This window comes from Streptomyces sp. NBC_00122 (assembly GCF_045160845.1).
Classification (GTDB): Bacteria; Actinomycetota; Actinomycetes; order Streptomycetales; family Streptomycetaceae; genus Streptomyces.
Map to the genome: position 1 here is coordinate 6,028,281 of NZ_CP108191.1, position 230,686 is coordinate 6,258,966.

Below are 230,686 nucleotides of genomic sequence, written 5' to 3' on the forward strand. Positions count from 1 at the left end.
GAGCGATGTCCGGCATCGGCATGCCGAAGACCGCCCGTTCCTGACCGCCTTTCTCGACTGCATGCTCGACAAACACGAGGGGCGTTTCCGGAATCGCGCCTACCTCGCGCTGCCGGTCCTGGAGCTCCTCATGGACGAACGGCATTGCGGACCGAGCGCGGACCGGATGTCCACCATGCTCATGTCCGACGTCGTTCGTTTCGAGATCAAGGCGGCGGGCGGCTCTCGCGAAGGACCCAGCCGGGGCCGACCGGATCCGGCGACGCTGGACACCAGGTTGCGGCACGCCCTGCGGTTCGTGACGCAGGGACCCGGCCGGCCGGACGCCGGCGACCTGCCGTCACGGGCGGCGTACACACCGCCGTCCCGGCTGGAGGCCCTCGTCAACCACCTTCCCCGGCCCCCGGCGACGGACGCCTGGCGGTGGTTCGACGTCACCGTGCAGCCCGTCTACGTACTGCACGACGAGTACTTCTTCATCCGCGTCCTGCAGACCCGCGAAATGCTCTTCACCGCGACGGTGGCAGACATGAAGGCGGCCATCGGGGCGCTGCGCGCGGGACGCCTCGACGACGCCGCGGAGCGAATAGAGCATGCGGTTTCGATGTTCGAGCGCGCTGCTGCGCTGTTCCGCGTTGCCGCCACGATGCGGGCGGAGCAGTTCTCCGCCTTCCGGCAGTACACCCAGGGTGCCGACGCCATTCAGTCCGCGCAGTACGAGCGGTTCGCGAGCCTGTGCGGTGTTCCTCCCGTCCGGCGCCCGCGTTCGGCCGCCTTCACGAGTGCGCCCGCCCTACGGGCCGAGGCGGAGGATCCCGGCCACGACACCGTCACACAGGCATATCTCGACCTCCGGGGCGAAGGGGGCTTCGACCGGACGCAGTGGGACCTTCTCGACGCGGCGCTCAGCCGGCTGGAAGCCAGGCACCAGCGGTGGAAGTCGGTCCACCGCGGCCTTGCCGCGCGCGTGCTCGGCGATGCGTGAGCCGTGCCCATCGCGGAGAGGCAGCCCAGCGCGGCCTCTGTCGCCTGTCAAGTCCCGAAAAATCGCGGCATGACGAGACATCGAGGTCAGAGGCTTACTCAAGACACGGGCTCACGCACAGCAGGTGGCCCCACCCGCGTCGACTCGTGAAGGACGGCCTCGTCCGGCCATCTCTTCACCCTTTTTCGCGGGAGCGGATTTCGCGGGAGCGGAGTTTCCATGATCCACGCCTCCAGGACGCGGAGGCCATAATGGCTGTAAGGAGCGCGCAGATGCGAACAACCACCATTTTCCCGATGTCCTGCCTCGGGGGGAGAGTGTCGTGAGTTCCCTACCTCCTCCGGGCGAGCGCCCCACCGGCCCCCCGTCCGGTCCGCTGTCCGATCGGCCGACGAACGAGCATCCCCCGCCGCCGGGGCCTCCGCCCTCGGGGCCTCCGCCCCCGCCGGGGCCTCCTGGCCCGCCGACCGTAAGCGGCGAGCCGGGTGAGCCGGGCGAGCCGGACAAGCAGGGCGGGCATCGCGGAGGCTCTGCTCGCGGGTGGCGGTCGCGCAAGACGGTGCTGAGCGCCAGCGGCGTGGTGGTCATGGCGACGGCAGTGGTCCTCGGCTTCACCGTCCTGGGCGGGAACAAGGCAGCCGGGGGAGAGGTCTTCCTCCAGGCCACCTCGGCGGCCGGCCCCGATCCGTTCACCCCGTCGACGGCCACGGAGTCCGCGACCGTCGCGGTCATGCCCGTAACCGCTGCCAAGTCGACGGACGCCGCGCGCACGCTCGAGGTCAACGGTGCGTACCCGGGGCTGTACGGAGGTACACGGAACGTCGCGAGCTGCGACGTCGAGAAGCAGATCAAATTCCTGGGGCAGCACCCGGCCAAGGGGAAGGCCTTCGCCGCCCCGCTGCGCATCCAGCAGCCCGAGATCCCCGCCTATCTGCGGTCACTGACGCCCGTTCGGCTGGCCTGGGACACGCGGGTCACCAACCACGGGTACAAGAACGACGCGCCCGTCGGTTATCAGGCGATCCTGCAGGCGGGCACGCCCGTCCTGGTCGACGACCGTGGTGTCCCGCGTGTGCGCTGCGCTTGCGGCAACCCGCTGGCCCCGCCCGTCGCCGTCAAGGGCAAGCAGACGTACAGCGGCAAGCAGTGGTCGTCGTTCCGGCCCTCCGGCCTCGTTGCGGTCAAACCCGCCGAGAAGCCGGTGAAGACCGTCACGATGTTCGACCAGGAGCGCAAGGGATGGTACGTGCGCCCGAGCGGAGACGCGCAGGGCAGGCATGACCACGAGGTGCCTCCTCCCAAGGGCCAGAAGCCCGACTCGCCGTACCCGGTCCTGCCCCTGCCCCGCGAGGACTCTATGGAGAGGCCCCCTGTCCAGGACCCGGAGAAGGTCCCGGGCCAGGAGCCCGGAAAGGTGCCGGACACCAAGCCGAAGGTGGTGCCTGACCAGGACTCGAACAAGGTGCCGGAGCAGAAGCCGGACACCAAGCCCGAGCAGAAGCCTGACACCAAGCCGGAGAAGGAGCCCGAGCAGAACCCGCAGCAGAAGCCGGACACCAAGCCGGAGCAGAAGCCGGACACGAAGCCGGAGCAGAAGCCGGACACGAAGCCGGAGCAGAAGCCGGACACGAAGCCGGAGCAGAAGCCGGACACGAAGCCGGAGCAGAAGCCGGACACGAAGCCGGAGCAGAAGCCGGACACGAAGCCGGAGCAGAAGCCGGACACGAAGCCGGAGCAGAAGCCGGACACGAAGCCGGAGCAGAAGCCGGACACGAAGCCCGAGCAGAAGCCGGACACCAAGCCGGAGCAGAAGCCGGACACCAAGCCGGAGCAGAAGCCGGACACCAAGCCGGAGCAGAAGCCGGACACCAAGCCGGAGCAGAAGCCGGACACGAAGCCCGAGCAGAAGCCGGACACGAAGCCCGAGCAGAAGCCGGACACCAAGCCGGAGAAGGAGCCCGAGCAGAACCCCCAGAAGGAGCCGGACACGAAGCCGGAGAAGGTGCCTGAGCAGAAGCAGGAGAAGGTGCCGGACACGAGCCCGCAGAAGGTGCCGGACACGAAGCCGGAGCAGAAGCCGGACACGAAGCCCGAGCAGAAGCCGGAGCAGAAGGTCCCGGACACGAGCCCGCAGAAGGTGCCTGAGCAGAAGCAGGAGAAGGTGCCGGACACGAGCCCGCAGAAGGTGCCGGACACGAAGCCCGAGCAGAAGCCGGAGCAGAAGGTCCCGGACACGAGCCCGCAGAAGGTGCCTGAGCAGAAGCAGGAGAAGGTGCCGGACACGAGCCCGCAGAAGGTGCCGGACACGAAGCCCGAGCAGAAGCCGGAGCAGAAGCCGGAGCAGAAGCCGGACACGAGCCCGCAGAAGGTGCCGGACACGAGCCCGGAAAAGGTCCCGGACCAGAACCAGAACCAGAACCCGGAGACCGGCCAGAACCAGGACTCCGACACGCAGTCGGGCAACGAGGAACAGTCCGGATGATTCCGACCTGACTGTTCGAGCACCCGACCGGCCGACCTCGCCCGCCCCCCGGGCACGGCCGGGCGGTCGCGCGGTGCCGGCGATCATCCGGCCCCGTGCCGGCCCAGGACCATCCAGGCTCGGGCGGTGAGGGGGATCGACCCGTCGGAGGCAGCGGGGAGGGAGGTACGCAGACGCTCCCGCAGCCTGGCGCGCCGATCCGGGGGCAGCGCGGCGGCGTAACCCGGGGCGGGTCCTTGGCCGCCCAGGAACGGTGACCAGTAGTCGTCGAAGTCGCGGAAGCGTGTCGGTACGTCGATCGCCGTGACGAGCACGGACGTCAGGCCGGCGCCGGCGAACAGCGCACGCAGCGGGTCAGGCCGGCACAGCGGGAAGCGTGTCCCCTCGTGCAGATCGCGTGCCCGGTCGTCGAGTGATGCGGCGGCATCCCAGAAGCGGCGGATGAGCTGCATGCCCTCGGCGTAGTCCCACACGTAGGCGCCCACGACGGCGCCCGGCAGCGCGACGCGCGCCATTTCGGACACGGCTCGCGCCGGATCGGACACGAAGTTCAGCGTCAGCCCGCTGACGACGGCGCCGGCCACGGCGTCGGGGACCGGCAGGGCCATGGCGTCGCCGACGACGAAATGCGCGCGGGGATGGGACACCAGGCGACGGGCGTGGTGAACGTACCCCGCCGAGGAGTCCACGCCGACCACCTCGCCGGCCCCGCCCACATCCAGCGCTGCCCGGGAGACCGCGCCCGTACCGCAGCCGATGTCCACCCAGCGCTCACCCGGGGCCACGCCGAGCCGGCCCGCGAACTCGGCAGCCACCGCCCGGCTCCACCGCCCGATGTACGGTTCGTACGCTGCGCCGACGGCCCACGTGTCGTGACCGTCGCCCTGCCGCGTCACAGCACCGCACCCCATTTCCGCCCGGCCGGTCGGCCGCCTACGCGGACCTTAGCGCCGCCCTTCCCGGGCCGGCTCCGGGCAGGCGCACGACACACCGTCCGGTCGCGGTCCCGGTCGCCGGGCGGCCCCTCGGGAGCGATACTGAAGACACGCTGCGTGGAGGCGACATGCGCGAAACGGACCATGGCGGCCCGAGTCAGGCCTCGGCGTCCGTCAGTGACATGGCAGCGGTCGTACTGGACGACGAGGGCTTGGTCATTGCCTGCTCCCGGATGGCTGCGACGCTGCTGGATTGTTCACCGGGCCAGCTGTGTGCTCCTCTGCTGGCGCTGCTTCCGCCCAGCGGAACGGAAGCCGGGCCGGGCGGGCGCCTGCTGACAGTGCCCGGAGGGGACCAAGCGGGTCAGCAGGCCGGTTCGGTGTTCCAGGTGGTCCGGCTGGGGGCGCGGTCCGCAGGTGCACCCTCTTCCGGCGAGCGGTGGCTGGTGCTGGTCACGCAGGCCGAAACCGCGGCGGAAACAGCCGAGCGGGACTCGGAGCGACGCAGGGCCGGGCTGGCCCGCGCCGCGGCCGCCACCATCGGGGCCTCCCTGGACATGACGGGCATGGCCGAGACGCTGGTGGATCTGCTCGTCCCTGATTTCGCCGACCTGGCGACCGTGGACCTCGCAGAGCCGGTGCTGGTGGGCGACGAGCCGCCGCACCTCGCCGCCAGCGGTGATGTCCGCCTGCGCCGGGCCGCCGCCGCGCAGAGTCCGGGGATATCCGCGGAGGACCTCCTGCCGGTCGGAGAGGCGCTACCTCCCGTACCGGACAGTGAGCTGATGCGCCCCCTCATGGACGGACGGCCCGTGCTGGTGTCCGACGTCTCCGCTCTCCGTTCGGCGCTCGGCGTGGATGCCGAGAGCCTGCTGCTGTTCGTCCCGAGCGAGGCGCACTCGTCCGTGGCGGTGCCGCTCTACGCGCGAGGCCTCGTCCTCGGCTGCGTCACGGTCTGGCGCAGCCAGTTGCCGTCCGCATTCAGCGAGGAGGACGCGGCCCTCCTGCTGGACGTCGTCTCCAGGGCCGCCCTCGGTCTGGACAACGCCCGCCGCTACACCAGGGAGCACCGGTCGGCGGTGGCCCTGCAGCGGAGCCTGCTGCCGCACCCCGCCCTGAACACCCCTGCCGCGGACGCCGCGGGGATCTATCAGCCGGCGAGCGGCGGCGTGGGAGTCGGCGGGGACTGGTTCGACGTGATCCCCCTGCCGTCGTTGCGCGTGGCGTTCGTCGTCGGAGACGTCGTCGGCCACGGACTCGACGCCACCGCGGCCATGGCGCGACTGCGGACCGCCGTGCAGACCCTGGCGGACCTCGACCTGGATCCGGGCGAGCTGCTCACGCACCTCGACGACCTGGTGCTCGGCTTCTCCAGCGAGCAGACGAGCGGCGACGTCGGCTCCGAGCCGGCCGTGCTCGGAGCGACGTGCCTGTACGCCGTCTACGACCCGGTGACCAGACACTGCACCGCTGCCACGGCGGGACATCCGCCGCCGGCCCTGCTGTCGCCCGGCGAGGAGCCGGACTTCGTCGGCATGACGCCGGGACCGCCGCTGGGCGTGGGCGGAATGCCGTTCGAGGTGACCGAGTTCGGTGTGACGCCCGGCAGCATGCTGGCGTTCTTCACGGACGGACTCGTCGGGAGCCGCGGCGGCGACATCGAGGAGGGGATGGAGAGACTGAGGACCTCGCTCGCCGGCGCGGACCCGAGCGGGCCCCTGGGCGACATCAGCCAGAGCATCGTCGACGGGGTGCTGCCTCGGGAGCCCGCCGCCGACGACGTCGCCCTGCTGCTGGCCCGCACCCGCGCGCTCTCGTCCGACCAGGTCGCCGAGTGGCAGCTCGAAGCCGACCTGTCCCTCGTCGCGCACGCCCGTGAGCTGGTGCTGGGCCAGCTGTCCGACTGGGAGCTGGACGACCTGGGCTTCGTGACGGAGCTCGTCGTCAGCGAGCTCGTCACGAACGCCATCCGCTACGCGGGCGGCCCGGTCGGGCTCCGGCTGATCCGGGACCGGGTGCTGGTCTGCGAGGTGTCCGACCCCAGCAGTACCCAGCCGCGCCTGCGCCGCGCGCGGGAGACGGACGAGGGCGGACGTGGCCTCTTCCTCATCGCCCAGGTCACCGACCGCTGGGGCAGCCGGTTCACCAGTACCGGGAAGACCATCTGGACGGAGCAGGCCATCGACGGCGCCTCAGCGGCGTGAGACGGCGTCTGCCGACCGACGGGCCAGGAGCTTGCCCAGTTCCCACAGGAGCAGAAGTGCGAGGGCGGCCAGCAGCGCCCAGCCGAACTGCCGCGCGTTGATCTGGGTCGTCCCGAGGATGCGGCGGAAGCCGTCCATCTGGGTCACCAGCACCGCGAGCACGAACTGGGCCAGTGCCACCCAGTTCATCTGCCTGCTGTCGAAGGTGGACGTCGTCAGCACCGAATGCTTCTCGCTGCGGCACTCGAACGCGGCCACGATCAGACAGAGGGCGAAGGCGGTGAATGCGATCGACTGTCCGGTCCCGGCGCTGTCGAAGCGGGCCGGGCCGAGCTTGATCAGTCCGAGCAGGACGACGGTGATCGCCAGCCCCGCCAGCCCGACCGTGATCAGTACGGGCCGGGTGAGCACCGACTCACCTCGCGGACGCGGCCTGCGCCGCATGAGCCCGGGGCTCTCCCGGTCGAAGCCGAGCGCGAATCCGAACGAGGCGTTGACGACGAAGTGGATCCACAGCACCTGCGGCGGGGTGAAGGGCTCACCGGCGGCGATGTTGAAGACGGTGGCCCCGAGGAAGGTCAGGACGAAGGTGACCAGCAGGAGAAGTACGAACCGGATGTACTTGGTGAGGTTGTCGTAGATCCTCCGGCCCTGCTCCACGGCGTAGACGATCGTGGCGAACCTGTCGTCGGAGAGGACCATGCGTCCGGCGTTCTTCGCCACGTCCGTGCCGCTGCCCATGGCGATGCCGATGTCGGCGGCCTTGATGGCGGGCGCGTCGTTGACACCGTCCCCGGTCATCGCCACGACATCGCCCTTCTTCTTGAGCGTGTCGGCGAGCAGCACCTTGTGCTCCGGCGCGACGCGCCCCACCACACCGATGCCGTCGATGCGGGCGAGTTGCTCGTCCTCGCTCATGGCGGCGAAATCGGCGCCCAGGACCGCCTCGCCGGGGATGCCGAGCTGCCGGGCGATCGCCGCACCGGTGGTGACGTCGTCACCGGTCACCATGCGGACCCGGATGTGCCCCGCCTGGGCGCCGGCCACGGCGGCCTTCGCGTCCTCACGGGGCGGGTCGACCATGCCGACGAGACTGGTCATCCGCAGCTCGGTGACGTAGGCGAGCAGGTCGCCGTCAGGTTCGAAGCCGGCCGGGTCCAGATCACGGGTGGCCGCCGCCATCACCCGGCGCCCCTCGCTGCCCATCCGCTCGGTCTGCGCCTCGGCACGCGCGACCAGTTCGGCGTCCCACGGGATGGTCTCGCCCGCCGCGAGCGCGGTGGCGGCCCGCGCCACGACCGCCGGTACCGCGCCTTTGACGAAGCACCGGACGACCTGCCGCCCGGAGGCGTCGACCGCTGAGTTGAAGGTGGCCATCAGCTTGTATTCCGGGTCGAACGGGAGCGTGGCGATCCGGGGAAGGCCCTCCCTGGTGGCGTCGATGTCCAGCCCGGCCTTGTGCGCGAGCACCAGCAGCGCGCCCTCGGTGGGATCGCCCACCACCGCGCCGTCGACCAGCTTCGCGTCGCTGGCCACCACGTACGGCAGGATCGCGTCCTCGATGCCGGCGGAGGAACCCGCGGCATGGTGGATCTTCCCGTCGAGCCCGTAGCCCCTACCCGAGACGGTGTACCGGTCGGTGGGACTCACGACTTCGACGGCGGTCATCTGGTTCATGGTCAGGGTGCCGGTCTTGTCCGAGTTGATCGCCGACGTGAACGCCAGCGTTTCGACCGAAGGCAGCTCCTTGACGATGGCGTTCCGCTTCGCCAGGTTGAGGCTGCCGACGGACAGGATCGCCTGGGTCACGGTCGGCAGGGCCTCGGGGATGGCGGCAATGGCCAGCGAGACCGCGCTGACGAACAGGACGTCCCAAGCCTGATCCCGTTGCCGCCCCAGGACGAACATCACGATCATGGTCAGGCCCGCCGCCCCCGTGATCCACAGCGTCAGGGTGTCGAGCTCCCTGGTGAGCGGCGGCACCTCCTTCTCGGTGGTCGCCAGCATCCCGGAGATCTTGCCGACCTCGGTCGCGGCACCGGTCGCGGTGACGACGAGTACGCCGCTGCCGTGGGTGACCGGGGTGTTCATGAACGCCATGTTCGTCCGGTCGCCGGGTGCCGGCAGCGGGCCCGGGAGTGCGTCGACGTCCTTCGAGGCGGGAACGCTCTCGCCGGTGAGCGCCGACTCGTCGATCTGCAGGGCGCTAGCCTCGATGATGCGTCCGTCCGCCGCCACCTGGTCCCCGGCGGCGATGAGCACGATGTCGCCGACGACAAGCTCTTCGGCGGGGATCTCGGCCTCCGTCCCGTCCCTGCGCACCCGCGCCGTCGTCTTCATCATCGACTGCAGCGCGTTCATCGCGCTCTCGGCCTTGCCCTCCTGGCGCAGGCCCACGACCGCGTTCAGCAGGGTCAGGACGATCAGCAGGATCGCGGTGGTCCACTCCTTGATGAGCAGCGAGACGACCGCCGCGGCCACAAGGACGATCTGCATGTAACTGCGGTACTGCTTGAGGAACCGGCGCCAGGCCGCAGGCCCCTTCTCCTCGGGCAGCGCGTTCGGGCCGTGCGCGGTCAGGAGCTCCGCGGCCCGTCCTGCGGAGAGACCGACCGCCGGATCGACACCGAACGCGGCTACGACCTCCTCGGGAGCGTGCGAGTACCAGCCGTCCCCAGAGGCCCGAGGCTGCTCTCCCACGGCATTCGAACGCACCGTCATCGTCCTGCCTCCGATCCGTGGCCACGGATGCGTCCGGGCCGGTCGCGCGCCGCTCCGACAGGTACTAGCCCCGCTTCTTCTTCCGCCGGCCTCTCCGCCCGGTGGCCCGCGCGGCCGACGGATGCCGGTCGGCGTACGGATCGGCCGGTGCCCCGGCAGGGGCCTCCCGCTCCAGGTCCCGTTTGGTGACGAGCAGGTCCTTCCGCGCCTCGTCCCCGACGTCGGGGTACTGAGGATCGATGTCGATCAGGGTGTGCGCGAGGATCGCCGCCGCGCAGATCCGCGCGAACCACTTCCGGTCCGCCGGCACGACGTACCACGGTGCCCACTTCGTACTCGTGGCCGACAGCATGTCGGAGAACGCGTGCTGGTAGTCGTCCCACCGGCGCCGCTCCCGGACATCGGCCGCGGAGAACTTCCAGTTCTTCTCCGGCCGGTCGATCCGCTTCAGGAACCGGGTGCGCTGCTCCTCCTTGGACAGGTTCAGGAAGATCTTCACCACCTTGAACCCGTTGTCCGTGAGGTACCGCTCCCAACGGTTGATCTCCCGGTAGCGCCCGTCCCACAGGCCCCGCCCACCTGCGATCTCCGGCAGCCTCTGCCGAAGAAGGATCTCGGGGTGGACCCGCACGACGAGGACCTCCTCGTAGTGCGAGCGGTTGAAGATGGCGATCTCGCCGCGCGCGGGCAGCCGCTGCGCGTAGCGCCACAGGTAGTCGTGGTCGAGTTCCTCGGCGGAGGGCACCTTGAAGCTGCTGACCCGTACGCCCTGGGGATTGACGCCGCTCATCACGTGGCGGATCGTCCCGTCCTTGCCCCCGGCGTCGAGTGCCTGGAGGCAGAGCACCACTCCGTACGTGTCCTGGGCGGCCAGTCGCTCCTGGTACTCGGCCAGCAGCGACACCCCGGTCTGCAGCAGCTCGATCCCGTCCCGCTTCTTCAGACCGGCCTTGTAGCGAGGATCGAAGTCCCGCTCCAGGCGCACTTTCGACCCCGGTCGCACCCGTAGCGGCGCGATGAAATCCGCGATGCGTTCGGCTCTCTCGTCCGACATCACCTATCAGTCCTCCGCGGGTCCGGGGTGAGTAATGGCCTCACCCGCAGCGGTGCGGCAAGCGGCACGGAGCTCGCTGCGGGACCGGCGTTCGACCAGGATCGGCACGTAGGCCCTGACCCTGGCCTGGCGGAACGAGTCGTACGCGGCCTTCACCGTCGCCTCGACGGTGACCGCGTCGACCGAGGGATAAGCAGCCCTCAGCCGCGCCACCATGTTCCGGATGGACACCAGTTGCTCGTGTGAGCCCGGCGGCGGGACGGTCGGAGGCCGTGCCGGACCGGCGCCCTCGACCGGCCCGGGGTGGCCGCTCAAGCCGCCGACGGGGAGGCATGCGGCGATGTGAGGAGTCTGCTCTTCGACCGCCATGGCCGCACCTCACCGAACCCATGCCCCACGACCACCGGATCGCAGAACCGCACATCCCGCCACAGACGCGACAGGATCCCTCGCGCTCATTGTCTGCTCGCCTGAACAAGATCGCCCCCTCAGGCCGGGGCGGGAGCCGCGGAGGGAGGCGCCGGCACCGCGTCCGGCCACTGATCGAGGGGACTCGGCAACACAATTCGCGGCGCGGCAGAGCACTGTGGATCTATCCTGCCCGCCGTGATCGACTGGACAAGTATCGAAGCCGCAGACTGCGCCGTGCCCGCCGACCGTCCCATGGAAGAACTGGTGCGAGGGCTCTCCCGCGCATTGGCGGATCCCGATCCGCTGATCCGCGACGGAGCGCCCTACTCCGTCCTCTCGGCCTGGATAGCCCGCGGGGTGATCGACGCACCCCGGCGGTTGGAGCTGGGCGACGAGATGGCTGCCCGCTTCGCCGACCGGGAGGTCCAGGCCCGCACCTTCGCCCCGCTCGTGCTCGACATGCTCGTGAGCAAGGGGGACTTCAGGGCCGGGTGGGTGGACGCGTTCGAGCGCTGGTACCCGATGGAGAAGGACCTGCGAGGCCACGACGAGAAGCTCGGCTGGCTCCACGCGGTCGCGCACGGCGCGGACCTGCTGGGCCGGTTCGGTTGTCACTCCGAGGTGGAGCCGGCGCGGATGCTGGACCTCGCCGCCGCGCGGCTGACGGCCCGTACCGATCACGTATTCGGCCAGTTGGAGGACGACCGGCTGGGGAAGGCGGTCGCGCGTATCCTCACCCGGCCCGACATGAGCGAGCGCGACGCGACCGCGTGGCTGGACCCGATCGCCGCCCGCTTCGGAGCCGACCGCATCACGACTCCGGTACCCGCGCACCTCACCAACTGCCTGCGCACCCTGCGCCTGCTCTACGTCCTCGCGGACCGGGGCGTGCGGCCGAGCGCCGAGTCGGCGCCGGACGCCCTTCACCACCGTGAGGCGGTCAAAGGGCGTATCGCCGAGGTCCTCGATCTGATCGTCAAACGGTGACCACGGCCCGCGGCCGGGCCGGCGCACGCCCGGCCGGGGCCGCCCCGGTCCTCAGCCCGAGACGGCCTTGGCCCAGCCGCGGTTGACGGTCTCCCTCGCCTTCGCCGTCTGCGCCTCGGTCGGGAACGTCGGCGTGCCCTCGACCGTGGGCAATTTCTCCGCGGCGGCCTTGTCGAGGGTGCCGTCCTTCTCCATGGCGTCCATGAGGACGGGGCGTGCGTAGGCGCCGAGCCGGAGGTTCTGGCCCTCCGGGCTGAAGAGGTACTCCTGCCACAGACGTGCCGCCGCGGGGTGCGGGGCGTCCTTGTTCACCGCGCTCGCGTAATACTCGGCGAAGCTGCCGTCGAAGGGGATGGCTGTCCGCCAGTCGACGTCCGAGCCCTTCCTGCGGAATTCGTCGGCGTATCCGAGGTTGAGGAAGTCCCAGTCGATGCTGATCGGGGTCTCGCCCCTCTCGATCGTGGCCGGGGTGGATTCGACCGGGATGAAATTGCCGTTCTTGCTGAGCTCGGCGAAGAATTCGATACCGGGCTGGATGTCGTCGAAGGAACCCCCGTTCGCCAGGGCCGCCGCATACACGCCGGCGAAGGCGGAGCCGGACTTGGTGGGGTTGCCGTTGAGCGAGACCTGGCCCTTGTACTCGGGCTTGCGCAGATCGGCGAAGGTCGAGGGGCAGATCTTGACGCGGCTGGCGTCGCAGCCGATCGAGATGTAGCCGCCGTAGTTGTTGGCCCAGCGGGCCCGCGGGTCCTTCTGCTCCTTGGGGATCTCGTCGTACGCGGCGACCTTGTACGGGGCGAGCAGGCCCTGCCGGGCCGCGGACTGCGCGAACGAGCCCCCCACGTCGATCGCGTCGGGGGCGCGGCCCGCTCCCCTGTGCTCCTTCAGGGCGTTGATCTCGTCCTGGCTGGACCCCTCCGGGTTCTCCACCGCGACCTTGATCCCGTACTTCTTCTCGAAGCCGTCGATCAGTGCGCCGTAGTTGGCCCAGTCGCGGGGGAGCGCGATCGTGTTGAGCGAGCCCTCCTTCTTCGCCGCTGCGGTCAGTGCCTCCGCGCCGCCGGCGTCCGCGGCTGAGGTGGCCACCGCGGGCTTTGCGGGTGCGGCGGTGGGGGCGTTTCCGCAGGCGCCGAGGGGCGCCGCGGCGAGGGCCAGGCAGACGGCGACGGAGGCTTTCCGGAGACGGGGTGCGGGCACAAAGGCTCCATAACGGGCGGTCGCGTACTGTCGAGGCCAGCGTACGTTCGGCGGCCTCGGCAGCGCAGTCCCAGCAGGTGTGTCCGCCCCCTTCCCTGCGGCTGCCGTACCGGCGCGTTCTCAGAGCGCCTCGTCGTCCCACCCGGCCAGGAGCGCCTCCCCCAGATCCGTCCCGGACGGTGCGGCCCCGTCCTGGAGGGCCTGCTCGCTCCAGATGATCTTGCCGCGAGCCGTGTAGCGGGTGCCCCAGCGCTCGGCGAACTGCGCGACGAGGAACAGGCCGCGGCCGCCCTCGTCGGTGGCCTCGGCCCGGCGCAGGTGCGGGGAGGTGCTGGACCCGTCGGAGACCTCGCAGATCAGGCTGCGGTCGTACAGCAGCCTCACCCGGATGGGCTCGGTGCCGTAGCGGATGGCGTTGGTCATCAGCTCGCTGAGGATGAGTTCCGTGGTGAAGGTGATGTCCTCCAGGCCCCAGTCGGCCAGTCGGCGGGCGCAGGCGTTCCGTACCGGGGACACCGCCGCCGGGTCGGGAGACACGTCCCACTCGGCGATCCGCTCGGGGTCCAGTCGGCGGGTGCGGGCGACCAGCAGCGCGATGTCGTCGCCGGGCCTGGTGGGCAGCATCGCGTCGATCACCGCGGTGCAGGTTTCCTCCGGGGTGCGGGCGGGCCCTTCCAGGGCGGCGCGCAGCGCTGTCAGGCCCGCGTCCAGATCGCGGTCGCGGCTCTCGATCAGCCCGTCGGTGAAGAGCGCCAGCCGGGAGCCCTCGGGCAGGGTGAGCGTCATGGTCTCCATGGGCATGCCCGTGCCCAGGCCCAGCGGCGGGGAGACCGGCACCTCGGGGAAGGAGACGGTTCCGTCGGGGCGGACCAGGGCGGGGCCCGGATGACCGGCGGTGGCGGCGGTCACCAGCCCGGAGACGGGATCGTAGATGGCGCACAGGCAGGTGGCTCCGGTGATCCCCTGCCACTCCTGCTCGTCGGCGTCGATGTGGGCGACCAGCTCGTCCAGGTGGCTCAGGAGCTCGTCCGGGGGCAGGTCGAGGGTGGAGAAGTTGTACACGGCGGTGCGCAGACGGCCCATCGTGGCGGCGGCGTGCAGACCGTGGCCGACGACGTCGCCGACCACCAGGGCCACCCGGGTGCCGGGCAGTGGGATGACATCGAACCAGTCACCGCCCACCCCGGCCTGGGCGGACAGATAGCGGTGGGCGACCTCCACCGCGGACTGCTCCGGTACGCCCCGGGGCAGCAGGCTGCGCTGCAGGGTGACGGCCATGGTGTGCTCGCGGGTGTAGCGGCGGGCGTTGTCGACGGACAGTGCCGCCCGGGCGGTCAGCTCCTCGGCGAAGGACACGTCCTCCTCGTCGAACGCCGCGGAGTCCTGCCCCCGCCAGTAGCCGGCCATCCCCAGCACCACGCCCCGGGCCCGCAGGGGCACGGCGATCATGGAGTGGATGCCGCGGTCCAGGATCAGCACGGCGTTGGCCGGGTCCTGGGCCCGCCAGTGGTGGGTGGCGCGCAGGTCCGCCTCCAGGACCGCGTGGCCGCCGGCCAGTCCGGCGGCCATGGGGCTGGTGGGAACGAACCGGATCAGCTTGCCGATGGGGTAGAGGGGGTGGGCGCCCTCAAGGCCGACGGAGGCGGTGCGGCGCATCTCGGTGCTCGCTTCGGGCGGCTCCTCGCCGCGCAGCACCGGGTCCAGCAGGTCGACCGTGACCACGTCGGCGAAGCGCGGGACCGCCACCTCCGCCAGTTCCTCCGCGGTGCGCTCCACGTTCAGCGTCGTTCCGACCTGCACTCCCGCGTCGTAGAGCAGCTTCAGCCGCTCGCGGGCCACCTCGGCCCTGCCGGAGAGTGCCCGCAGCTCGGTGGTGTCCCGCAGTGTGACGACGGTCCCGGCCTGCCCGTAGGGGGCGGTGGGCCGGATGTTCACCGCCAGCAGCCGGTCGGCGGCCATGTGCAGCTCGTCGGTCACCGCACGGCCCGATGCGATCGGCTCGGTGATTCCCTCCTCCAGGTCCAGGTCCGTGACGGGGCGCCCTTCCGCGTCCGCCGGCAGGTCCAGCAGCCGCCGCGCCTCGTCGTTGGCCAGCAGCAGCCGTCCGCCGCCGCCGACGATCAGCACGCCCTCTCGTACGGCGTGCAGCACCGCGTCGTGGTGCTCGTACATCCTCGTCATCTCGGCCGGCCCCAGGCCGTGGGTCCGGCGCAGCAGCCGGCGGCTCACCAGAGCGGTTCCGCCGGCGGACAGGGCGAGCACCAGGGCCGCGCTGCCGAGGACGACCGGCAGCTGCCGGTTCACCATGCCCTGGACGTTCTGGACCGTGACCGGGGAGGAGACGATGGCGATGACGCGGCCCGTGTCGTCCTTGACGGGGACCACCGAGACCACGGACTGCCCCAGGGACCCTTCGAACGTCTCGGTGAACGACTTTCCCGCCGCCGCCTTGGAGAAGGGGCCGACGACGTGCTTCCCGATCTGTCGCGGGTCGCTGTGGGTGAGGGTGACCCCGTCGAGCGAGTAGGTGTTGATGCCGTCGACCCCGGCGATCTTCCGGGCCGCCTGGGCGCTCGGCTGCAGCACCGCGCTCGGATCGGGACTGCGCAGGGCCTCGACGATCCCCGGGGATTCCGCGAACGTTCCGGCGGCGGCGAGCGTACGGTGCCGGGCGTCCAGCATGGCCGCGTTCCGGCCCTGCACCACGAGGGCCACCACCGCGGCGGCGACGAGAAGGACCACGACGGCCAGTTGCAGGAGGAACACCTCGCCGGCCACGCTCTGCACGCTCAGCAGGGAGGACAGGCGCTGCGGCCGCGGCGTCCTGACCTTGGGCGGCCGGGCCTGCTCCTGATGTTCCTGGTGGCGTCCTGAGCGCGGGCGCCGAGGGAGAGAGGAAGAGCTCATGGGGGATCGGAGCAGCCAACGCCGGAAGGGTTCCAGGAAGTCGCTCATAGTCCATTTTCTAACCTCTGGGGGTCATCGGCAGCGGGGGAGCGAGAAGGCCGCCCGAGCAGGAGCGATCCGCGTGAGAGGCGCCGGCCATCGGTCATCGGGCCGTCGGCCGGGCGGCCCATCGGCCGGCGCGAGGAGCCGGCGGCGGGGGCCGCCGTGCTGGCAGTGGCACCAGCGGGCACACCGCGTGGCTCCGGGTGCACAGCGTGATCGTTCGGTACGCTGAGTGACGAACGTGCGTACGCTGCGTCACCGGGGAAACGACCCACACCTTTCGAGAGGCGCTGACATGCCCTTCTCCGCTCCCGGCCGGCCGGCGATCTGCCCCCTGCGCCGCTCGACCGATGGGCTGGGTCGTCCGCGGGCGGTGCGCCCCGCGCAACGAGTACCCGGATCCGAACCGCGCCGGCAGGAACCGTACGCGCGAGGCGTTGGCTGAACGAGCCCCTCTCCCCACTGGACAACGGAGACCCACGGTGATCGAACGGATCTGGCTCCACCCACCTCTCGCCTTCGCCCGCCTGGGCCCGTCCCCCACCCCGTGCGGCAATTACCACTACGGCGAAAGCGACCTGTCGCCCCGGGGCACGGGCAAGACCACCGTGGTGCCCGCGCCCACCTTCGAAGTCACCGATGACGGCACCCTGACGGAGCGGCAGCCCGATCCCGGGGAACGGGTCCGGTTCAAGGACGTCAACGGCTTCCGGCCGATCTGCCCCTTCTTCGAACTGCACGGCACCTGGACGTCGGCCGACGGGCAGCGCCACACCGACGAGCCGGTCACCGTCGACGTCCTCACCGAATTCGGCATCGATCTGGCCGACGTGAAGTGGACGGTGAAGGTCGCCAACCTCAAGGCGCACCAGTGCACCCGCTCGCCCGGCGACCGGATCGAGGCCGCCGTCGAACTGAGCGGCGACCACCACCTGCGGGAACCGCTGAAAGGACGGTCGCCCGCCGGAGCGGACCGGCCCCTCGTGCCGCCGGGGCAGAGCGTGCCGCTCGGCTCCGTCCAGCTGCCCCGCCCGGGCGGCGGGTTTCCCGAGCTGCGGCTGCGCTTCACGCCCGGCACGGGGGTCGTGTACGGCCCGAGCAACCTGCTCGACCGGACCAGCCGGTACCTCCTGCCGGAAGAGCGGTTGTTCCTGGCGCCGGACGCGGCCTGGTGCGGGTTCACCCTTTCCGGCGCCACCGACGCGCGGACCTTTCCCGGAGCGCTCTTCGCCGGATCGACGCCCGAGGACGGCGGAGTGAGCCTCGGTCTGGTCGACGACGTGTGCGACGGCCTGGTCGGCGTCACGCTCGGAGGCCTGACCGCCCGCGCGCGGATCGTCGTCACACCGCCGGACTTCGCGCCCGACCGCCGGCCCTTCACCTCCCTCGCCGACGGGCTGGCGGACCGGGTCCAGCGGGAGGAGGTGAGCGACCCCGTGTACATCACCGCGAACCGTGACCTGACGGCGCTGGAAGTGCGCGACCTGTTCGAACGGGTTCTGGAGGCCATGGACGCGGTCAACGTGGACGCCCAGAACGACCGCGCGACCCTGGAGAACGTGCGCAGGGCCCGGCGCCTGGGCCTGCCCGAGGACGAGGCCCGGGAACGGACCTTCGGTCCGCCGGACCCACTCCCGGGGGTGACGCTCCCCCTCACCGAGCGCGGCCGCCGGCGGCACCGGAGGTTCGTGGCACTGGAGTTCCTGGAAGACCTGTTCCGGGAACGGCCCGAACTCCTCCGGCAGGTCATCAGGACCCCGGTGGAGGAGCAGCGGTGGCACGACCGCCGCATGCCGGTCGCGGTACGCGGCTCCGACGCCTACCCCATGCACCTGACGCGTCGCCAGTACAACCTGCTGGCGGGCTGGGTCAGTTCGCTGCGGGAGAACGTGGAGGAGGGCACATGAGCCTCCTGTTGCAGATCGGGCGCCGCCCACCGGAACCGGAGACGGAGCCGGTATCCGGGCCGCGCGGCCTCGGCGCCGAGACCCGGGTCGTCCGCAGTGCCCACGGCACCCACCTGTTCCTGGCCGACGGCAGCCGGATCTACGACCTGCCGGAAGCCGCCGCCGCCCGGCTGGAGCGCTGGGCGGCCACGGCACACACACCCGCGCAGGACGCCGCCCTCGCCGCCGACCTGGGCCTTCCGCTGTGGGGCGCCGCGCCCGGACTGCCCGCCCCGCGCATCGACGGCACCCCGGCCGAAGTACCGCCCCTGTCCTCGCTGTCGCTCAACGTGATGCAGGCCTGCAACCTCAGCTGCGGTCACTGCTACGCCGACGAGGGCCGCTTCGGCGGCTCCGCCCGGGCCATGCCCCGCGAGACCGCCTTCGCCGCCGTGGACCGGCTGCTCGCGGAGGCCGCACCCGGAGCCGGGGTCGTGGTCGGCTTCATGGGCGGCGAACCCCTGCTCGCCCGGGACCTGGTCCACGAGGTGGTCCGGTACGCGGTCGGGGCCGGCGAGGACAGCGGGCACGCGGTCCGCTTCGCCCTCACCACCAACCTGACCACCGTCCGGCCCGCGGACGCCGAACTCTTCGCCGCCCACCCCTTCACGGTGGCCGTCAGCCTCGACGGCGACCGTGCCGGGCACGATGCGCTGCGCCGGGCACCGGGCGGCGGCAGCGCCTACGACCGACTGCGTACCGGACTGGCGGTGCTGGCCCGGTACGGGCGGCCCCGGCACCTGTCGGCGCGGGTCAGCGTGACGCCGTACACAGGGCGGCTGCCGGACATCCTGGAGCACGGGATCGGCCTGGGCTTCGACGAGGTGGGCTTCGCGGCGGTGGTGAGCGCGCCGGATCCGGCGTACGAGATCGACACCGCGGCCTTCACCGGCTTCCTCGACGGGATGGTCGAGTGCGGTGAGAAGGCCCTGCGCGAGCTGTCGGCGGGCCGCCCGTACCCGTTCGGGAACTTCCAGACCGCGATGTACGAACTCCACACGGGTGGCCACCGCCCCTACCCGTGCGGCGCCGGCGCCGGTTACCTCAGCGCCTCCGCCGAAGGCGGCCTCTACGCCTGCCACCGCCTGGTCGACGACCCGGACTTCGCCATGGGCTCGCTGGCCGACGGACCCGACCGGGCCGCCCGGGAACGCCACCTGGCCGCCCGGCACGTGGACCGGGCCGAGCCGTGCCGGTCCTGCTGGGCCCGCTACCTGTGCGGCGGCGGCTGCTACCACGAGGTCAGCCGGCGCGGCCGGCCCGGCTGCGACTACATCCGCGGCTGGCTCGACTTCTGCCTGCGCGCGTACGTCGAACTCACCGAGGCGGCACCGGGGTTCTTCGCGCTGCCGCCCGTATCCGACCTGCCGAGCGACCCGGCCGCCCTCGCCCGCTGACCTGAAGGAGCCGACCATGGACCAGCCGATCCCCGGGAGCGCGGGCGTCTCCACGCCCGCGGGGAAGATCTTCCCCGCGGGCGTCTCCACGCCCGCGGGGAAGATCTTCCCCCGCAACCTCACCGCCCGCGCCGCGCACAGGGTGGCCGGCAACCCGTCCGGCTCCCGCCCCGAGAGCGGTGTCGACAACTGCTTCCCCGGGCTGGAGTTCGACCAGCGCAACCTCGACAAGGCCTTCTTCCGCGGGCTCGTCTTCGACTTCCACCACGACACCGGATCCCGCTTGCTCGCCGTCAAGGGCGGGGTCGCCGAGGAACAGGGGATCTCCGACGCCGACCTGGGGGACAGCACCGGGGACGACGAACAGCGGCTGCACCTGTGGGCCGTGTGCGGGCGTACCACCGTGGACCAGGCAGAGGCCGAGGCGCCGGTCTTCCACGCGGTCGACCTGGACGGCCCGGGGATGTGGCGGCTGGTGCACGACCTGCTGCCGGGGACGATCTCCATCGTCGTGGGCCGGGGTTCCGGCAGCCGGTCGCCCGGCGCCTTCTGGGTTCCCGGCGGCCTGGGCAGCTGGCGGACACAAGGCCGGAGCGCGGTGCAGCGCGACGACGCGGGCGTGCTGGAAGTGGCCATCCTGACCGCCGAGCGGGCCGACTACCTGGACGAGGACGGGGTCATCGAACCGGACGTGTACGAGCCCGGCGACCTGACCCGCAGCCTGTGCGCGCCCTGGCAGTACGACTTCCGGGAGTGCGGCTGCTACTACTGGGCCGCCTCGAAACCCGACATCTCCGCCACATCCGGCGGCGAGTACCGCAACCTCAACTTCCAGCGCAGCGACCGCACCACCGTGCCACCCGCCCCGGACCTGACCACCTACCTGGAGCGCGGGCCGCTCGAACTCGACCACCCCGAACTGATCATGAACTGGAACGTGCTCCCCGTCGTCCTCAACGGGCGCGAGGACGACGCCCTGGGCGTGCCCGCCCCGCTGGACCTTCCCCTGATGGAGCCGCAGGACGTCATCAGGGAACTGACCCGCCTCGCCGTCGTCGAGCACGCGCTGTGCCTCGAATACCTCTACGCCCACTACTCGCTCGACGCTCCGATGACCCTGCCCGAGGACACCCCCGAGGACGTCCCGGTCCGGCGCGTCTTCGCGGCCGCGCAGGAGGTCTTCGGGGTGGCCGAGGACGAGATGCGCCATCTGCGGTGGGTCAACGAGATCCTCGGCGTGCTGGGGCGCCCGCTCCAACTCGACAGGCCCGCCGACGACTTCGTCATCCAGCAGCAGACCGGTCACCAGTTCAGGCTGGAGCCGCTCACACCCGAGCAGCTGGAGTGGTTCATCGCGGTCGAGAAACCGAGCGCCCAGATCGACCCGGACGGCATCGACGGGATGTACGTGCGGCTGCACCACACCATCGTGAACAACCCGAGCGCCTTCCCCCAGGCCGAACGGCTGGCCCACCTGATCAAGCTCATCATCGACGAGGGCGATGACCACTACCACCGGTTCACGGCGATCCGCGGACATCTGGCGGGTCTGGACCCGGACGGCTACCTGCGCCGACTGACGCCGCCGAACGACACGCTGGACGTGGAGCTGCTCCGCCTCGCGGACCTCAACTACGCCATGGTGCTGGGCGCGTTGCGCGCCACGCTGGAGGCGGGCGACAGGGCGGGCGGACTCCTGAGGGCCCAAGCGGTGCGCTCCATGCAGAACCTGCACGAGCTCAACCACCGGCTCGCCGCACGCGGAGTGGCACCCCGGTTCGCCGCGCCTTCCCCGGCGCTGTCGGACGGGCAGGCGCCCCGGGCCGCCGCGCGGGCCGTGGGCGAGGTGGTGCGTTCCATCCGTTCACTCGCGGACGGCAGCCTGCAGGAGCAGATGGACCGTCAAGAGGAGGGCGCGCGCGCCTTGGTCGCGGCGTGCAGCCTGCAATGACATCCCCGGCGCTGCGGACGCCTGCCGCTCCCCACGCCTCCGCGACCGTCGATATCGCCGGATCGGGACTTGCCGAACTGACCTGCGCCTGGCTGCTGCTCGCCCGTGGCCACCGGGTCCGTCTCCGGTCGCCCGGGCCGGCGGCAGGCCCCCGTCCGCTGCTGCTGGGCGGACCCACGATGGACCTGCTGCGCTCCCTGTGGGGCGGCGAGCTGCCGACGCACTGCCATCAGCTCACACACCGCCAGGTGTACTGGGGGCCCGACGCCGACGCGACCGGCCGGCGCATGCCCCAGCCGGCCACCGTCGTGGACGGCGCCCGCCTCGCCGAACACCTGCTCGGCCGCCTCGCCGCCCGGCACCCGGACGTCCTCTCCGAGACGCCCGGCCCACCGCGGTGGACCGTCACGGCCGCCGGTTCGTCCGGTCACTGGACGGCCGGGCGGCGCCACCTCCTGGCCGGGGAGGCCCCGCTGGCGCCAGGTACGGACGAGAGCACCGCCCGGCTCGTCTGCACCGAACGCGCGTGGCTGCACCTCACCCCACTGGGCGACGGGCGCGCCCTGCTCCAAGCCATGGTCCCCGGTCCGGCCACCCGGCCGACGGAGCTGCTGGAGTCGCTGCTCGCGGGCTCGGCTCTGGCCCCCGCTCTGCGGCACGCCCCCCGGACCGCCGTAGCCCTGCCCGCCGCCCCGCGCCTGCACCGCACCCCGGCGGTGCCCGGCCGGATCCTGGTGGGCGCCGGCGCGATCCGCTACGACCCGCTCAGCGGCACCGGATCGGCCCAGGCCCTGCGTACCGCCATCCTTGCCGCGGCCTCCCTCCACGCCATGGTCACCGGGGCGCCGCAGGGACCCCTGTGCACCCACTACACATCGCGCCTGCGCAGGGCCTTCCGCGCCCACCTCGCCACCTGTGCCCGGCTCTATCCGCAGGCGTTCGCCTCTCCTTCGTGGCAGCACGAGATCGACGCCGGCCGGCGGCAGGCTCGCCTGCTCCGGGGTGATGGGGATCCTGCGGACTGAGGATCCTCGCGCGCGCATCCTTCTGATCTGCCGCGCCGTGGCATCCGCGGCCCGTGCTCAGAGCGCCGCGGCGACCTCGTAGCCGGCCTCGACGATGGCGGCGCGGATCAGACGGTCGTCGAGCGGGGCGCCGCTCACCGTGACGGCCTGCGCGTCGAGGTCGACGACGACGCCGCTCACCCCGGGCACCTGATTGACCTGCTCGGTGATGTGGCCGGCACAGTGGCCGCAGGTCATGCCGGTCACGCGGTAGCGCTGCTCATCCATGGCGTTCTCTCCTCGACAGTGGCGTACAGGGTGGAGGCCGCGGGCGGCTCCCGCCCGGTGAGCGCGGGGACCGTCTGCCTCTCCCCCGTAGTCGTACGGAGGGGCCTTCTGGTTTCCGCGACTTGGGGGCGGCCGACGGCAGCGGAAGCACAGGCCCGCCCCGCTGTGCTCCCGCGGGGGTTCACCAGGGTGCTTGCGCCCGCCACCGAACGGGCATTCCCTTCACGTCCGGTGGCGGGAGGCCGTTCCGCAGACGGACGTGAAAGGAAAGGGCGCACGTGATGACCGATATCAATTCCCTGGCACCGATAGCGACGTTCTGCGGCAAGTGCGACTGCGGCTGCCCCCAGCTGTTCGTCGACGAGTCCGCGCCCGTCGAAAGGCGGGTCGTCATCACCGACGACTTCGGACAGCGCGTGGAGATGAGCGCCGACCAGTTCGGCTCCCTCATCGAGGACGCGAAGGCGGGCAAACTCGACGCCGTCGCGGTCGCCTGAGGCGACGGGGCCGCCCCCGGCCCGGCGGCGTTCAGCTGCCGGGCCGGACCACGACCGCGATCGTCTCGACCGGTCCGCTGTGGCGGAAGTGCAGGACGAAGGGAATCATCTGCCCCGCCCGCCAGCGTTCCTTCACCCTCACCATCACGTCCACCTCGAAGGGGGACATGCTGACGGTGCCCCCGGCCGGGATGGCGAGGGGACCGGTCATGCTCATGGAATCGGCCCCCGTGCCCGTGCTCCGGTGCCGGCTCAGCATGGTCTGCTCCACGGCCGGGGAGGTGACGGCTACCAGCTGGTCGTCCGCGCCGCCCAGGTTCGAGATCCGGAAGAACGCCGCAGTGTTCTCCTTGTCGGCGTACGGGAGGAAGACGCGGCCGCCGTCGACCGCGACGCGGGGTGGGGTGCCGGCAGCTCCGGAGCCGGCCCAGGCCGTCAGCCCGCACAGGCCGACCAGGCACGCGATCACAGGAACGGCCGCGGCCAGGTACGCCTCACGCAGACGCCGCTGCGTCGGCCGCCGGCCCTCCACCACTTCCCGCCGAGCGGAATCGGTCATCGTTCACTTCCTCCCCGGGCGCGGCGGGCCCGTGCACCGGCGGTCCGGCCCGCGGGGTCCCAGCCGCGAAGGCGCAGGCTGTTCCCCACGACCAGGAGCGAGCTGGCCGACATGGCCGCCGCGGCGACCATCGGGTTGAGCAGCCCGACGGCTGCCAGCGGGACGGTGACGAGGTTGTAGCCGAACGCCCAGACCAGATTGACCCGGATGGTCGCGAGGGTGCGCCGGGCCAGGCGGACCGCGTCCGCGACCGCCTCCACGTCACCGCGCACGAGGGTCACGTCGGCCGCCCCGATGGCGACGTCCGTACCGCTGCCCATGGCGATCCCGAGATCCGCGGCGGCCAGCGCGACGGCGTCGTTGACACCGTCGCCGACGACGGCGACCCGTCGGCCCTCGTCCCTCAACCGCCTTACGAGCGCGGCCTTGTCCTCCGGGGTGCAGCGGACATGGAGACGGGTGATCCCGAGCGCGGAGGCGACGGCCTCGGCGGGGGCCTCGCGGTCGCCGGTGGCCAGGACCGGCTCCACCCCCAGCCGCCGAAGGCGGTCGACGGCCCGGTAACTGCCCGGACGCACGACGTCCCCGAGGCCGACCAGCGCTTGGCCGACGCCGTCGACCCTTACCAGGACGGGGGTCAGCGCGGCGGCCTCGGCGGCGGCCAGTGCCTTCGCCAGCGCCTCGGGGAGGTCGGCGCCCGGCGCGCACACCTCGACCACCCGGCCGTCGACCACACCGCTGACACCCGCCCCGGGGGTGGCCCGGAAATCCGTCACTGGCGGCAGAGTCCCACCGGGCAGGTTCCGCCGCGCGTACGCGGCCAGCGCGATTCCGAGAGGATGCTCGGAGCCCTGCTCCACCGATCCGGCCAGCCTCAGGACGGTTTCCCGGCCCAGGCCTTCGGGGAGCGGCGTGAGCTGGGCGACGGTCATGTGCCCGGTCGTGAGGGTGCCGGTCTTGTCCAGTACGACCGTGTCGACGTGCCGCAGAGCCTCCAGGGCCCGCGGTCCCCCGACCAGGATGCCCAGTTGGGCGCCGCGGCCGGTCGCGGCCAGCAGCGCGGTGGGAGTCGCGAGGCCGAGAGCGCAGGGGCAGGCGACGACGAGGACGGCCACGGCCGCGGTCACCGCGGGCTGCGGATCCGCACCGGCGCCGAGCCAGAAGCCGAGCACGGTGACCGCCAACGACAGGACGACGGGGACGAAGACGCCCGCCACGCGATCGGCCAGACGCTGCGCCGCCGCCTTGCCGGCCTGGGCATCGGTGACCATGCGGGTGATGCGGGCGAGCCGGGTGTCCGCGCCGACCGCGGTGGCCCGTACGACGAGCAGCCCGCCCACGTTCACCGCCGCGCCGATCACGGTCCGGTCCGGCCCGACCTCGACGGGATCGCTCTCGCCGGTCAGCAGGGACAGGTCCAAGGCGGAGTTCCCGGACACCACGACGCCGTCCGTGGCGACGCGCTCCCCGGGCCGGACGACGAATTCCTGCCCGACGGTGAGCTGTTCGACCGGGATCCGCCGATCCTCGCCGTTCTCGCGGACGGTCACGTCCTTGACCGCCAGCGCGGAGAGCGATCGCAACGCCGCGCCCGTACCGCGCCGTGCCCGCGCTTCCAGGAACCGGCCGGTCAGGACGAACAGCGGTACGCCGACCGCCGCTTCCAGATAGACGTGGGCGACCTCGCCTCCGGCGGAGGGTAGGAGGGTGAAGGGCATCCGCATACCCGGCTGCCCCGCGCCGCCGAGGAACAACGCGTACAGGGACCAGAGGAACGAGGCGACGACACCGAGCGAGACCAGCGTGTCCATGGTGGCCGCCGAGTGCCGCAGGCCCCGCAGCGCGCGGACATGGAAGGGCCAGGCGCTCCAGACGGCCACGGGTGCGGCGAGCGCGAGGCACAGCCACTGCCAATTGCGGAACTGCAGAGCCGGGACCATCGACAGGACCATGACCGGCACACAGAGCAGCGCCGTGATCAGCAGCCGCTCGCGCTCGATGCGGTCCTCCTCCTTCCTCTTCTCCGGTACCGGATCCGCCGACCCGTTCTCCGCCTGTCCCCGGGGCTCGGGAGGCGCGTGGACCTCAGCTGTGTACCCCGCACGCTCGACCTCCGCCACCAGCTCGTCCGCCGTGGTGCCGGGCGGATGGATCACCCGCGCCCGGCCGGTGGCCAAGTTGACCGTGGCGCTGACCCCGTCGATCTTTCCGAGCCGCTTCTCCACGCGGTTGACGCAGGCCGCACAGGTCATGCCGCCGACGGTGAGGTCCGTGGTGGAGGCGGTCGCCAGCTCCGGGGTCATCGCGCACCGTCCGTCCGAGTGCCACCCGCGCCGCTGTGACCGTGCGGCCCGGGGCTGCCGCTGTCGGGGGTGGCGCCGGTCCCGCTGGAGCGCATACCCGGTGCGACCGGACCGGCCGAGGCACCGATCACGTACGACAGGCAGAACATCAGCCCCAGCAGGACCAGGAACCCCGCGAGCGCCGGCGGCGGCACCCACCGCCGCAGCGAGAGGTCCGTGCCGCCGGGGGACTGCTGTGGTTGCGTCATTGCCACTCCAGTGACGGGCGCGGTCCGGCGCCCTTCGCTCGTCAGGTGCTGCGGTACGCAGACCGCTGCCGAGGGGGCATCCCGCGGTGCGCTGATGCCGTCCCCACGAGTAGTCGGGGCGAGGCGTCGATGAGTTCCCGCCGCTCCGGGTACCTTGTTGCCCATTAATTGCAGTAACTGATTATGTGCGAAAGAGGTTGTGGTGGGCTCTCCGGTGGTGCTGGGCATCGAGTCGTCCTGTGACGAGACCGGGGCCGGGATCGTGTCCGGCGGACGGCTGCTCGCGCACGTGGTGGCGTCGAGCATGGACGAGCACGCCCGCTTCGGCGGGGTCGTGCCGGAGATCGCCGCCCGCGCGCACGTACAGGCCTTCAACCCGGTCGTGCGGGAGGCGCTGGACCAGGCGGGGCTGCGGATCAAGGACATCGACGCGGTCGCGGTGACGACCGGGCCGGGCCTGTCGGGTGCGCTGCAGGTGGGGTTGGCCGGGGCGAAGACCCTGGCCTACGCGGCCGGGGTGCCGTTGTACGGGGTGCACCACCTGGCCGGGCACGTCGCCGCCGACACCCTGGAGCACGGGCCGCTCCCGAACCCGTGCATGGTGCTGATCGTCTCGGGCGGGCACACCTCGCTGCTGTTCGTACGGGACCTCGTACGCGATCCGATCCTCCACCTCGGCGACACCGTGGACGACGCGGCGGGGGAGTGCTTCGACAAGGTCGCGCGGGTCTTCGGCCTGCCCTATCCCGGTGGGCCGGCCATCGACCGGGCGGCGCGCGGTGGCAACGGCTGCGCGGTGGCGCTCCCGCGGCCCTTGACCCGGCCGGGCGACGCCCCGTACGCCTTCTCCTTCTCCGGGCTGAAGACCGCGGCCGCGCGCTGGGCCGAGCAGCACCGCATACGAGGCGAGGAGATCCCCCTCGCCGATGGCGCCGCCTCGCTCCAGGAGGCCGTCGCCGACGTGTTGACCCGCAAGGCGCTGGCCGCCTGCCGGGAGTACGAGGTGCGCACGCTCGTCGTGGTGGGCGGGGTCGCCGCCAACTCGCGGGTGCGGGCGCTGGCCGAGGAGCGGTGCGCGGCCGCCGGCGTCGAGCTGCGGGTACCGCCGCTGACGCTGTGCACCGACAACGGGGCGATGATCGCCGCCGTCGGCGACCTGCTGGTCCGGGCGGGCTCGGCTCCCGCACGGCTCGACATGTCGATCGACCCGTCCGCGCCGCTGGAGTACGCGGCCCTGCACCCCGCCGCCGCGCTGCCGTGAGATCGGCCCAGGTGAGCTGGATCTCGGTGTCTGCGTGCTCGATCAGCAGCCAGTACCACTCCGGGCGCCCCGCGCCCCGCGCGCCGTTCGCCGCTCGTGGAAGCCTCACGAAGGGCACGCCGCACGTTGTCTGATTAGCACCGTACCTTTCTTACGGGTCGGGAGAATCTCGGATTGCAACAGGCGGTGATCGAACGTGCTGCCGTTGGGCGCCTCAATGCGCCCCCGCCGTACATCGGTCACCGATCCCCCCAGCACCGTGAGAGGTACCACGATGACAACAAACCGCGTCAAGCGCTTCGCGGCCCGCGCGCTGACAATGACGGCGGCGGCCTGCGCAGTCGCGGCGGCAAGCACCCTTCCGGCGTCCGCTGCCGACCAGCCGACCCGGCCGCTGCTCATGGCGGACTGCGCCTCGGGCGAAGGCAAGTGCACGTTCAACTCGCCCCAGCTCGGCGAGGCGTACCTGGGTGACTTCCGTCAGGTGTCGAACTCGGTGTTCAACTGCAGCACGTCCGACGCCACTCAGGCGATGACGTGGGACGACACGGTGGGATCCACCGACTCGTTGGGCGTCTCCGTCACCGCCGGAGGCAAGATCGCGGGCATCGTGGACCTCAGCATAACGGCGAGTTACAGCCACAGTTGGTCGAGCACTCACTCGGAGAGCAGCTCGCTCAACATGACGGTGAAGCCCGGCGAGGTGGGCTGGATCTCACGCGCCCAGGTGATGCAGAAGGTCTCCGGCACCTGGCAGACCCACTACGACAGCCCCAAGTGGGGCCACTACTACTGGTTCTTCCAGGACACCATCACCAGCCCGGCCAAGAACGGCACTGACGGCAAGAGCAATGCGGTGGTGGTGAAGAGCCGGAAGATGACCGATGCGGAGAAGCGTTCCTGCTCCGACGAGTCCCGCACGGGCCGTGCCTTCGTCCAGGAACGCTGAGTAGCGACTCGCCTGTGACCCCGGCCCCCTGACCCCGCCCGTGCGGGGGCAGGGGGCCGGGGCAGCACGCGGCCGCCGGGCTGTGCCCGGCGGCCGGAAAACCGTGGGCCGCCGCGGGGCACTGCCCACTACGATCGGGTCCTCACCTGATCATGGCGGTACGACGGAGGCAGCGATGACACAGGCCCCTTCGCGGATACCCGCCCACCCCGAACGGCTTGAGCAGGGACACCCGTTCCGACAATGGAAGACGTGCCGCATACCCGGCACCGAGCTCACCCTCACCGGGTACTCGCGCGCCAACGACAAGACGTTCTTCCACATACCGGAACTGCGCTGCGCGCTCGACGCCGGACTGGCGGAAGGCCGTCAGACGGACACCGTCTTCCTCACCCACACCCACCACGACCATTCCAAGGACCTCGACTACCTCGCCGCCAGGCCCGCCGGTGTCGACATCCACCTGCCCGCCGCGGCGGTGCCGTACGTGGAGACCTTTCTGCGGGCCTCCGCCGAACTGAACCACGGCGCCGCCTACGATCCGGCCCTCGCCGCGAAATGCCGGCTGCACGGGGTGCGCGGCGGCGACGAGTTCACTTTCGGACGCCGTGGGCACCACGTGCGGGTAGTGGAGTGCGCGCACAAGGTGCCGTGCGTGGGATACGCGTTCTCCGAACGCCGCAAGGCACTGCTGCCCGAGTACGAGGAATTGCGGCAGTCCCTCGCCGAACAGGGCCGGGGCGCGGAGTTCGGCCGCATCCTGGCGCAGCGCCGCCAGGACGGCATCGAGGTCGAACGCGAGGTGCTGGGGCCGCTGTTCGCCTTCCTCGGCGACACCCATGTCAGCGTGTTCGCGGACAATCCGTGGCTCTTCGACTACCCGGTGCTCATCACCGAGTGCACCTATCTCGACGACGCCGAACTCGAGCGGGCCGACCGGGTCGGACACACCGTCTGGAGTCGGCTGAAGCCCGTCGTCGAGGCCCACCCGCACACCCTCTTCGTCCTCACCCACTTCAGCCTGCGCCACTCGGACCAGGACGTCCTCGCCTTCTTCGGCGACGAGCGGCCCGGCAACGTGCTGCTGTGGGTGCACCCGGACAGCCGGCTGCCCGAACAGCACCAGCAGCCGGGTCGGTGACCGGGCGCTGCGTCCGCGTCGACGGGGGTAGCGGTGTCGCGCGGGCGGGTCTCGGGCGGCTTCGGCTTCTCGCCCACGCCGCCCCCGGGAACGCGTGCGATCGAGTGTTCAGCGTTCAGCGTTCGAGTAGGGCCCGGAGCGCCTCGGCGATCTCGGCGGGAGCCTCCTCGGCCATGAAGTGGCCGCACGTGACGGTCCTGTGCTGCAGGTCGGCGGCCCAGGTGTGCCACAGGGCGGCCGCGTCGAAGCCGAGGGCAGCGCCCCAGTCCTGCTGGAGCACGGTGACGGGCATCTTCAGCTGATGGCCGGCCGCCCGGTCCACCCGGTCGTGCTCCATCAGGTGCCGGTCTGCTCGTACGCGTGTCCCGCGCGCAGCACGGCCGGGGCCGGGACGGACGCCGGGTCGCGCGGGTCGTGGCCGACCAGGGAGGCCAGGACCAGCGCGGCGTCCTCCACCGTGCGGGTGATGGGGCCGACGTGGTCGAGCGACCAGGACAGGGACGTCACGCCGTACCGGGGGACCAGTCCGTACGTCGGCTTCAGGCCGACGACCCCGTTCAGTGCGGCGGGTACCCGGATCGACCCCCCGGTGTCGGTCCCCAGCGCGAACGTGGCGGCTCCGGCGGCCACGGCGACCGCCGACCCGCCGCTGGAGCCACCGGCGACCCGCCCCCGGTCCCAGGCGTTGCCGGTCTGAGGTGTGGTCAGGCCGTAGGCGAATTCGTGCGTGTGGGTCTTGCCGACGAAAGCCGTGCCGGCCGCGGAGAGTTGCGCTGCGACCGTGGCGTCGGCCACCGCCCGGTGGCCGTCACGTACCCGGGAGCTCGCGGACGTGGCCATCCCGGCCACATCGATCAGGTCCTTCAACCCGGCGGGAATGCCGTGCAGAGGTCCTCTGATCCGGTCGGTGGCGGCCTCGTCCGCCGCACGTCGCGCTGCCTGCCGTGCGTGATCCGCCGTTACCGCGGCGTAGGCCCGCAGGCGCGGTTGGACCTGCTCGATGCGCTCCAGTACCGAGTCCACCAGCTCGACCGGAGACAGCCGCCGGGTCCGTATGGCCTCGGCGGCGTCGGCCACGGTCAGTTCAAACGGCTGCATCGTGCTGCTCCCCTCCCGCGCGGTACGCGGCGGCCGGCGGTGTGTCCCCGAAGTCCAGTTCCCGCAGGACGGAGACGACGGAATGGATGTGGTCGGCGGTGGCCGCCACTCCCGCGTGGCGCTCGTTCGCCAGCGGGAGTCCGGATCGCGCGGCCCAGCGAGCCGCCTCCGGCGGCGTGAGATCAGCGGCGGACATGTGTGGCCTTCCTGATCGGGCTGAGGGGCGGCGAGTGATCACCGCCACGCTAAAGCTAACAGGTTGCGTTAGCTGACGGCAGAGCCTACGTTACTTAAAGCGAACCAATCGCTTTTGAGTGTGGATCCGCCCTCCGTAGACGAAGGAAGACATCTCTCGTGCGCACAGCTCCGCCCGCCGAAACCGCCCCGCCCGCCGCCGCTCCGTCCTGGGCGATCGGTGACGTCACCGTCCACCGCATCGACGAGATCCCGCTGCCGCCGGAGACCGGCCCCTGGCTCCTGCCGGCCGCCACCGCCGACGTCGTCGCCGAACAGGGCTGGCTCCGGCCCGACTTCGCGGATCGCGACGGGATCCTGCGCATCGACAGCCACAGCTTCGCCCTGGTCGTGGACGGACTGCGCGTACTCGTCGACACCGGAGTCGGCAACGGGAAGACGCGCGCGAACCCGGCATGGCACGACCTCCGCACCGACTACCTCGCACGCCTCGCGGCGGCGGGGTTCGCTCCGGAGTCCGTCGACCTGGTGGTGCTGACCCATCTGCACACCGATCACGTCGGCTGGAACACGCGGGAAGCCGAAGGTGCTTGGGTGCCGACGTTCCCCAACGCCCGCTACCTCACGGCGAAGGCGGAGTACGACTTCTGGGCCGCGTACGACATGGAGGAGGCGCGGCGCGCCATGTTCCGCGACTCCGTGCATCCGGTCGAGGAGGCGGGTCTGCTCGACCTGGTCGACGTGCCGTCCGAGGGCATCGACATCGCCGCCGGTCTGCGCCTGGTGCCGGCCCCGGGGCACACTCCTGGCCACGTCGCCGTCCAGGTGAGCAGTGCCGGTGCCACGGCGGTGATCACCGGGGACTGCATCCATCACCCCGTACAGCTGGCGCATCCGGGAATCGGCAGCTGTGTCGACATCGACCCCGAGCAGGCCGAGGCGACCCGCCGTTCGCTGCTCGCCTCGCTCGCCGACACCGACGGCCTGCTCCTCGGCACTCACTTCCCTCCGCCGACCGCCGGCCGTGTCGTCACCATGGGCGACGCCTACCGGCTCGAGCCCGTGCCCGGCCGGGGCGCGGTGGCCGGAGCCTGACCGCCGGCGCATCGGGCCGCGGCGGCCGACGCGGGACCGCGGGGTGGAGTCGACCGCCTCGGTGGCATCCTGCGGCGGAGCGAACCGGCTGGAGGCGGCCTCTCGTGAACCCGCCGCGCCCGGTCAGCGGGACGTGTCGCCGCCGTTCAGGACGTCCTGCACGAGCCGGCGCGCGTAGGCGGCGGTGAGGTCGCCGGGACGGAAGAGGATGCGGTACATCATGGGCGCCACGACCCGGTCGAGGACCGACTCGACGTCGGGGGCGTCCTCGCCGCGCTCCGCGGCCCGGGTGAGCATGATGTCGATCTGCTCGGCCGCGTACGCGGAGCACCGCGCCGCGTTGTCACCGCCGGGGTCCCCGAGCAGGGCGTCGCGAATGTAGGCCCGGCCGATGGGAGAGGCCATCTCCTCGATGAACTGCTCGGCCCAGTTCCGCAGGTCGGTCGGCAGGTCTCCGTGGTCCCGCGGCGGAGCGTCCGGCCGCAGGTGCTCCACGGCGACGTCCGACAGCAGCTCCTGCAGGTCGCCCCAGCGCCGGTAGATCGTCGACGGAGTGACGCCCGCGCGGGCCGCGACGAGCGGAACGGTCAGCTCGGGGCGGCCCACTTCCTCCTGGAGTTCGCGCACGGCGGTATGGACCGCTTCCTGGACACGGGCGCTGCGGCCGCCCGGGCGAACCATGGGTTTGCGACTCATGTGAGCAGCTTAAAGCAAAGTCCTTGCTTCATGGGGCAACTTAAAGCGAACCGATTGCTTTAGCTCCCGAGGGTGAAGTAGCGTGCTTAAAGCAAATCATCCGCTTTAAGTCGGGAGTTGTTGATGGTGAAGCGCCTGCCCTTCGTGCTGGACGCATCCATCCTGATCACCCTGCTGGCCGCCTCCAGCGCGCCCACTCCCCTCTACCCCGTGTATCAGGACCGGTGGGAGCTGTCCGCGCTGTCCGTGACGGTGGTCTTCAGCGCGTACACCCTCGCCCTGCTGGCGGCCCTGCTCACCACCGGGGCCCTGTCCGACCACGTAGGGCGGCGTCCCGTGCTCATGTGCGCGCTCACGCTGGAAGCGGCCTCGATGGCAGCGTTCGCGAGCGCCGACGGCATGGGAGCCCTCATCGCCGCGCGCGTGCTGCAAGGACTCGCCACCGGCGCGGCCACCAGCGCGGCGGGGGCCGCCCTGGTCGATCTCGACGAGCCGGGGCACCCCGGCCGGTCCGCCCTCACCAACAGCATCGCGCCGGCGGCAGGGATGGCCGTCGGCGTCCTGACATCCACCGTGCTCATCCGCTACGTACCCGGGCCGACCGTGACCGTGTACCTCGCGTTGATGCTCGTATTCCTCGGGCAGGCAGCCGCCGTCTCCCTTTCCCCCGAGACCGCCCGTCCCCACACCGGGGCGTGGCGCTCCTTGCGTCCGCGCCTCGCCGTCTCCCCGGCCGCCCGCGGGCCCCTTGTGATCAGCGGCGGGGGAGTCATCGCCGTATGGGCGCTCGGAGGCTTCTACTCCTCCCTCGGCCCGGCCTTCGTCCGCCTCGTGGCCCCCGACGCTCCGCAGGCGGCCGGAGGCATGGTCTTCTTCACCCTGAGCCTGTCGGCGGCGCTCACGGTCCGGGCCACCCGCGGCCTACGCCCCGTGACCGCCACGCTCCTGGGCTGCTCGGCGGTTCCCGTTGCCGTGGCCCTGTCCCTGGCCGCCATCCACCTGGTGAGCCTGCCTGCCGTCTTCGCCGCGGCCCTCCTGGCCGGTGTCGCCTTCGGCGCGGTGTCACAGGGCTCGCTGCGCATGGTCCTCGCCCCGGTCCCGCAGCCCGACCGGAGCACGACGCTGGCCGCGTACTACGTGCTCTCCTACGTGGCGATGAGCCTGCCGGCCGTGGCCGCAGGCCTCCTGACGGAGGTGTACGGCCTGCGGACAGCGGCCCATCTGTACGCCGTCCTCGTCGCCCTGCTCGCCACGGCCGCGCTGCTCACCCTCGTTGCCGCCGCGCTCCCTCATCCCGGACCCGGGTTCCCCCGGAGCGTGGTCGCCGCCCCGGAGGTCCCCGCGGGACCACCGGCCGATGTCACGGTCGGACGAGGCCGTGTGGCCTGGGCACGGAGTGACCGCGGTAGTACACGAGGGTGAGAGGCCCGGAGCCACCGGACGAGCGGGTCGTGGGTCGGGGGTCCCCGCCCCGCCCCCCCGCTACTCCTCCAGCAGGCCCGGGACCTGCCGCGGCCGTCCGTCGGCGTCGATGGCGACGAAGGTCAGGACGGCGGTGGCGACCTCGGTGGCGGGAGTGGTGGTGATGTTCCAGCGTTCCGCGGTGACCCGGACGGAGACGGTCATGGAGGTCCGGCCAGCTCGTTCGAGCGTGGCGTGGACGGTCAGCAGGTCCCCGGCACGGGCTGGGGAGTGGAAGGTCATGCGGTCCACGGAGACCGTGACGGCGGGGCCGTCGGCATGGCGGCCCGCCGACGCCGCGGCCGCGTCGTCGATGAGCTTCATGACGACGCCGCCATGAATGGTCCCGTAGAGGTTGGTGTCGTGCTCGCTCATGATGTGGGCGAGGGTCACACGGGAGTCGGCCGGCGCCTTGTGGGCCCTGGCGCCTGCGGTGATGTCCGCGGTCACGGAGCTCTCCTTCGCGAGTCGTGCGGGGGCGGTCCCGGTGGACCGGCCGCAGGCGCGAAGGAGCGGCGGGCACGCATGCGCCCGCTGCCGCCGGCCCGCCCTCGAGGCCACCGAGATCTCCGTACGCGTCTTTCGCGCACGGGCAGCGGCAGGTCTTCGGACTCGCGGGCGGGCCGGCGTACGCATGGCGCGTACGGAGGCACCTACTGGCCGTTGCTTCCCAGGTCCGTCCCGGACCCAGTGCGTATGACGGCGGTCGTTCCCGCTCACCGCTGCGGGGCAGTCCCGGATTCCCACCGGGTTCCCTCTTGCGACGCATCCCGCCTGGCTGACGGGGCGAACCAGCTGCCGGGCCAGCCTAAGGGCTGTCCCGCGGGCGCGGGTGCCGCTCGTGCGTGACCCCCGCCTCACCCGGCCGGCTCCGGCTGCTCGGCGGCCGACCGTTGCCGCGGTACGGATTCGGCCTGCCGTAGGACCGTAGGACGGCCCGGCCGACCGCCAGGGCCGGGACCAGGACCAGGGGTGATGGAAAGTCACTGGCTTCCCGTGCCCTCCAGCGGCGAGACTTCCGGCGTGACGCTTCACGAGAATGAGATCCCCGTCGACGAAACGCTGGTCCGGTCACTGCTGAAGGCGCAGCGCCCGGAGTGGGCCGCCCTGCCGTTGTCGCCCGCAGGCGCAGGCACGGACAACACCATGTACCGGCTGGGCGATGACCTGCTCGTGCGACTTCCGCGAACCGCCGACAACGGACAGTCCGTGCGGAAGGAGCAGGAATGGCTGCCCCGCCTGGCGCCCCTCCTCCCGTGTCCGGTTCCCGAGCCCGTCCACGCCGGGACACCCACCGACGCCTTCCCGGTCGTCTGGTCGGTCTATCGCTGGATCGACGGTGACGAAGCCGGCCCGGACACCGTCCGGGACTGGGCCGCCTTCGGAGCCGACCTGGCGGCGGTCGTGAGGGAGCTCCACGCCATCGACCTCATGGGAGCGACCCGCGCAGATGGCCTCAGCTGGTACCGCGGAGGCAGCCTGGGGCCGTGCGACCAGTGGATCAGTGGATGTCTCGACGATTGCCGGACCACCGTGGGTTCTGAGCTCGACGTCGACACTCTGGAACAGCTGTGGCGAGCCGCGCTCGCACTGCCCGAGCCCTCCGGACCTCACGTGTGGCTCCACGGAGACCTCAAGCCGACCAACCTCCTGGTCCGGGACGGCAAGCTCCACTCGGTCATCGACTTCGGAGGACTCTCGGTCGGATTTCCCGACGCTGAGCACTCCACGGTCTGGGACCTGCCGCCACAAGCCCGACAGGCCTACTGGGACACCTTGAACCTCGACGATTCGACCTGGACCCGCGCCCGCGCCTGGGCGGTCGCGGTGGGCGTCAGCGGGATCTCCTACTACTGGGACACCTTCCCCGCCTTCGTCGCCGAATGCCGAGCACGCCTCCAGGCGATCCTCGCCGACGCCGCCACGCGTTGAGCGGCCTCCCCGACCCAGGAGGAAGCGCCGTACGGCGCAGGTTCAGTGACAGTGGGTGGGACGTTCAGAGCCCGTGCTGGTCGAGAACGGCCATCAGCTTCCGCTTGGTGTCGTTTCCGTCGACGGTGGCGGTGATCGCTTCGTCCCCGATCTCCAGCCGGGAGACGGCGGAGAGATAGCCGAGCCCCCGCTCGAAGGAACGCGCCCCCGCCAGTCGGCGCAGGTCCTTCTCGGTGAAACGCAAGGCATGTGTCACGGCATCCATTCAATCGAAGGGGAGGCCACCGGCACCACGTTTCGGTTCCCACGCCTTGGGCGGTCCGGGCCACGGCGGGGGCAGCCGTGCGGTTCAGCTCCGCAGGCACCACTCGACGAACCCCGCGACGCTTCCGTCCACCCCGGCCTCCTCGTTCGCCACCGCGGCCGTGCGGAAGAAGTGGACCTCCCGGAAGTTGAGTTCCATGGCCTGTACGAGGCTGTGCAGGCCGAGCGCCTCACGGAGCCAGGTCCGGGCGCCGGTACTGTCTTCGAGGCCGGCCGGTACCAGGCCGTGCTCGGCGAGCAGGTCCGTCTTGCTGATGGCGACCGCGAGGCGCGAGCGCTGCAGTGGGGCGCCCATCGCGGCCACGGCCTGGACCGAGCGGGCGAAGACCTCCTCCGGATCGACCGTGGAGCCGAGGGTGCGGTCCAGCAGCGGGCCGGGCGGCGGCTCCATGGTGGTCCAGAACGCCTTCACCGCCATCGGGTCCAGCACGAAGACGAAGGTGCGCGCGGCCCGTGCGTAGCGCAGCGCGTCGGTGTCCTCGCGGTCGACGAACCGCTCGCCGGCCGTGTCGAAGAGGTGGATCAGCCGCTGGGACCGGCCGCCGCCGAGGACGAAGGAGTGTGCGCGGGGCAGGGTCTTCTGGGTGGCGCGGGTGTGCCCCCGCATCCGCAGTACTTCGCGCAGCACCTGGTAGTTGGTGTCCGACTCCTCGTCGGCGAGGGTGATCGCCGGACCGCCGTTCGCCGCGGCGTGCTCCAGGGACAGCAGCATGGCCGCCATCAGCTGGGTCTTGCCCGCCGCCTGTCCGCCGATCAGCGGTATCACCACCTCGGGCATGTGGCCGGCGTCCGTGTTCATCGGCTTCCCGCAGTGCGGGTGGACGCAGTACGCCTGGAGCCGCGAGTTCCGGCCCATCAGCATCAGCAGCGTCGGCATGCGCTGTCCGCACTCGCAGCGGCGCCGGAAGATCCCGTACGTCCCCGGGCGGATGTCGGCGTGCCGACGCCGGCAGGTGGGGCTGGGGCAGTCGTACGACGGGTAGGGCACTCGCTCGAAGCAGTGCGGGCAGAGCATTCCGGTGCGCAGCCGCTTCATCCACAGCACTGCCCGGTCGACGGCCCTCAGGGTGCCGGCGAGGAGCCGGGCACCGCCCGTCAGCAGCGCCAGGACGAGCGCGTGCAGGGCGAACAGCAGGCCGAGCAGCGGAACGGCCAAGGCCGCGCCCGCGCAGAGTCCCAGGTACAGAGTCAGGCCGTACGGGATCGTGAAGGCCCGGTGCCTTGTCGGGGCGACGAACTGCCGTGAGGTCACGGCGCGGAAGGAATCGCCGACCGTGGTGGTGTACGAGCGCCCCTCCAGCGTGAGCAGTTGGCGCAGGTCGCGTGAGGCCGGACCGAAGAAGTAGTTGCGGTACGCCTTCACCTCCTCGTCCTGGGGGCGGTAGGGAGGCAGCGTCCGGAACTCGGGGGTGCGCCGGTACACGACGCCGACCAGCGTGCGTCCGTACCCGGCGAGCACCTGCATGACCAGCGCGAGACCCCGCAGGGTGGCGATGAAGGGGACGAAGGCCAGGTACCAGGAGAGCCCGAAGAGGAAGAGGACGGGGAGCAGGACGAACCTGACGATTTCAGCCACGGAGTGTCACCGTCCCTTCTTCTTCCGGGAGCTGTCGGATGCCGAGGTGCCGGACGCCGCGGTGTCCGGCGGGTCGGCGGCGGCGGGCGCGGTGCGCCGGCCGCGGAACCAGAGCTTGCGGGGCGGGCCGGGCCGCCGGGCCTCGGCCCCGTCGGCGTAGTGGTCGGCGAGTGCGGCCTCGTGGGGCCGCACCGCCTGCTCCAGCCGTTTCAGGTCCGCCACGTGCCAGTGCCCTTCGGGATGGGCCCGGATGGCCTCGACGATCTCCTCCTGGGCATGGGAGAGCCGGGCCCCCGCGGGCAGGGTGGCGACGGTGGCGACATGACTGAGCAGGATGTCGTCGATCCGTTCGCCTCCCGTCACCCCCTGGCGCACGAGCGACAGGTACCGGTCCAGGTCGCGGTTGTTCAGCTCCGCGAGGCGGCCACGGAACCGGCTGACATCGGCGGGCAGGCGCAGCAGGGCCGGCACCAGGTAGAGACGCTTCAACGCCCGCGGCGCCGCCCACGGGCCGGTCTGCTGGATCTCGAACGCGGCGAAGAGTTCCGTGGCCTCGCGGGCGTCACGGAGAGCGTCCTCCAGGTCGAGGGTGATCCGTACGCGCTCCGCGGCGTCTGCCGGCAGCCAGGCGAAGCGGCGCGGATGGGAGAGCAGGCGGCACAGGTCGAGACAGTCCGTGAGCGCGTCCTCGTCCTCGATCCCCTGGCTCAGGGCGCGGTCGAACCACTCGCCGACCACCGTGTCCACCGGCTCCGAGACGGGCAGCCCCGCCGCGATACGGGCCGCCTCCTGGTGCGTCCAGGTGCGCGAGGGCTGCCGCCACAGGCCGCGCAGCAACTCCTCGTCGGGCGACGTGCGTCCGCGGATCGTCAGGATCTTGAACATGAGCGGGACCGTGTTCCAGGGATCGCGCTCGGCCCTCGCCCGCAGGTGGTGCTCCAGGAGCAGGGGCCGGCCCACCAGGTCGCCTTCGCGCAGGAGCTCGGCGGGGAACTGCGCGAAGAGCTGTTCCTGCCCCGCGCGGCGTTCCAGCGCCTCCTCCACCGCCGTGGCCAGCGAGGTCCTCATCACGGGCAGGACGTGGACGAGTTCGGCCACCTCGTGGCGGAACCCCGGCGCGGGCGCCGTGGTCCCCAGCAACGCGTGGGACAGGGTGAGCGTCTCGCCCGCCATGACCTCCGGCGGCACCGGGAGGCGGGTGCCGACGGCCCAGAGCAGCAGGCGCGTGCGCTCGCGCGCGGTCCGTACCTCCGTCTCCAGCAGCCGTTCCCACAGGGCGGCGGCCCGCTCGCGTGCCGCCGGATCGGTGATCGGTACGGGCTCGACGGCGTCCTCGGCGGCGGTCGTGTAGGCCCGCATGCGCAGCCCGTACAGCTTTCCCTCGATCTCCCGGTGGACCGCCGGGTCACCGCCGGCCTTCGCGGCCGCGCTCAGCGCGGTCAGCCGGGCGTCGTCCAGGCCCCGGTGCTCACGGTGGATGTCCGCGGCCACGGCCGCCCGGCGCGCCCCCAGATGGTCTGCCCCGGCCAGCCAGTCGATCACCGCGTGGACGTCGGGCGCGGCGAGCGCGATGCCGCCGGAGGCCGCCGCCGCGGCGACGGGGGCGTGCCAGTCGTCCGCAGTCTCCTCCCCGCCCTCGGCGTAATCCGCCGTCCAGGACCAGACGGGCCGGACGGAGCCGACACCGATCCTGGTGAGGAGCCGGACCAGTGCGGGGACGGGCACCTCGGGGAACACGCCCCGGGCGAAGTCGAACACGGTGTAGGCCGCTTCGTCGTCCGGCGCGAAGGTGAGCGGCGGCTCGGGCACGGTGCCGATCAGGTGCAGCCGGCTGCGGGCCGGACGCAGGACGTAGGTGGCGAAGGACAGGCCGCGGGAGAGCGAGGGCGGCAGCAGGTAGGAGACCGCGGCGAACCAGTGCGCGATCTGCTCGGTCGAATGGTCTACCACCACCACCGAGCCGTGCTCGGTGAGCGCGGCGAACACGGCGGCCAGCAGCTCCGGCAGCCGGGCCGCGTGGGGATGGCCGCGCAGGAACTCGCCCACGGCGCGGACACCGAGCGGCCCGGGAGCGGGTCCGGCCAGCGTCGGGATCTCCGTGCTCGGGGACACCGTGCGGGTCCACACCGGCGAGTTCCACAACTCGATCGGCAGCATTCCGCCCCCGGCCGCCGGGAAGTCCTCACTGTGCAGGGCGTGGGCGAAGTAGTTGCCGAAACGCCGGGCGGAGTCGCGGCCCACGTACCGCACGCACAGCGCGGTGGCGCTGCGCCCCGCCCGGTCGTAGGGCCGGTAGCAGAGGTTGACCGGGCAGCGCTCCAGCGACTCCGGCGTGTCCGACTCCACCAGCGAACGGGGCGGCTCGTACCCGGCCAGTGCCTCCACGGCCAGCCGGGTCTCCGCCGTGACGCCCGCGCTGACGGCATTGAACTGGAAGCCGGAGAACCCGCTGAGCCCGTGCTCGCAGGAGGTGTAGTAGAGCTGCTGGAATTGCTTCATCCCCGGCCCGCCTTCGGCACCGAACCGAATTCGCTCAGCAGCCACAGCAGAGGGTCGGCCACCCGGTAGGGCTGGATGCCGGTGGGGGCGACCCGGGCGTCGGGGGTGGGGTTGCGGCCCAGGGCGGAGACCCCGAAGTAGCGGTAGCGGGAGTAGTGGTTGTTCAGCAGTTGGTCGATCGGAACCCCGTCCCAGTCCTTGAGGAGCCGGCGCACCTCCTCGTGGACGCTGAGGCTGTCGCCGACGTCGAACCGGCCGCGCGAGGGCGCGTGGTCGCGCAGCGGGCTGCTGGGTTCGAGCAGGTGCCAGAAGGCGTCCATCTTCGAGAAGACCACGGCGACGGGGGTGTCGAGCAACCGGTCGGAGCGGCCGGAACGGGGCGCGAGGAGCAGGCTGGTGACCCGGGAGAGGACGTTGACGGGAGAGTCCAGGCCCTCGGTGCCCGGCAGCGGCGTACCGGGCAGCGCGTTGTCGCGGGCGCCCGGCATCTGCAGCGGATCGAGCAGCAGCACGATGCCGTCGGCGTTGGCCAGGTACCGGGTGTTGAGCTCCACGCTCTCCCGGGAGCTGAAGTCCTCACCGGCGGTGTCGAAGAACGACAGGACGGTGTGCTGCGGGCGTTCGCCGAGCAGGGTGCGCCGGCGCAGGCCGAACCGGAAGACCAGCGGGTCCACCCGGTTGAGGGTGGTGGAGGCGGTCTGGGTGCCGGGGAACATCTGGTTGTCGCGGTAGAGACGGTCCTCGTAGTCGGAGCTGTAGCGCCGCATCGTCGCGTCGTCCGTGCCCATCAGGGCGGCTCCGTACGCCTCGCCCACCCGGTTGCGCACCTCGTGGAGGAGCACGGTCATGTAGACGGTCTTGCCCGACGCCTTCGGGCCGACCATGGCGATCAGACGGTTCTCCACCATGCCGAACTGGACGGGCAGTTCGGAGTGGCAGACCGGGCAGATCCGGTAGGTGCTCTCACCGTCGCAGTCAGGGCAGACGGCCGTGGGCTTGCGGCCGTCCGCGGCGAAGTCCGGGCCGAGGTCGTGGCTGCGGCGCGGTCCCTTGCGCTGGTCGAGCACCTGGTCGCGACGGCGCGCGCACTGCTTTCCGGTCCGGCTCAGGCGGCTGTTGCAGCGGAAACGGATCTCCCGCGGGGTGAAGCCCTCGTAACAGTAGGGGCAGGTGAGACGTTTGGCCATCAGGTGACTCGCAGTCTGTGCAGCGCCGTCGGGCGGATGTCGATACCGGATTCGGCGCCCGCGTCGGCCGGGAAGCAGACCAGCCAGGACGGGCCGCGGGTGGCGGGCAGCGGGAACTCCACGGTCATGGGGGCGCCGGCAGACAGCCGCTGCGCGGGCACCTCGTGCAGGACGGTTCCCTCGGCGGTACTGGTGGGGCGGAAGCGGCCGAGGCTGTGGACGATGCGGACACCGGGCAGGTCGCAGCCCGTCTCCGAGGTGAAGGTGACCGAAGCGACCCGGCCCTTGAGACGCCGGCGCACGACCGGCTCGTACGCGACGACGGTGGGTTCGGCGGGGACGAGCAGTGAGGACGCGCCTTCGCAGCCCCCGTGGAGCTCCGGGACCAGCGCCTCCACGGTGAGGGTGACGGCTCCCCGGCCCACGGCCAGGTCGAACCCGCCGTCGTGCTCGTACACCCGGCGCCGGCACACGACGTCCCCGTCACCGGGGCCCGCAGCGGCGGTGCCCCCTTCCCGGCGCCAGCGGACCCGCGCGCTCAGGGCGCCCTCGGGCCACGCCCAGAGGACGAGGAGGTGGTCCCCGCGCCGGATGAACTGGAGCTGGTCGACCGGCACCGCGAACAGGACGCGCGGCTCGGTCGCAGACCCCGTCGGGGCCCCGGCCGTGGTGTCGTACGGGCTGCCGTGGCCGGGCGGGGCCGCGGCCCCGGGCCCCGGCGACGGTGGCTCCGCCGCCTCCGTGGGGGCCGCGGTGTGCGCGGCCCCGGGCTCCGGCGGACCGGCGTACGAGGGTTCGGCGGGGGGTGGACCGGCGTACGGGGCCTCCGGGCGGGGTGCTTCGGTGTACGGGGGCTCCGCGGGGGGTGCATCGGCGTACCCGGGTTCGGCGTGCGGCGCGTGCGGAGCCCCGGTGTGCGGCGGCTGGGCGTACGGCTGTCCGGCCTCTTCGGGCTCCACTGGTTCGAAGGCGCTCCGGAGTCCGCCCGGCCCGGCCTGCTCGGCCGTCTGCCCGGCGTCCTGGACGGCCGACGCGCCGCCCTGCCGTGACCCGGGCTCGGGGTCCTCCGTCCGGGAGCGCCCGGTGCGGGGCTCCGGGTCCGTCGCGGCGACGGCGGGCTCCGGGTCCGTCAGGCCGGCGGCGTCCCGGCCGAGGTACCCGGCTTCCGCGCGCGGGTGACCGGCGCCCGGTCTCGCGTACCCGGCTTCGGCCCGCACCGACTGCGCGGGGGATCCGCTGACGACGCGCAGAACGCCGAAGTCCCGCAGTGACAACAGCCCCAGCACGACGGCCAGTCCGGGGCGGTCGCAGCGCACCGAAAGGCCCCGCGCGGCCGGGAGGGCCTCGATCCCGGCCTGCAGCTCGGGCGCGGCGCCCATCCCGCCGGCGAGCAGTACGGTGTCCACGGCCGGTTCCGCGGTGGTCAGTTGCTCCGCGACGGCGGCGAGCACGCGCTCCCGCAGGGGCCCCACCGCCCGCTCGAAGGCGGTCCGTTCCAGGGTCAGCGGGTGGTGCTCGCCGACCGCGTCCTCCACGGACCCGGTGGCGACGTCCGAGCCGTCGAGCCCCTGTCGGAGCGTCCGCGCAGCCCCGAGCGGGTCCGCGCCCTCCGGCAGGCCCCCGTTCAGTTCCGCGGCGACCGCCGCGTCCCAGGCGTCGCCGCCGAGCGGCAGGCTGAGGGCGCGGACCACGTGCACGGTGAGGTCGGGGGCGATCGCCAGGACGCTCAGGTCCAGCGTCGTCGCCCCCTGGTCGCAGACGAGGACCGTGTGGTCCACGCCCTCCGCGATCGCCCCGTAGTGCAGCGCCGCGGCCACGGGCTCCGGTACGACGCGCGCGACGTCGAGTCCGGCGCGCTCCACCGCGTACCGCAGCTCGTCCTCGCGCCCGCCCGACACCGGGAGTCCGATGAGGGCCGCGCGGTCCGGCTCCACCGCGAAGGAGTCCTCCGCGGCCCGGGAGGAGCCGAGCAGCAGGGGCAGCGCGCGGACCGGGTCGAGCACCCCGTCCACGCCTGCCAGTTCGGTCGTGGTCACCTCGGGACGGCCGTCGGGGCCGACCCGCGCGACGCGCCCGTACCGGTGTCCGAGGTCGATGGCGATCATGCTCGTCCGCTCCCTTCGTCCGCGAACGACGCCGCGCCGTGGCCGCCCCGCCGCGCGCCGTCGGGGCTGACCTGCGCCGTACCGTCGGCCGCGATGCCGACCCGGATCCGGCTGCCCGGATCCGGTCGGTGCGCCAGCAGGTGGCTGACGACGGCCGAGCGCACCAGCTCCAGCTCGTTGCGGATCTGCCGTCCTCCGTACGCCTGGTGCTCGGGGTCCGACATCCGCTCCGTGATCCACGGGTGCAGGGTGTCCGGGTCGGCGATCAGCTCCACGCGGTGGCGTTCGCGGACCGACTCGGCGAGCTGGCGCAGCAGCCGGTCGGCGATGCTGACGACGTGCTCGTGGCGCAGCATGTCGAAGACGACCACGCCAGGCTTGAGCCGCCCGTAGATCTCGGGCCTGCCGATCTGGCGGAACTTGTCCTCCACCGCCCGGGTGAAGTGCGCTTCCAACTGTCCGTACGAGAGCTCGTCGCGCTCCTCCAACAGGCTCTGGACCTGCTCCGCGCCCGTGTTGGAGGTGAAGATGATCAGACACTGGGAGAAGTGCGCCGTCTGGCCGCGCCCGTCGGTGAGCCGGCCGTCCTCCAGGATCTGCAGGAACTTGTCCAGGACCTTGGGGTGGGCCTTCTCGATCTCGTCGAAGAGCAGCACGCTGAACGGCCGTTCCTGCACCCGACGGGTCAGCTCCCCGCCCTGTTCGTGGCCGATGAAGCCGGGCGGCGCACCGGCCAGCCGCTCGGCGGCGTGCTCCTGCTGGTACTCGCTCATGTCGAAGCGGGCGTAGGCGCTTTGGTCGCCGAACATCAACTCGGCCACTGCCTTGGCGAGTTCGGTCTTGCCCACACCGGTGGGTCCCACGAAGAAGAACGCGCCCCGGGGACGGGCGGTCCCCGAACTGCCGAAGTCGACGCCCACGAACGCGGACTGGAGGGCCGAGGCGACGGCGTTCACGGCCGTGGACTGGCCCACCACCCGGGTGCCGAGAGCCTTGGCGGCCCCCGCGACGGTTTCCCGGTCGAGCTGGGTCCACGGATCGACGCTCACGTTGAGCCGGTGCAGTTCCATCAGCCGGTCCGGCTTGCGCATGGGCGCGTTGCGCAGCCACGAGGTCCTGGCCAGGGAGTCGATGTCCCAGCCCGCCATGCCGTCGGTGGCGCCGACGAGGGCTTCGAGGTCGGCGCGGGAGGAGTCCTGCGCCCCGTTGAAGTAGCGCTGCAGCCAGCTGAGCCACAGACGGCGCTCGCTCGGGTCGGGCGGGCTGATGTGCAGGGCGGCGATCCTGGGGTCCTCCAGGTGGAACCAGCCGGGCAGCCGTCCGATGTCACCGACCGCGCACAGGACCGCGTTGCGCGCGTGCGGGGTCGGGCCGGAGACCGAGCGCGGGGTCACGGCCTCCGTCATCGCGGCGCGCAGCCGCAGATAGCCCAGGCGGGATTCGGCCTGGTCGGCCGGGAGGTGGTGGTCGACGTCCTCGAAGACGAAGGCGGTGGCCGCGTCCGGCGAGGCCGCGAGGCGGTGCACGGTGGCCACGACGTCCTCGAAGGCGCGTGGCCGGCCCGACTGCCGGGGCGCCAGCAGGCGCTCCCGGCCGCGGTCCCGCTCACCGCCGCGCCGGCTCCGTGCCGTGCCCGGCTCGCCGTCGGGTGCCCCGTCCGGGTTCCCGTGGCCCTCCGGCGGCCGGGTCCCCGCAGCGTCCGAGGGCGTGCCGGCAGCCCCGTCGGCCGTTCGCGGCTTCTCGGACGGCCGCCCCTCCCGCAGGCGGTCGAAGTTCTCCGCGTGGCCCGGCAGCGGGAAGGTCAGTCCGCCCACCGGGTCCCACCAGCCGACGGTCTCCGCGCCGCGTCGTTCCAGCTGGCGGGCGACCACCACGCGGAAGGAGGCGGGCCGGTCGGCGAACCACCAGCGGTCCCTGATCTGCCCGTTCATGATCACTTGGCGTCCGCGGCGCAGCTCCCAGTCCAGCGACACCGCCCACAGCGGCATCATGCCGTCCGCGGTGACCGGCTCCCCGTCGCCCGGGTGTCCGCTGTGGTGGTCCGCGGCCGGGGGGCGTCCCGCGGCGTCGGCGCCGTTCGCCCGCTTCGTCCAGTCGGCCGCGCTCACCGGGTCCACGTCCAGTCCTTCGCGGCGGCCGGCGGCTTGGGCGGCTGCCCCCCGGACCGCTTGCCCTGCCAGGTGAGTTCACCGGGGACGAAGCCGTTCCCGTCGACGATCGCCTCGTGCACCCGCTCCAGGAGGTCCTCGGTGCGGTCGCACGCCGCGCCGTCCGGATCCGGACGGAGAACGACGTCGGGCTCGCCGTCGACCTGGTAGAGGAGGATGGCGTCTTCGCCGTCCGTGCCGATCGTGGTCCGGTACGTCGCCCCGCTCGGGCGTTCGAAGCTCAGCAGCAGGCGCCCGTCCTGCTCCGCGCCGCCGGTGAAGGCGAAACCCTCACCGAGCATGGCGTCCTGCAGCGCCTGCGCGAGATCCATCCGACGCGTATAGGCCAACTGGAGTTCGTCCAGCCGTGCTTCGGCTCCGACGAGCAACTCCTCCAGCGCCGCGACCGCAGTCAGCGCGTCCGCCGCCGCACCGGTCGCGAGCGGCTCCGTGACGGTTGTCAGCGCCGCCTCGATCCGCTCCGCGAGCTCCGGATCGGCCAGCTCCAAGGCCTCGGCGGCCGCCTCCTGCACCGACTCCCGTACGACGCCGAGCCGGTCCGCCGCCTCGGCGAGCACCGCTGCGAACCGCTCCCGCTCGGCCTCCACCGCAGCCTGCCGGTCCGCCTCCCGTTCGGCGGCGACTTCCTCCGCCTGTCGTGCGGCCTCCCGCTCCCGCTCGGCCTGGCGCAGCTCCTCGGCGACCCGCTCCCCGGCAGTCGCGGCATGCCGGGCGAGCGCGTGTTCCACGGTGCCGAGCAACGCCTGGAAGCGCGTCTCCCCGCCCGGGCCGGTCGCGGCGCGCAGCTCGCCGAGCAGGTCGACGCAGTGCCGGTACCCCTGCTGGTCGTGCTCCCGGGCTTCCGGCCCGATCCGGGCGAGGCGTTCCTCCAGCCCGGCCAGGACGGCTCCGTGGCCGGCGCCCCGGCCGGGAGCCTCCCCCTCCCGGCCGAGCAGGACCACCCGGCCGCGCAGCTCCTCGATCGCCCCGCCGAGGTCCTCGGCGCGTCCGGCGCGGCCCCGCAGCAGGTCCAGCTGCTCCCGCAGGACCCGGACCTCGGAGTCCTGCGCGCGGACCCGGTCCAGCAGCTCTCCCACCTCGGCCAGCCGACGCGCGTCGGCGCCGGACTGCTCCTGGCGCGACCGGGCGGCATGCGCCTCCTGCCGTGCGGCACGGCGGGCGGCCAGCTCGGTCTCCCTGCGCTCGGCCTCAGCCCGGGCCCGTTCCCGGCGCGCTGCCGCCTCGCGGGCCCGCTGCGCGGCGCGCTCGGCCCGTTCCTTGGCCCGCTGCGCCTCCTGCCGCCTGCGTGCCGCCTCCCGGGTCCGGCGCCGTTGCGCCTCCAGCCGCGCGTAGGCCGGCGCGACCGTGACGGTGCTGTACTTCGGTGATCCGCTCATGCTTCTCTCCCTGCCTCGGCCCGCAGGACGAAGCCCCGTGCCGCGAGTCGTTCCTCGAACCCTTCCCGGAACCCCGGAGCCGGCGGCACCCCCGCCCAGGACAGCGACCCGTCGGCCTCGACGGACAGCTCCACGCCCGCGCTGGTGTCCGGCTCGGTCCCCACGTGCGCGTAGCGGTCGGTCAGGGCGACGATGCGCTGGTTGGACGAACCGCGCCAGCGCAGGCCGTGCCGCCGGGAGGCCACGTACGGGCCGTCGACCAGGAGGTCGAGGCGCTGCAGCAGCCCGCGCCGGTCCGGGCCGCCCCGGCGCAGGGCCTCGTACCGGAACCCGGAGTAGGCCATCGCACCGAAGTCGGGGCGCCGCGCCCGGACGGAGTCGAGCAGCGCGGCCAGCGCGGCCGCCTGGCTGAAGGGCTCCCCACCGGACAGCGTGACGCCCTCGATGTCCGGCAACCCGCACAGCCAGTCGGCGAGTTCGGCCACGGCGTGGTCGGTGCCGCCCTCGAAGGGCAGGGTCTCCGCCGCCACGCAGCCCCGGCAGCGCAGCGGGCAGCCCTGCACCCAGATCACGGCCCGGGTCCCCGGCCCCAGGACGGTACAGCGGTCGAGCCTCCTCGCCACCGAGAGCCGGGTCACCTCTGCCATACGGTGTTCTCCTTCATGCTCTTCGCGTCCTTCGCGTCCTTCGCGTACGGCGCCGCGCCGTCGGCGGGCGGCCCCGGCGCCTGGGCCGGATAGCCGTCCGCGCCGTGTTCGGCCAGGTCGCACCAGGGGCACCACGGCCGCTCCGCCGTGTGCACGTGCAGGGGGTTCCTCCGGCAGGTCCTCAGCCGCGCCGGCTCCGACTCCGCGGCCAGAGCCTCGGCCCAGGCCGACGCGGGGGGACGTACCCCGCCGAACGCGGCCCGGAAGAGCGCGGTGAGCCGGCGCGGGAGCAGGTCGACGGGCGGCGCGGACCGGGGCAGGACCACCGAGGTCCGGTCGAGCAGGCGGCACCGTCCGTGCAGGATGTTGTCGTCGTACGAGAGATAGTCGGCGTCGGCCGCGGGATGCCCGGCGAAGGGGTGGAGCCCGCACATCAGCAGCTCGTGGAGCAGGACGGCGAGCACGAAATCGTCGGCCGCCCGGTCCGGAGCCGTTCCGGCAGGCGCGCCGATCCGTTCGGGCGCCGTGTGGCCCGGGCTGCCCATCCGTCCGGCGAACACCTCGCCGCCGTCCGTGAACTGCCAGGAGTCGATGTCGGCGATCCCGACCCCGCCGTGCGCGTCGACCCAGAGGTTGTCCGGCTTCAGGTCGCCCACCACATAGCCCTCGGCGTGCAGGTCCGCGAGGAGACGGGCGAGCGAGAGGCCGGCGGCGAGCGCGGTGGCCCACGTCGCGCGGGGGAGGTGCGCCCGGCGGGCCTGCGGGGTCAGCAGCTGCGCGAACGGCTGGTGGGCGTGGCGCATGTCGGCCATCACGTAGCCGTCCACTCCGTCGGGGCCCGGCCCGCCGGCCCGGACCCCCACCATCGGCCAGGCCACCCGCGGGGTGGTCCCGGACAGCAGCCGGACGGCGCGCGGCTCGCGGCGCTGGCGCACCAGCCGGGCGATGCGGCGCCGGTAGGCGGCCGGGTCCGGCGGGGCGGGGACGAGTTTGGCCACCAGCGGGCGCGCGTGCTCCACCGCGTACACGACCCCTTCCGATCCGCTGCCGATCCGCTGCGTGAGGTGCCATGTGTGCCCGCTGACGGACACCACCGTGAGGGCCATCGTCACCTGCCGTCCGTCAGGGCGCAGAGCACGGTCAGGTCGTCACCGGTCCGGGCCGCCCCGGGCCCGGAGAGCAGGGCGCGCAGGGGTTCGGCGTCACCGCCGTTGGCGCGGAGCGTCGCGGCGAGCCCGCAGAAGAACCGCTCGGACGGCAACGGGCCCGCCTCGGGAGGGAGTTCGCGTACCGAGGGATGGTCGAGAGTCAGGGACGCGCAGCCGTCGGTGGCGAGCACGACCCCGCTGAGCCTCGGCTCCCACAGCACGAAGGACCGTAATCGCAGGGCTGCCCCGGGCGAGGAGAGGAAGACCGTCCCCGGCGCGCCGGGAACCGGCGGCGGCAGGACCAGGTGGCACCGCTCCCGCGCTCCGGCGGCCGGCCCGGCCCCGGCGGCCTCGTCCACGGCGGGCTCGCGGGTCAGCACCGTCCCGAAACAGTCGCCGACCGACACGAACGCCACCCAGGGCGGCCGTAAGACCGCCGCGGCCAGCGTGGAGGCCAGCGCGCCGGCCTCCACCGGACCCTCCGGTGCGGGCACCGCCGACAGCACGCCCTCGACCGCCCGCCGGTACTCCTCGACCACCCGCGCACCGGCCCCGGCGATCCACCCCGTCCACACCTCCGGGGCGTCCTCGGCTCCGGGGATGCCCTCGGCCAGGACCCGGCAGGCGGTGTCCACGGCGATGTGCGAGCCGAGGGCACTGCGCTCCCGGCCTCCGGCGCCGTCCGCGACGGCGAGCACGGCCGTCCCGCCCAGGCCGACCGCCTTGAAGGCGTCCTGGCATCCCTGCCCGCGAGCCAGGTGCGCGGTCCCCTGGACGGCGGCCCCCGCCACGATCACCGGAACTTCTCCTCGAGCAGTCGCATCCGGCGCTCCTGGTCCACGAGGTGGGCCGTCTGGACGTGGATCTCGTCCGCGGCCTGGACCGCCCCGATCCGGTCCGAGCTCTGGAACAGCAGATCGAGGATCTTCTCGAAGGGCAGGCCCTCCAGCATCAGAGCGCCTTTCGGCGCGAGGACCCGCAGGAGCTCCAGGTCGGCGCCGCGCACACCGATCGCCTGGAGCACGCACTCGCCCCTTTCCTCCCCGAGGCGCACCTTCCGTGCCGTACCGGCCAGCGCGGCGGCGTCCATCGGCTCCCCGTTCACGTCGCTCGGCGCGCCGTCCGTCAGCACCCACAGGAACGGCCTGCGCACCTGTACCTGCCGTGCCTGCAACGCCCGGTGGCGTGCCCGGGCCAGGTCGAGGGCCGACTCGACGGCCTCCGACATCCGGGTCAGTCCGGACGCCTCCAGCCGGGGCGGGTGCATCCGGTCCACCGGTACGAAGATCCGGTCCGGGTCGGCCTCCTCGACCGGCACCAGCCGCTCCCGGCCCGGGTCGAAGACCCGCACCCGCGAGTCGAAGGTGATCAGGCAGACCTCCACCCGCGCACGCAGCCTCGGCTCCGCCCGTACCCCTGCGAACCAGCCGGCCAGGGCCTCGTTCAGCTCGTCGATCCGCGGGTTCCCGGCCGGGCGTCCCATGGACTGCGAGGTGTCGAGGAGCAGTACGACGGGCTGCCGTTCGTCACAGCCCTCCGCCAGTCCGAAGCCGTACTCACTCATTTCCCGACGCCCCGCCCTCGTCAGTCCGGGCCGCGGCGCGCGCGAGGAGAAGGTGCCGCGCGGCGTCGTAACGCACGACGACCTCCGAACCCGGCGCCATCCCGGGGGAGTCCGGGAGCATGCGCAGCAGCACACCCTCGACCAGGACGTACGCGTCGGGATCCGGCCAGGTGATGACCCGGCCCGGTGCCCCGTGACCCCACTGCTCCATCCCACCGCTCATGCGCCCACGCTAGGTGACGCGACATCAACTTTTCGCGTGTCAGCAGAGATTGGCCACACGAAGATCCCTCCCGTGCTCCTGTGCGCCGCCCGGTGCGCTCTCGCGCGCTCCGGACACCCTTCCATTGCACAGGGTCAGCCGGTCGGCCTCCGGTTGTGCGCCGGTCGGATTCCGGCCGCGACGCGCTCCACCACCGCCGCCGCCTCGGGCGTGCGCACCACGAAGTGGATGTCCCATCGCGCCCCGCGCGCCAGCTCCGCCTCCACGGCCGCCCACACGGCGGCCAGGCTGACCTGGTAGGGCAGGCCGCCGCGGCCCGATCCGAGCAGCGGGAAGCACACCGAGCGCAGCGGCGGCGAGTGGCGGTGATGCTCCTCGGACAACAATGCCAGCGCCCGGGACACCGCCCGGGTGACGTCGGCCGGCAGCACGTCGTAGTCGTTGGTCCCGGCCCGGGGGACGGCGATCGCCGCGTGGTAGATGCGCCGTATGCCCTGTGCGGTCAGGGCCCCGGCACCGGTGGCCGCCACGGTGCCGGGCCGCACCGCCCGCCCCGACGTGCCGTGCCGCTCGGCCCACCGGTGCAACTCCGCCGGCAGCGGGTCCGCCAGGACCTCCCCGGTGACCCCGTGCACGGCCGTCGCCCGCCGTAACGAAGCGGCGATGGACGACTTGAACGCCTCGGGCAGCGCGAAGTAGACGTTGGACGGGGAGACGATCACGTCCACGTCACGCAGCAGGTCCACGGGGTGCACGTGCACGGTGAGGCCGACCGGCCGGCCGGCGGTACGGACCTCCACGGTCCGATGGGTGCCCAGGCCGCCCCCGTCCACCGCGGCCGTACCGGCGTCCGCCGCCAGCCGCACGATGTGCTCGGCGACCTGGCCGAGCACCATCACCTCCTGTTCCTTGCGGAACCGTTCGACGCTCACCCCGTAGAGCGAGGCCGCCCTGGCGCGGCGGGAGGACGCCGGCCAGTCCCGGGTCCCCTGGGCCAGGCCCAGGGTGTACTCGGCGGCGCTGCGCAGCGTCCCCGCGTCCAGGCGCGCGACCGCGCACCGCAACAACACCTCGATGGGGGCGCCCGACGGCCGGGCGGAGGGTGCGGTGGCCGCCTGTGCCGCCGCCTCCAGGGCGGGCAGCGCACGTCCCCTCAGCCGGACCAGTCCCGCGCGCCTGACCTCCTTCAACTCGGCGAGAAGTGCTGTGTAATCAGATGGAGGTAATGCCATGGGCCCACGATGGCATCACCCTTCACAGGTGGACAAGCCAAGGCCGCCCGCTCGTCGGCATCACCACGTCACGGGTTTCGACACCTCCGCCCGCAGCGGATCGAGCAGCCTGTTCACTTCCTCGACGCCCTCCGGGGAGCCGAGGTCCGCGATGCCCCGTCCCGGCAGCACCTCCAGGGCGTTGCAGTGGCAGTCGTCGAAGCGGTCGTGGAAGAGCACCATGGCGTGCTTGGGGCGGTTCCGGCGGGACTGCCAGACCAGCCCCATGGCGTCGGGCGCCTGCGCCCGGATCTCGCTCGTCCACCGCCGTGCCATCGGATAACTCCGCTCGTCGTCCAGGAGGTTGGCGGTCTGATGGACGGCGGCCAGGTCCTTCTCGTCGATCAGTGAGACCAAGGTCAGCTCGCGTGTCGTGCGCAGCACGCTCAGAGTCCGTTCGTGGACGTTGGCGTACAGGACCTCCCTCCTGTTGTCCTTCCAGGGCGCCGAGCGCAGCACGCTCTCCGCGACGGCGGTCAAGGCGCTGTCGGCCACGTACAGGCTCCGGTACGGGTCCAGCACCGTGCCCTCGAAGCGGCCGCCGCTGAGGTGGAGGTCCGCGAGCGTCGGGTTGAACTGGGTCGGCCTGTACTTGGACTTGTGTACCCGGTACAGCTCCGTGCCGGCCGGGATCACCTCACGGTTGGGGTCCAGTACGTCCTTGATCATGGGAAAGAACTTGATCACGGGCAGGAGGTTGCTCATCACTCTCCCTCCACGAGTGCGGTGGCCGCACCGACGAGTTCGTGGTCGGGCAGCCGTCCCAGGAGCGATGCGGGGGTCCCGCCCAGCCAGGTGTTTCCGCCGAGCCACCAGGACGCGGCGCCCCGGGGATCGATGTCCGCCAGGAGCAGCCGGTTGACTTCGAGGACGACCTCGTGCGGGGTGCCGCCGCCCGTGGGGAACTGGAACTGCGGGTAGCGGTCGCCGTTCGGTGGGTCCGGCAGTCTGATCAGTTCGGGCGGTGGCGCCCCACCGCAGCGGGCCGTCGCCTCGGCCGCCGAGAGCGCCGGCTCCCGCAGCAGCAGGTCGGGCGCGCGGTCGTCGCCGACCCCCACGGCGGGAGTCGCGGCGGGAGTGGGCCCGGCGGGTGCCGGGTCCGGGGCCGCCATCAGGCTGATCAGCGCGAGCGCCTCCGTCACGGCCGCCGGCCCGGGGGGCGCGGCCACCAGCCGTACGCCGTCCAGCGCGGCGCGTACCGGATGCTCGAACGGCAGCGGCCGCAGCGCCAGCCTGACGCCCTGGAGTGCCCTGCGCACCGCCATGGTGTCGTCGGGTGGCGCTTCGGCGAGCGCGGTCAGCCGGGTGAGCAGCAGCGCTTGCTGCTCGTCGTCGAGCGCCGCGCGGATGGACTCCCTGTGCTCGCCGATCAGGGCGAGCAGCGGCTCCGCGGATGGTCCGCGGCCCTCCTCGTTCATGCTGTCCCTTCTGCTGTGTTCGTCGCGCCCGGACCTGGATGCCCCTGATGGATGAAGGCGCCCCAGAGCGCGGTCCGTTCCAGTCCCGGGCGTCCCATCTCCCTGAGCAGGTCGCCCTGGAGGGAGCCGGGGTTCTCGCGGTGGGGGTCGAGCATCCACAGTTGCGCGGCCCGCAAGGCGTCCACGGGGCTGAGCCCGTCGACGACCAGGTGGTGGTGGAACACCGCCATGAGCAGCGCCGAGCCACTGTCCTGGGCCAGCCACCGCGATCCCACGACGTCCCGCGCTCCGGCGGCGGCGAACGCCGTGGTCAGGGTCAGCGCCTCGTCGTGGTCACCTTTGCTCAGATCCGTCTGGCACGCGCTCAGGACGACCAACGGCCCGTCGGACACGTCCTGTCGCCCTTCCCGGTCGAGCAGTTCGGTCACGGTCAGGTGCGCCGGCGTGCACCCCTCGTCGGCCGCGAGGTCCAGGGCCGAGACCGTGGGGCGGATGCCCGCCGACCCGTGCGAGACCACGTGCAGCAGGGACGTGCCGTCGGCGAGGAACCCCAGGACCGCCTCGGGCGTGCCGGGCGGCAGCTCCTCACCGTAGAGCGCCCCGTACACCCGGGCGTGCGGGTAGAAGGCGTCCCGCAGGGCGGCGACCTCCGTATCGGCGAACCCCAGGCTCATCGTCGGGTCGGCGACCAGGACCGGGGCGGCAGCCGGGTCCCGCGGCGCCCGTCCCGCCGTCCGCAGGAACTGGCCGCCGGACGCCGCGTAGCTGATGACCGCCAGCTGACAGAGCCGCTCGTGGGCCGCCCCGGCCGGGAGCCGCGCCGCGTGCCACGGCACGATCCCCAGGCGCCCGCACGGCACCAGTACGACGCGGAGCGGCCCGTTCTCCTCCCCGCGTCCCTCGCCGTCCGCCGCCAGGCGTTCCTCGATGCCGCCGAGGACCGGGCCGAGCGCCTGGAACGCCCAGTCGCACAACTCCTCCAGGGCCCCTTCCCACACCCGTGCCAGGGCGGCGTCGTTCGGGTCGCGGTCCCGGGCCGCCGCCGCTTCCACGTACCGTGCCAGCGGGCCGTCCTCGTCGTCGACGAGCTGGGGCAGGGCGCCCCCGCCGGCCCCCAGCCGCGGCCCCACCGCGATCACCAGGCCCGGGCCCGCCTCGTCACCGGCCAGAAGGTAGAGGAGTACGTCCGCACCCGCGTCGGCGAGCCCGTCCGCGAGCTCGCTCAGCGTGGGCGTGCTCAGCAGGCCGCCGTCCCGGCGGTAGCCGAGGGCGTCCAGGGCCTGGCGGCGCAGGGTGCTCGGCAGCGCACCGGGAACCTCCCCCGCGTCACCCGGACCGCCGCCCTCGTCCGCGGCGCCCCCGGCACCCCGCGCGGCGCCGTCGGCCGTCCGCCAGGCCCCGGCGAGGTCCCGGCGCCCGGCGGCTTCCAGGAGTTCGGGCACGGTGGAGGAGGTGGAGGCCGCCTGCAGGACCAGTGCCCGGCCCAGCTCCAGCGAGGCCACGGCCTCGTGCAGCCTGCCGTACGAGGCGGCCATGCGGGCCGCCCGTACGCCCCACCTGGCTCCGGTGCGGGCGGACAGCAGGCCGTGCTCGGCGCCCGCCTGGAGGAGGACGTTGGCCGCGAGGGCCGTCAGCGCCTCCTCGGCGGCTTCGAGCGCGCCGTCGTCCGCCGGGTCGGAGGTGCCCTTCCCGAGCCGGCCGCGCAGGTAGTAGGCCTCGGCCAGGTGCCACAGCGCGTTGGCGGCGATCCGCGGCGCCCTGCCCTCCCGGACGCCCTCCCGCAGGCGTTCGAGTTCGCCGATCAGCATGTCGAGCACGGCCGGGTCGCGGTCGACGCCGAAGCGCAGGTGCAGGGAGAGCGCGGAGGTGTGCAGGTCTTCCATGGAGGCGTCCGGGGGCGGTGGAACATGGGCGCCCATCGGGGGCGCCGGCTCCCCGGCGAGGACGGCACGGACCACGTCGAGGTCCTCCGTCCGGGGGGCGGCCAGTTCGTCGGGGAACGGCAGTCCGCTCTCCTTGGCGCGGTTCCTCGACCGCTCGAAGTGGGACAGGGCCCGCAGCAGCGTCTCGCTGTCCCGGGTCGCGATGCCGAGCGAGCTGTGAGCCGCGGCGAGCGTACCGTCGACCGCGAACCGGAGCGGATCGCTCTCGGGGACGGCCAGCGCCAGGGCCTCCGCCTCCGCCACGAGCGCGTGGAGCGCCGGGATGTCCTCCGCTTCACGCGCCTCCATCGCCCGGGAACCGATGTCCGTCGCACGGACCAGGACGGCAGGGTCACCCGTCCCCTTGGGCAGCGAGTCGGAGATCGCCTCCAGGTGGCCGAGGACCGTGTCCAGGTGGGCGCGGCCGGCCGCCTGATCCTGGCGGGTGCCGCCCACGGCCGGACTGATGTTGAGCAGGAGTGCCCTCAGGCCCTCCAGGGCGACCGTCTGGTCCGGGCCCGGCAGGGGCAGGTCCTGTGCCGAACGCAGCTTGTCGAGAAGGCCGTTGAGCGCCTGGGGGTCGCCGCTGCGCAGGAGGGGTCCCAGCCCCTCGGTGGCCGCGTTGACGGCGTCCAGGGCGCGGAGCGTGTTCCGGAAGTCGTCGAGGGTGAGCGTCGGCCCCGGCCCCGGCCCCGGCTCGGGCTCCGGGGCCGGTCCGGGCGGCGTCGCCCCGTCCTGCGCCCCGCCTCCGGCGGAGCCCCCGGCACCCGCGAACGCCCGGTCCATCATCTGCCGCAATTGGTCCGCGTACGGCGAACCGGCGGGCATCATGCCCGCCATCATTTCGGAGAGCCCTTGCAGGGAAGGGGCCGAGAGGACCTCCTGGACCCGGAGCACCGGATCCAGCACCTCGGCGGGCAGGGGGAGTCGTGCCACGTCGTCCATCAGCTCGCGCGTCTCCGTCGCCGCGGGCAGCATTCCGGCGAGGCCCGTACGGGAGAGCCGGTCGAGATAGCCGGAGAGGTCGGGCGCGGCCCCGAAGGTCCCCTCCTGGGGCTGGACCGGCGAGACGTGGCTGAGCAGGAACAGCGCCGCCCATCGCCGTTCCTCCTCGGTCACCACCGCCCCCAGCGCCGTCGTGCGGTTCCGGGTGTCCCGCAGCAGCGCCTCGGCCCGGTCCCGGTCCGCGGCCGTACCGCCCCCGTTCGCGTGCCGCAGGGTCAGGGCACCCCCGAGCCATACGCTCACCGAGCCGCGCAGTTCCTCGTCGTGGTCCAGCAGCCCAGCGAGCCGGTCGAGTTCGGCGACCGACGCCTCGCAGGCGCGAAGTGACGGCGGACCGGTCCCCCGCAGGCCGGGGAGCAGCCCCTTGACCCGCTCCACGGCGTCCGAGACCCAGACGCGCAGGCCCTCGACGCCACCGCTCTCCTCCCCGCTCACCGGCACTCCGCCTCTCCGGGGCCGCGTACGGCCCCCACGCGCCCCCAACAGCGTCCGGATCCCCCACTATGCACATCCGCGGTGGGCGAGGCGGCGAGTTCCCGGCTTCTCCCCGTCAACGACCGGAGTCCGACCTGGAGGCACCCAGATCGGCCCGCATCTCTCGCCGCATCTCGCGCAGTCGGGCCCACAGCGACACGATGGCCGCTTGTGCGGCGGCCGGTGAGTCGCCCGGCCGTCGCGCGCCGTCGTCCAGCCGTCGGACCATGCCGTAGACCGCCCCGAGACCGTGACTGACGGCGGCCGCGTGGTCGAGCACCCGCTCCGGCAGTCGAATCTGCGCCTCCGCGTACACCTCCCGGTGGTGGTCGCGCGCACCGGTGAGCCGTTGCCGTGCGTGAGGAACTTCGGCGTCGTGCCCCAGTGCGTGCAGCTGATCGGTGAGCGCGGCCAGATAGTGCCGGCTCGAGGTGTTGAGCGCCACGTAGCACGCCCACAGTTCCTGGGCCGAGGTGCGCTGGTCCCACAACTCCTCGGCCCGCTCCTGCTCACGCTGCCGACTGCGATCAGCCGCCCGCTGGGTCAGCAGCGCGGACATCAGTGTGCCGACGACGCCCGCGACCGCTGTCAGCTGAGCGGTCACCACACCGATGTCCACGCGGCCCCCCCTCGTTCCCCGCACGACAAGCGAAGCAGCGGAGGGCGCGCCGGGTGAAGGCCCGGCCCGGACTTCGCCCGGTGTTTGCCCCGTTGCCGCCCATCGCGGCCGGGAGCGGGGGAGCCGTGGGCGGCGCCGGGGTGATGGTCGGTCGATTTCCGGTCGGGAGGGGCGAGTTGACCGCGATCGGGTACGACGGGAGCACTCTGCGGCCATCATGGGCCGCGGGAACGACCGGATGGATTCACCGAGGCGGACGGGGTCGTGGGGACATGGCGGAGTACGGGGAGAGCGGCGGGGTCCGGGCACTTCGGGCCTGGGCCGACGAGGCGGCCGAACGCGCCGCCCGGCTGGTGGGTCAGGGAGGCGAGGGCTCCCCGGTGTCCGCCGAGGAGTTCGAGAGCTCCATCGCCGAACTCTCCCGGTTGCGGCCCCTCCTGGACCACGACCCGGAGTTGCTCGGCCGGGTCACGCTGGTGCTCGGCGGCCTGCTCGCCACCCGCCACGCCACCGGGCGCGGCACACCGGGCGACCCGGAACGGGCCCGGCGTCTGCTGGAAGAGGTGCGGGACCGGACGACGGCCGCCGGGGAGCGGATGGCGGAGGACGGCAGGCGGTGGGCGGCCACGTTCCTGATGATGGTGTCGGGTCATACGGAGCCGGGCCGTCCGGCGGGGTCACCCCCGGACTTCTGGTCCGTCTTCGACCGGGCGATGGCGGCCGGGCCCGAAGGGGCCGCCGAAGAGGCGGCCCGGATGGCGGCGCTGGCCGCCGAGGTCGGGCAGCTGCCGGTGCCGCCGGAACTCCAGGCCCGGCTGGGGCAGATGCGGGAGGTGCTGGCGTACATGTCGAAGACCGACCTCTCCGATCCCGAGACGCTGCTGGCCATGCTGCCCCCCGACCTGCCGTTCGGCGATCAGCTGCGGACCATGCTGGACCTCGTGGCAACCCTGCCTGACACGGCGGACACGGCTGGTTCGGCCGATCCGGCTGAATCGGCCGAACCGTGCGTGTTGCCGGTACCGGAGGCCGTCTGCCAGGAGCCGCAGTCGCAGTCGCAGTCGCAGTCCGAGGCCGACACGACCGTCACCAGCGCGTGGCTCGCCGCCGTACTCGGCCTGCCGGACGCCCTGCAAACCGGCGACCCCGAGTCCCTCAACCGGCTTCTCCAGCGGCTGGGCGGGCAGCTCGACCGCCTGCCCACAGGGCATGGCCGGGCCTCCGAGATCGAGAACCTGATGCGCATGGTGCTCCAGACGGCGGGGCCGCTCGGGGGCAGCCGGGCGGACAGCGGCGAGGCCCACGGGCAGATCGCCTCGATCGCCGAGCACTTCGCGCAGTGGACGGCCGGGGATCCCAGAGGTGCCGAACTCAACGTCGGAGTCCGCGCGCACGAACTGTTCACCAGAATGGCCGCGGAGGAGGAGGCGGAGAACGAGGAGGAGTACCTGAGGCTGGTGGGCGAGGTGGAGGCTCTCGAACGCGAGACGCCCCCGGAGCACACCTTCCGTTGGCTGGTGGAACTCGTCCACGGCACCACGCTCACTGCGATGGCCGACCGCACCGGCGACAGCGCGATGCTCGTGCGCGGCCTGGCACGGCAGGAAGCCGCCCTCGCGAGCGTGCTCGCGACGGAACCCTGGGTGCCCCAGGAACAGATCGTGGCGCTCCGCGAAGCGCTCCGGGCCGCGCAGGCCGCGCTGGGCGACACCCCCGACCTCATGCCCGACCCCGCTCCACCGGCCCCGGGCGCCGCGACGGGCACCCGGTACCTCGCCGCCCTGACGGCAACCCTCCGGCACTCCACCACCCAGGACCCCGCCGATCTGGACGCCGCCATCAGCGGACTGGAGCAGGTCCGCGACGACATCCGGCAGGGCCGGGCGCCGCAGCTCGCGGCCCCCGCCCTGTGGCAGCTCGCGGAGAACTACCGCCGCCGCCTGGACCGCACCCGGGACCAGGCAGACCGGGACGCCGCCACGGACGCGGCCATGGAATCGCTGCAGGCGCTCGCCGGTGACGTCGTCCTGCAGGCCGGCTCCGACCACGGTCTGCTGGCCGCCCGGTCCGGGGCCGACCGCGGGGTACGGGCCGCCATCTGGGCCGCCTCCCAGGGCCGGGTCGAGGATGCGGTCGCCGCGCTCGAACTGGGCCGGGCCCTGGTGCTGCGAGCGGCATCCACTTCCCGGGCCGTGCCCGAACTGCTGGAGTCCCGCGGCCACCACGACCTCGCGGGCGAATGGCGGGTGGCGGAACGCGGACGGGACGGAGCCGGACCCGGAGCCGAAGCCGTGAGCGGCGCGGCACCCGACACAGTCCCCTGGGAACTGCCCAGCTCCCTGCGGCGCCGCGCCCTGGATGCCCTGGGCCGCCGGGAGCCGGGCGGTGTCCTCTTCAGCACCCCCACGGTCGACGAGCTCAAGGCCGGGGTGGCCGAGGGCAACGCGGACGCGCTGGTCTACCTGCTCGCGGGCGGGGGCGGTACGCCGGGCATGGCGGTGGTCGTGGGCCCGGACATCGGCACCGGAGTACGGGCACTGCCTCTCCTGTCCGCGGAGCAGAGCGGCCCCCTGGAGCGGTACCTCGACGCCGCGGCCGCCCACCAGGAGCGGCCCGGCGTCCCGGCCGCCGCGCAGACCTGGGAGGACGCTCTGTCCGATCTCTGCGACTGGGCGACCGATGCGGTGGTCCTCCCGGTGATCAGCGGCATCGTGGAACGGCTCGCCGAGAACGAGAACCGGCGCAAGGACCGCCCAGGCCCGCCCAGGATCGTGCTGGTGCCCTGCGGCCGCCTCGGCATCGTGCCCTGGCACGCGGCCCGCCTGCCTGCCGAGGCCCCCAGCGACTACGTCTGCCAGATCATGGTCATCAGCTACGCGGCGTCCGGCCGCCAGTTCCTGAACACGGTCCGGCGTGCCCGGCGGGCCCCGGCCGACGCTCCCGTTCTGGTCTCGGACCCCACCATGAGCCTGCCGTACGCGGAGCTGGAAGTGACGGCGCTCCAGCAGTCCCTGTACCCGCGGGCGCGCCTGTACGGGGAGTTCTACGAACCGCCCGCCGAGCCCGCGGCGGCCGGCACGCCGGGCGACCTCCTCGACGCACTCGCCGGCGCTCCGTCCCTGCTCCACGTGGCGTGTCACGGCTCGGCCGGCCCCAACCCGACGACCTCCGCGCTGCGCCTGGCACCCGACGGAGACGGACCGGAGGAAGGCCGGCCCACCGACCTGCTGACCGTCACGCGGCTGCTCGACCGCCCGATGGGCGAACAGGAAGCCCCGGACGGCCCGTTGGTCGTGCTCAGTGCCTGCGAGACGGACCTGAGCAAGCGCGACCACGACGAGGCGCTCACCCTGACGACCGCCTTCGTGGCGAGCGGCGCGCGGGACGTGGTGGGCTCCCGGTGGGCCACCCGGGACTCGGCCGCGGCGCTGATGATGGCCGTGTTCCACCACTACGTGACCGTCGAGGGCCTGAGCCCGGTCGACGCGCTCCATGTCGCCCAGAAGTGGATGCTCGACCCGGAGCGGCAGAACCCGGGGTCGCTCAGCGGCAGCCTCCTCGACGAGCTGACCCGCGGCCCGGACCTGCGCCGCCCGGCGACCTGGGCCGCCTTCATCCACCAGGGCCATCCGGGGCCGTCCACCACGGGGTGAGGGTGACGGTGCGCGGCACTCGGCCGCCTGCAGTCAACGCGGAACCCTCCTGGACGGGGCGCGGTCTCCTGGAGCGCTTTCCAGTACAGCGGGCCGCCGGGTCAGCCGGACGCGTCGGGTGGTGTGCCCGCGGCGCGGCGGAATTCCTCGTTGAGGCGCTGGGCCTCTTCGAGCTGGTCCTCCAGGATGACGATGCGGCAGGCGGCTTCGACCTGCATGCCCTGATCGACGAGTTCCCGGGCGCGGGCGGCGATGCGCAGCTGGTAGCGGGAGTAGCGGCGGTGGCCGCCCTCCGAGCGGAGCGGGGTGATCAGGCGGGCCTCGCCGATGGCACGGAGGAAGCCGGGGGTGGTACCGAGCAGCTCGGCGGCCCTGCCCATCGTGTAGGCGGGGTAGTCGTCGTCGTCCAGCCGGCCGCCGAGCGAGTCGTCCGCTGTCATCTGCACCTCTTCTTGGGAGCGCGTCGAGGGGAATTCAACACCATCCGCCGACCCTGGTGTGTTTCCTTCCCCGCGGGCGGGTGCTCGCGCCCGCGGACGCCACGCACGGCGAAGGCCCCGACCGGCGTGTGCCGGTCGGGGCCTTCGGTGTCGTTCTGCCGCTCAGACGGAGACGGGGCTGCCGAGCATCGCGGACGCCTGCTGGAGCGGGCTCAGGGTCGCCGCGGGAGCCTCGGGCAGGCCGCGGACGGTGAAGCCGAGCTGGGTCATGGCCCGGATGACCTCGCCGGCGCTGAAGTCGCGGCGGTCCTGGCGGGTGACGACCTGTCCCACCTGCATGACGGGGTAGACGCGACGGCCGATGATCACCGATTCACCCACGACGGTTTCGGGCTTGACGCCCTTCATCGATTCCAGCACGCCGGCCTTGGTGAGGTCGAACGGGAACCGGGCGATGACGCAGCGCATGATGCCTCACTCACGGGAGGAAGGGGGAAGTACGGAAGGAGGGGTCTGACCTGGGCTCGCCGGGGCTCTAGGCCGCAGCGTCGAACGTGCCCTGGCGCTGGCCGCCGCGGCGCGAGGCCTGCGAGGGGCGGCCGCGCCGGCCGCGCGAGGCGGCGCTGCGCTTGGGGCGCTCGCTCACCGGCGCCGTGATGACGACGGGGATGCCGGACGGGGTCCGGGCGCCGGTGATGCGCTGCAACTCGGCCTCACCGGAGCGGACCTGAGTGGTCTGCGGGGTGATGCCGGCGGTGGCCATGAGGCGGGTCATGTCGCGTCGCTGGTTGGGGGTGACGAGGGTGACGACGCTGCCGGACTCGCCCGCGCGGGCGGTGCGTCCGCCGCGGTGGAGGTAGTCCTTGTGGTCGGTGGGCGGGTCCACGTTGACCACGAGGTCCAGGTTGTCGACGTGGATGCCGCGGGCGGCGACGTTGGTGGCCACCAGCACGGTCACGTGCCCGGTCTTGAACTGGGCCAGGGTGCGGGTGCGCTGGGGCTGGGACTTGCCGCCGTGCAGGGCCGCGGCCCGTACGCCGCTGTTGAGGAGGTCCTGGGTCAGCCGGTCGACGGCGTGCTTGGTGTCCAGGAACATGATCACGCGGCCGTCGCGGGCGGCGATCTCCGTGGTCGTGGCGTGCTTGTCGGCGCCCTGCACGTGCAGCACGTGGTGTTCCATCGTGGTCACCGCGCTGGCCGAGGGGTCGACGGAGTGGACGACGGGGTCGTTCAGGTAGCGGCGCACGAGCAGGTCGACGTTGCGGTCGAGGGTCGCGGAGAACAGCATCCGCTGGCCGCCCGGGCGCACCTGGTCGAGCAGGGCGGTGACCTGCGGCATGAAGCCCATGTCGGCCATCTGATCGGCCTCGTCGAGCACGGTGGTGTCCACCTGGTCGAGCCGGCAGTCGCCGCGCTCGATGAGGTCCGCGAGGCGTCCGGGGGTGGCGACGACCACCTCGGCGCCACCACGGAGCGCGCTGGCCTGCTTGCCGATCGGCATGCCGCCGACGACCGTGGCCAGCCGCAGCTTCACGGAGCGGGCGTAGGGGGTGAGGGCGTCCGTGACCTGCTGGGCGAGCTCGCGGGTGGGGACGAGTACCAGGGACAGCGGCTGGCGGGGCTCCGCCCGCCGTCCGGCGGTACGGGCCAGCAGCGCGAGGCCGAAGGCGAGGGTCTTGCCGGAGCCGGTGCGCCCGCGGCCGAGCGCGTCGCGGCCCGCAAGGGTGTTCGGCAGGGTCGCGGCCTGGATCGGGAACGGGACGCTCACGCCCTCCGCGCCGAGCGCGGCGAGCAGAGGGGCGGGCATGTCGAGCTCGGCGAACGCCTCTACGGCGGGCAGTGCGGGGGTGATCGTCCGGGGGAGGGCGAACTCGCCCTGTACGGCGGCGGGCCGGCGGCCGTAGCCGCCGGAGCGGCCCTGTCCTCCCGAGCGGCCCTGTCCTCCCGAGCGGGCCTGCCCGCCGGAACGGCTGGGGGCCGCCGAGCCGAACCGGCTCCCGCCCGTGCGGGAGGAGGAGGCGGAGGAGCGATTGTTCGTGCGTGTGCGGTTCATACGGAACCTTCCTCGAATGCGGCGCATATCAAGGAATTCCCGCAGCGGCGAGCGCACGGAGAATTGCGAGAATGGGCCGGATGGACGTGAAAGCGAATCTGGCCGGCGAAAATCAGTGCGGGCTCAGGCGCTGGAAACGGGGACGCGGCGCGAAGGCGGGTGTCCCAGGGCGAGGATCCTCGTGCGGAGGGCCGCGGAATCCCCGGATCGTCCCGCAGGTGAACTCACTGCGGGGAAAACGCGCAGCTGGGGCCCGCACCCCGAGGGATGCGGGCCCCAGCTGCAAAGTACGCGTCAGTGTCAGGCGGGAACGATGTTCTCGGCCGTCGGGCCCTTCTGGCCCTGCGCGATGTCGAAGCTGACCTTCTGGCCTTCCTGCAGCTCGCGGAAGCCCTGGGCGGCGATGTTCGAGTAGTGGGCGAACACGTCAGCGCCGCCACCCTCCTGCTCGATGAAGCCGAAACCCTTTTCCGCGTTGAACCACTTCACGGTACCAGTAGCCATGTCAATTCTCCTTTGGGGCAGTACAACGCGATCCGCAACGTGCGGACCTCGTGTCGCCGCGATGATTGCCCCGCCGGACCAAAAAGACCGGAAATGCACAAGCGCTCGCAGCGGACGTGAAGTCCGACTGGGCGCTTGAAATTTTGGGAACCACAACTGCAACTGAGATCGACAGTAGCACGGCACGGTGACCCGCGCCGTAAATATCGGCGCCCTCTTTGTAGCCGTGAAGAATCCTCGGCGCGCGGTCCGCTAAATTCTCATCTCGCGAACACAGATATTTCCGCCCGGGGCGCACGGTTTCCCGCGCCGCCGGGCAGGCCACCGGACGGCCAATAGGTTCAACGGCTCGGCCACCCGGGCGACGGCGTCCCGGAGCGAGGAGGCGGCGCCAGCCGTCTCCTCGGCCGGCACCCCTGCCCGTGCGCCGCGATGGTGCTCAGGGTGATGTGGAAGGACCTGCGGTAGGCGTCCTCCACAAGGGCGCACCGGACCGAGGGCCAGAGCACGGGGGTGATCGCCTGCCACAACGGGGGGAGGGCGAACTGCTGATAGGCGCAGATGGTCACTCTCGTGCCGACCGCAGTCCGGGCGAAGGAGACCGAGCCGTCGTCCTGAAGGGAGGACCTGACGAGTTGGCCGCACGCCTGATCCGCACCCGCCTGCCCGGCCCGGCGCTGCACCTGCCCCACCCCCGATACCCCCGACTCGTCCCCGGCCGAGGGGGATCGCCGTACGGAGCGACGATCGGCGGCTTCGTCCGGCTGCGCCCCTACAAGCGGACCGCCGCCTTCGCGGGGGCGTTCGTCCGGCACGCCGCCGGGGAGCAGCGGCTGCTGATCGCGGGGCATCCGGACGATCCGGCCACGCACCGCACCGTGACCGAGATCGCGGCCGCCCACGACCGGGTCCGCTAGTGCGAGGGACGCCATCGGGCTGGCCCTGCGACCTTCACCGAGCGCTCGACGGAGGTCGTCAGCCGGTACTCGGCGTCGGCGGAGCCGACCTCGAAGGGCTTCTCACCGCTCGGAGGGTCGTCGTTCTCGCCGACCTTGACGCCGTTGCCGTACAGCGTCGACGTGGCCGAGGTCGGCGAGGTTGAGGAGGGTTCTCGTGATTTCGGTCGGGGTGGCGGGGGCGACCGTGGCGTGCCAGAGACGTTCTCCGGCCCCGATATCGCCTGACCGCGATCGGCGCCCGTCACACGCCCAGCTCCCTTATTCAGGCACGAACGTGCGCCGCGAGAGACAGAATTGCGAGCATGTTGAATCAAGGTGATCTGGAACAGGACATCCGCACCCTCGCCGACGACGAGGCCGTCCGCGCGCTGACGGCGCTGGCGGAGGAGCACGGGCTGCTCCCCGCCGCGCGGCAGCTGTCCGAGGGCGGCGATGAGCTGCGGGCGGAGGTGGCCGCCGTGGAGCTGGAGCGGTACGTGGGGGCGGACCAACCTGAGTTTTCCGACGGTGAGTTGGCGCGCCGCTTACTGGAGTATGCGGCGGCGCTGCGCGAGGACCTGGCGGACACGGTCGGCGAGGCCGTCGCCTACGCATGCTCGCCCATGGAACGGCTCGACCCCGTCACGCTGCCGGTCGCGGCGCTCGCCGTCACGCTCCTGCAGACCGAGGTGGTCCTGAAGCGGGATCCGCGCGGCAGGTGGAGCCTGACCATCCACAAGCGGGCCCTGCGGGACTCCTCCCTCGGCCGGGTCCTAACGGCCCTGCTCTCGCAGATCACCAGCGGCAAGTAGCCGGCGGACCGGGAGGGGGGTCGCGATGACGGTCTCGGTGAGGGCGCCCTACGCGTGGCACTGCGAGCAATGTGTCCAGGAGCGGGGGGCTCCGGTCTGGCGCGTCATCGACGCGCGGGAGCGGGCCGACGTGCTGGCGGCACCCGTCCCCGGCGTCCCGGGCGTCTCCTGGGTGGACTGCCCCGTCTGCGGGACCAGGACGCACATCGAGGCGCCGCTGCTGGTCCTGCGCCCGGGCGCGGCAGCGCCCCTGCTGCTAGCGGTCTCCGTCGCGGAGCTCGGGGGCGGTCCGCCGCCCTCCGGGGAGCCCCTGCTGGCGGAGGCCGCGCGGGCCGGGGCCTTCCTCGGCGGCGTCTTCCCCGGGGAGGCGATCCCGCTGCCGCGCAGGCTGCTCCCCCACGTCCTGGCCCGCGACCTCGAACGGGACCTGGCGGATCCCGAGTCGGCATGCCGGGAGCTGGAGCCCGAGGGGGCGCCGACGGTCGCGAACTACCGGATCTTCCTGGATTACCTGGGGGAGGCACGCGCCGACTCCCTGGTCGGGGAGCTGCTGACCGCGATGCTGCTCGGCCTGCCGGACGCCCTCGCGGAACTCGTCCGTACGCACCCGGAGCTGACGGACGGCACCCGGGTGCGCGACGCGGGCCGAGAGGAGCTGCGCAGGGCGGCCGAGACCCCCCTCAAAGAGGTGCTGCGCATACGGCAGCGGCTCCTGGACGAACTGTGCGACGGCCGGACCACTCCGGACACCGCCATGCGCCGCTACTTCGAGTCCCTGGGGCGCTTCGACGCCGGTCTGCGGACCCGGCTGCACGCGATGTACCTGGAGGCCCGCGACACCGGCGGGCCCAAAGGCATCCCGCTCGCCCGCGAGGCGCTGGAGCTCGCCGCCGGCTTGGGCGAGGAGGGCATGGAGACCGAGCTGGCCGCGCGGCTCGGCGAACGCCTGGTGCTCGCTGTGCACGCCGGGCTCGACGCCGATCCCTCCGAGGCCGTCCGGGTCCTCGAACGCGCCCTCAGCCGACTGCGCGAGGGGACTCTCCAGTGGGTGGAGGTGGCGAACAACCTGGCCAGCGCCCACCACCTGCGGGACGACGGCGACCGGTTGGAGATCTGGGAAGCCGCCCGCGACCTGCTGGCGCGCGCGACCGCGCTGGACCGGGGCGAGTATCCCGAGTACTGGGCGCGGGTCCAGACCAACTACGGCCTGCTCCTCTCGGAGCGGCCCGGCGGTGGCCCCGAGGACCTCACCCTCGGCATCGAGCACATCAGGGCGGGGCTCGAGGAGCGGGCCCCCGAGCGGGACAGGGTCGCCTGGGCCTACTCGATGGTCAACCTCGGCCTGCTGCTGTATCGGCGCGCCGGGGTGGAAGACCTCAGGGAGGCGGAGCAGTGCTACCGGGACGCCCTGAGCCACCTCGGCGCCGGTGACGACCCGGCTCTGTGGTCCCGCATCCAGTGCAATCTGGGCGACCTGCTGCTGTCCCGGGATCCCGTCGACGCGCGCGGCGCCCGGGAGGCGGCGACGGCAGCGCTCGCCCTGTCCACCGCGCGCCCCGGCCTCCTGGACACGGGCCGCATCGCCTGGCTGCTGGCCCGGGCCATGGACCACATCGACGGCCCGGGCAGCGCAGACGGCCTCCGGCTGCGCCACGCGGCCCTGGGGGCCACACCGGCCACGGTGTCGCCATCCCTGCACCTCAACATCGGCCGGGAACTGCTCAGCGCGCACGCCTCGGCGGAACGCTGGAGCGAGGCGGCCGATGTCGCGTCCGGCATGCTGACCGCCGTGACCGCGCTCTACGACGCCCAGGTCACCGGGACCGGCCGCCAGAGCGTCCTCGCCCAGGTGAACCGGATCGCCCGCTGGGCCGCCTTCCTGCTGGCCCGGGCGGGGCGTCCGGAGCGTGCAGTCGAGGCGATCGAGGGCGGAGTGGCCTGTGAGCTCTCGGTGGTGGCCGGGCGAGGGGCGGCCGACCTGGAGGCCTTGGGACAGATCGACCCCGCCGCCGCCCACCGCTACCGGCTGGCACAGGCCCGGTACCGGTCCTCGGCCGGCGAGGCGTTCGCGGCGGCGTCCGGCGGCCCCACCGCCGCTGGCTCTACGGCGAGCGGGGAGGCCGCCGCCGAACGCGGCGTGCGTGCGGCGATCGCGGAGATCCGCGCGATCCCGGGCTTCGAGCGCTTCCTACGCACCGAGGGACTGGCGGACATCGTCCGCGCGGCGGGCGGGCGTCCGCTCGTCTACCTGGTGAACGCGCCCTGGGGCAGCTACGCCCTCGTGCTCCCCCGCAGCTCGGGCGAGTCGCCCGCTGTACGGGCCGTTCCCGTTCCGGGGGTGAGCAGCGAGACCGTCACAGGCCTCTTGGTGCTGGACCCGGCCGACGGCGCCCTGGGCCTGCTCCTCGCCCAGGAGGCCGGAGCGCTCAGGCGCAGGCGTCTGCTCCCGCAGGCCCTGGACCGGCTCGCCGCCCTTGGACCGCTCCTGCGCCCGGTCGCGAGAGTCCTCGCGGAGGACCCGGAGCAGGAGGCCGTCGTCGTCCCGACCGGTCTGCTGGGCCTGGTCCCCCTGCACGCCGTGCCGCTCGGGCCGGGGGCGGGAGAAGTGCTCGACGACATCGGCACCGTGATCGTCTCCCCCTCCGCGGCCGTGTACGCGGCCTCCCGCGTCGCGGCCGCCCGCCCGCCGGATCCTGTGCCACGCCTGGTGGGGGTCACCGACCCTGACGGTTCACTCCCCGGTGGACGCGGTGAACTCGCCCATATCCGGGAGCTGTTCGAGCCGCACGGTGAGGCCCGCTGCGCGGTGGGGCCCGAAGCCACCGTGGACTGGCTGCTCGGCCAGCTCGCCGAAACCTCGTACCTCCACATCATCTGCCACGGCAGCGGCGAGTTCAACGGTCGGGGCGGCTCCCTGGCCCTGGCCGACGGCCGCCTCGACATGGACACCCTGGTCCAACACCGGCTCCCCGCCTGCCGGCTCGCGGTGCTCAGCGCCTGCCAGTCCGGCCACTACGAGGTCGTCCGGGCTCCGGACGAGTTCCGCGGGCTCGCGGCGGGATTCCTCCAGGCCGGGGCCGCGTGCGCGGTGGCCGGGCTGTGGCTGGTGGACGACATGGTGACCGCGGTGCTGATGGCGCGGTTCTACGAGCTGCTCGCTCCCGCTCACGGGCCCGGCGGGCTGCCCCCGGTGGCCGCCCTGCGCCGGGCCCGTACCTGGTTGCGCCGGCTCACCTGGGAGGAGCTCGCCCGGTATACCGCCTCCCGGCCCCACCTGGCGGCCCTGACCGAGCGATACACCTCCCGGGCGACGACCGGCGAGCGTCCCTTCGCCTCGCCGGTCCACTGGGCCGCGTTCACCGCGTGGGGAGTGTGAGCGCCCGCCCGGCTCCGGCGCCGTCAGTCCGTTTGCGTCGGCCCGTTCGAGTCGATCCTGTAGCGGGAGACGGGGCCGTGGGGCGATTGCGGGGTTCTGATCTGCATCGTCGTGTACCGCCCGCCGACCAGACCCGTGAGAGTCACGGTGGCCGGGTAGTGGACCTCGCTGCCATTCGCGCAGCTGGGGCGGCAGATTACCATCCACTCCTGCCCGCTGGCGTGGGCGGTGGACAGACCCCAGTCCGACCAGGTCAGGCCCCTGAGCATGCCTTTCCCGTCTCCGCAGTGGAGCAGGACCGATTCGGGTTCCTCCAGGTAGTCCCCGAAGCAGCTCACGATCGAGGCGGGCCGCGTGCTCGACCGTGTGGTGACCGTCGTCGGCGCCTGCTCCGAGGGCTCCGGTGCGGCTGAGGGCTCGGGCGCGGGCGGGGTCGGCTCCACGGTCGGCGTGGGGGGCGCCTCGGTGGTGGGGTCGGGGGTCGGCTGCGCGGACCCCGGAGCGGTCGGGTCTCCGGTCGGCTGTCTGGACGCCGTGACGGTCGCCTCGGGGTCGGCGACGGTGCCGGTGCCGCCGTCGCGGCCGGGCACCAGGGCGAGCACGGTCGCGGCGATCGCGAGGCCGGCGGCGATGCCCGCGCCGACGGCGAAGCCGCGCCGGGCCGAAGCGGGCGGGGACCCTGGGTACGGCGGTGCGGGCTTGTCGAGGACCGGCGCCACGGACTCCGGGACGGCAGGCCGTTTCCTCAGCTCGACCCGGAGCCGCTCGATCTCGGCCTGCTGCTCCGCGATCAACTCGTGAATCTCCTGCGGCCAGGGACGCGGCGAGGGCGCCAGGCTCCCGAGGGACTCTCGCAGTTGGGCCGCGCTCGGCCGGGCGGCGGGGTCCTTGGCGAGGCAGCGGGCCACGATCGGGCGGATCTTCGCCGGCAGCCCGCTGAGGTCGGGTTCGGTGTGCACGACGTTGTACAGGGTCTGCGGCAGGGAGGGCCCGGTGAACGGGCACGCGCCGGTGCACGCCATGACCAGCACCGTCCCGAGGGAGAAGATGTCGCTGGCCGAGTCGAGCGGCGCGCCCTGGGCCTGCTCCGGGGACATGAACCCGGGTGAGCCGACCAGCCAGCCCGTGGTCGTCAGCTCGCTGCCCTCCTCGCTGTCGGCGGCTCGGGCGATGCCGAAGTCGATCACGCGGGGCCCGTCGTCGGCGAGGAGCACGTTGGACGGTTTCAGGTCCCGGTGCACCAGGCCGACCCGGTGGATGTCGCTCAGGGCCGAGGCCAGTCCCGCGGTCATGCGCAGTACCGACTCCTCGGGGAGCGCCCCGACGGTCGCCACGGCGTGCTGGAGCGACGGTCCGGGGACGAACTCCGAAGTCAGCCATGGTTCGGGGGCATCGGCGTCCGCGTCGATGATCGCGGACGTATACGCTCCGGAGACCTTGCGGGAGGCTTCCACCTCCCGGCGGAACCGGGCCCGGAACCCGTCGTCTTCGACGAACTGCGAGCGCACCTGCTTCAGCGCGACCAACCGGCCGTCCGGGGCGCTGCTCAGCAGGACTCGGCCCATCCCACCCCGGCCAAGTTCCGCGATGGTCCGGTACTTGCCGACCGCCCCCGGGTCGGCGCCTTCTAACTGTTTCATCCTGTCCCCCTACAGCGGACGATCCGTCAGGACCGAGTCTCCGCGCCCGACTGGCCCCGGACAAGACGATCGGGCCTCCTGCACGGATCGCCCGCCACGGAGTTCGGGGTTCACCCAACGGGCCTGCCCCGCATACCGGATACTCCCGCCGGGCGGAAAGGTTGGGCCACAAGCGTTTCCGCAGCGCGCCCGTCTTCCGCCGGTCGACCGGCGACGGACCGGTGTCGGCGCCCCCTTTTTTTCGCCCGGATGTGAGAGCCGTCCACGCACGCCCTCGACCAGTCGAGCCGGCCGGACGCGTTCAGCTCGGCGAGCAGGATCCGGTGCAGCTGGTCGAAGAACCCTGCCTGCTGCCACCGCTCCAGGCGCCGCCAGCAGGTCTGCCCCGAGCCGAACCCCAGCTCAGGCGGCAGGAGCTGCCAGGCGATGTCGTTGCAGAGCACGTACAGGATGCCCTGCAGACACAATCGGTCGGCCACCGGCCGCGGCCCTGGCGACCTCGTCGGCCAGGGCGGCAGCAGCGGCTCGATCAGTGCCCACACGTCGTCGTCCACGATCCACGGCCGAGTACTCACACCACCACGAACGGCCGAATCATCACACCGGTCACGGCTGACCAGAACATCTCATCAAGATCCTGTTACCAGCTCTTACGCCCGGAAACGGTTGGTGTTCGGTGCGGGAGGGCGGCGATATTTTCCGCCACTGGACGGAGGTAACTGTGGGCTGCTCGCTTCGTGATGCAGCCAGGCCGCAGTCGACTTGAACGATGTGGTCGAGATACGAGGCCGTACCAAGTGCGTCTACAGACTGCACTCGAACGTGTCCAAGCCCGCTACCTAAAACGCCATCTTTTTGGCGAGTCTGCGGTAGCAGATGAGGGTCCAGGCAATGCTGGTCGGTCTCGGGAGCAGCGATCCAACGGGAGCCGAACAGGTGCACAGTCACCGGACCTCCTGCACGGCGTTCGCCCCTCCTCGAGATGGCCCATTTGGCGACTTGAGTCGATCACTCGGGAAGTACGCCGTTCGCGTGCATGCCGAGCCCGATCCACAGGTTCTGAGCGTGGCTCCCGCTCCGGACGTGGTTGAGTCGCCGGTATGACTAAGAGTGACGCTGCGGCTCTGTTCGGCAACCGTTTCCTGACTGCGCCCGCTCCTTCGGAGAAATTTCCCGAGGAGGGCATGACCGCCACGGACGCCATGAGGCTCGTGGATGTGGATCTCGCCATGGAGGGCGACCCCCAGCGCAACCTGGCCACGTTCGTCACCACCTGGATGGAGCCGGAGGCCCAGCGGCTGATCGCCGAGAACCTCCACCGCAATTTCATCGACCACGCGGAGTACCCCATCTCCGCCGAGATCGAGCAGCGCTGCGTGCGCATGCTCGCCGACCTGTTCCATGCGCCGGGCACGACGACCGGATGTCGGACCCAGGGCTCGTCCGAGGCGATCATGCTCGGCGCGCTGTCGCTGAAGTGGAAGTGGCGGGAGCGCCGCCAGGCGGCGAAATTGTCGGTCGACCGGCCCAACCTGGTCTTCGGCGGCGACGTCCACGTCGTGTGGGAGAAGTTCTGCCGCTATTTCGACGTCGAGCCGCGGATCGTGCCGCTTGCCGAGGGCAAGTACACGATCGGCCCGGAGGACGTGGAGCCCCACCTCGACGAGAACACGATCGGCGTCGTCGCCGTCCTCGGCACCACGTTCACCGGCCACAAGGACGATGTCGTCGGGATCGACGAGCTCCTGCGGGACGTTCGCAAAAAGCGGGACCTCGATATCCCGATCCATGTCGACGGCGCCAGCGGCGGCTTCGTGTGGCCCTTCCTCTACCCGGATTCGAAATGGGACTTCCGGCTCGAGCAGGTCCGTTCGATCAACGTCTCGGGACACAAATACGGCCTGGTCTACCCCGGCATCGGCTGGCTGGTCTTCCGCGAGGAGTCCGATCTGGCCGAGAACCTCGTCTTCTACGAGAACTACCTGGGCAAGACCGACGCGACGTTCACGCTGAACTTCTCCACCGGTGCGTCGATGGTGCTCGCGCAGTACTACAACTTCGTGCGGCTGGGTCGCCAGGGCTACACCTACGTCATGGAGACAATGCAGGAGAACGCCCGCGCGTTGGCGGACAACCTGCGGAGCAACGGCCGCTTCGAAGTGATCGGGAGCGATCTCGAGCAGCTGCCGCTGGTCGCTTTCCGTCTCGCAGGCAAGCACGCCTACGACGAGTCCGACATCGCCTGGCAGCTCTCGGCCGAGCGGGGCTGGATGGTGCCGGCGTACACGCTCCCGCCCAACGCGGAGCGGGTGAAGATCCTGCGCGCCCTGGTCAAGGAGACCCTGAGCCGCGAGCAGATCGACCGCCTGAGCCAGGACATCGCCGATGCGTGTCGCACGTTGGACGACAAGGGTGCGGCCCACGGGATCGAGCGGGCCCAGGTCCACCGCGGAACCGGCTACTGACGCCCGCAACCGGCCACCCCCAGGGATGGCTCAGCGCCCGTCCTCCTCGTCGAGCGCCTTGTCGAGGGTGATGGCGGCCATGATCAGGGACAGGTGGGTGAACGCCTGAGGGAAGTTGCCCAGTTGCTCCCCGCTCGGACCGACTTCCTCGGCGAACAGCCCGACGTGGTTGGCGTAGGTCTGCATCTTCTCGAAGGTGTAGCGGGCCTGGGACAGCCGTCCCGCCCGGGCCAGCGCGTCGACGTAGAGGAAGGTGCACAGACTGAAGGTGCCCTCCGAGCCACGCAGCCCGTCCGGCGATGCCGCCGGGTCGTAGCGGTAGACGAGGCTGTCGGAGACGAGCTTGCGGTCCATCGCGTCGAGCGTGGAGAGCCATGCCCCGGCCCGTGGAGCGACGAACTGAACCCTGGGCATCAGCAGCAGCGAGGCGTCCAGGACATCGCTGTCGTATTGCTGTACGAACGCACGCTCCTTCTCGCTCCAGCCACGCTTCATGACTTGGGTGAATACGGCGTCCCTCGCTTTGCGCCATCGCTCGACATCGGCAGGTCTGCGGAGGTACTCGGCCAGCTGTAGCCCGTGGTCGAAGGCGACCCACGCCATCACCCGGCTGTAGGTGAAGTCCTGGCGGCCGCCGCGGGTCTCCCAGATACCCTCGTCCGGCCGGTCCCAGGCGTCGGCGAACCAGTCAAGCGTCCTGCAGAGCGCCTCCCAGCCCTCGAAGCTGGCCTGCTGGGCGATCTCGCGCCCCTGGGACACTGCGTAGAGAGCCTCCCCGTAGATGTCCAGCTGGAGCTGGTCGGCGGCGCCGTTGCCGATGCGGACGGGGAACGAGCCGCGGTAGCCCTCGAAGTGAGCGAGTGTTTCCTCAGGCAAGTCGGGATCGCCATCGATCCGGTACATCGTCTGGAGCGGCTCACCCTCCTTGCCGGCTCGTTCCTGCAGCCTGTCCACCAGCCAGTGGACGAAGGCGGTGGCCTCCTCGACGAAGCCGAGGTCCAGCATGGCCCGCACGGACAGCGAGCCGTCGCGGACCCAGGTGAACCGGTAGTCCCAGTTGCGCTCTCCGCCGACCTGCTCGGGCAGCCCCATGGTGGCCGCGGCGATGAGGGCGCCGGTGGGGGCGTAGGTGAGGAGCTTGAGGGTGATGGCCGAGCGGTGCACCAGCTCGGGCCACCGTCCCCGGTAGCGGGACTGGCGCAGCCATTGCTGCCAGAACCGGCTGACTTCCCCGAGACGTTCGGTGAACCCGTCGACCGTGGGCGGCGGGGGTACCTCGCCGCCGGACGCACACACGGTGAATACGGCCCCGCCTGATTCACCGGCTTTCAGCGTCACCTTTGCGCGTACGTCCTGGCCATCCCGCTCCAGCGGGAAGGTGGACTGCAGGTGCCCGTCGATCCCAGGGGCCCGGAAGAGGGCTCCGTTCTCGCCGAGCTCGAGTTGGTGCTCGGCCCGGCCGTAGTCGAAGCGCGGTCTGCACTCGAGCGTGAAGTCGACCGTCCCGCGCACGGCGCGGATCACACGGATCAGGGTGTGCCGGTCGGTGGGGGTGCGCGTCCGGTCCGGGGGCATGAAGTCGACTACCTCGCCCACTCCGTCCGGTGACATGAACCGGGTAACCAAGATGGCGGTGTCGGGGTAGTAGAGCTGTTTGCAAGTTCCATCAGGGTGCTCAGGGGCCAGCCGCATGTATCCGCCGCCGTCGTGGTCGAGCAGGGCCGCGAAAATGCTGGGTGAATCGAACCTGGGAGCTGCGAACCAGTCGACGACACCCTGAGACGAGACGAGCGCGGCGGTCTGCAGATCGCCGACCAAGCCGTGCTCGGCGATAGGAGGGTAGCGGTCCATTGCGACTCCGGGTCTCGGGAAAGCCCCCCTTTGTCTACTATCGGCGACCCCTGCCGTCCCTGCCATGTCGATGGAGCCCAGTACTGCTGCCGTAGGCCACGGACGACCACCCGCGGGCCGCCACCCGTACGGCGCCGCCGGCGCGCGCCTCAGCCAGCGCCATGGACACGGGTCCGATGCCGACTGGCCGCACGAGCCGAACGTCCCCCTCGGCTTGCTGTGCTTCTCTCTGTGACCTTCGATCGCCTGACCGGCGCCTCAGTCTCCGGAGCCAGTCGACTCCTCGCTGGCAGCGGACTCGGAGTCCTGGGCGTAGTAGCGGCGGAGGAGCTCCTGTTCGGCGTCCCGGTGCGGGAACATGAAGAAGACCAGCAGCGCACCCAGCGCGATCGCGAGCAGGCCGGCGGCGTATGCCCAGTTGTCGCCGTCGAGGAACGCCTGGCGGGCGGTCGCGACGATCTGGTCGGCGTACTTGGGGTACTGCTGGGCGGTCTGCTCGGCGGAGGCGAACGACTTCGTCAGCTCGCCCTGGACCTGCTCCGATACGTGCTTGCTCTCGGAGGACGCGGCGATCGCCGAGCTGAACGCCGAGGCGTAGCCGGCGGTGAGCAGTGCGCCCATGACGGACTGCATGATGGCCCCGCCGAGGTCCCGTTGCAGGTCCGCCGTGCCCGAGGCCATGCCTGCCCGCCGCACGGGCACCGACCCGGTCAGCGAGTGCGATGCGGGCGTCCCGGCGAAGCCGACCCCGATGCCGGAGAACACGTAGGCAAGGCCGATCTGCCAGTAACTGCTGTCCTCGCCCCAGAACAGCAGCATCCAGCCGAAGGCGAGGAAGAGGAACACATAACCGATCAGCAGGGTCGTGCGGGCGCCGCGCGTCTCGACCAGCTTTGCGGACCGCGGTGCCACGAACACCATTGCCACGACGACGGGGAGGATGGCGGCGCCGGCTTCGACGGAGTCGTACTCGAGCACGTTCTGCAGGTACTGCTGGCTGATGAACGCCGACCCCGTCAGGGAGCCGAACACGATGATTCCTGCGCATGCGGCGACCCAGAACGTTCGCCGGCCGGCGATGTGGAGGTCGTACAGCGGGTTGGGAGCCCGGCGCTGACGCCAGAAGAACGCTGCTCCGGCAGCGAGGGCGAGCACGGCGAGGCCGACGACCAGTGCCCCCTGGTCGGGTACGGCGGCGAAGTTGATCGCCAGAACGAGTCCCGCGATCATGAGGACGGACAGGATGCCGCCGAGGTTGTCCACCGGTTCGGTCGACTCGTTGGCGTGCGCGGGGACGAACATCAACGCCATGATCAGCGCGACCACGGCGAGGGGCAGGGTGACCAGGAACACCGACCCCCAGTAGAAGTGTTCGAGCAGCGCGCCCGCGATCACCGGCCCGAGCATGGAGATGCCTCCGCCGAGGGCCGACCACAGTGCGATCGACTTCGTCCGCGCCGGCCCCGCCCACAGGGCGGTGATCAGCGCCAGGGTGGTCGGGTAGGCCATGCCGGCCGAGAGTCCCCCGATGATCCGGGCCACCACGAGGACGGTGTCATTGGGCGCGTACGCGGCGAGCAGGCAGGCGGGGACGGAGAGGGCGACGCCGAGGAGCAGCAGCAACTTGCGCCCGTGACGGTCGCCGACCGCACCCAGATAGAGCACCGATGCGGCCAGGCCGAGGGAGTACCCCACGGCGATCAGGTTCAGTGTGGTCTGGGACGAGTCGAAGGCCTTCCCGATCGCGGGCAGGGCCACGTTGGCCACCGACAGGTTCAGGTTGGCCACCGCCGCAACGATGATCAGGGACGCCAGGACGAGCGGCGCGCGCGCCGGTGCCTCGTGCGGCACCTCGGTTCGAGGCGCGTCACTTCTCGACATGGAAACCTCCGGGCCGATGTTTCGTTTTCGTGAAAGTCTTGCTTGATCCGCTTCGCTGCACATCGCCCCATTGGGATGACATCGCCAGGCGCCAGCAAGCACGGCAGAGTAGGGCTGACGGGTTGTGTCGGAGGTGTGTTGCGAACGCCATCGCCGAGTCGGTCGAGGCCGGTGGCGCCGGACGGGCCCTCCGCGATGCTCACGCCAAGGGCTACGGGCTGGTCCGAGGGGAAGTGGAGATCCTGGACGGGCTTCCCCCCGAGTACGCCCAGGGCATCTACGCGACTCCGGGAACCCACGATGCGCTCATCCGCTCTTCCAACGGCTCGGCCCACGCCGGAGCAGACGCGCGACTGGGCAACGCCACCGGACTGGCCCTGAAGATCTTCGGCATCCCCGGGCCGACCCTGCTGGAAGACGAACCGGACACGGGCACGTTCGACTACGCCAACATCAACGCACCGATCTTCTTCGGCAAGACTGTCGAGCGCTACGTGGTCCTCCAGGATTTGTTCCTGAACTCGTCGGCCTATTTCTCCCAGGGCCGAGCCGGCGCGCATCGTTTCTACACCGAGTTCGTGACCGGAAAGGGAACCCTCGACCAGGACGACTGGGCGTGGGATGAGTTCCTGGCCTTTCTGAGCCTGGCCAAGATCCCTCTGGTCAACGTATTGCTGTCGAGCTACTGGACGATGGGCGCGGTCAGGCACGGGGACTACATCGCCAAGGTGCGCATCACTCCCGACCCGGAATGCGCAGCTGCGGTGGTCCGGCGCGCCATCGACCCGACTTCCGCAGCGGAGGTCTTCCGACCGGCTCTGCAAGCCGAGCTGCAGGAGCGGCCCTACGCCTTCGACATCCAGATTCAGCTCTGCACCGATCTGGAGCGGATGCCGGTGGAGGACCCCACTGTGGAGTGGCCCGAGCAGCTCTCGCCGTCCGTCACCGTGGCCAGGCTGCGGCTGCCGCAGCAGGACATCTCCGGCCCGGAAAACCTGGAGAAGATGGACTCACTGTCCTTCACCCCTTGGCGGGTCACCGCAGAGCACGCGCCCCTGGGCAACATCATGCGGGCCCGCAAGGAGGTCTACCGGCACTCCTCCATCGCGCGCCACAAGCTCAACCAGCAGCCGCGCACAGAGCCCCGCAGCGCCGACGAGGTGCTTGGCGCTTGACCCGGTCCACCTCCGGTCAGACAGATCCGGATCACGGAAACAACCGCTCCGGCCCAAGCGGCGCAGGTGACCAGGAGTTCGCGGCGCCCTTGCGAGTGGCTCTCCGTGAGCCGGTTTCAGGGCGCTCTCTTCAGGCCATCGATGTGTGTCACTTGACCGTCTATGGCAGGCCGCCGACGGGGTCGGTCAGTGCGGTCGCCTCGGCCTCGGTCTCGCGGGTCACGGGGATCTCGGGGGTGCGGAACCGGTCGAGGAGGGCGAGGGCGGGACTGAAAGTCCGGTATGTGCCCCGTCTGCGGCGCCGGTGCAGTCCGCGACCAGCAGGCCCAGAGGCGCTGATCCCACGCTGCCCTCGAAGCAGAGGGCTCCAGGAACACGCCACTCCAGCGGCGTGATGGTGCATCAGAGAAGTCAGCAATCGGTCAGCACGAGTCCTGAAAGACCTGCGGAAAGCTGACCGAACATGCGAATCGTTGTAGGCTCCGGAGACCGCCCTTGACCTGCGTGAAGCAGGCAGGGAGCTGACATATCGGGAGTATTCGCATGCTTCGCACCATGTTCAAGTCCAAGATCCATCGGGCCACCGTCACGCAGGCCGATCTGCACTATGTCGGATCCGTGACCGTCGACGCCGATCTGCTGGACGCCGCGGATCTGCTGCCCGGGGAGTTGGTCCACATCGTGGACATCACCAACGGGGCGCGCCTGGAGACCTACGTCATCGAGGGGGAGCGCGGGTCCGGGGTCATCGGGATCAACGGTGCCGCCGCTCATCTGGTGCACCCCGGGGACCTGGTCATCCTCATCAGTTACGCGCAGGTCGAGGACGCCGAGGCCCGCGTGTTCCAGCCCCACGTCGTGCATGTCGACGCGGACAATCGCATCATCGAGCTGGGCGCGGATCCCTCCGCCCCGGTGCCCGGTACGGATCAGGAGCGCAGCCCGCACGCCGTGGCTGTCTGAGGGGAGTCGGGGACCATGGTCGAGGTCAAGGACGAGCGGAAGGCCGGACGGCTGCTGGCCTTCGAGGGCGGGGCGGTGGTGGGGTTCATCGCCTACTTCGTACTCGCCGAGGCCCCGCACGCTCTGGTGGCGGTGCACACCGTCGTCGAGCCGGGCCACGAGGGCCGGGGCATCGCCGGGGAGCTGGTGAAGACCCTCTACGGGATCGCCGCCGCCGAGGGCGTGCCCGTGGTTCCGCTCTGCCCGTACGCGGCGAGCTGGGCGGCCAAACACCCCGACCAGGCGCCGGAGCCGGCCCCCGAGGTCGTGTCGGCGGCCAAGGTCCAGCTCGATGCCGACGCCGACCTCTGGTGACGGATCTGCTCCTGCTGCACACCTCGCCCGCGCACGTCCCGGTCTTCGACGCGCTGCGGGACCGGAGCCACCCGGGAGCCGTACTGCGGCACCGGGTGGTTCCGGAGCTGCTCGACCGGGCCCGTGCCGAAGGGCCGCAGGCGGTGGCTCCGGATCTCGCCCGCCTGCTCGCCGAGGCCGGGCCGGTGCCCGTGCTGGTCACCTGCTCGACGATCGGGGCGACCGCGGAATCCCTCGCTCCGGCGCTCGGCTCCCCGGTGCTGCGCGTGGACCGGCCGATGGCGGCCGCCGCGGTGCGCACCGGCGCGCGGATCGTCGTACTGGCCACCGTGGAGTCGACCTTCGCGCCCACCTGTGAACTGCTGGCCGAGGAGGCCGGGGAGCGGCCGGTCTCGATCCGTACGCAGCTGGTCGCCGGAGCCTGGGAGCGCTTCGCCGCGGGGGACGACGCCGGCTCCCTCGCCCGGGTGGCCGAGGCCGCCGACGCCGTAATCGACGCCGACGTCATCGTGCTGGCCCAGGCCTCCATGGCAGGCGCCGCGGATCTCGTCACGACCCGGATCCTGGTGCTGTCCAGCCCGGCTCCCGGCCTGGCGGCGGGCCTGCGGCTGGCGGGGGCCTCGTAGGCAGCCTGCCGGGGCGGAATCCCCAGGGCTGATCCCGGGGCCTCGTACGGGCTTTCCGGGGGCGATTGCGGGAAAATGGGACCCATGGTGCGAAAACTCGAAGAGACGCAGCCACCGGTGCCGGAGCCCGAGCCGACCCCCGACCCCGCGCCCTTCCCGGACCCCGAGCCGATCCCGCGCCCGGTGCCACCCGTGCCCGGCCCCTTCCCGGAGCCGGACCCGGTGCCTCCGCCGCCAGGGCCCGCGCCGGTACCGCAGCCCGGGCCCTGGAGCTGAGCGGCCTCAGCCCGTCTGGACCTCGGTGCGGTCGCCGCTCCAGAGGGTGTGGAACGAGCCCGCTCGGTCGGTGCGCCGGTAGGTGTGCGCCCCGAAGAAGTCGCGCTGCCCCTGGGTGAGGGCCGCGGGAAGCCGCTCCGCGCGCAGCGCGTCGTAGTACGCCAGCGAAGCCGCGAAGGCGGGCACCGGGATGCCCTGGCGCACCGCCGCCACCAGCACGGACCGCCAGCCCTCCTGTGCCGCCCCGATCTCCTCGGCGAAACGCGCGTCCGCCAGTAGGCTCGGCAGCTCGGGCTGCGCGTCGTACGCGGCCCGGATCCGGTCCAGGAACGCGGCCCGGATGATGCAGCCGCCGCGCCACAGCGAGGCCACGGCGCTCAGGTCCACGCCCCAGCCGTACTCCTGGCTGCCCGCCTGGATCTGGTGGAAGCCCTGGGTGTACGAGACGATCTTCGAGGCGTACAGGGCCTCCTCCACCTGTGCGGCGAATTCCTCCGCAGCTTCCGGGGACAGCGCGGCGGCCGTCGGGCCCGCGAGCCCCCGTGCGGCCGTACGCAGGTCCGCGTGGCCGGAGACCGCCCGGGCGAAGACCGCCTCCGCGATCCCCGACACCGGCACGCCCAGGTCCAGGGCGATCTGCACGGTCCAGCGGCCGGTGCCCTTCTGCTCGGCGGCGTCGGCCACGACGTCCACGAACGGGCGGCCCGTCGCGGCGTCCGTGTGGGCGAGCACCTCGGCCGTGATCTCGATCAGGTACGAGTCGAGGCGCCCCTGGTTCCAGGTCCGGAAGGTCTCCGCGATCTTCGCGGGGGAGTAGCCGGCGACCTCGCGCAGCAGGTGGTACGCCTCGGCGATGAGCTGCATGTCGGCGTACTCGATGCCGTTGTGCACCATCTTGACGAAGTGTCCGGCGCCGTCGGGGCCCATGTGTGAGGTGCACGGCGTCCCGTCGGCGGCCTTCGCGGCGATCTTCTCCAGCAGCGGGCCGAGGGACGCGTACGACTCCTTCGAGCCGCCGGGCATGATGCTCGGCCCGAGCAGCGCACCCTCCTCACCGCCCGAGATGCCCACGCCCACGAAGTGGATGCCCTGTTCGCGCAGTTCCCTCTCGCGGCGCCGGGTGTCCTCGAAGTGCGCGTTGCCGCCGTCGATGATGACGTCGCCCTCCTCCAGGAGCGGCGCGAACTCGCGGATCACGGCGTCGGTCGGCTCCCCGGCCTTCACCATGATGACGAGGCGTCGGGGACGCTCCAGCGCGTCGACGAACTCCTTCGCGGACTCGGCTGCCACGAAGCGGCCCTCGTGGCCGAACTCCTTCACGAGAGCGGTGGTCTTCGAGGCGGTGCGGTTGTGCACGGCGACGGTGAAGCCGTTGCGGGCGAAGTTCCGGGCGAGGTTGCTGCCCATGACCGCGAGCCCGGTGACGCCGATCTGGGCTGTGCTGGTGCTCATCGTTGCGCTCCTGCGTGCTTCGGTGTGCGGGGAATGCCGACGCTACATCGACGCGGACGGCTACCGGTCCGATCGCCGCCGAGGGATTGTCAAATTCCGCTAAGGGGCGCCCCGTTGCGCCCCTTGTCATGCTCTGATCGTGACGTTAGGTTTTGCGTTTCCTGTTGTCTTCGATGGGGGCTCCCATGGGTGTACGGGGCCGGCACCGCCGGTATCAGCCGAGCAGTATCAACCGGGCCTCGCTCGCCGTCACCGCCGGTGGCGCCGGGATCGCGCTCCCGTTCATCGGCGCCGGAGCCGCGCACGCCGCCTCCGTGGACACCTGGAACAACGTCGCCGCCTGCGAATCGACGAACAACTGGCACGTCAACACCGGCAACGGCTATTACGGCGGCCTCCAGTTCAGCCAGAGCACCTGGCGGGCCTTCGGCGGTACCGTCTACGCCGCCCGCGCCGATCTGGCCACCAAGGACCAGCAGATAGCGGTCGCGGAGAAGGTCCTGAAGGGCCAGGGGCCCCAGGCCTGGCCGCAGTGCGGCAAGCAGGCCGGCCTCAGCCGCAGCGGCCAGGCGCCCGCGGCAGCGTCGCAGGGCCAGGCGCCGAAGGCGCAAGGTGCGCAGGCCCCACAGGGGGCGAAGACCGAGACGCGGCAGACGAAGGCCACCGGGCAGCAGGGCACCATGCCCCGCCCCACCGGAACCTCCGTGCTGCCGAACCCGTATGTGGTCGCGCCCGGTGACTCGCTCTCGGTGATCGCCACCGAGCAGCACGTCGAGGGCGGCTGGCAGGCGCTCTACGAGACCAACCGCGCCACCGTGGGAAGCAACCCGGACATGATCTTCCCCGGGCAGCGGCTCACCCTGCGGATCACCGGGGCCCCGCCCGCGCAGAACCCGGAGAAGCCGCCGCGCACGGCCGACCCGGTGAAGCCCGTGGAGCCGGCGGCGGAGAAGCCGGCCCAGAAACCTGCCGAAAAGCCCGCGGAGAAACCGGCCGAAAAGCCCGCGGAGAAACCGGCCGAAAAGCCGGCGGAGAAGCCTGCCGAGAAGCCGGCCCCGGAGCCAGCCTCAGCGCAGCAGAAGCCCGCCGCGGGCGGATTCTCCGCCCCCGTCGACGCCTCCATCGGTACCGCCTACCGCGTCGCGGGCTCCTCCTGGTCCAGCGGCTACCACACGGGTGTCGACTTCCCGGTGGCGACCGGAACCTCCGTCAAGTCGGTCGGCCCCGGCCAGGTCGTCTCCGCCGGCTGGGCGGGTGCGTACGGCTACCAGGTCGTCATCCGGCACACCGACGGCCGGTACTCCCAGTACGCCCACCTGTCGGCGCTCGGCGTCAAGTCCGGCCAGCAGGTCTCCGGAGGCCAGCGGATCGGCCGCTCCGGCTCGACCGGCAACGCCAGTGGCCCCCACCTGCACTTCGAGATGCGTACGGGACCCGGCTACGGCTCCGACATCGACCCGCTGAAGTACCTCCGCTCCCACGGAGCCGACATCTGACCCACGTACGTGCGACGGTACGGCGGTGAGCAGGATCAGCCCGGCGGCGGCCACCACGGCGCAGGCCGCAGCCGCCGCCGTGCCGGCCGCCCCGTACCGGAAGCCCTCGTCGAACAGCGAGATGCCGACCGCCGCCGCGACCACGGGATTGACGACGGTCACCGTGGCCAGCGGCGCGGTCAGCCCGGCGCCCCGGTAGGCCGCCTGCGAGAGCAGCAGCCCGCCGGACGCGAGCACCGCGATCGCCGCGAGGTCCGGCCACAGCCCGCCCGGCGTGCCCGGACCGAAGCCCTCGGCCACGGACTTGGTGAACACCGAGGCCATGCCGAAGGACGTACCGGCCGCCGCGGCCAGCAGCACGCTGCGCAGCACCGCCCGGTGCATCCGGTGCGCCGCCAGGAACAGCGTCGCCACCCCGGCCCCGGTCACGAACAGCAGCAGGCTCCGCTCACCGCCCGCCAGGGACTGCGCCCGCCCGCCACCGCCGGTCAGGGCCAGCAGCCCCGCCAGACCCACCGTGGCCAGCACCGCCCCGCGCCAGGCCGCGGCGCCCGCCCGGCGCCCCACGAAGAAGGCCGCCATCGGGAGCGCGAAGACGATCGTGAGCGCGCCGAGGGGCTGGACCAGACTCAGCGGCCCGTACGCGAGGGCCGCCACGTGCAGCAGGGCGCCGAGACCGTTCAGCCCCACCGCCACCCACCAGACGCCCCGTCGCAGCGGCGCGAACGGGCGGTCCGGCGTGGTCGCCGCGACCTGTTCCTGGACGATCGCGCCACCCGCGTACGCCAGGGCGGACACGAGGCAGAGCAAGGCCGACAGCGCCAGTGCACTCATGAAGTCCACAATGCCCGACCCGACTTCGCTATTCCTCCGCCCACAGGGGGTCACGAGTCATACTCCTGGCGTAGTACGGGAGTACGCGATCAGGCACGCAGGGCAGCGGAGAAAGACCGGAGAAAGACCGGAGAAAGGCCACGTCTGGACGCGTACGGTGACACCCCGCACGCGGTATGTGAGCCCCGTGGCAGCGGGTTTGGCTGCGGGTGCGTCGGATCCGTACAGTTCCCCTTTTGGGGACTTCCGCAGCAGGCGGATGCGGACGAGTGATCAAGGAACGGCAGCGGCCATGACGGTGACCGAAGACAGCCAGGACTACGGGCACGCATACGGACCGGGCATCGATCCCGAGCGGCTGGCCCTCTGCCTCAGCGTGCTCGACGAGCTGGACAAGCTCGACGTCGACCACCCCGACGCGATCACCGTACGCCGCGCCACCGCCGGCCTGTACCGCACGGTCAAGCAGCGCCGCCGTCAGGAGCGCCGCGCCGCCAAGACCGCCAACGACAAGGCCGTCACCGAGGCGACCGCGACCGGCTCCGCCGAGCGCATCGACGACGAGACCGAGGGCATCCTGCCTTCCTCCGGCACCGAGGCCGGCCGGATCGCCGGGATACTCCAGCGCCCGCGCTCCTGCTACGTCTGCAAGACGCGGTACGTCGAGGTCGACTACTTCTACCACCAGCTCTGCCCGGACTGCGCCCTCGAGAACCGTGCCAAGCGCGAGGCCCGCGCCGACCTCACGGGCAAGCGCGCGCTGCTCACCGGCGGCCGGGCCAAGATCGGCATGTACATCGCGCTGCGGCTGCTGCGCGACGGCGCGCACACCACGATCACCACTCGCTTCCCCAAGGACGCCATCCGCCGCTTCAAGGCGATGGACGACTCGGCGGACTGGATGCACCGCCTGGAGGTCGTCGGCATCGACCTTCGCGACCCGGCCCAGGCCGTGGCGCTCTCCGACCAGGTGGCCGAGGCCGGTCCGCTCGACATCCTGATCAACAACGCGACGCAGACCGTGCGCCGCCTGCCCACCGCCTACGCCGCGCTGGTCGAGGGGGAGGCCGCCCCGCTGCCGGCCGGCGAGCTCCCCGCCCACCACGTCATCGGCGCCTTCAACTCCGGCGCGGTCGACGGCCTGGCGGCGCTGCCCGTCGGCGTGAGCGGGCTCGAGGCGCAGAAGGTCGCCGACCTCGCCCTGGTCGCGGGCAACGCCAGCCTGGAGCGGCATCTCGCCGGCACCGCCATCGACGCGGGCGGCCTGCTGCCCGACGTCGTCGAGAGCAACACCTGGGTGCAGACCATCGACCAGATCTCCCCGGTGGAGCTGCTCGAGACCCAGCTGTGCAACTACACGTCGCCGTTCATCCTGATCAGCGCGCTCCGGCCGGCCATGGCCGAGGCCGCCCGGAAGGCGTCCAGCGGGCGTGCCTACGTCGTCAACGTCTCGGCGATGGAGGGCGTCTTCAGCCGCGGATACAAGGGCGCGGGGCACCCGAACACCAATGCCGCCAAGGCCGCGATGAACATGGTGACGCGGACCAGCGGCCAGGAGATGTTCGAGGCGGACCGCATCCTCATGACCTCGATCGACACCGGCTGGATCACCGACGAGCGCCCGCACTTCGACAAGCTGCGCCTGGCCGAGGAGGGCTTCCACGCCCCCCTCGACCTGGTCGACGGCGCGGCCCGGGTCTACGACCCGATCGTCCGCGGCGAACTCGGTGAGGACCTCTTCGGAGTCTTCCTCAAGGACTACGCCCCCGCGAACTGGTAGGGCCGGCGGGCGCCTACGTGCGTCCCACAGCCGATCCCCTGGGTCCCCTGGGACCCGACGGCCCCCTCGGTGCCCCGAGGGGGCCGTTCGCGTTCCCGGCGGGCCCGGACGCCCGGTACGCGCCCGCCGCGACCAGCTCCAGCACCGGCCGCCAGTCCTCCAGCACGCCCGCGTCCAGGCCCGCGGCGCCGGCCGTGTCGTGTGCCTGGAGCAGGTCCGCCGCCGCCTCGCCGTCCGGGCCGGCCGCCGTCAGGGCGCGGAGGCCCGCCTCGTCCCCGGCCCGCGCGTGCAGCCGTACCAGCCGGGCCACCCGCTCGCCCAGCAGCGGGCGGACCGCCTCAGCGTGATCGGTCCGGGACACTCCGTCACCCGGACGGAGCAGCTCGCCGAGATCCAGTACGAGCCCCGCTGTCTGGAGTTCCTTGTCGAAGGGGTGGGCGCGGCGAAGCAGGGCCGCAGTCCGCAGGCCACGGCCGTCGCGGCAGGCGTGCAGAAGATCCATCAGCTCTGGAACGCTTGAGATGTACGGCACTTCGAACCCCCGTATTCCGGACCTCGCCACCGCCGCTCCCCCCGTCGCCCCCGCGCGCATCCGGCGTCGAGCGGACCATGCTTGTCGCACCCGCGGGTCGAAGACTTCCTGAACTCGCGGCGAAAACAAGAGGGCGACGCGGATTTTGCCTTTCTATCGAGCGGAGGCCCGCTCATATGTGTACTCTGGGGCATCAAGAAGGCCCCATCCGGGCCACGCTCCACCAAGGCGCCACCGCGTCCGGAAACCCTTTAGCCCTTGCCCGGCTCGCGGTCCGCCTGCCGGGTTGCGCGACACGAAGGAGTGCGCGGTGACAGAAATCACGAAGCCCGAACCGACGTCGCTGGAGCGGTCGGGGTCGCGGCCCAAGTCGCGGACCGACGAGCTCGGAAGCCTCGAAGTCTGGGCGCGGTCCGCCCCCATCCGGCTGGCGGGGTACGAGGACGACCTGGCGGAGTCGCACATCCTGCCCGGCGTCGACTAGCGCGGCCCGAGCGACCGGAGGGTCCACGCCGGCCGGTCCGAAGAGAAGAGCGGTACTGAGCGCCCCCGAGCCGACCCGCACCGGGGGCGCTGCCCTGTCCGGCCGGGCACCGCGGGAAGTTCCCGGGCCGCCTACGCCGTGAGCGTCATCGCTGACGGCGATCAAGACTTCCCGCCGCGCGGCCGCCCGGGCAGGCTGAGCCGCATGAAGCTACTGATGCTGGGTGGAACCGAATTCGTCGGACGCGCGATCACCGAGGACGCCCTCGACCGGGGCTGGGAGGTGACCGTCTTCCACCGCGGCCACCACGCGCCCCCGCCGGGCACCGATGCCCTGCACGGCGACCGCACCGCCCCCGGCGGCCTGGACGCCCTTGCCGAGGGGGAGTGGGACCTCGTCGTGGACACCTGGGGCGGTGCTCCCACCGCCGTGCGCGACAGCGCCCGGCTGCTGCGCGACCGGGTCGGGCGGTACGCGTACGTCTCCAGCCGCTCCGTGCACGCCTATCCCGCACCGGCCGGGCTGGACGAGGAGGGTCCCCTGGTGGAGGGCTCGCCCGACGCCGGATCCATCGCCTACGCCGAGGACAAGCGCGGCGCCGAACTCGCTGCCCTGGACGCCTTCGGCGACCGCGCGCTGCTGGCGCGCGCCGGGCTGATCCTCGGCCCGTACGAGAACGTCGGCCGACTGCCCTGGTGGCTGAACCGCACCGCCCGCGGCGGTCCGGTCCTCGCCCCCGGCCCGCGCGAACTCCCGCTCCAGTACATCGACGTACGCGACCTCGCCCGCTGGACCCTCGACGCGGCCGCCGCCGGGCAGGGCGGCGCGTACAACGTGGTCTCCGCGCCCGGGCACGCCACGATGGGAAGCCTCCTGGAGGCCTGCGCCGCCACCACCGGCGGCGCGGCCGAACTGCGCTGGACCGACCCGGCCGTGATCATGGAGGCCGGCGTCCAGCCCTGGACCGAGCTGCCGGTCTGGACCGGGACGGGCGAGCCCCACGACTACATGCACGCCGGCGACGTGTCCAAGGCCCTGGCCGCGGGCCTCAAGTGCCGCCCGGTCGAGGAGACCGTCGCCGACACCTGGGCCTGGCTCCAGAGCCTCGGCGGGATCGCCCCGCAGCGTCCCGACCGGCCGGCCCCGGGCCTGGACGCGCAGCGGGAGGCGGCACTACTCGGGCTCTGACCAGGCGGCTTCCGCGAGCCGGGTGGGCGGCAGGTACTCGCGCAGCAGCGTGCGGTGCCACCACGCACCCGTCTCGCGCAGCTCCCGCCAGCTGGTGAACCGGTAGCGGTACAGCAGGGCGCGGACATAGCGGGGCGGGGCGTCCGGGAAGGGGTTGTGGCGCAGCAGCCGCAGCGTGTCCCGGTCACCCGCCAGCAGCCGCTCCACGAAGGGCCCGAACCAGTCCCGCGCATAGCCGGGGGAGAGCGCCGCGAACCACATCAGCCAGTCCAGGCGCAGATGGTACGGGGCGAACTGGCGCGGCACCCTGCCCGGTTCACCCGGCTTCCCCTTGAAGCCGTACTCCCGCCAGTCCCCGTCCGCGTGCGGCACCCGGTCGGCGGTGCCCTCCACCACCACCTCGTCCCGGATCCGGCCCACCGACCCGAACGCCCCGTACGTATTGACCAGGTGGAGCGAGTCGAACGAGCGGTTCATCACCTGGCGGCGCGAGACCATGTTGAGCACCGGATGACGGCTCAGCACCAGCACCAGCACGGTCACCGCGCAGACCAGGACCACGAACCACACCGGCGCCGCCCGCGAGGCCTGGGCCGGGGGAGCGCCCGCGAGCCCGGTGAAGTCCACGGCCGACAGGGCGAGCGTGATCGTCAGCCAGTTCAGCCAGGCGAAATTTCCCGACAGGACGAGCCACAGCTGCGTCGCCACGATGATCCCCGCGGCGTACGAGGCCACCGGCTGCGGAGTGAACAGCAGTACCGGGACGGCCAGTTGGGTCACGTGGTTGGCCCCGCACTCCACCCGGTGCAGCGGTTTCGGCAGGTGGTGGAAGAACCAGCTCAGCGGCCCCGGCATCGGCTGCGTCTCATGGTGGTAGTAGAGGCAGGTGAGCTTGCGCCAGCAGGAGTCCCCGCGGATCTTGATCAGCCCGGCTCCGAACTCCACCCGGAAGAGCACCCAGCGCAGTAGCCACAGCACCAGCACCGGTGGCCCGGCCCGCGCGTTGCCCAGGAAGACGGCGAGGAAACCCACCTCCAGCAGCAGCGACTCCCAGCCGAAGGAGTACCAGGTCTGCCCGACGTTCACGATGGAGAGGTACAGCAGCCACAGCAGGGCCCACATCCCCATGGCCGCGCCCAGCGGCACCTCGTCCCCGGCCCCGGCGGCCAGCGCGCCGGCCAGCACCGCCCCGGCCCAGGCGCACGCCGCGAACAGTCGGTCGGAGTAGCGCAGTTGGAACAGGCTCGGGGCGCGCCGGAAGGGCACGTACCGCACGTAGCGCGGTACGGGCAGCATGCCCCGCGCCCCGATGAGGGCCCGGAACTGCAGGGCGGCCCCGACGAAGGCGAAGAGGTAGACGCCGGCGAGGGCCCGCTGGAAGACCAGCCGGCCCAGCCAGTACCCGGGCGCCGTGAACCAGTCCATCGCCTCCAGTATCGGACCGGTCAGGCGGCGGTGGCCAGCCTGCGCACGTGGCGGCCCAGCCAGCGCGCGTAGCGCAGCTGGAGGAAGGGGATCACCGGGCCCGCGAGCCGGGTGTACCAGCAGGCGGGGCGGCTGAAGGCGGTCACGGTGAACCACACGGTGCCGTCGGGGTCCATGTCCACGATGAAGGACTCCTCCCCGCACTCCGGGTGGCCCGTCAGCGTGCCGTACGCGAAACCGATCCGGGCGGGTTCGTACGCCGTCCAGACCACCTCGCACGGAGCCTCGATGCGCAGCGGACCGAAGCCGATCCCGACGATCACCCGGCTGCCGGGGCGGACGGCCCCGGTCGTGTCGGCGTCACCGCGGATCCGCATGCCCGAGGTCCGGTGCGCCTGGAAGGTGGTCACCGCGACGCCGGCGGCCTCGAAGGCGGACCGGCCGTGCCCGATCCGGACCCGGTGGTGCAGGTGGTGGTATCCGGCGGGCAGCGGTCGCTCGGCGGTGGCGCCGCGATCGGGGTAGCTGAGGGCGTCCCGGCCGGCGCTGGTGAGGCGGGTCATGGCGTGGTCTCCTGTCGGTCTGCGGTCAGTCGGCGCCAGGCCAGCACCGAGCACAGGGCGAATCCGAGGGCGTTCGCGAGGCCGTGGGTCGCGGCCATCCAGGTCAAGGTGGGGTGCACGACGCCGGTGGCCTCGCCGACCGCCCACCACAGGGCGAGCAGCATGGTGGCCAGCAGTACCGCGGCCGAAGTGGCGAGCAGCGCACGCGTGGTCCGGTCTCCTGCGGCCGGGCGGATCTCCTGCCAGGTCAGCAGGGCCACGGCCCACATTCCGCCGGTCAGGACCACCGCGCCCGCCAGTTCGGCCCAGTCGTCGACGAAGTAGCCGAGGAGCACGAGCAGGGTGCCCGCGGGGACGCTGTACGCGGCCCAGCGCGCGCCCGGTCCGGGTGCCGCGGCCCGGCACACCAGCCCGGCGACCAGGGCCGCCGTGAATCCGGCGAAGTGGAAGTGGGGCACGGTGAGCGCCAGGATGTCGAGGTCGAAGCCGAAGAGCCGGTGGCCGGCGCGCTCGGCGACCAGGGCGGTCCCGGCGACCGACGGCGCGACCAGCGCGGTGGCCACCGCGACGTCCGCGGGGCCCGGGCGGCCGCGCAGGAGCCCGGCCGGGGCCCGCGCCGCGAGGGCCAGGCAGGCCGCGGCGTACAGCGCGGCGAGCGTCGTGGCGAGTGTTCCGCGCGGCAGCCAGAGGGAGACCGCGCCGAGGGCGGCGGGCCATGGCCACAGGCGGGCGGTCCGGCGCAGCCCGGCCGGGCCGATCAGGCGCAGTCCGGCCGGGACCACGTAGAGCATGCCCAGGGTGACGATCACGTTCACCAGTACCGTCACGGCGGACTCCCCTCCCCATTGCGGTCGAACGCTTTGAACGCGTTCAACCCATGGCCGTGACTCTACGGGCTTCCTTGAACATGTTCAAGAAGCGCTCCGGTTGCGGCCTTGCCGTGGATGCGGCAGACAAGAGGGAGCAACCGGGGCGAAAAGGGAGATTCACGTGCACGCACCGACACCTCCGACACATCGTCAGGCGCCGCGCCGTCATGCACCGGCCGGCGCCGCGCTGTTCGCGGCCCTCGGCCTGTTCGCCGCGGCGTGCGGCGGCTCCGAGGAGCCCAGCGGGGCAGCGGGATCCGAGAGCCAGGAGGTCCACCTCCAGCCCGTGGCCGCCGCGGGTCCCGCACCCTTCACCGCCACCTCGGCCACCGCCGAGTCCGCGCCCGTCCAGCCGCCGCTGCCCAACCGGACCGGACAGGGCATCCGCACGGTGAACGCGGCCACCCCCGGCCTGTACGCCGGCACCGAACGGCTCGGCAGCTGCGACGTGGAACAGCAGGTCCGCTATCTGACCGCCGACAACGCCAAGGCGCACGCCTTCGCCCAGGCCTCCGACATCGAACAGGCGAAGGTCCCGGAATTCCTCCGGGGCCTCACCCCCGTGGTGCTCCGCGCCGACACCCGGGTCACCAGCCACGGCTTCCGCGACGGCCGCGCCGACAGCTTCCAGGCCGTTCTCCAGGCAGGAACCGCCGTGCTCGTCGACGAGCACGGCATGCCCCGGGTCCGATGCGCCTGCGGCAACCCGCTGCTCGCGCCCCGCGCCGCCAAGGGCTCCCCGGTGCAAAAGGGTGACCCGTGGAACGGCTACCAGCCCAACCAGGTCGTGGTCATCGAGCCCACCACCCACGCGATCAACAACCTGGTGATCGTCAACATCGCCGACAACACCTGGATCGAACGCAAGAGGGGCGACGACGGCGCCCAGGACCGGCCTCCGCGGGTGCTGCCCGACTTCGACCCGGCCGACGGCATCCCCACCGGGCCCGTCACCCCGCCCGGGGCCGGGCCCGCTGAACCCTGCCCGGCGTCCGGGGCCGAGGACTGCCCGCCGCGGTCACCGGGAGCACCGGCCGGGCCGGGCGAGGGGCGGGGGCAGAATCCGGCCGAGCAGCCGGGCCTGGCCGTACCGCCGCAGCAACAGCAACAGCAGGAGCAGCCGTCGGACCTGCAGCCGTCGGACCTGCAGCTGTCCGACCAGCAGCTCTCGGACCAGCCTCTGTCGGACCAGCCTCTGTCCGACCAGCAGTTCTCCGACCAGCCCGTGTCGGACCAGCCTCTGTCGGACCAGCCTCTGTCCGACCAGCAGTTCTCCGACCAGCCCCTGTCGGACCAGCCGCTGTCCGACCAGCCGCCCTCGGACCAGCCGTCCGACCTGCCCCTGTCCGCCCCGCCCCTGTCCGATCTGCCCGCGGACGCTCCCGTGGACGTTTCCCCGGACACGTCGACGGACGTCCCGTCCGACCGGTCGCAGCCGCCTTACGACCCCATCGGGCCGGGCGCCGTCCCGGACGGGCAGCAGCCGCCGCCCTCCGACCCGGCGCCGCCGCCCTCCGACCCGGTCTCCCCGCTGGAGAGCGCCTGACCGGCCCGTGTGTCATGGTGGATCGGTGCCGACCACCGTATCGCTGCCGGACGACTGGCCCGCACACCCGGACCGGTCGCTCGCGCTCAACCGCATGGGCAGCTTCGACTGGGACCTGGTCACAGGGCTCATGCACCTGGACGGGGCAGCTCTCGACGTCTTCGACACGGCCCCTCACGAATACGACGGACGGCCCGAATCCCTCTCCCCGCGCGTCCCGCCGACCGAGGCCACCCGGCTCGACGCCCTCGTCTCCAGCGCCCTCAAGGGCGGCGAGGACAGCTACGGCGCCTACTTCCGCATCCGCTGCCACAACGGCCGGCTGCGCTGGACGCACACCCAGGGCCGCGTCATGCGCGGCCGGGACGGGCGCCCCTACCGGATCATCGGCATCGTCCGGGACGCGACCGACGAGCTCAGCCACTCGGCGGAACGGCTCGGCCTCGACGAGGAGCGGCGTCGCCAGACGTCGGTGGTCGAGAGCACCACCGCCGCCCTCGCCCACGCCCGCACCGTGCAGGACGTCATCGACGCGCTCGGCGACGCCCACGGGCTGGAACGCCTCGGCTCGATGGGCATGGTGATGGGCCTCGTCGAGGCCGGGCGGATCCACCTCGTCGCCGAGGGGCCGACGGGAAGCTTCGTACCCGGAACGCGGTACACCCGCATCGACGAGCAGTACCCGATGAGCGAGGTCGTGCGCTCGCTCCAGCCGCGCTTCCTCGACTCCGCGCAGGAGTTCGCCACGGACTATCCTGGTCTCTGGGCGAAGATCTCGTCGATGGACATCTCGGCGGCCGCGTACCTGCCGCTGATCGCCCAGGCCAGGCCCATCGGCGCGATCGGGCTCCTCTACCAGGACAAGGACGGCTTCACCCAGGACGAGCGGAACCTGCTCGTCGCGCTCGGCAGCAGCATCGCGCAGAGCCTGCAGCGGGCCATGCTGCTGGAGCAGGAGCACGACCTGGCGGAAGGCCTCCAGCAGGCCATGCTGCCGAGGCGGATCCCGTCGGTGCCGGGCGCGGAGATCGCCGTACGGTACCGCTCCGCCCGGATGGGCCAGGACATCGGCGGCGACTGGTACGACGTCATCCCGATGCCGGGCGGCCGGGTCGGCGCGGTCATCGGCGACGTCCAGGGCCACGACACGCACGCGGCCGCGGTGATGGGCCAGCTGCGGATCGTGCTGCGCGCGTACGCCGCCGAGGGCCACTCGCCGGGCACGGTCATGGCCCGGGCCTCCGTCTTCCTGCACGAACTGGACACCGACCGCTTCGCGACGTGCACGTACGTGCAGGCCGACCTGTCCACGGGGGTGCTGCAACTGGTCCGGGCGGGCCACATCGACCCGTTGCTGCGCACCCGGGACGGGGACTGCAGGCGGCTCCCGGTGGGAGGCGGCATGCCGCTCGGCCTCTCGGCGGAGTTCGGCCGCCTGGAGTACCCGGTGACGACGGTGGAGCTGGACCCGGGTGAAACGATCCTGCTGTGCACGGACGGCCTGGTGGAGCAGCCCGGCGCCGACCTCGACGACGGGATCCAGTACCTGACCTCGCTGATCCGCAGCGGACCGGCGGACATGCAGCTCCTCGCGGACCGGCTGTGCGGCGTCGTGGACGAGCGGGGCGGCGACGACGACATGGCGCTGCTCCTGCTGCGCCGCGAGGTGCCGGACGCTCCGCAGGGCGGCGGCCGCCTCCGGCAGCACGTGGCACCGGGGGATCCGGAGGCCCTGGTGGCGGCGCGCCACATGATCGGAGCGGCGGTGCGCGCGTGGGGTGCGCGGGAGCGGGCCGACGAGATCGAGCTCGTCGCGGACGAGCTGATCGTGAACGCCCTGATGCACACGGACGGCCCGGCGATCGTGACCCTGCGGGTCCTGGCCGGGACCGACCGGCGTCTGCGGGTGGAGGTCGAGGACCGGTCGAGCGCGCTGCCGAGGCGCCGGGAGGCGGGTGACGCGGGGGTGTCCGGGCGGGGGCTGATGCTCGTGGACCGGCTGGCGGATGTGTGGGGCGTGGAGTCGCGGGGCAGCGGCAAGTGCGTGTGGTGCGAGTTCGTGATGGGCTGACCGGGGCGGGGCCACGGCATCGCGTTCCCCGCCGTCGCGCCGCTGCCTCGCGTTTCGGCCGAGGCGGGGGCAGGCTGGGACCATGCCGGAGCTGCCCGAGGTCGAGGCCCTGCGCGAGTACCTCGACGAACACCTCGCCGGACGGGTGGTCGAGCGCGTCCTCCCGCTCGCCGTGAGCGTGCTCAAGACGTACGACCCGCCGCTGACCGCTCTCGAAGGGCAGACGGCCGGGGCCACCGCCCGCCACGGCAAGTTCCTGGCCATGCGGATCGGTGAGCTCCACCTCGTCACGCACCTGGCCCGGGCCGGCTGGCTGCGCTGGCAGGACACCCTGCCCGCGCAGCCGCCGCGTCCCGGCAAGGGGCCGCTGGCGCTGCGGGTCGTCCTGGAGGGCGGTGGCGGCTTCGACCTCACCGAGGCGGGGACCCAGAAACGGCTCGCGGTGTACGTCGTACGGGACCCCCAGGAGGTGCCCGGGATCGCCCGGCTCGGCCCCGACCCGCTCGCCGAGTCCTTCGACCGGGAGGCCTTCGCCGCCCTGCTGGCGGGGGAGCGGCGGCAGATCAAGGGCGTGCTGCGGGACCAGAGCGTCATCGCGGGCATCGGAAACGCCTACAGCGACGAGATCCTGCACCACGCGAAGATGTCGCCGTTCAAGCTGGCCGCCTCCCTCGACGAGGACCAGGTGACCCACCTCCACGCCGCCGTCCGGGACACCCTGCGCGAGGCCGTCGAGCGGACGCACGGGGTGGCGGCCGGACAGCTCAAGGCCGAGAAGAAGAGCGGGCTGCGGGTGCACGGCCGGGCCGGGGAGCCGTGTCCGGTGTGCGGGGACACCGTGCGCTCGGTGTCCTTCGCCGACTCCTCGCTCGAGTACTGCCCCACGTGCCAGACCGGCGGCAAGCCGCTGGCCGACCGGCGGCTCTCCCGCCTCCTCAAATAGCCGGGCGCTGCGTAGACTCCCACGCCATGGCCGAGGAGCAGCAGTCGCCGCCCCGGCGCGAGATCGTCACCGGAGTGCCCCGGGGCGCCCGCCGCCGACCGCCCGCGCACACCCCCGCCCGCTCGGAGATCTCCGAGCAGACCACCCTCGGCGCGACGTACGTACGGGCCCTCATGCGCAGTCAGCTGCGGGCCGGGATCGGCGCGCTGGCCGCGCTGGCGCTGCTCGTCGGGACGCTGCCGCTGGTGTTGGTGCTGCCGCTCACCGCGTCGGGGCCGCTGGTGTGGGTGGCCCTCGGCCTGGCGGTGTACCCGGTGATGTGGCTGATCGCCCGCCGCTACGTCACCCGGGCCGAACGCAACGAGGCGGATTTCACCGGGCTCGTGATGGATCCGGCCGAGGCGCCGCCGGGCCCCCGCCGACCGGAGTAGGCACCTTTCAGAACAGGTGCATCGCCAGGTGGCCCAGCGGCAGGCCGAGCTGCCAGGCCGGGGTCCACACCCGCGCGTTCTCGTCCAGTCCCGGCGGGGTGTCGGCGTGGTCGTGCCGTCCGGGGTCGAGGTTGGTGGCGAACAGTTCCGTGCGGTCCAGCCAGCGCCAGGCCGCCCGGGCCAGTTCCAGATCGGGCTCCTCGGCGCGGCCGCGCTCCCGGGCCTCCTCGCCCAGTGCGAGGAAGCGGGTGTGCACCCAGTCGCGCCAGGGGTGGCCGTACGCCGTCAGCGAGAGCCACTCGTCGAGCTGGGAGACCACCCGGATCCCGGAGAGCTCCCCGGCCGCGTCCGAGAGGTAGATGGTCAGCGCGAGCGTGTCCCGCCCCGCCCGGAACTCCAGGGTGCTGACCGGGATCAGCCGGCCCGTGCGCAGCAGTTCGTCTGCGATGTACTCGGCGTAGAGCCAAGCCATGGGCACCGCGAGCCCGCCGTCACTGGTGCCGTTCATACCCTCGGGCTGCACCGTTCCACCTTCTCCCGCGCATCGAGCGTCCCGCCGTCTGCCCTGAGCCTTCACCGAGTGGCTGACGGAGCGGGACGTGTTTACTCAACTTGAACGGTCTAATGCCTCATTCCATGCGCTTTCTGTCCGGTCCGTGGCGCTACGAGGCGGTCCCCGATCTGTTGCCGCGGTCCCCGGAGCTCAGGCGCCGAGGCCGTATCCGTACCCCTGGAGGTCCTTCCGCAGGGCGCGCAGGGCGTAGTACGTACGGGATTTGACGGTCCCGGCCGGGATCCCCAGCTCGGCGGCGGCCTCGGCCACCGACCGGTCCTGGAAGTAGACCTGCATCAGTACCTCGCGGTGCTCCTGGCCCAGGCACCCGACGGCCCGGCGGACGTCGATCGCCGTGACCGACCCGGCCACCGCGTCCTCGGGAGCGGGCGCCTGCTCCAGCCCCTCCGGGTCCACCTCCTGCGGCCGTGACAGCCGGGCCCGCCGCGCGTCGATCGCGAGCCGCCGGGCGACCGTGAACAGCCAGGGCCGCATGGACTCGTGCCCGCTCGACAGGACCTCCGGATGCTGCCAGACCCGTACGAGGGTCTCCTGTACGAGGTCCTCCGCGCGCTGGGCGTCCCCGGCGGTGAGCCCGACCAGGAAGCCGAACAGGGCCCGCCCGTGGTCGCGCTGGAGTTCGGCCAGTGCGTCGGGATCGGTACGCCGGAGGGTGGGGGAGAGCGGCACGAGGGGCTCCTTCCAGGGCGATGGAGGTCTGTCGGGAGGGCGACACATCCACCCTGACCTGCACGGAGCCCACCGGGAACCGTCAGGCCCCGGCGGTGCGCCCAAGCGCCCGCGTCATCCGGTGGGCGGCCGCGCGGGGCGGTGAACGGTCGAACGGCGCGGCGAACGGCACCGGCCGTCGGCAGAGGCCCCCCGCAGCGGCCATGGGCGGCGGTCGTCGGCCGCGGCCATCGGAGTGGGCTCGTGTCCGGCGGACGGATCCGTTCCTTGACTTATGACGTCCCGTTAGGTGGATTACCTGTGAGTCCGATAGTCGTACTAATGGGAGCTGGGATAGATGACCAAGCGCACCCGGCAGGCCGTCGCCCTCCTCTCGGCGCTGCTGCTGTCGGCGGCCGCGGGCTGTTCGGCCGCGGGGGGATCGACGCCGGCCCGCCTCGCGGACTCCGGCGGACCGGCCGCCGCCTCCACCGCCGCCGGGGCTCCCGCGGCCAAGGGCTTCACACTGGTCGCGAGCGGCGACGTGCTGCCGCACACCTCGGTCATCCAGCGGGCGGCGAACGACGCGGGCGGCGACGGGCACGACTTCAAGCCGATGTTCTCCGGGGTCAAGTCCGTGGTCTCCGGGGCCGACCTGGCCCTCTGCCACATGGAGACCATCTACGGGGAGGAGGACGGGCCCTTCTCCGGCTATCCGGCCTTCGTCTCCCCGCCGAGCGTGGCCGACGCGCTGAAGGACACCGGATACGACGGCTGCTCCACGGCCTCGAACCACACCCTGGACGACGGGGCCGACGGGCTGCGCCGCACGCTGGACCGGTTCGACAAGGTCGGTCTGAAGCACGCCGGTTCGGCCCGTACGGCGGCCGAGGCGGCCACGGTGACCACGTACACGGCGGGCTCCGCGAAGGTCGCGCACCTCGCGTACACCTACGACACCAACGGGTACCCGCTGCCGCAGGGACAGCCGTGGGCGGTCAAGCTGATGGAGCAGGACAAGATCGTCGCGGATGCGCGGGCGGCCCGGAAGGCGGGCGCCGACGTGGTCCTGGTCAGCCTCCACTGGGGCACGGAGTGGCAGACCGACCCGGACGAGAAGCAGCTCTCCCTCGGCAAGGCGCTGACCGCCTCGCAGACCGGCGGCCGCCCGGACATCGACATGATCCTGGGCACGCACGCGCACATCCCGCAGGCGTACGAGAAGGTCAACGGGACCTGGATCATCTACGGCATGGGCGACCAGGTCGCCGGCGAGATGTTCAACTATTCGGGCGCGCGGGACATGCGCGGCAACTACGGTTCGATCGGCCGCTTCACCTTCGCCCCGCCGGCCGCCGCCGGACAGCGCTGGCAGGTCACCAAGGCCCAGTTCGTGCCGCAGATGATGGACCTGTCCATCGGCCGGGTAGTCAACCTGCCCGCCGCTCTGGCCAAGGATCCCGACCAGAGTGACTACGAGACCGCCCGGGACGAGATCAGCGAGGCCGTCCTCGGCCGTGGCGCGGCCAAGGACGGCCTCACGATGGCCGAGTAGCCTGCGGGTCGTGAGCTCAGCGGGTGATCGTGGCCGCGTGCAGGCGGCCGTCACCGCCGTCGAAGTAGGCCGTGTTGTCGGTGACGGTCACCTTCGGGTCGGCGCGATCGGCCAGGTGCACCTGCCCCAATGAGCGGCCGTCCCCGGCGTCCAGGAGGTGGAGGTCTCCGGAGTCGGTACTGATGTACACGGTTCCGGCCACGACCGCGGGCGGCGCATCCCCATGGGGCAGTCGACGGCTCCACAGCACCTTGCCGGATGCGGCGTCGGCTGCGACCACTTTGCCGTACCCCCCTTCGCTCTCGTCGTTCACGCCGAGGTAGACGACACCGGCTGCCACGACCGGCTTCTGCGGTTCCGGGTAGTCGGGGAGATCGGTCCGGGTCTTCCACCGCAGGCTGCCGGTGCCGGCGTCCAGGGCGTACAAGTGGCCCTGGGCGCCGTAGTAGACGACCCGGTCGGCCAGGGTGAGCGGACTCATCCTCCCCTGGACGCCTTCGATGACCTGAACGTTCCACAGCTCCCTCCCCGTGGCGGCGTCGAGGGCGTGGACATAGGAGCCCTTCACGTCGAAGGCCCCGTAGTAGACCACCCCGTCGTCGACGGCCAGTGAGGTCTCAAACGCGGTGCCGTGGCTCCACACCAACTCGCCGGTGGCGGCATCCACCGCGTACAGGGTGCTGCCCGTGCTTCCGTTGCCGAGCTTCATGGTGTGGAAGTAGGCGATCCCACCCTCCACGAGCACGGCGGAACCCACCACCTCGTCGGGTGTGAACTCCCACAAGCGGGCGCCGGTGTCGGCGTTCACGGCGTAGACGCGGTGGCTCTCGTCGTCAGGGGATGACGAGCGGGAACCGCTGAAATAGACCCCCTGGTCGGTGACGGTCAGGGGGCCCACGCCGCCCACCGTCCGGTCGTACTTCCACCGGGTTGCGCCGGTGCCGGCGTCCAGGGCGTAGACGGTGCCGCCGCTGCCCGCGTGGACCGTTCCGTTCCTGACCACCGGTGGCGAGGTCGCGCCGTGCCCGTCGGCCCAGAGCTGCTTGAGCACCGGTGCCGCGGGCTGCTCGGCCCGGGGGGCGCCCGGTCCCCGGTCCGGGAGGAGCATCGCGGTGACGACGGCGGCGACCAGGACGGCGATGACCGCGAGCACCGCCAGAGCCCGGCCCCGTGTGAACCGTCGACTCCGCCCGCCGGCTTCGGACCCGGGCGGCGGGGGCTGATCCGCCGGTCCTGCCAGGAGCTGCGACGTCGCGAACGCGGTGGGGGGAGGACCTTCGACCGTGGCGTGTCCCGTGGGCGCGATCAGTGATTGGGCCTCCACCCGGGTGATCTCGGCCGTCACCTGCCCCGGCAGCCAGTCGACCGACGTGGACGCGCCGGCGGCCCGCGCCCTCTGCGACGCCCGGCCCAGCTCCTCCACCAGCTGCGGCACCTTGGGTCGTCGAGCCGGATCCTTGGCCAGACACCGGCCCACCACGCCGGCCAGCTCGGATGGCAGGCCGGTCAGGTCCGCTTCCCCGTGGGCCGCCCGGTAGTTGACGGCGTGGGCCGAGCCGGATCCGAACGGGCCCGACCCGGTCGCCGTGTAGGCCAGGACGGCACCGAGGGCGAACACGTCGCTTGCGGCCCCGATCTCGCGGCCCGCCAGCTGCTCGGGCGACATGAAGCCGGGGGTGCCGAGCGTCGCCCCGGTCCGGGTGAGCTTGGTGGCCTCGGCCGCCAGCGAGATGCCGAAGTCGATCACGCGAGGGCCATCCGCGGCAAGCAGGACGTTCGACGGCTTGAGATCGCGGTGCACCAGATCGGCGCCGTGCACGGCCTCCAGCGCCTCGGCCAGAGCCGCCCCCAGAGCCAGGACCGAGCTCGCCCGCCAGGGGCCGTACGCGGACACCGCTGTCGTCAGGGACATCCCCGGTACGTACTGGGTGGCCAACCACGGCGGTGTGCCCTCCGGATCGGCGTCGACCACGGCAGCGGTGAAGAACCCCGTCACTTTGCGGGCCGCCTCCACCTCGCGGACGAACCGGCGCCGGAAGACGGGATCCTCCGCGAGCTCGGCCCGCACGACCTTCACCGCCACGGCGCGGCCGCCCGGTGACCGGCCCAGATAGACGTCGCCCATCCCGCCCCGGCCCAGGCGACCGATGATGCGGTACCGCCCGACCTGCCTCGGATCTTCCGCCTCCGGCGGTTCGAACGCTCCCACCCCGCCCCCTCCCCCCACTCAGCCGGTGGCCGAGACGGCGTGCAGACGCCCGGCATCCTCGAAGTAGAGCGTGCCGCCCGCGACGGTCGCGTTCACGCCCAGGCCCTCGTCCCACAGGAATGCGCCGCTGTCGGCGTCCAGGGAGTGCACGGTGCGGCCGTACCTTCCGTTGTCGACGAACTGGACGATGCCGCCCGCGACGGACAGCAGCTCCACATCCTTCTTGCCCGGCTTGTACCGCCACAGTGGCCTTCCGGTGTCTGCGGTGAAGGCGCACACGTATCCGTCGTTCTCGAAATAGACCACGCCGTCGGCGACGATCGGATCCCCCGCCCCGCCCGCCACGGCCGGATCCCACAACTCCCCGTCGAAGCGGGCTCTCCAGGTCTCCCGGCCGGTTGCGGTGTCCACCGCGTGCAGGGTTCCGTCCTTGCTGCCGAAGTAGACGGATCCGCCCGCGACGACGGGGGACGACGTGATCTCACTGCCCGCCTTGAACTCCCACGACGTGTCGCCCGTCCCGGTGCTCACCGCGCGCAGGGTGTCGTCGTGTCGCGTGAGGTAGACGACCTTTTCGGTAATGGTCCAGGCGTCCCGCAGGGAAGCGTCGAACTTCTTCGTCCAGATCGACTGCCCGGTGGCCGACTCCAACGCGTACAGGCTCGCGGCGTGGCTCAGATAGGTTTTGCCGCCGACTCCTCTGGGCGTCGGATGAGCGCCGCCGTCCTTGATCTTCCAGAGTTCGCTTCCGCTGTCGGCCTTCAGGGCGTACACGTACTCCTTGTCACCGTAGTAGGCCATCCCGTCGGAGGCCCCCAGTACGGTGATGAAGTCACTCGGGCCGCGCCGGTTCCACAACTCCTTGCCGCTGCCGGCGGCCAGCGCCTGGACGGTGTCCTTGCCGTCGAGGTACACGACGCCGTCCACCACCATGGACAGCGTCGTGCCTTCACCCAAGGCGTAGGACCACAGTTCTCTCCTCGCCGGTGCCCGCCGGGGCGCATCGTCCCGCCCGTCGTCGCCGGGCGGGCCGCCGGAGAGGAGCGCCGTCATGGCGACGAGGGTGACGAGCCCGGCGCCCGCGAGCCCCGTCAGGATCCGCCGCCGGGTGGCTCGGCTGCCGCCTCCGGAGTCGGAGTCGGAGTCGGAAGGCGGCGGGAGCGGGGGCAGCGGTTCGTCCCGCACGCGGATGATCTCCGCGGCGACCGGCCCGGGCAGCCAGTCGGCCTCGGTGAACAGGCCGTCGGCCCCCTCAGCTTCCGACACCCGGGCCAGTTCCTCCACCAGGTGCGGCACGGTGGGCCGGCGGGCCGGATCCTTGTCCAGGCAGCGCTCGACGACGTCCGAGAGTTCGGGCGGCAGCCCGGTAAGGTCCGGGTCCAAGTGAGCCACACGGTAGTTCAGGGCATGCCCGTGACCGCTTCCGAACGGGGTGGAGCCGGTCGCCGTGTAGACCAGGATGGCGCCGAGGGCGAACACGTCGCTCGCGGCCGAGGCCGTGTCGTGCACCAGCTGCTCGGGCGAGATGAAGCCCGGCGTGCCGATCACCACCCCGCTCTCGGTGAGCTTGGTGGCCTCGGCCGCCAGCGAGATGCCGAAGTCGATCACGCGAGGGCCGTCCGCGGCCAGCAGGACGTTCGACGGCTTGAGATCGCGGTGCACCAGATCGGCGCCGTGGACGGCGTCCAGGGCCTCCGCCAGCGCTGCGCCGAGCGCCATCACCGACCGCGCCGGCCAGGCGCCGTACCCGGACACCGCCGATTCCAGGGACACCCCGGGTACGTACGTGGTGGCCAGCCACGCGGGCCTGCCTTCCGGCTCCGCGTCCACCACCGCGGCGGTGAAGACCCCGGTCACCTTGCGGGCCGCCTCCACCTCGCGGACGAACCGCTGCCGGAAGCCCGGGTCGTCTGCCAGCACGGCCCGTACGACCTTGACGGCGACCGCGCGGCCACTGGACGACAGGCCCAGGTACACCACACCCATCCCGCCCCGGCCCAGCCGCCCGACGATCCGGTACCGCCCGACCTGCCTGGGATCCCCCGCCTGTAACGGTGCGAACGCCCCCACTCCGCTGCCCCCTCCTCGCCGGACACGCCTCAGCCGTGTCTGACTGAGTTGTACACGAGACCACATGTGCGGGGCAGTTGTAGAGGAGCGTTCGTACCCGGATGGTGACGACGTCTACGGGACCACGGTCACGGGCCAGCGGCCGGCCTTGACCAGGCGGATCGCCACCGAGCCCACGATGCGGTGGCCGGCCTGTTCGGAGGCGCCGACCACCACCGCGTCCGCCGTCAGCTCCTCCGCCGCGCTCACCAGGCCCGCGTACGGGTCGCCGCGGAAGGTGTGGAACTGCCAGCGCACCTCGTAGATGCCCTTGAGGCGTTCCGCCGCCTCGCGGATGTCGGCGACGAGACCCTCTGCGATCTCCCCGGTGGTGTCGGCCACCGGCGCGCCCAGCGAGGCGCCGGCCGGCATCACCGGCTGGACGTACACCAGCGCCAGCAGTGCGTTCTGCCGCCTGGCCAGCCCCGCCGCGTAGGCCGCCGCCCGCATCGAGGACTCCGATCCGTCGACCCCGGCGAGGATCACCTTCGGGCCGTCGGTACCGCGTTCGAATCCCGTGTTCACGTGCTCAGTCACCCTCCCGAGGCTATCCGGCTCGGCGCGCGGACCGCTGCCGCCCTCCCTACAGTGCGAACCATGAGTGCCACCGTGGAGGACACGCGCGGAACCCGGAACCGCTTCCTGAACCGGGTGCCGGACGGATTCGGGGCGTTCTTCGGAGCGCTCGGTCTGCTGTGCGCTCTGCTGGCGCTCTCCCCGACGCTCCGGCGTCTGCTGCGGCACGTCGTGCGCTTCATCGACCTCATCGTCGTCCCGGTCAGCGCGAACCTCGCCTACGCCGTCTTCCTCTTCCTGCTCGCGGCGGCCCTCGGCACCCGCAAGAAGGTCGCCTGGTGGATCGTCGTCACCTATCTGGCCCTGCTGATGCTCGACGACGTGCTGGACATGGCCATCGGCGACTACTGGATCGGCGTCCCCTCCATGGCTCTCGCCGTCGCCGCCATGGCCGTGCTGATCGCCGCCCGGGACGAGTTCTACGCGGCCTCCCGGCCCGGGGCCCTGTGGCGGGCCATGATCGTGCTCGGGCTCGGCATGCTCGCCGCCGTGCTGCTGGGCTGGGGGCTCGTCGCCCTGTTCCCCGGCACCCTGCCCAAGGGCCAGTGGCTGGACTGGGCCGCCAAGCAGGTCTTCGGCGGCCTCTTCTCGGCCCGCCAGTTCGACGGCCGGCCGCCCCGTCCCCTGTACTTCCTGCTCGGCCTCTTCGGCGCCGTCGCCCTGCTGAACGCCGCCATGACCCTGTTCCGTTCCCAGCGCCTGACCGCAGCCCTGCACGGGGACGAGGAGCCCCGCATCCGCGCCCTGCTCGGCGCCTACGGCCGTAACGACTCCCTCGGCTACTTCGCCACCCGGCGCGACAAGGCCGTCGTGTTCGCCCCCAACGGCAAGGCCGCCGTCACCTACCGCGTCGAAGCCGGAGTCTGCCTCGCCAGCGGCGACCCGGTGGGCGACCCCGCCGCCTGGACCCCGGCCGTCGACGCCTGGCTGGCCGTCGCCCGCCGGTACGGCTGGCAGCCCGCCGTCATGGGCGCCTCCGAGGACGGCGCCACCGCCTACGCACGCTCCGGACTCAGCGCGCTCCAGCTCGGCGACGAGGCCATCCTCCACGTCGCCCACTTCGACCTCGACGGCCGTGACATGCGCGTCACCCGCCAGGCCGTCAACCGCGTCAAGCGCACCCGTGCCACCACCGTGATCCGGCGCCACTCCGCCCTTTCCCAGGACGAGATGCAGAGGATCGTGGAGAGCGCCGACAAATGGCGCGACACCGAGACCGAACGCGGCTTCTCCATGGCCCTCGACCGCCTCGGCGACCGGGCCGACGGGGACTGCCTGCTGGTCGAGGCCTTCGACGCCGACGGCGAGCTGATCGCCCTGCTCTCCTTCGTCCCCTGGGGCAAGGACGGCATCTCCCTGGACCTGATGCGCCGCGACCGCACCGCCCCCAACGGGATCATGGAATTCATGGTCGCCCAGCTCTGCGCCGCCGCGCCGGGCCTGGGCGTGCGCCGGATCTCCCTCAACTTCGCCGTCTTCCGCTCCGCGTTCGAGGAAGGCGGCCGGATCGGCGCCGGCCCCGTCCTCAAACTGTGGCGCAGGCTGCTGCTCTTCTTCTCCCGCTGGTGGCAGCTGGAGGCGCTGTACCGCTCGAACGTCAAATACGGCCCCGAGTGGTACCCCCGGTTCCTCTGCTACCAGGACGCCGGCTCGCTCGCCCGGGTCAGCCTCGCCTCCGGCATCGCCGAGGGCTTCGTCTCCGTACCCAGCCTGCGCACCCTGTGGGGCAACGGCCACCCCAAGGGCCTCACCAACCCCGCCACCACCGAGGGGCTGCCCTCCATCGCCTCCATGAACCTCGACGCCGTGAGGGAGGAGGGCGTGGGCGCCCCCGCCGAGCGGCTGCCCGAGCAGGTGCGCGTGCGCCACGACAAGCTGGAGCGCATCAGGGCCGCCGGCACCGACCCCTACCCCGTCGGCATCCCCGGCCGCACCCACACGGTGGCCGAGCTGCGGGCCGAACTGAAGGCCGCGCACCCCGGCCACCCGCCCGGCACCCGCTCCGGCGAACAGGCCACCCTCGCCGGACGGGTCATGCTCGTACGCGACCTCGGCGGCGTCGTCTTCGCCGTCCTGCGCGACTGGTCCGGGGACATACAGCTGATGTTCACCCGCGACGAGGCCGGGGCCGGCGTACTGGACTCCTTCACCTCCCAGGTCGACTTCGGCGACCAGGTGGTCGCGAGCGGCCAGGCGGGCACCAGCAAGTCCGGAGAACCGTCCCTCGTCGTCCGGTCCTGGGAGCTCATCGGCAAGTGCCTGCGGCCCCTCCCCGACAAGCGCAAGGGACTTGCCGACCCGGAGGCCCGCGTCCGGCGCCGCTACCTCGACCTCGTCGCGAGCCCCGAAGCGCGCGACGTCGTACGGGCCCGTTCCAACGCGGTGCAGGCCCTGCGCCAGGGGCTCCTGGAGCGCGGCTATCTGGAGGTCGAGACCCCGATGCTCCAGCAGATCCACGGCGGCGCCAACGCCCGCCCCTTCCGTACCCACATCAACGCCTACGACCTCGACCTGTACCTGCGCATCGCGCCCGAGCTGTACCTCAAGCGGCTGTGCGTCGGCGGCATGGAGAAGGTCTTCGAGATGGGCCGCACCTTCCGCAACGAAGGCGTCTCCTACAAGCACAACCCCGAGTTCACGATGCTGGAGGCCTACCAGGCCTTCGCCGACTACGACGTCATGCTCGACCTCACGCGCGAGCTGATCCAGGGCGCCGCCACCGCCGCCTTCGGCTCGCCCGTCGCGCACAAGGCGGGGCCGGACGGGAAGCTCGTCGTCCACGACATCTCGGGGTCCTGGCCGGTGAAGACTATGTACGGGGCGATCAGCGAGGCCCTCGGAGAGGAGGTCGACGCCGACACCGAGGAGCAGGTCCTGCGCCGGCTGTGCGACCGGGCGGCCGTCCCGCACGCCCCCGAGGACACCCGCGGTGACGTGGTCCTGGAGATGTACGAGCGGCTGGTGGAGGAGCGGACCCAGCTGCCCACCTTCTACAAGGACTTCCCGACCGACGTCTCGCCGCTCACCCGCCAGCACCGCGAGGACCCGCGGCTCGCCGAGCGGTGGGACCTGGTCGCCTTCGGCACGGAACTGGGCACCGCCTACTCGGAGCTGACCGACCCCGTCGAGCAGCGGCGCCGGCTCACCGCGCAGTCCCTGCTCGCGGCGGGCGGCGACCCGGAGGCGATGGAGCTCGACAACGACTTCCTGGACGCGCTGGAGTACGCGATGCCGCCGACCGGTGGTCTGGGCATCGGTGTGGACCGTCTCGTCATGTTCCTCACGGGGCTCACGATCCGCGAGACGCTCCCCTTCCCCCTGGTACGGCGCGGCTGATCGGGTGAGGGGGAGGAGGCGCGTCCGCGCCTCTCGACATCCGCGGCGATGTCGTTGATACGTAGTAATAATGAAAAATGACGAGCCGACAGTAGGGCGGCGCGCGCTCCTGCGCACCGCCGTCTTCCTCGGAGTCGCGTCCGCCGCCGGGCTGATCGACATGGGCGGCGAGACCCCTACTCCGGGCGCCGGCCCCGCGTCCGTGCCCGGACCTGCGACCATGCCCGGACCCGCGGCCGGGCCGGGGCCGCATCCCGCGGTGGGACCTCCCGGACTGAACGCCGAAGCGAGACTGGAGAAGTCCTACCGGCTGCGGCCGATGACCGCCGAGGCCCCCGTCCGCCCGCCCGTCGCGAAGCCCGCCGTACGGACGCGCCCCATCCTCGAACTCCCGCCCCACGCGGCCACGGCGAACTCGATGCTGCTCACCTTCGACGACGGGCCCGACCCCCGCTACACGCCGGGGATCCTCGACACCCTCGCCCGGTACGGGGTGCGCGCCGTGTTCTTCGTCTGCGGGGAGATGGCCGCCGAGAACCCGGGCCTGCTGCGCCGGATGGTCGCCGAGGGCCACGTCATCGGCAACCACACCTGGACCCACCCGCTCATCCCCAAGCTCAGCCGGCCCGCCCTCGTCTCCGAGATCGGCCGCACGAGTGAGGTCGTACAGAAGGCCGTGGGCGAGGCGCCCGTGTGGTTCCGGGCGCCGTACGGGGCGTGGAACCGGGCCGCCTTCGAGATCGGGGCCGAGCTCGGCATGGAGCCGCTCGCCTGGACCGTCGACACCCTGGACTGGAAGGAACCGGGGACCGCCACGATCGTCTCCCGGGTCCTGTCGGGCGCCGGGCCCGGCGTGATCGTCCTGTCGCACGACGCGGGCGGCAACCGCTCGCAGAGCGTCCAGGCGATCTCCTCGTACCTGCCCCAACTGCTCGCGCGCGGCTACCGGATGACCCTGCCGACGCTGCCGCCCCGCTGAGCGCGGTCGCTGCCCGGCGGGGCGGCAGCGCACCGCTCAGCGCGCGTCCACCATGCGGGCGAAGACGACCACGTTGCCGTCGTACCCCCGGGCCTTGGAGTAGCCGCCGCCGCAGGTGATGACCCGGAGTTCCGGATGCCCGGTGTCCCCGTAGACCCGGGCTCCGGGGAAGGACTCCTTGGAGAACACCTCCACGCCGTACACCTCGAACACGGCGGTGCGCCCGTCGTACCGCTCCACCTCGATCTGGTTCCCCGGCTTGATCGAACCCAGGCCGTAGAAGACCGCCGGGCCCTGCGCGTTGTCCACGTGGCCCACGATCACGGCCGAACCCCGCTGGCCCGGCGAAATGCCGTTGAGGTACCAGCCGGCGAGGTTCCGGTCCTGCGGCGGCGGCGCGTCGATCCAGCCCTCCGCGTCCAGGCCGACCGTCATCACCGGAGCGTCCACGTTGATCGTGGGGATCCGGATGCGCTGCACCGAGGAGTGCTCCAGTACCTCCAGGTCCGCGGGCGCCTCCGGAGGGTTCGCCGGCAGCTGGTCCGCTGTCACCGCGACGGCCGAGGCCGCGGTCGGCTGGGGTGGCCCGTCGCCGATGTCCACACCGTTTCGCACCATCGCGAGGCCGGTGAGCATGACCAGGGCGAGTACGCCCCACGGTGAGCGTTTGCGTGACTGGCCGGTCTCGTCCTCGCCCATCGTTCTCCCTTCCCGACGCGGGGGTCCCGACCCGCGTTCCTGTCCCGCCCCAGTACGCCCTACTTCACGCACGCTAAGGGTGCGTCGGCAGGACGGCGAGGGGGGAGGGGCGAACGGGTGGCGGGGCCCGGAAGGGGCCGGAAGGGGTGCGCCCATCCAGGTAATCGTCACATAAATGCCTGACGGGTCGTGACCTGCGGATCCGTCAGTTGCCCGGAGCGCGCTTCGGCGTGTCGCTCAACCGGGCGGCCCAAAGGCGGAAATGCGGAGGTTGCGGCCCGCCCCGAGGGTTCGACGTGGGAGGCGTTCTCGTCGATCATCCGGGGCCGACGCTCCGGGGCGCTTTCCGCTGGAGGTTCCACCATGCGTGCTTTCCGCGCTCTCACCGTGACGGCGGCAGCCTGCGCCGTGATCGGCCTCAGTACCCCGTTCGCCGCCGCGAACTCCCCGATGGGCGGGGGTGGCGGACCGAGCAACATCTCGGTCAACCCGTTTGCCGTGCACCAGGGATCCACGATGCAGGTGAGCGCGGCGGGCTGTGGACACGGCGGTACCGTCTCCTCGCCGGGCAACTTTCCGCCGGCCAACCTGTCCGCGGGGTCCATCGGCTTCGCCACCGTCCGGATCTTCAACCACGCCTCTCCCGGCAACCACACGCTGCAGGTCAAGTGCAACGACAACAGCCTGGTCGCCACCGCCCGCTTCAGGATCCTGGAGGGCAACCCCGCCCAGGGCGGCATCGGCGGCTCCATCGGCCCGTCCACCGCCGAGACCGCCATCGGCGCGGGCCTCGTCGGCGCGGCGGCGCTCGGCGCGGGCGCCCACGTGATGCGCCGCCGCCGCCCGGTCCGCGCCCGGGCCTGACCGGCCGACCTCCCCGGTCAGTTCCCCCGGGGGCGACTTCCGGGTCGGGCCGGACCCGGAAGGCAGCCCCCAACCGCCGGTCGCCCCGGGTCCTGGCCAGGACCCGGGGTCACCGGCGGTTGACTGGAGTCCGGTCGGCACGGGGGGCTCAGTGCCCGCGACCGGTGGCCCGGCGGCGCAGGGCATACGCCGTGCCGCCGGCGGCGGCGAGGAAGAGGCCGGCTCCCACGCCGAGCTCGACGGGGTCCATGCCGGCGACGCTGCCGCCCAGACCGCCGCGGACACCCAGCGTGGAGGAAGTGGCGCCGGTGGCTACGACCGTGGCGACGCCCCTGGCCGCGGCCCGCGTGGAGCTGGTGGTCGGTCTGCTCGTGCCGCCGGCGATCGTCAGGTCGGCCGAACCGGTCTCCCCGTTGCAGGTGAAGGAGACGGAGTACAAGGCCCCGGGCCGGGCGTCGCGGTCCACCGTGACCCGTACGGTCTGGCCGCGGGCGATGCTCACGGTGTCGAAGACCCCGGAGGAGGCGGTGGAGTAGGCGGCGTTGCAGCCGGTGACGGAGAGCACCGTCTGACCGCCGGGGGCGACGGTCGAGGGGGTGAGGGCGAAGCCGAACGAGGTGACCTGCCGGGGCCCGGCCGCGGTCGCGGCGGGCGCGCCGAGGGCACCGAGCGCGAGTACGGCGCCCGTTGCGGCGGCGCTCAGCAGGGCTATGGCGGAGATACGTATCGCACCCATGGTTGATTCTCCGGATCCCCGAGGAGCAGCCGCGGAAGGGTTTCCGCACGTGGGGGGGTCGTGCGCCTCGATGTTCGACACGCTAGGCCGGGGGGCGGGCACCCGCGATCAGGAGCGGGCGAATGGGGCACGGCACTGGGCCGAACCGGGGACGGGAGGCCCGTCCCCGGTTTGCCGGACGCCGGAGTGCGACGGCTTCCGCCGGCCTTCAAGGGCCTTCAAGGGCCTTCAGCGGCCTTCGGCTGCTTTCGGGGCCCTCAGTCCGTGAGGCCCAGATGCGGGAACTGTGAGAGGAACGGTTCGGCGGTGGCCGCGACGCCTCGCCCGAACGGCGCGTCGAAGTCCCAGATGAGGAACAGCAGGAAGGCGATGAGCGCGCTGAACAGGCCTGCCAGCAGCAGTTCCCGGAACGACCGCCGGATCTGCAGGGTGAAGATCAGACCGACCGTCACCAGGGCCCCGGTGATCAGCCCGAACCACACCACCCCCGGCATGGTGGCCCCGGCGCTCTCGCCGCGCGCGCTGCGGGCGTCGTCCGCCACCGCGACCTGGTCGACCAGCGGCTGGTACGCCTGCCCTTCGTGGTCGGTCTTCGGCTCGTAGTCGGTGACGTCCCGGCGGATCCGTTCCAGCAGTTCCCCGCCGCGGTCCGTGAGCTCGCCGTTGTCGGCCATCTCCTGCCACTCCGTGTCCACCACGTACGTCACGTACGCGTCGACGTCGGACCGGATCTTCTTGCGCACCTCGGCCGGGTAGACCTCGGAGCGGACGCTGATCTCGTGCAGGGCCTGCGCCTCCTGGCGCACGTACTCCTGGGCGGCACCGCGGCCCTCCCAGACACCGGCGATCGCCAGGCCCAGCACGATCGCGTAGATCACCCCGATCATCATCGTCATGTACTCGATGACGTCCGGGGTCTCGTTCGGATCGTCGTCCTCGCCGATCCGGCGGTGGTTGAAGAAGGTGATGGACAGCACCACGGCACAGGCCGCGGCCATCGCGATGGTCAGGACGAGCCATTCCGACAAGATGACTCCCAATCGGGTACGGGCGGGACTTCGGCGGCAGGGTCTAGCGCGGGCGCAGCGCGACGATCGCGAGCACCGCGGGCGCCGCGGTCAGCAGGGTGAAGGTCACCGGCGAGACGTGGTGCTCGACCGGCTTGCGGGCAGGGGCGTGGTAGGCGGGACGGGCCACCGGCCTGGGCGCGGGCGGCGGTGTCACCACAGGGGTGGGCGGCGGTGGGGCGGGCGCCTTGACGACCCGGGGTGGCGCGGGCGCCGGTTTCGGCGGGGCCGGTTCGGGAGCGACGGGCTTCGGTACGGGTTTCGGCGCCGGCTTGGGCGGTGGCGGCGGCGTGGGCTTCGGGGGCGGGACGGGTACGGGCGGCGGGGCCGGCGTAGGGGGCGGAGTGGGTTTGGGCGGCGGAGTCGGCTTCGGCGGGGGAGTCGGCTTCGGGGGGCACGGCGGGGGAGGCGGCGGGCAGTGGTGCCCGCCGTGGTGGCCGCCCCCGTGCCCTCCCCCGTGCCCTCCTCCGTGGTCGCCGTCGTGGTCATGGCCGTGGTCGCGGCCGTGATGTCCGCCACCCGGGCCGTCTCCGCGGCCGCCGCCGGAGGCCACTGCGACCACCGTGATGGCGGTCGCGCCGTCGTCGGCGTCGGTCGTCGCGTAAGCGCAGCTATCAGCCACGGCCGGCGTGACGGACAAGGCCGCCCACAGCAGGACCGGGACCGCCAGCAAGCGCCTGGCACAGGCTCTGTTCACCCCGGGAGCATGGGCCCGCGCACACCCGCGCACGCGAGGGTCCGTCACGGTTCGCCTGAACGGGTGGAGTGGTGACCAGTGAGGTTTGAGCCAGCCGTGAGCCGACCGTCGGGCGGGTACGGGCACTCACTGCGCATTTCCCAAAAGGGATTTGTCGGTATCGATCAATCCGCCGGTCGGCGGTGGCGGTCGCCTTTGGTGTGTGACGAAGAACGGATCGCCAATTTCCGCTTTTGCTCGCCTCGTTGGGAAATGATCAGTAGATTCGGCTCGGACAGGAGTCCGACCTCGGACGGACCGCCGCAGGAACAACGCTTGGAGACCCCGATGGAGCGCCCCGCCTGGGCCCCGCCAGGTATCGACATATCGGTGCCGAGCGTGTCCCGCATGTACGACTACTACCTGGGCGGCTCCCACAATTTCGAGGTCGACCGTCAGGCGGCCCGCCGGGCGATGGAATTCATGCCGGGCCTGCCCAAGATCATGCAGGCGAACCGGGCATTCATGCGCCGCGCCGTACGGCACGCCGTCGCCGAGGGCGTCACGCAGTTCCTCGACATCGGCTCCGGCATCCCCACCTTCGGCAATGTCCACGAGATCGCCCAGGCCGCCAGCCCCGAGGCGCGCGTGGTCTACGTCGACCACGACCCGGTGGCCGTGGCCCACAGCCGGGCCGTCCTGGAGGGCGACGACCGCTGCACCGTCGTCGCCGCCGATCTCCGCAAGCCGCGGGACATCCTGGGCGCCCCCGAAGTGGGCCGGCTGCTCGACTTCGACCGCCCGGTCGCGCTCTTGCTCGTCGCGGTCCTGCACTTCCTGGAGGACGCGGACGATCCGTACGGTGCCGTGGCCGAGCTGCGCGACGCCCTGGCCCCGGGCAGCCTGCTGATCCTCACGCACGCCTCGTTCGAGGGAATCCCGCTCACGGAGGAGGTCGCGGGCGGTACCGTCAGCGTCTACCGGGACATCCGCAACCCCCTCGTGATGCGCAGCGGCGAGCAGATCCGACGCTTCTTCGACGGGTTCGAGCTGCTGGAGCCCGGGCTGGTCTCCATGCCGGAGTGGCGGCCGGACCGCCCCGAGAACGCGGAGGACGGCGTGGCGCAGGAGGACCCGTACGCCTACTCGGGCTTCAGCGGAGTGGGACGCAAGGCGTGAGACTCCCGGCACAGACGGCGGGCGCGCCGGACGCCGCCGCGGCGCCCGCCGAGGCTCCCGAGTCCGAGGCGCCGTCCGAGCCCGCGGCGGCTCTCAAGGGCGGCACCGAGGACCGCATCGCCCGCTTCGCGACCATCTGGGGACGGGCGATCTTCCCGGTGACGGCGACCTCGCTGACGCGTCCCGAGTTCGAACGCCACCTCGTACCGCTCACCCGGACCCTCGCCGAGGCCCTGCACGCCCGGCCCTTCGACGCGGCCGTCGCCCAGCGGGTGGGGGCGGAGCTCGTCGCCGTGCACTGCACCGACCCCGAGGCGCTGGCCGGCACGCTCGGGGTGGTCGAGTCGTACCTGGTGCTCTACTGCGGCCCGGGTGGTTCGGGTGTGGAGGAGACCGAGGAGTACCGGGCCCGCTGTGCCCGCCTCCAGCACGGGATCGCGGCGGGGTTCGCGCGCGCCCTGCGCGAGCGCACCCTCAAGGAGCAGGAGGCCATAGCCCGCTCCGCGCTGACCGCCCGCATCGATGCGCAGCAGGCCCTGCACGCGAGCGAGGAACGCTTCCGGGCGGTCTTCGAGGGGGCGGCCGTCGGGATCGGCATCGCCGACCTGGACGGAAACATCCTGGAGGTCAACGACGCGCTGCTGAAGATGTTCGGCGGCCTGGAGGGGCACGTCCGGGGCCGCAAGGTCAGCGAGTGGGGACACCCCGACGACACCCCGCACGTCTGGCGGATGTACGGCGAGCTGGTACGCGGCGAGCGCGAGAACTACCGCGTGGAGAAGCCGTACTACCGGCACGACGGCACCGTGCTGTGGACCAACCTGACGGTGTCCCTGCTCCGCGACGCCGAAGGGGCGCCGCAGTACCAGCTGGCGCTGATGGAGGACACCACCGAGCGCCGGCTGCTGAACCTGCGCCTGCGCTACGAGGCCACGCACGACGCCCTGACCGGCCTGCCCAACCGGACGCTGTTCTTCGAGCGGCTGGAGAAGGCCCTCAGCGGGGCCGGAGGCAGCCACTTCGGCCTGTGCTACCTGGATCTCGACGGGTTCAAGACGGTCAACGACAGTCTCGGCCACTCGGCGGGCGACCGGCTGCTGGTGGAGGTCGCCGACCGGCTGCAGAGCTGCGCGACGGGCCCCGGCGAGGTGGTCGCCCGGCTCGGCGGCGACGAGTTCGTCGCCCTGACCACCGGCTCCGACATCGAGCACAAGGTGACCGACCTCGCGGTCCGCATCCTGTCGGCCCTCTCCACGCCGATCCGGCTGGAGGGCCGCGAGCTGTCGGTCCGGGGCAGCATCGGCATCGTCGAGGGTCCGGCCGGGGAGCGCACCCCCGCGGAGGTGCTGCGCAGCGCCGACATCACGATGTACCGGGCCAAGGCGGCCGGCGGCAACCGTTTCGAGTTCGCCGACGCCGAGGCCGACGCCCGGGCCATCACCCGGCACGGTCTGACCAACGCCCTGCCGGCGGCGCTGGAGCGCGGCGAGTTCTTCATCGAGTACCAGCCGCTGGTCCACATGCACGACGGCAGCGTTCACGGCGCGGAGGCGCTGGTGCGCTGGTCGCACCCGCAGTACGGGGTGCTAGGGCCGGACCGCTTCATCCCGCTCGCCGAACGGACCGGACTGATCGTGCCGCTCGGCCGCTGGGTCCTCGAGGAGGCGGTCCGTCAGGCCCGCAACTGGCAGCGCCAGCACGGCGGCTCGGCCCTGCGGATCAACGTCAACCTCTCTCCGACCCAGCTGCACCATCCGGGCCTGGTCGCCGACACCGTCGCCGTGCTGGAGAAGTCGGGCCTCGCCCCCGGCGCACTGTGCCTGGAGGTCACCGAATCGGCCCTGATAGGCGCCGACGACGAACTCCTGGAACCATTGCGCCGGCTCGCGGCCCTCGGTGTGGACATCGCCCTCGACGACTTCGGCACCGGCTACTCGAACCTGGCCAACCTGCGCCGCCTGCCGGTCAGTGTCCTGAAGCTGGACCGCTCCTTCACCCAGGGGATGCAGCAGATCCCGGCCAACCCCGTCGACGTCAAGATCGTGGAGGGGATCGTCGCGCTGGCCCACAGTCTCGAACTCGCCGTCACCGTCGAAGGCGTGGAGACCGGCGCCCAGGCCGCCCAGCTGCGCGCCCTCGGCTGCGACACCGCCCAGGGCTGGTACTACGCCCGCCCCGGCGCCCCCGACCGCATCCACACCCTCTCCCTCTCGGACGCGGTGCCGACGCTCTGACCCCGCCCGGGGTCAGGCCAGTCCGGCCTCGGTGCCGCGGCCGGGCTCGCGCACCGCTGCCAGGACCCGCTCGTGCCGCCCGACGGTGTCGGCCAGCACGTGGGCGGCCGCCGGGAGCCGCTCGGCCTCGTAGGCGTCGAGCACGCCGTCCGCGGCCGGGTCGGTCAGGGCTGCGGCCAGAGTCCGGCCGAGCGCGGCCGCGTCCTGCACCCCGGTGTTCATGCCGAGGCCGCCGGCTATGGGATGGACGTGCGCCGCGTCCCCGGCGAGGAAGACCCGGCCCTCGCGCATCCGGGCAGCCATGCGGACATTGACCCGCCAGGCCGCGAGCCAGGTGGGATCCGTCAGCCGGATCCCCGGAACCCGGGCGTGCCGGTCGAAGAGACGCTGGAAGCCCTCCAGCGAGGGAGGCAGCGGCTCTCCGTTCTCGCCGAGTTCGGGTGAGGCCTGGAGCTGGAAGACGTCCGTCGCCGGTATCGGGCAGAGCAGCATTCCCCCGCCGTCCGAGGTGAACCACTGGTGCCAGTGGTCCCGGCTCAGCCCCGGCGCCTTCACGTCCCCGATCACCATCGTCTCCGTGGCGTCCGTGCGTCCCTCGAAGGGGATCCCGAGGAGTTTGCGGACGGAGCTGTGGCCGCCGTCGCACCCGGCGGCGTAGCCGGCGCGGACCGAACGGCCGTCCGCCAGCTCCGCGGTGACCCCGGTCGCGTCCTGGGTGACGCCGACGACCTGGGCCTGGTACTCGATCGGGACGCCGAGGCCGGCGAGCAGCTCGCGGAGAGCCTCTTCGACCTGCCACTGGCCGATGAGCAGGCCGTCGCCGGTCGGCGTGTCGTTGATGTGGGCGCCGTCGAAGTACTTGCGCAGGATCACGCCCCGGGTGCCGATGGCCGCCATCCGCTCCGCGGCGCCGAGCCGGGCGAAGACCTCCAGGCTGCTCGGGACGAGGCCCTTGCCCCGGGACTCGCGGTGGGGCCCAGAGCGTCCGTCGAGGACGCGGACGGCGATCCCGCGGAGGGCAAGGTCGCAGGCCAGGGTGAGTCCGGTGGGTCCGGAGCCCACGATCAGAACGTCGGTCATCGGAGGTCCTCTCGTCGTCTCGTTGTCGTTGCCTCAAGGAAAGCGGCTCCCGACACAAAAAGCAACCCAGTCAAAAAAGTAACCGGATATGAAAAATAACTCGGTCACATCCTCGTGTTAGGGTGTGAAGCATGGACAACAACACGACGGGTCTGCGCGAGAACAAGAAGCTCCGTACGCGTCACCGACTGGCGGCCACGGCGCTCGAACTCTTCCTGGAGCGCGGCTTCGACGCCGTCTCGGTGGCAGACGTCGCCGCCGCGGCGGAGGTCTCCAAGCCCACGCTGTTCCGGTACTTCCCGAGCAAGGAGGACCTGGTCCTGGACCGGTTCGCCGACCATCAGGACGAGGTGGCGCGCATCGTGCGCGACCGGCCGGCCGGGCAGGGCCCGGTCGGCGCGGTACACGCGCACTTCCTGGAGGCCCTCGACCGGCGGGACCCGATCACCGGGCTCTGCGACCATCCCGACGTGCTCGCATTCCAGCGCCTGCTCTACTCCACCGCGAGTCTGGAGTCGCGCCTCGCCCTCTACACCACCCGCGAAGTGGAACTGCTCGCCGCGGCCCTCGAAGCCGAGTCGGCCCCACCGCTCACCGCCCGGCTGGCGGCGCTGCACCTGGTGGCCGTGCGCCACGAACTGGGCCGGGAGAACTGGCGTCGCATCGACTCCGGCCGGAGCGCCGGCGAGGCCTATCCGGCGGCTGTGGCCGACGCCGACGCGGCTTTCGGGATGCTGTCCGGCGGCCTCGACCTGGCCCTGCCCGCGGCCACCGCGGGCTGACCGCCCCGGTCAGCCCACCAGGATGCGCTTCAGCTCGCGCGCCGCGCGCGGGGGAGCCACATCGGTGCGGTGGGCCAGGGCGATCGTGCGACGCAGCGGTGAGCCCGCCAAGGCGGTCGCCCGCAGGCCGGGGCCGGCGCGGTCCACCACCATCGCCGGGACCACCGCGATGCCCAGCCCCGCCCGAACGAAGCCCAGGACCGCGTCCATCTCGCCGCCCTCCACGGTGAACACCGGCTCGAAGCCCTCCGCGCGGCAGGCCGTCACGGTCAGCTCCCGCAGGTCGTACCCGTGGCGGAACATCACCATCGGCTCGTCGCGCAGCCCGGAGATGCTCAGCGGGCCGCCCCCGCCGGGCGGCGGCAGCTCGGCGGAGGAGACCACCACCAGGTCCTCCGTCAGCAGCTCCACCGTGGTCAGCGCCGGAGCCGAGGGCGGCAGCGGCAGCGCGATCAGGGCCAGGTCCAGGGCGCCGCGCGCCAGCTCCCGTACGAGGTCGAGCGAACCGCTCTCCTCGATCACCAGCTCGATCCCAGGATGCGCGGTGTGGAAGGCGCGCAGCACGTCCGGCAGTAGGCCCGTGCACACGCTCGGCGTGGCCCCCAGCCGCACCCGTCCCCGCCGCAGCTGCGCCAGCTCCTGCACCTCCAGCCGTGCGGTGTCCGCGTCCGCCAGGATCCGCCGGGCCAGCGGCAGCAGCGTCTCACCCGCCTCGGTCAGCGCGATGTTGCCCCGCGCCCGGCTGAACAGCTCGGCCCCGAGCTCCCGCTCCAGCGCCTTGATCTGCTGCGACAGCGAGGGCTGCGCCACGTGCTCGCGCTCCGCCGCCCGGGTGAAGTGCAGGGTCTCGGCGACGGCCACGAAATACACCAGCTGCTGAAACTGCATAGGCAATGTCTATCAAGATGACCGACATCATGTCTTGGACCTTTCGGGCCCTTCGTCCCTACCGTCGATCCCATGGCTCTGGCAACGCGCACCCGGACAGGCGGCTCCGCCGTCTCGACGGTCTGGGACTCCACCATCGGGAAGAAGACCGTCATGGCGGTCTCCGGACTGATCATGCTCGGCTACCTCGTCGTACACATGCTCGGCAACCTCAAGATCTTCTTCGGTCCGGGCGAGTTCAACGCATACGCCCACTGGCTGAGGCACATGGGCGAGCCCTTCCTGCACAGCCACTGGGGCCTGTGGGCCGCCCGCGTGGTCCTGCTCGCCGCGGTCGTCGCCCACGCCGTGTCCGCGTACCAGCTCAGCCGCCGCGACATCAAGGCCCGCCCGGTGAAGTACGCCCACAAGCGCCGCCGCGCGAGCTACGCCACCCGCACCATGCGCTGGGGCGGGATCATCCTCGGCCTGTTCATCGTCTGGCACGTGCTCGACCTGACCACGCTCACCGTCAACGAGCGCGCCTGGGCCGGACACCCGTACGAGAACGTCCTCGCCACCTTCTCCACCTGGTACGGCAACACGATCTACATCGTGGCGATGGCCGCGCTCGGCCTGCACGTCCGGCACGGCTTCTGGAGCGCCGCGCAGACCCTCGGCGCCGGCAACGCCCGCCGCGACCGGACCCTCAAGTTCCTGGCCAACGCCCTGGCCCTCGTCCTCTTCGCGGGCTTCGTGTCCGTCCCCGTCGCCGTCATGACCGGAGTGGTGAACTGACCATGAGCGACCGCATGAACGAATACGTCGGCTACACCACCGGCGAGCCGCTCGCCGACACCAAGGCACCCGAAGGACCGATCGCGGAGCGCTGGGACCGCCGTCGCTTCGAGGCCAAGCTCGTCAACCCGGCCAACCGCCGCAAGCACACCGTCATCGTCGTCGGCACCGGCCTGGCCGGCGGCGCGGCCGGCGCCACCCTCGCCGAACAGGGCTACCACGTCGTCCAGTTCTGCTTCTCCGACTCCCCGCGCCGCGCGCACTCCATCGCCGCCCAGGGCGGCATCAACGCCGCGAAGAACTACCGCAACGACGGCGACTCGGTGCACCGCCTCTTCTACGACACCGTCAAGGGCGGCGACTTCCGCGCCCGCGAGTCCAACGTCCACCGGCTCGCCCAGATCTCCGTCGAGATCATCGACCAGTGCGTGGCCCAGGGCGTACCCTTCGCCCGCGAGTACGGCGGCCTCCTCGACACCCGCTCCTTCGGCGGAGTCCAGGTCTCCCGCACCTTCTACGCCCGCGGCCAGACGGGCCAGCAACTCCTCCTCGGCGCCTACCAGGCCCTGTCCCGGCAGATCGCCGCCGGCAACGTCGAGATGCACGCCCGCACCGAGATGCTCGACCTGATCACGGTCGACGGCGTGGCCCGCGGCATCGTGGCCCGCGACCTGGTCACCGGCAAGATCTCCACCCACTACGCCGACGCGGTGGTGCTGGCGAGCGGCGGCTACGGCAACGTCTTCTACCTCTCCACCAACGCGATGAACTCCAACGCGACCGCCGTCTGGCGGGCACACCGGCGCGGCGCGTACTTCGCCAACCCCTGCTTCACCCAGATCCACCCCACCTGCATCCCGCGCACCGGCGACCACCAGTCCAAGCTCACCCTGATGAGCGAGTCCCTGCGCAACGACGGCCGCATCTGGGTCCCCAAGGCCAAGGGCGACACCCGCCCCGCCGCCGACATCCCCGAGGCGGAGCGCGACTACTACCTGGAGCGGATCTACCCCTCCTTCGGCAACCTCGTCCCCCGCGACATCGCCTCCCGCGCCGCCAAGAACGTCTGCGACGAGGGCCGCGGCGTCGGCCCCGGCGGCCAGGGCGTCTACCTCGACTTCGCGGACGCCATCCGCCGCATGGGCCGGGACAAGGTCGCGGAGAAGTACGGCAACCTCTTCGAGATGTACGAGCGGATCACCGCGGAGAACCCGTACGAGGTCCCCATGCGGATCTACCCGGCCGTGCACTACACGATGGGCGGCCTGTGGGTCGACTACGACCTGCAGACCACCGTCCCCGGCCTGTTCGCGATCGGCGAGGCCAACTTCTCCGACCACGGCGCCAACCGCCTCGGCGCCTCCGCCCTCATGCAGGGCCTCGGCGACGGCTACTTCGTCCTCCCCTCCACGATCAACGACTACCTCGCCCGCCACCCGCACCACGACGAGATCGACGACAGCCACCCCGAGGCCGCGGCCGCCGTCCGCGAGACCCGTGACTGCCTCGCGAAGCTGCTCGCCGTCGACGGCGACCGCACACCCGACTCCTTCCACCGCGAGATCGGCGAACTCATGTGGGAGTACTGCGGAATGGCCCGCACCGACGCCGGCCTGCGCAAGGCACTCGCCCGGATCCCGGAGATCCGCGAGGAGTTCTGGCGGCGCATCAAGGTCCCGGGCAGCGGCGAAGAGTTCAACCAGTCGCTGGAGAAGGCCAACCGCATCGTCGACTACCTCGAACTCGCCGAGCTGATGTGCCTCGACGCCCTGCACCGCGCCGAGTCCTGCGGCGGCCACTTCCGCGAGGAGTCCCAGACCCCGGAGGGCGAAGCCGCCCGCCGCGACGAGGAGTTCGGCTACGCGGCCGCCTGGGAGTACCAGGGAACCGGCGCGGCCCCCGTCCTCCACAAGGAGGACCTCGTCTTCGAGTACGTCCACCCCACCCAGCGGAGCTACGCATGAAGCTCACCCTGCGCGTCTGGCGCCAGCAGAACGCCGACGCCCCCGGCACCATGGCCTCCTACGAGGTCGACGGCATCTCCAAGGACATGTCCTTCCTGGAGATGCTCGACACCCTCAACGAGGACCTCATCCTGCGCGGCGAGGACCCGGTCGCCTTCGACCACGACTGCCGCGAGGGCATCTGCGGCGCGTGCAGCCTCGTCATCAACGGCGACGCCCACGGCCCGGAACGCACCACCACCTGCCAGCTCCACATGCGGTCCTTCGCCGACGGCGACACCATCGACGTCGAGCCCTGGCGGGCCGCCGCCTTCCCGGTCGTCAAGGACCTCGTCGTCGACCGCGGCGCCTTCGACCGGATCATCCAGGCCGGCGGCTACATCACGGCCCCCACCGGGTCCGCCCCCGAGGCGCACGCCACCGCCGTGCCCAAGGCCGACGCCGACTTCGCCTTCGAGCACGCGGAGTGCATCGGCTGCGGAGCGTGCGTGGCGGCCTGCCCGAACGGCTCCGCCATGCTCTTCACCTCAGCCAAGGTCAACCACCTGGGCGTCCTCCCGCAGGGTTCGCCGGAGCGCGAGTCCCGCGTACTCGACATGGTGGCCCGGATGGACGAGGAGGGCTTCGGCGGCTGCACCCTGACCGGCGAGTGCGCCACCGCCTGCCCCAAGGGCATCCCGCTGCCGTCGATCGCCGCGATGAACAAGGAGTGGCTGCGGGCGGTCCGCAAGGGCTGAGCCGCGCCCCGGCCCCGGCCCTCGGCCCCAGACCCGGGCCCAGGCCCCGCCCCCGGCGGAGCCTGGGCCGATCGGCTGACCCGATGCGCCGACCGGGCGCTCATCCGGGATCCGCACCGTGCCGCGTCCGGGCGGCGCACGGCCCGTGGCGGACAGTGGCCGCATGCCACAAGCCCCCGCCGGGTCCGGACCGCGCCGCCGCACCGTGCTGGCCGCAGCCCTCGCCCCGCTCGCGGTGGCCGGCTGCTCCCCGGACGGCCACCCCCGCGGCCCCGCCCCCGGCGCGCAGCCCGTGCCCAAGGACGCCCTGATCATGGTGATCCGGCACGCGGAGAAGCCGTACGCCGGTGACTGGGGCCGGGACGAGGAGGGCGAGGACGACCCCGGTTCGCTGGCCAGGCGCGGCTGGCGCCGGGCCGCGGAGCTCTCGCGGCTCTTCCCTCCGGCCCGCGGTTCCGCACTGCCCCGCCCCGGCGCCGTCTTCGCGGCCGGCGGCAAGGTCGCGGCCCCCGCCCGGTGCAGGCAGACCGTGGCCGCACTGGCCACCGCACTGCGCACCCCCGTCCGCGCCGACTTCGCCGTCGGTGCCGAACCGGCCCTCGCACACGCCGCGCTGGCCGCCCCGATGCCCGTACTGGTCTGCTGGGAGCACACCGGAATCCCCCGCCTGGTCCGGGCCCTCGGCGCCCACGAGGTCGTCGGCGTCCCCGCGGCCTGGCCGCCCGATCGCTACGACCTCGTCTGGCAGTTCACCCGCGGCCGGGGCCGGTGGAGCTTCCGCGAACTGCCACAGCACCTGCTGCCGGGCGATGCCTGAGCCTCGGAAACCCCGATACGGCTCGTTCCCGGCGGAGTCCACGATCAGCGGATCACCATTGACCCAGACCACCAGCCGGTCCGGGCACTCCCTCGGGGACCTTCCCGAGCGCCCGCATCAGATAGCCCGCCGTACGGCTGCCCGCCGTGCCGGCCACCTCCGCCGGGGTGCCCGCCGCCACGATCCGGCCGCCCTCCGTGCCACCGCCCGGGCCCAGGTCGATGACCCAGTCCGCGCCCGCCACCACCGCCATGTCGTGCTCCACGACCACCACCGAGTGCCCCGCGTCCACCAGCCCGTGCAACTGCCGCAGCAGCACCCGGACATCGGCCGGATGCAGCCCGGTCGTCGGCTCGTCCAGCAGATACAGCGTGTGGTCCCGGCGCAGCCTCTGCAGCTCCGTGGCCAGCTTGATCCGCTGTGCCTCGCCGCCCGACAGCTCGGTGGCCGGCTGCCCCAGCCGCAGGTAGCCCAGCCCGATGTCCTCCAGCGCCCGCAGGCTGCGCGCCGCCGCCGGCACCTCCGCGAAGAATCCGGCCGCCGACTCCACCGTCAGCGCCAGCACCTCCGCGATGTTCAGGCCCGCGTACCGGACCTCCAGGGTCTCGGCGTTGTACCGGGCGCCCGCGCACTGCGGGCACGGGGAGTACGTGCTCGGCAGGAACAGCAGCTCCACCGAGACGAAGCCCTCGCCCTGGCACGTCTCGCACCGGCCGCCCGCCACGTTGAAGGAGAACCGGCCCGCCTTCCAGCCCCGCGCCTTGGCCTCCGGCGCAGCTGTGAAGAGCCTGCGCACCACGTCGAACAGGCCCGTGTACGTCGCCAGGTTGGACCGAGGGGTGCGGCCGATCGGCTTCTGGTCGACCTCCACCAGCCGCCGTACGGGGAAGTCCGCTTCCGCGAGCCGCTCTTCGACCTCCCGGGCCAGCGCCTGCCCCACCAGCGTGGACTTCCCCGACCCCGACACACCGGTCACCGCCGTGAACACGCCCAGCGGGAACTCGGTACTGACATCACGAAGGTTGTGCCGGTCGACGCCACTGAGCCGCACCGTCCCGGTCGCCTCCCGCACCCGGCGCCCGGCGGCCACCGGCTCCCGCCCCGCGAACAGGTGCCGGGCCGTCGCCGACTCCGGTACACCGGCGAGCGACTCCGGCCGCCCGCTGTACAGCACCCGGCCGCCGTGCTCCCCGGCCAGCGGCCCCACGTCCACCAGCCAGTCCGCGTGCCGCGCCACATCCAGATCGTGTTCCACGACGAACACCGTGTTCCCCGCTGTCTTCAGCCGGTCCAGTACGCCGAGCAGCGCCTCGGTGTCGGCCGGATGCAGCCCCGCCGACGGCTCGTCCAGTACGTACACCACGCCGAACAGCCCCGACCGCAGCTGCGTCGCCAGCCGCAGCCGCTGGAGCTCGCCCGTGGACAGGGTGGGCGCGGCGCGGTCCAGGCTCAGATAGCCGAGCCCCAGCTCGACGACGGGCCCGATCCGCGAGCGCAGGTCCTCGGCGAGCACCCGCGCAGCCTCCCCGCCCGCCTCTCCGCCCGCCTCAGCCCCCGCCTCCGCGTCCCTGGACGCGCCGGCCAGCACGCGGTCCAGGTCGGTCAGCGCCAGCGCCGCCAGTTCGGCGATGCCGTACCCCGCGAAGGTCACCGCCAGCGCTTCCGGCCGCAGCCGCCGCCCTTCGCACACCGGGCAGGGGGAGTCGGCGAGGAAGCTCTCCGCGCGGGTCCGCAGGGTGGGGCTCTTGCTGTCGGAGAAGGTCCTCATCACATAGCGGTGGGCGCTCATGTACGTGCCCTGGTACGGCCGTTGGATCCGGTCGGCCTCGCGCACCGCGTGCACGGTCACCACCGGCTGCTCCTCGGTGAACAGGATCCACTCGCGGTCCTTCGCCGGCAGCTCCCGCCAGGGCCGGTCCACGTCATGGCCCAGGGTCTCCAGGATGTCCCGCAGGTTCTTGCCCTGCCAGGCACCGGGCCAGGCGGCGATGGCGCCCTGACGGATGGACAGGCCCGGGTCGGGGACGAGGAGTTCCTCACTGGTGCGGTGGATCCGGCCCAGTCCATGGCACGAAGGGCAGGCCCCGGCAGCGGTGTTGGGGGAGAAGGCGTCGGAGTCGAGCCGCGCGGCTCCCGGCGGGTATGTCCCGGCCCGCGAGTAGAGCATCCGCAGCGAATTGGACAGCAGGGTCACGGTCCCGACCGAGGAGCGCGAGCCCGGCGAGGAACGGCGCTGCTCCAGGGAGACGGCGGGCGGCAGCCCCGTGATCGAGTCCACCTTCGGGGCGCCGATCTGGTGGATGAGCCGACGGGCGTACGGGGCCACGGACTCGAAGTACCGGCGCTGGGCCTCGGCGTAGATCGTGCCGAACGCGAGCGAGCTCTTGCCGGAGCCGGAGACCCCGGTGAACACGGTCAGCGCGTCGCGCGGGATGTCCACGTCGACGCCGCGCAGGTTGTGTTCGCGGGCTCCCCGGACGCGCACGTGGGAATCGCGGCCGTCGGGGGCGCGGGCGGAAGAGCCAGGGTCGGCGGGCTGGTGCATTCGTCCTATTTTAGAGCCTGGGCCGGGGAGTGAGGCCCGTGACCCGGGCCAGCCTGCGATAGGAGTCCACCAGCGCCGCCCGGTCGTACGTGGAGGTGGTGACCAGCAGTTCGTCCGCGCCGGTCAGCTCGGCGACCTCCGACAGCTCCGCCGCGACCTGCTCCTCGGTGCCGTGCACGTGCCCGGCCAGTGCCCCCTCGTACAGCTGCCGCTCCTTCGGGGCCATGACCAGGGCCTCGACCTCCTCGGCCGACCGGAGCGGCGGGAAGCTGCCCCGGGTGCGGGAATGGGCGAGGGACCACGCCTCCGGGATCAGGATCCGGCGGGCGTCCGCGGCGGTGGCGGCCACCGCCACCGTCCCCGAGACCACCACGTACGGCTCCGCACCCCAGGCGGTGGGCCGGAAATCCTTGCGGTACGCCTCGACGACGTCCGCGACCTTGCCGCGGGCCCGCAGGTCTCCCACGACGAGCGGCAGCCCGGCCCGCGCGGCGATCCCGGCGCCTTCGCCGGTGGCCAGCACGTAGGCCGGTATCCGCAGCCCCTCGGCGGGGCGGGCGTGTACCTCGGGATGCGCCTGCTGGCTGCCGTCGAGCCAGCCCAGCAGCTCGGCCAGCTGCTCCTCGAACAGGCCGGCGTCGCCGATGTCCCGGCCCAGGGCCCGCCGGATGCCGTTGGTGAATCCGACCGAGCGGCCGAGCCCCATGTCGATCCGGCCGGGGAACAGTGCCTCCAGGACCCCGAACTGCTCCGCGACCACCAACGACTGGTGGTTGGGCAGCATGACCCCGCCCGTGCCCACCCTGATCCGCCGGGTGGCTCCGGCGACGGCGGCGGCCAGCACGGTCGGCGCGGAGCCCGCGACCCCGGGCACGCTGTGGTGTTCCGATACCCAGAAGCGGTGGTAGCCGAGCTCCTCGGCCGTCCGGGCCAGGTCCAGGGTGTCGCGCAGGGCCTCCGGGGCCGGGTGGCCCTCACGGGTGCGGGACCGGTCGAGTATCGAGAGTTTCCGGATCACACAGGTCTCAACGTCCCGGGGCCGTGAGGATTCCCGCGACTCGGCCTGAGCGGCCTCGGGGAAGTAGGGCACGTCCCCGAGGCCGCTTAGGGTTGCGGGATGAGCGGGAACACCCACCGGCCGCTGGCCGTCTTCGACATCGACAACACCCTGGCGGACACGGGGCACCGCCAGCACTTCCTGGAGCGCCGTCCCCGCGACTGGACCGGCTTCTTCGCCGCGGCCCCGGCCGATCCGCCGCTCGGGCGCGGAGTGGCGCTGGCGGTGGAGAGCGCGGCCGACTGCGAGGTGGTGTACCTGACCGGCCGTCCCGAGCGCTGCCGGGCGGACACGGAGGACTGGCTCGTCCGGCACGGCCTGCCCGAGGGCCGGCTGTGGATGCGCGGGAACCAGGACCGGCGGCCGGCCCGGACGACCAAGCTGGAGGTACTGAAGCGGATCGCCCGGGGCCGGGAGGTGCGCATGCTCGTCGACGACGACGAACTGGTCTGCCAGGCCGCCCGCGCCACCGGATTCCGGGTCGTCCTGGCCGACTGGGCGGCGGACGCGCCCGAACTCCAGGCGGCCCAGGAGGGTGAAGGCCGGACCTGAGCGTGCGGGGGAGCCGGGTCAGTCCTCGCCCTCCAGGCGGAAGCCGACCTTGAGCCCCACTTGGTAGTGGGCGATCTCGCCGTTCTCGATGTGCCCGCGTACCTGGACGACCTCGAACCAGTCGAGGTTTCGCACGGTCTGGCCCGCACGGGCGATCCCGTTGCGGATGGCCTGATCGATGCCCTCGTGGGCGGTGCCGACGATTTCGGTCACCCGGTACGTGTGATTGGACATGGGGGTCTCCCGACACTGGGGTGGCTTCTGCCTCGTTCTACGGTGCCCCAGTAAGTCCGGCTCCGCGAACTTTGCGGGAACAGTCCCGAGCGAAAGGCCCTTGACCCGCCCATTGGTCTATGCCAATTTCAAGCCATCCCGGGTTCCGTCCCCAGAAGGTGGCCTTTTCGTGAAGATGCGCTTCCTCGCCGTGTGCACCGCCCTCGCGGCCGCGACCGCCCTGACGGGCTGCGGCCGGTCGGGTGACCCGGCCGGGGGGTCGCAGAAGGTGACGCTCTGGCTGATGAAGGGCAGCGCCTCGGAGGACTTCATCGGAAAGTTCACCACGTCCTTCGAGCGGGAACACCCGGGTGTCGACCTCGACGTCAGGATCCAGGAGTGGACGGGCATCGGCGACAAGGTGAACGCCGTGCTGCAGGGCCGGAGCGAGGAGGGCGCCGACGTCATCGAGGTGGGCAACACCCAGGTCGCCCAGTACATCGAGACGGGCGGCCTCTCCGAGCTCACCCTCGAAGGCCTGCGCGAATGGGGCAGCAAGGACTGGCTCAGGGGCCTCTCCGACCCGGGAAGCGTCAACGGCGCCCAGTACGGCGTCCCGTGGTACGCCGCGAACCGGGTGGTGATCTACAACAAGGACCTCTTCGCGAACGCAGGCATCAAGACCACGCCCAAGACCCGGGCGGAGTGGATCCAGACCACCCAGAAGCTCGACAAGGCCGGCCAGCAGGGCATCTACCTCGCCGGCCAGAACTGGTACGTCCTCGCCGGCTTCATCTGGGACGAGGGCGGCGAACTGGCCATCGAGACCGGTGGCCGCTGGGTCGGCAGCCTCGACGACGAGAAGGCCCTGGCCGGCATGGAGTTCTACAAGCAGCTCCAGGGTCTGGGCAACGGCCCCAAGGACGCCGACGAGGAGACGCCCCCGCAGTCGGAAGTCTTCGCCGGCGGCCAGGTCGCCCAGATCATCGCCCCGCCCGGCCAGGCCGCCGCGATCGAGGCGGCCAACCCCGCGCTCAAGGGCAAGCTGGGCTACTTCCCGATCCCCGGCAAGACCTCCGACAAGGCGGGCGCCGTGTTCACCGGCGGCTCGGACCTGATCATCCCGGAGAGGACCCGGCAGCGGAAGGAGGCCGTGGCCGTGATCACCGCGCTGGTCAGCGAGAAGTGGCAGACCGAACTCGCCCGCACGATGAGCTACGTGCCGAACAAGACCACCCTGGCGCACGTGGTCGAGGGCAACGACGGCGCCGCCAGCATGGCCGTCGGAGCCGCCATGGGCAGGGCCACCCCGAAGTCCGCCCGCTGGGCCGAGGTCGAGGCGAAGAACCCGATCAAGCCCTTCATGACGGCCGTCCTCACCGGCCGGGACCCCAAGCAGGCGGCCAGGGCGGCCTCCGACACCATCAGCAAGGTACTCAGCTCCGACCGCTGACCCGGCCGGTTCCACGGACCGCCGCCGGGAGCACCGCTGAGTTCAGCGTCCGCACATCCGCGTGCCGCTGAGCGGTCATGTCGAATCCAGCCGGTGACGGAAGAAGTAAAGGAGCCAGGTCGCACACCTGCCGGCCTGGCTCCCCGTGCCCGGATCAGGAGCCGCCATGACCATCGCACCCCTGTCCCCGTCCCCCCTTTCCCCGGCCGCCGCCCCAGCGGCCGCACTCGCCCCGGCCGCCACGGGCACCGCCCCGGCCGACGGGCCCCGCTACGCCGTGCGCCTCGCCCGCAACGAGGACGAGGTACGCGCCGCCCAGAGCCTGCGCCACCAGGTCTTCGCCGGCGAGCTCGGCGCCCGCCTGGACGGGCCCGAGCCCGGCCTCGACGTCGACGCCTTCGACGCCTACTGCGACCACCTCCTCGTCATCGACGAGGAGCGCGAGCAGGTCGTCGGCACCTACCGGCTGCTGCCCCCGGAGCGTGCCGCCGTCGCAGGGCGCCTCTACTCCGAAGGCGAGTTCGACCTCTCCGCCCTCGCCCCCATCCGTCCCGACCTGGTCGAGGTCGGCCGCTCCTGCGTCCACCCCGACCACCGCAACGGCGCCGTCATCGCCCTCATCTGGGCCGGCCTCGCCCGCTACATGGAGCGCTCCGGGCACAACTGGCTCGCCGGCTGCTGCTCGATACCGCTCGCCGACGGCGGGGTCCTGGCCGCCGCGACCCGTGAGGCCGCCCTGGCCCGCGCCTTCGCCCCCGAGGAGTACCGGGTCACCCCCCACCTCCCCTGGAACCCCGAGGGCATCACCTTCCCCGCCCGCATGGAGCTGCCCCCGCTGCTGCGCGGCTACCTGCGCCTGGGCGCCTGGGTCTGCGGCGAGCCCGCCCTCGACGCCGAATTCGGCTGCGCCGACCTCTACGTACTGCTCTCCCTGCGCCGCACCAACCCGCGCTACCTCAAGCACTTCCTCTCGCTCGTCCCGGGCGCATGAGCGTCTGGCTGCCCACCTCGCCCTGCACCCCCGAGGCCTGCGCCGGCCATGAGGGGAGCACCGCGAGCGTCCCGCGCGCGGTGCTCCGGCTCACCGCCGCCATCGCCCTGATCCTGGCCGGGATCCTCGGCGCCCCGCCCCTGCGGCTGCTTCCCGCCCGGCCCCGGCACGCCGTCGTGCGGGCCTGGGCTGCCGCGCTGGTACGGGCCTTCGGCATACGGATCACCGTGCACGGCAGCCCCGGCCCGGGCGGCGGCCGCCTCGTCGTCGCCAACCACATCTCCTGGCTGGACATCCCGCTCGTCGCCGCCGTCCTGCCCTGCCGGATGCTCGCCAAGAGCGACATCCGGGCCTGGCCGGTCCTCGGCCGCCTCGCCGGGCAGGCCGGAACCCTGTTCATCGAACGCGACCGGATCCGCGCCCTGCCCGCCACCGTCGAGAGCGTCACCGGAGCGCTGCTGGCCGGCGACCGGGTCACGGTCTTCCCCGAGGGCTCCACGTGGTGCGGGCGCGCCCAGGGCACCTTCCGCAGGGCCGCCTTCCAGTCGGCCCTGGACGCACGGGTGCCCGTACAGCCCATCCGCCTCACGTACCTGCGGTGCGACGGGCAAACGGCCGGGGAGCCCGCCTTCGTCGGGGACGACCCGCTGACCGCCTCGCTCTGGCGGATCGCCCGGGCCCGCGGAATACGGGCCGAGGTCACGCTGCTGCCGCGGATCCCGCCGGGCCGTCACACGGACCGGCGGGACCTCGCGGCCGCCGCTCAGACGGCGATCACCACCGCCTCACACCCACTGCCGCTCCCGGGCGTACCCACTCAGCCCGCCAAACCGTCGGCGACCGACAAGGACAGTGCGAAACGGCCGTCCGCGTCCGTCCACCACTGGATCAGCTCCAGTCCCGCGGACGCCAGTTCCTTCCGCACCCCCTCCTGACGGAACTTCGCGGACACCTCCGTCAGGATCTCCTCACCCGCCGCGAACGGCACCACCAGATCCAGGGCCCGGATCTTCACCACGGCCTCGGACCGGGCCCGCAGGCGCATCTCGATCCACTCCTGCTCCCGGTTCCACACCGCCACGTGCTGGAAGTCGGCGGTGTGGAAGTCAGCGCCCAACTCCCGGTCGATGACGGCCAGTACGTTCTTGTTGAACTCGGCCGTCACCCCCTGCGCGTCGTCGTACGCCGCCACCAGCACGGCCTCGTCCTTGACCAGGTCCGTGCCGATCAGCAGCGTGTCTCCGGGCGAGAGCATCGCCCGCACGGACGCCAGGAACACCGCCCGCTCCGGTGGCAGCAGATTCCCGATCGTGCCGCCCAGGAACACCACCAGCCGGGGCCCGGGGGACTCCGGCAGACGCAGCGCCGCCGTGAAATCGGCCAGCAGGGCGTGCACCCGCAGCCCCGGATGCGCCGCCAGCAGCGTCTCGGCCGCACCGGCCAGGGCGCTCTCGCTCACGTCCACCGGGATGTAGGTGTCCAGCGCGGGCATCGCCTCGATCAGGTGCCTGGTCTTCTCCGAGGAACCGGAGCCCAGCTCCACCAGGGTCCGGGCCCCGCTCGCCGAGGCGATCTCCTGCGCCCGCTCCAGCAGGATCTCCCGCTCCGCGCGCGTGGGGTAGTACTCGGGCAACCGCGTGATCTCCTCGAAGAGTTCACTGCCCCGCGCGTCGTAGAACCACTTGGGCGGCAGCGCCTTGGGGGTCTGGGTCAGCCCGTGCAGCACATCCGCGCGCAGCGCGGCCTCCGCGGCGTTCTCGTCGAGGGTCCGGGTCATCTGGAAGTCGTTCACGAGCGCTCCTTCTCCCTCATCGGGGTCTCCTTGAGCGGGGTCAGCTCGACCCGGGCAGGGGTGGCGGTCAGCAGGGTCCGGTCGGGTACTTCGCACCAGCGGGAGTCGTCGTCGTACGGCTCGGACGCCACGACCACGCGCCCCGTCTGCGGGTCGGTCAGATACCAGAGCGAATCGCCCCAGGCCGTCGCCGCGATGGCGGCGCCGTCCGTCAGCAGCAGGTTCAGCCGGGAACCGGGAGCGGCCACGGCCAGCTGCCGGACCGGCTCGGCCAGTGCCGTGCCCAGATCGTCCCCGGCCCGCAGCCGGTGCAGGACCAGCGCCCAGACCAGCGCCGAATCCGTGCGCGCCTCCAGCTGCAGCAAATCCTCGGGCGGCAGGCCGAGCGCGAGCGGAGCCGCCGAGTCCGGCCAGTCCCGTATCGCGCCGTTGTGGCTGAACAGCCACGGCCCGTCCCCGAACGGCGCTGCCGCGGCCTCACCGTCGGCCCCGGGCCGCGTGGCGTCCCGTACGGCGGCCAGCGCGGCCCGGCTGCGTACCACGCGGGCGAGATCGGCGAAGGTCAGGTCGGACCAGATCGGCCCGGCCCTGCGGTAGCGGGCCGGCACCGGGTCGTCGTCGGCGTACCAGCCGACGCCGAAGCCGTCGACGTTGACCGTGCCGTTGCGCTGGCGGCGCGGCTCCCAGGACTGGTGGACCAGCGAGTGCTCCGGCTCGCTCAGCAGCCGCCCGAGCGCCACCACCGGGCCCACATAGGCGAGATGACGGCACATCAGACGTCCCTCGCGGTTCGGAAGCCGGAGAATATCTGCCGTCGCACCGGCAGGTCCCAGTTGCGGAAGGTCCCCCGGCAGGCCACCGGGTCCACCGCGAACGAACCGCCTCGCAGCACCTTGTGCTCCGGCCCGAAGAACACCTCCGAGTACTCGCGGTACGGGAAGGCCCGGAACCCCGGGTACGGCAGGAAATCGGAGGCGGTCCACTCCCACACGTCGCCGATCAGCTGGCGCACCCCCAGCGGGGAGGCCCCGGCCGGGTAGCTGCCCGCCCGGGCCGGGCGCAGGTGGCGCTGGCCCAGGTTGGCGTGGACGGGCGTGGGGTCGCCGTCGCCCCACGGGTAGCGGGTCGAGCGGCCGCTCACCGGATCGTGCCGGGCGGCCTTCTCCCACTCGGTTTCCGTGGGCAGCCGGCGCCCCGCCCAGCGGGCGTAGGCGTCCGCCTCGTACCAGCTGACGTGCAGCACCGGCTCCTCGCCCGGCACCGGCTCGGTGACCCCGAAGCGGCGGCGCAGCCACTGCCCGCCCTCGCGGTGCCAGAACAGCGGCGCCCCGATGTCGTGTTCGCGGATCTGCTCCCAGCCCGCAGGCGCCCACCAGCGGGGCTCGCGGTAGCCGCCGTCCGCGATGAACGCCTCGTACGCGGCATTGGTCACCGGCACGGTGTCGATCCAGAACGGCGGCGTGTTCCGGGTGTGCGCGGGACGCTCGTTGTCCAGCGACCACGGTTCGGCCGAGGTTCCCATGGTGAACGGGCCGCCGGGAACCAGCACTTCGGCCGCGAGCGGCGGATCGTAGTCGGGATCCGGGTCCGGTGCGGTCAGTACGGGAGCGCCCCGCCTGAGCTGATGGGTGATCAGCATGGTCTCGTCGTGCTGCTGTTCGTGCTGGGCGATCATCCCGAAAGCGAAGCCCGAGTCCAGCAGCGCCGTACCCTCCAGCGGAGTGCGCTCCAGCAGGTCGAAGACCCTGCCGCGCACCTCGGACGCGTAGCGGCGGGCCTCCTCGGGCCCCAGCAGCGGCAGCTTCGGCCGCTCGGAACGGGGATGCTCGAACGCGTCGTAGAGCGAATTGATCTCGGGGCGCATGGACTCGCGCCCCGCGACGTTGCGCAGCAGCCAGAGCTCCTCCTGGTTCCCGATGTGCGCCAGGTCCCAGACCAGCGGGGACATCAGGGGGGAATGCTGCGCGGTGAGGTCCTCGTCGGTCACGGCGTCGGTCAGCGAAGCCGTACGGGCCCGTGCGGCGGTCAGCGCGGCGGCCGCCCGTTCCCGCAGGCCGGGGTGGGATTCGGTGGTCACAGCCGGGCCTCCCTCGCGGCGGGCCGCGGCTGGGGCGGGTCGTCGGCCGGGCTGCGGCCGCGCAGGACGAAGCGCTCGGAGAAGGCGCCGACGGTCTCCCGGACGTGCGCGCTCGCGCCCAGCCGGGGCAGCGCCTCGGAGGCGGCCCGGAAGCAGGCCTTGGCGGCCGCCCGCAGCTCCGGATCGGACAGGCCGCGGCGGGCGGCGGACCGCCAGAGCGGATTGTGCGGCGCGGGACCGGAGCCGTAGGTGTCGGCGAGTCCCTTCGCGACCCGGTACGCGGTCTCGGCCGCCTCCGGATCGTCGAACAGCGCGTGCACGACGGCGACCGGGACCAGCCAGCCGTCGTCACCGGGCTGGGCGTCGATCATCCGCAGCTCCAGGTGGCCGCGTGGCCGCACGGGAGGGAACAGCGTGGTCAGGTGGTAGTCCAGGTCCTCCGCGGTGGGGGGCCGCAGCCCGGGGTGGCCGTCCGTGCGCAGCCAGTCGCGGAAGGTCATGCCGCGCGGGAGCGTCCACGGCTCGCCGTCGTAGGACCGTACGCACATCACCTCGGTGTCCAGTGCCTGGCGGGTCCAGCTGTCGCGCGGCGGGCCGTCCAGCGGCGGGGCGAGCGCACGCCGGCCGGCGTCGATGTCGGCCCAGGTGCCCTGGCGGGCACAGCGCCATCCGGCGTACGGGCCCTCGTGCGCGGGCGAGTTGGCGAAGGAGGCCACCAGGACCGCGCCCAGCAGGTGCGCCAGCCGCCAGCGCCGGCCGTGGCCGAGTACGTCCGGCTCCTCGTGCCCGGCGTCCACACAGACCTGTACGGAGGCGGAAGCGCACATCATGGCGCGCCCGGCCGGGCCGGTGCGGTCGAAGTAGGCCTCCATCGCGTCGTAGCGGGGGCTGGCCAGCAGCCGGCGGTACGGGCGGCGGGAGTCGCGGCCGTGGCCGTGCAGGACCAGGCCCTGGGTGAGCAAGGCGGCCCGTACGGCGGTGAGGTCGTCCTGCAGGCTGTCCACGCAGCCGCTGAGGGAGGTGGCGGGGGCCGAGCTGAGCTCCAGCTGGCCGCCGGGTTCCACGGTCACCCGGGAATGCAGGGGAAGGGCGCGGGCGGCGGCGTGCGCGGCGCGCAGCCGCTCGGGGGACAGGGGCTGACCGGGCCGTTCCGCGTCCAGGACCAGCCATTCGAGCTCGGCTCCGAGGAAGCGGGGCGGGCCGGTCTTGAAACAGATGCCGTGGACCAGGTCCTCGGCCTCGGTCTCGGTGATCGCGAGTGCGGGCGGACGGGCAGTGGGTGGAGCGGGTGAGTCCTGTGACATGACCGGGTCCTCGTCTCCTGTCGTCGGTCGTGACATCACCCGTCCCTACCCGCCCGCCGGGCACAAATGCCTTTGCCGCCGAGGCTGGTGGTGCAGAAGATGAAGGTGTGAGCAGCAGATTGCGCGAGATCGCGCGGGAGAACGCGGAGATCCTGGCGGCCGGTGGCTACCGGACGCAGTCGGGACGGCAGGTCGCGCTGGCCGCCGCCCTGGCGGAAGCCAAGGCAGGAACCAGGATATATGGACCAAACCGTGCCATTCCAGGCGAGGTGATCGCGGGTGGGGGCGGCGAGACGGCCGTCGAGGTCACCGATGAGAGCAGCACGGTCGCCGCCCGCAGGCTCGCGGCGGAGGGCCTGGGGCCGGTCCCGGAAGGCGCCGGGGTGGCCGTGTTGAACTTCGCTTCGGCCCGGAATCCCGGCGGCGGCTACGTCCGCGGCGCCAAGGCCCAGGAGGAGGCCCTGTGCCGCGCCTCGGCCCTGTACGAGACCCTGCTGGAGGCGCCGGAGTACTACGAGATCCACCGCGCGGAACGCAGCACCTTCTACACCGACCGGGTGATTCACTCACCCGGGGTGCCCGTCTTCCGCGACGACCGGGGCGCGCTGCTGGAGAACCCCTTCCGGGTCGGCTTCCTGACCTCCCCGGCCCCGAACGCGGGCACGATCCGGCGCCAGGAACCCGAGCGGGCCGCGGAGATCCCAGCGGCGCTGGCACGGCGGGCCGGGCTCGTCCTGGAAGTCGCCGCGCTGCACGGGTACCGGGGGCTGGTGCTGGGCGCGTGGGGGTGCGGGGTGTTCCGGAACGACCCGGCGGAGGTGGCGGAAGCCTTCCGGGGGCTGCTGGCGGGACGGTTCGCAGGGGTGTTCGACCGGGTGGTGTTCGGGATCCTGGACCGCGATCCGCGGACACGGGAGACCTTCGAGCGGGCCTTCGCGGCGTAGGGCCTGTCGTCACATTCCCGTCTGGCAGGATGCGGGCCAGGACGGTCGCGAGGAGCAGGACCACGACCGCGGCCACCAGGTAGGGGGCGCGCCGTCCCAGCCATTCGCCGAGGGACCCGCTGAAGGTGCGTTGGCCAACAGCATGCCGCCGATGGACCCGCTCAGCAGGGTCCCCACCACCTCTCCGCGGCTCGGGCAGCTGACCGGCTATCGCCAGCCGTAGCGCTCGCGCAGCCGGCCGACGACCAGCTGGAAGCGGCCCCGGTCCAGCGCGCAGGCCTCGCGCCGCATCCCCGACTCGTGCACCCGTAGTACCCGGTCGACGTCCACCCAGGACTCCCGCCCGGCGCTGTCCCACGGTCCCGTGCCGATCGGCACCCACTCCCGGTCGTGGTCGTGCCGCTTGCTGGACAGCTGTACGGCGAGCAGGGTCCGCCCGCCCGCCTCCCGGGCCACGACGAGCACCGGCCGGTCCTTGCCGCGGCCGTCGTTCTCCTCGAAGGGCACCCAGGTCCACACGATCTCACCGGGATCGGGGTCCCCGTCGGGGTCGGGAGCGTACGACGTCTGCACCGGGCCGATGGCCTGCGGATCGGCCTCGGTGGTGGCGGTGGCACCGTCACGGCCGGGCTGGTCGATGCGACCGTTGCTGGAGGTGCCGGAGTTGCTGTGGTGCGAAAGGGCCGTCATCCGGGTGAGGGTAGCGGGTCGGGGGGCTTCGGTTGGGGCGGGGCGGGATGTCCGCTGGGCGGCGTCAGGGACGTGCGCGGGGTCACGGCGGGCTGCTGTCCTTGGGCCCTACCCGCACCAGACAGCGACCAGAAGCCCATCGGCATCCGGGGCGCCCCAAATCGCTACGCGCTCCTCATGTCTCGGCGTCCGGCGGCCGTCCGGGGCTGGCAATAGGCCGCCCACGACCGGTGGTGTCTGAGGTCGGTGTGCGGCGATCGGTGGGTCAGTCCGTGACGAGGGCCATGATGAGGCCGTCGTAGCCTTTGCTGCCGACCGTCTGCAGGGCGGTGGCGGTCAGTTGGGGGTGCTCCGCGATGAGTTCGGTGAAGCGGCGGACGCCCTGTACGCGGGGGTCGGAGCTGGTGGAGTCGACCACGGCGCCGTCGCGGACGACGTTGTCGCCGATGATGACGCTGCCGGGGCGGGTGAGCTTGAGGGCCCATTCGAGGTACTGGGGATTGGACGGCTTGTCCGCGTCGATGAACACCAGGTCGAACGGGGCGACGTCCGTGAGCTCAGGGAGGAGGTCGATGGCCCGGCCGCGACGGATGTCGACGACCTGCTCCAGCCCGGCGCGTGCGATGTTCGCGGCGGCGACGTCGGCGCAGTGTTCGTCGACTTCCAATGTGACCAACTGCCCTCCTTCGGGAAGCGCGCGGGCGAGCCAGATGGTGCTGTAACCGCCCAGGGTGCCGATCTCCAGGATGGTGCGGGCCCCACGGATCCTGGCGAGGAGGTGGAGAAGCTTTCCCTGGTTCGGAGCGACCTGGTGGGCCGGCATCCCCGCCGCATCACTGTCCGCTGCGGCGGCCGTCAAGACCTCGTCCTCTGCGACCAGCAACCCGTCGAAGTAGGCGTCGACGGCCGTCCAGGTCTGCTGACCCACGGGGATCCCCTCTCATCGCGCTGCATTCCCAAAAGGAACTTACATCAGAACGGACCTCCTTCAACAGTTTGTTGTGTGCCTGTTCCCAGCCCCGGACGGGCGTCGGACGCTGAGACGTGAGGAGCGCGTAGCGATCTGGCGCGCCCCCGGATGCCGATGGGCTTCTGGTCGCTGTCTGGTGTGGGTTGGGGTGCGCCCGCGCCTCCGAAGCCCCCGGCCCCGCCCAGCCCCCACCTCACCCCGGCCGACGAGAGCCCCAGTCCTCCTCCGCCTCCAGTTGCGCCGCCAGCCCGAGCAGGGTCGGCTCCGATTCCGACGGGCCCAGAAGCTGTGCCCCCAGGGGCAGTCCGTCGGTCGTGAAGCCCGCCGGGACGTTCACGCCCGGCCAGCCCAGGACGTTCCACGTCCACGCGTACGGGCAGGCCGCGATCATCGCCCGGTCCGTGGCCATCGCCCCCAGCCCGGCCAGTGCCCCGATCCGCAGCGGCGGTGTGGCCGTCGTCGGGGTCAGGACCACGTCGAAGCGGCCGAAGATCTCGCCGACCCGCCGCCGCAGTACCGACTCCGCCCGGCGTGCGGCCCGCAGCGGCAGGCCGCCCAGGATCCGGCCCGTCCGCACGGCCTCGTGCGTGCGCGGGTCCAGCAGCGCGGGATCCGGCACCCGGGCCGCCCAGTCCCGTACGCCGCTGGTCGCCCGGGGGACGAAGGTCAGGCCGATCGGGCCGTAGCGCGGGTCTTCCGGGACCACTTCGTGGCCCAGCGACTCCAGCCGCCCGGCCAGTCGCTCCACCGCCGAACGGACCTCGGGATCAAGGGACTTGGGCGTCGCCGTGAAGGGCATGGCGAACGAGAGGGCGATCCGCAGCCGACGGGGGGTGCGGCGGGCCGCCTCGACCGCCGAGATGCGGGCCGGGCGGTGCAGGTCCTCGGGGTGCGGACCGCTCGCGGCGTCCAGCAGGAGCGCGGCGTCGGCGACCGTGCGGGCCAGCACGCCGTTGACGGTGAGCCCGTGGAACGACTCGGGCTCCGGCCAGGTGGAGATGCGCCCGCGCTGCGGCTTGACGCCTATCAGGTGGGTCCACGCCGCGGGGATCCGTACCGAGCCCGCTCCGTCGGACCCGAGCGCCGCCGGGACCAGCCCCGCCGCCACGGCGGTCGCCGAGCCGCCCGAGGAACCGCCGGGCGTGTAGGCGGGGTTCCAGGGGTTGCGGGTCCGGCCGAAGGCGTGCCCCTCGGTGAAGGGCCACTGGCCCAGCTCCGGCGTCTGGGTCTTGCCGACGATCACCGCGCCGGCCGCGCGCAGCCTTCGTACCGCTTCGCTGTCGGCGGTCTTGGGCGCGAAGTTCCCGGCGCAGCCGAAGGAGGTCACCTCGCCCGTCATGTCCATGTCGTCCTTGACGGCGATCGGGACGCCCAGCAGCGGCAGCCGCTCGCCTGCGGCCAGCCGCCGGTCCGCCGCGTCCGCCTCGGCCAGGGCGGCCTCGGTCCTTACGGTCCGGAAGGCGTTGAGCTCCGGCTGGGCGGCCGCGATCCGCCGCAGCGACTCCTCGGTCAACTGCCGTGCGGTGACGCTCCCTTCGGCGAGCGCAGCCGCCATCTCCACCAGGCCCGAGGGTCCGGCGGTGCCGGACGCGGACCTCGTGGCCGCCGAGACCGCTGACACCGAAGAACCCGTGACCGAAGAATCTGACACCGCGACCAACTCCCCCCATTACCGACCGGTAGGAAGACGGTAAGGGGGAGCGGTGGCGGTGACTAGATCCAGCCCTCCAGCGAAGCCATGAACCCGTCGAAATCGTCACGGTGGATGGTGTGCCCGGCCCCGGAGACCGAACGCACCTGGAAACCACGGCTCTTGAGGATCTCCGCCCGCTCCTTCGTGATCAGGGTGCTCGGATCGGCGAGCTGCACGAGCGAGGGGACCACCGGCGCGGCCGGCATCAGGTCGGCTCCCATCAGGGGACCGAGGCTCAGCGCGGTGGCCTCGTCCCACACCGCCAGGGTCGCCAGCTCGACGTCGACGTCCGCCTCCTCCCAGCGCGGGTTCATCGCCTGGATCTGCTCCTTGGGCGCCGACTTGAACTGGGCGAGCATCTCGGGACCGAAGCCCTCCATGGCGGCGAGGTACCACGCCGGGTCGGAGAACACCGCGCGCCGCGGCTTCAGCCGGTCCACCGCGAGCGACAGGGTCAGGCCGCCCAGGGAGTGCCCGATGGCGAGTTCGGCACCGGCCGGAAGCGTCTCGGCCACGTCGTCCGCGTAGAGCTTCGGGCTGTACTCGCCGCGGCTGCTGGCCCCGTGGCCCCGCAGGTCCACGGCGATGACGCGGTACCCGAGGCCGGCGAGGGCGGGACCGACCCGGCGCCAGGTGCGGTGGTCGGCCATGATGCCGTGGATCAGGAGGGCGACGCGGTCGCCCTCGCCCCAGGTCCGGGTGTGAAGCTGCACGGTGGTGCCTTTCTGCGGGAGAAGTAGTGGGAGGGGCAGTGGGGAACCGAGCGGTCAGCGCACGCTGCGGATCGGCTTCACGGCCAGGGCGCCCGCCACCGCCAGTACGGCGGCGACGATGAACAGGGCGGTGTACCCGCCGCTGAGCGAGACGATGACCGACGCGATGAACGGGGCGACGATCTGCGGGCCGGCGTTGGCGGCGCCCGCCACGAGGGCGCCGAAGACGAGGTACCCGGTGCGGTAGTCCTCTGAGAAGGCCGCGCCGACCAGCGCGCCCACAGTGGAGCCGAAGGGCAGGCCGAGGCCGACGGCTGCCGAGGCCTTGCCGCGGGCGCTCATCGGCACCCGGTCGGGGACCACGGACGTGATGGCGGCCTGGTAGACGTTCATGACGGCCTGACCGAGGCACCAGGCGATCGTGATCAGCAGGATCGTGTCGGCGAGGCCGAGCAGCAGCATCGCCGGTACGGCGGCGAGTCCGCCGCCGAGGATCCAGGGGTTGCGGCGTCCGCTGCGGTCGGACAGGGCTCCGGCGACCGGGTTGAAGACCGTCGCGAAGACCGCCGAGACCCCTGCGATCAGGCCGAAGTTCGCGACCTTGTCCGCCGGGTCGATGTCTTCCACCTGGAGCGCGAGCAGCACGCCGGCGACTCCGACGTAGAGCGCGTACATGGCGCTGTTGCCGACGAGCAGCAGCGGGAGCAGGCCGCGTCCGGGGCCGGAGGAGGCCGACGCGTCGGCGGCGCCGACGGCGGTGCCGGTGCCGGGGGAGGAAAGGGCCACGGTGCCCTCCTGGGCAGATGCGAGCGGATGAGGGGTGGAGTGCGGGGGGTGTGGCTGAGCTGGGATGACCGGGGTGAGCGGGGTGGACGAGGGGTGCGGACGAGGGGTGCGCGCCGCCCTGTCGCGACGGCGGGGGTGCGACGGAGCGCGACCGGGCGACGGCACGTCCGGGCACGACCGGACACGTCCGGCGGCAGACCTGTTGAGGCAGATGCGGCAGTCGGGTTACACGTGTCAATGAATCGTGTAACCACTGTCTAGCATTGGTTTCTGGCCATCCGCTAGCCCCCGGGCGCAACCGGTCTGGAAAGATGCCACGGCAATGTCACAGTCATCGAATTCGCCGAAGCCGCCCGCACCGGCCTCCGGGTCTCCCACGCCGCCGCCCCCCGTGCCGACCAGCGCCGACGTGGCCCGCCTCGCGGGCGTGTCGCGCGCGACGGTCTCGTACGTCTTGAACAACGCGGAAGCCGTGCGCATCAGCGAGCCGACCCGCCGCAAGGTCCGCGAGGCCGCCGAGGAGCTCGGGTACGTGCCGCACGCGGCCGCCCGCAGCCTTCGCGCGGGACACACCCGGATCGTGCTGCTGCCCACCTCGCACGTGCCGGTCGGACCGCTGTACAGCACCTTCCTCAACGAGCTCCAGTGGGCGCTGCGCCGCCTCGACTACACCGTCGTCCAGTACGGGAGCCTCGGCCTGGGCGGCGACGAGGCCGTGCGCGCCTGGGCGGAGCTGCGTCCGGTGGCGGTGATCTCGCTGGGCGAGATCGCGCTCTCGGCGCGCAACGTCGCCACCCTCAAGCGGGCCGGGGCCCGCGCGGTGATAACGATGGGCCCGGTCGGCGTGCCGGGGGCGCACGCCCTGGTCATGAACCAGGAGGAGGTCGGCGCCCGGGCCGCCGCCCATCTGGTCGAGCGCGGTCGGCGGCGGATCGGAGTGATCGTGCCCGAGGAGGACGGACTCGAACTGTTCTCCGCGCCCCGGCTGGCGGGCGCCCGCTCGGTGACCGGGACCGGAACCGGTGCCGGTGCGGGGGTCCGGGTCGAGGCCCTCCCGATGGCCTACTCCGAGGAGTCGGCCGCGGCGCTCGCGGCCCGCTGGCGCGGGCTCGGGCTCGACGCGGTGTTCGCGTACAACGACGAGTACGCGATGCTGCTGATGCGCGCCTTCCAGGACGAGGGGCTGCGCATCCCCGAGGACGTCGCCGTCATCGGCGCCGACGACCTGCTCATCGGGCGGCTGCTGCGGCCCCGGCTGAGTACGGTGCAGATCGAGATGCCGACCGGTGACCACCTGGCGTCGCTGGTGGACCGCGCGGTGCGGGAGCCGTCGGAGATCACGGAGCGGCACGACCTGATGGCCGCCGCGGCCGTCCACCGGGAGTCGACCTGACGGTCCCGGGATCCCGCCGGACCGGATCCGGCGCCCGGACCGGATCCGGACCGGACCCGGCGCCCGGGCCTGGGGGCCGTTGACAGGCGGTGACCTGCGGACGGAGACTTCGGGCGCGCCCCACCCGGCGCGCCCGGCGGCGTTCTGCGGTGCCCACACAGGCAGCGATGCGCCACCGCCCGTACGGATCCGCCCAGGAGCGACCCCATGAGCATCCGCACCGTCCGCGACGTCTACGTCGTCGACGCCGTCCGCACCCCGATCGGTAAGTTCGGCGGGGCCTTCGCCGGGGTCCGGCCGGACGACCTCGCCGCGCACGTGGTGCGCGCGCTGGTGGACCGTACGCCCGACCTGGACCCGGCGCGCATCGACGACGTCGTCTTCGGCGACGCCAACGGCGCCGGCGAGGACAACCGCGACGTCGCGCGGATGGCCGTGCTGCTCGCCGGGCTCCCGGTCAGCGTCCCCGGGGTCACCGTCAACCGGCTCTGCGGATCCGGCCTCGAAGCCGTGATCCAGGCCGCCCGCGCCATCGCGCTCGGCGACGCCTCCGTCGCCATCGCGGGCGGCGTCGAGTCGATGACCCGCGCGCCCTGGGTGGTGCAAAAGCCCGAACGGACCTTCCCCGCGGGCCACCAGCAGATGTGGTCCACCACGCTCGGCTGGCGGATGACCAACCCGCGCATGCCCGCGGAATGGACCGGCTCGCTCGGCGAGGGCGCCGAGCTGGTGGCCGACAAGCACGGCATCACCCGCGAGGCGCAGGACGCCTTCGCCTTGGAGAGCCACCACAAGGCCGCGGCCGCCTGGGCCGCCGGGCTGTACGACGACGAGGTCGTGCCGTACGCGGGCGTGGACCTGGTACGGGACGAGTGCATCCGGGAGGGTTCCACGCCCGAGGCGCTGGCCCGGCTCAAGCCCGCCTTCCGGGCGGACGGCAGCGGCACGGTCACCGCGGGCAACGCCTCGCCGCTCAACGACGGTGCCGCCGCACTGCTGCTGACGGACGAGGCGGGGCTGGCCGCCACCGGAAGGGAGCCGCTCGCCCGGATCAGTGCCTCCGCCGTCACCGGGATCGAGCCGCAGCTCTTCGGCCTGGGCCCGGTGGACGCCGTCCAGCGGGCACTCGGCAAGGCCGGCCGGGGCTTCGCCGATCTCACCACCTTCGAGCTCAACGAGGCTTTCGCCGCCCAGGCGTTGGGCTGCCTCGCGTCCTGGCCGGAGCTCGACCCGGCCGTGGTCAACCCGCGCGGCGGGGCCATCGCGATCGGTCACCCGCTCGGCGCGTCGGGGGCCAGACTGGCCGGCTCGGTCGCGCACCAGCTGGCGGCGGCGGGCTCCGGTACCGGCATGGCGGCGCTGTGCATCGGGGTGGGGCAGGGCATCGCGCTCGTCCTGGAGCGCTGAACCCGTCGGCGGTGAACTCGCCGCCTCCGTGCGGTCGTCGATCGTTTCCGGACAGGGTCCATCGCCAACTGCCCAATAACTGAACAGAAGTTGGTGCCTCCGGTCTGGCACGATGGCGCGTGCTGCCGCCCCCCCGCCCCGCCCATCCCCACCGGAGGCCCCGCGCCATGCCGCTTCTCGATCCGACGCTCTGGCAGGACGGACCCACCCTCACCGGCGGCGCCGCCGCGGTCGTCGAACCCGCCACCGGCCGTACCCTCGCCACCGTCGACCTGGCCGCCCCCGCCGACGTCGCGGACGCCGCCCTGCGGGCCCGGGCCGCGCAGCAGGACTGGGCGCGCGCCACCCACCTGGAGCGCGCGGCCGTGCTGCGCCGCGCCGGGGACCTGTTCGCCGCGCACGCCGGGGAACTGCGGGAGTGGCTGGTGCGGGAGTCCGGTTCGATACCGGGCAAGGCCGACTTCGAGCTGCACGTCGCCGCGCAGGAGTGCTACGAGGCCGCCGCCCTGGCCTCGCGCCCCACCGGTCAGGTGCTGCCGAGCGAGGCGCCCCGGCTGTCCTTCACCCGGCGGGTGCCGGCCGGGGTGGTCGGGGTCGTGGCCCCGTTCAACGCCCCGCTGATCCTTGCGATCCGCTCGGTCGCGCCCGCGCTGGCCCTCGGCAACGCGGTGCTGCTCAAGCCGGACCGGCGCACCGCCGTCTGCGGCGGCCTCGCCCTGGCCGCCGTGTTCGCCGAGGCCGGCCTGCCGGGCGGGCTGCTGCACGTCCTGCCGGGCGGCGCCGAGACCGGGGCCGCGGTGGTCGCCGACCCCCGGGTGCGGGTGGTGTCCTTCACCGGATCCACCGCCGCCGGCCGGTCGGTCGCGGAGCTGGCGGGCCGTCATCTCACTCGCGCCCACCTGGAGTTGGGCGGGAACTCGGCCCTCGTCGTGCTCCGCGACGCCGATGTCGAGGCAGCCGTGGCCCAGGCCTCCTGGGGTTCCTTCTTCCACCAGGGCCAGATCTGCATGACGGCCGGACGCCACCTCGTCCACGCCTCGCTCTACGACGAGTACGTGGAGCGCCTCGCCGTGCGCGCCGAGGCGCTGGCGGTGGGGGACCCCTACCGCGAGCAGGTCCACCTGGGCCCGCTGATCGACCGGGCCCAGGTGGAGCGCGTACACGCGCTGGTGGAGGCCAGCACCGGGCAGGGCGCCAAGCTCGTCGCGGGCGGTACCCACCGGGACCTCTTCTACCGCCCGACGGTGCTGGCGGGCGTCGCCGACGACACGCCCGCCTACGCGGAGGAGGTCTTCGGCCCGGTCGCGCCCGTACGCTCCTTCGCGACGGAGGAGGAGGCGGTGGCCCTGGCCTCGGCGGGTCCGTACGGCCTCTCCCTCGGGATCGTGACCAGGGACGCGGCGCGCGGGCTGGACCTGGCCGAGCGGATCCCGACCGGGATCGCGCACGTCAACGACCAGACGGTCAACGACGAGGCCGTCGCCCCGTTCGGCGGTGTGGGTGCCTCCGGCACCGGTGCCCGTTTCGGAGGCGAGGCGAACCTGGACGCCTTCACCGAACTGCGCTGGACCACGACCCGCGCCGTTCCCGCAGGTCACCCCTTCTAGGAATGCCGACGGCAGGTCGTTCGTTCAAGGATCAGACGGCTCAATCAGGAGGTCTGGAAACCGTGGCTACAGTCGAGCTCACCAAGGAAAACTTCGACCAGACGGTCAGCGAGAACCCGTTCGTGCTGATCGACTTCTGGGCGGGCTGGTGCCGGCCGTGCCTGCAGTTCGCCCCGGTCTACGAGAAGGCCTCGGAGGCCCACCCCGACCTGGTCTTCGCCAAGGTGGACACCGAGGCGCAGCAGGAGCTGGCGGGTGCCTTCCAGATCACCTCGATCCCGACGCTGATGATCGTCCGGGACCAGGTGGCCATCTTCGCCCAGCCCGGCGCCCTGCCGGAGGCGGCGCTGACGGACCTCATCGGGCAGGCCCGCGCCCTCGACATGGACGAGGTGCGCGCGAAGATCGCCGCCGAGCAGAAGGGTGCCCGGGACGCCGGAGCGCAGGACACGGGCACGCCGGAGGCCTGATTGCGTGACGCCGCCCCCGGCGGGCGGTGACACTGATCCGCATGACTGAAGCCGTGGAGTACGACGTCGTGGTGCTCGGCGGGGGACCGGCAGGCGAGAACATCGTCGACCGGACCCGCGCCGCCGGGCTGAGTACCGCCCTCGTGGAGAGCGAGCTCGTGGGCGGGGAGTGCTCGTACTGGGCCTGCGTCCCGAGCAAGGCGCTGCTGCGGCCGGTGCTCGCCCGGTCCGACGCCCGCCGGGTGCCGGGGCTGGCGGGGGCCGTGGCGGGGCCGCTGGACTCGGCGGCGGTGTTCGCGCACCGCGACTACTGGACCGGGAACTGGAAGGACGAGGGCCAGATCGACTGGCTCGACTCGATCGGTGCCCATGTGTACCGGGGCCACGGCAGGCTCGACGGGGTCCGCAAGGTCGCCGTCACCGGCCCCGAGGGCGAGCACCACGTGCTGTCCGCCCGCCACGCGGTGGTGATCGCCACCGGCACCCGGGCGGTGATCCCCGACGTGCCGGGGCTCGCCGGGGCCCGTCCCTGGACCAGTCGGGAGGCGACCTCCGCCCACGAGGCGCCCGGCAGGCTGCTGATCGTGGGCGGTTCCGTGGTCGCCGCCGAGATGGCCACGGCGTGGCAGGGCCTCGGCTCGCAGGTCACCGTGCTCGTACGCGGCCCACGGCTGCTGCCGCGGATGGAGCCCTTCGCGGGCGAGCTGGTCGCCGACGCGCTGCGCGAGGCGGGCGCGGTGGTCCGTACGGGTGTGGCCGTCGAGGCGGTCGTACGCAACGGCTCCACCGGGCCCGTCACGGTGGTGCTGGAGGGCGGCGAGATGCTGGAGGGCGACGAACTGCTGATGGCGACGGGCCGTTCGCCGCGGACCGATGACATCGGGCTGGACACCGTCGGGCTGCCCGCGGGGGAGTGGATCGGGGTCGACGACAGCTGCCGGGTGACGGGACACGACTGGCTGTACGCCGTCGGAGACGTGAACCACCGCGCGCTCCTGACCCACCAGGGCAAGTACCAGGCCCGGATGGCGGGCGCCGCCATCGCCGCCCGCGCGGCCGGCACGGCCTCGCTCGACACCGGACCCTGGGGCGCGCACGTCGCGACCGCCGACACGCGGGCCGTCCCGCAGGTGGTCTTCACCGACCCGGAGGCCGCCGCGGTGGGCCTCAGCCTGGCCGAGGCCGAACGGGCGGGCCACCGGGTGCGCGCCGTCGACTACGACCTGTCCAAGGTCTCCGGCGCCGGGCTGTACGCCGACGGCTACCGCGGCCGGGCCCGGATGGTCGTCGACCTGGACCGCGAGGTCCTCCTCGGGGCCACGTTCGTCGGCCCGGGCGCCGCCGAGCTGCTCCACGCGGCGACGGTCGCGGTGGCGGGGGAGGTGCCGATCGCGCGGCTGTGGCACGCGGTCCCGGCGTTCCCCACGATCAGTGAGATCTGGCTGCGCCTGCTGGAGACCTACCGGGGGTAGGAGTCGCCGACGCGTGCCTGTGGGTGAGGGGTGTCAGGTCCGGTTCGCCGCGGGCAGCGTCGTGCTGCTGGGAAAGGAGGCCTTGAGGATCCGCCCCGATACCGCCAGCGTGACGCGACGGGGCGTCAGGGTGGAGGCAAAGGTGGAGATGCGGTTGCCGAGGCCGGCGACGATGCTGGGCGGGGTCTTGCGGCGTTCCAGCGCACGGCGCGTGGCGGTCACGACCTGCTCAGGGGTGGCCATCCGGCCGACGGCCGCGTTGCGGCTGCCGGCGACGTCGAAGAACTCGGTGCCGACCGGGCCCGGTGATACGGCGAGCACGCGCAGGTGAGAGGTGCGCGTCTCGTAGCCGACGGCCTCGGTGAAACTCAGGACGAAGGCCTTGGTGGCACCGTAGACCGCCATCGCGGGGGTCGGCTGGTAGGCCGCGGCGCTCGCGACGGTGACCAGGGCGCCCCGGCCGTCGGCGGCCAGATCGGGCAGGAACGTCCGGGTGAGCTCGGTGACGGCTACGACGTTGAGCTGGATCATCTCGTTGATCTGCGACGCGTCCTGCCGGACGAAGGCGCCGTAGCTGCCGAAGCCGGCGTTGTTGATGAGGGTGTGGACCGAGATCCCGCGGGCGTCGAGCTCCGCGCGCAGCGCGGCCGCAGCACCCGGCCGGGCGAGGTCGGCGGCGATCACGTGGGCGTTGATGCCGTATCGCTTCTCCAGGCCCGCCGCGAGCTCTTCGAGCCGGTCGAGGCGCCTGGCGACGAGTACGACGTCTGCTCCGCGCTCGGCCCACTGGCGGGCGAACTCGACACCGAGACCGGCGCTCGCCCCGGTGATCAGGGCCACGGTCCCCTGGTATGTCATAGGCATGGTCGTCTGCTCCGTTTCCACGCGTTGGTGATATCGAATGTAGGCGGCGCCATCATTGTAGTCAATGCCAACATAGGGAGAGGGGAGACCGCCTTGACCGAGGGGTCCTACCACCACGGCAACCTCAGGGCCGCTCTGCTGGAGCGCGCGGAGGCCGTCCTCGCCGAGTCGGGCGTGGACGGCCTGTCCCTGCGGGCCCTGGCGCGCGATCTGGGCGTGAGCCATGCGGCGCCGTCCCGCCACTTCCGTGACCGGCAGGCGCTACTGGACGCCCTCGCCGTCAGCGGCTTCACCCGGCTGAACGAGCGTCTGCGGACCGCGGCCGAATCCCCCGGCCCCGTCGCGGCGCGCCTGGCCGAACTGGGACGGGCGTACGTGGACTTCGCCGTCACCCATGCGCCCCTGCTGAACCTGATGTTCACGGCCAAGCACGCCGACGACTCCAGCGCAGAGCTGAAGGAGCTCGGGCACCGGAGCCTGGAAGCCACCGCCGAGCTCATCGCGCAGGCGCAGCGGGAGGGGGGCTCCGTCCGCGCGGGCGACCCCGCCCGCCTCGCCCAAGTCGCCTTCTCCACCCTGCACGGCCTGGCGACGCTGGCCCTTGGATCCCTCCTCGACGACACACCTCTGCCGGAGGCGACCGAGCTCGCCATCGACGTGCTGCTGACCGGCCTGGGGCTCGGCCGGTGACGGGGCGTGAGGTCCGTGACGTGCCGGAGCGTCCCATGTGGGCGAAGCCGCGGGAGCCGGGTGCCCGAGCTTATTCGCCTGGAGAAATGATCTCCGCTTTGTGTTGAATATGGCGTACGCACGTGTGGACCAGAGACGAAAGAGGCATCGCCCCGTGATCGTGATCGCCCACCTCAGCGACATCCACCTCGACGGCGGCCCGCGGGCAGCCGACCGAACCCGCGCCGTCATGGAATACCTCGACGCCCTGCCCTACGACCTCGACGCGGTTCTGGTGAGCGGGGACATAGCCGACCACGCCGCTCCCGCCGAGTACGAGGAGGCCGCCAAGCTGCTGCGCTCGCGGCATCCCGTGGTCATCTGCCCCGGCAACCACGACGAGCGGATCGCCTTCCGGCAGGGGGTGTTGGGGGAGGAGGCCGATGCTTCCGCGGCTCCGGTCGACCAGGTGCTGCGCGGGGACGGCTTCGTGCTCGCCGTGTGCGACTCCTCCGTCCCCGGCGAACACCACGGCCTGCTGGAGGAGTCCACGGTGGCCTGGCTGGACGGCGTACTGTCCGACACCCCGCGCGACACCCCCGTGCTGGTCGCCTTCCACCACCCGCCGGTCCCGCTGCACACCCCGTACGTCGACGGGATCCGGCAGTTCGGCGAGGAGCGGCTGGCGGCGCTCGCCGAACGGCACCCGCACCTCACCGCGTTCCTGTGCGGGCACGCCCACACCGCGGCCGCCACCACCTTCGCCGGACGTCCGCTGCTGGTGGCGCCCGGTGTGGTCTCCACGCTCCGGCTCCCCTGGGAGGTCCAGACGGGGCCCGACCACCACGTCCACCTCGACGAGCCGCCCGCCCTCGCCTTCCACGTACTGGGCGAGGACGCGCGGCTGACCACCCACTATCGCGTGGTCGTCGCCCGCCGGTAGCAACTGCCGTCCCGGGTCCGGGTGAGACGGCCCGAGGTGATCAGATAGCGCCGCAGCGCCGAGCAGTCCTCGTGCACCGTGCGCAGCGCGTCGTTCACCTCGGGCTCCGTGTACTCCCGGTCCGCCGCGAACAGCGTCTCGGTGAGGTGGGCGAGCAGCTGCTCGCGCCGGGCCGCCTTGCGGGGGATGGCTACGAGGCGCCCGCCGGAGAAGAGGTCGGAGACGTCCCGCCGTGCCGGGGAGGGGGATTGCTGGTGTTCGGTGCTCTGTGACATGTCCGCGAGCTTCACCCGCCGCCCTCCCGCGGGGCAACGCAATTTCCGGCTCGGAGCACCTCGACGGCACAAAAAGTGACGGTCATTCATCTTACTGAGTGGTAGTCCCGCCAGTACCCTCCCCCGTGACCGGTTCCTGCCCCCCACGGAGGAGCACGTATGCGACGTCCCACCGCTCGCCTGAGAACCGCCGTCGCCACCGGGCTGATAGCCCTCGCCGCGGCCCTGCTGTCCCCCCTCGCACCCGCGTCCGCCGCCGCACCCGGCGACCCCGTACCGCTCCCCGTCGCCGACTACTGCGGCGGCCAGTGCTCGGACATCCTGCCGCCCGGCCAGAACGGCAACGCCACCCTCGCGCAGATCCTCCTGCACAAGGCGTTCGGCACGATGCCCGCCCACACCTCCGACCAACTGGCGCGCTACGACTCCCTGGTGGCCGGCTACCCCGGCCTGACCGACGCCAAGGTCAACGACTTCTTCAACACCGCCGCCTTCGGCGTGCCGGCCGACCAGGTCGAGTCCACGGCCAGCCCGCGCCCCGACGTCACCATCACCCGCGACAAGAAGACAGGCGTCCCCCACATCAAGGGCACCACCCGCTACGGCACTTCCTTCGGCGCGGGTTACGCCGCCGCCCAGGACCGGCTCTGGCAGATGGACCTCTTCCGGCACGTGGGACGCGGCGACCTGACCCCCTTCGCGGGCGGCGCCCTCGCCAACCAGGGCCTGGAGCAGCAGTTCTGGCCGCAGGCCCCGTACACCGAGGCCGACCTCCAGGCCCAGGTGGACCGGATCCGCACCACCGAGGGCGAGCGCGGCCGCCTCGCGATGGAGGACGCGCAGGCCTACGTCGACGGCATCAACCTCTACCGCACCCAGTCCAAGAACGGCCGCTACTTCCCCGGTGAGTACGTCCTCACCGGCCACATCGACTCCGTCACCAACGCCGGTGAGATCCAGCCCTTCAAGATCACCGACATGATCGCCCTGGCTTCCGTCGTCGGCGGCCTGTTCGGCGGAGGGGGCGGCGGCGAGGTGCAGGCCGCGCTGTCCCTGCTGTCCGCGCAGCAGAAGTACGGGCTGGAGGAGGGCACCCGGGTCTGGGAGTCCTTCCGCCAGCGCAACGACCCCGAAGCCGTGCTCACCGTCCACGACGGTACGAGCTTCCCGTATGCCCAGAAGCCCGCGAACCCGCAGGGCACCGCGCTCCCGGACGCCGGCTCCGTGGTCCCCGAGCAGCTCGTGTACGACCGTACGGGCGCCGCGACCGCCAAAGAGGCCGCAGACCCGCCCAAGCCGGTGAAGCAGAGCATGTCCAACGCCCTGCTCGTCTCCGGAGCCCACACCGCGAGCGGCCACCCGCTCGCCGTCTTCGGACCGCAGACCGGCTACCTGGCGCCCCAGCTCCTGATGCTCCAGGAGCTCCAGGGCCCCGGCATCAGCGCCCGCGGCGCCTCCTTCGCGGGCGTCAGCATGTACGTGCAACTCGGGCGCGGCCAGGACTACGCGTGGAGCGCCACCTCCGCCGGGCAGGACATCACCGACACCTTCGCCGTCGAGCTGTGCGAGCCCGGCGGCGGGGCGCCGACGAAGGAGAGCACCTCGTACCTCTACCGCGGCACCTGCACCCCCATGGAGAAGCTGGAGCACATCAACGCCTGGAAGAAGTCCGTCGCCGACCCCACCCCCGACGGCTCCTACCGGATGCAGGTCCGGCGCACGAACTACGGCATCGTCACCCACCGCGCCACCGTCGCCGGCAAGCCCGTCGCCTACACCGCGCTGCGTTCCACCTACCGCCACGAGGCCGACTCGATCATCGGCTTCCAGATGCTGAACGACCCCTCGTACGTCAAGGACGCCCGCACCTTCCAGCAGGCGGCCGAACACATCGGCTACGCCTTCAACTGGTTCTACGCCGACTCGCGCGAAGCCGCCTACTACAACAGCGGGCTGAACCCGGTCCGCGCGGCGGGCGTGGACGCGGCCCTGCCCGTGCACGCCGGGCAGGCGTACGACTGGCGGGGCTTCGACCCGGCCGCGAACACCGCCGCCTACACCCCGCCCGCCGAGCATCCGCAGTCCATCGGCCAGGACTACTACGTCAGTTGGAACAACAAGCAGGCCAAGGAGTACAGCGCGGCCGGTTTCGGGATGGGAGCCGTCCACCGCGGCGACCTCCTCGACCGCCGGGTGAAGCCGCTCGTCGCCGCGGGCGGGGTGACCCGGGCCAAGCTCACCCAGGCCATGGCCGAGGCCGCCGTCACCGACCTGCGCGCCGAGAACCTGCTGCCCGAGCTCCTCGCCGTCCTGCGCGGCGCTCCCAGCACGGATCCGGCCGTGACCGCGGCGATCGACAAGCTGGCCGCGTGGCAGGCGAGCGGAGCCAAGCGCAAGGAGACCGCCCAGGGGTCGAAGACGTACGCGCACGCGGACGCCGTCCGGATCATGGACGCCTGGTGGCCGCTGCTGATCGAAGCCGAGTTCAAGCCGGGCCTCGGCGCCCCGCTCTACGACGCGCTGCGCGCCTCCCTGACCGTCGACGAGGCGCCCAACGCGGGTCACGGGCCGACGGGTTCGCATGCCGGGTCGGCCTTCCAGTACGGCTGGTGGAGCTACGCGGACGAGGACCTGCGCATGGTCCTGGGGCAGCCGGTGGCCGAGCCGCCGTCCCAGGTGTACTGCGGCGGCGGCTCGCTCGCCGCGTGCCGCGAGGCCGTGACCGCCACACTGAAGCAGGCGGTCGCCGCCACCCCCGCGGCCGTGTACCCGGCCGACGGGACCTGCGCGGCGGGCAACCAGTGGTGCGCGGACTCGATCGTGCAGCGGCCGGTCGGCGGGCTGAGCCATCCGCAGATCAACTGGCAGAACAGGCCCACGTACCAGCAGGTGGTGGAGTTCCCGGCCCACCGCTGAGCGCCGTACGCACGAACGGCCCGCCGGGCTCCGAGGGAGTCCGGCGGGCTTCGGCGTGCGCGGGGTGGTGGGTCAGGGGCCGACGGTGATCTGCTGCGCCGGGTCGGTGGTGTCGCTGACCAGGTAGACGGCGTTGAAGGTGGACGTGGTCGCGCTCGTCGGGCAGCCGAACCCGCCGGTGACCGTGACCGGCACCGACGCGTTGGTGAAGGTCAGGCTCGACGGGGCGCCGTTCGTCCAGTTCCCGGGCACGTTGGCGGAGGTCGCAGGAGCGGCGGTCACCGTGCAGGTGGCCAGGCCGGTGGTGTGCACGACGAGCCCGCCGACCGGCACGGTCATGGTGGCGGTGGCCGGGGCACCGTCCTGCATCGACACCGACCAGGAGCCGCTGGTGGTGACCGTGGGGGTCACGCCCCACATACTGGAGGTACACGAGCTGTACGTGGGCGGCGAGATCGGCGACGAGACCGCCCCGGCCGGGTTGGTGTTGCCGGGGGCGGCCGGCACCGCACCGGTGGCGACGGAGACCGTACAGGTCACCGTCACCGACCCGGCCTTGAAGGTGGCCTTCCCGCTGAGGGTGGCCTTGAAGGAGTCTCCGGCCGGGGTGACGGTGGTCGACCCGGCCAGCGGTAAGGGCGCGGCGGAGGCGGTGACCGAGGCCGCCGACAGGGCTGCGGCGGCGGCCATCCCGAGGGCGAGAGCGGTGCGCGTACGGCTCATGGCTGTGCTCCTTGGGGATCGGAGTGCGGCGTGGGGACCGCGGGGGAGGGAGCGGGGGCGGGGACGGGAGCGGGAGCGGGGGCGGCGGACGGCTGCCAGGCGAACATCAGGCCGCCGCCGAGAATGCCGAGCAGGGTGCCGATCAGGAAGCCGCCCAGGTTCGACAGGACCAGGGCTGCGGTCGCGATCAGCGTGGTGAGGACACCGGCCAGGCTCCGCTGAGGGGGCGCGAACCAGGCGGTGAGCCCGAGCACGATCATGACGATGCCCATCAGGACGGACGGGATCCCCGCCACGCCCTGCTGGAGCATGATCTTCAGCGGCGCCAGCGGCAGGACGCAGATCCACGCGCCGGCCAGGACCGCGAACAGCCCGCCCCAGAACGGTCTGCTGCGCCGCCACCGCCGCCAGCGGGTCAGAAGCATTCCTTCTTGCCCTTGCTGACGTTCATGCTGAGCCCGGACAGCTTGAAGGTGCCGGCGTTGGTCGCCCACGCCGTCTGCTGCAGATCGGTGATGCTGACCCTGTCCGCCTGCTGGGCGAAGAGGTCCTGCATCCCCTGTGCCTCGGCCGGCCCCTTGTCGAGGGTCGAGGCGTCGCGGCCGATCTCGATGTTGGTGAAGACCGCGTCGCCGGCGAGCTGCGTCGCGTCGACGAACAGGTTGCTCGCCTCCACGGGCTTCTTCTGCCCGGCCGTGAGGTTGAGGGAGATGTCCCCGATCACCGGGAGCGTGGTGACCACCGACTGGCACAGGCTGTTGAGCTTGGCCTCCTTGATGGCGGTGACCGCCACCGGGATGAGCTCCTCGCGGGCGTTGACGTCCACGCTGCCGTACTGGGCGAAGCCCTCGCCCTCCAGGCTCTTCGCCGACACCTTGAACTGCTGTCCCGAGACGGCGAAGGAGGCGGCGAGCACGCCTTGCGCGAGGGCGATGCCGAGGCCGGCGGTGACGGCGACGGCGGGGACGGTCAGGATCGCGAAGCGACGCCAGCGGACGCGGCCGTCGACGGGTCCGGGAGCACCGGGAGCGCCGGGAGTACCGGGGTCGCCGGGAGTACCGGGGTCGCCGGGGGATTCGGGTAACTTGGGGGAATCTGCCATGAGATCGTCCCTTAACTTCGGCTGTGCACCGTTGTTACCGACGAGTTGAATGTAAGAGTGCCAATGGAGGTTGGCAAGGTTGTGCGAGCGCGCCCTTTCGGCCGACTCCTACTGCTCCGTACGGAGCAGTTCGGCGACCTCCGCGTCCACCCGGCGTGCCATCGCCCGCGCGAACTCCGTGGCCACGACCTCGCCCGCTACCGGCCTCAATGCCGTCACCGCCGCCGTGATGTGCTCGAGCTGCGTGGCCGAAAGCCGCTCCAGCCCTTGCGCACCGATCACATGCCGCCGGAACAGTCCGACGAACCGGTCCGCGAGCGCCGCCGCCTGCACATGTACGAAATCCCCGGCGTCGAGGATCTCCCCCAGCGGCACCCCCTGCCGAACCAGCGCCAGCGTCGCGTCCAGCAGCCGCCGGCTCGGGTAGGTGACCAGGTCCCCGTCGACCGTCAGGTACCCCAACTCGGCAGCCCGACGGGTGTCTTCGGCGGTGGCCGTGGGGCCGAACAGCTCCCGCAGCTCGGCCCGGGTCATCGTGACCGGCTCCTCCTGCACCCAGTCCCGGGTCATCTCCCGTTCCAGGCCCAGCAGTTGCGACAGACCGCCGCCGTCCTCCCAGGCGTGCAGGAGCTCGGCGATGCCGTTGACGGTGTAGCCGCGCCCCAGCAGGTCGCTGATCAGCCGCAGCCGCGTCAGATGGTCCTCGGAGTACCAGGCGATCCGGCCCTCCCGGCGCGGCGGGGGCAGCAGCCCGCGCTCCTGGTAGTAGCGCAGGTTGCGTACCTTGACGCCGGCCGCGCGGGCCACGTCCTCCCGACGGTACCGCCCGCCGCCGCTCTCGTCCCCCACCTGGCTGCTCACGCGGCCGAGTGTAGGTCTTACCGGCAGGTCACATAGCCCGTGGACGATCCTGCTTGACCGCGCGCAGCACCACGAACCTCGGTTCGCTCGCGACGACTTCGCTGTTGCCGAAGAGCCGGCGCAGGTGGGTGTGGTACCCCATGTGCCGGTTGGCGACGATCCACAGCTCGCCGCCGGGCCGCAGGGCCTTGCGCGACTGCGCGAACATCCGCAGCGCCGTCGCGTCCGTCGTGGCGTGGTGGGAGTGGAAGGGCGGGTTGCTCAGCACCAGGTCGACGGAGCCCGGGGGCAGCATGGCCACCCCGTCGCCGACGAGGAACTCGGCGGTCCGCCGGCCCTCGCGGACGTTCGCCCGGTAGGTGGCCCGCGCCGAGGCGACCGCCTGGTAGGACTCGTCGGTGAAGACGACCTCGGCGTCCGGGTCGTGGACCTGGACCGCCGTGCCGACGACGCCGTTGCCGCAGCCCAGGTCCACGACCCGGGCGCCGTCCGTGTTGGTCGGCAGGTTCTGCAGGAAGAAACGGGTGCCGACATCGAGCCGGTCGGCGCAGAAGACCCCGGCGTGGTTCACGACCGTCAGGCCGGAGCCCGACCCCGCGTCCCCGTCCACCGTGTACGTCAGCGGCCACGGCCCGGCACTCGTCGGGTGCACGGCCCCGGGGGTGCCCGGCGTACAGAAGATCAGCCGCGCCTTCTTCTCGGCGAGCGAGGTCTTCGTCGGGCCCAGGATCCGCTCGAAGAGCCGCAGCGTGGAGGTGTGGATCTCCTTGACCATGCCGGTGCCGACGACCACGGTGCCCGCGTGCACGTGCGGGGCCAGCCGGTACAGCTGGTCCTCCAGCAGCGCCAGGCTCTTCGGTACGCGCACCAGCAGTACGTCGATCCGCCCGGGCGGCGGATCCTGCGTGGTCAGCAGCGTCACCGTCGACTTCGAGGTCCCGATCCCGTTCCGGTCGAGGTTCGCGGCGGTGGCGGAGCGGGTGAGGGAGGAGTCGGTGATCTGCGTCGGCCGGTACGCGGCGAGCGCCGTCGTCAGCGCTCCCCAGCGGTCCCCGAGCACGGTGATCTGCCCGGCGCCGGCCAGGTCCACCGGCCCGCGCTCCCCGGTACCGGAGTCGAGGTGGCGCAGCAGGTACTCGTCGGCGGCGTCCCAGGCGCGGAGCCGGTCGCGCGGGTCCTCGGGGAAGCGGGTGAGCTCGTAGGTGCCGAAAGGCGTGGTCAGGCGGTTCATATGGGACCCAGGCTAGCCGAGGCGGAGCCCCGGCCCCGCACGGACGGGGCCGGGGCTGCCGTTGACCGGCCCGTACGGCCCCTACTCGGGGAACTCCCCGGCCATCGCGGCGGCCATCCGCAGGTACGGACGGGCCTCGGCGGCCCGGCCGCTCCGCTCCAGCGTGCGACCGAGCATCAGCTGCGCGTAGTCCTCCACCGGCCTGCGCTCCAGGATGGCGCGGAGCTCGCGCTCGGCGCGGGAGAGCTGGGCGGAGTGGTAGTAGGCGCGGGCCAGCAGCAGCCTGGGCGCCAGCTGCTCCGGGGCCTCGCTCGCGAGCGTGTCCAGGATGCGTGCGGCCGTCGCGTACTCCCTCGCGTCGAAGAAGAGCTGGGCCCGCGCCCAGCGCTCGGCTGCCGTCCCGTGCTCGAAGTACGTCGTCGGCGCGTTCATCGCGTCCCTTCCGCCTTTCCGCGTTCAGGTGGTGTGTCCGCAGCCTCCAACACGTCCGGGCGGTGCAACATTCCACCCGACGCAGCCCTCGCCGCGCGGCTAGGTTGTCCGCATGAGCAATCTCGATCGCCAGCCCGCTCTCTCCACGTGCGGAGGCCGCGGTTTCGTCGTGGCCGAACCGGTACGCGAACTCCTCAGCCCGCGCACCGTCAAGCTCGGGGAGTCCACAGAGGTGCGCCGGCTCCTGCCGAACCTGGGCCGCCGCATGGTGGGCGCCTGGTGCTTCGTGGACCACTACGGCCCGGACGACATCGCGGACGAGCCCGGTATGCAGGTCGCGCCGCATCCGCACTCCGGGCTCCAGACCGTGAGCTGGCTCCACGAGGGCGAGGTGCTGCACCGCGACAGCGTGGGGAGCCTGGCGACGGTGCGTCCGCGCGAGCTGGGTCTGATGACCTCCGGGCGCGGCATCAGCCACTCCGAGGAGAGCCCGCGCCCGCACGCCCGTTTCCTGCACGGCGCCCAGCTGTGGGTGGCCCTGCCGGACGCCCACCGGGACGTGGAACCCCATTTCCAGCACTACGCGGAGCTCCCGCACGTGACCGCCCCGGGCCTGACCGCCACGGTCGTCCTGGGCACCCTGGACACGGCGACTTCGCCCGGGTCCACGTACTCCCCGATCGTCGGTGCGGACCTGGCCCTCGCGGCGGGCACCGAGACGAGGCTCCCCCTGGAGCCGGACTTCGAGTACGCGGTCCTCTCCATGTCCGGCGAGGCCCACGTCGACGGCGTCCCGGTCGTCCCGGGCTCGATGCTCTACCTCGGCTGCGGCCGCACGGAACTCCCCCTGCGGGCCTCGTCGGACGCGGGCCTGATGCTCCTGGGCGGCGAGCCGTTCGAGGAGGAGATCGTCATGTTCTGGAACTGGATCGGCCGCTCCAACGAGGAGATCGTACAGGCGCGCAAGGACTGGATGGAAGGCTCCCGGTACGGCGAAGTGAAGGGCTACGACGGCCCTCCGATCCCTGCGCCGCAGCTCCCGCCGGGGCCTCTGAAAGCGCGTGGTCGGGTGCGCTGACCTGCGCTTTTCTGAAGTATCCAGATCGGCCGAGACCGGCCGAAGAGAGGCCGCCACTCCTGCGGAGATCGTTCCTGCGGAGGGAGCGGCGGGCGCTCCCGGAGGCCCGTCTCGGGCGGTCGACGTTTCCCATGTGTGACCAGCTGGGGTCAGCTTTGCCAGGACCAATGCTGACCCAATGCTGACTTTAGTGACAGTTCGTCAGGTCTGATGGCGTCCCGCTACCTCAGGCGTGGGGGCGATCGCAGCCTGACGCTGCTCGGTACAACACGCTGTACCGAGCAGGTGGCTTCAGGAGTGGCGCGGGCCTCGGGCAGCGCTGCTCGCGGCCTACGGGCGCTTGCCTGGTCGAACGCAGTATCGAAATCCCGGCAGTGCGCTGCGGGAGCGAGCAGGTATGGCGTTCCCGAACTCACGAGCGAGTGCTGGTCGGCCTGTTCCTGCCGTGAGGGCGTCGTACGAGGCGCGGTCGTCGAGGTTGTAAGCAGGTTCTTCGTCTCCTGGTGGTACAGCAGAGGTACTCATGCTGAGTGCGGAAATGGCCATGCCCGCAGCTTCACGGAGGGAGCTGGTCCGTAAATGGTCCGGATCTTGGTCGGTGCCTGGTGTCAGTCGCGGACCTGCCGGCGTCAGAAGCCCTCGGCGGTCTGTGTGGCCCGGGCCTGTCGGGTGCTCACGTGATGATCAGGCGTCGGGGTGCTGGCCCGCCAATGGCCCGGCTTCCTGCAAACGGACATCGCTGACGTGCCCGAGGCCCCGGTGTGGGGCGGGGGGTGACTCAGGTCAAGTGGTGACGGTGAGGACGCGTACGAAACCCTGCCCGGCGCCCTACGCCCGTTCGTGGTGGGTGTGGAGGGGCGCGGCAGACGTCGGGTGTCATGGGGGCTGGGTGGGCAGCGGGCACCGCTGGCTTCACCGCTAGGGCCTTGGCGTGGCACCGCCGAGCCGGTGGTGATGACACCTGGGAGACGGGAGGAAGGCAAGGTGGAAGAACTCTCTGAACACCCAGGCGAGTGCGCGGTCGCTCTCAAGCTGTCCGTGATCACCTCATGGAGGCTCTTGGGCTCGTCGTCGGACCTTCAGTCACAACCCAGACCCACGCCGCCCGAACCCACAGCAGGCAGACCGACCGCACCTTCGGCCAGCGCGCTGGCCATCCCCCAGCGACAACCATTCCGCAGGTTGAAACAGCCCGCCTTGCCAGCAACGGGCATGGCGAACTCCTTGCATAACAAGAGGGATGGGGATGAGTGGGGTGACGCGGCCGTACGGCGGTGGAGCTGAGCATCTGCCGGTGCTGGCGGGGGTGGATCCGGGACCCGGCGCAAGCCCGGACGGGGCAGGAGCCCGGCGGGTTCGCCACGGGCGGTGATCACCGGGGCGCCGCCGGGCATGGAGGGTTGAGCGACGTCATCGCTGCGGCGTGATCGCGCCACCGGTTCGGCACTTGGGCTGCGGACTGGTATCGGGCTGGCGGTTCTGCCGTGAACGCTCTGGCGCGGTCGAGAGCGGTGCGCGGCGAGGAAGACGCAGGTCAGCGTCTGACGGTACGCAGGCGGCGGTCAAGGAGGGCGCGTTCGCCCGTGTTGCGATGGTCAAGCAGAGACGCGGGCTCTGCGGCGGGGGTGCTAGTAGGGCTTAGTCAGGTTGGGGCTGGTGTTGCGTGTCCTGCGGGTTCGGTGTGTCGTTGCAGACGTGTGACGCCGGAGGAAATTGCAGCTGTACGTGGCGAGTTGGAGGACTTCGCGACAGAGGTTTTCGAGCCATTCGCGCGTAAGGATCAGCGTCGGTGGGGGCGGGTTTACCTGCGGGGCCTGCTCACGGACGGGCAGCGCAAGTCCGTCGAGCCGATGGCCGCCAGGCTGGGCGAGGACGGTAACCGTCAGGCCCTGGCCCACTTCATCACCACCAGCCCGTGGGACCCCGCGCATGTGCGGGCCCGGCTGGCCTGGAAGATGGAAAAGGCGATCCGGCCCACCGTACTGGTCTTCGATGACACCGGGTTCCTCAAGGACGGCACTGCCTCGGCGTGTGTGTCGCGGCAGTACACCGGCACTGCGGGCAAGGTCACCAACTGCCAGGTGGGCGTCTCCCTGCACCTGGCCTCGGATCACGCCTCGGCGGCGGTCGACTGGCGGCTGTTCCTGCCCGAGACCTGGGATCCCGCCTCGCCGAAGGCGGACCCGGCCAAGGTCGCCCGTCGCACCGCCTGCCAGATTCCCGACGACATCGGGCATGTGGAGAAATGGCAGCTCGCACTCGACATGCTCGATGAGACCCGCTCGTGGGGCATCGAGGTGCCGGTGGCCGTCGCGGATGCCGGATACGGCGACGCGGCGGCCTTCCGGCACGGCCTGCAGGCCCGCAGCCTCAATTACGTCGTGGGAATCTCCACCACCCTCTCGGCCCAGCCCGGCCACGCGCTACCGGTCGCCGAGCCGTACTCCGGGATCGGACGCCGGCCGGTGGAGAAGTACCCCGACAAGCCGCAGTCGGTGAAACAGCTGGTCATCGCGGCCGGCCGGAAGGCGGCAAAGCCGGTGCAATGGCGTGAGGGCTCCCGGCCCGGCACCGGCCGCAGCGGCTTCAAACGGATGTACTCGCGGTTCGTGACCCTGCGGATCCGGCCCGCCGGACGCGAGGTCCGCCAAGCGGCCGACAGCCCGGAACTGCCCGAGTGCTGGCTCCTGGCCGAGTGGCCGGCCAACCAGGGCGAACCCGTCCAGTTCTGGCTCTCCGACCTGCCCGCCGACACCCCACTGACCACACTGGTCCGCCTGGCCAAGCTCCGCTGGCGCATCGAACACGACTACCGCGAGATGAAACAGGCCCTGGGACTCGCCCACTTCGAGGGCCGCACCTTCAACGGCTGGCACCACCACGTCACCCTCGTCTCCGTCGCCCACGCCTTCTGCACCCTGCAGCGGCTGGCCAGAGCCCCAAAAGACACGGCGCCGGCCTGAGCCTCTACCGGATCGTCCGCGAACTGCAGACCCTCCTCGCCACCTGGAACGGCGCCTGCCCCACCTGTCACCGCGACATACCCACACCAGCCCCAACCTGACCAAGCCCTACTAGTAGTCCAGCCGTAGATCGTGATCTTGCTGGTGTGGGACGCCGCGGAGATGGCCAGCGTTGATCATCTGGACGAGATCGCCCACACCATTGGCGGCGTCCGTCCCTTGCCCGCTTACTCCAGTCCACCGAGGCGGAGGGCATCCTTCATCTCGCTGAGCTTCGCGGCTGCCGTCGCGGTCCACTCCTTCGGCTGTTCAGCAACACGGAGGGCGTCCTCAATCTCGCTGAGCTTCACGGAGGACAGCACGCCTGCCCGTTCGACCAGGTCGTCACGGGACACGGTGGTCAGCCACGTGCAAGGGGTGAAGCCTGGACGCGGGAACGCGAACCGCAGCACGCCTTCGAAGGGCAGTCCTTCCGTGGCGCCCACGGCCACTTCGACGCCGAGATCGCTGATGTCGACGCCCGCCGGAGCGACGACCTGCATCGCCCGGAACCCGGACGCCTCGTCTCCCGGCAGCAGCACGACCGGCCGTCGCTCATCGAACTCAACCCACCAGACTTCGCCGCGTTGCATATGTCCTCCTGGCGCGATCTGCGGTGAGGGCGCTGTGAAAACGGGTGCGACCACCGTTGATCATCGGTGTGTGAAGATTGAAGATCATGCGGTGGCCGCAGGTCACAGCGTAGACCGTGCCCGGTGGCAGGAGTCATTCGAGGGCCTGATGCAGCGGATCGCGGGCCGCTTCGCGCGGGTTGAACCCCGGCGTCGGATCAGAGGCTTGGTGCTGGGGCTGCTGTCGGACCTGCCGCGCAAGAACTGCTGGACCATAGCCGAGCACATCGGAGACACCACCCCCGGACGGGCTGCAGCACCTGCTCCGGCGGGCTAAGTGGGACGCCGACCTGGTCCGCGACGACCTGCGCGGCTACGTGCTGGAGCATCTGGCGGACAAGCAGGCCGTGCTCGTGATGGACGAGACCGGCGCCCTGAAGAAGGGCACGCACACTGTTGGCGTCCAACGCCAGTACGTCGGAACCGCCGGCAGGATCGAGAACTCCCAGGTCTCCGTCTACCTCACCTACACCTCCCGGCACGGGCACGCGGGTATCGACCGCGCCCTGTACCTGCCCAAGTCCTGGACCGGCGACATCGAACGCCGCGAGCAGGCCGCCGTCCCGGACGAGGTGTGCTTCGCCACCAAGCCGCAGCTCGCCCAGCAGATGATCGAACGCGCCCCGGACGCCGGGACCCTGGCCGCATGGGCAGCCGGCGACGAGGTCTACGGCGACAACCCGAAACTTCGAGCCGCCCTGGAGACACGCGAACTGGGCTACGTGCTCGCGGTCTCGTGCGCCAACCGCATCCCCACCCCGGCCGGCCCGCAGCGCGCCGACCACCTGGCCAGGAAGATACCGCGCCACGCCTGGCAGAAGCTGTCCGCCGGACGCGGCGCGAAGGGCCACCGCTGGTACGACTGGGCGCTGGTCGCCATCACCACAGGCCAGTCGGCCGGACACCAGCACCTGCTGATCCGCCGCAACCGCACCACCGGGGAGCTGGCCTACTACCGCTGCTATTCTCCCCGCCCCGTCCCGCTCAGCACCCTGGTCACGGTCGCAGGCAGTCGCTGGACAGTGGAGGAGATGTTCCAAAGTTCCAAGGGACTGGCGGGACTTGACGACCATCAGGTGCGACGCTGGGACTCCTGGTACCGCTGGGTCACCCTCGCACTGCGCGCCCACGCCTTGCTCGCCGTCACCATGACCCTCGAACGCCGCGAGCAGACCCCAGCAGACGACGGGACCAGCCCCAGCGGACTGATCCCCCTCACCTGTAACGAGATCCAGCGCCTGTTCATCGCCCTGATCGTTCAACCAGCCCGCGACACCGTCCACCGACTGCGCTGGTCAACCTGGCGCCGACGCCACCAGGCCCGCGCCCGCCACAGTCACTACCGCCGCCAAGCCGCCCCTCACCCATGAAGATCACGATCTACTGCTGGAGTACTAAGAACGTCGGTGCCGGATACAGCAGAAGGGCCCAGATCTCTATTGGAGATCTGGGCCCTTCTGAGCAGTAGCGGGGACAGGATTTGAACCTGCGACCTCTGGGTTATGAGCCCAGCGAGCTACCGAGCTGCTCCACCCCGCGTCGATGCCTCCACCATACGGCACCTTTGGCCTGGGCTTCGCCAGATTTTCCTGCCCGACCTGCTGCCGCAAGCGCTGGCAGCTTGCAGGGGCATCCGATCTCTGCCCGCCTCCGGCGTCATGGGGGAGTGCGGGCCGCCGCTGTCGGGGAGCGGCGGCCCGCACTGCTGTTTCCGAGGATGTCCTACTGAGCTTTTCGGGTTGTCGTCGGGTAGTGACACTTGATGATCCCTGCGGTATGCCGGTGGTATGCGTTATCCGGAGGGTGGGGGCCTGACCGCTGAGCGTCGGGCGTTTCGGGAGGGGATCCGGCTCCAGGCCGGGGACCGGTTCGCGACGGGTGAGAAGACCGCGGTGATCGCGAAGGATCTGCGGGTGAGCGTGCGGTCGGTGGAACGCTGGCGCCGTGCCTGGCGCGAGGGCGGGCTTGAGGGCTTGCGATCGGCGGGTCCGGCCAACGAGCCGACTGTCACAGATGCCCAGTTCGCCGTGCTCGAGGAGGAACTCGGCAAGGGCCCGGCCGGGCACGGCTTCGAGGATCAGCGGTGGACTCTGATGCGGGTGCGGACGGTGATCCGCCGCCGGTTCGGGCTGTGCCTGTCGGTGGCGACGGTGTGGCGGCTGCTGAAGCGGCACGGCTGGTCCTGGCAGGCACCCGCCCGCAGAGCCCTCGAACGTGACGAGCACGCCATCGAACTGTGGAAGAAGGAGGTGTGGCCGCGGGTAAAAGCCTCGCGGCGGCCCACGGGGGCTGGATCGTCTTCGAGGACGAGGCCGGATTCTCCATGACGCCGCCCCGCGCCCGCACCTGGGGCCGGCGCGGACACACCCCCGTCATCCGGGTGAGGGGCAGGTCCCGCCGCCGGACCTCGGTCGCCGCCTTGTGCTGCTACAAACCCGGCGAAAAGAGCCGCCTCATCCACCGGCCCCGCAACCACCTCCTCCTCAAAGGCGCCCGGAAGAGCTTCTCCTGGAAGGACTACCGGGACCTGCTGGTGCGGGCCCATATCCAGCTCGGCGGCCCGATCGTGGTGGTCTGGGACAATCTCAACACCCACCTGGCCGCCGGGCTGAAGCGGTACGAGGCCGAGCACGACTGGCTCACCACCATCCGTCTCCCGCCCTACGCGCCCGACCTGAACCCCGTCGAGGCCGTTTGGTCACTCGTGCGCAGAGCAATGGCCAACACCGCCTTCGACACACCCGACGACCTCGACCGTGTCCTCCGCCGCGAGTTACGCAGAATCCAACTCAGACCCCACCTCATAGACGGCTGCCTCACCGCCACCGGCCTCACCCAACCGACCCCACCCTGAAAAACTCAGTAACGGTTGCGAAGCTATGCGGTTCGCGTGGTGCCGCGGGCCTACCGGGTGGCCTTGCTATCAGTCTGAGTCCCACGGAAGGCATCGGCGCGAGAGGTCAGATGAGGGAGGGCAGGATGCCGCGGGGCCAGTGCCCGAGCCAGAATGCGGCGGCTGATGGCCGGTCCTGGGCCTCGGTTGAACCGTCGTGCAGCAGGTACTCGGTGGGAGCTACATAGCCTTCGCCCGGGGCTAGGCGTATTCGGATGATGCCGATGGGGCGGCCGCTGGCGACGTAGTCGCGGTAGTCCTGGGTGTGCGGGTAGCGGTCGGCGTGGTAGTCGGGGTGGACGGCTCGGCAGACCGCTTGGGCGTCGATGGCACCGAGAATGACGTACCGCACTCCGGGGCCGAGGTTGAGGCAGATCCTGCGGCGTCCGGTGTGCTTGCCGGCGTACGGGAGCTTGTCCCAGTTGTCGAGGTGCAGCCCGATCAGCCGGCCGTCTTCGTAGTTGTCGGTGGTGGTGGTCATTTCGGCCTTGGCGAAGGCTTGGCCGAGGTACACCGCATCCGGGTCGCCCAGGGGGTCGGTGAGGGCTTCAAGCGGGAGTCCTTCCCGGTACGGGGGCCGGACGACCTCCACCAGCGTGCTGTCCAGGGGGCGGCGAGGGGCTGTGACGGCCTTGACATCCACCTCGGTCATGGGGCGCCACTGCCCGGCGGGGATGAGCGCGCCGGGCTCGTATGCGGTCTCCTCGGGGCGGGTGGTCCGGACGGTGGCGATCTCGCAGCGGGCGCGGAGGGCGGAGGGGTCGCCGTAGGCGATGTGCAGGGGCACGGGGTCCTCCTGGGTTAGTCGTCCCCGATGGTGATGTCGAGTTCGTTCACGAGGGCTTCGGCGAGGTCGGATTGCTGGCCGGGGTCGATGCGGACCTTGGCGAGGTTCGCGAGGCCGCGGATTGCCGACAGATCGTTCTCACGGAGGTCGGTGTTGCGGTAGCGGCCCGTGCCGAATTCGGTGAGCCGGAGCGTGCAGTCGGTGAACACGACGTCGGACAGGTCGCAGTCGGTGAACGTGGCTTCCTTGAGGACGCAGCCGATGAAGGCCACGGGGCCGGTGACGCGGACCTTCTCGAAGGTGGCGAAGTCGAGCTTGCAGCCTTCGAACAGCACGTCGTCGAGGACCAGGCCGTCCAGGGAGGCGCCCATCAGCTTGCAGTCCCGGACGTGGACGCGGGTCAGCTTGCTGCCGGTCCAGCGTGCCGAACCGAGCTCGCTGTCGCTGATCTCGACGCCGTGGAGGTTGACCGCCTCGAACTCGAGCCGCTTCGCGCGGACGCCCGCGATCCGGCCGGTGACGAGCTGCGTGTCCGCGAGGTCGAGTGATCGGAGATCGGCGTCCCCGTACGCGAAGTCCTGGACGGTGCCGTGGGAGCTGTCGAGGCTGTCGACGTTATTCAGGTAGAGGCCGGGCTCGTCCAGCTCCGGCAGGGTGATCGTGGCGTGGCCGAAGGTGCGGATGGCCATGGTGCTCCTTGTCGTTGGGGCGGGGCGACCCCGCGCGGGCGGCGGGATCGCCCCGATGTCGGCGGGTGCTACTTGTTCTTCCAGTTGTCCCAGGTGGGCCGGTTGTCGAAGGCGGCCGTGGGGTTGTCCCAGGTCGGGCGGTTGTCGAACGCGGCGAGGGGCTTGGCGTGCGCGGCTTCGGAGGTGGGCTGGTTGCTCCAGGTGGCGTTGGTCCAGGCGTTCTCCCAGCGGGCGACGACGGCGGTGCCCGCGGCCTCCAGGAGGGACTCGAATCCCTCCGCCGAGTCCATCACGAGCGTGGTGGCGTCAGTGGGCGTGTGAACGGACATGTCGCGTGACTCCTTCGAGTAGGGCGATTTTGGCGGTGGTGCAGTATCGGGTCCGGGTCCCGTCGAACCTGCCAGTCGAAGCTGCCGTCCGGCCCGACGATGTAGCCGTCAAGGGAGACGCCCATCGAGTAGGTCACGTTGCGCATCAGAAGTCCTCCTCGGAGACAGGAGCGACACTACGACCGCCACCGCCGCAGGACTCATCTCGGCTCGCGGCCCGTCCTCAGATCTATCCGAGGACCTCAGCCCTGTGGGGTCCGAAGCCGGCGCTGTCGTGCTTCCGCCGGAACCAGCTCTCCGGCCCCACATGTTCGGCCATCCCACGCAGACGAAAGAGGCGCCATGGCCGATCAACCAGACGAGACCCCCCCGCAGCTCACCCATGAGCGACGAGGAGCGGTACGAATACACCACGGGCATCCTCGCCGGATCGGAGGACTACTCCCTCTTCGGCGAGCGTGTCTTCAAGGGCTGGTACGACGCCGACGGCAACCCCTGCACCCTGAGGAGATACAAAACGGGCCCGAACGGCACGCCCGTCCCCGTCGACCCCAATGAGCCCCCACCCGTTCACCGGCCCTGACGAGCTCGTGCCCGCTGTCGGCGTTGGACCTCGCACCCCTTGTTTCGGACTCGACCCCTGCACTGGCGCTGCACCGCACGGTTGACCTGGCCCGGCATGCCGAACGTCTGGGCTACGCCCGCTACCGGATCGCCGAGCACCGACGTTCGACCATCACCGCCAGCAGCCGGTCCGCCCGGTCCCCTTGTGTCAGCCGGTCACGGAACTCGCTCAGCACCGAGAAGTCGAATCCCGCGTCATCCAGCTCCAGGCGCAGGCAGTACTACCAGTCCAGAGGGCATCGGACGGCCTCCGCCGCCTGCCGATCGGTCAGATTCTCCGTGTACTGCAACACCGACACCAGCGCCAGCCGGGCCGGTGACAGGCCTGGGCGACCGTCCTCCGGATACCAGTCGGCGAAATCCTCGTCCACGAACAACTCGTCCAGGCGGTCACGCATCCACATCGCCGCAGTGCCCCGCGGATTGCTCGCCCGGGCCATCCTCACGGTCAGAGCCGGCACCACACGACCCGAAGCAAACCCCATCGCCGTCCCGGCCCCCTCCGACCGGCAGAACTACCCCGCTCGACAACAGCAGCACACCGACCGCCAGCACGAACAGCATGTCGAAGTGCTTTCACCCCACCGAGCGAAGATCGCCAACAGCATCAGTTCCGTGATGACTACTGCTGTCGCGAGTGTGGGTGCAGACGGTGAGTTCAGAGCAGTAGCCGACGCGGGCCAGCGGCCCGGGCCTCGCGGGCCCGGGCCGCGAGTGCCGTCACGCGTCGGGGTTCTTGCCCTCCGCTGTCTTCCTGATCCGGTCGATCTGAAGTTTCGCGAGTCCTTGCAGGTCGTCCGGCTTCCTCTGGTCGTATCCCTTGAGGTAGACGACGACCCCGCCCACGCGCATCATCACCTGAACGCTGTACTCGCCGCTGACGTCTTCGGAGAACGCATCCGTTTCGTCTGCGCCCGCCGAGACGGTCAGCGGCGCCGGGGGGCTCCCGCCCTGCGACGCCTGCTTGCGCTTGTTGGCGGCCAGGCCCTTGAACGCCACGCCCGCGTTCTCGGCGGTGTCGAAGGAGTAGATGTGGAACCACACAGGTGCCCCCTTGCCCGTCGATTCCGCGTTTTCCTTGGTCTCGACGGACCGGTGGCCGTAGGCCGTGAGCCCGGCGCAGCTCGTCTGGGTATCGGGCCCGCACTCCTTTGCCGCTTTCGCACCCTCGTCCACCTGCGGCTTGGACGCCCAGTTTCCCCCGATCCAGCCTTCAGGAAGGCTCCCGCCGCTCGGTATCGCCACACGCACCTGCTCCGCGGACAACGTGAGCGACGTCGCACTCTCGTGCCCCTCCAGGGAGTCGCCGTTCGCGCGGCCAGCCGGATCGCCTCCGCACCCGGCCAACACCACCGCCAGCACCGCCAGCGCTATCCCCCGTGTCGCCCTCTTCACCGTCAACTCCTCTGAACATCCAGATCACTTGGAACGTCTACTCAACAACATTGCAGACCGGAGCGCCATCGGCGTTGGAATCTGGACCCGATTCGGCCCTCGCGGATGGTGCTGCGCAGGAGTTTCCGCATGAAGGAGGGAAGCCGGAATGTTGGCCAGCCATCGATCGACTCGGCCAGCAGCGGGTGCCGACCGTGCCACCGTGAAGGCCCAGGCCTCCAGCCCCGAGTGCTTCGAGCGCAGACCCCGAGCCGCTCAAGCGGTTGCACGCAGGCGAGCTGGCCTGGACGCGGGCCGTCCTCCTGGCGTAGTCATCACGGAAGCGATGCTGTTGGTGATCTTGCCGGAGCTCCCCGCGCCGCGCTGCGGCGCGTATGGAGCGCCTCGGGTCGTCGCGGTGCTGGCGGCAGGCGGACAGGGGCCTGCCGCAGGGCTGGCCGCTCTTGGTGGGCTTCGCGCAGAGCCACAGCACGGAGGGGTCTGAGCAGCGGCAGCCGGTGCCCGTCTCATCCATCCAGCGAACGCCAGGGCCCCGCTCTGACACTGGCCTGCGCCAGCTTTTCGCCCCGCGGCGTGCGGGCTGGGACCTGCACGAGTACTGCAACTCCGACCTGACCCACCTCGGTGAGAAAGGTCCGAGCGTCAGGCACTGTCTGCCGCCCGCCTCGCGAGGTATCCCTGCGTGCGTCGGAGCGCGTCGGCTATCAGGCCGTTTGCGAGAAGTAGCAGCCATCCTCCAGGCAGGAGCACGCTGCGAATCGTGTATCCGGGGTTGGCGTCATCCGAGGGCTCCAGGCCGAGTGTCATCGCGAGCACCCACAGACCAAGGAGCGTGACGATGGTGATCCAGCCGGCACAGATCACGCCTGCCACCAGGCCGCACTTCTTTAGGTCTTGGTCGTCGGCCAGCCTCAGCAGGAACAGGACTGCCAAGGCTAGTCCAGCCGCTGTACCGATGATCCCGATGGGTATCGCCTGCCAGCTCGTTGTCACTCCGGGGATGCCGCTGGGAATTGCTTCCCAAGGGTGCTGCCAGTTGAAGCGTTCGAGTACGTGTGCCACTTGAGTGCCGGAGGGCTCCTTCTTCCAGGTCTCCGAAAAGATCGGCTTGAAGCTCGCCCAGAGGAGCGCTCCCGCTGCCAGGAGGATCTCTGCCACATGGGTGCCGATCACTTCGCCCACCGATGGAGTCCCGATCGGGTTCGGCACCTGCTGCGGCAGTTTCTGAGTGCCCGGCAACGCGGCCGGAGCCGATGCGGCGACAGGCCCGGTCTCCGGCGTCCCGCCGCCTTCATTGCCACCCGTCATATGCGGGGAATCGGGCTGATCACGACGGGCGGTGTCTGCCGCTTCCGAGTCGGTGACAGTAAGGGCGCGCAAAGCGCTGGTGCGCGCCTGGATAGCTGCGCGGGCACCAGTGATCCCCATCCAGGCGCCCGGACCGAGCGCGTTACCCAGCTCCTCCTCGCACCACTCCAGCACACGTAACGGTGCCGGGCGCTGGTCGGGGTCCTTGTGCAGGCAGGCGCCGATCAGTTGACGCAAAGGGGGAGTGAAGAGGGACACGTCCGGGTCGTCCGCGACGACGCGGTGGGCAACGGCCCACTCGTTCTCCGCGGCGAACGCCTCACGGCCGGCGGCGAGGAAGTACAAGGTAGAACCGAGAGCGAAGACATCGGAGGCCGCACCGACGGGGCGGCCCGAGGCCTGCTCGGGCGACATGTACAGCGGAGTGCCGATCCGGGTGGAATGGCTCCTGTAGGTCACGGACTGGGTCAGAGATTTGACGATGCCGAAGTCGATGACCTTCGGACCGCTCTCGTCCAGCATGATGTTCCCGGGCTTGAGGTCCCGGTGCACCACGTTCGCGGCGTGGATGTCGACGAGGGCGTGGGCGATGCCCCAGGCCAGCAGCATCACCTGCTCGGTCGGCAGCGGCCCATGGTCGGCCACCAGATCCCGCAGGGAGGGCCCGGCCACGTACGTCGTGGCCAGCCATGGCCGCTCGGCCTGGGGGTCGGCGTCCAGCAACGGCGCGAGGTGGGCACCGCGCACCTTCTGTGCGGCGCCCACCTCGCGCGCGAATCGTTGTCCGAACTCCGCGTCCCCGGCGAACTCGTGACGGATCACCTTCACGGCCGTTGGCTGCCCGCCGGGGGAAAGAGCGAGAAACACCTGCCCCATACCGCCCTCGCCCAGCCGCGCCACCAGATGAAAGCCCCCGAGACTGTCCGGATCATCCGACTGCAATGCAGGAAACTGAAACGCTGCCCTCGGCACGAAGCCCCCCTCGTCTCCCCACCCGGGGGATACCTCACGGCTCGACGCCCGCCGCGTTCGTCCCACGAGCGTAGAACTCTGCCTGCCGTTCCACCAGAAAAGCCGAAGGTCCGACCCGCCTCGCTCATTGGCTGCAAGTCAGGCAGCTGCACGGGGCGCGTCGGCTCCGTGCCAACAGGCCCCGACAAGATCACCAACAGCATCCGGAACGGGTGCCAGAACCGCAACTCGCTTGCAAAGCCACCCGGAGCGCGTAGGGCGCCGCTATCGCGCTGTGCTCACGCCCCGGCGCTCCCGCTGCTGCCCCGCTCGACCGGGATCCACAGCTGGGAGTCGGTCTCCGCGCCGATCTCCACAGGCTGCGTCCGCAAGAGCTCCGGACCCGGCCGGGTCGCGTACGGGTTCGAGGGGAACCACTGCGTGAACACGTCCCGCCACAGCTCCTGGAGGGCGCTCGGATAGGGCCCGTGGTTGTCGAAGACCGCCCAGGTCCCGGCTGGCACGTCGAGGGCCTCGAGCTCCTCGGCGGCCGCCTCGGGACCGGTCACCGCGCCGATCCAGTAGTCAACCTCGGCGCCCTCCTCCCGGCTGTCGGTCAGGTGCACCACCACCGACAGGATCCCCTCGGGCTCCCCGTCGGCCAGTTCCTTCATCCGTACGATCGCCTGCTCGTCCAGGCTCTCCAGGTGCGCCGCGGCGGCCGTGTTGAGCCCCTCGTGCACGAGCGGGACCCGGGCCTTCCTGCCGACGACGCGAAACGGCTCCTTCTCCACGATCCGGTACCGCATGGTCGTACTGCCTTCGACGACGACACGGAAGGACATGCGCGGCTGTGCCGTGAGCACCGCGCCCGTGCGCCGGGCCTCGCCCGGACCGATACCGTGCACCGACCGGAACGCCCGGGCGAACGCCTCGCCCGAGCCGTACCCGTACCGCACCGCGACATCGAGCAGTGTCAGCTCCCCGGCCAGCACCTCGGCCCCGGCGAGCGTCATCCGCCGGCGCCGCACGTAGACCGGGAGCGGCATCCCGGCGAGCGCGGAGAACAGCCGTCGGAAGTGGTACTCCGACATCGCGGAGAACCGGGCCACCTCGGCCATGTCGATCTCCCGGTCGAGGCAGGTCTCCAGGTGGTCCAGCGCCTGATTCAGCTGCTCCAGCACGGGTATTCGTCCTTCCGCCTCGTGTCTCCACCGCAGGAACGCCCACCCTGCGCGGTCAGGCCGTCTTGACGGAGTAGAGAGAATCTGATCGAGCCCTGCCTGACAAAACCAGTGCGGGAATGGTTGGGCAGGAAGACCTGGCGTTATCTGAGGATCACGTCCATGACTGACATTAAGGGATATTGCGACCCGCGGTTTGTTGCGGTCCGAGAGGCACTTGCAGCTTTGCTCGTCAAGGAGGACGTGGGCGCCTCGGCGGCCGTCTACATCGACGGCGAGCCGGTGGTCGACATCTGGGGCGGGTACGCCGATGCGGGCCGATCCGTCAGCTGGGAACGCGACACCCTCACCGGTGTGAACTCGACGACCAAGAACATGACCGCCCTGTGCGCGCTGGTTCTGGCCGACCGGGGCGAGCTTGATCTGTCCGCGCCCGTCGCCGCCTATTGGCCTGAGTTCGCCGCGGCCGGCAAGGAGAACGTGCTGGTACGGCACGTACTGTCGCACACGGCGGGACTGCCGGACCTGTCCGGGCCGACGGCGGTCGAGGAGCTCTACGACTGGGAGAGCGTGACGACCTCGCTGGCCGCGCAGGCGCCCGAGTGGGAACCGGGGACCGCCGCCGGCTATCACGCGCTCACCTTCGGGTTCCTGGTCGGTGAGATCGTCCGCCGCATCACCGGCCGCAGCCTCGGGGAGTTCTTCGCTGAGGAAGTGGCCAAGCCGCTGGGCGCCGACTTCCACATCGGGCTCTCCGCCGAGCATGACCGCCGAGTCGCAGCCCTCGTCGCGCCGCCGTCACTGACCGACGAGTTCACCGCCACTGCACCGCCCGGGCCGGATGGCTCACGCCGGGAGAACACCGGTGCCGCGATCCGGGTCAAGGACGTGAACTCCGTGGCCTGGCGTCGTGCACAGATCCCTGCGGTGAACGGCTTCGGCAACGCTCGCTCCGTCGGCCTCGTCCAGTCGGTACTGGCGAACCAGGGGTCGGCCGGCGGCGTGCGACTGCTGTCTCCCCAGGGTTGCGAGCCCGCATGGCAGGAGGTGTTCCACGGTGACGACCGCGTCCTGCGGACGCCCATGTCCTGGACGGCGGGCTTCGGCAAGTTCGGCAACACCTTCGGCTGGGGCGGCTGGGGCGGCTCGCTGGTGGCGAGCGATCCCGGCTCACGCATGACGGTGGCCTACGTCATGAACCAGATGATCGACCGGGACCAGCAGGAGGACAACCGAGGCATGGAGATCATGATGGCCGCGTACAGCGGACTGCACTGACACGCCCACTGGGAAGGGGCAGTCCGCGCCTGCACAGCGAGCTCTTCCAGGCCGCCGAGCTCGGCGGCGAGGCCCTTCGGGCGGGCGGCCACGAAGCTCCGGATGAGGCGAAGACCGCGGCGTACGCAGGTCACGTCGTTCTCACCCCGGGTGCGCACTGCGGGGTGACCAGTGGGCGCCCGATGGTGCCGAAGGGGGCGGCCGGTGGCATCTACGGTGAGCTCGTGAACTCGACGGGCAGGATCGCCGCCAAAGCGAGGTTCGTGCCGGTCGGAGGAGCGGCAGCGGCGGGCACGGTAGGCGGGGCCGGTGCGGCCGCCGGTGCCGCGGCCGCCGGCGGGACGGCGCTCACCGTGGCAGCTCCGCTCGTGCTCATGGCCGTGGCGGTGGGGGTGAGCGCGCACGCCGACCACAAGCGCCAGCAGGCCATCGAACACATCACGAAACTGCTGGAGGAACTTCAGGAGGAGAAGCTCGACGACGAGCACAGCGAACTCGACGGCTGCCGGGACGCCATCGACAAAGCCACTGCCATTCTGCTCGACCAGGGCAAGCTCGGTGTCTCGCTGGGACTCGACTCGGCGGTGCATGCCATCAACACGGCGCTGGGCAAAGCCGACCGCCGCATTGCCCGATGGCAGAGCGCGCTGGACAGACTGCCCGAGGGCGAGGCCGTCGAACTCGGCACGTTGACCAAGTCGTTCCCCGGCGTCGACGACCATGGCGGCACCTTCCGCACCCACCTCGAACTCGCTTCCCTGGCTATCTCGCTGAAGCGACGGGTGGTTGTCCTTCAGGCCGTCGAGCACGCCCAGAGCGACGCCAGCAATCCGTTAGAGAACTTCACCCGCGCACTCAAGCGCGATCAGCAGCGCCTCGACGAACTGGAGTCGAGCATCGCCGGTGTCCTGGTACGCCTGTCGGCACTGGAACTGGCACGCCCGAACGGTTTCCGACCCGTTTTCACGACCGGTGAAGTCGATCGTCTCATGAGCGCGGCACACCGGATTCGCAAGTTGGGTGACGGCGTCACGGTCAACAGCCGCACGACGGACGTGGCGATTGACATTGCCCGCGACAAGGACGGCTCGGTGGTCGTATTCCCTGCACTGCCCGCGTAGCGACGACGTGGATTCCGCCGAGGACCTCCCCCGTCCGCCGAGCGCGGCCGCCGGGTTCAAGCGTTCGGGCGGCGGCGCGGGGCAGGCCGTTGAGGACGTCGGCCGCCACGTAGCCTTCGGGGGTCAACGGGTCGCAGCGGAAATGGTCGGGCGCTGCGGAATCGGAAGCAGGAGCGGCAGCGAGGAGTACGGCGGCACCGCCCCTGGGAGAAGACGCAGCACCTCGCAGGGGAGGAGCGGCCAGGGCCACTAGGCGTTGCTCCACCCGGCTGTGCTGGAATACGAGTCAAGCAGGTCCACCACGAAGACCAGGGTCGAGCCCGGGGGGATCAACGGCGAGGGCGACTGCTTGCCGTAGCCGAGCCGCGGAGGAACGATGATCTCGCGCCGACCGCCGACCTTCATCCCCCTCACCCCCCGGTCCCAGCCCTTGATGACCTTGCCGCTGCCCAGGGCGAACTTGTACGGCTGGCCCCGGTCCCAGGAGGCGTCGAACTCCTTCCTGGACTCGAAGGTCACCCCGACATAGTGGACCCTGACCACCATGCCCGGCTTCACCTCGGTCCCGTCCCCGACGACCAGGTCCCGGATGGTCAGCTCGGTAGGAGCGTCACCCTCCGGAACGTCGACCTCGGGCTTCGTCAGGTCACTCATTGCAGCCTCGTCACTCTCCGTCGGAAGCCCTCGCACGGGCCAGCCGGACACATGGACACTTCGTGCAGCAGATGGTCACGCTACCGAGAATGGCGGTCCCCGGAGCACACCCAATCCAGCGGCCACACGTGATGATCTTTCGCGCAGCCGATGAATGCGATGCGCAAGGCTGATGGGTCCGTGACGGGTCCGGGCGACCGCCGGCCGCGCCTGTGCCGGCCCGGTTGAGGGTACTCAGTTGGGGCCGGACCAGTCGAAGGTGATGGTCTTGCTGGACTGGCCGGTGCGGTTCCAGGTGAAGCCGAAGGCGTCGGCCCGGTCGGTGGTGGCGCGGCCCCAGGTGGCGAGCTGGCCGGGGCCGGTTTCGCAGCCGGGGAGGTTGGTCGACTGCACGCGGGCGCCGTCCGGGGTGGTCGGGCCGGTGAGGGCCTCGGCGCGGGCCTCGAGCCGCCCGGGGACGCTGGCCCGCCAGGTGGCCAGGTCCTCGTCGATCTCCACCTCGATGGGCGCGAAGTCCATGCCCCGTACCTCGAAGGCACCCATGGTCACCAGCTGCGCGGGCCAGCTGCCGGCCTGGCCACTGAAGATCATCTGCAGGGCTTGGCGCTGCCCGTCGTCGGCCCGCTCGTCGAAGATGAGCGCCGCGTACGAGTCCGAGTGCTCCGCCCAGACATTGCCGACGAAGGAGCTGAGCATCACGACGTTCAGGCCGTCCAGTCGGACGTCGCCGTAGGCGCCTTCGCGTATGTGCCACACCAGGATGCCTTCGCAGTCGCCGGTGGTCGGCGGCTGGGCGAACGAGCACGGGCACGGAATGCTGCACTTGCACACGTCGAACCAGTCGCCCGCCAGACGCCAGGCCGGCACGGTCTCTGCCGCCTGTGTCATCGCTCTCACTCCTCACGCAGCCATGACCGCGGGTCGCGGGAGCGGAGCGGCGGACCCGGTGATCCGCGTTCGTCCGGCCGCGCCCAGGGGCCGGAACGGGTCGATTCCTTTCCTTACCTCCATCGTGCGCCCGGGTTGCCGGGGCAGCCAGTGGCGAGGGGGTTGCCGTCCTCGGGATCCGTGCTGTGCTGGAAGGGTCCGATGGGAGTGCGTCATGCGTACGGTTCAGCGGCCGGACACGAAGGACCATCCGTTGCGGGCGGGAGTGCTGCTGCCGGTCCGGGACCTCGCCGTGGCCTGGTCGCTGATCGTCTTGATCGCGGCCCTGGCCTGGGTATTCACCGTGAGCCAGGCCCGGGGCATGGGGGTCGAGCCCGGCACGATGGGGATGGCGCTGCCACTGTTCCTCCTGCTGTGGCTGGCGATGATGGCGGCGATGATGCTGCCCTCTGTCGCCCCCGTCGCGGTGACCTGGGCAAAGGGGATCGCCCGCCAGTCCAGCGGTGCCAGACGGGCGCTGCGCACCACCGAATTCATCTCCGGCTACCTGATGGCGTGGACGGCGTTCGGCCTCCTCGCGTACGGCGGGCTGGCGCTCACCGGCAACCTGGTCGATCGGGACCCGGACGTCGGCAAGTGGATCGGGGCGGCCGCCTTCGCACTGGCCGGGCTGTACCAGTTGGGTCCGCTCAAGGACGTCTGCCTCCGGCATTGCCGTAGTCCGATGGCTCAGCTGATGCGGTACGCCTCGTACCGGCCGCGGCTGCGCGACCTGAGGGTGGGGCTGCACCATGGTGCGTACTGCGTCGGCTGCTGCTGGGCGCTGATGGTCCTCCTGATCCCGCTCGGCGTCATGAACGTCGCGGCGATGGCGGGAGTGGCGGTGCTGATCTTCTTGGAGAAGCTCTGGTACCGGGGGCCGCAGCTGGCCCGGCTGGCCGGCGTCGCGTTCCTGGTACTGGCCGTGCTGGCGCTCTTCCACGACTGGCTGCTGCCGGGCCTGCAGAGTTCGATGACGCCGATGTGAGGCGGTTCGGTCTCATCCGTGCTGCGGGTGCCGCTGCTTCCTGTTCGCTGCTGAAGACGAAGTCCGCCTGCTCGCCGTAGGCCGACTCGAAGCTCACCGCGAGGGCCAGGGATAAGTACTGCCGCCCTGACTCAGTACCTCCGTACCGCCCACACCGTCAGTGCTGCGGGGGCCCGGGTCCAAGGGTCTCGGCTAGAGCCGTCCGGTGGTCGGCCGAGAGCTGAGCGGGACCGGACGCGCCCGGTACGGCAGCGGAGCCCCGATACGGGGCAGGGCCCGGACCGTGCGTCGCGGTCCGGGCCCTGCCCCGTGCGGGGCCGCCCTGCGGCGGCCGGGCATCAGCTCTGTGCGGTGTCGTCGCTCGCCTGCCCGGCGGCCTCAGCTGCGCGTGCCTTCTCGCGCATCTTGCGCACCAGCTCCGCCTTCTGGTCGGCGGCACCCTGGCGGTCGCGGTTGCGGTGCGGACCGTTGTTCTGCCGTTCGGCGCGGGACAGCTTCTTGCGCTGGCCGCCGCCCTGGCCCACGGGGTTATTGATGTTCTTGCTGTCGGTCACGGGTTCTCCCGGTGGTGATGTGCAGTGATCTACGGATTCATCGGTGGGGGACGGGTGCGGCGACGTCGAAGGGCGTCAGCGGGGGCCCGTCACGCTCTCACTCGTGAATCGGTGTCTGGAAGAACATGACAAAGACGTTACCCGGTTCCGTCGGCCCCGCGCGCCAAGCTTTTCGCCGCCCCGGCGCCGGCCGGGCCTGGCATGAGGCCTGTCGGCCACTGGCAGGTCCGGCGCGGCTGGAGGGGGCGCCGACATTCCGTCCGCGTTCGTCGCAGCGTGTCGTGAAGGTGCTCTACCTCGCGGTCCGGGAGCAGATCAATCCCAAAGCACGCGACAAGAACCACGTCGCCCCACACTGGAAAGAGGCGCTGAACCAGTTCTCACTGTTCTTCGAGGATTGGCTCAGCATCCAATGACAGCAACCGACTTACGCGAAGTCGCTGACACGTCCGCACCGGCCGCCGACTCCGGAACTGTGCCGATGAACGGGGTGCGTTCGGATCCCGCGCCGCTTCCGGTCGGGGTCAGGCGAGGGTGAGGGGGAGGGTGGTCAGGCCGCGGGTGAGGCGGGTTCGGCGCCAGGTCAGGGATTCTGCGGGGACGGCCAGGCGCGTGTTCGGGAAGCGGGTCACCAGGGTGCGGAGGGCGATTTCCGCCTCGGCCCGGGCCAGGGGTGCGCCCGGGCAGCGGTGGATGCCGTGGCCGAAGGAGAGGTGGCCGCCTGCGTCGCGGTCGAGGTTCAGGTGGTTCGGGTCGGGGAACCCCGCCGGGTCGCGGTTCGCCGCCCCGGGGGCGATGAGCACCGGGAAGCCCGCCGGGATGTCGACCCCGCCGACGCTCAGGTCCTCCGTGCTGTGACGGAAGGTGGCCACGCTCACCGGGGAGTCGTAGCGGAGCAGTTCGTCGAGGGCGCCGGGGACCAGGGCCGGGTCCCGGCGCAGGCGGTCGAACGCCTCCGGGTGCCGGAGCAGGGCCAGGACGGCGTTGCCGATGAAGTGGGTGGTGGTCTCGTGCCCGGCGACCAGGAGGAGGGCGGCCAGGGAGACGGTCTCGTCCCGGTCGAGGCCGCCCTCGTCGCAGTCGCGCAGGAGGGAGTGGAGCGGGCCTTCGCCGGGGGTGGCGCGGGCCGTGTCGACGAGGTGGGTCAGGTAGTCGCCGATCCGGTGTGACGCGGCGTCGACGCGGTCGGTGTCGGTCGCGTCGAAGAGGTCGTGGGACCAGCCGGCGAGCGCGACGCGGTCGGATTCCGGCACACCCAGCAGCTCGCAGACGACGGTGACCGGCAGGGGCACCGCCAGGTCCGCCACCAGGTCGATGTCTGTGCCCGGTCGCCACGTGGCCGTGAGGTCGTCCACGACCCGGGTGATGTAGGGGCGCAGTTCCCGGACGCGGCCGGTGGTGAACAGCGGGGTCGCCACTCGTCGGTGGCGGGTGTGTGCCGGAGGGTCGCTCGACAGCATGTTGCGGGAGATGGCCGGGTGCAGGTCGCGGTTCGAGGGCCGGTCGGCGAAGAAGCGGGCCGTGTCCTTGGACAGGCGGGGGTCGGTGAACGCCTCGCGGGCCTCGGGGTGGCCGGTGATCAGGTACGCGTGGTGGCCGCCGGAGCCGGTGGGGATCCGTTGGACGGGGCAGCCTTCGCGCAGCCGGTCGTAGGTGGGGTAGGGGTCGGCGAAGAAGCGCGGGTCGCGCAAGGGGTCCTGCCGCGGTGCGGTCACGAGGCCGCGCCCGCGTGCTCGGGCGCCGGGTGCCGCGCGTAAGCGTCCGCCACGAGCAGCAGCCATGCGGTCTCCGCCGGGAGGTCGCCCTTGCGGGAGGCGGTGCCGGTGGCGGGTGGGGCCTCGTCGCCCTCGGGGGTGGCTCCGGCATGCTTCGCGGCGACGGCCGCGGCGATGACCGCCGCCTCCACCTCGGCGTCGCCCTCGGGAGTGCCGGCCGTGCCCCGGCGGGCGACCTCGGCGGCCGCGGCGTTCCGTACCGACGCTTGACGGTACCGGCGCATGGCCAGCACGCAGTCGTTGATCTCGATGACGCGGCGGTGGAGGTGGAAGTCGAGGTCGTGGGCGTCGGCTTCGGTGTTGCCCGGGTCGAGCACGACTTCGGGGACCGCCGAGGTGACCTCCCGCCACAGGGGTTCCAGCGCGGTGAACGAGGTCCGTTCCCAGCGACGGCGGCGCAGCTGGCTGAGCGGCCACAGCAGGGCGGGGAGGGTGAGTCCGACGGTGATGAGGAGCACGGCGACGGCGGGCGCGGTCACGCTGAACGTGCAGCGGAAGGGCGTCAGCGGCGTCGAGCACCGGGCGTGGTCGGGGACGAGCCCCAGACCGAGGCCGATGGAGACCAGGGCGAAGAGCTTGTACGCGACGTAGACGAGGGCGAAACCACAGCCCACCGAGGTCGTGCGCAGGCCCCAGCGCTGACTGCGGCGGGTCGAGCGCGTGGACTGGGCCCAGGTCTGCAGCAGGAAGTCCTTGGCCGTGTACCCCAGGTAGGAGATGTAGATGAGCACGTAGCACGCGTACAACGCCGGGTTGCGTCCGGTGAGTTGTTCGGCGACGAAGAAGGCGGTCATGCCGGCGACGGAGAGCGCGAGGGCGATGACGCGCAGTCGGATCTGCCGGTGGGCCCGTTCGCGGTCCAGATTGAGCTGGAAGAGGAAGGCGAGGACCGAGGTGGCCGCCGTCAGGGTGAAGGTGTTGCTGAGGAGTCGGGCGACGTGGGGGACCACCGATTCGACCGCGCGCTCCACGGCGGGGGCGTAGGAGGCGAAGGCGAGGGCGAACGAGGTCAGCAGCGCCGCCACCGCCCAGGTGCCCGTGGGGCGGTGCCCGCCGCGTCCGCGCACCCAGTAGGCGGCGAAGCACAGCAGCACGACGGCCGTGCCCGTGAAGAGGATGTTGATCATTTCCGGTGGCGCTTCTTCCTGTGCGGCTCGGCGAACAGTGCGTCCCAGCTCTCGGCGCCGCTGGCGGGCCGGCTCGACGGGCCTTCGCGTCCCCGGTACATGAGTTGTCGGATCACGCTGGCCATCACCTCGGCCTCGCGTTCGTCCTCGCTGGTGTAGCTGGTCCGGCCGGACATGCGCTGGACGAGGGTGGGGTTGAACCCGATCGCGTGCAGGGCGTCCTGGTCCAGTTCCAGGCTGCCGGGGTGGTCGCAGATGATGTGGCTGATCTCGTGGGCGAGGATGTGGTTCTGGTGGAGGGCGGAGGTGGCCTCCTCGTAGAACAACAGGTCGGCGTCCGGGGTCTCCAGGCGGATGCCGCACGGGGCGTCCATGGCGCCCAGGGTGCTCAGCGGGCGCAGGATGATGGGGCGTCCGCGTTGTTCGGCCACGGCGTCGCGGAGGTCGCGGGTGCTGAAGCGATGCGGGAGTCGAAGTGCCTCGACGCGCGCCTCACACGTGGCGCGAAGCTGCTCAAGGTCCATGTCCTCACTCTGGTGACGCCGGTCGGGGTGGTCGGCCGGGGCGAACCTCTCCCCGGAAGCCCGGTACGCGCGCCCCAATGCTGACATGTTCGCGACTGCGTTTCGAGGGCGGGGTGCCGCCGCGGTCGGGCCGTGCGGCTCGGGATATCGGGCTTGTGCCGGGAAACGCCCGATGCCCCCCTGCCGATGAGCGACCACAGGGGGGTGTCGTGTCTGGGGCGGGGAGCCGTGTGATCGCCGCCCGGTGCGCGGTTCAGTCGTCCAGGTCGAGGTCCTGTGCGGAGTCGTCGGTGGTGAGTCCTTCGAGTTTCCGGGCCTGTTCGATCACGGTGGACAGCATCTTCAGGCTGTCGACGCTCAGGCCGTTGGCGCGCAGGGCCACCTTGCGGACGCCCTGATCGCGCATGGCGGCGAGGAGGTCGATCTCCGCCCTGGTGCGTTCGGCCGCCGCGCTGTCGACGAAGTAGCCCGCCGGTACGCCGAAGAAGTCGGCCAGGGCCTTGATGGTGTGTCGCGTCGGGTTCCGCTTGGTGCCGGTGCGCAGTTGCTGGATGGCACTCGCCGTCACCCCGCGCCCCTCGCCGGTCGCGGCCTTGCGGATTCCCTCGGCGACCTCCGCGTAGGTGTAGGGCCCCCGGGAAGGGGGGTGCACCTCGCGGAAGAGGTGGTCCAGGAGTTGGGCGAAGGTGGGCGACTGGTCATCCTCCACGTACACGACCTCCTTGGCGTGATGCCGAGCCTTTGCCCACCACAGTGTTTCTCGAAGCCCTTCGGGCTGGCACCGGCAACACTTTGGTTGACGCCGGACAGTCACTCTGGTGTACGTTACCAATGCTTCGTCGCCACTGAAGTGTCGAGGGCGAGTGGTGGCGGCGTCGGCCGGGTCGGGGTCGAGCTTCACGGGGGTGAGCTCGGCCGACGGCCCGGTGCGTCGTGGCGGCGTCGGCCGGCCTGCTCCGGAGCGGCGGTGACGGGAGCGTGCGGTTCGTCGCGGACGGCCTACGCTGAACCGGGGACTTCCGGCAGCTGACGTACTTCCTCGCCATCGTGGACCACGGCGGTTTCAACCGCGCGGCGGCGGCACTCTACGTATTCCCAGCCGTCCCTGTCGCAGGCCATCCAGGTCCTGGAGAGCGAACTGGGCAGCAGCCTGTTCCACCGGGTGGGCAGGAAGGTGGTCCTCACCGAGGCCGGCGCCGCGCTGGTTCCGCCGGCACGCGAAGCCCTGCACGCCCTGGAGCTGGCCAGGGCCGGCGTCGGCGCCGTCCGCGAACTGCGCGCCGGGCGCCCGGAGATCGCCGCGATGGCCTCACCCACGATCGAGCCCCTCAGCGCCATGATCCAGCGCTTCACCGAGCGCCATCCGGCGGTGTCGCTCAGCCTGCGCGTAGCCCTCACCCGCGAGGACGTGGTCGAGATGGTGCGCACGGGAGGCTGCGAACTAGGACTTCTGACCACCTCGTCGCCGCTGCCGAACGCGGACGTCGTCCCGCACCATGTCGGAGATCACCGGCTCGTTCTGGTCACACCGCCGGACGGCCCGTTCCCGGCCGGCCGGGCAGTTCGACGCGAACAGCTCGAAGGGCACCGGCTAATCGTCGGGCAGCGGGGGACCGGGATCCGCGCTTACGTCGACGACCTGAAAGCCCAGGGCATCGACGTCCGCATCGCGGTGGAGACCGAACACCGCATGGCCTTCCTGCCCCTGATGCTCAGGGGTGTCGGACTGGCGGTGGTGACGGAATCCTGGGCCGACCTGTCCGAGCGGGCGGGAGCCCTCGTACTCGACCTGGAACCGGCCTGCGTCCAGCACAACGTCCTGGTGAGCCGCAAGGCGCAGCTGACGCCGGCTGCCCGTGCCTTCCTGGAGATCGCCCGTCCCACCGGCACATAGGAACGGCCTATGAGTCAGATCGGGGATAGGTGTTGGACCCGGACGGCGCCCGATTGCTGGAATGCGACCCATGACGAACCACGGCATCGCCCTCATCCCTGGTGACGGCATCGGCACCGAAGTCCTCCCGGCGGCACGCCAGGTCCTCGATACCGTCGGGAAGCGCCACGGCATCACTTTCACCTACGAGCAGTTCGACTGGTCCTGCGAGCGCTACCTCCGCCACGGATCGATGATGCCCGAGGACGGACCGGAGCAGCTCCGCCGTCATGACGCGATCCTGCTCGGCGCCGTCGGCTACCCAGGTGTGCCGGACCACGTCTCCCTGTGGGGGCTGCTCATCCCGATCCGCCGGGCCTTCGGCCAGTACGTCAACCTCCGCCCCATCCGCGTGTTCGACGGCCTTCCCGGCCCCGTACGCGCGGCCATGCCCGGCGAGGTGGACTTCGTGGTCGTCCGGGAGAACACCGAAGGGGAGTACAGCGAGATCGGCGGTCGGACGAACCGCGGGCGGCCCGATGAAATGGCCGTCCAGCAAGCCGTGTTCACTCGGGCGGGGGTGACCCGGGTCCTCGACTTCGCCTTCCGCCTCGCCGAACGGCGCGGCGGCACCCTGACGTCGGCGACGAAGTCCAACGGCATCGTGCACACCATGCCGTTCTGCACCCCGGGGCCGCGGCCGACGTCACCGACGCCATCGCCCGTGTCCTGGCCACCACTCCGGTGCGCACGCGCGATCTCGGCGGCTGCGCCTCCACCGCCGAATTCACCTCCGCCGTCCTTCAGCACCTCTGACAGGACGCCGCGTTGTCGCCGCAGGGCGGCGGTGTGGCCTACGGCACCGCCGGATGGTGCAGGCGGCGCCAGTAGCCGGCGATGTCCGCGGTGGCGGTGGTGACCGAGTCGAGGGTCATCGTCGTGCGGGAGTCCCGGCCGTAGCGATCCCACTGCGGCATGGGCTGGTGGTTCGGGTCGCCGGTGCGGATGAAGGAGATCCAGGACGCGTGCATGGTCGCGGCGAGACCGTCACGGACCCTTGGGCCCAGCCCGGCCAGGAAGGGCGCCTGCGACCACTTGTCGAAGTTGTTGAACACGAACGGCAACTCCAGGCAGTGCGCGGCCGCGAGTTGACCGTTGTGGGCGGGCGTCGGGAGGTTGAACTGGTACGCCCAGACCGGACGTCCACGGGCCGCCCGCCGTTCGGCCAGCGCCACGCAGGGCATGCGGAACAGGTCGTCGGTGATCAGGTCCATGAGCACGTCCAGCGGACGGGCGCCCGGGCGGGCCTCCTCGTAGGCGGTGTAGGCCTGGGCCGCCCGGCTTCCGAAGGTGTTCCGGGCTCTGGCGAGCACCTGGTCCTTGGTCGCCGCGGCGTACGGCTCGCTGAGGGCGAAGGCGAAGTTCGCCTCCTCCCTGGTCCAGCCGATCAGGACCTCGATGTCCGCCCCGGCATCGCTGAGCAGCAGGTCGGCCGGGTTGCGGTCCAGTGCGACCTCGTCGAGCACCGGCAGGAACGGGGTCGACCAGTACCCCCACTGTCCGGTGCGCCCGAACATCTCGAAGGTGGCGGCGATCAGGCGCGGCCAGGGTACGGTCCGGAGCTCCGCCACGTTCTTGGCTCCGACGACGTCCAGGAAGGTCGCGGTGCGCTGCAGGGACTCGGCGCGGGTGGGGATCTTCAGTCCGAGCGGCGGGCTCTGCAGGATCGCGCGCCGGAACAGCGGGCGGCCCTTGGTCCGGGCACCGGCCAGCGCCGCGACCGACAGCGCACCCCCGGACTGTCCGGCGACGGTGATGTTCTCCGGGTCGCCGCCGAAGGCAGCGATGTTGTCCCGTACCCAGTTCAGCGCGGCGAGTTGGTCGGTGAGCCAGAAGTTCCCGCCGGCGCCCTCCTCCCCGAAGTAGAGGTAACCCAGTGGACCGAGGCGGTAGTTGATGGTCACGACCACGAGGTCGCCATTGCGTGCGAAGGTCTCACCGGAGTAGTTGGGCATCGAGCCGGATCCGGAGATGAAGCCGCCGCCGTGGATCCACACCATCACCGGCCGCTTGGCGCCGCCGGTTCGGGGTGCCCAGACGTTGAGCGTGAGGCAGTCCTCGTCGAAGGGCGGTGAGCCGTGCGTTCCGAGCACCTGGTCGCCGCCTTCCCGGTAGGGCTGCGGTGCGCTCGGCCCGAAGGCGGTCGCATCGAGCGTCCCCTGCCAGCCGGGATGGGGCTGAGCCGGCCGCCATCGAAGGGCGCCGACGGGCGGCGCCGCGTAGGGCACGCCCTTGAAGACGTTGAGGTCCCCTTCCGTGCTTCCGCGCAGTCGGCCCGCGGGCGCCTCCACCACGGGCGAGGACGCTGCTGCGTGCGGGGCGGCCTGCGCCGCGCCCGCGCCCGGCACGCCGGAGAGCAGCGCGGCACCGGCCAACAGCCCGCTGTTCTTGAGGATGCTGCGCCGCGATGGATCGTCGGTCATGTTGCTTCACTCCCTGACTGATCAAGAGCCCGTCGCCCAAATGGCATAGCGTGATTGCGACGGGCGTCAGTATTGCGCCATGTTCTGGGGCGGGGTCAAGGGGTGCGGTTCCGGTGGGATCAGAAATATCGTGAACTCTTGACGTACGTCGATTGTGCGCGATAGACACGTGTCACCTTCGAAATCCCTGCGGGGCGGTCAGCGTGCTCGCCCAGGCAGCGGCTCTCGCTTCGAGCCCGTCCGGGCGGCGAGGAAACGCGCGGCAGCCAGGCCCCCCTGTGAGCCGGCCCCTCCTCCGGGATCCCTCAACGAGCCCCATCGGCAACATCCGGCCCTCCAGGGCCGGTTGACAACGTACGGAGTTTCCATGGCAGGTCGATTTCGTCCCGTTGGTCTGATCGCCGTGACGACGGCAGCCCTCTTCCTGGCCACGGCATGTGGTGGCGCCAGCCTCGGGACAGGCGACGGCGACAAGCAGAACGGCCCCGTGAAGATCGGGCTCCTCGTCCCGCAGTCGGGGACCTACAAGGCGCTGGGCGACGACATGAAGCAGGGCTTCGAGCTCTACGTCGAACGGCATGGCGGCAAGCTCGGCGGGCGCGAGGTGGAGATCGTGGTCGCGGACGAGGGGGAAACGGCCGACTCGGGCAAGGCGGCGGCGGAGAAGCTGGTCAAGCAGGACCGGGTGCTGGCAGTGAGCGGCGTGGTCAGCTCGGCCACCATCAACGGGGTCAAGGACCTCTTCGAGAGCAGCAAGGTCCCGCTCGTCGGATCGAACGCCTCACCCACGACCCTGACCGGGACCAAGTACATCTGGCGCACCTCGTACGTCAACGACGAACCCGGCAAGGCGCTCGGCAAGCACGTGGCCGAGAAGGCCGGCGGCCCGGTCTTCCTGATCGCCGCGGGCTATCAGGCGGGCAAGGACGAGGTGGACGGCTTCAAGTCCACCTTCCTCCCGGCGGGCGGCACGATCGCGGGGGAGGAGGTCTACACGCCGTTCCCGGGGACCAAGAACTTCCAGCCGTACCTCGCGCAGATCGAGCGGTCCGGAGCCAAGGCCGTCTTCTGCTTCTACGCCGGCGGCGCGGCCGTCGACTTCGTCAAGCAGTACCGGGACTTCGGTCTGGCCGGCAAGATCCCGCTCTACGCGCCCGGCTTCCTCACCGAGGGCGGAGTGCTCAAGGGACAGGGAGGGGCGGCCGAGGGCATCCTCACCTCACTCAACTACGGCGCGGACCTGGACAACACGGCCAACAAGCAGTTCGCCCCGGCATACACGTCCGCCTACGGCGCCGCCCCGACCACGTACGCGATGGCTTCATGGGACGCGGCGCAGGTGCTCGACCGGGCGATCAAGGCCGCTGGTGACACGGTGACCCCGGAGACGGTCAACGCCGCCATCGCCGGGGTGGGGGACATCGACAGCCCGCGCGGCACCTGGCGGTTCAACAGCGGCGGCACGCCCGTCCAGACCTGGTACCTGCGCGAGGTCAAGCAGGGGGCCAATAGCGTCAGTTCCGAGCTCGTCCGGCTGGGCGGCTGACATGTACGGATGGTTGGACGGCAACTTCGTCAGCGTCATCGACGGGGTCGCCTTCGGTCTGCTGCTGTTCACGATCGCGGTCGGCCTCTCCCTGGTCTTCGGCATGATGGACGTGCTCAACCTGGCTCACGGCACGCTCTACCTCGCCGGGGCCTACGTCGCATACGCCCTGTCCGACGGGACCCTTCGGGGCCTGCTCCTCGCGCTGGCGGCCGGCGTCCTCGTGGGCGCCCTGGGCGGAGCGGCGCTGACGTTCCTCACCCAGCCACTGGCCCGGCGCGGGCACCTCGACCAGGCCGTGCTGACGCTCGGCATCACCTTCATCGTCGCCGATCTCCTCGCCGCGGCTTTCGGCGGCGAGGTGCTGCCCACCGACCCGCCGACCTCACTGCGCGGGACGGTGGACCTCCTCGGCCATGCCTATCCGGTCTACCGGCTCGTGTTCATCGGCGTCGCGACCGGCCTCGCCGCCGCCGTGTACCTCGTGTTCGAGCGCAGCTCGCTCGGAGCGCTGGTACGGGCCACCGTCGCGGACCGGGACATGGTCCGCGCGCTGGGCGTGGACATACGCAAGGTGCTCTACGGGGTCTTCGCGCTCGGCGCGGCACTGGCCGTGGTGGGCGGTGTCCTCGGGGCGCCGATCCTGGGTCCCGGCCCGGGTGTCGACGAGACCGTCCTCGTCCTCTCGCTCGTCGTCGTGGTCGTGGGCGGTCTCGGATCCGTGCGCGGTGCGCTCGCCGGCGCGCTCCTCATCGGCCAGGTGCAGACACTCGGGGTGGCGCTGCTCCCGGAGTACGCCCCCTTCCTGCTCTTCGGCACCATGCTCGCCGTGCTCGTCATCCGCCCGCACGGCCTGGTCCCGTCGGGGGTGCGCGCATGAGCCCGTCCGGATCCGACGGATCCGCCGCACGGCGGCTGTCCATGACCGCCCTCGCCCTCGGGCTCGCGGCGGCCCCCTTCGTCCTGGGCCCGTACGCCATCGGCACCCTGTCGCGGATCCTGGTGTTCGCCCTACTCGCGATCAGCGTGAACCTGCTCACCGGCCTGACCGGACTGCCGACCCTCGGCCAGTCGGCCTACTTCGGCGTCGGCGCCTATACGGCGGCCATCGTCGCGACGCGGCTCACCGACGTGGGGGTACTCCAACTGCTCATCGCCGCCGGAGTCTCCGCGCTGGTGGCCGTGCCCACGGGATGGCTGGCGGTGCGGGCCCGGGGCGTGGTGTTCCTGATGCTGACGCTGGCCATCGGCGAAATCGCCTACAGTGCCGCCGTCAACTGGAAGTCGCTGACGAACGGCACCGACGGCGTGTCCGGCATCCCGCCCGTCGTACCGCTGCCGGGCATGTCCGCGCTGGAGCTCGACGGGCTGGTGTACTTCTACGTCCTGGCCGTGTTCCTGGTGCTCTTCGCGGCCGTCTCCCGCCTGGGCTCGACACCGTTCGCCCTTGCCCTGCGCGGGATCCGCGACAACGAACGCCGCATGAGCGCGATCGGGTACCCCACCCGACGGTACGCCCTGGCCGTCTACTGCGGCGCCGGTGCGCTGGCCGGCGTCGCCGGCGGCCTGTGGGTGTCGGTGCAGCGGTTCGTCTCGCCCGGCGACGCGGGATTCGAGATCGCCGCGCTGGCCCTGCTCGCCGTCGTCATCGGCGGCTCCGGCTCGATGTGGGGGGCTTGTGCCGGAGCCGCGCTCGTCTGGCTCACCCGCGACTACCTCGGAAACCTCGAAGCCGTCGCGGGACGCGGGCCGCTGCTGCTCGGACTGTTCTTCGTCATCGCCGTCTACGTGCTGCCCCGAGGGCTGGCCGGCGTACGGCTCCCGCTCAAGCTGCCCCGGAAGAGGACGGCGTGACAGAACGCGATCTACTGGAACTACGCCGGGTGTCCCGGCACTTCGGCTCCTTCCGGGCCTTGGACGAGGTCGATCTCACCGTGCGCCAGGGTGCCAGGCACGCGATCATCGGACCGAACGGCGCGGGCAAATCGACGCTGTTCGGCCTGATCTCGGGAACGCTGTCGGCGACCGGCGGAACGATCCTCGTCGACGGGCAGGACGTGACCCGGCTGCCCGTGGACCGCCGGGTCGGGCTCGGTGTCGCCGCGACGTTCCAGCACTCCAGTCTCTTCATGCGGGAGACCGTGCTGGAGAACGTCCTGCTCGCCGTGTTGCGCCGGGCCGGTGCCGGACTCGGCGGCTGGCGGAGGGTGAGTGCCCGGACGGCGGCGGTCGAGCAGGCGCGGACGCTGCTGGCGCGGGTGGGGCTGCCCACCCGGCACGACGTCCTGGCTGCCGCCCTCTCGCACGGCGAACGGCGGCAGCTGGAGGTCGCCGTCGCCCTGGCCACCGAACCCCGGCTGCTGTTGCTGGACGAGCCGGCCGCCGGGATGTCTCCGGCGGAGACGGCGCGACTCACCGAACTCGTCGCCGCCCTGCCTGCCGAAGTGACGGTGCTCCTGATCGAACACGACCTCGACATGGTCTTCGAGCTCGCCGACACGGTGACGGTCATGCACCTCGGCAGACACCTGAAAACAGGCTCCCCGGACGAGGTGCGGGCCTCCAGTGAGGTCCAGAGCGCCTACCTCGGCACGATGGAGGGCGCCTCGTGAAGCCGTTCTTCAGCATTCGAAGCCTGAGCTCCGGCTACGCCGACGGCGTGGTCCTGGGTGGTGTCGATCTCGACCTCGACGAAGGCGAGATCGTCGCGGTCCTCGGCCGCAATGGGGTCGGCAAGACCACCCTCATCTCGACCGTCATGGGTTTCGTCCGGCCGTACGAAGGCAGCGTCACCCTCGGCGGGCGGGAGATCGCCGGATCCCGCGTCGATGTGATCGCCCGGGCCGGGGTGGGTGTCGTACCGCAGGGGCGCCGGGTCTTCGCACCGCTGACCGTGGCGGAGCACCTGGCGATCGCGTCGAGGCGTTCGACCCGGGGCCCGTGGACGAGGGCCCGCATCCTCGACCTGCTTCCGCGGCTGGGGGAGCGGCTCGGGCACCGCGGTGACCAGCTCTCCGGCGGGGAACAGCAGATGCTCGCGATCGCCCGGTCCCTGCTGGGGAATCCGCGTCTCCTGCTCCTCGACGAGCCGTCCGACGGCCTCGCCCCCGCGATCGTCGCGCAAGTGGGTGAGGTCATTCGCGAGGTGAGCGTGCAGGGCATGACGGTGGTCCTCGTCGAACAGAACCTGGGGCTCGCCTTCTCCGTCGCCCGGAACGTGGCGGTCATGCAGAAGGGCCGCATCGTCCACGAGGCGGCCTGCGCGGAATTCCGATCCAGTCCGGAAGACCGGCGGCGTCTGCTGGGCGTCGACTGACCGCGCGGAGGTGATCGCCGACTGGGTCACTCCCGCCGGTGCAGCCGGTGCACCCGACGCGGTCGGGCCCGGTAGCGGCCCGGCCGCGGCCCGCGGGACGAGCACCGAGGGGCTCGTCCCGCAGGCGCTCTCTGGCCACCCGCCAGGCAACGCGCGCCCGGCGGTACGTCCCCGGCCCCGCTCACGTGCCCCGGCCCGAGGGGTGCAAGGCTGGCGGTCTCAGCTGGGCCGGCGTGGTGAGCTGGGTGCCGACGCTCTGGCAGGCGTGGGGCGAATCATCATTTAGGCTTCAAGGTGGCCGCGGGGCGGTGGCTCGCCGTATGCGGCAGCCGCGGAACGGCCGACCCGGCCGTTCGAGTGGGCGGCCTGCGTCGGGTCCTTGGTCCGGACTCAGGACCCCATGGCGCTGATCATGAATGTCCTGGGGCTTCGGGTGACCGCCCGCATGCCTCTCAGGGGTATCGGGTGCCCAGCCGTCCCCCGCGAACATGAAGACCCCCAGGGAGAAGTGAGGTATGCCGGTGATCTGCGTCGGAGGCATGATCGGAATCGGCAAGACGAGCGTGGCCGAGCTGATCGCCAAGGAGTTGGGCAGCGAGGTCTTCTACGAGAGCGTGGAAGACAATCCGATCCTTCCTCTCTTCTATACGGCGAGCCCGGAGGAGATCCAGGCGAAGCGTTACCCCTTCCTGCTCCAGCTCTACTTCCTGCAGACCCGGTTCGCCTCGATCAAGGAGGCGTACAAGCAGGGCGACAACGTCCTCGACCGGTCCATCTACGAGGACTGGTACTTCGCCAAGGTCAATCACGATCTGGGCCGGATCAGCTCCCTCGAGATGCGGGTGTACGAGGGGCTGCTCGAAGAGATGATGCGCGAGATCGACGGCCTGCCGTACCGCAAGGCACCCGATCTCATGGTCTACCTCAAGGCGGACTTCGAGACGGTGCTGTACCGCATCGGGCTGCGGGGCCGCGATTTCGAGCAGGACGACAGCCTCGTCGAGTACTACCGGACGCTGTGGTCCGGCTACGACGACTGGGTGCACAAGCACTACTCGGCCAGCGAGGTCCTCGTCGTCGACATGAACCACACCGATGTGGTGAACAACCCCGACGACGCGGCCCGCGTGGCGCGAGAGATCAGGGACGCCGTGGCCGCGGCCAGGGCACGGAACTGAAGCCGTCCCACGCGAGTGCCTCCCCGCGGAGATCCTGGCCGCGCTGACCGTCACGGACGAGGACCGGGACCTCTTCCGCCGCGACGACGTACCGCCGAAGGCGTCAGTGGTGGGTTGGAGAAGTCACGGGGTGTCCCTTGGTTGCCGCGTCAACCCTTGTTCTGCTCGACGTGCAGATGGATCGGCCCCCGGAGCACGGGGCTGCGCCGGTACGGCGGCGGGTCGGTGACGAGCCGGGGTCGGTTGAGGCGGCGTATCCCCGGCTCGTCCGCGGCGAACTCGGCTGCGGTCATCCTTGGTTGTCCCTCTGGACGGGTACGCAGAGTCAAGCGTCAGCGCCTGCGCTTCGCGTCGAGTGCCTCGTCGAGGGTGAAGGCGGCCATGATGAGGGACAGGTGGGTGAACGCCTGGGGGAAGTTGCCCAGTTGTTCCCCTGTCGGACCGATCTCCTCGGCGAACCTGTGGTGGAGTGAGGGACTCGCGGCCGGTCGTATTTCCCGGCGTGGGACGCAAGCGAGAGTGGCGCGCCGGGGCTGAGCCGGTTGGCTAGTCCCGGCCGTCGTCCCCGCCCGCTGGATCCGATTGCTCACGGCGGGGCAGGTGGAGGCGTTTGAGCGCGAGCGCGTTGACGGCGACGATGATGCTGGACCCGGACATGGACAGGGCGGCGATCTCGGGGCGGAGGATCAGGCCCGTGGCGGGTTCGAAGACCCCGGCGGCGACGGGCAGGGCGACGGCGTTGTAGCCGATGGCCCAGCCGAGGTTCTGGCGCATCTTGCGCAGGGTGCCCCGGCCGATGCGCAGGGCGGTGGGGACGTCCAGGGGGTCGGAGCGCATCAGGACGAGGTCGGCGGCCTCGATGGCGACGTCGGTGCCGGCGCCGATCGCGATGCCCACGTCGGCTTGGGCGAGGGCGGGCGCGTCGTTGACACCGTCACCGACCATGGCCACCGTGCGGCCGCCCTGCTGGAGTTCGCTGATCTTCGCGGCCTTGTCGCCGGGGAGGACGTCGGCGATGACGGTGTTGATGCCCAGGCGCTGAGCGATCCGTTCGGCGGTCGCCCGGTTGTCGCCCGTGAGCATGACGACCTCGACGCCGAGGCTGTGGAGGTCGGCCACCGCTGCGGCGGAGGTCTCCCGCAGCGCGTCGGCGATCCCGATCAGGGCCGCCACCCGGCCGTCGACGGCGGCGATGACGACAGTGCGGCCGGTGGCGACCAGCTCCTCGCGCCGGCCGCCCAGGGCCCCGAGGTCGACGCCTTCACGTTCGATCAGGCGGCGGTTGCCGACCGCGACCCGGTGGCCGTCGACCACGGCCGTCGCACCGTGGCCCGGTACGTTCTCGAAGTGGCGGGCCTGCGCCGCGGCGACGCCGCGCGTGGCGGCGTACCGTACGACCGCAGCAGCCAGCGGATGCTCGGATTCCCGCTCGACGGCCGCGATCAGCCGCAGCACCTCGTCCTCGTCGCCGCCGCGGACGCTGATCACGTCGGTGACTTCGGGTTCGCCTTTGGTGAGGGTGCCGGTCTTGTCCATGACGACAGTGCGGACACCCGCGGACGCCTCGAGGGACATGGCGTTCTTGAACAGCACGCCCCGCCGGGCGCCCAGCCCGGTCCCGACCATGATCGCGGTGGGGGTGGCCAGGCCCAGTGCGTCCGGGCAGGTGATGACGACCACGGTGATGGCGAAGAGCATGGCTTCGCTGAAGGGCCTGTCGGTGGCGAGCAGCCATACGGACAGGGTGAGGGCGCCGCCGACGAGCGCGACGAGGACGAGCCAGAAGGCGGCCCGGTCGGCGAGCCGCTGGCCGGGGGCCTTGGAATTCTGGGCCTCCTGGACGAGCTGGACGATCTGGGCCAGTGCCGTGTCCGCACCGACCCTGGTCGCCCGCACCCGCAGCGTGCCGTTGGCGTTGAGGGTGGCGCCGACCACCGGGGAGCCGGGGCCCTTGTGCACGGGCATGCTCTCCCCGGTCACGGTCGACTCGTCGACCTCGCTCTCGCCCTCCTCCACGACCCCGTCCGCGGCGATCTTCGTACCGGGGCGTACGAGCAGCAGATCCCCGACGAGGACCTCGGCGGTGGCGACTTCCACGGGCCGGCCGTCCCGAAGAACCACGGCCTTCGACGGGGCAAGGTCCAGGAGCGTGCGAACGGCATCGTTGGCGCCGCCGCGGGCACGCATCTCGAACCAGTGGCCCAGCAGGACGAAGGAGGCCAGCACGGTGGCCGCCTCGTAGAAGACGTCCCCGCCCCCGGTGAGGGTGACGACGAGGGAGTACAGCCAGCCGGCACCGACGGCGACCGCCACGAGCACCATCATGTCCAACGTACGGGCACGCAGGGCCCGGACAGCGCCCACGAAGAAGATCGAGCACGAGTAGAAGATCACCGGCAGGCTCAGCAACAGTGCCCACACGTCCTGGCGCAAGCCGAACGGAACGGGCGCGTGCCAGCCGAAGACCTCCTCGCCGATCGGCGACCAGACCACGATCGGGACGGAGAACGCCACCGCGACAAGGAAGCGGTTCCGCATGTCGGTGACCATCGCGGCCATCGACATCTCGCCGTGCCCGCCGTGCCCGCCGTATTCCTTCGCCTCGTCGGGCGAACGCGTGCCTGCCGCCGTCACGGGCGTCGTGCGAGGGCGCTCCGGCGCAGCCGTGGAACCGGGCGGGTCCGGTTCCTGCATCGGATCACAGATGTGCGAGGGAACCGACTGGCCGACGCAGTGGTAACCGCATTCGGTCACCCAGTCGCGCAGCTCGGCGAGTGAGGTCCGCCGCGGGTCGAAGACGACTGTGGCCGACTGCGCCACGGGGTTGACCTCGACGTCGAGCACGCCGGGTCGGCGGCCGAGTACGGCCGCGACGGTGCCCTGCTGGCTCGCGCACACCATGCCCCGCACATCCAGCACCGCCGTGCTGCGCTCCTTGCCCGCGGGGTGCGCCATGCCCTCGTTCACCTCCCGGCCGGGTTCGGCTCCGCCTGTACAGCAGCCTGCGCTCCTGGTGAGGGCGCCGCAACGGCTGCTGCGGCACCGGGGGGCAACCCCACGGTGATCGCCGACGGCGGGAGAGAGGTGCACGGAGCCGCCAAGGCGGCACTACGGGGCGTGCACCTTCCGGATGGGTGTCAGGCCAGGGTGAGGAAGAGCTTTTCGAGCTCTTCCTCGGTCATGGGTGCCTGGGATTCGTCGGCGTTGTTCATGCACTGGCGCATGCCGCTGGCGATGATCTTGAATCCCGCGCGGTCGAGTGCCCTGGAGACGGCTGCGAGCTGGGTGACGACGTCCTTGCAGTCGCGGCCGGCTTCGATCATGGCGATGACGCCGGCGAGCTGCCCCTGGGCGCGGCGCAGTCGGTTGAGGACTGATCTGACCGCGTCGTCGTCGACCTTCACCGGGTACCTCCTGCTTGGTGTGCTGTTCGTCCCCATGGTACCCCAGGGGGTATTTGTCTCCGGTGTCAGTGGTCGAGGAGGGCCGCGAGTGTGGCATCCATGTCGCCACGCTGCGGACGGTTGTGGGGGAGCTTGGCGAGGACGGCTGCCATGCCGCAGCTGTCGGTGAGGGCGGAGAAGGCCAGGCCGCCCGCGACGGCGGCGGACACGAGCTGCAGAGCGGGGTGGATCAGGCCGAGCCCGAGGCCCGCGAGGACGAGGGCGCCGGCGGTCAGGCGGACCTGGCGTTCCATGCCCCACGTGGCGCGCGAGGCTTGCTCGGGGCGGTGGAGGTCGTGGCCCGCGGCGGCCCAGGCGCCGGTGCCCCCGGCGAGGGTGGCGGTGTCGATGCCGTGCTCGGCGAGCGTCTTGCGGGCACTGTCGGAGCGTGCTCCGGAGGCGCAGACGACCAGGATGCCGCCGCGGTCGGCGGCGTGGCGGATGGCGGGGAGGGCGCGTGAGATCTGATCGAGGGGGATGTTCAGGGCGCCGGGCAGGTGACCTGCGGCGTATTCGCCGGGAGTGCGGACGTCGAGGACGGTGAGCTCGTGCAGGCGGGTGAGGGCCTGTTCGGAGCTGAGGGCGTGGGGGGAGGTCATGGCGGACTGTCTCCTGATGGGTGTCGGCGGTGTCCGGGTGCGGACGCCGGGCGAGCGTGGGGGTGTGGCCTTGGGGGTGTGGCCGTGGGGGTGGCTCCGCTGTCAGCGGATCGCGTCGGTGAGCATGAAGGCCGCGACGGACAGCAGCACGACCGCGAAGATCCGTTGCAGGGCCGGGCCCTTGATCGCGGCGGACAGGCGCTTTCCGTCCCAGGCGCCGAGGATCGCCGCCCCGGTGAAGGGCGCGACGACCGCCCAGTCCAGAGGTGCGGCGCCGCCGGTACGGACGGTGAGCGCGGCGAGCGAGTTGACGGTGATGACGAGCAGGCTGGTCCCGATGGCCGCCCGCATCCTCAGGCCCAGCACTCCTACGAGGGCGGGGACGGCGAGGAATCCGCCGCCGACGCCCAGGAATCCGGTGACCGTGCCCAGGCCCGCGCCGGCTCCGGCGGCCCGTACGGGGCGGACCGGGCGGAACTCGTCCTCGGACGCGGGGGACTTGAGCATGCGCAGGGCCGCGAGGCCCGTGACGGCTGCGAACGCGGCGGTGAGCAGCTGTCCGGGCAGTCGTGCGGCGAGGGCGGCTGCCGCCATGGCGGGAGGGATGCCGGCGGCTGCGAAGAGGGTGCCGGTTCTCCAGCGGACGTTGCCGGAGGCGGCGTGGGTGTAGAGAGCGGTGGCGGAAGTGGCGGTGACGATGATCAGCGACGCGGTGGTGGCGGCCGCCGGGGTGAATCCGAGCAGGTAGATCAGTGCCGGGACCGCGAGCACGCTGCCGCCGCCCCCCAGGGCGCCGAGTGCCAGACCGACAACGGCTCCCGCGATCAGGGCGAGGATGAGCGTGCTCACGCTATCGAGCCGCTGTTTCCGCGGTCGTCGACGACCGGAAGTCCGGCTGCGGCCCAGGCGTTCATGCCGCCCTGGATGTCGACGGCCGCAGCTCCCCGTCCGGTCAGGAGTCTCGCGGCCCGCTGGGACCGGTGCCCGGAGCGGCAGATGACCATCAGCGGCCGTCCCTCGGCAGCCGGGGGCAGGCCGGCGCCGGCCAGCAGGGCGGAGAGCGGGGCGTGCACGGCGCCGGGCGCGTGCCCGGCCGTCCATTCCGCCGACTCGCGTACGTCGAGCAGGACGGCGCCCTCGTCACGGGTGCGCCGGTGGGCATCGGCTGGAGTCACGCGGGCGGGGCCGCGTCGGAAGAGGAACATCATCGGGTCCTTCGCTCGTGGGGAACGGGGAGGGCGAGTCGTCAGCTGTTTTCGGAACGGGGTCCGGTGACCATCGGGAGGCCCGCGCTCCGGGCGGCGTCGAAGGAGTCGTCGACGGCCACGACATCGCGTCCGGCTGCGTCGAGCAGGGAGGCGGCGATCCCCGCGCGCATTCCGCCCGCGCAGTGGACCCACACCACTCCGGTCGGCACCTCGCCCTGGCGTCGGTGGAGCTGGTGGATCGGGATGTGCACCGAATCCTTGATCCATCCATCCGCGCGTTCGGAGTCCCGTCGTACGTCCAGCACGATCCGGTGCTCGTAGGGGTCCAGGGCGGCGAGGTCGGCGAACGTGGCCCGTGGGAAGTCCCGCAGCTCTTCGTTCGCAGAGATCCACTCGGCAGGCTCTCCGGTGGCAGCGGCGGCCGGGCGGTCGATTGCGACCCGGGCCAGTTCCCGCTGAGCCTTCGCCAGCTGCTCGGGGGATTCCGCGAGGAGCGTGACGGGCTTGCCCCAGGGGATCAGCCACGCGAGGTAGGCCGCGATCTTCCCGTCGGCCTCGAAGTTGTACGTTCCCGCTACGTGGCCCTGGGCGAAGGCGATGCGGTTGCGCAGGTCGACCACCCACTCCCCGGCGGACAGGCGGGCCGCGATATCGGCGGCGTCCGCCACGGGGGGAGCGGTGAGGTCGACCGGAGTCGGCCCCGCGGCGTTCGTCGGTCCCATGTGTGCGTAATACGCGGGCACGTCGTCGAGCCCGGCCAACAGGGCGGCGACGAAGGTGTCGACGTCCTGGACGAGCGCGTCGTTGCCCGCCTTCTCCTTGCCGATGGTGGTGGCGTCCCCGTCGGCCTGGGCGGAGGAGCAGAAGCTCCCGAACCCGTGGGTGGGCAGTACCTCGGTCTCGTCCGGCAGTTCGGCGGCCAGCCGGTGCGCGGAGGCGTGCTGGGCGCGGGCCAGCTCCTCGGTCAGGCGGGGCTCGACCAGGTCCGGCCGTCCCACCGTACCGATCAGCAGGGAACCCCCGGTGAACACGGCGACGGCTGCCCCCTGTTCCTGCAGTACGTAGGAGGTGTGGTGCGGGGTGTGGCCGGGGGTGGCCAGGGCCCGCAGCGTGATTCCGTCGTCCACGGCGAAGGTGTCGCCGTCATGGACGGGGGTGCGGGCGAAGGACACCCGGGCCGCGGCGGGCACGTGGTAGACCGCGCCGGTGAGGCGGGCCAGGTCCAGGCCGCCGGTGACGTAGTCGTTGTGGACATGCGTCTCCACGACGTGGGAGATCCGTACGCCGTGCCGGGCCGCCACGGCGAGTACCTGGTCGACGTCGCGCGGCGGATCCACCGCCACGGCCGTGTGGGCACCGCCCGCCAGGTAGCTGCGGTTGCCGAGCCCTTCCAGATCAAGGGTGTCGATGAAGAACACGCTGTCGCTCCTTCTCGCGAGAATTACCCCCGGGGGTATATCTCGAGCGTAGCATCAGTACCCCCGGGGGTATATTTCGGCGTTCGGCTGTCTCCCGTGTGAGCTGCGGCTGTACCCGGAGCTCACCGGGGCGCGGAGCCTCGACCCTGCTGTGTTCCCCGCAGGGTCGGCCCTCTACGCGGCGAGCCGAGCTGTGCGAGCGGCTGGGACCGATGCCTGTGGTCCTGCGGCGCACGGTGGGCGGTCACTCGCGCGGCACGAAGCAGACTGACGTGCTTCCCGCGCCGGTGACACCGGCGCGCTCAAGGTCTCGCCGGGCGGACCGCCGCACGCGGGGCCGGACCCAGTGGACCGCACCGTCCGACGACAGACCCTAGGGGTGGCCGGTGGCGCGGAGGTCCGCCAGGAGTTCGGCCTGGCCTTGGAGGACGCCGGAAAGGATGCCTCTGGCGACCCGCAGCAGTTCAGCGATCTGGGGGTGGGTGAGGCTGTAGTAGACGTTGGAGCCTTCGCGGCGGGTGACCACCAGGTTGGCCTTGCGCAGGACGGCCAGCTGCTGGGAGAGGCTCGCGGCCTCCACTCCGACCTCGGGGAGCATCTCGGCGACCGCGTGCTCGCGGACGGACAGGAGTTCCAGGACGCGGATGCGGACCGGGTGCCCCAGCGTTTTGAAGAACTCCGCCTTGAGCTGGTACAGCGGTGTGCTCACCTGGGTACTCCTGCCTTGACTGCCCATCGCATCCACCCGGAACCGTTCCTTCGTAGGAGCATCCGTCACGCCCCTCTTCACACCTTGTGACCTCCACAATTGCAGATCCCTGCAACTCCTGGGACCCCGGTGGGCGAGGTTCGTGACGTTCGGCCCCCCAGAGAGGTCGGTGCCGGTGCAGGTCTCAGGCGAGGGCGGGTTCCTCGGGGTCCTGCGCGGCGGTCCAGTCATCGGTGCTCCACTGCTCGACCGTGCCGTGGTCGCCGTGGGCGGCCAGGGCGGTGGCGAGGTCGCAGTGGACGGGGACGGGCGGGCAGGTGGCGTCGGGGACGAGGGAGCCGTCCGCGGGTATGGCCGCGAGTTCCAGGCGGCGACCGTGTCCGGCGAGGCGGCGTGCGGCCTGGGCGACGGCGATCTGCCCGCCGGCCGACCAGCCCAGCAGCCCGGTCAGGTCCAAGATGACCGGACCGGTGCCCCGGGCGACCGCCCAGCCGATGGCACCGGTGAACCGGTCCGTCGCGTCCGGGCCGAGATATCCCGCCAGGGACAGTACTCCCAGGTCCTGGCGGGCGGTGTAATGCCATTCGATCGTCATGGTCAGCTCCTCGGCTTCATAGGGGGAAAGTGATCCAGATGGCCTTGCCGCGCCCGTCCGTATCGGTGCGCAGGACGGCGGTGCCGCCGAGCTCCATCGTCATTTCGACCACCATGGCCAGGCCGCTGCCCGGGGCGCTCGCGAGCGCCCCGAAGAGGGCCGGCCGGTAGGGGTGGCGGTCGTGGACGGCGAACGCGAACGCCCCCGGTCCGTGCGCGTAGGTGACCGTGATGGTCGGGGAAAGGGCGGCGGCGTGGCGGACGGCGTTGGTGACCAGCTCGGACAGGATCAGCAACGCCGGGCCCACGCTCGGATGCCGCAGCCCCACGCCGCACTCCACGAGGACGAGTTCGGTGGTCTCGCGGGCGATGCGGACGGCCGAGCCCATCGCGGGTACGTCCAGTACGTGCCGGTAGGGCATCGTCTGGCCTTGGAGGCTCACAGGCCCGCCCCCGTCACGGTGCGGGCCAGGCGGAACCCGGTCATCGTGCGGCCTTCCGGGTGCGGTGCGGTCGGTGACGGATACCGGCCAGCAGCCCCGCCTGCTCCAGGTGTTTGCGGGCCCCGGCGATCGCCTCCGGGGTGGTGGCGTAATCACGGCCCTCCGGGCGCAGCAGGTCCAGGGCGCCGACGGCGTCCAGGGCCTGGCGCTGGCCGGGCCGGATGCCGGAGGCGAGGACGGCGATGCCGCGCCGGTTCAGCTTCTCCACGGCGTCCTTGAGGACGAGGGCGCCGGTGGCGTCCAGGGCGGTCACCCTCGACATGCGCAGGATGACGACCTTCACGTCGGCGACCTCGGAGAGTTCGAGGAGGAAGCGGTGGGCGCCGGCGAAGAAGAGGGGGCCGTCGATGCGGTAGGCGACGATGTGCTCCGCCAGGAGGGCGTGTTCCTCGTCGCTGTGCTCTCCGGGCAGGTCCGGGCGGAAGTCGACCTGCTCCATCCGCGCCTGACCCGCGACCGCCTTCAAGGCGAGCGCCCCCGCGACGACGAGGCCGATGATCACGGCGTAGACGAGGTCGAGGACCAGGGTCGCCGCAGCGGTCAGAACCAGTACGACCGCGTCCGCGCGGGTCGCCTTCACCATCGCGCGGAGCGAGCCGACCTCGACCATCCGGATTGCCGTCGCCAGCAGCACCCCCGCCAGGGCGGCGAGGGGGATCTCCGAGACGAGGGGTGCGGCGGCGAACACGATCACCGCGAGCACGGCGGCGTGGGTGAGGGCGGCCAGCCGGGAGGACGCGCCGGTGCGGACGTTGACCGCGGTCCGGGCGATGGCAGCGGTGGAGGGTACGCCGCCGAGCAGGGGGGCTGCGAGGTTGGCGATGCCCTGCCCGAACAGCTCCTTGTCCGGATCGTGTTTCTGCCCCACGGTCATCCCGTCCGCGACGGTGGCCGACAGCAGCGACTCCAGGGCTGCCAAGGCGGCCACCGCAACGGCGGGAGCCAGCAGGGAGCCGAGTGCCGAGACGTCGAGGAAGGCGAGGGAGGGGGCGGGGAGCCCGGAGGGCAGGTTCCCGATCGGGGCCGCCGCGTCCAGATGGAAGAGCTTCGCGACCACGGTCGCGGCGGTCACCGCGACGATGGAGAACGGGACCGTCGGCTTCCACCGGGCCCCCACCAGCATCACCGCCGCGACGGAGAGGGAGAAGCCGATCGCGGTCCAGTTCGGGAATGCCACGAAATCCACGAGCGCCCGCCAGGCCACCAGCAGGACCTTCTCGCCCTCGGGCTTCGCCACCCCGAGCGCGTTGGGTATCTGCTGAAGGCCGATCACGCACGCGATACCGAGGGTGAACCCCTCCACCACGGGGGCCGGCACGTACCGCACGTACTGCCCGGCGCGAAGGAGGGCGAGGCCGATCAGCAGGACACCGGCCATGAAGCCCACGGTCAGGACACCGCCGGGCCCGTACTGGGCCACGATCGGCACCAGGACCACGGTCATCGCACCCGTCGGACCGGACACCTGGAGGTTCGACCCGCCGAACAGGGCGGCAAGAGCGCCCGCGACCACCGCGGTGGCGAGTCCGGCCTCCGCGCCCAGCCCCGAGGAGACCCCGAAGCCGAGCGCCAGCGGGAGGGCGACGACCGCCACGGTCAGTCCGGCCAGGAGGTCCCGGCGGGGACTGCGGCCCATGACCGCGAAGTTGGCCTGGGCAGGCAGCACCGATCGGACCCGGCCGAGCACGGATGTCAGCACGGCGTTCACGCTCACGGCGCCGGGACCTCGGAATAGCGCAGCTCCTCCAGCAGCTCGCTCTGCCCGGTCAGCACCTCGGTCAGGATGCGCCGTGCCGCCCGCATCAGCTGCGCGACGTCCCCGCCCGCCAGCTCGTAGACCACCGTCGAGCCGTCACGGACCGAGGTGACGATCCCCGAGCGGCGCAGCACCGCGAGCTGCTGCGACAGGGCGGAAGGCTCTACCTCGATCGCGGCCAGCAGGCCGCGTACCGGCATCGGCCCGTCCTGCAGCAGCTCCAGCACCCTTATCCGCACCGGGTGCCCGAGCATGCGGAAGAACTCGGCTTTGGCCTGGTACAGCGGAACCGGCACGGTCTCGCACCCTTCTCACCACCCCGAGCGGCGGGGCACATGTCTGGTGCTGTGCCCGCGGCTACCTACGGGCACAACGCCTATAGCATCTATGAAATTGCAGACTTTTGCAATTTGCAGATACTGCGATCAGTCCGTGCTGCGGCGTCCTGAGGATGTAGCGAATTGCAGAAGTTTGCAATCTGGATATCCTGGTTCCCTGATCGCGCGCGGGTGCCTCCAGTGCTCCGCGCGTACGCACAAGCTAGGACAGAACTGATGACGGCGAGCCTGCCCCCGTGCCCGAAGTGCTCCAGTGAGTACACCTACGAGATGAACGCTCTGATGGTCTGCCCGGAGTGCGCCCACGAGTGGGTTCCGGCCGCGGCCGGGGCGGATGACGCGAGCGCCCCCGGCGAGCGGGTGATCAAGGACGCCGTCGGGAACGTGCTGAACGACGGCGACACCGTGACCGTCGTCAAGGCCCTCAAGGTCAAGGGAAGCCCGTCGGGGATCAAGGCGGGCACCAAGGTGCGCAACATCCGCCTCGTCGACGGGGTCGACGGCCACGACATCGACTGCAAGATCGACGGATTCGGCGCCATGCAGCTCAAGTCGAGCGTGGTCAAGAAGGCCTGACCGCTGCCGGCCGGGGGCCGCCCTCGGCCGGCGCCCTACGACGGGAAAGGGGCGAGGTCGGGCTCGATCCAGTCCGTCTTCGCCTGCGAGGAGGCCAGCGTCGACGGGCGGTAGAAGCGGGCCGTCAGGAGTCGCTTGTCGAGCAGGGCGGGATGGTGGTCGGCGAACGCGGTGAAGCCGTCTTCGCCGTGTTCGGCCGCGTAGTGACCGACCAGCTCCACCCAGGCCCGGCTGACAGTGGCGTGGTACTTCTGAGGCGCCCCCGCATAGCGGGCGGTGCGCTGGATGCCGTCGCTGACCAGGCCGATTGCCGCGCGCACACCGACCCGCCGCACGGCCAGCCACGTCAGATGGACATGTTCCCGGTGGCCGAACCGCTCGGCGGTCGCCATTACTTCGGCCAGCAAGGCTTCGAAGTCGGGCGCGTCGGCGGCGTGCGGGGGGTGAGCGGTCATGAGGGCACCTCCGTCAGGGCTTGCAGGGCAGCGCGCAGGCCTGCGATCGCATCCGCCGGCAGGCCGTCGAGCGCGCGGTGCTCCAGATCGGCGATCGCCTGACGGATCGTGGTGGCGGTCAGCTGTCCGGACGGGGTGAGTGCGATGAGCACCTTGCGGCGGTCTCCCGGGCTGGCGCCGCGGGTGATGTGGCCGCGTCGTTCCAGGCGGTCCAGGACGCTGGTCAGCGTGGTGGGGCGGGTGCCCACGGCCGCGCCGAGTTCGGACACGGTCCGGCCGCGGCCGTCGGCCAGGTTGGCCAGTGCGTTGATCTCGGAGGCGGTCAGGTCCAGGTCGACGAGCTCTGCGGCAAGCGCGTGCAGGGTGGCGTGGGTGGCCCGCTGCAGAGCAAGCAGGGCCGACCACTCAGATGGCACGGATTCGGACTTCACGATTTCGGACTATACGATTTCGTATTACCTGCTGCAAGCCGAAGCTGCGTGCGGGCGACGGTGCCGGTGGGGGCGAGCGGCAGCGGCGAAACGCCGTCGCGGGCGAACGGGCGTGCCGGGGCCGGTCGCGGTGGCTTGCGGGGCGGGCGGCCTGCCGCATGTTCGCGCTGGGCGCCGGCCGGGACCGGTGCGAGTCCTCCACCGGGAACCTGACGCAACCCTGGCTGATCCCTCGTCAGCGGTGGTTGCTATTGCGGCAGGTGAGCGGTTACGGTCACGCTCGGATGGTCAGCGCTTGGAGTCCTGGAGTGTATGCGGTGAGTGACAGGTCTGCTCCGGATCCGGTGAGCACCGTTCGACGCATCGTGGCCATCCTCGACCGGGTCGGCCGTGATCGCGAGGAGGTGCTGCGGGTCGAGGGCGAGAGCGGGCTCTCGTACGCTTCCGGATTGCCGGCGCAGGACGTCGAGGCTTTGCTGCGCGGCGATCGGGCGCTGTCCGACACGGCCGTCGGCCTCGGGGCGGACCCGGTGGAGGTGCGCCGTCGGCGGGTGGTCGAGCGGATCCTCTTCTTGCGCGCCACGCGCCTGCTGCGCCTGCCCTACGGGCAGTGCCGGATCTATTCGCTGGCGGAGATCGCGGCCGGCGCGGGCACGAGCGCGCAGTGGCTCGACAAGATGATCAAGACGGGCAGAGTCCCGAACCTCGACCACGCGGATGGGATCGCGAGGTTCTTCGGGGAGCGGATCGATTTTCTGGTGGACCCGCCCGCCGAGGCGCTGGATCGTGTGCTGCAGCGCATTCACGTGGGCCTGCTGGAGCAGGCCGTGGAGCGGCAGGACGCTGACGTGCACAGGTTCAAGAACGCGGGCCCGGCCGACGACGTGATGTCCGAGCTGGGCGTTGTCGGGAACGCGGCCCGGTGTTTGGCCGACGTACCCGATGAGACGGCCAAGCCGATCGTGGCGCTCATCGAATCGATCGCACGACGGGCGCGTGAGGATCGGGCGCGGGAGATCCGCGATGCCTTGGACGCGCCGGGGGCGACGAAAGCGGAGTGAGAGCGGTGTCGCGCTCCCGGAAGAACCGCGGTTCACTGGCATGATCTTGGAATGATGCATGGGGGGCCGATGCGGCTGATGACCGAGGGTTTGCCCGATGGCGGGGTCAGCCGTTTCCGGATGAGACGTGACGGGACGCGATCCGCGTCAGCACTTCACAGGGAATTCCTGGCCCCGCTTGCGGGCGACATCGACGGCGCCGAACTCACCGGCGTGGCCGGCTGCATCTGGGCACCACTGGAAGGCTGACCGTGCAACAAGGTTTCAACTTGTATGTTCCCGCAGCCGCGTTGGGCGTCGTGCTGCTGGTCAAGCTTCCCGCCCTGGTGAGGGGGTGGCGCAGCCCTCTGGTCCGCACCGTCAACACTCTGATCTTTCTGCACTGCGCCGGATTCTTCTTCTCCGCCCCGCCCACCGTCACGGTGGTCAACCGGGTCACCGGAGTCTGCAACTTCTCGGCTGTGCTGGTCCAATGCATCCTGTGCGCGTACGCGTGCACCTGCTTGGCTCTGATCGAGAACTGGAGAGGGGACACGGAAGGCAGGGCGCATACCCGGCGGCGTGTGCGTCTCTGGATCCTGGGACACCTCCTCGTGGGCGTGGCGGTCATCAGCTGCTTCATCCTCGGCGACGCGCCGGACGAGAGGCAGCGCGACTTCGACACCTACTACGCCACCACCCCCTACATCAGCGAGATGTTGCTGCTCTATCTGCTCGCGAACATCGTGGCTGCGGCCGCTGCCACGATCGTGTGCTGGCGCTGGACGCTCGCCATCCGCAAAGAGACCCGGACGAACGGATCGTCCACGGCCGACGACTGGCTGCGGGCCGGGCTGTACGTGCTCGTCGCCGGGTTCCTGGCGAACCTCACCTACGGAGTGGTCAAACTGCTCGCCGTCGCCGCCCGCTGGACCGGACGGAACTGGGACGTACTCAACGATCGGGCCGCCTCGTTCAGTTCCATCGCAGCCGTCATCGTCACCCTTGGCTTCCTCCTGCCGATTTTCGGCCCCTGGTTCACCGAACGCCTTGCCAAGCCCGTGAGTACGTTCCTCGCGCTCGCCCATCTGATGCGGGTCGTGCGCCCACCCGCCACCAGTGCCCCGGGCCCCCTCGCGCTGGCCACGCCCTGGTACGCCGGACCCGAGCAGCACCTGGTCAACCGCATGACGAACATCCAGGACTGCATACTCCAACTGCGCCCCTACTGCTCCGACGGGATACGCGAACTGGCCTACCGCGAGGCGGTTCTGAAGGGTGCGCGCCGGCCGGACGCCGTGGCGGCCGGCCTTGCCGCCATGCTGGAGGCAGCCGCTGACGCCCGCGCACGCACCGCTCCGGTCGGCGACGACGAGAGCTGCCGTGCCGCCCACGCCCTGCGCTCGTCCGAGACCGAGTACTGCGACCTCCTGGTCCGCATCTCCCGGGCTCTGCGGCTCCGGCCCCGCCACCGCGGCGCTGCACCCATGGCAGGGGCGCAGCGATCTCCGACGTAGAATCTCTGGCTGAGAGCAGATCATTCGTCGTTGCTCTCACGTTGCGTGAACGGCTACGGTCAGAGCTCGAAACGTCAAGGCCGTCGGAGTCCGTGGGAGCAAGCGTTGAGTGACAGACCTACCGCTGATCCTGTGAGCACGCTCCATCGCATCGTCACCCTCCTCGACCGGTTGGGTGACGAGCGCGAGGACGTGCTGAGAGTCGAGGGAGAGGGCGGGCTGTCCTACGCCTCCGGGCTGCCCGTGGCGGAAGTCGAGGCGTTGCTGCGCGGTGAGCCGGTGGCGTCTGCCGCCGAGGGCGGTGCGGACGTGGTGGAAGCACGCCATCGGCGGGTGCTGGACCGGATCCTCTTCCTGCGCGCCACACGTCTGAGGCCCTCGACCGACGGTCAGCTCCGTATCTACTCGCTCGCGGAGATCGCGGCGGGGGCGGGTACGAGTCCGCAGTGGCTCGACAAGATGATCAAGACGGGTAAGGCTCCGAATCTGGACCACGCCGCTGGGATCGCGCAGTTCTTCGGGGAGAGGATCGAGTTCTTGGTGGCCAGCCCGGCCGAGGCCCTCGACCGGGTTCTGCTCGAGATCCACAAGGATCTTCTGGAGCGGGCCTTCGAGCGCCAGTCCCAACACCTCCAGCGTCTGGAGGGCGGGGACACTGGATCCGGACTGAATCCGGAACTCGGAGTGGTCGGATACGCGGCGCGCGCGCTGGCCGAGGTGCCCGACGACACGGCGCAGCCGCTCATCGCACTGATCGAGTCGGTTGCCCGGCGGGCACGTGAGGAGCGGGCCCGGGAGGCCCGGAGTACGTAGACCGGACCTGCGGGGATGGTACGGAATGTGATGCATGGGGGGCGCGGTGGGGACGTACCGCGAAATGAAGCGACATCGCGATGAGCTGTTCACGGGCACGGCCCGTCCATTGCCGGACACTCCGGTCGAACTGTTCCGGGCCGTCTGCGCGTACGTGACGGAGAGCAGCGGGCGTGAGGTGCGCCTGATGCTTGAGCCGTTTCCCCAGGACACGGTCAGTGGCCTGTGGCTCGACATGGGCGACTTCGAGGCGATCGTCGTCGAGGCGAACACATCGCCGCTGCACCAGATGGTGATCGTCGGGCACGAGCTGTGGCACCGCAAGGAAGGAAGCTGCGGGCAGCACGGCGGTGCCGCCGGTGCGGCTGTCGCGGCGCGCATGATCGGTGACCGGTGGAGCCTCGACGATGCCGTCGCCCGTTTCGCCGCCCGCACCGATGTCGATCTCGACGAGGAGCGCAGGGCTGAGAAATTCGGTCGCATGCTGGCCGCGAAGTTCCGCCCGCACCTGGAAGGCATGCGCCCCGGCAAAACACCCGCGTCCGGCGTGGCCGGACGCATATGGGCCTCCCTGGAAGGCTGACCGTCCGGGGTCGTAGGTGCCGCCGCGGCGGACGCCGCTCGCCGGTGGCCCGGCGAGCGGCGGACGTCATGAACCGCGGCTCATCGTTTGGCGCCGACCGGGTCCGGTGAGCGCTCCCGTGTCGAAGGCCGCCCCTCCAGCGGGTGGATCCGGTGCAGGAGGGGTCCGGTCATGATGGTGGTGATCACCGCCATGAAGACCATGGCGGTGAACATCCTGGAGTCCAGGACCTTCAGCGAGAGACCCACATTGAGGATGACCAGCTCGGTCAGGCCGCGTGCGTTGAGGAGAACGCCCAGTGCCGTCGACTCACGAGCCGATGCCCCGGTGAGCACGGCGGCGCCGAACGCGCCCACGAACTTTCCTGCGCACGCCACCGCGACCGCGGCCAGAAGCATGAGCGCGCCCTGCCAGCCGAGACCGCCGAGGTTCACCGAGAGCCCGGTCACGGTGAAGAAGGCGGGCAGCAGGAAGAGGCTGGTCTGCTCGATGCGCTCGGGGACCTCCGGAGCGAGAGCGTCGATGTGCCGGCGCGGGACGACCGCACCGAAGGCGAAGGCGCCGAACACCGCGTGAAGGCCGATCTCTTCCGTGGCCCACGCGCACATCAGCAGGCCGATGACCAGTGCGGCGTGGGTGACGGGACCGCCCGCCCAACGCCGCTCGGGCGCCAGCAGCCACCGCAGGGCGGGGCGGACGACGTAGAGCAGGCCGAGTACGAACGCGGCTGCCTCGACGGCCATCCACGCCAGCGACCCCGCGCCGGTGGCGTGCACCAGGGCGACGACCACCGCGAGCACGCACCACGCGAGAAAGTCCTGGATCGCGGCGCAGGTGAGCGCGATCGAGCCGAGCCTGCTCTTGTTCAGGCCCCGCTCGTCGATGATCCGGGCCAGCACGGGGAACGCGGTGATGGACATCGCCACACCCATGAACAGGGCCGGCTCCAGAAGGCCTTCCGTCCCCAACTCCGAAGTGATGAACCATGGAGCCAGTACGGCCGCCAGACCCATGCCCAGGAGGAAGGGCAGGGTGACCGAGCCGAGGGAAACGGCTGTGACCTGGCGGCCGGCGCCCCGAAGGTGCGCGATTTCGAGCCGGTAGCCCACTCCGAACATGAACAGCACCAGGCCCAGTTGGGCGATGACCTGCAGGAACGGCCGTACGGCGGGGGGAAAGAACAGATGGGAGAGGTCGCCCGGGAGGAGCCCCAGCAGGCTGGGCCCCAGGGCGATGCCTGCGACGATCTCTCCCATCACAACCGGCTGGTGGAACCTCTGGGCCAGCCTGCTGAACACATAGGCCACGGCGAGCAGAACGGCCAGGCCCAGCAGCACACCACCGGTGCCGACCGAGGCGGGAGGGGCGGCAGCGGCGGTCACCGGGTCAGCCAGGGCGCCGTTGAATCTGTTCAAGGAGTACACCTTCACATCAGGAGGCGGAACGAGCCCGGTTGATGGAGTTGAAGAACGCGGTGGTGGTCGCGACGGCCGGATCGGCGTCGATGCCCACGCCATAGGCGGTGCCGGGGCCACTGCCGGTCCGCAGATAGACGGCGGTGCGCGGGCCGACCGCGTCGTCGACTTCGTGTTGCGTGACGGCGTGAAGCCGAACCTGGTGGCTCGTTCCGCTGAGCGCGTCCACCAGCGCGTCGGTGAGGCACTCCCCGGAGCCTGTGACAACCTGCTCGTTTCCGTCGGGCTCGACCAGCCTGACCGAGAGGCGGCTGACGTTCTCCTCACGCGTCGCGCGGACTTCCTTCAGCAGCAGACCAGGCCGAGGCTCGACATAGGTGTCGCTGAAGATCTCCCACAGGCGGCGGGACGTGACCTCGACGCCGCTCTCGTCGGTGATCCGCTGGACAGCCTTGGCGAACTCCACCCGCAGCTCGCGTGGCAGGTCGAGTCCGTAGTGGGTCTTGAGTACCTGGGCGACGCCGCCCTTGCCGGACTGGCTGTTGACGCGGACGACGGACTCGTACGTCCGGCCCACGTCCTTGGGGTCGATGGGCAGGTAGGGAACTTCCCACGGCAGCTCGGCCACAGGGCGGCCGGTGCGGGTGGCCCGCTGCTCCAGGGCGGCCAGTCCCTTGCCGATCGCGTCCTGGTGCGTGCCGGAGAAGGCCGTGTAGACCAGGTCACCGACGTACGGGTGGCGCGCGGGCACCGGCATCTGGTTGCTCTCCTCGACCGTACGGCGGACCGCGTCGATGTCGGAGAAGTCCAGTTGGGGATCGACACCCCGGCTGAACAGATTGAGCGCCAGCGTGGCCAGGCACGCGTTGCCGGTCCGCTCACCGTTGCCGAACAGCGTGCCCTCGATCCGGTCCGCGCCGGCCATCACGGCCAGTTCGGCCGAGGCGACCGCGGTACCTCGGTCGTTGTGCGGGTGGACGGACAGGATGATCGAACCACGGTTGTCCAGGTTCCGGTGCATCCACTCGACCTGGTCGGCGAAGACGTTGGGGGAATCGGTCTCCACCGTGGTGGGAAGGTTCAGGGTCACCGGCCGGTCAGGGCTGGCCTCCCACACCGAGGCGACCGCGTTGGAAAGGTCCAGCGCGAACTCCGGCTCGGTCACGTTGAACGTCTCCGGTGAGAACTCGAAGCGCAGGTTCGCCGCGCGCATCGAGGCCGCCCACGCGGCCACGTGCTCGGCCCCCCGCAGGGTGAAGTCCCTGAGTTCCTGGGGGGACATGGAAAACACCACGTCCCGCCACAGGCACGCGGTCGCCAGGCACAGGTGCACCACCGCCCGCTTCGCTCCCCGGATCGCCTCGAAGGTCCGGTCGATCATGTCCGGCCGAGCCGGCGTGAACACGACGATGGTCACGTCGTCGGGAATCCTGTCGTGCTCGATCAGCTCCCGGACGAATTCGAATTCCGCAGCGCTGGCACCGGGATAACCGACCTCGATCTCCTTGAACCCGGTCCGCACCAGCAGGTCGAACATCATTCCCTTGCGCCGGGAGTCCATGGGGTTGGCGAGTGACTGATTGCCGTCGCGAAGATCCACCGATGCCCACAGCGGAGCCTTCTTGATCTCCCGCCCGGGCCATGTGCGGTCGGTCAGCTCCTGCGACAGCCTGGACCCCTCACGCGCATAGCGGTGGAACGCCATCGGCGACGCGCGCTGCGCGTTCCACGAGGGCTGTCCGACCCCGGCCGCGCCCCCCGCGACGACAGCGGATTCCATCCCCCACGGTGCGGGCAACGCCCCTGTCACCTCAATGAGTTCGGACATCTGAGCCAGCCTCCAAGGTTGGCCGGCGAGCAGCCTCCGCCGACGGAACGTGGCTTCATTCCCCAGGAACGGACAAGGGTTGTCCACCCTCCGATGACCGATCTGTCAGGTCCGTACATCGCCGGGCGAAGCCGTGCGCGGTGGTAGGTTCGAGCCGGTCGAGCGGCCGTTTCCGCCACCACTTTTCCTGCCGTCCGCGCCTCTGTTCCCCGCGGTTGTCCATTCCGGCGAACCCGGCGTCCGGTGTTTCCAGGACTTCGAAGTACCGTTCTCAGCTCGTTCTCGAGCCGACAGAAAGCTGGTCGAACCATGCCCGTGCAAGAGGTGCCGAGCCTGCTGAAATTGTTCACCCCGGATCTGGCCGCCGACCCGTACCCGTTCTATCGCGAGCTCCGTGAAAATCACCCGGTCCACTATGACAAGTGGATGCGCAGCTGGGTGATCCTCGGCTACGAGGAGATCAGCTCACTGTCCAAGGACGACCGGCTCTCGGGCGCCCGGATCGAGAGCTTCCACGAGTCGTTGCCGGCTGACGCGCGCGCTGAACTGAAACCGCTCAAGGACGCCTTGGCGGACATGATGGTCTTCCACGAACCGCCCCGCCACACACGACTGCGGCATCTGATACGGCCGGGCCTGACGCCCCGCTTCATCCGCGAGATGCGCCCGGTCATCGAGGGACTCACCGATGAACTTCTGGACAAGGTCGTCGATCAGGGACGGATGGACGTCATCCACGATTTCTCCGAGCCGCTCACCCGGGGCGTGATCGGACGACTGGCCGGAGTGCCCCAGCACGCCGAACACCTGCTGGGCAACTGGCAGGGCCTGCTGCTGGAGTTCTTCGCCCAGTCCCGCAAGGAGATCCCGCGTGTCACCCAGCTGCGTGCCGCTTTCGACGAGGGGGCGTCGGCCCGCCGCGACGGGACCGGCACCGACTTCTTCACGCAGATGATCGCCGAACAGCTCCAGCAGGGCGACTTCACCGAGGACGAGGTCTTCGCGAACTTCCTGCTGCTCATCGATGCCGGACAGGCCACCACCACCCACCTCATCGGCAACGCGGTCCTGGCCCTGCTCCGCCAGCCGGACCAACTGGAACTGCTGCGTTCGCAGCCGGAGCTGGCCACGAAGGCCGCCCACGAACTGCTGCGCTACGACAGCTCCGTGCAGTTCACCACCCGGGTCGCACTCGTAGACCTCGAAGTGCGGGGGCACAGGATCGCGGCAGGCGAATCGGTGACCCTGGTGCTCGGCTCAGGCAACCACGACCCCCTGAAGTACGAGAACCCCGACCGGGTCGACATCACCCGTGGCTCCGCCGACCACCTCTCCTTCGGGCACGGCATCCACTACTGCCTGGGGGCCTCGCTGGCGGTGGCGGAGGTCGAGATCGCGCTGAGCCGGCTCCTCGCGCGCACCAGGGACCTCCGCCTCGCGGAACCCGGCCCCACCTGGCAGGACAGCATCAATTTCCGCTTCCTGAAGAACCTTTCGGTGACCTTCGCGCCGGCCACCGCCGCATCAAGCCGTACCTGACAGACGGTCCGGTAGCCGTTGGACAAGATCGCGCAGTTCCTGGGGAATGGAGGCATCCGTCCTACCAGGGGGAACCTGACCGTGAACTCATCGACTGCCGAACACTTCGACCTCATCGTGGTCGGCGGCGGCCCGTCCGGATCGACCCTCGCCACCCTCGTGGCGATGCGCGGACACCGTGTGCTGCTGCTGGAAAAGGAGAGTTTCCCCCGCTACCAGATCGGGGAATCGCTGCTTCCGGCGACGGTGCACGGTGTCTGCAAACTCCTGGGCGTCACCGAAGAACTGGAGGCCGCCAACTTCACCAAGAAGCTGGGCGGCACCTTCCGCTGGGGCTCGAACCCCGAGCCGTGGACCTTCGCCTTCGCCATCTCACCGAAGCTCGCCGGCCCGACCTCGTTCGCGTACCAGGTCGAACGAATGAAGTTCGACAAGATCCTCATCGACAACGCCCGTCGCAAGGGGGTGGACGTACGTGAGGAGTCCGCCGTCACCGACGTCGTCAAGGACGGCGAGCGGGTCACCGGCCTGCACTACCGGGATGCTGATGGCACGACACACGAGGTGACCGCCACGATCGTGGCGGACGCCTCCGGCAACCTCAGCAACATCCACAAGCACACCGGCGGCAAGCGCGTCTATTCGGAGTTCTTCCAGAACGTCGCCCTGTTCGGCTATTTCGAGGGTGGCAAGCGTCTGCCCGAACCGCGGAGCGGCAACATCCTGTCGGCCGCGTTCGACGACGGCTGGTTCTGGTACATCCCGCTCAGCGACACGCTGACCAGCGTCGGCGCGGTCATCGCACGCGACCGGGCCGACATCATCCAGGGCGATCCGGAGAAGGCGCTGCTCACGCTGGTCGACCGATGCCCGGAGATCCGGGACATGCTGTCCGACGCAACCCGGGTCACTGAAGGGCCGTACGGCGAGATCCGGGTACGCAAGGACTACTCGTACTCCAACACCACCTTCTGGAGCCCCGGCCTGGTCCTGGTCGGGGACGCCGCCTGCTTCGTCGACCCGGTGTTCTCCTCGGGCGTCCACCTCGCCACGTACAGCGGCCTGCTCGCCGCCCGCTCCATCAACAGCGTGCTCGCCGGAGACGTGGACGAGGAGCGCAGCTTCGCCGAGTTCGAGAAGCGCTACCGTCGCGAGTACGGGCTCTTCTACGAGTTCCTGGTCGGCTTCTACGACCTGCACCACGACGAGAATTCGTACTTCTGGCAGGCCAAGAAGATCACCAATACCGGTAGCACCGACGTCGAGGCCTTCGTGGAACTGGTGGGTGGGGCGGCCTCCGGTGAGGCCGCGCTGACCGGCAACAGGCTCACCAATGCCGCCGAGCAGCTCGCGCAGGCCGTGGACTCGGCGGGCAGGGACGTCGCCACCGGCCTGGACCGCCCGGCCCCGTTCTTCCGGTCGGAGATCGTCGGCGAGGTCATGCAGGAGAGCGCCCGCGTGCAGGCCCGTGCGGCACTCGGACACGAGCTGACGGACGAGGACCCGCTCTTCAGCGGTGGTCTGGTGCCGTCCGGGGACGGCATGTCCTGGGAGATCCCCGCTAGCTGAGTAACACCCGCAGGGCCCGCCAGGGCATGGCGGGCCCTGTGTCGTTCCCGGGGTGCCGACCGGCCCTGGCGCGCTCACCGGTATGGCGCTGACGCGTGTGCCTCTGTCGCCGCCTTCGTTGACTTCGTTGGAAGAAGGAAAAGTTCATGATCCCGTTGTCTTTCGCGCAGCATCGGCTTTGGTTCCTGCACAAGCTGGAGGGACCATCGGCGACATACAACATGCCGCTCGCACTGCGCCTGAGCGGCGGGATCGACGTGGAGGCGCTGCACGCCGGCCTGCTGGACGTGATGGAGCGGCACGAGTCGCTGCGCACCGTCTTCCCCGAGGCCGATGGTGAGCCGCACCAGCTGGTGCTCGATCCGGCGGATGTGCGGCTCGCCTGGGAACAGCGGTCCGTGACGGAAGCGGAACTGCCGGCCGCGCTGGACGAGGTGGCCCGCAACACCTTCGACCTGGCCACGGAAGTACCGATCCGAGCTTGGCTGTTCGAGGTGTCGGCCGACGAACACGTCCTGATGCTTCTCATGCACCACATCGCGGGCGACGGCTGGTCGATGGGCCCGCTCGCGCGCGACGTGGTCGAGGCGTACACCGCGCGCGTCGAGGACCGGAACCCGAGCTGGGACGAACTGCCCGTGCAGTACGTCGACTACACGCTCTGGCAGCGCGAACTGCTCGGAGACGAGTCGGACCCGAACAGTGTGCTGTCCAAGCAGGTCGACTATTGGAGGGAGAAACTGGCCGGGCTGCCCGAACAGTCCACTTTCCCCACCGACCGCGCCCGCCCCGCCGTGGCATCGTACGAGGGTGCGCAGCTGAGCCTCGAACTGGACCGGGAGCTGCACCAACGGCTCGTCGAGCTGGCGCGTCGTTCGAACAGCACCGTGTTCATGGTGCTCCAGGCGGGCATGGCGGCCCTGATGAGCCGGCTCGGCGCAGGCACCGACATCGCGCTGGGCGCGGGCGTGGCCGGTCGCACGGACGAGGCACTCGATGACCTCATCGGCTTCTTCGTGAACATGTTCGTGCTCCGTACGGACACCTCGGGCGATCCGACCTTCGAGGAACTGCTGGGCCGGGTCCGTGAGACCAGTCTGGCGGCCTACGCCAACCAGGACGTGCCCTTCGAACATCTGGTGGAGCTGCTGAACCCGCAGCGGTCCACCGGTCACCACCCGCTCTTCCAGGTGGCCCTCGTCCTCCAGAACGCGCCGAGCGGAGACTTCGAACTCCCGGGAATCCAGGTACAGGCCGAGGTCCTGGGATCCGGAACGTCCCGCTTCGACATGCTCATCTCGCTCACCGAGCGCCATGAGCCGGTGACCGGGCCGGCGGGCGTCGAGGTGCAGGTCGAGTATTCGACGGATCTGTTTGATCGTTCGTCGGTTGAGCGGTTGCTTGGGCGTTGGGTGTGGTTGCTGGAGCAGGTGGTGGCTGATCCGTTGGTGCGGGTTGGTGGGGTTGAGTTGTTGGCGGAGGCTGAGCGGGAGCTGGTGTTGTCGGGGTGGAATGAGACGGGGTGTGTGGTTCCGGAGGCTTCGCTGGCTGGGTTGTTCGAGGCTCAGGTGGTGCGGGATCCGGGTGCGACGGCGGTGGTGCGTGGTGGGGAGTCGTTGTCGTATGGGGAGTTGAATGCGCGGGCGAACCGGCTGGCGCATTGGCTGATCGGTGAGGGTGTGGGGCCGGAGTCGTTGGTGGGGGTGATGCTGCCGCGTTCGGTTGATCTGGTGGTGGCGGTCCTTGCTGTGCTGAAGGCCGGTGGCGGGTATGTGCCGATTGATGTGGAGTATCCGGCGGAGCGGCGTGCGTTCATTCTTGAGGATGCGGCGCCGGTGCTTGTGCTGGATGAGCGTGTGCTGGGTGGGGATTTTTCGGGGTTTGCGGATTCGGATCCTGGGGTGGTGGTGGATCTGGGGCATCCGGAGTATGTGATTTATACGTCGGGTTCTACGGGTCGGCCCAAGGGTGTGGTGGTGTCGCATCGGGGTGTGGCGAGTCTGGCGGTGACGCAGGTCGGGTTGCTGGAGCTGGGGCCGGAGAGCCGGGTGCTGCAGTTTGCTTCGCCGAGTTTTGATACTGCGTTCTGGGATTTGCTGGTGGCTTTTGCTTCGGGTGCGGTGTTGGTGGTGCCTGAGCGTGGTCGGCTGGTGGGTGGGGAGTTGTTGCGGGTCCTGGCTGAGGGTCGGGTGTCGCATGCGTTGATTCCGCCGTCGGTGGTGGCGACGTTGCCGGTGGATGCTCCGGCGTTGCTGGGGGATCTGTGCTGTCTGGTGGTGGGTGCTGAGGCGGTGCCGCTGGATCTGGTGGCGCGGTGGTCGCCGGGGCGTCGGGTGATGAATGCGTATGGTCCGACGGAGACGACGGTCATTGTGGCGATGGCCGGCCCGATGGTGGGTGATGTGCCGATCGGGCGGCCGGTGGCGAATACCCGGCTTTATGTGCTGGATGAGGGTTTGTGTCCGGTGCCGGTGGGTGTTCCGGGTGAGTTGTATGTGGCGGGTTCGGGTCTGGCGCGCGGGTATGTGGGTCGTGCTGGTCTGACGGCTGAGCGGTTTGTGGCGTCTCCGTTCGGTGTGGGTGCGCGGATGTACCGGACGGGTGATCTGGTGCGTTGGCGTGCGGATGGGCAGCTGGAGTATCTGGGGCGTGCTGATGAGCAGGTGAAGGTGCGTGGGTTCCGGATCGAGCCGGGTGAGATCGAGTCGCTGCTGGTGGGTTTTGAGGGTGTCCGTCAGGCTGCGGTGATCGCTCGTGAGGACGTTCCGGGGGATCAGCGTCTGGTGGCCTATGTCGTGCCTGATCTTGAGGTGGCGGCCGCGTGGGGTGCTGCTGATGTGTCGGGTGCTGAGGCGCAGGTGGAGGAGTGGCGGGAGATTTACGACTCGGTGTATTCCGGGGCGGGTTCTGGCGGCTTTGGTGAGGATTTCTCGGGCTGGGACAGTTCGTATTCGGGTGAGCCGATTGCGTTGGGTGAGATGCGTGCCTGGCGGGATGCGGTCGTGGAGCAGGTGCGCGGGTTCGGTGCGCGTCGGGTGCTGGAGATCGGTGTCGGTTCGGGTCTGCTGATGGCGCATCTGGCCGGCGGTGTGGAGGAGTACTGGGGCACGGATTTGTCGTCGGCGGTGATCGGGCGTCTGGAGGGCCAGGTTGCCGAGGCGGGTCTGGGGAACGTCCGTCTGCGGGCACAGCCGGCAGACGTGACGGAAGGCCTGCCGGAGGGCTTCTTCGACACGGTCCTGATCAATTCGGTGGTGCAGTACTTCCCTGACGGGGAGTATCTGGCGCGGGTGATCGACCGGGCGGTCGGGCTGCTGGCTCCTGGCGGCCGGCTGATTGTCGGTGACGTGCGGCATGCGGGTTCGCTGCGTGTTCTGCATGCGGCTGTTCACGCGGGCCGGGGTGCGGTGGCGCGCGCGGTGGTGGACCGTGCGGTGCTGCTGGAGAAGGAACTCGTGGCCGCACCCGAGTTCTTTGCGGATCTGGCCCGGCGGGATGGCCGGATTGGCGGGCTGGATATCCGGCTGAAGCGGGGCGGGTATCACAATGAGCTGACCCGGCATCGCTACGAGGTGGTGTTCCACAAGGATCCGGCCGGAGTGCTGGACGTTTCCGGTGCCCGTGAAGTGGTCTGGGAACCGGGCCAGGACCTTGAGGCTTTCGCCGGGATCGATGTTCCGGTGCGTGTGGTGCGCATTCCGAATGCGCGGCTGGTGGCCGAGGTCGCGGCCGAGCATGTCATTGACGGGCATGACGCGGAGGACTTCGGGCCGGCTGTTGATCCGGAGGCTCTGGTTGTCCGGGGCGCCGGGCTGGGTCTGCGGGTCGTGCCGACCTGGTCACCGGGGTCGGTGGCCCACTTCGATGCCGTCATCCTCCCGGTGGGGACGGCGGCCGATGCCGCCCTGTCCGGTGTCTACATTCCCTCCAGTTCTACTTCTGCCTGGGTAAACAGCCCCGGTGCCGCTCGTGGAATCGGGGCGGTCGTCAAGGCGGCCCGTGCGCAGCTGGCCGAGGGCCTGCCCGATTACATGGTCCCGTCGGCGGTCATGGCCGTGGCGCGGCTTCCGCTGTCTCCGAACGGCAAGCTGGACCGCCGGGCGCTCCCGAAGCCCGACTATGCGGCGGCCTCGGGCGGGCGGACTCCGCGGACTCCGCAGGAAGAGGTCCTCGCCGGCCTGTTCGCCGAAGTCCTCGGCGTCGACCGCGTCGGCATCGATGACAGCTTCTTCGACCTCGGCGGCCATTCCCTCCTCGCCACCCGCCTCGTGAGCCGCATCCGGACCATCCTGGGCGTGGAGCTGCCCATCAAGGACCTCTTCGCCGCCCCGACGGTCGCCGGGCTGGCGGCAACGCTGGCCGGTGCCAGGGGGCTCGCTCGCACGGCGCTGGTACCGATGGAGCGCCCTGATGTGGTGCCACTGTCCTTCGCCCAGCGCCGCCTGTGGTTCCTCCACAAGCTGGAAGGTCCGTCGGCGACCTACAACGTGCCCTTGGCGCTCAGGCTCAAGGGCACCATCGACTCCGATGCGCTGCGTGCCGCCCTGGGTGACGTGGTCGGCCGGCACGAGTCGCTGCGTACGGTGTTCCCCGAGGCGGGGGGTGAGCCGTATCAGCTGGTGCTGGAAACCGGGCAAGCCGACTTCCGTTGGGATCACCGTGTGGTCAGCGAGGACGAGCTCCCGGCCGCACTGGAGAAGGCGGCTCGGCACGGGTTCGACCTTTCCTCCGAGATCCCGTTGCGCGCCTGGCTGTTCGAGCTGAGTGGCGACGAGTGCGTCCTGCTCCTTCTGATGCACCACATCGCGGGTGACGGCTGGTCGATGGGCCCCCTGGCCCGGGACGTGGCGGAGGCTTACACGGCCCGTACGCACGGTGCTGCCCCCCAGTGGGCCGAACTTCCCGTACAGTACGCCGACTTCACGCTGTGGCAGCGTGAGCTGCTGGGTGATCTGGCGGCTCCGAGCAGCATGTTGGAGATCCAGATCGACTACTGGCGCGAGCAGTTGGCCGGTCTGCCGGATCAGGTGAGTTTCCCCGCCGACCGGCCCCGCCCTGCGGTGGCTTCGTACCAGGGTGCACACCTGACTTTGGAGCTGGACGCCAAGCTGCATCGGCAGCTGATCGCCCTGGCCCGAGGTTCGAACGCGACCGTGTTCATGGTGCTCCAGGCGGCCATGGCGGCCCTGCTGACCCGCCTCGGCGCCGGAACGGACATCCCGATCGGCTCGCCGATGGCAGGCCGCATGGACAATGCGCTGGATGATCTCGTGGGGTTCTTCGTCAACACCCTCGTCCTGCGTACGGACACCTCCGGCGACCCGAGCTTCGAGGAACTCCTCGGCCGCGTCCGGGAGACCAGCCTCGCGGCGTACGGCAACCAGGAGGTGCCGTTCGAGCACCTGGTGGAGCTGCTCAATCCGGAGCGCTCGACCTCGCGCCACCCGCTCTTCCAGGTCATCCTCGCCCTGCAGAACGCGCCCGAGGCGTCTTTCGAACTTCCCGGCCTCCAGATGGAGATGGAGGGCACGGACCTGCGGCTCTCACCGGCCGACACCGTTGTGAACGTCCTTGAGCGCCGTGACCGTGCGGACAACCCCGCCGGCATCGACGTGTACGTCGAGTACGCGACCGATCTGTTCGACCGTGTGACGGTCGAGCGGGTGATGGGTCGGTGGGTGCGGTTGTTGGAGCAGGTGGTGGCGGATCCGTCGTTGCCGATCGGGCGTGTCGAGCTGTTGTCGGAGGTGGAGAGGGCTCAGCTGGTCTCGGGTTGGAATGACACGGCGGTTGAGGTGTCCGAGGCGACGATGGCTGGGCTGTTCGAGGCCCAGGTGGTGCGGGCTCCGGGTGCGACGGCGGTGGTCCGTGGCGGGGAGTCGTTGTCGTACGGGGAGTTGAATGCGCGGGCGAACCGGCTGGCGCATTGGCTGATCGGTCAGGGTGTGGGGCCGGAGTCGTTGGTGGCGGTGGTGCTGCCGCGTTCGGTTGACATGGTCGTTTCTGTGCTTGCCGTGCTGAAGGCCGGTGGTGCGTACGTGCCGGTTGATCCGGAGTATCCGGCGGAGCGGCGTGCGTTCATTCTTGAGGACGCGGCGCCCGTCCTCGTCCTTGACGAGGATGTGCTGCGTGGGGACTTCTCCGGGTTTGCGGATTCGGATCCTGGGGTGGCGGTGGATCTGGGGCATCCGGCGTATGTGATCTATACGTCGGGTTCTACGGGGCGTCCCAAGGGTGTGGTGGTGTCGCATCGGGGTGTGGCGAGTCTGGGGTCCGCGCAGGTCGAGCGGTTCGGTGTGACGGCTGCGAGCCGGGTTCTGCAGTTCGCGTCGCCGAGTTTTGACGCGGCGATGTCGGAGATGTTGATGTCGTTCGCGTCGGGTGCGGTGCTGGTGCTGCCGGAGGGCGGGAAGCTGGCGGGTGAGGCGCTGCTGGAGGTGCTGGCCGGGCAGGGGATCACGCATGTGACGGTGCCGCCGTCGGTGCTGGGGGCTTTGCCTGCTGGTGTGGAGTCTGGGTCGGGGCTTTCGTCTTTGGAGACGGTTGTTCTGGCGGGTGAGGCTGCTCCTGTGGAGTTGGTGGCCCGGTGGTCGGGGTCGCGGCGTGTGGTGAATGCGTATGGTCCGACGGAGTCGACGGTGTGTGTGTCGATGAGCGGTGAGGTGTCGGATGGTGTGGTTCCCATCGGTCATCCGGTGGTGAACACGTCCGTGTATGTGCTGGATGAGGGTTTGTGTCCGGTGCCGGTGGGTGTTCCGGGTGAGTTGTATGTGGCGGGTTCGGGTCTGGCGCGCGGGTATGTGGGTCGTGCTGGTCTGACGGCTGAGCGGTTTGTGGCGTCTCCGTTCGGTGTGGGTGCGCGGATGTACCGGACGGGTGATCTGGTCCGCTGGCGTGCGGATGGGCAGTTGGAGTATCTGGGGCGTGCTGATGAGCAGGTGAAGGTGCGTGGGTTCCGGATCGAGCCGGGTGAGATCGAGTCGCTGCTGGTGGGTTTCGAGGGTGTCCGTCAGGCTGCGGTGATCGCTCGTGAGGACGTTCCGGGGGATCAGCGCCTGGTGGCCTATGTGGTTCCCGATGCTGGTGGCCGGCCTGTTGCGGGGGTGCTGGTGGAGTCGCTCGCCGAGCGGCTTCCCGAGTACATGGTCCCGGCAGCCGTGGTGCTGCTGGACGACGGTCTCCCGCTCACCCCGAACGGCAAGCTGGACCGCCGGGCACTGCCCAAGCCCGACTATGCGGCGGCCTCGGGCGGGCGGGTTCCGCGGACTCCGCAGGAAGAGGTCCTCGCGGGCCTGTTCGCCGAAGTCCTCGGCGTCGACCGTGTCGGCATCGATGACAGCTTCTTCGACCTCGGCGGCCATTCCCTCCTCGCCACCCGCCTCGTGAGCCGCATCCGGACCGTCCTGGGCGTGGAGCTGCCCATCATGGACGTCTTCGACTCGCCGACGGTCGCAGGCCTCGCGGCGCTGCTCGACGCGTCCCTGCTGCGGGGGCGCGCCACCCTTGTTCCGATGAAGCGCCCGGAGGCCGTACCGCTGTCCTTCGCGCAGCGCCGCCTGTGGTTCCTCCACCAGATGGACGGCCGCTCGGCGACGTACAACGTCCCGCTCATCCTGCGCCTGAAGGGAGCGGTGGACCCTGCCGCGCTCGCCAGTGCGCTGCGTGACGTCATCGGCCGGCACGAGTCGCTGCGTACGGTGTTCCCCGAGGCGGGGGGTGAGCCGTATCAGCTGGTGCTGGAAACCGGGGAAGCCGACTTCCGTTGGGATCACCGTGTCGTCAGCGAGGACGAGCTTCCGGCCGCGCTGGAAGAAGCGGCCCGGCACGGGTTCGACCTGTCCGGCGAACTGCCTCTGCGCGCGTCGTTCTTCGAACTGGGCGCGGATGACAGCGTCCTGATGCTTCTGATGCACCACATCGCGGGTGACGGCTGGTCGATGGGCCCCCTGGCCCGGGACGTGGTGGAGGCCTACACGGCGCGCACGCGCGGTGCTGCCCCCCGATGGTCCGAACTCCCGGTCCAGTACGCCGATTACACCCTCTGGCAGCGTGAACTGCTCGGTGAGGCCGCTGACCCCGACAGTCTCTACCAGAGCCAAGTGGCGTACTGGCGCGAGCAGTTGGCCGGTCTGCCGGATCAGGTGAGCTTCCCCGCCGACCGGCCCCGCCCGGCGCAGGCCTCGTACCGGGGCGGCTATCTGACCTTCGAGCTCGATGCCGCCCTGCACCGTCGGCTGATCGCTCTGGCACGGGCATCGGGCACCACCGTGTTCATGGCGCTCCAAGCCGGTATGGCGGCCCTGCTGACCCGTCACGGCGCCGGAACCGACATCCCGATCGGCTCGCCGATCGCGGGCCGCACGGATGACGCGCTGGACGATCTCGTGGGGTTCTTCGTCAACACCCTCGTCCTGCGTACGGACACCTCCGGCGACCCGAGCTTCGAGGAACTCCTCGGCCGCGTCCGGGAGACCAGCCTCGCGGCGTACGGCAACCAGGAGGTGCCGTTCGAGCACCTGGTGGAGCTGCTCAACCCGGAGCGCTCGACCTCGCACCACCCGCTCTTCCAGGTCATCATGGGCCTGCAGAACGCGCCCGAGGCGTCATTCGAATTCCCCGGCCTCCAGGTAGAGCTCGGTGGCCTGGACCTGAACATCTCCAAGGCGGACCTCGAACTCAACGTGGTCGAACGCCGCGGTCACGACGGCACCCCGGAAGGCGTGCTCGCTGCCGTTCAGTACGCGACCGATCTGTTCGACCGTGTGACGGTCGAGCGGGTGATGGGTCGGTGGGTGCGGTTGTTGGAGCAGGTGGTGGCGGATCCGTCGTTGCCGATCGGGCGTGTCGAGCTGTTGTCGGAGGTGGAGAGGGCTCAGCTGGTCTCGGGTTGGAATGACACGGCGGTTGAGGTGTCCGAGGCGACGATGGCTGGGCTGTTCGAGGCCCAGGTGGTGCGGGCTCCGGGTGCGACGGCGGTGGTCCGTGGCGGGGAGTCGCTGTCGTACGGGGAGTTGAATGCGCGGGCGAACCGGCTGGCGCATTGGCTGATCGGTCAGGGTGTGGGGCCGGAGTCGTTGGTGGCGGTGGTGCTGCCGCGTTCGGTTGACATGGTCGTTTCTGTGCTTGCCGTGCTGAAGGCCGGTGGTGCGTACGTGCCGGTTGATCCGGAGTATCCGGCGGAGCGGCGTGCGTTCATTCTTGAGGACGCGGCGCCCGTCCTCGTCCTTGACGAGGATGTGCTGCGTGGGGACTTCTCCGGGTTTGCGGATTCGGATCCTGGGGTGGCGGTGGATCTGGGGCATCCGGCGTATGTGATCTATACGTCGGGTTCTACGGGGCGTCCCAAGGGTGTGGTGGTGTCGCATCGGGGTGTGGCGAGTCTGGGGTCCGCGCAGGTCGAGCGGTTCGGTGTGACGGCTGCGAGCCGGGTTCTGCAGTTCGCGTCGCCGAGTTTTGACGCGGCGATGTCGGAGATGTTGATGTCGTTCGCGTCGGGTGCGGTGCTGGTGCTGCCGGAGGGCGGGAAGCTGGCGGGTGAGGCGCTGCTGGAGGTGCTGGCCGGGCAGGGGATCACGCATGTGACGGTGCCGCCGTCGGTGCTGGGGGCTTTGCCTGCTGGTGTGGAGTCTGGGTCGGGGCTTTCGTCTTTGGAGACGGTTGTTCTGGCGGGTGAGGCTGCTCCTGTGGAGTTGGTGGCCCGGTGGTCGGGGTCGCGGCGTGTGGTGAATGCGTATGGTCCGACGGAGTCGACGGTGTGTGTGTCGATGAGCGGTGAGGTGTCGGACGGTGTGGTTCCCATCGGTCATCCGGTGGTGAACACGTCCGTGTATGTGCTGGATGAGGGTTTGTGTCCGGTGCCGGTGGGTGTTCCGGGTGAGTTGTATGTGGCGGGTTCGGGTCTGGCGCGCGGGTATGTGGGTCGTGCTGGTCTGACGGCTGAGCGGTTCGTTGCGTCTCCGTTCGGTGTGGGTGCGCGGATGTACCGGACCGGTGACCTGGTGCGCTGGCGCGTGGATGGGCAGCTGGAGTATCTGGGGCGTGCTGATGAGCAGGTGAAGGTGCGTGGGTTCCGGATCGAGCCGGGTGAGATCGAGTCGCTGCTGGTGGGTTTTGAGGGTGTCCGTCAGGCTGCGGTGATCGCTCGTGAGGACGTTCCGGGGGATCAGCGCCTGGTGGCCTATGTGGTTCCCGATGCTGGTGGCCGGCCCGTTGCGGGGGTGCTGGTGGAGTCGCTCGCCGAGCGGCTTCCCGAGTACATGGTCCCGGCAGCCGTGGTGCTGCTGGACGACGGTCTCCCGCTCACCCCGAACGGCAAGCTGGACCGCCGGGCACTGCCCAAGCCCGACTACGCGGCAGCCTCCGGCAGCCGGGCTCCGCGCACTCGGGAGGAGGAGATCCTCTGCGGGCTCTTCGCCGAAGTGCTGGGCGTCGAGGAGATCGGAGTCGATGACAGCTTCTTCGACCTCGGCGGCCACTCCCTCCTCGCCACCCGCCTGGTCAACCGGATCCGTACCGAACTCGACGTGGAGATCCCCTTCCACGTCATGTTCGAGTCGCCGACGGTGTCCGGCCTGATCGACGAGCTGGGTCTGCGTCCCGTCGCCGACACCCGGCTGCCGCTGGCTCCCATGAAGCGCCCGGAGGTGATTCCGCTGTCCTTCGCCCAGCGGCGCCTGTGGTTCCTGGACCAGCTGGAGGGCCCTTCGACGACCTACAACATGCCGCTTCCGCTGCGGCTGCGCGGCAGGCTCGACGAGGCCGCCCTGAGCTCCGCCCTGAGTGACGCGATGGCTCGGCACGAGTCGCTGCGCACCGTCTTCCAGGCCGTCGACGGAGAGCCCCACCAGGTGGTGCTGGACGCCGCGGAGGCCGCGTCGGCCTTCGTCTGGGAGCGGCGCACCGTGACGGAAGCGGAGCTGCCGACGGCACTCGGCGAAGCCGCCCGTCACACCTTCCGACTGGCCTCCGAAGTCCCCTTCCGCGCATGGCTGTTCGAGCTCGGACCCGAAGAGCACGTCCTGCTGCTCCTGCTGCACCACATCACCGGCGACGGCTGGTCGCTGGGTGCGCTGGCGCGTGACGTGGTCGACGCGTACGGAGCACGTCGTCAGGGCCTGGCTCCGCAGTGGGAAGAGCTCCCGGTGCAGTACGTCGACTACACCCTTTGGCAGCGCGAGCTGCTCGGTGACGAAGACGACCCGGACAGTCTGTACGGGCGGCAGGTGGCCTATTGGCGCGAGACACTGGCGGCTCTCCCCGAGCAGATCAGCCTGCCCGCCGACCGGCCCCGGCCGGCGGAGATCTCATACGCCGGTGCCTCGGTGGACTTCGAGCTGGACGCGGAGCTGCACCGGCGGCTGGCCGAACTGGCCCGGAAGTCCGGCGCCACCGTCTTCATGGCCCTCCAAGCGGCCATGGCAGCGCTGCTGACCCGCCTCGGAGCCGGAACGGACATCCCGCTCGGCTCGCCGATCGCGGGCCGCATGGACGACGCCCTCGACGACCTCGTCGGGTTCTTCGTCAACACCCTCGTCCTGCGTACGGACACCTCCGGCGACCCGAGCTTCGAGGAACTCCTCGGCCGCGTCCGAGAGACCAGCCTCGCGGCGTACGAGCACCAGGACGTGCCCTTCGACCACCTCGTGGAACTCCTCAACCCCAATCGCTCCTCCTCCCACCACCCGCTCTTCCAGGTCATGCTGGTCCTCCAGGACAACCCGACCGCCGAGTTCGGCCTGTCCGGGCTGGAGGTCGCCGGCGAGCCTGTCGACATCGAGACCGCCAAGGTCGACCTGTCGGTCAACGTCCTGGAGCGACACGACGACGCCGGTGCGCCCGTCGGCATCGTCGGTGCGCTGAAGTACGCCACCGCACTGTTCGACCGTTCGACGGTCGAGGGGCTGCTGGAGCGCTGGGTGAGGCTGCTGGAGCAGGTCGTGGCCGACCCGTCGCTGAGCCTCGGGCGCGTCGAGCTGCTGGCCGAAGCCGAGCGCGGGCAGATGCTGAACGCCTGGAACGACACCGCCGTGGAGGTGCCCCAGCTCACGCTCCCCGAGCTGTTCGAGACCCAGGTACGGCGAGCCCCGGACGCGGTCGCATTGGTGTGCGGCGCCCAGTCCCTGACGTACGGAGAGCTGAACGCCCGTGCCAACAGGCTCGCGCACTGGCTCGTCGGCCAGGGCGTGGGCCCCGAGAAGCTCGTCGGCGTGCTGGTGCCCCGGTCCCTCGACGCCGTCGTCGCGGTCCTCGCCGTACTGAAGGCGGGCGGCGCGTACGTGCCGGTCGACCCCGAGTACCCGCAGGCGCGGCGCGACTTCATCCTGGCCGACTCCGCGCCGGTCCTCGTCCTCGACGAGGCCGCGCTAGCCCAGGACCTGTCCGGCTTCGACGACACCGATCCCGAGATCGACGTCGAGATGGAGCACCCGGCGTACGTCATCTACACGTCGGGCTCCACCGGCACGCCGAAGGGCGTCGTGGTGGAGCACCGCTCCGTCGCCAACTATCTGAACTGGTCCGCGCACCACTACCCGGCCGCGCGCGGCGCGACGCTGGTGCCCACCTCGATGGCCTTCGACCTGACCGTCACCGGCCTCTACACCACGCTGGTCGTCGGTGGCCGGGTCTACCTCAGCGGCTTGGACGACCTCCCGGCCCAGGGCAACGGCGTTCCCGTGGCGCTGCTGAAGGCAACCCCGTCGCACCTGCCGATGCTGAGCGACCTGCCCAAGCACTGGTCGCCGGGCGAGATGCTGATCCTCGGGGGCGAGGCCCTGACCAGCGAAGCGCTGCAGCAGTGGCGGGCCGCCAACCGGCGGGTCACGGTCGTCAACGCCTACGGGCCGACCGAGACCACCGTCAACTGCACCGAGTTCCGGATCGGCCCGAAGGAGAAGCTGCCCGCCGGACCGGTCCCGATCGGGCGCCCGTTCTGGAACATGCGCGCCTACGTGCTCGACGAGCGGCTGGGGCTGGTACCGACGGGCGCGGTGGGCGAACTGTACGTCGCGGGTGCCCAGCTGGCCCGTGGCTACCTGGGCAGGACCGGCCTCACCGCCGAGCGGTTCGTGGCCTGCCCCTTCGAACCGGGTGCACGCATGTACCGCACGGGCGACCTCGTCCGCTGGCGCGCGGACGGACAGCTGGAATACGCCGGGCGTGCGGACGAGCAGCTCAAGATCCGGGGCTTCCGCATCGATCCGGGTGAGATCTCGGCGACGCTGCTCGGCCACCCGGACGTACGACAGGCCGCCGTCGCGGCCCGCGAGACCGGGCAAGGTGACACCCAGCTCGTCGGGTACGTCGTCGCGGACGGCGAGCGGGGCACGGTCGGTGTGGACACCGCCGCCCTGCGCGCCTTCCTGGCCGAGCGCCTCCCGGACTACATGGTTCCGGCGGCCGTCGTGGCTCTCGACGGCATCCCCCTGACACCCAACGGCAAGCTGGACCGGCGTGCGCTGCCGGCGCCCGACTTCGGGGCACTCAGCGCCGGCCGGGCCCCGCGCACCGCGCAGGAGGACGTCCTGTGCGGGCTGTTCGCCGGTGTCCTCGGAGTCGACCGCGTCACCATCGACGACAGCTTCTTCGAGCTGGGCGGACACTCACTGCTCGCGACACGGCTCGTCAGCCGGATCCGGGCCGCGCTCGGCGTCGAGGTACCCATCAGCGCGGTGTTCGCCACGCCGAGCGTGGCCGGGCTGGCCGCGTGGATCGAGACGGGCACCGGTCAAGTCCGCACGACCCTGACGCCGATGCCCCGTCCTGATGCCGTACCGCTGTCGTTCGCGCAGCGCCGGCTGTGGTTCCTGAACCGGTTGGAGGGACCGTCGGCCGCGTACAACTGGCCGTTCGTGCTCAACCTGTCCGGGCCGGTGGACCAGGACGTGCTGCGGGCAGCACTGCGCGATGTGGCGCTGCGGCACGAGTCGCTGCGTACGGTCTTCCGGGAAACGGACGGGGAACCGCACCAGGTGGTGCTCGACCCGGCCGCCGCCGGACTGCCGTTGACCGTCGCCTGGGTGGCGCCGGACAGGATCCACCAGGCGGTACACGAGGCGATCGGTCACCATTTCGGCCTCGACTCCGAACCGCCGGTGAGGGCCTGGCTGTTCGTTCCGGAACCGACCGGTTTCGGCGGCCCGGCATCCGGACCCGTGCTCGTACTGCTGATGCACCACATCGTCGCGGACGGGGCGTCCCGCGCCTCGCTGATGCGTGACCTCTCCGAGGCGTACGAGGCCCGGCTCGCGGGCTCCGCCCCCGGCTGGGCCCCCCTGCCCGTCCAGTACGTGGACTACGCGATCTGGCAGCAGGAGCTCCTCGGCCGGACCGACGACCCGGACAGCCTGGTCTCACGGCAGCTCGCCTACTGGAAGGACGCGCTCGACGGCATCCCGTCCCAGCTCGAACTTCCCACGGACCGGCCGCGCCCCGCTGTCGCCGGCTACCGGGGCGGTGCCCTGACCTTCGCCCTGGACGCCGAACTCCACGCAGGCCTGCGCAAAGTCGCCGCGGACTCCCGCTCCACCCTGTTCATGGTCCTGCAGAGCGGCTTCGCCGCCCTGCTCACCCGGCTCGGCGCGGGCCACGACATCCCCGTCGGCATCCCGATCGCGGGCCGCACCGACGAGGCCCTGACCGACCTGGTCGGGTTCTTCGTCAACACCCTGGTGCTCCGTACGGACACCAGCGGCAACCCGCGCTTCGACGAGCTGCTCGAACGGGTCCGCGACACCGCGCTGACCGCCTACACCCACCAGGACCTGCCCTTCGAGTACCTGGTCGAGGCGATCAACCCGGTGCGCTCGCTCTCCAGCAACGCCCTGTTCCAGGTGATGTTCCAGCTGCAGAACGTCGACGCGCCGACCCTGCGCCTGCACGACGTCGAGGCCACGCCCTACCCGCTGGAAGGCGACAACTCCAAGTTCGACCTGTTCCTGAGTCTCGCGGAGAACGAGACGGCACAGGGCCGGCCCGCGGGGCTGAGCGCCACCCTCGAATACGCCACCGAGCTGTTCGACCGGGCCACCGTCGAGAAGTTCGCCGTCTGGTACGAAAACCTGCTGCGCGCAGCGGTTCTCGACCCGGCAGTGCGGATCGAGGACGCCGCGCTGCTCACCGCCTCCGAGCGGGCCGAGATCCTGGTGGCCCGCAACGACACGGGAGCCGAGCCGCCCGCGCGGTGGGTGCACGAGACGTTCCAGCGGCAGGCCGCAGCCACCCCCGGAGCCCTCGCCGTGCGCTGCGGTACGCAGGAGGCCGACTACGGGCGGCTGAACGCACGGGCCAACCAGCTGGCCCGGTACCTGCTCGGCCAGGGCATCGGCGCGGAGAGCGTGGTCGCGCTGGCCCTCCCCCGCTCCGTGGACATGGTCGTGGCGATCCTCGCCGTACTGAAGGCGGGCGCCGCCTACCTGCCCATGGACCCCACCAACCCGGCCGACCGGCTCGCGTACGTCCTCGCGGACGCCGAGCCCGCCGCACTGATCACCACGTCCGCTCTGCACGGAGCGCTGCCGCACCCGCTGCCCGATCTGTCGGTCCGACTCGGCGACCCCGACGTGGAGGGCCTGCTGACCTCCCTCCCGGCGGACGACGTGACGGACGCGGACCGGCGGACCCCAGTCCGCGGCGACCACTCCGCCTACGTCATCTACACCTCGGGCTCGACCGGCTACCCCAAGGGCGTGGTGATCTCGCAGGCGAGCATCGCCCACTTCCTGGACGCCGTCCTCGCGCGCGTCCCGCTGACCCCGCAGGACCGCATGGTGGCCGCGACCACCGTCACCTTCGACATCACGGCCGTCGAGATCCACGCCCCGCTGCTCCGCGGCGCGAGCGTGGAGCTGGCCACCGATCAGGTCGCCAGGGACCCGATCGCCCTGCACCGCCTGATCCGTGACAGCGGCGCGACGGTCTTCCAGGCCACCCCCTCGGTGTACCGGTCGATCCTGGCGCACGCCCCGGACGGGCTGGCGGACATGAGGCTGCTCGTCGGAGGCGAGGCACTGCCCGCCACCCTTGCCGAGCGGCTGCGGGCGCAGGGCGGCGGAGCCGTCAACCTCTACGGCCCCACCGAGGCCACCGTCTGGATCACCGCCGCCGACGTGACCGGTCCCGAACGCACCCCACGGATCGGCCGGCCGCTGCGCAACGCCCAGGTGTACGTGCTGGACGCGGGCCTGCGGCCGGTCCCGGACGGGGTGGCGGGCGAGCTGTACCTCGCCGGTCCCTTCCTGGCCCGTGGCTACCTGCGCAGGCCCGGCCTGAGCGCCGAGCGCTTCGTGGCCAACCCCTTCGGCGCTGCCGGCACACGCATGTACCGCACCGGCGACCTCGCCACATGGCAGGCCGACGGCGGCCTGGAGTTCATCGGCCGGGTCGACGATCAGGTCAAGGTCCGGGGCTTCCGCATCGAACTGGGCGAGATCGAAGCCGCTCTCTCCCGGCAGGACGGCATCGCCGCCGCCACGGTCCTCGTCCGCGAGGACAACGACACCCCGCAGCTCGTCGGGTACGTCGTACCCGACCGGGAACGGACCGGGGGACACGACGGGGCCGAGAGCGGGCTCCAAGTCGATTCCTGGCAGGAGGTCTATGAATCGCTCTACCGCGACCAGACCGAAACCGGAGGGTTCTGGGAGGACTTCGGGATCTGGACGAGCAGTTACGACGGCTCTCCGATCCCGCTCGCCGAGATGCACGCGTGGCGCGCCTCGGCCGTCGGGGAGATCCTGCGGCTGCGCCCGCGCCGCGTACTGGAACTCGGCGTCGGAAACGGCCTGATCCTCTCCCAGGTGGCGCCGCACTGCACCGCATACTGGGGCACCGACTTCTCGTCGTCCGCCATCGACAGCCTGCGCGCCCGGATCGAGGACCACGCCCAGGAACTCGCCGGCCGGGTGGAACTGAGAGCGCAGCCCGCCGACGACACCTCGGGCCTGCCCGGGGACTTCTTCGACACCATCGTCGTGAACTCGGTCGCGCAGTACTTCCCCAGCGCCGACTACCTGACCGACGTCATCCGCAAGGCGCTGGCTCTGCTGGTGCCCGGCGGCACCCTGTACCTGGGCGACATACGGAACCTGCGGCTGCTGCGCACGATGCAGGCCGGTGTCGTCCGGGCCGGTGCCGAAGGCACCGACACGACCGACGGCCTGCCGGCCCAGCGGGCCCAGATCGACCACAAGGTGACCGGCGAGGAGGAACTGCTCCTCGCGCCCGAGTTCTTCACCGGCCTCGGCCGCGAACTGGCGGACATCGGGGGTGTGGACATCCGGCTCAAGCGCGGTGCGTTCGACAACGAACTCTCCCGCTACCGCTACGAAGTGATCATCTGCAAGACCCCGACGGTTCCCGCCGAGGTCCACGCCCTGGCGGAGATCGACTGGGCGGAGTGCCACGGCGGACCGG

Annotated in this window: 183 protein-coding genes, 1 tRNA gene, 9 pseudogenes and 1 riboswitch (2 of these 194 only partly in view); of the genes and pseudogenes, 82 read left to right on the forward strand and 111 right to left on the reverse strand. The window is 71.3% G+C overall.

Annotated elements, in window-relative coordinates; translation table 11 throughout:
- Positions 1 to 985: the 3' portion of a tryptophan 2,3-dioxygenase family protein gene (locus OG737_RS27605; protein WP_405922107.1), read on the forward strand. 293 nt of this gene lie to the left of the window's left edge; 985 of the gene's 1,278 nt are visible here — the last part of the coding sequence; its start codon lies beyond the left edge, outside the window; its stop codon occupies positions 983 to 985.
- 586 nt (positions 986 to 1,571) lie between these two features.
- Positions 1,572 to 3,467: a DUF6777 domain-containing protein gene (locus OG737_RS27610; protein ID WP_405922108.1), complete on the forward strand. Its 1,896-nt coding sequence runs from the start codon at positions 1,572 to 1,574 to the stop codon at positions 3,465 to 3,467.
- A gap of 83 nt (positions 3,468 to 3,550) precedes the next feature.
- Here OG737_RS27610 and OG737_RS27615 read toward each other — a convergent pair whose 3' ends face one another.
- Positions 3,551 to 4,282, reverse strand: coding sequence for a class I SAM-dependent methyltransferase (locus OG737_RS27615; protein ID WP_328928921.1), 732 nt, complete (start codon positions 4,280 to 4,282; stop codon positions 3,551 to 3,553).
- 302 nt (positions 4,283 to 4,584) lie between these two features.
- On the opposite strand from OG737_RS27615, the gene OG737_RS27620 reads away from it, so the two are divergent.
- On the forward strand, positions 4,585 to 6,606 hold the full coding sequence (locus tag OG737_RS27620) for a SpoIIE family protein phosphatase (protein ID WP_405922109.1): 2,022 nt from the start codon (positions 4,585 to 4,587) through the stop codon (positions 6,604 to 6,606).
- Here OG737_RS27620 and OG737_RS27625 read toward each other — a convergent pair.
- From OG737_RS27625 to OG737_RS27635, 3 genes are all read right to left on the reverse strand, one after another.
- Complete coding sequence (locus OG737_RS27625; protein WP_328928923.1) at positions 6,595 to 9,327, reverse strand: HAD-IC family P-type ATPase; 2,733 nt, start codon at positions 9,325 to 9,327, stop codon at positions 6,595 to 6,597. The genes OG737_RS27620 and OG737_RS27625 overlap by 12 nt on opposite strands.
- 64 nt (positions 9,328 to 9,391) lie before the next feature.
- Complete coding sequence (locus OG737_RS27630; protein WP_328928924.1) at positions 9,392 to 10,381, reverse strand: polyphosphate kinase 2 family protein; 990 nt, start codon at positions 10,379 to 10,381, stop codon at positions 9,392 to 9,394.
- A gap of 6 nt (positions 10,382 to 10,387) precedes the next feature.
- Positions 10,388 to 10,750, reverse strand: coding sequence for a three-helix bundle dimerization domain-containing protein (locus OG737_RS27635; RefSeq protein ID WP_328928925.1), 363 nt, complete (start codon positions 10,748 to 10,750; stop codon positions 10,388 to 10,390).
- Between the two features lie 237 nt (positions 10,751 to 10,987).
- On the opposite strand from OG737_RS27635, the gene OG737_RS27640 reads away from it, so the two are divergent.
- On the forward strand, positions 10,988 to 11,779 hold the full coding sequence (locus tag OG737_RS27640) for a DUF2785 domain-containing protein (protein WP_328928926.1): 792 nt from the start codon (positions 10,988 to 10,990) through the stop codon (positions 11,777 to 11,779).
- Positions 11,780 to 11,830: 51 nt separating this feature from the next.
- Here the strand turns inward: OG737_RS27640 and OG737_RS27645 are convergent, their stop codons facing one another.
- Entirely contained in the window at positions 11,831 to 12,976 is a 1,146-nt protein-coding gene (locus OG737_RS27645; RefSeq protein ID WP_328928927.1) for an extracellular solute-binding protein, read from the reverse strand.
- Between the two features lie 120 nt (positions 12,977 to 13,096).
- Positions 13,097 to 15,883 (reverse strand): SpoIIE family protein phosphatase, encoded by a 2,787-nt coding sequence (locus OG737_RS27650; RefSeq protein ID WP_328928928.1) that lies wholly within the window; start codon positions 15,881 to 15,883, stop codon positions 13,097 to 13,099.
- A gap of 524 nt (positions 15,884 to 16,407) precedes the next feature.
- Here OG737_RS27650 and OG737_RS27655 point away from each other — a divergent pair.
- Genes OG737_RS27655 through OG737_RS27670 form a run of 4 tightly spaced genes read left to right on the forward strand, consistent with a single transcriptional unit; the run spans position 16,408 to position 22,244 of the window.
- The gene (locus OG737_RS27655; RefSeq protein ID WP_328928929.1) at positions 16,408 to 17,832 is read left to right on the forward strand and encodes a hypothetical protein; all 1,425 of its coding nucleotides are present in this window, start codon (positions 16,408 to 16,410) and stop codon (positions 17,830 to 17,832) included.
- Positions 17,829 to 19,268 carry a radical SAM/SPASM domain-containing protein gene (locus OG737_RS27660; RefSeq protein ID WP_328928930.1) on the forward strand — a complete coding sequence of 480 codons (1,440 nt, stop codon included), beginning with the start codon at positions 17,829 to 17,831 and terminating at the stop codon, positions 19,266 to 19,268. Before OG737_RS27655 ends, OG737_RS27660 begins: the two co-directional genes overlap by 4 nt.
- A gap of 16 nt (positions 19,269 to 19,284) precedes the next feature.
- Complete coding sequence (locus OG737_RS27665) at positions 19,285 to 21,219, forward strand: ferritin-like domain-containing protein (protein ID WP_405922110.1); 1,935 nt, start codon at positions 19,285 to 19,287, stop codon at positions 21,217 to 21,219.
- Entirely contained in the window at positions 21,216 to 22,244 is a 1,029-nt protein-coding gene (locus tag OG737_RS27670; protein WP_328928932.1) for a hypothetical protein, read from the forward strand. The genes OG737_RS27665 and OG737_RS27670 overlap by 4 nt, the downstream gene beginning before the upstream one ends.
- A gap of 57 nt (positions 22,245 to 22,301) precedes the next feature.
- Here the strand turns inward: OG737_RS27670 and OG737_RS27675 are convergent, their stop codons facing one another.
- Positions 22,302 to 22,511 carry a heavy-metal-associated domain-containing protein gene (locus OG737_RS27675; protein WP_328928933.1) on the reverse strand — a complete coding sequence of 70 codons (210 nt, stop codon included), beginning with the start codon at positions 22,509 to 22,511 and terminating at the stop codon, positions 22,302 to 22,304.
- A 281-nt stretch (positions 22,512 to 22,792) separates the two neighbouring features.
- On the opposite strand from OG737_RS27675, the gene OG737_RS27680 reads away from it, so the two are divergent.
- Positions 22,793 to 23,008 (forward strand): hypothetical protein, encoded by a 216-nt coding sequence (locus OG737_RS27680; protein WP_328928934.1) that lies wholly within the window; start codon positions 22,793 to 22,795, stop codon positions 23,006 to 23,008.
- Positions 23,009 to 23,039: 31 nt separating this feature from the next.
- Here the strand turns inward: OG737_RS27680 and OG737_RS27685 are convergent, their stop codons facing one another.
- Genes OG737_RS27685 through OG737_RS27695 form a run of 3 tightly spaced genes read right to left on the reverse strand, consistent with a single transcriptional unit; the run spans position 23,040 to position 26,118 of the window.
- Entirely contained in the window at positions 23,040 to 23,567 is a 528-nt protein-coding gene (locus OG737_RS27685; RefSeq protein ID WP_328928935.1) for a copper chaperone PCu(A)C, read from the reverse strand.
- Positions 23,564 to 25,870, reverse strand: a complete 2,307-nt coding sequence (locus OG737_RS27690) for a heavy metal translocating P-type ATPase (RefSeq protein ID WP_405922111.1) — start codon at positions 25,868 to 25,870, stop codon at positions 23,564 to 23,566. The genes OG737_RS27685 and OG737_RS27690 overlap by 4 nt, the downstream gene beginning before the upstream one ends.
- Positions 25,867 to 26,118: a hypothetical protein gene (locus OG737_RS27695; RefSeq protein ID WP_328928937.1), complete on the reverse strand. Its 252-nt coding sequence runs from the start codon at positions 26,116 to 26,118 to the stop codon at positions 25,867 to 25,869. Before OG737_RS27695 ends, OG737_RS27690 begins: the two co-directional genes overlap by 4 nt.
- 214 nt (positions 26,119 to 26,332) lie before the next feature.
- On the opposite strand from OG737_RS27695, the gene tsaD reads away from it, so the two are divergent.
- The 3 genes from tsaD (at position 26,333) to OG737_RS27710 (ending at position 29,469) form a co-directional block, all read left to right on the forward strand.
- Complete coding sequence (gene tsaD, locus OG737_RS27700; protein WP_405922453.1) at positions 26,333 to 27,379, forward strand: tRNA (adenosine(37)-N6)-threonylcarbamoyltransferase complex transferase subunit TsaD; 1,047 nt, start codon at positions 26,333 to 26,335, stop codon at positions 27,377 to 27,379.
- A 274-nt stretch (positions 27,380 to 27,653) separates the two neighbouring features.
- Positions 27,654 to 28,328, forward strand: coding sequence for a hypothetical protein (locus tag OG737_RS27705; RefSeq protein WP_328928938.1), 675 nt, complete (start codon positions 27,654 to 27,656; stop codon positions 28,326 to 28,328).
- A gap of 175 nt (positions 28,329 to 28,503) precedes the next feature.
- Complete coding sequence (locus OG737_RS27710) at positions 28,504 to 29,469, forward strand: MBL fold metallo-hydrolase (RefSeq protein WP_328928939.1); 966 nt, start codon at positions 28,504 to 28,506, stop codon at positions 29,467 to 29,469.
- Between the two features lie 115 nt (positions 29,470 to 29,584).
- Here the strand turns inward: OG737_RS27710 and OG737_RS27715 are convergent.
- From OG737_RS27715 to OG737_RS27725, 3 genes and pseudogenes are all read right to left on the reverse strand, one after another.
- Positions 29,585 to 29,806: pseudogene (locus tag OG737_RS27715) on the reverse strand (alpha/beta hydrolase); the annotation flags it as partial.
- A gap of 5 nt (positions 29,807 to 29,811) precedes the next feature.
- Positions 29,812 to 30,567, reverse strand: a pseudogene (locus OG737_RS27720) (amidase); the annotation flags it as partial.
- Complete coding sequence (locus OG737_RS27725) at positions 30,554 to 30,763, reverse strand: hypothetical protein (protein ID WP_328928940.1); 210 nt, start codon at positions 30,761 to 30,763, stop codon at positions 30,554 to 30,556. The pseudogene OG737_RS27720 and the gene OG737_RS27725, both read right to left, overlap by 14 nt.
- Positions 30,764 to 30,921: 158 nt before the next feature.
- Between OG737_RS27725 and OG737_RS27730 the strand changes: the two genes are divergently transcribed.
- The gene (locus tag OG737_RS27730; protein WP_405922112.1) at positions 30,922 to 31,857 is read left to right on the forward strand and encodes an MBL fold metallo-hydrolase; all 936 of its coding nucleotides are present in this window, start codon (positions 30,922 to 30,924) and stop codon (positions 31,855 to 31,857) included.
- 123 nt (positions 31,858 to 31,980) lie between these two features.
- On the opposite strand, the gene OG737_RS27735 is transcribed toward OG737_RS27730, so the two are convergent.
- Positions 31,981 to 32,553 (reverse strand): TetR/AcrR family transcriptional regulator, encoded by a 573-nt coding sequence (locus OG737_RS27735; protein WP_405922113.1) that lies wholly within the window; start codon positions 32,551 to 32,553, stop codon positions 31,981 to 31,983.
- 123 nt (positions 32,554 to 32,676) lie between these two features.
- Here OG737_RS27735 and OG737_RS27740 point away from each other — a divergent pair, with 123 nt between their 5' ends.
- Positions 32,677 to 33,975 (forward strand): MFS transporter, encoded by a 1,299-nt coding sequence (locus OG737_RS27740; protein WP_405922114.1) that lies wholly within the window; start codon positions 32,677 to 32,679, stop codon positions 33,973 to 33,975.
- 60 nt (positions 33,976 to 34,035) lie between these two features.
- On the opposite strand, the gene OG737_RS27745 is transcribed toward OG737_RS27740, so the two are convergent.
- On the reverse strand, positions 34,036 to 34,464 hold the full coding sequence (locus OG737_RS27745) for an acyl-CoA thioesterase (protein WP_328928944.1): 429 nt from the start codon (positions 34,462 to 34,464) through the stop codon (positions 34,036 to 34,038).
- Between the two features lie 150 nt (positions 34,465 to 34,614).
- Positions 34,615 to 34,774: riboswitch (cobalamin riboswitch) on the reverse strand.
- A 263-nt stretch (positions 34,775 to 35,037) separates the two neighbouring features.
- Here OG737_RS27745 and OG737_RS27750 point away from each other — a divergent pair.
- On the forward strand, positions 35,038 to 35,946 hold the full coding sequence (locus OG737_RS27750; RefSeq protein ID WP_405677375.1) for an aminoglycoside phosphotransferase family protein: 909 nt from the start codon (positions 35,038 to 35,040) through the stop codon (positions 35,944 to 35,946).
- A gap of 64 nt (positions 35,947 to 36,010) precedes the next feature.
- On the opposite strand, the gene OG737_RS27755 is transcribed toward OG737_RS27750, so the two are convergent.
- The 17 genes from OG737_RS27755 to OG737_RS27835 form a co-directional block, all read right to left on the reverse strand.
- A complete protein-coding gene (locus OG737_RS27755) occupies positions 36,011 to 36,202 on the reverse strand; it encodes a hypothetical protein (RefSeq protein ID WP_405677373.1) in 192 nt (63 codons plus the stop codon).
- A gap of 93 nt (positions 36,203 to 36,295) precedes the next feature.
- The gene (locus OG737_RS27760; protein WP_328928946.1) at positions 36,296 to 37,846 is read right to left on the reverse strand and encodes a TRAFAC clade GTPase domain-containing protein; all 1,551 of its coding nucleotides are present in this window, start codon (positions 37,844 to 37,846) and stop codon (positions 36,296 to 36,298) included.
- Positions 37,847 to 37,852: 6 nt separating this feature from the next.
- Entirely contained in the window at positions 37,853 to 40,345 is a 2,493-nt protein-coding gene (locus OG737_RS27765; protein WP_405677371.1) for a GTPase-associated protein 1-related protein, read from the reverse strand.
- Positions 40,342 to 41,532 (reverse strand): TRAFAC clade GTPase domain-containing protein, encoded by a 1,191-nt coding sequence (locus OG737_RS27770; protein ID WP_328928948.1) that lies wholly within the window; start codon positions 41,530 to 41,532, stop codon positions 40,342 to 40,344. Before OG737_RS27770 ends, OG737_RS27765 begins: the two co-directional genes overlap by 4 nt.
- The gene (locus tag OG737_RS27775; RefSeq protein ID WP_328928949.1) at positions 41,532 to 43,637 is read right to left on the reverse strand and encodes an Hsp70 family protein; all 2,106 of its coding nucleotides are present in this window, start codon (positions 43,635 to 43,637) and stop codon (positions 41,532 to 41,534) included. Before OG737_RS27775 ends, OG737_RS27770 begins: the two co-directional genes overlap by 1 nt.
- Positions 43,634 to 45,754, reverse strand: coding sequence for an AAA family ATPase (locus OG737_RS27780; protein ID WP_405677368.1), 2,121 nt, complete (start codon positions 45,752 to 45,754; stop codon positions 43,634 to 43,636). The genes OG737_RS27775 and OG737_RS27780 overlap by 4 nt, the downstream gene beginning before the upstream one ends.
- On the reverse strand, positions 45,742 to 47,181 hold the full coding sequence (locus tag OG737_RS27785) for a hypothetical protein (protein ID WP_328928951.1): 1,440 nt from the start codon (positions 47,179 to 47,181) through the stop codon (positions 45,742 to 45,744). The genes OG737_RS27780 and OG737_RS27785 overlap by 13 nt, the downstream gene beginning before the upstream one ends.
- The gene (locus tag OG737_RS27790; protein ID WP_328928952.1) at positions 47,178 to 47,828 is read right to left on the reverse strand and encodes a 4Fe-4S single cluster domain-containing protein; all 651 of its coding nucleotides are present in this window, start codon (positions 47,826 to 47,828) and stop codon (positions 47,178 to 47,180) included. The genes OG737_RS27785 and OG737_RS27790 overlap by 4 nt, the downstream gene beginning before the upstream one ends.
- On the reverse strand, positions 47,816 to 48,934 hold the full coding sequence (locus OG737_RS27795; RefSeq protein WP_405681312.1) for a protein kinase domain-containing protein: 1,119 nt from the start codon (positions 48,932 to 48,934) through the stop codon (positions 47,816 to 47,818). Before OG737_RS27795 ends, OG737_RS27790 begins: the two co-directional genes overlap by 13 nt.
- A 2-nt stretch (positions 48,935 to 48,936) precedes the next feature.
- Positions 48,937 to 49,773, reverse strand: coding sequence for a protein phosphatase 2C domain-containing protein (locus tag OG737_RS27800; RefSeq protein WP_328928953.1), 837 nt, complete (start codon positions 49,771 to 49,773; stop codon positions 48,937 to 48,939).
- Positions 49,770 to 50,540, reverse strand: a complete 771-nt coding sequence (locus OG737_RS27805; protein ID WP_405677365.1) for a vWA domain-containing protein — start codon at positions 50,538 to 50,540, stop codon at positions 49,770 to 49,772. The genes OG737_RS27800 and OG737_RS27805 overlap by 4 nt, the downstream gene beginning before the upstream one ends.
- Positions 50,533 to 50,763, reverse strand: coding sequence for a hypothetical protein (locus tag OG737_RS27810; protein ID WP_405677363.1), 231 nt, complete (start codon positions 50,761 to 50,763; stop codon positions 50,533 to 50,535). Before OG737_RS27810 ends, OG737_RS27805 begins: the two co-directional genes overlap by 8 nt.
- A gap of 134 nt (positions 50,764 to 50,897) precedes the next feature.
- Positions 50,898 to 51,995, reverse strand: a complete 1,098-nt coding sequence (locus OG737_RS27815; protein ID WP_405677361.1) for a macro domain-containing protein — start codon at positions 51,993 to 51,995, stop codon at positions 50,898 to 50,900.
- Positions 51,996 to 52,055: 60 nt separating this feature from the next.
- A complete protein-coding gene (locus OG737_RS27820; protein WP_328928957.1) occupies positions 52,056 to 52,739 on the reverse strand; it encodes an RES family NAD+ phosphorylase in 684 nt (227 codons plus the stop codon).
- The gene (locus tag OG737_RS27825; protein WP_405922115.1) at positions 52,739 to 53,452 is read right to left on the reverse strand and encodes a hypothetical protein; all 714 of its coding nucleotides are present in this window, start codon (positions 53,450 to 53,452) and stop codon (positions 52,739 to 52,741) included. The genes OG737_RS27820 and OG737_RS27825 overlap by 1 nt, the downstream gene beginning before the upstream one ends.
- Positions 53,449 to 56,814: a CHAT domain-containing protein gene (locus tag OG737_RS27830; RefSeq protein WP_405922116.1), complete on the reverse strand. Its 3,366-nt coding sequence runs from the start codon at positions 56,812 to 56,814 to the stop codon at positions 53,449 to 53,451. Before OG737_RS27830 ends, OG737_RS27825 begins: the two co-directional genes overlap by 4 nt.
- Before the next feature lie 115 nt (positions 56,815 to 56,929).
- Positions 56,930 to 57,472, reverse strand: coding sequence for a hypothetical protein (locus OG737_RS27835; protein ID WP_328928960.1), 543 nt, complete (start codon positions 57,470 to 57,472; stop codon positions 56,930 to 56,932).
- 272 nt (positions 57,473 to 57,744) lie between these two features.
- Between OG737_RS27835 and OG737_RS27840 the strand changes: the two genes are divergently transcribed.
- Positions 57,745 to 61,125, forward strand: coding sequence for a CHAT domain-containing protein (locus OG737_RS27840; RefSeq protein WP_328928961.1), 3,381 nt, complete (start codon positions 57,745 to 57,747; stop codon positions 61,123 to 61,125).
- Positions 61,126 to 61,226: 101 nt separating this feature from the next.
- Here the strand turns inward: OG737_RS27840 and OG737_RS27845 are convergent, their stop codons facing one another.
- The 4 genes from OG737_RS27845 to OG737_RS27860 form a co-directional block, all read right to left on the reverse strand.
- Complete coding sequence (locus OG737_RS27845; protein WP_328928962.1) at positions 61,227 to 61,565, reverse strand: MerR family transcriptional regulator; 339 nt, start codon at positions 61,563 to 61,565, stop codon at positions 61,227 to 61,229.
- A 162-nt stretch (positions 61,566 to 61,727) separates the two neighbouring features.
- Positions 61,728 to 62,033 (reverse strand): SCO5918 family protein, encoded by a 306-nt coding sequence (locus OG737_RS27850; RefSeq protein ID WP_328928963.1) that lies wholly within the window; start codon positions 62,031 to 62,033, stop codon positions 61,728 to 61,730.
- A 67-nt stretch (positions 62,034 to 62,100) separates the two neighbouring features.
- Complete coding sequence (locus OG737_RS27855) at positions 62,101 to 63,618, reverse strand: DEAD/DEAH box helicase (protein WP_328928964.1); 1,518 nt, start codon at positions 63,616 to 63,618, stop codon at positions 62,101 to 62,103.
- 300 nt (positions 63,619 to 63,918) lie between these two features.
- Positions 63,919 to 64,122, reverse strand: a complete 204-nt coding sequence (locus tag OG737_RS27860; protein ID WP_030303079.1) for a cold-shock protein — start codon at positions 64,120 to 64,122, stop codon at positions 63,919 to 63,921.
- A gap of 635 nt (positions 64,123 to 64,757) precedes the next feature.
- Between OG737_RS27860 and OG737_RS27865 the strand changes: the two genes are divergently transcribed.
- From OG737_RS27865 to OG737_RS27875, 3 genes are all read left to right on the forward strand, one after another.
- A complete protein-coding gene (locus tag OG737_RS27865; RefSeq protein WP_405677355.1) occupies positions 64,758 to 65,039 on the forward strand; it encodes a hypothetical protein in 282 nt (93 codons plus the stop codon).
- 344 nt (positions 65,040 to 65,383) lie between these two features.
- Positions 65,384 to 65,872 carry a hypothetical protein gene (locus OG737_RS27870; RefSeq protein ID WP_405677353.1) on the forward strand — a complete coding sequence of 163 codons (489 nt, stop codon included), beginning with the start codon at positions 65,384 to 65,386 and terminating at the stop codon, positions 65,870 to 65,872.
- Positions 65,873 to 65,897: 25 nt separating this feature from the next.
- Entirely contained in the window at positions 65,898 to 69,248 is a 3,351-nt protein-coding gene (locus tag OG737_RS27875; protein ID WP_405677351.1) for a CHAT domain-containing protein, read from the forward strand.
- Positions 69,249 to 69,271: 23 nt separating this feature from the next.
- On the opposite strand, the gene OG737_RS27880 is transcribed toward OG737_RS27875, so the two are convergent.
- Both OG737_RS27880 and OG737_RS27885 read right to left on the reverse strand, forming a co-directional pair.
- Positions 69,272 to 70,888 (reverse strand): protein kinase domain-containing protein, encoded by a 1,617-nt coding sequence (locus OG737_RS27880; protein ID WP_405677349.1) that lies wholly within the window; start codon positions 70,886 to 70,888, stop codon positions 69,272 to 69,274.
- A gap of 110 nt (positions 70,889 to 70,998) precedes the next feature.
- Complete coding sequence (locus OG737_RS27885; RefSeq protein WP_405922117.1) at positions 70,999 to 71,442, reverse strand: transposase; 444 nt, start codon at positions 71,440 to 71,442, stop codon at positions 70,999 to 71,001.
- Between the two features lie 546 nt (positions 71,443 to 71,988).
- Here OG737_RS27885 and OG737_RS27890 point away from each other — a divergent pair.
- Entirely contained in the window at positions 71,989 to 73,353 is a 1,365-nt protein-coding gene (locus OG737_RS27890) for a glutamate decarboxylase (protein WP_405677345.1), read from the forward strand.
- A 30-nt stretch (positions 73,354 to 73,383) separates the two neighbouring features.
- On the opposite strand, the gene OG737_RS27895 is transcribed toward OG737_RS27890, so the two are convergent.
- Positions 73,384 to 75,204 carry a glycoside hydrolase family 15 protein gene (locus OG737_RS27895; protein WP_405677341.1) on the reverse strand — a complete coding sequence of 607 codons (1,821 nt, stop codon included), beginning with the start codon at positions 75,202 to 75,204 and terminating at the stop codon, positions 73,384 to 73,386.
- A gap of 258 nt (positions 75,205 to 75,462) precedes the next feature.
- Positions 75,463 to 77,085 (reverse strand): MFS transporter, encoded by a 1,623-nt coding sequence (locus OG737_RS27900; RefSeq protein ID WP_405677339.1) that lies wholly within the window; start codon positions 77,083 to 77,085, stop codon positions 75,463 to 75,465.
- Positions 77,086 to 77,318: 233 nt separating this feature from the next.
- On the opposite strand from OG737_RS27900, the gene OG737_RS27905 reads away from it, so the two are divergent.
- The 4 genes from OG737_RS27905 (at position 77,319) to OG737_RS27920 (ending at position 80,203) form a co-directional block, all read left to right on the forward strand.
- Positions 77,319 to 78,260, forward strand: coding sequence for a catalase family protein (locus OG737_RS27905; protein ID WP_328928972.1), 942 nt, complete (start codon positions 77,319 to 77,321; stop codon positions 78,258 to 78,260).
- Between the two features lie 543 nt (positions 78,261 to 78,803).
- Positions 78,804 to 79,223 (forward strand): aspartate 1-decarboxylase, encoded by a 420-nt coding sequence (panD, locus tag OG737_RS27910; RefSeq protein ID WP_328928973.1) that lies wholly within the window; start codon positions 78,804 to 78,806, stop codon positions 79,221 to 79,223.
- 15 nt (positions 79,224 to 79,238) lie between these two features.
- Positions 79,239 to 79,577, forward strand: coding sequence for a GNAT family N-acetyltransferase (locus OG737_RS27915; RefSeq protein ID WP_328928974.1), 339 nt, complete (start codon positions 79,239 to 79,241; stop codon positions 79,575 to 79,577).
- Positions 79,571 to 80,203, forward strand: coding sequence for an aspartate/glutamate racemase family protein (locus OG737_RS27920; protein ID WP_405681311.1), 633 nt, complete (start codon positions 79,571 to 79,573; stop codon positions 80,201 to 80,203). Before OG737_RS27915 ends, OG737_RS27920 begins: the two co-directional genes overlap by 7 nt.
- Positions 80,204 to 80,485: 282 nt before the next feature.
- On the opposite strand, the gene gndA is transcribed toward OG737_RS27920, so the two are convergent.
- Positions 80,486 to 81,931 carry an NADP-dependent phosphogluconate dehydrogenase gene (gndA, locus tag OG737_RS27925; RefSeq protein ID WP_328928975.1) on the reverse strand — a complete coding sequence of 482 codons (1,446 nt, stop codon included), beginning with the start codon at positions 81,929 to 81,931 and terminating at the stop codon, positions 80,486 to 80,488.
- A gap of 185 nt (positions 81,932 to 82,116) precedes the next feature.
- Between gndA and OG737_RS27930 the strand changes: the two genes are divergently transcribed.
- On the forward strand, positions 82,117 to 83,427 hold the full coding sequence (locus OG737_RS27930) for a transglycosylase family protein (protein WP_405677334.1): 1,311 nt from the start codon (positions 82,117 to 82,119) through the stop codon (positions 83,425 to 83,427).
- A 99-nt stretch (positions 83,428 to 83,526) separates the two neighbouring features.
- Here the strand turns inward: OG737_RS27930 and OG737_RS27935 are convergent.
- Positions 83,527 to 84,261 (reverse strand): annotated as a pseudogene (locus tag OG737_RS27935) (DMT family transporter); the annotation flags it as partial.
- A 292-nt stretch (positions 84,262 to 84,553) separates the two neighbouring features.
- On the opposite strand from OG737_RS27935, the gene OG737_RS27940 reads away from it, so the two are divergent.
- Positions 84,554 to 86,041 carry an SDR family NAD(P)-dependent oxidoreductase gene (locus OG737_RS27940; RefSeq protein ID WP_328928977.1) on the forward strand — a complete coding sequence of 496 codons (1,488 nt, stop codon included), beginning with the start codon at positions 84,554 to 84,556 and terminating at the stop codon, positions 86,039 to 86,041.
- 13 nt (positions 86,042 to 86,054) lie between these two features.
- Here OG737_RS27940 and OG737_RS27945 read toward each other — a convergent pair whose 3' ends face one another.
- Positions 86,055 to 86,543 carry a hypothetical protein gene (locus tag OG737_RS27945; protein ID WP_328928978.1) on the reverse strand — a complete coding sequence of 163 codons (489 nt, stop codon included), beginning with the start codon at positions 86,541 to 86,543 and terminating at the stop codon, positions 86,055 to 86,057.
- A 340-nt stretch (positions 86,544 to 86,883) separates the two neighbouring features.
- On the opposite strand from OG737_RS27945, the gene OG737_RS27950 reads away from it, so the two are divergent.
- Positions 86,884 to 87,057, forward strand: a complete 174-nt coding sequence (locus tag OG737_RS27950; RefSeq protein ID WP_328928979.1) for a hypothetical protein — start codon at positions 86,884 to 86,886, stop codon at positions 87,055 to 87,057.
- Positions 87,058 to 87,261: 204 nt separating this feature from the next.
- Positions 87,262 to 88,245 (forward strand): NAD-dependent epimerase/dehydratase family protein, encoded by a 984-nt coding sequence (locus tag OG737_RS27955; RefSeq protein WP_328928980.1) that lies wholly within the window; start codon positions 87,262 to 87,264, stop codon positions 88,243 to 88,245.
- On the opposite strand, the gene OG737_RS27960 is transcribed toward OG737_RS27955, so the two are convergent.
- From OG737_RS27960 to OG737_RS27970, 3 genes are read right to left on the reverse strand one after another with little or no spacing between them, the layout of a single operon-like run.
- Positions 88,231 to 89,670, reverse strand: coding sequence for a lipase maturation factor family protein (locus OG737_RS27960; protein WP_405677331.1), 1,440 nt, complete (start codon positions 89,668 to 89,670; stop codon positions 88,231 to 88,233). The two genes, OG737_RS27955 and OG737_RS27960, sit on opposite strands and share 15 nt — an antisense overlap.
- 20 nt (positions 89,671 to 89,690) lie before the next feature.
- Complete coding sequence (locus OG737_RS27965; RefSeq protein WP_328928982.1) at positions 89,691 to 90,233, reverse strand: DUF1990 domain-containing protein; 543 nt, start codon at positions 90,231 to 90,233, stop codon at positions 89,691 to 89,693.
- Positions 90,230 to 91,060, reverse strand: a complete 831-nt coding sequence (locus OG737_RS27970; protein WP_328928983.1) for a YndJ family protein — start codon at positions 91,058 to 91,060, stop codon at positions 90,230 to 90,232. Before OG737_RS27970 ends, OG737_RS27965 begins: the two co-directional genes overlap by 4 nt.
- A 163-nt stretch (positions 91,061 to 91,223) precedes the next feature.
- Here OG737_RS27970 and OG737_RS27975 point away from each other — a divergent pair, with 163 nt between their 5' ends.
- The 4 genes from OG737_RS27975 to OG737_RS27990 all read left to right on the forward strand — a co-directional run bounded on the left by OG737_RS27975 (position 91,224) and on the right by OG737_RS27990 (position 96,093).
- The gene (locus tag OG737_RS27975; RefSeq protein ID WP_405677329.1) at positions 91,224 to 92,648 is read left to right on the forward strand and encodes a DUF6777 domain-containing protein; all 1,425 of its coding nucleotides are present in this window, start codon (positions 91,224 to 91,226) and stop codon (positions 92,646 to 92,648) included.
- A 7-nt stretch (positions 92,649 to 92,655) separates the two neighbouring features.
- Entirely contained in the window at positions 92,656 to 94,719 is a 2,064-nt protein-coding gene (locus tag OG737_RS27980; RefSeq protein ID WP_328928985.1) for a SpoIIE family protein phosphatase, read from the forward strand.
- 82 nt (positions 94,720 to 94,801) lie between these two features.
- Complete coding sequence (locus tag OG737_RS27985) at positions 94,802 to 95,662, forward strand: DNA-formamidopyrimidine glycosylase family protein (RefSeq protein WP_328928986.1); 861 nt, start codon at positions 94,802 to 94,804, stop codon at positions 95,660 to 95,662.
- A 26-nt stretch (positions 95,663 to 95,688) separates the two neighbouring features.
- Complete coding sequence (locus OG737_RS27990) at positions 95,689 to 96,093, forward strand: hypothetical protein (protein ID WP_405677326.1); 405 nt, start codon at positions 95,689 to 95,691, stop codon at positions 96,091 to 96,093.
- Positions 96,094 to 96,100: 7 nt separating this feature from the next.
- Here OG737_RS27990 and OG737_RS27995 read toward each other — a convergent pair whose 3' ends face one another.
- Positions 96,101 to 96,601, reverse strand: coding sequence for a hypothetical protein (locus OG737_RS27995; RefSeq protein WP_328928988.1), 501 nt, complete (start codon positions 96,599 to 96,601; stop codon positions 96,101 to 96,103).
- Positions 96,602 to 96,796: 195 nt separating this feature from the next.
- A complete protein-coding gene (locus OG737_RS28000; protein WP_405677324.1) occupies positions 96,797 to 97,336 on the reverse strand; it encodes a sigma-70 family RNA polymerase sigma factor in 540 nt (179 codons plus the stop codon).
- Positions 97,337 to 97,673: 337 nt separating this feature from the next.
- Here OG737_RS28000 and OG737_RS28005 point away from each other — a divergent pair, with 337 nt between their 5' ends.
- The gene (locus OG737_RS28005) at positions 97,674 to 98,870 is read left to right on the forward strand and encodes a CapA family protein (protein ID WP_405677322.1); all 1,197 of its coding nucleotides are present in this window, start codon (positions 97,674 to 97,676) and stop codon (positions 98,868 to 98,870) included.
- A 16-nt stretch (positions 98,871 to 98,886) separates the two neighbouring features.
- Here OG737_RS28005 and OG737_RS28010 read toward each other — a convergent pair whose 3' ends face one another.
- From OG737_RS28010 to OG737_RS28020, 3 genes are all read right to left on the reverse strand, one after another.
- Entirely contained in the window at positions 98,887 to 101,079 is a 2,193-nt protein-coding gene (locus tag OG737_RS28010; RefSeq protein ID WP_405922118.1) for a PQQ-binding-like beta-propeller repeat protein, read from the reverse strand.
- An 18-nt stretch (positions 101,080 to 101,097) separates the two neighbouring features.
- Entirely contained in the window at positions 101,098 to 103,149 is a 2,052-nt protein-coding gene (locus tag OG737_RS28015) for a protein kinase domain-containing protein (protein WP_405677318.1), read from the reverse strand.
- A 114-nt stretch (positions 103,150 to 103,263) separates the two neighbouring features.
- Entirely contained in the window at positions 103,264 to 103,725 is a 462-nt protein-coding gene (locus tag OG737_RS28020) for a universal stress protein (RefSeq protein ID WP_405677316.1), read from the reverse strand.
- 60 nt (positions 103,726 to 103,785) lie between these two features.
- On the opposite strand from OG737_RS28020, the gene lysX reads away from it, so the two are divergent.
- Together lysX and OG737_RS28030 are read left to right on the forward strand one after the other, a co-directional pair.
- The gene (lysX, locus tag OG737_RS28025; protein WP_405677314.1) at positions 103,786 to 107,100 is read left to right on the forward strand and encodes a bifunctional lysylphosphatidylglycerol synthetase/lysine--tRNA ligase LysX; all 3,315 of its coding nucleotides are present in this window, start codon (positions 103,786 to 103,788) and stop codon (positions 107,098 to 107,100) included.
- Positions 107,101 to 107,170: 70 nt separating this feature from the next.
- Complete coding sequence (locus OG737_RS28030; protein WP_328928995.1) at positions 107,171 to 108,079, forward strand: polysaccharide deacetylase family protein; 909 nt, start codon at positions 107,171 to 107,173, stop codon at positions 108,077 to 108,079.
- 36 nt (positions 108,080 to 108,115) lie between these two features.
- Here the strand turns inward: OG737_RS28030 and OG737_RS28035 are convergent, their stop codons facing one another.
- On the reverse strand, positions 108,116 to 108,778 hold the full coding sequence (locus OG737_RS28035) for a class F sortase (RefSeq protein ID WP_328928996.1): 663 nt from the start codon (positions 108,776 to 108,778) through the stop codon (positions 108,116 to 108,118).
- Positions 108,779 to 109,141: 363 nt separating this feature from the next.
- On the opposite strand from OG737_RS28035, the gene OG737_RS28040 reads away from it, so the two are divergent.
- Positions 109,142 to 109,642: a hypothetical protein gene (locus tag OG737_RS28040; protein ID WP_328928997.1), complete on the forward strand. Its 501-nt coding sequence runs from the start codon at positions 109,142 to 109,144 to the stop codon at positions 109,640 to 109,642.
- A 148-nt stretch (positions 109,643 to 109,790) separates the two neighbouring features.
- On the opposite strand, the gene OG737_RS28045 is transcribed toward OG737_RS28040, so the two are convergent.
- The 3 genes from OG737_RS28045 to OG737_RS28055 form a co-directional block, all read right to left on the reverse strand.
- Positions 109,791 to 110,378 (reverse strand): hypothetical protein, encoded by a 588-nt coding sequence (locus OG737_RS28045; protein ID WP_405677311.1) that lies wholly within the window; start codon positions 110,376 to 110,378, stop codon positions 109,791 to 109,793.
- 257 nt (positions 110,379 to 110,635) lie between these two features.
- The gene (locus tag OG737_RS28050) at positions 110,636 to 111,406 is read right to left on the reverse strand and encodes a hypothetical protein (RefSeq protein WP_328928999.1); all 771 of its coding nucleotides are present in this window, start codon (positions 111,404 to 111,406) and stop codon (positions 110,636 to 110,638) included.
- 43 nt (positions 111,407 to 111,449) lie between these two features.
- Positions 111,450 to 111,602, reverse strand: coding sequence for a hypothetical protein (locus OG737_RS28055; RefSeq protein WP_328929000.1), 153 nt, complete (start codon positions 111,600 to 111,602; stop codon positions 111,450 to 111,452).
- An 867-nt stretch (positions 111,603 to 112,469) separates the two neighbouring features.
- Here OG737_RS28055 and OG737_RS28060 point away from each other — a divergent pair.
- Positions 112,470 to 113,300, forward strand: coding sequence for an SAM-dependent methyltransferase (locus tag OG737_RS28060; RefSeq protein WP_328930497.1), 831 nt, complete (start codon positions 112,470 to 112,472; stop codon positions 113,298 to 113,300).
- Positions 113,297 to 115,534 carry a putative bifunctional diguanylate cyclase/phosphodiesterase gene (locus OG737_RS28065; protein WP_405677308.1) on the forward strand — a complete coding sequence of 746 codons (2,238 nt, stop codon included), beginning with the start codon at positions 113,297 to 113,299 and terminating at the stop codon, positions 115,532 to 115,534. Before OG737_RS28060 ends, OG737_RS28065 begins: the two co-directional genes overlap by 4 nt.
- Positions 115,535 to 115,546: 12 nt before the next feature.
- On the opposite strand, the gene OG737_RS28070 is transcribed toward OG737_RS28065, so the two are convergent.
- Positions 115,547 to 116,614: an FAD-dependent monooxygenase gene (locus OG737_RS28070; RefSeq protein ID WP_328929001.1), complete on the reverse strand. Its 1,068-nt coding sequence runs from the start codon at positions 116,612 to 116,614 to the stop codon at positions 115,547 to 115,549.
- Positions 116,615 to 116,745: 131 nt separating this feature from the next.
- Here OG737_RS28070 and OG737_RS28075 point away from each other — a divergent pair, with 131 nt between their 5' ends.
- A complete protein-coding gene (locus OG737_RS28075) occupies positions 116,746 to 117,396 on the forward strand; it encodes a TetR family transcriptional regulator (RefSeq protein ID WP_328929002.1) in 651 nt (216 codons plus the stop codon).
- A gap of 9 nt (positions 117,397 to 117,405) precedes the next feature.
- Here the strand turns inward: OG737_RS28075 and OG737_RS28080 are convergent, their stop codons facing one another.
- The gene (locus OG737_RS28080) at positions 117,406 to 118,284 is read right to left on the reverse strand and encodes a LysR family transcriptional regulator (RefSeq protein WP_405677305.1); all 879 of its coding nucleotides are present in this window, start codon (positions 118,282 to 118,284) and stop codon (positions 117,406 to 117,408) included.
- Positions 118,285 to 118,356: 72 nt separating this feature from the next.
- Here OG737_RS28080 and OG737_RS28085 point away from each other — a divergent pair, with 72 nt between their 5' ends.
- The 4 genes from OG737_RS28085 to OG737_RS28100 all read left to right on the forward strand — a co-directional run bounded on the left by OG737_RS28085 (position 118,357) and on the right by OG737_RS28100 (position 122,579).
- Positions 118,357 to 119,061 carry a succinate dehydrogenase gene (locus tag OG737_RS28085; protein WP_405677303.1) on the forward strand — a complete coding sequence of 235 codons (705 nt, stop codon included), beginning with the start codon at positions 118,357 to 118,359 and terminating at the stop codon, positions 119,059 to 119,061.
- A 14-nt stretch (positions 119,062 to 119,075) separates the two neighbouring features.
- Entirely contained in the window at positions 119,076 to 121,025 is a 1,950-nt protein-coding gene (locus OG737_RS28090) for a fumarate reductase/succinate dehydrogenase flavoprotein subunit (RefSeq protein ID WP_328930499.1), read from the forward strand.
- Positions 121,022 to 121,762, forward strand: coding sequence for a succinate dehydrogenase/fumarate reductase iron-sulfur subunit (locus OG737_RS28095; RefSeq protein WP_328929005.1), 741 nt, complete (start codon positions 121,022 to 121,024; stop codon positions 121,760 to 121,762). Before OG737_RS28090 ends, OG737_RS28095 begins: the two co-directional genes overlap by 4 nt.
- Before the next feature lie 163 nt (positions 121,763 to 121,925).
- Entirely contained in the window at positions 121,926 to 122,579 is a 654-nt protein-coding gene (locus OG737_RS28100; protein ID WP_405922119.1) for a hypothetical protein, read from the forward strand.
- Between the two features lie 52 nt (positions 122,580 to 122,631).
- Here OG737_RS28100 and OG737_RS28105 read toward each other — a convergent pair whose 3' ends face one another.
- Both OG737_RS28105 and OG737_RS28110 read right to left on the reverse strand, forming a co-directional pair.
- Complete coding sequence (locus tag OG737_RS28105; RefSeq protein WP_405922120.1) at positions 122,632 to 125,124, reverse strand: ABC transporter; 2,493 nt, start codon at positions 125,122 to 125,124, stop codon at positions 122,632 to 122,634.
- Between the two features lie 10 nt (positions 125,125 to 125,134).
- Positions 125,135 to 126,142, reverse strand: a complete 1,008-nt coding sequence (locus OG737_RS28110; protein WP_328929008.1) for an LLM class flavin-dependent oxidoreductase — start codon at positions 126,140 to 126,142, stop codon at positions 125,135 to 125,137.
- 99 nt (positions 126,143 to 126,241) lie between these two features.
- Here OG737_RS28110 and OG737_RS28115 point away from each other — a divergent pair, with 99 nt between their 5' ends.
- Positions 126,242 to 126,733 (forward strand): hypothetical protein, encoded by a 492-nt coding sequence (locus tag OG737_RS28115; RefSeq protein ID WP_328929009.1) that lies wholly within the window; start codon positions 126,242 to 126,244, stop codon positions 126,731 to 126,733.
- Between the two features lie 18 nt (positions 126,734 to 126,751).
- Here OG737_RS28115 and OG737_RS28120 read toward each other — a convergent pair whose 3' ends face one another.
- Complete coding sequence (locus OG737_RS28120; RefSeq protein WP_328929010.1) at positions 126,752 to 126,967, reverse strand: dodecin; 216 nt, start codon at positions 126,965 to 126,967, stop codon at positions 126,752 to 126,754.
- Between the two features lie 169 nt (positions 126,968 to 127,136).
- On the opposite strand from OG737_RS28120, the gene OG737_RS28125 reads away from it, so the two are divergent.
- From OG737_RS28125 to OG737_RS28135, 3 genes are all read left to right on the forward strand, one after another.
- Positions 127,137 to 128,399 carry an extracellular solute-binding protein gene (locus tag OG737_RS28125; protein ID WP_405677296.1) on the forward strand — a complete coding sequence of 421 codons (1,263 nt, stop codon included), beginning with the start codon at positions 127,137 to 127,139 and terminating at the stop codon, positions 128,397 to 128,399.
- A gap of 166 nt (positions 128,400 to 128,565) precedes the next feature.
- Positions 128,566 to 129,390 carry a GNAT family N-acyltransferase gene (locus OG737_RS28130; protein ID WP_328929011.1) on the forward strand — a complete coding sequence of 275 codons (825 nt, stop codon included), beginning with the start codon at positions 128,566 to 128,568 and terminating at the stop codon, positions 129,388 to 129,390.
- The gene (locus OG737_RS28135) at positions 129,387 to 130,325 is read left to right on the forward strand and encodes a 1-acyl-sn-glycerol-3-phosphate acyltransferase (protein ID WP_328929012.1); all 939 of its coding nucleotides are present in this window, start codon (positions 129,387 to 129,389) and stop codon (positions 130,323 to 130,325) included. The genes OG737_RS28130 and OG737_RS28135 overlap by 4 nt, the downstream gene beginning before the upstream one ends.
- On the opposite strand, the gene egtD is transcribed toward OG737_RS28135, so the two are convergent.
- Genes egtD through egtA form a run of 4 tightly spaced genes read right to left on the reverse strand, consistent with a single transcriptional unit; the run spans position 130,208 to position 134,563 of the window.
- A complete protein-coding gene (gene egtD, locus OG737_RS28140; RefSeq protein ID WP_328929013.1) occupies positions 130,208 to 131,182 on the reverse strand; it encodes an L-histidine N(alpha)-methyltransferase in 975 nt (324 codons plus the stop codon). The genes OG737_RS28135 and egtD overlap by 118 nt on opposite strands.
- Positions 131,179 to 131,955, reverse strand: coding sequence for an ergothioneine biosynthesis protein EgtC (egtC, locus tag OG737_RS28145; protein ID WP_328929014.1), 777 nt, complete (start codon positions 131,953 to 131,955; stop codon positions 131,179 to 131,181). The genes egtD and egtC overlap by 4 nt, the downstream gene beginning before the upstream one ends.
- A complete protein-coding gene (gene egtB / locus OG737_RS28150; protein WP_405677292.1) occupies positions 131,955 to 133,259 on the reverse strand; it encodes an ergothioneine biosynthesis protein EgtB in 1,305 nt (434 codons plus the stop codon). The genes egtC and egtB overlap by 1 nt, the downstream gene beginning before the upstream one ends.
- Positions 133,256 to 134,563 carry an ergothioneine biosynthesis glutamate--cysteine ligase EgtA gene (gene egtA / locus OG737_RS28155; protein ID WP_405677290.1) on the reverse strand — a complete coding sequence of 436 codons (1,308 nt, stop codon included), beginning with the start codon at positions 134,561 to 134,563 and terminating at the stop codon, positions 133,256 to 133,258. Before egtA ends, egtB begins: the two co-directional genes overlap by 4 nt.
- Positions 134,564 to 134,670: 107 nt before the next feature.
- On the opposite strand from egtA, the gene OG737_RS28160 reads away from it, so the two are divergent.
- Complete coding sequence (locus tag OG737_RS28160; protein WP_328929017.1) at positions 134,671 to 135,507, forward strand: TIGR02452 family protein; 837 nt, start codon at positions 134,671 to 134,673, stop codon at positions 135,505 to 135,507.
- A 207-nt stretch (positions 135,508 to 135,714) separates the two neighbouring features.
- Here OG737_RS28160 and OG737_RS28165 read toward each other — a convergent pair whose 3' ends face one another.
- The 5 genes from OG737_RS28165 to OG737_RS28185 form a co-directional block, all read right to left on the reverse strand.
- Positions 135,715 to 136,197 (reverse strand): type II toxin-antitoxin system PemK/MazF family toxin, encoded by a 483-nt coding sequence (locus tag OG737_RS28165; protein WP_328929018.1) that lies wholly within the window; start codon positions 136,195 to 136,197, stop codon positions 135,715 to 135,717.
- Positions 136,198 to 136,462: 265 nt separating this feature from the next.
- Positions 136,463 to 137,125, reverse strand: a complete 663-nt coding sequence (locus tag OG737_RS28170) for an O-methyltransferase (RefSeq protein WP_405677286.1) — start codon at positions 137,123 to 137,125, stop codon at positions 136,463 to 136,465.
- A 235-nt stretch (positions 137,126 to 137,360) separates the two neighbouring features.
- Positions 137,361 to 138,722, reverse strand: coding sequence for an amidase (locus OG737_RS28175; RefSeq protein ID WP_405681310.1), 1,362 nt, complete (start codon positions 138,720 to 138,722; stop codon positions 137,361 to 137,363).
- A 158-nt stretch (positions 138,723 to 138,880) separates the two neighbouring features.
- Entirely contained in the window at positions 138,881 to 139,573 is a 693-nt protein-coding gene (locus tag OG737_RS28180; protein WP_328929020.1) for an alpha/beta hydrolase, read from the reverse strand.
- 54 nt (positions 139,574 to 139,627) lie between these two features.
- The gene (locus OG737_RS28185; protein WP_328929021.1) at positions 139,628 to 140,359 is read right to left on the reverse strand and encodes an MFS transporter; all 732 of its coding nucleotides are present in this window, start codon (positions 140,357 to 140,359) and stop codon (positions 139,628 to 139,630) included.
- A gap of 322 nt (positions 140,360 to 140,681) precedes the next feature.
- Between OG737_RS28185 and OG737_RS28190 the strand changes: the two genes are divergently transcribed.
- The 5 genes from OG737_RS28190 (at position 140,682) to OG737_RS28210 (ending at position 146,708) form a co-directional block, all read left to right on the forward strand.
- Complete coding sequence (locus OG737_RS28190) at positions 140,682 to 141,752, forward strand: LacI family DNA-binding transcriptional regulator (RefSeq protein WP_405677283.1); 1,071 nt, start codon at positions 140,682 to 140,684, stop codon at positions 141,750 to 141,752.
- A gap of 207 nt (positions 141,753 to 141,959) precedes the next feature.
- The gene (locus OG737_RS28195) at positions 141,960 to 143,159 is read left to right on the forward strand and encodes a thiolase family protein (RefSeq protein WP_328929023.1); all 1,200 of its coding nucleotides are present in this window, start codon (positions 141,960 to 141,962) and stop codon (positions 143,157 to 143,159) included.
- Positions 143,160 to 143,326: 167 nt separating this feature from the next.
- On the forward strand, positions 143,327 to 144,766 hold the full coding sequence (locus tag OG737_RS28200) for an aldehyde dehydrogenase family protein (protein WP_328929024.1): 1,440 nt from the start codon (positions 143,327 to 143,329) through the stop codon (positions 144,764 to 144,766).
- Positions 144,767 to 144,828: 62 nt separating this feature from the next.
- Positions 144,829 to 145,236: a thioredoxin family protein gene (locus tag OG737_RS28205; protein WP_328929025.1), complete on the forward strand. Its 408-nt coding sequence runs from the start codon at positions 144,829 to 144,831 to the stop codon at positions 145,234 to 145,236.
- Positions 145,237 to 145,277: 41 nt separating this feature from the next.
- Positions 145,278 to 146,708, forward strand: a complete 1,431-nt coding sequence (locus OG737_RS28210) for an NAD(P)/FAD-dependent oxidoreductase (RefSeq protein ID WP_328929026.1) — start codon at positions 145,278 to 145,280, stop codon at positions 146,706 to 146,708.
- Positions 146,709 to 146,741: 33 nt separating this feature from the next.
- Here OG737_RS28210 and OG737_RS28215 read toward each other — a convergent pair whose 3' ends face one another.
- A complete protein-coding gene (locus OG737_RS28215; RefSeq protein WP_405922121.1) occupies positions 146,742 to 147,572 on the reverse strand; it encodes an SDR family NAD(P)-dependent oxidoreductase in 831 nt (276 codons plus the stop codon).
- A 93-nt stretch (positions 147,573 to 147,665) separates the two neighbouring features.
- Here OG737_RS28215 and OG737_RS28220 point away from each other — a divergent pair, with 93 nt between their 5' ends.
- Both OG737_RS28220 and OG737_RS28225 read left to right on the forward strand, forming a co-directional pair.
- Entirely contained in the window at positions 147,666 to 148,262 is a 597-nt protein-coding gene (locus tag OG737_RS28220; RefSeq protein ID WP_328929028.1) for a TetR/AcrR family transcriptional regulator, read from the forward strand.
- Between the two features lie 154 nt (positions 148,263 to 148,416).
- The gene (locus tag OG737_RS28225) at positions 148,417 to 149,184 is read left to right on the forward strand and encodes a metallophosphoesterase (protein ID WP_405922122.1); all 768 of its coding nucleotides are present in this window, start codon (positions 148,417 to 148,419) and stop codon (positions 149,182 to 149,184) included.
- On the opposite strand, the gene OG737_RS28230 is transcribed toward OG737_RS28225, so the two are convergent.
- On the reverse strand, positions 149,157 to 149,459 hold the full coding sequence (locus OG737_RS28230) for a DUF2087 domain-containing protein (protein ID WP_328929030.1): 303 nt from the start codon (positions 149,457 to 149,459) through the stop codon (positions 149,157 to 149,159). The two genes, OG737_RS28225 and OG737_RS28230, sit on opposite strands and share 28 nt — an antisense overlap.
- 159 nt (positions 149,460 to 149,618) lie before the next feature.
- Between OG737_RS28230 and OG737_RS28235 the strand changes: the two genes are divergently transcribed.
- Positions 149,619 to 152,375: a penicillin acylase family protein gene (locus OG737_RS28235; RefSeq protein ID WP_405922123.1), complete on the forward strand. Its 2,757-nt coding sequence runs from the start codon at positions 149,619 to 149,621 to the stop codon at positions 152,373 to 152,375.
- Positions 152,376 to 152,447: 72 nt separating this feature from the next.
- Here OG737_RS28235 and OG737_RS28240 read toward each other — a convergent pair whose 3' ends face one another.
- The 6 genes from OG737_RS28240 to OG737_RS28265 all read right to left on the reverse strand — a co-directional run bounded on the left by OG737_RS28240 (position 152,448) and on the right by OG737_RS28265 (position 156,724).
- On the reverse strand, positions 152,448 to 153,098 hold the full coding sequence (locus OG737_RS28240; protein WP_405677273.1) for a hypothetical protein: 651 nt from the start codon (positions 153,096 to 153,098) through the stop codon (positions 152,448 to 152,450).
- Entirely contained in the window at positions 153,095 to 153,523 is a 429-nt protein-coding gene (locus tag OG737_RS28245; protein ID WP_405677271.1) for a DUF6114 domain-containing protein, read from the reverse strand. The genes OG737_RS28240 and OG737_RS28245 overlap by 4 nt, the downstream gene beginning before the upstream one ends.
- Entirely contained in the window at positions 153,514 to 154,071 is a 558-nt protein-coding gene (locus OG737_RS28250; RefSeq protein ID WP_328930502.1) for a DUF6230 family protein, read from the reverse strand. Before OG737_RS28250 ends, OG737_RS28245 begins: the two co-directional genes overlap by 10 nt.
- A 237-nt stretch (positions 154,072 to 154,308) precedes the next feature.
- The gene (locus tag OG737_RS28255) at positions 154,309 to 155,061 is read right to left on the reverse strand and encodes a MerR family transcriptional regulator (protein WP_328929034.1); all 753 of its coding nucleotides are present in this window, start codon (positions 155,059 to 155,061) and stop codon (positions 154,309 to 154,311) included.
- A gap of 28 nt (positions 155,062 to 155,089) precedes the next feature.
- Positions 155,090 to 156,283, reverse strand: coding sequence for a methyltransferase (locus OG737_RS28260; RefSeq protein WP_328930503.1), 1,194 nt, complete (start codon positions 156,281 to 156,283; stop codon positions 155,090 to 155,092).
- A 90-nt stretch (positions 156,284 to 156,373) separates the two neighbouring features.
- Positions 156,374 to 156,724, reverse strand: coding sequence for a tetratricopeptide repeat protein (locus OG737_RS28265; protein WP_405922124.1), 351 nt, complete (start codon positions 156,722 to 156,724; stop codon positions 156,374 to 156,376).
- Between the two features lie 112 nt (positions 156,725 to 156,836).
- Here OG737_RS28265 and OG737_RS28270 point away from each other — a divergent pair, with 112 nt between their 5' ends.
- Both OG737_RS28270 and OG737_RS28275 read left to right on the forward strand, forming a co-directional pair.
- On the forward strand, positions 156,837 to 157,802 hold the full coding sequence (locus OG737_RS28270) for a pirin family protein (RefSeq protein WP_405922125.1): 966 nt from the start codon (positions 156,837 to 156,839) through the stop codon (positions 157,800 to 157,802).
- Between the two features lie 1,697 nt (positions 157,803 to 159,499).
- Complete coding sequence (locus OG737_RS28275) at positions 159,500 to 160,765, forward strand: IS701 family transposase (protein WP_405922126.1); 1,266 nt, start codon at positions 159,500 to 159,502, stop codon at positions 160,763 to 160,765.
- A 227-nt stretch (positions 160,766 to 160,992) separates the two neighbouring features.
- On the opposite strand, the gene OG737_RS28280 is transcribed toward OG737_RS28275, so the two are convergent.
- Positions 160,993 to 161,397 carry a type II toxin-antitoxin system PemK/MazF family toxin gene (locus OG737_RS28280; RefSeq protein WP_328929038.1) on the reverse strand — a complete coding sequence of 135 codons (405 nt, stop codon included), beginning with the start codon at positions 161,395 to 161,397 and terminating at the stop codon, positions 160,993 to 160,995.
- A gap of 148 nt (positions 161,398 to 161,545) precedes the next feature.
- On the opposite strand from OG737_RS28280, the pseudogene OG737_RS28285 reads away from it, so the two are divergent.
- Positions 161,546 to 162,806: pseudogene (locus OG737_RS28285) on the forward strand (IS701 family transposase).
- 95 nt (positions 162,807 to 162,901) lie between these two features.
- Here the strand turns inward: OG737_RS28285 and OG737_RS28290 are convergent.
- Positions 162,902 to 162,975 (reverse strand) — tRNA-Met (locus OG737_RS28290).
- A 248-nt stretch (positions 162,976 to 163,223) separates the two neighbouring features.
- Here OG737_RS28290 and OG737_RS28295 point away from each other — a divergent pair.
- Both OG737_RS28295 and OG737_RS28300 read left to right on the forward strand, forming a co-directional pair.
- Complete coding sequence (locus OG737_RS28295; RefSeq protein ID WP_331742905.1) at positions 163,224 to 163,763, forward strand: winged helix-turn-helix domain-containing protein; 540 nt, start codon at positions 163,224 to 163,226, stop codon at positions 163,761 to 163,763.
- Positions 163,760 to 164,290: a transposase gene (locus OG737_RS28300; RefSeq protein WP_331743259.1), complete on the forward strand. Its 531-nt coding sequence runs from the start codon at positions 163,760 to 163,762 to the stop codon at positions 164,288 to 164,290. The genes OG737_RS28295 and OG737_RS28300 overlap by 4 nt, the downstream gene beginning before the upstream one ends.
- 106 nt (positions 164,291 to 164,396) lie before the next feature.
- On the opposite strand, the gene OG737_RS28305 is transcribed toward OG737_RS28300, so the two are convergent.
- The 4 genes and pseudogenes from OG737_RS28305 to OG737_RS28320 all read right to left on the reverse strand — a co-directional run.
- Positions 164,397 to 165,116: a hypothetical protein gene (locus OG737_RS28305; RefSeq protein ID WP_405677267.1), complete on the reverse strand. Its 720-nt coding sequence runs from the start codon at positions 165,114 to 165,116 to the stop codon at positions 164,397 to 164,399.
- 14 nt (positions 165,117 to 165,130) lie between these two features.
- The gene (locus OG737_RS28310) at positions 165,131 to 165,805 is read right to left on the reverse strand and encodes a pentapeptide repeat-containing protein (RefSeq protein ID WP_405677265.1); all 675 of its coding nucleotides are present in this window, start codon (positions 165,803 to 165,805) and stop codon (positions 165,131 to 165,133) included.
- Between the two features lie 68 nt (positions 165,806 to 165,873).
- Entirely contained in the window at positions 165,874 to 166,134 is a 261-nt protein-coding gene (gene amcA / locus OG737_RS28315) for a multiple cyclophane-containing RiPP AmcA (RefSeq protein ID WP_405677263.1), read from the reverse strand.
- A 71-nt stretch (positions 166,135 to 166,205) separates the two neighbouring features.
- Positions 166,206 to 166,280, reverse strand: a pseudogene (locus OG737_RS28320) (dihydrofolate reductase); the annotation flags it as partial.
- A 236-nt stretch (positions 166,281 to 166,516) separates the two neighbouring features.
- Between OG737_RS28320 and OG737_RS28325 the strand changes: the two are divergent.
- Positions 166,517 to 166,717, forward strand: a complete 201-nt coding sequence (locus OG737_RS28325) for a hypothetical protein (RefSeq protein WP_328929044.1) — start codon at positions 166,517 to 166,519, stop codon at positions 166,715 to 166,717.
- A gap of 121 nt (positions 166,718 to 166,838) precedes the next feature.
- Here OG737_RS28325 and OG737_RS28330 read toward each other — a convergent pair.
- From OG737_RS28330 to OG737_RS28345, 4 genes and pseudogenes are all read right to left on the reverse strand, one after another.
- Positions 166,839 to 167,243: pseudogene (locus OG737_RS28330) on the reverse strand (transposase).
- Between the two features lie 235 nt (positions 167,244 to 167,478).
- Positions 167,479 to 168,153 (reverse strand): hypothetical protein, encoded by a 675-nt coding sequence (locus tag OG737_RS28335; RefSeq protein ID WP_405922127.1) that lies wholly within the window; start codon positions 168,151 to 168,153, stop codon positions 167,479 to 167,481.
- 642 nt (positions 168,154 to 168,795) lie between these two features.
- On the reverse strand, positions 168,796 to 170,433 hold the full coding sequence (locus OG737_RS28340; RefSeq protein WP_405922128.1) for a serine/threonine-protein kinase: 1,638 nt from the start codon (positions 170,431 to 170,433) through the stop codon (positions 168,796 to 168,798).
- 278 nt (positions 170,434 to 170,711) lie between these two features.
- Positions 170,712 to 171,596, reverse strand: a complete 885-nt coding sequence (locus OG737_RS28345) for an AraC family transcriptional regulator (RefSeq protein WP_328929048.1) — start codon at positions 171,594 to 171,596, stop codon at positions 170,712 to 170,714.
- A gap of 162 nt (positions 171,597 to 171,758) precedes the next feature.
- Between OG737_RS28345 and OG737_RS28350 the strand changes: the two genes are divergently transcribed.
- Together OG737_RS28350 and OG737_RS28355 are read left to right on the forward strand one after the other, a co-directional pair.
- Positions 171,759 to 172,874 carry a serine hydrolase domain-containing protein gene (locus tag OG737_RS28350; RefSeq protein WP_328929049.1) on the forward strand — a complete coding sequence of 372 codons (1,116 nt, stop codon included), beginning with the start codon at positions 171,759 to 171,761 and terminating at the stop codon, positions 172,872 to 172,874.
- A 176-nt stretch (positions 172,875 to 173,050) separates the two neighbouring features.
- Positions 173,051 to 173,995: pseudogene (locus OG737_RS28355) on the forward strand (hypothetical protein); the annotation flags it as partial.
- A gap of 249 nt (positions 173,996 to 174,244) precedes the next feature.
- On the opposite strand, the gene OG737_RS28360 reads toward OG737_RS28355, so the two are convergent.
- Positions 174,245 to 174,649, reverse strand: a complete 405-nt coding sequence (locus OG737_RS28360) for an FKBP-type peptidyl-prolyl cis-trans isomerase (protein WP_405922129.1) — start codon at positions 174,647 to 174,649, stop codon at positions 174,245 to 174,247.
- A 234-nt stretch (positions 174,650 to 174,883) separates the two neighbouring features.
- A complete protein-coding gene (locus OG737_RS28365; protein WP_328929051.1) occupies positions 174,884 to 175,537 on the reverse strand; it encodes a DUF1326 domain-containing protein in 654 nt (217 codons plus the stop codon).
- A gap of 214 nt (positions 175,538 to 175,751) precedes the next feature.
- Here OG737_RS28365 and OG737_RS28370 point away from each other — a divergent pair, with 214 nt between their 5' ends.
- On the forward strand, positions 175,752 to 176,564 hold the full coding sequence (locus tag OG737_RS28370) for a DUF2182 domain-containing protein (RefSeq protein WP_328929052.1): 813 nt from the start codon (positions 175,752 to 175,754) through the stop codon (positions 176,562 to 176,564).
- Between the two features lie 338 nt (positions 176,565 to 176,902).
- Here the strand turns inward: OG737_RS28370 and OG737_RS28375 are convergent, their stop codons facing one another.
- Positions 176,903 to 177,118 carry a DUF6243 family protein gene (locus OG737_RS28375; RefSeq protein ID WP_328929053.1) on the reverse strand — a complete coding sequence of 72 codons (216 nt, stop codon included), beginning with the start codon at positions 177,116 to 177,118 and terminating at the stop codon, positions 176,903 to 176,905.
- A 125-nt stretch (positions 177,119 to 177,243) separates the two neighbouring features.
- Between OG737_RS28375 and OG737_RS28380 the strand changes: the two genes are divergently transcribed.
- Positions 177,244 to 177,534 carry a hypothetical protein gene (locus tag OG737_RS28380; RefSeq protein WP_405922130.1) on the forward strand — a complete coding sequence of 97 codons (291 nt, stop codon included), beginning with the start codon at positions 177,244 to 177,246 and terminating at the stop codon, positions 177,532 to 177,534.
- Between the two features lie 108 nt (positions 177,535 to 177,642).
- Here OG737_RS28380 and OG737_RS28385 read toward each other — a convergent pair whose 3' ends face one another.
- The 4 genes from OG737_RS28385 to OG737_RS28400 all read right to left on the reverse strand — a co-directional run bounded on the left by OG737_RS28385 (position 177,643) and on the right by OG737_RS28400 (position 181,253).
- On the reverse strand, positions 177,643 to 178,833 hold the full coding sequence (locus tag OG737_RS28385; RefSeq protein ID WP_405922131.1) for a cytochrome P450: 1,191 nt from the start codon (positions 178,831 to 178,833) through the stop codon (positions 177,643 to 177,645).
- Complete coding sequence (locus OG737_RS28390) at positions 178,830 to 180,020, reverse strand: MAB_1171c family putative transporter (protein WP_405922132.1); 1,191 nt, start codon at positions 180,018 to 180,020, stop codon at positions 178,830 to 178,832. The genes OG737_RS28385 and OG737_RS28390 overlap by 4 nt, the downstream gene beginning before the upstream one ends.
- Positions 180,017 to 180,544 (reverse strand): regulator component, encoded by a 528-nt coding sequence (locus OG737_RS28395; RefSeq protein ID WP_328929057.1) that lies wholly within the window; start codon positions 180,542 to 180,544, stop codon positions 180,017 to 180,019. Before OG737_RS28395 ends, OG737_RS28390 begins: the two co-directional genes overlap by 4 nt.
- A gap of 253 nt (positions 180,545 to 180,797) precedes the next feature.
- Positions 180,798 to 181,253: a helix-turn-helix transcriptional regulator gene (locus OG737_RS28400; protein WP_328929058.1), complete on the reverse strand. Its 456-nt coding sequence runs from the start codon at positions 181,251 to 181,253 to the stop codon at positions 180,798 to 180,800.
- 453 nt (positions 181,254 to 181,706) lie between these two features.
- Between OG737_RS28400 and OG737_RS28405 the strand changes: the two genes are divergently transcribed.
- Positions 181,707 to 182,438: a substrate-binding domain-containing protein gene (locus OG737_RS28405; protein ID WP_328929059.1), complete on the forward strand. Its 732-nt coding sequence runs from the start codon at positions 181,707 to 181,709 to the stop codon at positions 182,436 to 182,438.
- Positions 182,439 to 182,508: 70 nt separating this feature from the next.
- A pseudogene (locus tag OG737_RS28410) lies at positions 182,509 to 183,099 on the forward strand (isocitrate/isopropylmalate family dehydrogenase); the annotation flags it as partial.
- 172 nt (positions 183,100 to 183,271) lie between these two features.
- Here the strand turns inward: OG737_RS28410 and OG737_RS28415 are convergent.
- Positions 183,272 to 184,900: a carboxylesterase/lipase family protein gene (locus OG737_RS28415; protein ID WP_405922133.1), complete on the reverse strand. Its 1,629-nt coding sequence runs from the start codon at positions 184,898 to 184,900 to the stop codon at positions 183,272 to 183,274.
- Positions 184,901 to 185,267: 367 nt separating this feature from the next.
- Here OG737_RS28415 and OG737_RS28420 point away from each other — a divergent pair, with 367 nt between their 5' ends.
- The 6 genes from OG737_RS28420 to OG737_RS28445 all read left to right on the forward strand — a co-directional run bounded on the left by OG737_RS28420 (position 185,268) and on the right by OG737_RS28445 (position 190,940).
- Positions 185,268 to 186,446, forward strand: coding sequence for an ABC transporter substrate-binding protein (locus tag OG737_RS28420; protein WP_328929061.1), 1,179 nt, complete (start codon positions 185,268 to 185,270; stop codon positions 186,444 to 186,446).
- A 1-nt stretch (position 186,447) separates the two neighbouring features.
- Positions 186,448 to 187,326 carry a branched-chain amino acid ABC transporter permease gene (locus tag OG737_RS28425; protein WP_328929062.1) on the forward strand — a complete coding sequence of 293 codons (879 nt, stop codon included), beginning with the start codon at positions 186,448 to 186,450 and terminating at the stop codon, positions 187,324 to 187,326.
- Positions 187,323 to 188,300 carry a branched-chain amino acid ABC transporter permease gene (locus OG737_RS28430; protein ID WP_328929063.1) on the forward strand — a complete coding sequence of 326 codons (978 nt, stop codon included), beginning with the start codon at positions 187,323 to 187,325 and terminating at the stop codon, positions 188,298 to 188,300. The genes OG737_RS28425 and OG737_RS28430 overlap by 4 nt, the downstream gene beginning before the upstream one ends.
- Positions 188,297 to 189,058 carry an ABC transporter ATP-binding protein gene (locus OG737_RS28435; protein WP_328929064.1) on the forward strand — a complete coding sequence of 254 codons (762 nt, stop codon included), beginning with the start codon at positions 188,297 to 188,299 and terminating at the stop codon, positions 189,056 to 189,058. The genes OG737_RS28430 and OG737_RS28435 overlap by 4 nt, the downstream gene beginning before the upstream one ends.
- Positions 189,055 to 189,762 (forward strand): ABC transporter ATP-binding protein, encoded by a 708-nt coding sequence (locus OG737_RS28440; protein WP_328929065.1) that lies wholly within the window; start codon positions 189,055 to 189,057, stop codon positions 189,760 to 189,762. The genes OG737_RS28435 and OG737_RS28440 overlap by 4 nt, the downstream gene beginning before the upstream one ends.
- A gap of 515 nt (positions 189,763 to 190,277) precedes the next feature.
- Positions 190,278 to 190,940, forward strand: a complete 663-nt coding sequence (locus OG737_RS28445) for a deoxynucleoside kinase (RefSeq protein ID WP_328929066.1) — start codon at positions 190,278 to 190,280, stop codon at positions 190,938 to 190,940.
- A gap of 149 nt (positions 190,941 to 191,089) precedes the next feature.
- Here the strand turns inward: OG737_RS28445 and OG737_RS28450 are convergent, their stop codons facing one another.
- The 12 genes from OG737_RS28450 to OG737_RS28505 form a co-directional block, all read right to left on the reverse strand.
- Positions 191,090 to 191,233, reverse strand: coding sequence for a hypothetical protein (locus tag OG737_RS28450; RefSeq protein WP_405922469.1), 144 nt, complete (start codon positions 191,231 to 191,233; stop codon positions 191,090 to 191,092).
- Positions 191,234 to 191,486: 253 nt separating this feature from the next.
- The gene (locus OG737_RS28455) at positions 191,487 to 193,895 is read right to left on the reverse strand and encodes a heavy metal translocating P-type ATPase (RefSeq protein ID WP_405922134.1); all 2,409 of its coding nucleotides are present in this window, start codon (positions 193,893 to 193,895) and stop codon (positions 191,487 to 191,489) included.
- Between the two features lie 182 nt (positions 193,896 to 194,077).
- Positions 194,078 to 194,344 carry a metal-sensitive transcriptional regulator gene (locus OG737_RS28460; RefSeq protein ID WP_405922135.1) on the reverse strand — a complete coding sequence of 89 codons (267 nt, stop codon included), beginning with the start codon at positions 194,342 to 194,344 and terminating at the stop codon, positions 194,078 to 194,080.
- Between the two features lie 65 nt (positions 194,345 to 194,409).
- A complete protein-coding gene (locus tag OG737_RS28465; protein ID WP_328929070.1) occupies positions 194,410 to 194,982 on the reverse strand; it encodes a rhodanese-like domain-containing protein in 573 nt (190 codons plus the stop codon).
- Positions 194,983 to 195,084: 102 nt separating this feature from the next.
- A complete protein-coding gene (locus OG737_RS28470) occupies positions 195,085 to 195,831 on the reverse strand; it encodes a sulfite exporter TauE/SafE family protein (RefSeq protein WP_328929071.1) in 747 nt (248 codons plus the stop codon).
- A complete protein-coding gene (locus tag OG737_RS28475; RefSeq protein ID WP_405677221.1) occupies positions 195,828 to 196,187 on the reverse strand; it encodes a rhodanese-like domain-containing protein in 360 nt (119 codons plus the stop codon). The genes OG737_RS28470 and OG737_RS28475 overlap by 4 nt, the downstream gene beginning before the upstream one ends.
- A gap of 41 nt (positions 196,188 to 196,228) precedes the next feature.
- Positions 196,229 to 197,608 carry a rhodanese-like domain-containing protein gene (locus OG737_RS28480; protein ID WP_405922136.1) on the reverse strand — a complete coding sequence of 460 codons (1,380 nt, stop codon included), beginning with the start codon at positions 197,606 to 197,608 and terminating at the stop codon, positions 196,229 to 196,231.
- 373 nt (positions 197,609 to 197,981) lie between these two features.
- Positions 197,982 to 198,317, reverse strand: coding sequence for a metalloregulator ArsR/SmtB family transcription factor (locus tag OG737_RS28485; protein WP_328929074.1), 336 nt, complete (start codon positions 198,315 to 198,317; stop codon positions 197,982 to 197,984).
- 184 nt (positions 198,318 to 198,501) lie between these two features.
- Positions 198,502 to 198,912 (reverse strand): anti-sigma factor antagonist, encoded by a 411-nt coding sequence (locus tag OG737_RS28490; protein WP_405922137.1) that lies wholly within the window; start codon positions 198,910 to 198,912, stop codon positions 198,502 to 198,504.
- A gap of 16 nt (positions 198,913 to 198,928) precedes the next feature.
- A complete protein-coding gene (locus OG737_RS28495) occupies positions 198,929 to 199,333 on the reverse strand; it encodes an ATP-binding protein (RefSeq protein ID WP_405681306.1) in 405 nt (134 codons plus the stop codon).
- A 61-nt stretch (positions 199,334 to 199,394) separates the two neighbouring features.
- Entirely contained in the window at positions 199,395 to 201,050 is a 1,656-nt protein-coding gene (locus OG737_RS28500; RefSeq protein ID WP_405922454.1) for a SulP family inorganic anion transporter, read from the reverse strand.
- A 74-nt stretch (positions 201,051 to 201,124) separates the two neighbouring features.
- Positions 201,125 to 201,466 (reverse strand): metalloregulator ArsR/SmtB family transcription factor, encoded by a 342-nt coding sequence (locus OG737_RS28505; RefSeq protein WP_328929076.1) that lies wholly within the window; start codon positions 201,464 to 201,466, stop codon positions 201,125 to 201,127.
- Between the two features lie 258 nt (positions 201,467 to 201,724).
- On the opposite strand from OG737_RS28505, the gene OG737_RS28510 reads away from it, so the two are divergent.
- A complete protein-coding gene (locus OG737_RS28510; RefSeq protein ID WP_328929077.1) occupies positions 201,725 to 202,084 on the forward strand; it encodes a zinc ribbon domain-containing protein YjdM in 360 nt (119 codons plus the stop codon).
- A gap of 35 nt (positions 202,085 to 202,119) precedes the next feature.
- Here OG737_RS28510 and OG737_RS28515 read toward each other — a convergent pair whose 3' ends face one another.
- Together OG737_RS28515 and OG737_RS28520 are read right to left on the reverse strand one after the other, a co-directional pair.
- Positions 202,120 to 202,539 (reverse strand): hypothetical protein, encoded by a 420-nt coding sequence (locus OG737_RS28515; protein WP_405922138.1) that lies wholly within the window; start codon positions 202,537 to 202,539, stop codon positions 202,120 to 202,122.
- Positions 202,536 to 202,970 (reverse strand): MarR family winged helix-turn-helix transcriptional regulator, encoded by a 435-nt coding sequence (locus OG737_RS28520; protein WP_405922139.1) that lies wholly within the window; start codon positions 202,968 to 202,970, stop codon positions 202,536 to 202,538. Before OG737_RS28520 ends, OG737_RS28515 begins: the two co-directional genes overlap by 4 nt.
- A gap of 365 nt (positions 202,971 to 203,335) precedes the next feature.
- Here OG737_RS28520 and OG737_RS28525 point away from each other — a divergent pair, with 365 nt between their 5' ends.
- From OG737_RS28525 to OG737_RS28540, 4 genes are all read left to right on the forward strand, one after another.
- Positions 203,336 to 204,031 carry a hypothetical protein gene (locus OG737_RS28525; RefSeq protein ID WP_405677215.1) on the forward strand — a complete coding sequence of 232 codons (696 nt, stop codon included), beginning with the start codon at positions 203,336 to 203,338 and terminating at the stop codon, positions 204,029 to 204,031.
- Positions 204,032 to 204,300: 269 nt separating this feature from the next.
- Positions 204,301 to 205,527 (forward strand): DUF6545 domain-containing protein, encoded by a 1,227-nt coding sequence (locus tag OG737_RS28530; protein WP_328929081.1) that lies wholly within the window; start codon positions 204,301 to 204,303, stop codon positions 205,525 to 205,527.
- A 132-nt stretch (positions 205,528 to 205,659) separates the two neighbouring features.
- Positions 205,660 to 206,340, forward strand: a complete 681-nt coding sequence (locus OG737_RS28535) for a hypothetical protein (RefSeq protein ID WP_405922140.1) — start codon at positions 205,660 to 205,662, stop codon at positions 206,338 to 206,340.
- 46 nt (positions 206,341 to 206,386) lie between these two features.
- Positions 206,387 to 206,923, forward strand: coding sequence for a toxin-antitoxin system, toxin component (locus OG737_RS28540; protein ID WP_405677212.1), 537 nt, complete (start codon positions 206,387 to 206,389; stop codon positions 206,921 to 206,923).
- Positions 206,924 to 207,003: 80 nt separating this feature from the next.
- Here the strand turns inward: OG737_RS28540 and OG737_RS28545 are convergent, their stop codons facing one another.
- The gene (locus OG737_RS28545) at positions 207,004 to 208,338 is read right to left on the reverse strand and encodes a cation:proton antiporter (protein ID WP_328929084.1); all 1,335 of its coding nucleotides are present in this window, start codon (positions 208,336 to 208,338) and stop codon (positions 207,004 to 207,006) included.
- 16 nt (positions 208,339 to 208,354) lie between these two features.
- The gene (locus OG737_RS28550; RefSeq protein ID WP_405922141.1) at positions 208,355 to 210,166 is read right to left on the reverse strand and encodes a 2-isopropylmalate synthase; all 1,812 of its coding nucleotides are present in this window, start codon (positions 210,164 to 210,166) and stop codon (positions 208,355 to 208,357) included.
- 309 nt (positions 210,167 to 210,475) lie between these two features.
- On the opposite strand from OG737_RS28550, the gene OG737_RS28555 reads away from it, so the two are divergent.
- The 3 genes and pseudogenes from OG737_RS28555 to OG737_RS28565 all read left to right on the forward strand — a co-directional run.
- On the forward strand, positions 210,476 to 211,705 hold the full coding sequence (locus OG737_RS28555; RefSeq protein WP_328929085.1) for a cytochrome P450: 1,230 nt from the start codon (positions 210,476 to 210,478) through the stop codon (positions 211,703 to 211,705).
- An 81-nt stretch (positions 211,706 to 211,786) separates the two neighbouring features.
- Positions 211,787 to 213,274, forward strand: coding sequence for a tryptophan 7-halogenase (locus OG737_RS28560; protein WP_328929086.1), 1,488 nt, complete (start codon positions 211,787 to 211,789; stop codon positions 213,272 to 213,274).
- A 146-nt stretch (positions 213,275 to 213,420) separates the two neighbouring features.
- Positions 213,421 to 230,686, forward strand: a pseudogene (locus OG737_RS28565) (non-ribosomal peptide synthase/polyketide synthase) (its annotated part continues 4,751 nt past the right edge of the window); the annotation flags it as partial.

Excerpts from the sequence above, each read along its gene's own strand:
- OG737_RS27765 (WP_405677371.1), bottom strand. The coding sequence starts at position 40,345 with ATGAAGCAATTCCAGCAGCTCTACTACACCTCCTGCGAGCACGGGCTC.
- OG737_RS28195 (WP_328929023.1), top strand. The coding sequence starts at position 141,960 with ATGAGCATCCGCACCGTCCGCGACGTCTACGTCGTCGACGCCGTCCGC.
- OG737_RS27775 (WP_328928949.1), bottom strand. The coding sequence starts at position 43,637 with ATGATCGCCATCGACCTCGGACACCGGTACGGGCGCGTCGCGCGGGTC.
- OG737_RS27650 (WP_328928928.1), bottom strand. The coding sequence starts at position 15,883 with ATGAGCTCTTCCTCTCTCCCTCGGCGCCCGCGCTCAGGACGCCACCAG.
- OG737_RS28175 (WP_405681310.1), bottom strand. The coding sequence starts at position 138,722 with ATGGCGGCTGCGCTCGCCGAAGGGAGCGTCACCGCACGGCAGTTGACC.
- OG737_RS28300 (WP_331743259.1), top strand. The coding sequence starts at position 163,760 with ATGACGCCGCCCCGCGCCCGCACCTGGGGCCGGCGCGGACACACCCCC.
- OG737_RS27900 (WP_405677339.1), bottom strand. The coding sequence starts at position 77,085 with ATGTCGAGAAGTGACGCGCCTCGAACCGAGGTGCCGCACGAGGCACCG.
- OG737_RS27735 (WP_405922113.1), bottom strand. The coding sequence starts at position 32,553 with ATGAGTCGCAAACCCATGGTTCGCCCGGGCGGCCGCAGCGCCCGTGTC.
- OG737_RS28310 (WP_405677265.1), bottom strand. The coding sequence starts at position 165,805 with ATGGCCATCCGCACCTTCGGCCACGCCACGATCACCCTGCCGGAGCTG.
- OG737_RS27945 (WP_328928978.1), bottom strand. The coding sequence starts at position 86,543 with ATGGATCTTCTGCACGCCTGCCGCGACGGCCGTGGCCTGCGGACTGCG.
- OG737_RS28265 (WP_405922124.1), bottom strand. The coding sequence starts at position 156,724 with ATGAACGCGCCGACGACGTACTTCGAGCACGGGACGGCAGCCGAGCGC.
- OG737_RS27795 (WP_405681312.1), bottom strand. The coding sequence starts at position 48,934 with ATGGCCCTCACGGTGGTGTCCGTCAGCGGGCACACATGGCACCTCACG.
- amcA (WP_405677263.1), bottom strand. The coding sequence starts at position 166,134 with ATGTCCGTTCACACGCCCACTGACGCCACCACGCTCGTGATGGACTCG.
- OG737_RS27930 (WP_405677334.1), top strand. The coding sequence starts at position 82,117 with ATGGGTGTACGGGGCCGGCACCGCCGGTATCAGCCGAGCAGTATCAAC.
- OG737_RS28550 (WP_405922141.1), bottom strand. The coding sequence starts at position 210,166 with ATGTCCGAACTCATTGAGGTGACAGGGGCGTTGCCCGCACCGTGGGGG.
- OG737_RS27770 (WP_328928948.1), bottom strand. The coding sequence starts at position 41,532 with ATGGCCAAACGTCTCACCTGCCCCTACTGTTACGAGGGCTTCACCCCG.
- OG737_RS27665 (WP_405922110.1), top strand. The coding sequence starts at position 19,285 with ATGGACCAGCCGATCCCCGGGAGCGCGGGCGTCTCCACGCCCGCGGGG.
- OG737_RS27995 (WP_328928988.1), bottom strand. The coding sequence starts at position 96,601 with ATGAACGGCACCAGTGACGGCGGGCTCGCGGTGCCCATGGCTTGGCTC.
- OG737_RS28455 (WP_405922134.1), bottom strand. The coding sequence starts at position 193,895 with ATGGCGCACCCCGCGGGCAAGGAGCGCAGCACGGCGGTGCTGGATGTG.
- OG737_RS27790 (WP_328928952.1), bottom strand. The coding sequence starts at position 47,828 with ATGGCAGAGGTGACCCGGCTCTCGGTGGCGAGGAGGCTCGACCGCTGT.
- OG737_RS27785 (WP_328928951.1), bottom strand. The coding sequence starts at position 47,181 with ATGAGCGGATCACCGAAGTACAGCACCGTCACGGTCGCGCCGGCCTAC.
- OG737_RS28115 (WP_328929009.1), top strand. The coding sequence starts at position 126,242 with ATGAGCGGGAACACCCACCGGCCGCTGGCCGTCTTCGACATCGACAAC.
- egtC (WP_328929014.1), bottom strand. The coding sequence starts at position 131,955 with ATGTGCCGTCATCTCGCCTATGTGGGCCCGGTGGTGGCGCTCGGGCGG.
- OG737_RS28005 (WP_405677322.1), top strand. The coding sequence starts at position 97,674 with ATGACCAAGCGCACCCGGCAGGCCGTCGCCCTCCTCTCGGCGCTGCTG.
- OG737_RS27630 (WP_328928924.1), bottom strand. The coding sequence starts at position 10,381 with ATGTCGGACGAGAGAGCCGAACGCATCGCGGATTTCATCGCGCCGCTA.
- OG737_RS27810 (WP_405677363.1), bottom strand. The coding sequence starts at position 50,763 with ATGAGCGGTGGGATGGAGCAGTGGGGTCACGGGGCACCGGGCCGGGTC.
- OG737_RS28270 (WP_405922125.1), top strand. The coding sequence starts at position 156,837 with ATGAGCAATCTCGATCGCCAGCCCGCTCTCTCCACGTGCGGAGGCCGC.
- OG737_RS27860 (WP_030303079.1), bottom strand. The coding sequence starts at position 64,122 with ATGGCTACTGGTACCGTGAAGTGGTTCAACGCGGAAAAGGGTTTCGGC.
- OG737_RS28240 (WP_405677273.1), bottom strand. The coding sequence starts at position 153,098 with ATGAGCCGTACGCGCACCGCTCTCGCCCTCGGGATGGCCGCCGCCGCA.
- OG737_RS27915 (WP_328928974.1), top strand. The coding sequence starts at position 79,239 with ATGGTCGAGGTCAAGGACGAGCGGAAGGCCGGACGGCTGCTGGCCTTC.
- OG737_RS27675 (WP_328928933.1), bottom strand. The coding sequence starts at position 22,511 with ATGGATGAGCAGCGCTACCGCGTGACCGGCATGACCTGCGGCCACTGT.
- OG737_RS28380 (WP_405922130.1), top strand. The coding sequence starts at position 177,244 with ATGACAAAGACGTTACCCGGTTCCGTCGGCCCCGCGCGCCAAGCTTTT.
- OG737_RS28280 (WP_328929038.1), bottom strand. The coding sequence starts at position 161,397 with ATGCAACGCGGCGAAGTCTGGTGGGTTGAGTTCGATGAGCGACGGCCG.
- OG737_RS28500 (WP_405922454.1), bottom strand. The coding sequence starts at position 201,050 with ATGGGCCGCAGTCCCCGCCGGGACCTCCTGGCCGGACTGACCGTGGCG.
- OG737_RS28030 (WP_328928995.1), top strand. The coding sequence starts at position 107,171 with ATGAAAAATGACGAGCCGACAGTAGGGCGGCGCGCGCTCCTGCGCACC.
- OG737_RS28070 (WP_328929001.1), bottom strand. The coding sequence starts at position 116,614 with ATGACCGACGTTCTGATCGTGGGCTCCGGACCCACCGGACTCACCCTG.
- OG737_RS27880 (WP_405677349.1), bottom strand. The coding sequence starts at position 70,888 with ATGAAACAGTTAGAAGGCGCCGACCCGGGGGCGGTCGGCAAGTACCGG.
- OG737_RS28395 (WP_328929057.1), bottom strand. The coding sequence starts at position 180,544 with ATGGACCTTGAGCAGCTTCGCGCCACGTGTGAGGCGCGCGTCGAGGCA.
- OG737_RS28420 (WP_328929061.1), top strand. The coding sequence starts at position 185,268 with ATGGCAGGTCGATTTCGTCCCGTTGGTCTGATCGCCGTGACGACGGCA.
- OG737_RS27660 (WP_328928930.1), top strand. The coding sequence starts at position 17,829 with ATGAGCCTCCTGTTGCAGATCGGGCGCCGCCCACCGGAACCGGAGACG.
- OG737_RS27620 (WP_405922109.1), top strand. The coding sequence starts at position 4,585 with ATGGCAGCGGTCGTACTGGACGACGAGGGCTTGGTCATTGCCTGCTCC.
- OG737_RS28075 (WP_328929002.1), top strand. The coding sequence starts at position 116,746 with ATGGACAACAACACGACGGGTCTGCGCGAGAACAAGAAGCTCCGTACG.
- OG737_RS28350 (WP_328929049.1), top strand. The coding sequence starts at position 171,759 with ATGACTGACATTAAGGGATATTGCGACCCGCGGTTTGTTGCGGTCCGA.
- OG737_RS28135 (WP_328929012.1), top strand. The coding sequence starts at position 129,387 with ATGAGCGTCTGGCTGCCCACCTCGCCCTGCACCCCCGAGGCCTGCGCC.
- panD (WP_328928973.1), top strand. The coding sequence starts at position 78,804 with ATGCTTCGCACCATGTTCAAGTCCAAGATCCATCGGGCCACCGTCACG.
- OG737_RS27740 (WP_405922114.1), top strand. The coding sequence starts at position 32,677 with ATGGTGAAGCGCCTGCCCTTCGTGCTGGACGCATCCATCCTGATCACC.
- OG737_RS28555 (WP_328929085.1), top strand. The coding sequence starts at position 210,476 with ATGCCCGTGCAAGAGGTGCCGAGCCTGCTGAAATTGTTCACCCCGGAT.
- lysX (WP_405677314.1), top strand. The coding sequence starts at position 103,786 with ATGAGTGCCACCGTGGAGGACACGCGCGGAACCCGGAACCGCTTCCTG.
- OG737_RS27940 (WP_328928977.1), top strand. The coding sequence starts at position 84,554 with ATGACGGTGACCGAAGACAGCCAGGACTACGGGCACGCATACGGACCG.
- OG737_RS27825 (WP_405922115.1), bottom strand. The coding sequence starts at position 53,452 with ATGAACGAGGAGGGCCGCGGACCATCCGCGGAGCCGCTGCTCGCCCTG.
- OG737_RS28035 (WP_328928996.1), bottom strand. The coding sequence starts at position 108,778 with ATGGGCGAGGACGAGACCGGCCAGTCACGCAAACGCTCACCGTGGGGC.
- gndA (WP_328928975.1), bottom strand. The coding sequence starts at position 81,931 with ATGAGCACCAGCACAGCCCAGATCGGCGTCACCGGGCTCGCGGTCATG.
- OG737_RS27965 (WP_328928982.1), bottom strand. The coding sequence starts at position 90,233 with ATGACCCGCCTCACCAGCGCCGGCCGGGACGCCCTCAGCTACCCCGAT.
- OG737_RS28210 (WP_328929026.1), top strand. The coding sequence starts at position 145,278 with ATGACTGAAGCCGTGGAGTACGACGTCGTGGTGCTCGGCGGGGGACCG.
- OG737_RS27610 (WP_405922108.1), top strand. The coding sequence starts at position 1,572 with ATGGCGACGGCAGTGGTCCTCGGCTTCACCGTCCTGGGCGGGAACAAG.
- OG737_RS28105 (WP_405922120.1), bottom strand. The coding sequence starts at position 125,124 with ATGCACCAGCCCGCCGACCCTGGCTCTTCCGCCCGCGCCCCCGACGGC.
- OG737_RS28085 (WP_405677303.1), top strand. The coding sequence starts at position 118,357 with ATGGCTCTGGCAACGCGCACCCGGACAGGCGGCTCCGCCGTCTCGACG.
- OG737_RS27680 (WP_328928934.1), top strand. The coding sequence starts at position 22,793 with ATGACCGATATCAATTCCCTGGCACCGATAGCGACGTTCTGCGGCAAG.
- OG737_RS27710 (WP_328928939.1), top strand. The coding sequence starts at position 28,504 with ATGACACAGGCCCCTTCGCGGATACCCGCCCACCCCGAACGGCTTGAG.
- OG737_RS27695 (WP_328928937.1), bottom strand. The coding sequence starts at position 26,118 with ATGACGCAACCACAGCAGTCCCCCGGCGGCACGGACCTCTCGCTGCGG.
- OG737_RS28445 (WP_328929066.1), top strand. The coding sequence starts at position 190,278 with ATGCCGGTGATCTGCGTCGGAGGCATGATCGGAATCGGCAAGACGAGC.
- OG737_RS28245 (WP_405677271.1), bottom strand. The coding sequence starts at position 153,523 with ATGCTTCTGACCCGCTGGCGGCGGTGGCGGCGCAGCAGACCGTTCTGG.
- OG737_RS27890 (WP_405677345.1), top strand. The coding sequence starts at position 71,989 with ATGACTAAGAGTGACGCTGCGGCTCTGTTCGGCAACCGTTTCCTGACT.
- OG737_RS27805 (WP_405677365.1), bottom strand. The coding sequence starts at position 50,540 with ATGAGTGAGTACGGCTTCGGACTGGCGGAGGGCTGTGACGAACGGCAG.
- OG737_RS28060 (WP_328930497.1), top strand. The coding sequence starts at position 112,470 with ATGGAGCGCCCCGCCTGGGCCCCGCCAGGTATCGACATATCGGTGCCG.
- OG737_RS28090 (WP_328930499.1), top strand. The coding sequence starts at position 119,076 with ATGAACGAATACGTCGGCTACACCACCGGCGAGCCGCTCGCCGACACC.
- OG737_RS28495 (WP_405681306.1), bottom strand. The coding sequence starts at position 199,333 with ATGCCCTACCGGCACGTACTGGACGTACCCGCGATGGGCTCGGCCGTC.
- OG737_RS27845 (WP_328928962.1), bottom strand. The coding sequence starts at position 61,565 with ATGACAGCGGACGACTCGCTCGGCGGCCGGCTGGACGACGACGACTAC.
- OG737_RS28390 (WP_405922132.1), bottom strand. The coding sequence starts at position 180,020 with ATGATCAACATCCTCTTCACGGGCACGGCCGTCGTGCTGCTGTGCTTC.
- OG737_RS28370 (WP_328929052.1), top strand. The coding sequence starts at position 175,752 with ATGCGTACGGTTCAGCGGCCGGACACGAAGGACCATCCGTTGCGGGCG.
- OG737_RS27870 (WP_405677353.1), top strand. The coding sequence starts at position 65,384 with ATGTTGAATCAAGGTGATCTGGAACAGGACATCCGCACCCTCGCCGAC.
- OG737_RS27725 (WP_328928940.1), bottom strand. The coding sequence starts at position 30,763 with ATGTCCGCCGCTGATCTCACGCCGCCGGAGGCGGCTCGCTGGGCCGCG.
- OG737_RS27990 (WP_405677326.1), top strand. The coding sequence starts at position 95,689 with ATGGCCGAGGAGCAGCAGTCGCCGCCCCGGCGCGAGATCGTCACCGGA.
- OG737_RS28475 (WP_405677221.1), bottom strand. The coding sequence starts at position 196,187 with ATGTTCCTCTTCCGACGCGGCCCCGCCCGCGTGACTCCAGCCGATGCC.
- OG737_RS28295 (WP_331742905.1), top strand. The coding sequence starts at position 163,224 with ATGCGTTATCCGGAGGGTGGGGGCCTGACCGCTGAGCGTCGGGCGTTT.
- OG737_RS27820 (WP_328928957.1), bottom strand. The coding sequence starts at position 52,739 with ATGAGCAACCTCCTGCCCGTGATCAAGTTCTTTCCCATGATCAAGGAC.
- OG737_RS28510 (WP_328929077.1), top strand. The coding sequence starts at position 201,725 with ATGACGGCGAGCCTGCCCCCGTGCCCGAAGTGCTCCAGTGAGTACACC.
- OG737_RS27955 (WP_328928980.1), top strand. The coding sequence starts at position 87,262 with ATGAAGCTACTGATGCTGGGTGGAACCGAATTCGTCGGACGCGCGATC.
- OG737_RS27690 (WP_405922111.1), bottom strand. The coding sequence starts at position 25,870 with ATGACCCCGGAGCTGGCGACCGCCTCCACCACGGACCTCACCGTCGGC.
- OG737_RS27850 (WP_328928963.1), bottom strand. The coding sequence starts at position 62,033 with ATGCGCTGCGTCATCGCCCGGTTCCCGTTCGACCTCACCAAGGCCGGC.
- OG737_RS28235 (WP_405922123.1), top strand. The coding sequence starts at position 149,619 with ATGCGACGTCCCACCGCTCGCCTGAGAACCGCCGTCGCCACCGGGCTG.
- OG737_RS28095 (WP_328929005.1), top strand. The coding sequence starts at position 121,022 with ATGAAGCTCACCCTGCGCGTCTGGCGCCAGCAGAACGCCGACGCCCCC.
- OG737_RS27705 (WP_328928938.1), top strand. The coding sequence starts at position 27,654 with ATGACAACAAACCGCGTCAAGCGCTTCGCGGCCCGCGCGCTGACAATG.
- OG737_RS27840 (WP_328928961.1), top strand. The coding sequence starts at position 57,745 with ATGGCGGAGTACGGGGAGAGCGGCGGGGTCCGGGCACTTCGGGCCTGG.
- OG737_RS27855 (WP_328928964.1), bottom strand. The coding sequence starts at position 63,618 with ATGAACCGCACACGCACGAACAATCGCTCCTCCGCCTCCTCCTCCCGC.
- OG737_RS28100 (WP_405922119.1), top strand. The coding sequence starts at position 121,926 with ATGCCACAAGCCCCCGCCGGGTCCGGACCGCGCCGCCGCACCGTGCTG.
- OG737_RS28430 (WP_328929063.1), top strand. The coding sequence starts at position 187,323 with ATGAGCCCGTCCGGATCCGACGGATCCGCCGCACGGCGGCTGTCCATG.
- OG737_RS28200 (WP_328929024.1), top strand. The coding sequence starts at position 143,327 with ATGCCGCTTCTCGATCCGACGCTCTGGCAGGACGGACCCACCCTCACC.
- OG737_RS27670 (WP_328928932.1), top strand. The coding sequence starts at position 21,216 with ATGACATCCCCGGCGCTGCGGACGCCTGCCGCTCCCCACGCCTCCGCG.
- OG737_RS27635 (WP_328928925.1), bottom strand. The coding sequence starts at position 10,750 with ATGGCGGTCGAAGAGCAGACTCCTCACATCGCCGCATGCCTCCCCGTC.
- OG737_RS28230 (WP_328929030.1), bottom strand. The coding sequence starts at position 149,459 with ATGTCACAGAGCACCGAACACCAGCAATCCCCCTCCCCGGCACGGCGG.
- OG737_RS27625 (WP_328928923.1), bottom strand. The coding sequence starts at position 9,327 with ATGACGGTGCGTTCGAATGCCGTGGGAGAGCAGCCTCGGGCCTCTGGG.
- egtA (WP_405677290.1), bottom strand. The coding sequence starts at position 134,563 with ATGTCACAGGACTCACCCGCTCCACCCACTGCCCGTCCGCCCGCACTC.
- OG737_RS27875 (WP_405677351.1), top strand. The coding sequence starts at position 65,898 with ATGACGGTCTCGGTGAGGGCGCCCTACGCGTGGCACTGCGAGCAATGT.
- OG737_RS28190 (WP_405677283.1), top strand. The coding sequence starts at position 140,682 with ATGTCACAGTCATCGAATTCGCCGAAGCCGCCCGCACCGGCCTCCGGG.
- OG737_RS28165 (WP_328929018.1), bottom strand. The coding sequence starts at position 136,197 with ATGACGGCCCTTTCGCACCACAGCAACTCCGGCACCTCCAGCAACGGT.
- OG737_RS28365 (WP_328929051.1), bottom strand. The coding sequence starts at position 175,537 with ATGACACAGGCGGCAGAGACCGTGCCGGCCTGGCGTCTGGCGGGCGAC.
- OG737_RS27895 (WP_405677341.1), bottom strand. The coding sequence starts at position 75,204 with ATGGACCGCTACCCTCCTATCGCCGAGCACGGCTTGGTCGGCGATCTG.
- OG737_RS28120 (WP_328929010.1), bottom strand. The coding sequence starts at position 126,967 with ATGTCCAATCACACGTACCGGGTGACCGAAATCGTCGGCACCGCCCAC.
- OG737_RS27685 (WP_328928935.1), bottom strand. The coding sequence starts at position 23,567 with ATGACCGATTCCGCTCGGCGGGAAGTGGTGGAGGGCCGGCGGCCGACG.
- OG737_RS28040 (WP_328928997.1), top strand. The coding sequence starts at position 109,142 with ATGCGTGCTTTCCGCGCTCTCACCGTGACGGCGGCAGCCTGCGCCGTG.
- OG737_RS28515 (WP_405922138.1), bottom strand. The coding sequence starts at position 202,539 with ATGACCGCTCACCCCCCGCACGCCGCCGACGCGCCCGACTTCGAAGCC.
- OG737_RS28450 (WP_405922469.1), bottom strand. The coding sequence starts at position 191,233 with ATGACCGCAGCCGAGTTCGCCGCGGACGAGCCGGGGATACGCCGCCTC.
- OG737_RS28360 (WP_405922129.1), bottom strand. The coding sequence starts at position 174,649 with ATGAGTGACCTGACGAAGCCCGAGGTCGACGTTCCGGAGGGTGACGCT.
- OG737_RS28045 (WP_405677311.1), bottom strand. The coding sequence starts at position 110,378 with ATGGGTGCGATACGTATCTCCGCCATAGCCCTGCTGAGCGCCGCCGCA.
- OG737_RS27815 (WP_405677361.1), bottom strand. The coding sequence starts at position 51,995 with ATGGCATTACCTCCATCTGATTACACAGCACTTCTCGCCGAGTTGAAG.
- OG737_RS28425 (WP_328929062.1), top strand. The coding sequence starts at position 186,448 with ATGTACGGATGGTTGGACGGCAACTTCGTCAGCGTCATCGACGGGGTC.
- OG737_RS28130 (WP_328929011.1), top strand. The coding sequence starts at position 128,566 with ATGACCATCGCACCCCTGTCCCCGTCCCCCCTTTCCCCGGCCGCCGCC.
- OG737_RS28080 (WP_405677305.1), bottom strand. The coding sequence starts at position 118,284 with ATGCAGTTTCAGCAGCTGGTGTATTTCGTGGCCGTCGCCGAGACCCTG.
- OG737_RS28415 (WP_405922133.1), bottom strand. The coding sequence starts at position 184,900 with ATGACCGACGATCCATCGCGGCGCAGCATCCTCAAGAACAGCGGGCTG.
- OG737_RS28465 (WP_328929070.1), bottom strand. The coding sequence starts at position 194,982 with ATGACCTCCCCCCACGCCCTCAGCTCCGAACAGGCCCTCACCCGCCTG.
- OG737_RS27985 (WP_328928986.1), top strand. The coding sequence starts at position 94,802 with ATGCCGGAGCTGCCCGAGGTCGAGGCCCTGCGCGAGTACCTCGACGAA.
- OG737_RS28325 (WP_328929044.1), top strand. The coding sequence starts at position 166,517 with ATGAGCGACGAGGAGCGGTACGAATACACCACGGGCATCCTCGCCGGA.
- OG737_RS28215 (WP_405922121.1), bottom strand. The coding sequence starts at position 147,572 with ATGCCTATGACATACCAGGGGACCGTGGCCCTGATCACCGGGGCGAGC.
- OG737_RS27960 (WP_405677331.1), bottom strand. The coding sequence starts at position 89,670 with ATGGACTGGTTCACGGCGCCCGGGTACTGGCTGGGCCGGCTGGTCTTC.
- OG737_RS28490 (WP_405922137.1), bottom strand. The coding sequence starts at position 198,912 with ATGACGATCGAATGGCATTACACCGCCCGCCAGGACCTGGGAGTACTG.